This is a genomic window from Streptomyces sp. NBC_00459, from assembly GCF_036013955.1.
GTDB lineage: Bacteria > Actinomycetota > Actinomycetes > Streptomycetales > Streptomycetaceae > Streptomyces.
The window spans coordinates 8996283-9226968 of the sequence record NZ_CP107903.1; the positions used below are offsets into that span (position 1 = coordinate 8996283).

At 71.1% G+C, this 230686-nt stretch carries 193 protein-coding genes, 1 pseudogene and 1 riboswitch (2 of these 195 only partly in view); of the genes and pseudogenes, 89 read left to right on the forward strand and 105 right to left on the reverse strand.

Annotated features, from left to right (window positions below; translation table 11 throughout):
- Together OHN74_RS39520 and OHN74_RS39525 are read right to left on the reverse strand one after the other, a co-directional pair.
- Window positions 1-2606, reverse strand: partial view of a helix-turn-helix transcriptional regulator gene (locus OHN74_RS39520; protein ID WP_327699372.1) — the 5' portion only. 142 nt of this gene lie to the left of the window's left edge; 2606 of the gene's 2748 nt are visible here — the first part of the coding sequence; the start codon lies at window positions 2604-2606; its stop codon lies beyond the left edge, outside the window.
- Between the two features lie 118 nt (window positions 2607-2724).
- The gene (locus OHN74_RS39525; protein WP_327699373.1) at window positions 2725-3597 is read right to left on the reverse strand and encodes an endo alpha-1,4 polygalactosaminidase; all 873 of its coding nucleotides are present in this window, start codon (window positions 3595-3597) and stop codon (window positions 2725-2727) included.
- A 238-nt stretch (window positions 3598-3835) separates the two neighbouring features.
- Between OHN74_RS39525 and OHN74_RS39530 the strand changes: the two genes are divergently transcribed.
- The 3 genes from OHN74_RS39530 (at window position 3836) to OHN74_RS39540 (ending at window position 8489) form a co-directional block, all read left to right on the forward strand.
- The gene (locus OHN74_RS39530) at window positions 3836-4441 is read left to right on the forward strand and encodes an NADPH-dependent F420 reductase (protein ID WP_327699374.1); all 606 of its coding nucleotides are present in this window, start codon (window positions 3836-3838) and stop codon (window positions 4439-4441) included.
- Window positions 4442-4629: 188 nt separating this feature from the next.
- The gene (locus OHN74_RS39535; protein ID WP_327699375.1) at window positions 4630-7464 is read left to right on the forward strand and encodes a helix-turn-helix transcriptional regulator; all 2835 of its coding nucleotides are present in this window, start codon (window positions 4630-4632) and stop codon (window positions 7462-7464) included.
- Window positions 7465-7520: 56 nt separating this feature from the next.
- Window positions 7521-8489 (forward strand): aldo/keto reductase, encoded by a 969-nt coding sequence (locus OHN74_RS39540; RefSeq protein WP_327699376.1) that lies wholly within the window; start codon window positions 7521-7523, stop codon window positions 8487-8489.
- A gap of 18 nt (window positions 8490-8507) precedes the next feature.
- Here the strand turns inward: OHN74_RS39540 and OHN74_RS39545 are convergent, their stop codons facing one another.
- Complete coding sequence (locus OHN74_RS39545) at window positions 8508-9347, reverse strand: phytanoyl-CoA dioxygenase family protein (protein ID WP_327699377.1); 840 nt, start codon at window positions 9345-9347, stop codon at window positions 8508-8510.
- Window positions 9348-9415: 68 nt separating this feature from the next.
- Between OHN74_RS39545 and OHN74_RS39550 the strand changes: the two genes are divergently transcribed.
- Together OHN74_RS39550 and OHN74_RS39555 are read left to right on the forward strand one after the other, a co-directional pair.
- Window positions 9416-10408 carry a helix-turn-helix domain-containing protein gene (locus tag OHN74_RS39550; RefSeq protein WP_327699378.1) on the forward strand — a complete coding sequence of 331 codons (993 nt, stop codon included), beginning with the start codon at window positions 9416-9418 and terminating at the stop codon, window positions 10406-10408.
- Between the two features lie 495 nt (window positions 10409-10903).
- Entirely contained in the window at window positions 10904-12832 is a 1929-nt protein-coding gene (locus OHN74_RS39555) for a ricin-type beta-trefoil lectin domain protein (protein ID WP_327699379.1), read from the forward strand.
- Window positions 12833-12853: 21 nt separating this feature from the next.
- Here OHN74_RS39555 and OHN74_RS39560 read toward each other — a convergent pair whose 3' ends face one another.
- A complete protein-coding gene (locus OHN74_RS39560; protein WP_327700423.1) occupies window positions 12854-14131 on the reverse strand; it encodes an arsenic transporter in 1278 nt (425 codons plus the stop codon).
- A gap of 253 nt (window positions 14132-14384) precedes the next feature.
- Window positions 14385-16769, reverse strand: coding sequence for a SpoIIE family protein phosphatase (locus OHN74_RS39565; protein WP_327699380.1), 2385 nt, complete (start codon window positions 16767-16769; stop codon window positions 14385-14387).
- Between the two features lie 267 nt (window positions 16770-17036).
- Between OHN74_RS39565 and OHN74_RS39570 the strand changes: the two genes are divergently transcribed.
- From OHN74_RS39570 to OHN74_RS39590, 5 genes are all read left to right on the forward strand, one after another.
- Window positions 17037-20129 carry a glycoside hydrolase family 2 TIM barrel-domain containing protein gene (locus OHN74_RS39570; RefSeq protein WP_327699381.1) on the forward strand — a complete coding sequence of 1031 codons (3093 nt, stop codon included), beginning with the start codon at window positions 17037-17039 and terminating at the stop codon, window positions 20127-20129.
- Window positions 20130-20490: 361 nt separating this feature from the next.
- The gene (locus tag OHN74_RS39575) at window positions 20491-22734 is read left to right on the forward strand and encodes a glycoside hydrolase family 9 protein (protein WP_327699382.1); all 2244 of its coding nucleotides are present in this window, start codon (window positions 20491-20493) and stop codon (window positions 22732-22734) included.
- Between the two features lie 90 nt (window positions 22735-22824).
- The gene (locus OHN74_RS39580) at window positions 22825-23070 is read left to right on the forward strand and encodes a hypothetical protein (protein WP_235472787.1); all 246 of its coding nucleotides are present in this window, start codon (window positions 22825-22827) and stop codon (window positions 23068-23070) included.
- A gap of 3 nt (window positions 23071-23073) precedes the next feature.
- Window positions 23074-23451, forward strand: a complete 378-nt coding sequence (locus OHN74_RS39585) for a toxin Doc (RefSeq protein ID WP_327699383.1) — start codon at window positions 23074-23076, stop codon at window positions 23449-23451.
- Between the two features lie 482 nt (window positions 23452-23933).
- On the forward strand, window positions 23934-25607 hold the full coding sequence (locus OHN74_RS39590; protein ID WP_327699384.1) for an RICIN domain-containing protein: 1674 nt from the start codon (window positions 23934-23936) through the stop codon (window positions 25605-25607).
- A 190-nt stretch (window positions 25608-25797) separates the two neighbouring features.
- On the opposite strand, the gene OHN74_RS39595 is transcribed toward OHN74_RS39590, so the two are convergent.
- A complete protein-coding gene (locus OHN74_RS39595) occupies window positions 25798-26493 on the reverse strand; it encodes an alpha/beta fold hydrolase (RefSeq protein WP_327699385.1) in 696 nt (231 codons plus the stop codon).
- A 401-nt stretch (window positions 26494-26894) separates the two neighbouring features.
- On the opposite strand from OHN74_RS39595, the gene OHN74_RS39600 reads away from it, so the two are divergent.
- Window positions 26895-27329: a protease inhibitor gene (locus OHN74_RS39600; protein WP_327699386.1), complete on the forward strand. Its 435-nt coding sequence runs from the start codon at window positions 26895-26897 to the stop codon at window positions 27327-27329.
- Window positions 27330-27492: 163 nt separating this feature from the next.
- Here OHN74_RS39600 and OHN74_RS39605 read toward each other — a convergent pair whose 3' ends face one another.
- On the reverse strand, window positions 27493-27909 hold the full coding sequence (locus OHN74_RS39605) for an STAS domain-containing protein (protein ID WP_327699387.1): 417 nt from the start codon (window positions 27907-27909) through the stop codon (window positions 27493-27495).
- A 232-nt stretch (window positions 27910-28141) separates the two neighbouring features.
- Window positions 28142-29653: an MFS transporter gene (locus OHN74_RS39610; protein WP_327699388.1), complete on the reverse strand. Its 1512-nt coding sequence runs from the start codon at window positions 29651-29653 to the stop codon at window positions 28142-28144.
- A 181-nt stretch (window positions 29654-29834) separates the two neighbouring features.
- Between OHN74_RS39610 and OHN74_RS39615 the strand changes: the two genes are divergently transcribed.
- On the forward strand, window positions 29835-30692 hold the full coding sequence (locus OHN74_RS39615) for an alpha/beta fold hydrolase (RefSeq protein WP_327699389.1): 858 nt from the start codon (window positions 29835-29837) through the stop codon (window positions 30690-30692).
- 239 nt (window positions 30693-30931) lie between these two features.
- Here the strand turns inward: OHN74_RS39615 and OHN74_RS39620 are convergent, their stop codons facing one another.
- From OHN74_RS39620 to OHN74_RS39635, 4 genes are all read right to left on the reverse strand, one after another.
- The gene (locus OHN74_RS39620) at window positions 30932-33748 is read right to left on the reverse strand and encodes an NHLP bacteriocin export ABC transporter permease/ATPase subunit (RefSeq protein WP_327699390.1); all 2817 of its coding nucleotides are present in this window, start codon (window positions 33746-33748) and stop codon (window positions 30932-30934) included.
- 1 nt (window position 33749) lies between these two features.
- The gene (locus tag OHN74_RS39625; RefSeq protein ID WP_327699391.1) at window positions 33750-35972 is read right to left on the reverse strand and encodes an NHLP family bacteriocin export ABC transporter peptidase/permease/ATPase subunit; all 2223 of its coding nucleotides are present in this window, start codon (window positions 35970-35972) and stop codon (window positions 33750-33752) included.
- On the reverse strand, window positions 35969-36775 hold the full coding sequence (locus OHN74_RS39630) for an HlyD family efflux transporter periplasmic adaptor subunit (RefSeq protein WP_327699392.1): 807 nt from the start codon (window positions 36773-36775) through the stop codon (window positions 35969-35971). Before OHN74_RS39630 ends, OHN74_RS39625 begins: the two co-directional genes overlap by 4 nt.
- A gap of 128 nt (window positions 36776-36903) precedes the next feature.
- Window positions 36904-37122: a type A2 lantipeptide gene (locus tag OHN74_RS39635; protein ID WP_327699394.1), complete on the reverse strand. Its 219-nt coding sequence runs from the start codon at window positions 37120-37122 to the stop codon at window positions 36904-36906.
- Between the two features lie 1018 nt (window positions 37123-38140).
- Here OHN74_RS39635 and OHN74_RS39640 point away from each other — a divergent pair.
- Window positions 38141-39571, forward strand: coding sequence for a S1 family peptidase (locus OHN74_RS39640; protein ID WP_327699395.1), 1431 nt, complete (start codon window positions 38141-38143; stop codon window positions 39569-39571).
- A gap of 288 nt (window positions 39572-39859) precedes the next feature.
- On the opposite strand, the gene OHN74_RS39645 is transcribed toward OHN74_RS39640, so the two are convergent.
- Window positions 39860-42010, reverse strand: a complete 2151-nt coding sequence (locus tag OHN74_RS39645) for a SpoIIE family protein phosphatase (RefSeq protein WP_327699396.1) — start codon at window positions 42008-42010, stop codon at window positions 39860-39862.
- Between the two features lie 318 nt (window positions 42011-42328).
- Between OHN74_RS39645 and OHN74_RS42995 the strand changes: the two genes are divergently transcribed.
- Window positions 42329-42943, forward strand: a complete 615-nt coding sequence (locus tag OHN74_RS42995) for a LuxR C-terminal-related transcriptional regulator (protein WP_443060514.1) — start codon at window positions 42329-42331, stop codon at window positions 42941-42943.
- Window positions 42944-43231: 288 nt separating this feature from the next.
- On the opposite strand, the pseudogene OHN74_RS39655 reads toward OHN74_RS42995, so the two are convergent.
- The 4 genes and pseudogenes from OHN74_RS39655 to lanKC form a co-directional block, all read right to left on the reverse strand.
- Window positions 43232-44725: pseudogene (locus OHN74_RS39655) on the reverse strand (ATP-binding cassette domain-containing protein); the annotation flags it as partial.
- Window positions 44667-46394 (reverse strand): ABC transporter ATP-binding protein, encoded by a 1728-nt coding sequence (locus tag OHN74_RS39660; RefSeq protein ID WP_327699397.1) that lies wholly within the window; start codon window positions 46392-46394, stop codon window positions 44667-44669. The gene OHN74_RS39660 and the pseudogene OHN74_RS39655, both read right to left, overlap by 59 nt.
- Before the next feature lie 87 nt (window positions 46395-46481).
- The gene (locus tag OHN74_RS39665) at window positions 46482-46598 is read right to left on the reverse strand and encodes a SapB/AmfS family lanthipeptide (RefSeq protein ID WP_327699398.1); all 117 of its coding nucleotides are present in this window, start codon (window positions 46596-46598) and stop codon (window positions 46482-46484) included.
- Window positions 46599-46658: 60 nt separating this feature from the next.
- Window positions 46659-49301: a class III lanthionine synthetase LanKC gene (gene lanKC / locus OHN74_RS39670; protein WP_327700425.1), complete on the reverse strand. Its 2643-nt coding sequence runs from the start codon at window positions 49299-49301 to the stop codon at window positions 46659-46661.
- Window positions 49302-49465: 164 nt separating this feature from the next.
- On the opposite strand from lanKC, the gene OHN74_RS39675 reads away from it, so the two are divergent.
- From OHN74_RS39675 to OHN74_RS39695, 5 genes are all read left to right on the forward strand, one after another.
- On the forward strand, window positions 49466-51934 hold the full coding sequence (locus OHN74_RS39675; protein WP_327699399.1) for a SpoIIE family protein phosphatase: 2469 nt from the start codon (window positions 49466-49468) through the stop codon (window positions 51932-51934).
- Window positions 51935-52015: 81 nt separating this feature from the next.
- Window positions 52016-53083: a glucose-1-phosphate thymidylyltransferase gene (locus tag OHN74_RS39680; protein WP_327699400.1), complete on the forward strand. Its 1068-nt coding sequence runs from the start codon at window positions 52016-52018 to the stop codon at window positions 53081-53083.
- Entirely contained in the window at window positions 53080-54072 is a 993-nt protein-coding gene (rfbB, locus tag OHN74_RS39685; protein WP_327699401.1) for a dTDP-glucose 4,6-dehydratase, read from the forward strand. The genes OHN74_RS39680 and rfbB overlap by 4 nt, the downstream gene beginning before the upstream one ends.
- A complete protein-coding gene (gene rfbD / locus OHN74_RS39690) occupies window positions 54069-54941 on the forward strand; it encodes a dTDP-4-dehydrorhamnose reductase (RefSeq protein WP_327699402.1) in 873 nt (290 codons plus the stop codon). Before rfbB ends, rfbD begins: the two co-directional genes overlap by 4 nt.
- Complete coding sequence (locus OHN74_RS39695; RefSeq protein WP_327699403.1) at window positions 54941-55744, forward strand: class I SAM-dependent methyltransferase; 804 nt, start codon at window positions 54941-54943, stop codon at window positions 55742-55744. Before rfbD ends, OHN74_RS39695 begins: the two co-directional genes overlap by 1 nt.
- Before the next feature lie 74 nt (window positions 55745-55818).
- Here OHN74_RS39695 and rfbC read toward each other — a convergent pair whose 3' ends face one another.
- The 3 genes from rfbC to OHN74_RS39710 form a co-directional block, all read right to left on the reverse strand.
- On the reverse strand, window positions 55819-56418 hold the full coding sequence (gene rfbC / locus OHN74_RS39700) for a dTDP-4-dehydrorhamnose 3,5-epimerase (protein WP_327699404.1): 600 nt from the start codon (window positions 56416-56418) through the stop codon (window positions 55819-55821).
- A gap of 4 nt (window positions 56419-56422) precedes the next feature.
- Window positions 56423-58399, reverse strand: coding sequence for a glycosyltransferase family 2 protein (locus OHN74_RS39705; protein WP_327699405.1), 1977 nt, complete (start codon window positions 58397-58399; stop codon window positions 56423-56425).
- Between the two features lie 267 nt (window positions 58400-58666).
- Window positions 58667-59773: an XdhC/CoxI family protein gene (locus OHN74_RS39710; protein ID WP_327699406.1), complete on the reverse strand. Its 1107-nt coding sequence runs from the start codon at window positions 59771-59773 to the stop codon at window positions 58667-58669.
- 113 nt (window positions 59774-59886) lie between these two features.
- On the opposite strand from OHN74_RS39710, the gene OHN74_RS39715 reads away from it, so the two are divergent.
- Window positions 59887-61749: an endoglycosylceramidase gene (locus OHN74_RS39715; RefSeq protein WP_327699407.1), complete on the forward strand. Its 1863-nt coding sequence runs from the start codon at window positions 59887-59889 to the stop codon at window positions 61747-61749.
- Between the two features lie 37 nt (window positions 61750-61786).
- On the opposite strand, the gene OHN74_RS39720 is transcribed toward OHN74_RS39715, so the two are convergent.
- Window positions 61787-63064 carry a YncE family protein gene (locus tag OHN74_RS39720; RefSeq protein WP_327699408.1) on the reverse strand — a complete coding sequence of 426 codons (1278 nt, stop codon included), beginning with the start codon at window positions 63062-63064 and terminating at the stop codon, window positions 61787-61789.
- Window positions 63065-63267: 203 nt separating this feature from the next.
- Here OHN74_RS39720 and OHN74_RS39725 point away from each other — a divergent pair, with 203 nt between their 5' ends.
- Complete coding sequence (locus tag OHN74_RS39725; RefSeq protein WP_327699409.1) at window positions 63268-63969, forward strand: TetR/AcrR family transcriptional regulator; 702 nt, start codon at window positions 63268-63270, stop codon at window positions 63967-63969.
- Window positions 63970-64012: 43 nt separating this feature from the next.
- On the opposite strand, the gene OHN74_RS39730 is transcribed toward OHN74_RS39725, so the two are convergent.
- The 3 genes from OHN74_RS39730 to ctaD all read right to left on the reverse strand — a co-directional run bounded on the left by OHN74_RS39730 (window position 64013) and on the right by ctaD (window position 67356).
- Window positions 64013-65242: a glycosyltransferase gene (locus OHN74_RS39730; protein ID WP_327700426.1), complete on the reverse strand. Its 1230-nt coding sequence runs from the start codon at window positions 65240-65242 to the stop codon at window positions 64013-64015.
- Between the two features lie 111 nt (window positions 65243-65353).
- Window positions 65354-65710: a hypothetical protein gene (locus tag OHN74_RS39735; RefSeq protein ID WP_327699410.1), complete on the reverse strand. Its 357-nt coding sequence runs from the start codon at window positions 65708-65710 to the stop codon at window positions 65354-65356.
- On the reverse strand, window positions 65707-67356 hold the full coding sequence (gene ctaD, locus OHN74_RS39740) for an aa3-type cytochrome oxidase subunit I (RefSeq protein WP_443060515.1): 1650 nt from the start codon (window positions 67354-67356) through the stop codon (window positions 65707-65709). Before ctaD ends, OHN74_RS39735 begins: the two co-directional genes overlap by 4 nt.
- A 105-nt stretch (window positions 67357-67461) precedes the next feature.
- On the opposite strand from ctaD, the gene OHN74_RS39745 reads away from it, so the two are divergent.
- The gene (locus tag OHN74_RS39745) at window positions 67462-68010 is read left to right on the forward strand and encodes an RNA polymerase sigma factor (RefSeq protein WP_327699411.1); all 549 of its coding nucleotides are present in this window, start codon (window positions 67462-67464) and stop codon (window positions 68008-68010) included.
- Window positions 68003-68977, forward strand: a complete 975-nt coding sequence (locus OHN74_RS39750) for a CU044_5270 family protein (protein WP_327699412.1) — start codon at window positions 68003-68005, stop codon at window positions 68975-68977. The genes OHN74_RS39745 and OHN74_RS39750 overlap by 8 nt, the downstream gene beginning before the upstream one ends.
- Here OHN74_RS39750 and OHN74_RS39755 read toward each other — a convergent pair whose 3' ends face one another.
- Together OHN74_RS39755 and OHN74_RS39760 are read right to left on the reverse strand one after the other, a co-directional pair.
- Window positions 68978-69826, reverse strand: a complete 849-nt coding sequence (locus OHN74_RS39755) for a bifunctional 5,10-methylenetetrahydrofolate dehydrogenase/5,10-methenyltetrahydrofolate cyclohydrolase (RefSeq protein ID WP_327699413.1) — start codon at window positions 69824-69826, stop codon at window positions 68978-68980.
- A 22-nt stretch (window positions 69827-69848) separates the two neighbouring features.
- A riboswitch (ZMP/ZTP riboswitch) is annotated at window positions 69849-69959 on the reverse strand.
- 17 nt (window positions 69960-69976) lie between these two features.
- Window positions 69977-70351, reverse strand: a complete 375-nt coding sequence (locus tag OHN74_RS39760) for a nuclear transport factor 2 family protein (protein ID WP_327699414.1) — start codon at window positions 70349-70351, stop codon at window positions 69977-69979.
- 173 nt (window positions 70352-70524) lie between these two features.
- Between OHN74_RS39760 and OHN74_RS39765 the strand changes: the two genes are divergently transcribed.
- Entirely contained in the window at window positions 70525-70821 is a 297-nt protein-coding gene (locus OHN74_RS39765) for a hypothetical protein (RefSeq protein WP_327699415.1), read from the forward strand.
- 72 nt (window positions 70822-70893) lie between these two features.
- On the opposite strand, the gene OHN74_RS39770 is transcribed toward OHN74_RS39765, so the two are convergent.
- The 9 genes from OHN74_RS39770 to OHN74_RS39810 all read right to left on the reverse strand — a co-directional run bounded on the left by OHN74_RS39770 (window position 70894) and on the right by OHN74_RS39810 (window position 82037).
- Window positions 70894-72105, reverse strand: a complete 1212-nt coding sequence (locus OHN74_RS39770) for a type III PLP-dependent enzyme (protein WP_327699416.1) — start codon at window positions 72103-72105, stop codon at window positions 70894-70896.
- Window positions 72102-73835: an IucA/IucC family protein gene (locus OHN74_RS39775; protein WP_327699417.1), complete on the reverse strand. Its 1734-nt coding sequence runs from the start codon at window positions 73833-73835 to the stop codon at window positions 72102-72104. The genes OHN74_RS39770 and OHN74_RS39775 overlap by 4 nt, the downstream gene beginning before the upstream one ends.
- Entirely contained in the window at window positions 73835-75043 is a 1209-nt protein-coding gene (locus OHN74_RS39780) for an MFS transporter (RefSeq protein WP_327699418.1), read from the reverse strand. Before OHN74_RS39780 ends, OHN74_RS39775 begins: the two co-directional genes overlap by 1 nt.
- The gene (locus OHN74_RS39785; protein ID WP_443060589.1) at window positions 75040-76824 is read right to left on the reverse strand and encodes an IucA/IucC family protein; all 1785 of its coding nucleotides are present in this window, start codon (window positions 76822-76824) and stop codon (window positions 75040-75042) included. Before OHN74_RS39785 ends, OHN74_RS39780 begins: the two co-directional genes overlap by 4 nt.
- A complete protein-coding gene (locus tag OHN74_RS39790; RefSeq protein WP_327699420.1) occupies window positions 76806-77993 on the reverse strand; it encodes an ATP-grasp domain-containing protein in 1188 nt (395 codons plus the stop codon). The genes OHN74_RS39785 and OHN74_RS39790 overlap by 19 nt, the downstream gene beginning before the upstream one ends.
- 108 nt (window positions 77994-78101) lie before the next feature.
- Entirely contained in the window at window positions 78102-79145 is a 1044-nt protein-coding gene (locus tag OHN74_RS39795; protein ID WP_327699421.1) for an ABC transporter substrate-binding protein, read from the reverse strand.
- 44 nt (window positions 79146-79189) lie between these two features.
- Window positions 79190-80017, reverse strand: coding sequence for an ABC transporter ATP-binding protein (locus OHN74_RS39800; RefSeq protein ID WP_327699422.1), 828 nt, complete (start codon window positions 80015-80017; stop codon window positions 79190-79192).
- Entirely contained in the window at window positions 80014-81048 is a 1035-nt protein-coding gene (locus tag OHN74_RS39805; protein WP_327699423.1) for a FecCD family ABC transporter permease, read from the reverse strand. Before OHN74_RS39805 ends, OHN74_RS39800 begins: the two co-directional genes overlap by 4 nt.
- The gene (locus OHN74_RS39810; RefSeq protein WP_327700428.1) at window positions 81045-82037 is read right to left on the reverse strand and encodes a FecCD family ABC transporter permease; all 993 of its coding nucleotides are present in this window, start codon (window positions 82035-82037) and stop codon (window positions 81045-81047) included. The genes OHN74_RS39805 and OHN74_RS39810 overlap by 4 nt, the downstream gene beginning before the upstream one ends.
- Before the next feature lie 209 nt (window positions 82038-82246).
- On the opposite strand from OHN74_RS39810, the gene OHN74_RS39815 reads away from it, so the two are divergent.
- The gene (locus OHN74_RS39815; protein ID WP_327699424.1) at window positions 82247-83092 is read left to right on the forward strand and encodes a (2Fe-2S)-binding protein; all 846 of its coding nucleotides are present in this window, start codon (window positions 82247-82249) and stop codon (window positions 83090-83092) included.
- 38 nt (window positions 83093-83130) lie between these two features.
- Here OHN74_RS39815 and OHN74_RS39820 read toward each other — a convergent pair whose 3' ends face one another.
- The 4 genes from OHN74_RS39820 to OHN74_RS39835 all read right to left on the reverse strand — a co-directional run bounded on the left by OHN74_RS39820 (window position 83131) and on the right by OHN74_RS39835 (window position 88633).
- Window positions 83131-84888, reverse strand: coding sequence for an ABC transporter ATP-binding protein (locus OHN74_RS39820; protein WP_327699425.1), 1758 nt, complete (start codon window positions 84886-84888; stop codon window positions 83131-83133).
- A 93-nt stretch (window positions 84889-84981) separates the two neighbouring features.
- Complete coding sequence (locus OHN74_RS39825) at window positions 84982-86502, reverse strand: TIGR00730 family Rossman fold protein (RefSeq protein WP_327699426.1); 1521 nt, start codon at window positions 86500-86502, stop codon at window positions 84982-84984.
- Window positions 86499-87866, reverse strand: coding sequence for an FAD-binding protein (locus tag OHN74_RS39830; RefSeq protein ID WP_327699427.1), 1368 nt, complete (start codon window positions 87864-87866; stop codon window positions 86499-86501). Before OHN74_RS39830 ends, OHN74_RS39825 begins: the two co-directional genes overlap by 4 nt.
- Window positions 87863-88633 (reverse strand): isopentenyl transferase family protein, encoded by a 771-nt coding sequence (locus tag OHN74_RS39835; protein WP_327699428.1) that lies wholly within the window; start codon window positions 88631-88633, stop codon window positions 87863-87865. The genes OHN74_RS39830 and OHN74_RS39835 overlap by 4 nt, the downstream gene beginning before the upstream one ends.
- A 254-nt stretch (window positions 88634-88887) precedes the next feature.
- Between OHN74_RS39835 and OHN74_RS39840 the strand changes: the two genes are divergently transcribed.
- The 3 genes from OHN74_RS39840 (at window position 88888) to OHN74_RS39850 (ending at window position 91413) form a co-directional block, all read left to right on the forward strand.
- Window positions 88888-89481: a transketolase gene (locus OHN74_RS39840; protein ID WP_327699429.1), complete on the forward strand. Its 594-nt coding sequence runs from the start codon at window positions 88888-88890 to the stop codon at window positions 89479-89481.
- 217 nt (window positions 89482-89698) lie between these two features.
- Entirely contained in the window at window positions 89699-90784 is a 1086-nt protein-coding gene (locus tag OHN74_RS39845; RefSeq protein ID WP_327700429.1) for an S-(hydroxymethyl)mycothiol dehydrogenase, read from the forward strand.
- Complete coding sequence (locus OHN74_RS39850) at window positions 90784-91413, forward strand: MBL fold metallo-hydrolase (protein ID WP_327699430.1); 630 nt, start codon at window positions 90784-90786, stop codon at window positions 91411-91413. Before OHN74_RS39845 ends, OHN74_RS39850 begins: the two co-directional genes overlap by 1 nt.
- Before the next feature lie 89 nt (window positions 91414-91502).
- On the opposite strand, the gene OHN74_RS39855 is transcribed toward OHN74_RS39850, so the two are convergent.
- Genes OHN74_RS39855 through OHN74_RS39865 form a run of 3 tightly spaced genes read right to left on the reverse strand, consistent with a single transcriptional unit; the run spans window position 91503 to window position 94303 of the window.
- Window positions 91503-92225: an FAD:protein FMN transferase gene (locus OHN74_RS39855; protein ID WP_327699431.1), complete on the reverse strand. Its 723-nt coding sequence runs from the start codon at window positions 92223-92225 to the stop codon at window positions 91503-91505.
- Window positions 92226-92229: 4 nt separating this feature from the next.
- Entirely contained in the window at window positions 92230-92955 is a 726-nt protein-coding gene (locus OHN74_RS39860; RefSeq protein WP_327699432.1) for an FMN-binding protein, read from the reverse strand.
- Window positions 92956-92965: 10 nt separating this feature from the next.
- Window positions 92966-94303, reverse strand: a complete 1338-nt coding sequence (locus tag OHN74_RS39865) for a ferredoxin reductase family protein (protein WP_327699433.1) — start codon at window positions 94301-94303, stop codon at window positions 92966-92968.
- Window positions 94304-94453: 150 nt separating this feature from the next.
- Between OHN74_RS39865 and OHN74_RS39870 the strand changes: the two genes are divergently transcribed.
- The 3 genes from OHN74_RS39870 (at window position 94454) to OHN74_RS39880 (ending at window position 97486) form a co-directional block, all read left to right on the forward strand.
- Entirely contained in the window at window positions 94454-95152 is a 699-nt protein-coding gene (locus OHN74_RS39870) for a response regulator transcription factor (RefSeq protein WP_327699434.1), read from the forward strand.
- Window positions 95149-96606, forward strand: a complete 1458-nt coding sequence (locus OHN74_RS39875) for a sensor histidine kinase (RefSeq protein ID WP_327699435.1) — start codon at window positions 95149-95151, stop codon at window positions 96604-96606. Before OHN74_RS39870 ends, OHN74_RS39875 begins: the two co-directional genes overlap by 4 nt.
- Before the next feature lie 154 nt (window positions 96607-96760).
- A complete protein-coding gene (locus OHN74_RS39880; RefSeq protein ID WP_327699436.1) occupies window positions 96761-97486 on the forward strand; it encodes an NAD(P)H-dependent oxidoreductase in 726 nt (241 codons plus the stop codon).
- 96 nt (window positions 97487-97582) lie between these two features.
- On the opposite strand, the gene OHN74_RS39885 is transcribed toward OHN74_RS39880, so the two are convergent.
- Together OHN74_RS39885 and OHN74_RS39890 are read right to left on the reverse strand one after the other, a co-directional pair.
- Window positions 97583-98176: a TetR/AcrR family transcriptional regulator gene (locus OHN74_RS39885; protein WP_327699437.1), complete on the reverse strand. Its 594-nt coding sequence runs from the start codon at window positions 98174-98176 to the stop codon at window positions 97583-97585.
- A gap of 22 nt (window positions 98177-98198) precedes the next feature.
- On the reverse strand, window positions 98199-100184 hold the full coding sequence (locus OHN74_RS39890; protein WP_443060590.1) for a galactose-binding domain-containing protein: 1986 nt from the start codon (window positions 100182-100184) through the stop codon (window positions 98199-98201).
- A gap of 336 nt (window positions 100185-100520) precedes the next feature.
- Here OHN74_RS39890 and OHN74_RS39895 point away from each other — a divergent pair, with 336 nt between their 5' ends.
- From OHN74_RS39895 to OHN74_RS39930, 8 genes are all read left to right on the forward strand, one after another.
- On the forward strand, window positions 100521-101171 hold the full coding sequence (locus OHN74_RS39895; RefSeq protein ID WP_327699439.1) for a GntR family transcriptional regulator: 651 nt from the start codon (window positions 100521-100523) through the stop codon (window positions 101169-101171).
- A gap of 64 nt (window positions 101172-101235) precedes the next feature.
- Window positions 101236-101985 carry a PIG-L deacetylase family protein gene (locus OHN74_RS39900; RefSeq protein ID WP_327699440.1) on the forward strand — a complete coding sequence of 250 codons (750 nt, stop codon included), beginning with the start codon at window positions 101236-101238 and terminating at the stop codon, window positions 101983-101985.
- Window positions 101982-102737: a 4-carboxy-4-hydroxy-2-oxoadipate aldolase/oxaloacetate decarboxylase gene (locus tag OHN74_RS39905; RefSeq protein WP_327699441.1), complete on the forward strand. Its 756-nt coding sequence runs from the start codon at window positions 101982-101984 to the stop codon at window positions 102735-102737. Before OHN74_RS39900 ends, OHN74_RS39905 begins: the two co-directional genes overlap by 4 nt.
- 32 nt (window positions 102738-102769) lie before the next feature.
- Window positions 102770-103858 (forward strand): 4-oxalomesaconate tautomerase, encoded by a 1089-nt coding sequence (locus OHN74_RS39910; protein ID WP_327700430.1) that lies wholly within the window; start codon window positions 102770-102772, stop codon window positions 103856-103858.
- Window positions 103858-104808, forward strand: a complete 951-nt coding sequence (locus OHN74_RS39915; protein ID WP_327699442.1) for a catechol 2,3-dioxygenase — start codon at window positions 103858-103860, stop codon at window positions 104806-104808. The genes OHN74_RS39910 and OHN74_RS39915 overlap by 1 nt, the downstream gene beginning before the upstream one ends.
- Before the next feature lie 182 nt (window positions 104809-104990).
- The gene (locus tag OHN74_RS39920) at window positions 104991-106340 is read left to right on the forward strand and encodes an MFS transporter (RefSeq protein ID WP_327699443.1); all 1350 of its coding nucleotides are present in this window, start codon (window positions 104991-104993) and stop codon (window positions 106338-106340) included.
- Between the two features lie 87 nt (window positions 106341-106427).
- Window positions 106428-107627 carry an NAD(P)/FAD-dependent oxidoreductase gene (locus OHN74_RS39925; RefSeq protein WP_327699444.1) on the forward strand — a complete coding sequence of 400 codons (1200 nt, stop codon included), beginning with the start codon at window positions 106428-106430 and terminating at the stop codon, window positions 107625-107627.
- 154 nt (window positions 107628-107781) lie between these two features.
- Complete coding sequence (locus OHN74_RS39930; RefSeq protein WP_327699445.1) at window positions 107782-108714, forward strand: RNA polymerase sigma-70 factor; 933 nt, start codon at window positions 107782-107784, stop codon at window positions 108712-108714.
- Between the two features lie 21 nt (window positions 108715-108735).
- Here OHN74_RS39930 and OHN74_RS39935 read toward each other — a convergent pair whose 3' ends face one another.
- From OHN74_RS39935 to OHN74_RS39955, 5 genes are all read right to left on the reverse strand, one after another.
- The gene (locus OHN74_RS39935) at window positions 108736-109671 is read right to left on the reverse strand and encodes an alpha/beta hydrolase fold domain-containing protein (RefSeq protein WP_327699446.1); all 936 of its coding nucleotides are present in this window, start codon (window positions 109669-109671) and stop codon (window positions 108736-108738) included.
- Between the two features lie 87 nt (window positions 109672-109758).
- The gene (locus OHN74_RS39940) at window positions 109759-110568 is read right to left on the reverse strand and encodes an SAM-dependent methyltransferase (RefSeq protein ID WP_327699447.1); all 810 of its coding nucleotides are present in this window, start codon (window positions 110566-110568) and stop codon (window positions 109759-109761) included.
- A 33-nt stretch (window positions 110569-110601) separates the two neighbouring features.
- The gene (locus OHN74_RS39945; RefSeq protein ID WP_327699448.1) at window positions 110602-111153 is read right to left on the reverse strand and encodes a hypothetical protein; all 552 of its coding nucleotides are present in this window, start codon (window positions 111151-111153) and stop codon (window positions 110602-110604) included.
- Window positions 111154-111442: 289 nt separating this feature from the next.
- Window positions 111443-111688, reverse strand: a complete 246-nt coding sequence (locus OHN74_RS39950; protein WP_327699449.1) for a DUF397 domain-containing protein — start codon at window positions 111686-111688, stop codon at window positions 111443-111445.
- 3 nt (window positions 111689-111691) lie between these two features.
- Window positions 111692-112513 carry a helix-turn-helix domain-containing protein gene (locus OHN74_RS39955; protein WP_371749217.1) on the reverse strand — a complete coding sequence of 274 codons (822 nt, stop codon included), beginning with the start codon at window positions 112511-112513 and terminating at the stop codon, window positions 111692-111694.
- 301 nt (window positions 112514-112814) lie between these two features.
- Between OHN74_RS39955 and OHN74_RS39960 the strand changes: the two genes are divergently transcribed.
- The 4 genes from OHN74_RS39960 to OHN74_RS39975 all read left to right on the forward strand — a co-directional run bounded on the left by OHN74_RS39960 (window position 112815) and on the right by OHN74_RS39975 (window position 116612).
- Window positions 112815-114269 (forward strand): hypothetical protein, encoded by a 1455-nt coding sequence (locus OHN74_RS39960; protein WP_327699451.1) that lies wholly within the window; start codon window positions 112815-112817, stop codon window positions 114267-114269.
- Window positions 114270-114552: 283 nt separating this feature from the next.
- Window positions 114553-114972, forward strand: a complete 420-nt coding sequence (locus tag OHN74_RS39965; RefSeq protein WP_327699452.1) for an ATP-binding protein — start codon at window positions 114553-114555, stop codon at window positions 114970-114972.
- Between the two features lie 43 nt (window positions 114973-115015).
- Window positions 115016-115588 (forward strand): DUF6624 domain-containing protein, encoded by a 573-nt coding sequence (locus tag OHN74_RS39970; protein ID WP_327699453.1) that lies wholly within the window; start codon window positions 115016-115018, stop codon window positions 115586-115588.
- 58 nt (window positions 115589-115646) lie between these two features.
- Window positions 115647-116612: an SDR family oxidoreductase gene (locus OHN74_RS39975; protein WP_327699454.1), complete on the forward strand. Its 966-nt coding sequence runs from the start codon at window positions 115647-115649 to the stop codon at window positions 116610-116612.
- A gap of 33 nt (window positions 116613-116645) precedes the next feature.
- On the opposite strand, the gene OHN74_RS39980 is transcribed toward OHN74_RS39975, so the two are convergent.
- Window positions 116646-117206, reverse strand: a complete 561-nt coding sequence (locus OHN74_RS39980; RefSeq protein WP_327699455.1) for a hypothetical protein — start codon at window positions 117204-117206, stop codon at window positions 116646-116648.
- Window positions 117207-117465: 259 nt separating this feature from the next.
- Between OHN74_RS39980 and OHN74_RS39985 the strand changes: the two genes are divergently transcribed.
- The gene (locus tag OHN74_RS39985) at window positions 117466-118161 is read left to right on the forward strand and encodes a L,D-transpeptidase (protein WP_327699456.1); all 696 of its coding nucleotides are present in this window, start codon (window positions 117466-117468) and stop codon (window positions 118159-118161) included.
- A 35-nt stretch (window positions 118162-118196) separates the two neighbouring features.
- Here OHN74_RS39985 and OHN74_RS39990 read toward each other — a convergent pair whose 3' ends face one another.
- From OHN74_RS39990 to OHN74_RS40005, 4 genes are read right to left on the reverse strand one after another with little or no spacing between them, the layout of a single operon-like run.
- On the reverse strand, window positions 118197-119399 hold the full coding sequence (locus tag OHN74_RS39990; protein WP_327699457.1) for a Gfo/Idh/MocA family protein: 1203 nt from the start codon (window positions 119397-119399) through the stop codon (window positions 118197-118199).
- A 56-nt stretch (window positions 119400-119455) separates the two neighbouring features.
- The gene (locus OHN74_RS39995) at window positions 119456-120811 is read right to left on the reverse strand and encodes an ABC transporter substrate-binding protein (RefSeq protein WP_327699458.1); all 1356 of its coding nucleotides are present in this window, start codon (window positions 120809-120811) and stop codon (window positions 119456-119458) included.
- Between the two features lie 47 nt (window positions 120812-120858).
- The gene (locus tag OHN74_RS40000; protein ID WP_327699459.1) at window positions 120859-121806 is read right to left on the reverse strand and encodes a carbohydrate ABC transporter permease; all 948 of its coding nucleotides are present in this window, start codon (window positions 121804-121806) and stop codon (window positions 120859-120861) included.
- Between the two features lie 16 nt (window positions 121807-121822).
- Complete coding sequence (locus tag OHN74_RS40005) at window positions 121823-122725, reverse strand: carbohydrate ABC transporter permease (protein ID WP_327699460.1); 903 nt, start codon at window positions 122723-122725, stop codon at window positions 121823-121825.
- Window positions 122726-122896: 171 nt separating this feature from the next.
- Here OHN74_RS40005 and OHN74_RS40010 point away from each other — a divergent pair, with 171 nt between their 5' ends.
- Both OHN74_RS40010 and OHN74_RS40015 read left to right on the forward strand, forming a co-directional pair.
- On the forward strand, window positions 122897-124057 hold the full coding sequence (locus OHN74_RS40010) for an ROK family transcriptional regulator (RefSeq protein WP_327699461.1): 1161 nt from the start codon (window positions 122897-122899) through the stop codon (window positions 124055-124057).
- Window positions 124058-124166: 109 nt separating this feature from the next.
- Window positions 124167-124352, forward strand: coding sequence for a hypothetical protein (locus OHN74_RS40015; RefSeq protein ID WP_327699462.1), 186 nt, complete (start codon window positions 124167-124169; stop codon window positions 124350-124352).
- Window positions 124353-124427: 75 nt separating this feature from the next.
- Here the strand turns inward: OHN74_RS40015 and OHN74_RS40020 are convergent, their stop codons facing one another.
- The 3 genes from OHN74_RS40020 to OHN74_RS40030 all read right to left on the reverse strand — a co-directional run bounded on the left by OHN74_RS40020 (window position 124428) and on the right by OHN74_RS40030 (window position 127855).
- Window positions 124428-125786: a S1 family peptidase gene (locus OHN74_RS40020; protein ID WP_327699463.1), complete on the reverse strand. Its 1359-nt coding sequence runs from the start codon at window positions 125784-125786 to the stop codon at window positions 124428-124430.
- A 147-nt stretch (window positions 125787-125933) separates the two neighbouring features.
- Window positions 125934-126755, reverse strand: a complete 822-nt coding sequence (locus OHN74_RS40025; RefSeq protein WP_327699464.1) for an SAM-dependent methyltransferase — start codon at window positions 126753-126755, stop codon at window positions 125934-125936.
- A gap of 83 nt (window positions 126756-126838) precedes the next feature.
- Complete coding sequence (locus OHN74_RS40030) at window positions 126839-127855, reverse strand: hypothetical protein (RefSeq protein WP_443060516.1); 1017 nt, start codon at window positions 127853-127855, stop codon at window positions 126839-126841.
- Between the two features lie 153 nt (window positions 127856-128008).
- Between OHN74_RS40030 and OHN74_RS40035 the strand changes: the two genes are divergently transcribed.
- From OHN74_RS40035 to OHN74_RS40060, 6 genes are all read left to right on the forward strand, one after another.
- Complete coding sequence (locus OHN74_RS40035; RefSeq protein ID WP_327699466.1) at window positions 128009-129334, forward strand: sugar ABC transporter substrate-binding protein; 1326 nt, start codon at window positions 128009-128011, stop codon at window positions 129332-129334.
- Complete coding sequence (locus OHN74_RS40040; protein WP_327699467.1) at window positions 129331-130257, forward strand: carbohydrate ABC transporter permease; 927 nt, start codon at window positions 129331-129333, stop codon at window positions 130255-130257. Before OHN74_RS40035 ends, OHN74_RS40040 begins: the two co-directional genes overlap by 4 nt.
- Window positions 130254-131198, forward strand: a complete 945-nt coding sequence (locus tag OHN74_RS40045) for a carbohydrate ABC transporter permease (protein WP_327699468.1) — start codon at window positions 130254-130256, stop codon at window positions 131196-131198. Before OHN74_RS40040 ends, OHN74_RS40045 begins: the two co-directional genes overlap by 4 nt.
- A 26-nt stretch (window positions 131199-131224) precedes the next feature.
- Entirely contained in the window at window positions 131225-132133 is a 909-nt protein-coding gene (locus OHN74_RS40050) for a 5-dehydro-4-deoxyglucarate dehydratase (RefSeq protein ID WP_327699469.1), read from the forward strand.
- Between the two features lie 32 nt (window positions 132134-132165).
- Complete coding sequence (locus OHN74_RS40055) at window positions 132166-133428, forward strand: glucarate dehydratase family protein (RefSeq protein ID WP_327699470.1); 1263 nt, start codon at window positions 132166-132168, stop codon at window positions 133426-133428.
- 62 nt (window positions 133429-133490) lie between these two features.
- Window positions 133491-133883, forward strand: coding sequence for a PPOX class F420-dependent oxidoreductase (locus OHN74_RS40060; protein WP_327699471.1), 393 nt, complete (start codon window positions 133491-133493; stop codon window positions 133881-133883).
- Window positions 133884-133940: 57 nt separating this feature from the next.
- Here the strand turns inward: OHN74_RS40060 and OHN74_RS40065 are convergent, their stop codons facing one another.
- From OHN74_RS40065 to OHN74_RS40085, 5 genes are all read right to left on the reverse strand, one after another.
- Window positions 133941-136730 carry a hypothetical protein gene (locus OHN74_RS40065; RefSeq protein WP_327699472.1) on the reverse strand — a complete coding sequence of 930 codons (2790 nt, stop codon included), beginning with the start codon at window positions 136728-136730 and terminating at the stop codon, window positions 133941-133943.
- A gap of 182 nt (window positions 136731-136912) precedes the next feature.
- A complete protein-coding gene (locus OHN74_RS40070; RefSeq protein WP_327700431.1) occupies window positions 136913-137293 on the reverse strand; it encodes a Zn-ribbon domain-containing OB-fold protein in 381 nt (126 codons plus the stop codon).
- 141 nt (window positions 137294-137434) lie between these two features.
- Window positions 137435-138133, reverse strand: coding sequence for a TetR family transcriptional regulator (locus tag OHN74_RS40075; RefSeq protein ID WP_327700432.1), 699 nt, complete (start codon window positions 138131-138133; stop codon window positions 137435-137437).
- Between the two features lie 102 nt (window positions 138134-138235).
- A complete protein-coding gene (locus OHN74_RS40080) occupies window positions 138236-139528 on the reverse strand; it encodes a cytochrome P450 (protein ID WP_327699473.1) in 1293 nt (430 codons plus the stop codon).
- Between the two features lie 66 nt (window positions 139529-139594).
- Window positions 139595-140965 (reverse strand): glutamine synthetase family protein, encoded by a 1371-nt coding sequence (locus OHN74_RS40085; protein ID WP_327699474.1) that lies wholly within the window; start codon window positions 140963-140965, stop codon window positions 139595-139597.
- A gap of 362 nt (window positions 140966-141327) precedes the next feature.
- On the opposite strand from OHN74_RS40085, the gene OHN74_RS40090 reads away from it, so the two are divergent.
- The 10 genes from OHN74_RS40090 to OHN74_RS40135 all read left to right on the forward strand — a co-directional run bounded on the left by OHN74_RS40090 (window position 141328) and on the right by OHN74_RS40135 (window position 151467).
- Window positions 141328-141516, forward strand: coding sequence for a ferredoxin (locus tag OHN74_RS40090; protein ID WP_055535835.1), 189 nt, complete (start codon window positions 141328-141330; stop codon window positions 141514-141516).
- Between the two features lie 34 nt (window positions 141517-141550).
- Entirely contained in the window at window positions 141551-142780 is a 1230-nt protein-coding gene (locus OHN74_RS40095; RefSeq protein WP_327700433.1) for an NAD(P)/FAD-dependent oxidoreductase, read from the forward strand.
- Window positions 142777-143589, forward strand: coding sequence for an acetoacetate decarboxylase family protein (locus OHN74_RS40100; RefSeq protein ID WP_327699475.1), 813 nt, complete (start codon window positions 142777-142779; stop codon window positions 143587-143589). Before OHN74_RS40095 ends, OHN74_RS40100 begins: the two co-directional genes overlap by 4 nt.
- Before the next feature lie 98 nt (window positions 143590-143687).
- Window positions 143688-145154, forward strand: coding sequence for an aldehyde dehydrogenase (locus OHN74_RS40105; RefSeq protein ID WP_327699476.1), 1467 nt, complete (start codon window positions 143688-143690; stop codon window positions 145152-145154).
- The gene (locus tag OHN74_RS40110) at window positions 145147-146061 is read left to right on the forward strand and encodes a 3,4-dihydroxyphenylacetate 2,3-dioxygenase (protein ID WP_327699477.1); all 915 of its coding nucleotides are present in this window, start codon (window positions 145147-145149) and stop codon (window positions 146059-146061) included. Before OHN74_RS40105 ends, OHN74_RS40110 begins: the two co-directional genes overlap by 8 nt.
- Before the next feature lies 1 nt (window position 146062).
- Window positions 146063-146908 (forward strand): fumarylacetoacetate hydrolase family protein, encoded by an 846-nt coding sequence (locus OHN74_RS40115; RefSeq protein WP_327699478.1) that lies wholly within the window; start codon window positions 146063-146065, stop codon window positions 146906-146908.
- 50 nt (window positions 146909-146958) lie between these two features.
- A complete protein-coding gene (locus OHN74_RS40120; RefSeq protein ID WP_327699479.1) occupies window positions 146959-147567 on the forward strand; it encodes a TetR/AcrR family transcriptional regulator in 609 nt (202 codons plus the stop codon).
- Between the two features lie 153 nt (window positions 147568-147720).
- The gene (locus tag OHN74_RS40125) at window positions 147721-149181 is read left to right on the forward strand and encodes an APC family permease (RefSeq protein WP_327699480.1); all 1461 of its coding nucleotides are present in this window, start codon (window positions 147721-147723) and stop codon (window positions 149179-149181) included.
- Window positions 149182-149278: 97 nt separating this feature from the next.
- Window positions 149279-150769 carry an aldehyde dehydrogenase gene (locus OHN74_RS40130; RefSeq protein ID WP_327699481.1) on the forward strand — a complete coding sequence of 497 codons (1491 nt, stop codon included), beginning with the start codon at window positions 149279-149281 and terminating at the stop codon, window positions 150767-150769.
- Window positions 150766-151467: a gamma-glutamyl-gamma-aminobutyrate hydrolase family protein gene (locus OHN74_RS40135; protein WP_327699483.1), complete on the forward strand. Its 702-nt coding sequence runs from the start codon at window positions 150766-150768 to the stop codon at window positions 151465-151467. The genes OHN74_RS40130 and OHN74_RS40135 overlap by 4 nt, the downstream gene beginning before the upstream one ends.
- 113 nt (window positions 151468-151580) lie before the next feature.
- Here OHN74_RS40135 and OHN74_RS40140 read toward each other — a convergent pair whose 3' ends face one another.
- The 4 genes from OHN74_RS40140 to OHN74_RS40155 all read right to left on the reverse strand — a co-directional run bounded on the left by OHN74_RS40140 (window position 151581) and on the right by OHN74_RS40155 (window position 157046).
- Entirely contained in the window at window positions 151581-153281 is a 1701-nt protein-coding gene (locus OHN74_RS40140) for an amidohydrolase (protein ID WP_327699484.1), read from the reverse strand.
- A 112-nt stretch (window positions 153282-153393) separates the two neighbouring features.
- Window positions 153394-154374 carry an ABC transporter permease gene (locus OHN74_RS40145; RefSeq protein WP_327699485.1) on the reverse strand — a complete coding sequence of 327 codons (981 nt, stop codon included), beginning with the start codon at window positions 154372-154374 and terminating at the stop codon, window positions 153394-153396.
- Window positions 154371-156002, reverse strand: coding sequence for a sugar ABC transporter ATP-binding protein (locus tag OHN74_RS40150; protein ID WP_327699486.1), 1632 nt, complete (start codon window positions 156000-156002; stop codon window positions 154371-154373). Before OHN74_RS40150 ends, OHN74_RS40145 begins: the two co-directional genes overlap by 4 nt.
- 9 nt (window positions 156003-156011) lie before the next feature.
- Window positions 156012-157046 (reverse strand): sugar ABC transporter substrate-binding protein, encoded by a 1035-nt coding sequence (locus OHN74_RS40155; RefSeq protein WP_327699487.1) that lies wholly within the window; start codon window positions 157044-157046, stop codon window positions 156012-156014.
- A gap of 300 nt (window positions 157047-157346) precedes the next feature.
- Here OHN74_RS40155 and OHN74_RS40160 point away from each other — a divergent pair, with 300 nt between their 5' ends.
- Entirely contained in the window at window positions 157347-158429 is a 1083-nt protein-coding gene (locus OHN74_RS40160) for a helix-turn-helix transcriptional regulator (RefSeq protein ID WP_327699488.1), read from the forward strand.
- A gap of 94 nt (window positions 158430-158523) precedes the next feature.
- Complete coding sequence (locus OHN74_RS40165; protein WP_327699489.1) at window positions 158524-159207, forward strand: peptidoglycan-binding domain-containing protein; 684 nt, start codon at window positions 158524-158526, stop codon at window positions 159205-159207.
- A 36-nt stretch (window positions 159208-159243) separates the two neighbouring features.
- Here the strand turns inward: OHN74_RS40165 and OHN74_RS40170 are convergent, their stop codons facing one another.
- The 5 genes from OHN74_RS40170 to OHN74_RS40190 all read right to left on the reverse strand — a co-directional run bounded on the left by OHN74_RS40170 (window position 159244) and on the right by OHN74_RS40190 (window position 165870).
- Entirely contained in the window at window positions 159244-159633 is a 390-nt protein-coding gene (locus OHN74_RS40170) for a hypothetical protein (RefSeq protein ID WP_327699490.1), read from the reverse strand.
- 323 nt (window positions 159634-159956) lie between these two features.
- Window positions 159957-160880, reverse strand: a complete 924-nt coding sequence (locus OHN74_RS40175; RefSeq protein WP_327699491.1) for a MurR/RpiR family transcriptional regulator — start codon at window positions 160878-160880, stop codon at window positions 159957-159959.
- 47 nt (window positions 160881-160927) lie between these two features.
- Window positions 160928-162670: a phospholipid carrier-dependent glycosyltransferase gene (locus OHN74_RS40180; RefSeq protein WP_327699492.1), complete on the reverse strand. Its 1743-nt coding sequence runs from the start codon at window positions 162668-162670 to the stop codon at window positions 160928-160930.
- A gap of 98 nt (window positions 162671-162768) precedes the next feature.
- On the reverse strand, window positions 162769-164745 hold the full coding sequence (locus OHN74_RS40185) for a phosphatase PAP2 family protein (RefSeq protein ID WP_327699493.1): 1977 nt from the start codon (window positions 164743-164745) through the stop codon (window positions 162769-162771).
- A gap of 216 nt (window positions 164746-164961) precedes the next feature.
- Entirely contained in the window at window positions 164962-165870 is a 909-nt protein-coding gene (locus tag OHN74_RS40190; RefSeq protein WP_327699494.1) for an N-acetylglucosamine kinase, read from the reverse strand.
- Between the two features lie 328 nt (window positions 165871-166198).
- Between OHN74_RS40190 and OHN74_RS40195 the strand changes: the two genes are divergently transcribed.
- From OHN74_RS40195 to OHN74_RS40220, 6 genes are all read left to right on the forward strand, one after another.
- Window positions 166199-167329, forward strand: a complete 1131-nt coding sequence (locus tag OHN74_RS40195) for an ROK family transcriptional regulator (protein WP_327699495.1) — start codon at window positions 166199-166201, stop codon at window positions 167327-167329.
- Between the two features lie 276 nt (window positions 167330-167605).
- Window positions 167606-168928 carry an extracellular solute-binding protein gene (locus OHN74_RS40200; protein ID WP_327699496.1) on the forward strand — a complete coding sequence of 441 codons (1323 nt, stop codon included), beginning with the start codon at window positions 167606-167608 and terminating at the stop codon, window positions 168926-168928.
- A 120-nt stretch (window positions 168929-169048) separates the two neighbouring features.
- The gene (locus OHN74_RS40205; protein ID WP_327699497.1) at window positions 169049-169969 is read left to right on the forward strand and encodes a carbohydrate ABC transporter permease; all 921 of its coding nucleotides are present in this window, start codon (window positions 169049-169051) and stop codon (window positions 169967-169969) included.
- Window positions 169966-170868, forward strand: a complete 903-nt coding sequence (locus OHN74_RS40210; RefSeq protein ID WP_327699498.1) for a carbohydrate ABC transporter permease — start codon at window positions 169966-169968, stop codon at window positions 170866-170868. The genes OHN74_RS40205 and OHN74_RS40210 overlap by 4 nt, the downstream gene beginning before the upstream one ends.
- Before the next feature lie 2 nt (window positions 170869-170870).
- A complete protein-coding gene (locus OHN74_RS40215) occupies window positions 170871-172589 on the forward strand; it encodes a hypothetical protein (RefSeq protein WP_327699499.1) in 1719 nt (572 codons plus the stop codon).
- A 49-nt stretch (window positions 172590-172638) separates the two neighbouring features.
- Entirely contained in the window at window positions 172639-174486 is a 1848-nt protein-coding gene (locus OHN74_RS40220; RefSeq protein ID WP_327699500.1) for a hypothetical protein, read from the forward strand.
- A gap of 63 nt (window positions 174487-174549) precedes the next feature.
- Here OHN74_RS40220 and OHN74_RS40225 read toward each other — a convergent pair whose 3' ends face one another.
- From OHN74_RS40225 to OHN74_RS40235, 3 genes are all read right to left on the reverse strand, one after another.
- Window positions 174550-175239: a nucleoside/nucleotide kinase family protein gene (locus OHN74_RS40225; RefSeq protein ID WP_327699501.1), complete on the reverse strand. Its 690-nt coding sequence runs from the start codon at window positions 175237-175239 to the stop codon at window positions 174550-174552.
- Window positions 175240-175252: 13 nt separating this feature from the next.
- Window positions 175253-176371 carry a serine hydrolase domain-containing protein gene (locus tag OHN74_RS40230; RefSeq protein ID WP_327699502.1) on the reverse strand — a complete coding sequence of 373 codons (1119 nt, stop codon included), beginning with the start codon at window positions 176369-176371 and terminating at the stop codon, window positions 175253-175255.
- Between the two features lie 90 nt (window positions 176372-176461).
- On the reverse strand, window positions 176462-176869 hold the full coding sequence (locus OHN74_RS40235) for a TOBE domain-containing protein (RefSeq protein WP_327699503.1): 408 nt from the start codon (window positions 176867-176869) through the stop codon (window positions 176462-176464).
- A 114-nt stretch (window positions 176870-176983) separates the two neighbouring features.
- On the opposite strand from OHN74_RS40235, the gene OHN74_RS40240 reads away from it, so the two are divergent.
- Window positions 176984-178030 carry a permease gene (locus OHN74_RS40240; protein ID WP_327699504.1) on the forward strand — a complete coding sequence of 349 codons (1047 nt, stop codon included), beginning with the start codon at window positions 176984-176986 and terminating at the stop codon, window positions 178028-178030.
- Window positions 178027-178788, forward strand: coding sequence for a TIGR03943 family putative permease subunit (locus OHN74_RS40245; RefSeq protein WP_327699505.1), 762 nt, complete (start codon window positions 178027-178029; stop codon window positions 178786-178788). The genes OHN74_RS40240 and OHN74_RS40245 overlap by 4 nt, the downstream gene beginning before the upstream one ends.
- Before the next feature lie 21 nt (window positions 178789-178809).
- On the opposite strand, the gene rpmF is transcribed toward OHN74_RS40245, so the two are convergent.
- From rpmF to OHN74_RS40275, 6 genes are all read right to left on the reverse strand, one after another.
- Complete coding sequence (rpmF, locus tag OHN74_RS40250) at window positions 178810-178974, reverse strand: 50S ribosomal protein L32 (RefSeq protein ID WP_327699506.1); 165 nt, start codon at window positions 178972-178974, stop codon at window positions 178810-178812.
- A gap of 55 nt (window positions 178975-179029) precedes the next feature.
- Window positions 179030-179596 carry a GNAT family N-acetyltransferase gene (locus tag OHN74_RS40255; protein ID WP_327699507.1) on the reverse strand — a complete coding sequence of 189 codons (567 nt, stop codon included), beginning with the start codon at window positions 179594-179596 and terminating at the stop codon, window positions 179030-179032.
- 27 nt (window positions 179597-179623) lie between these two features.
- Window positions 179624-180616: an ATP-grasp ribosomal peptide maturase gene (gene tgmB, locus OHN74_RS40260; protein ID WP_327699508.1), complete on the reverse strand. Its 993-nt coding sequence runs from the start codon at window positions 180614-180616 to the stop codon at window positions 179624-179626.
- Between the two features lie 15 nt (window positions 180617-180631).
- Window positions 180632-180823 carry a putative ATP-grasp-modified RiPP gene (gene tgmA, locus OHN74_RS40265; protein ID WP_164312055.1) on the reverse strand — a complete coding sequence of 64 codons (192 nt, stop codon included), beginning with the start codon at window positions 180821-180823 and terminating at the stop codon, window positions 180632-180634.
- A gap of 208 nt (window positions 180824-181031) precedes the next feature.
- The gene (locus OHN74_RS40270; RefSeq protein ID WP_327699509.1) at window positions 181032-181403 is read right to left on the reverse strand and encodes a DUF6479 family protein; all 372 of its coding nucleotides are present in this window, start codon (window positions 181401-181403) and stop codon (window positions 181032-181034) included.
- A 73-nt stretch (window positions 181404-181476) separates the two neighbouring features.
- On the reverse strand, window positions 181477-182289 hold the full coding sequence (locus tag OHN74_RS40275) for an SAM-dependent methyltransferase (RefSeq protein ID WP_327699510.1): 813 nt from the start codon (window positions 182287-182289) through the stop codon (window positions 181477-181479).
- Window positions 182290-182491: 202 nt separating this feature from the next.
- On the opposite strand from OHN74_RS40275, the gene OHN74_RS40280 reads away from it, so the two are divergent.
- On the forward strand, window positions 182492-184189 hold the full coding sequence (locus tag OHN74_RS40280) for a hypothetical protein (RefSeq protein WP_327699511.1): 1698 nt from the start codon (window positions 182492-182494) through the stop codon (window positions 184187-184189).
- Between the two features lie 60 nt (window positions 184190-184249).
- Complete coding sequence (locus OHN74_RS40285; protein WP_327699512.1) at window positions 184250-184702, forward strand: DUF1569 domain-containing protein; 453 nt, start codon at window positions 184250-184252, stop codon at window positions 184700-184702.
- Between the two features lie 13 nt (window positions 184703-184715).
- On the opposite strand, the gene OHN74_RS40290 is transcribed toward OHN74_RS40285, so the two are convergent.
- The 3 genes from OHN74_RS40290 to OHN74_RS40300 form a co-directional block, all read right to left on the reverse strand.
- Window positions 184716-185174, reverse strand: a complete 459-nt coding sequence (locus OHN74_RS40290; protein WP_327699513.1) for a (2Fe-2S)-binding protein — start codon at window positions 185172-185174, stop codon at window positions 184716-184718.
- A gap of 78 nt (window positions 185175-185252) precedes the next feature.
- The gene (locus OHN74_RS40295; RefSeq protein ID WP_327699514.1) at window positions 185253-187460 is read right to left on the reverse strand and encodes a xanthine dehydrogenase family protein molybdopterin-binding subunit; all 2208 of its coding nucleotides are present in this window, start codon (window positions 187458-187460) and stop codon (window positions 185253-185255) included.
- A 218-nt stretch (window positions 187461-187678) separates the two neighbouring features.
- Window positions 187679-189031: an MFS transporter gene (locus tag OHN74_RS40300; RefSeq protein ID WP_327699515.1), complete on the reverse strand. Its 1353-nt coding sequence runs from the start codon at window positions 189029-189031 to the stop codon at window positions 187679-187681.
- Between the two features lie 139 nt (window positions 189032-189170).
- Between OHN74_RS40300 and OHN74_RS40305 the strand changes: the two genes are divergently transcribed.
- Entirely contained in the window at window positions 189171-189530 is a 360-nt protein-coding gene (locus OHN74_RS40305; protein ID WP_327699516.1) for an ArsR/SmtB family transcription factor, read from the forward strand.
- Window positions 189531-189606: 76 nt separating this feature from the next.
- On the opposite strand, the gene OHN74_RS40310 is transcribed toward OHN74_RS40305, so the two are convergent.
- Both OHN74_RS40310 and OHN74_RS40315 read right to left on the reverse strand, forming a co-directional pair.
- Window positions 189607-190338, reverse strand: a complete 732-nt coding sequence (locus tag OHN74_RS40310) for a DUF1775 domain-containing protein (RefSeq protein WP_327699517.1) — start codon at window positions 190336-190338, stop codon at window positions 189607-189609.
- A 70-nt stretch (window positions 190339-190408) separates the two neighbouring features.
- A complete protein-coding gene (locus OHN74_RS40315; protein WP_327699518.1) occupies window positions 190409-191068 on the reverse strand; it encodes a hypothetical protein in 660 nt (219 codons plus the stop codon).
- A 157-nt stretch (window positions 191069-191225) separates the two neighbouring features.
- On the opposite strand from OHN74_RS40315, the gene OHN74_RS40320 reads away from it, so the two are divergent.
- Together OHN74_RS40320 and OHN74_RS40325 are read left to right on the forward strand one after the other, a co-directional pair.
- Window positions 191226-192041 carry a sulfotransferase family protein gene (locus OHN74_RS40320; RefSeq protein WP_327699519.1) on the forward strand — a complete coding sequence of 272 codons (816 nt, stop codon included), beginning with the start codon at window positions 191226-191228 and terminating at the stop codon, window positions 192039-192041.
- A gap of 88 nt (window positions 192042-192129) precedes the next feature.
- Window positions 192130-192525 carry a BlaI/MecI/CopY family transcriptional regulator gene (locus OHN74_RS40325; RefSeq protein ID WP_327699520.1) on the forward strand — a complete coding sequence of 132 codons (396 nt, stop codon included), beginning with the start codon at window positions 192130-192132 and terminating at the stop codon, window positions 192523-192525.
- Between the two features lie 64 nt (window positions 192526-192589).
- On the opposite strand, the gene meaB is transcribed toward OHN74_RS40325, so the two are convergent.
- From meaB to OHN74_RS40340, 3 genes are read right to left on the reverse strand one after another with little or no spacing between them, the layout of a single operon-like run.
- Window positions 192590-193567, reverse strand: a complete 978-nt coding sequence (gene meaB, locus OHN74_RS40330; protein WP_327699521.1) for a methylmalonyl Co-A mutase-associated GTPase MeaB — start codon at window positions 193565-193567, stop codon at window positions 192590-192592.
- Window positions 193564-195738, reverse strand: coding sequence for a methylmalonyl-CoA mutase (scpA, locus tag OHN74_RS40335; RefSeq protein WP_327699522.1), 2175 nt, complete (start codon window positions 195736-195738; stop codon window positions 193564-193566). The genes meaB and scpA overlap by 4 nt, the downstream gene beginning before the upstream one ends.
- Entirely contained in the window at window positions 195738-197546 is a 1809-nt protein-coding gene (locus OHN74_RS40340; protein WP_327699523.1) for a methylmalonyl-CoA mutase subunit beta, read from the reverse strand. Before OHN74_RS40340 ends, scpA begins: the two co-directional genes overlap by 1 nt.
- A gap of 256 nt (window positions 197547-197802) precedes the next feature.
- On the opposite strand from OHN74_RS40340, the gene OHN74_RS40345 reads away from it, so the two are divergent.
- From OHN74_RS40345 to OHN74_RS40355, 3 genes are all read left to right on the forward strand, one after another.
- Complete coding sequence (locus OHN74_RS40345; protein ID WP_327699524.1) at window positions 197803-198381, forward strand: SMI1/KNR4 family protein; 579 nt, start codon at window positions 197803-197805, stop codon at window positions 198379-198381.
- A 39-nt stretch (window positions 198382-198420) separates the two neighbouring features.
- Entirely contained in the window at window positions 198421-199032 is a 612-nt protein-coding gene (locus tag OHN74_RS40350; RefSeq protein ID WP_327699525.1) for a DinB family protein, read from the forward strand.
- A 149-nt stretch (window positions 199033-199181) separates the two neighbouring features.
- A complete protein-coding gene (locus OHN74_RS40355) occupies window positions 199182-199664 on the forward strand; it encodes a VOC family protein (RefSeq protein ID WP_327699526.1) in 483 nt (160 codons plus the stop codon).
- 47 nt (window positions 199665-199711) lie between these two features.
- On the opposite strand, the gene OHN74_RS40360 is transcribed toward OHN74_RS40355, so the two are convergent.
- The 3 genes from OHN74_RS40360 to OHN74_RS40370 all read right to left on the reverse strand — a co-directional run bounded on the left by OHN74_RS40360 (window position 199712) and on the right by OHN74_RS40370 (window position 201862).
- The gene (locus tag OHN74_RS40360) at window positions 199712-200614 is read right to left on the reverse strand and encodes an aminoglycoside phosphotransferase family protein (protein WP_327699527.1); all 903 of its coding nucleotides are present in this window, start codon (window positions 200612-200614) and stop codon (window positions 199712-199714) included.
- A 121-nt stretch (window positions 200615-200735) separates the two neighbouring features.
- Entirely contained in the window at window positions 200736-201371 is a 636-nt protein-coding gene (locus OHN74_RS40365) for a DUF3105 domain-containing protein (protein WP_327699528.1), read from the reverse strand.
- A gap of 101 nt (window positions 201372-201472) precedes the next feature.
- Window positions 201473-201862, reverse strand: coding sequence for a hypothetical protein (locus OHN74_RS40370; protein ID WP_327699529.1), 390 nt, complete (start codon window positions 201860-201862; stop codon window positions 201473-201475).
- A gap of 262 nt (window positions 201863-202124) precedes the next feature.
- On the opposite strand from OHN74_RS40370, the gene OHN74_RS40375 reads away from it, so the two are divergent.
- The 5 genes from OHN74_RS40375 (at window position 202125) to OHN74_RS40395 (ending at window position 207232) form a co-directional block, all read left to right on the forward strand.
- The gene (locus tag OHN74_RS40375) at window positions 202125-202925 is read left to right on the forward strand and encodes a VOC family protein (RefSeq protein ID WP_327700434.1); all 801 of its coding nucleotides are present in this window, start codon (window positions 202125-202127) and stop codon (window positions 202923-202925) included.
- A gap of 42 nt (window positions 202926-202967) precedes the next feature.
- A complete protein-coding gene (locus OHN74_RS40380) occupies window positions 202968-203681 on the forward strand; it encodes a ribonuclease H family protein (protein WP_327699530.1) in 714 nt (237 codons plus the stop codon).
- 109 nt (window positions 203682-203790) lie between these two features.
- Entirely contained in the window at window positions 203791-205032 is a 1242-nt protein-coding gene (locus OHN74_RS40385) for an FAD-dependent monooxygenase (RefSeq protein ID WP_327699531.1), read from the forward strand.
- A 104-nt stretch (window positions 205033-205136) separates the two neighbouring features.
- Window positions 205137-206627, forward strand: a complete 1491-nt coding sequence (locus OHN74_RS40390) for an MFS transporter (protein ID WP_327699532.1) — start codon at window positions 205137-205139, stop codon at window positions 206625-206627.
- Window positions 206624-207232: a TetR/AcrR family transcriptional regulator gene (locus OHN74_RS40395; protein WP_327699533.1), complete on the forward strand. Its 609-nt coding sequence runs from the start codon at window positions 206624-206626 to the stop codon at window positions 207230-207232. Before OHN74_RS40390 ends, OHN74_RS40395 begins: the two co-directional genes overlap by 4 nt.
- Before the next feature lie 21 nt (window positions 207233-207253).
- Here OHN74_RS40395 and OHN74_RS40400 read toward each other — a convergent pair whose 3' ends face one another.
- On the reverse strand, window positions 207254-208999 hold the full coding sequence (locus OHN74_RS40400; RefSeq protein WP_327699534.1) for a cholesterol oxidase substrate-binding domain-containing protein: 1746 nt from the start codon (window positions 208997-208999) through the stop codon (window positions 207254-207256).
- A 145-nt stretch (window positions 209000-209144) separates the two neighbouring features.
- Between OHN74_RS40400 and OHN74_RS40405 the strand changes: the two genes are divergently transcribed.
- Window positions 209145-210128, forward strand: coding sequence for an aldo/keto reductase (locus OHN74_RS40405; RefSeq protein WP_327699535.1), 984 nt, complete (start codon window positions 209145-209147; stop codon window positions 210126-210128).
- 18 nt (window positions 210129-210146) lie between these two features.
- Here the strand turns inward: OHN74_RS40405 and OHN74_RS40410 are convergent, their stop codons facing one another.
- A complete protein-coding gene (locus OHN74_RS40410; protein ID WP_327699536.1) occupies window positions 210147-210494 on the reverse strand; it encodes a hypothetical protein in 348 nt (115 codons plus the stop codon).
- 151 nt (window positions 210495-210645) lie between these two features.
- On the opposite strand from OHN74_RS40410, the gene OHN74_RS40415 reads away from it, so the two are divergent.
- Entirely contained in the window at window positions 210646-211146 is a 501-nt protein-coding gene (locus tag OHN74_RS40415) for a DUF6328 family protein (protein WP_327699537.1), read from the forward strand.
- Here OHN74_RS40415 and OHN74_RS40420 read toward each other — a convergent pair.
- The 6 genes from OHN74_RS40420 to OHN74_RS40445 all read right to left on the reverse strand — a co-directional run bounded on the left by OHN74_RS40420 (window position 211131) and on the right by OHN74_RS40445 (window position 218066).
- A complete protein-coding gene (locus tag OHN74_RS40420) occupies window positions 211131-211802 on the reverse strand; it encodes a DUF2238 domain-containing protein (RefSeq protein ID WP_327699538.1) in 672 nt (223 codons plus the stop codon). The genes OHN74_RS40415 and OHN74_RS40420 overlap by 16 nt on opposite strands.
- A gap of 97 nt (window positions 211803-211899) precedes the next feature.
- Complete coding sequence (locus OHN74_RS40425; protein WP_327700435.1) at window positions 211900-212910, reverse strand: hypothetical protein; 1011 nt, start codon at window positions 212908-212910, stop codon at window positions 211900-211902.
- A gap of 318 nt (window positions 212911-213228) precedes the next feature.
- Window positions 213229-214896: a serine/threonine-protein kinase gene (locus OHN74_RS40430; protein ID WP_327700436.1), complete on the reverse strand. Its 1668-nt coding sequence runs from the start codon at window positions 214894-214896 to the stop codon at window positions 213229-213231.
- A 205-nt stretch (window positions 214897-215101) separates the two neighbouring features.
- Window positions 215102-216160 carry a polyprenyl synthetase family protein gene (locus tag OHN74_RS40435; RefSeq protein ID WP_327699539.1) on the reverse strand — a complete coding sequence of 353 codons (1059 nt, stop codon included), beginning with the start codon at window positions 216158-216160 and terminating at the stop codon, window positions 215102-215104.
- Window positions 216157-217203: a tetratricopeptide repeat protein gene (locus tag OHN74_RS40440; RefSeq protein ID WP_327700437.1), complete on the reverse strand. Its 1047-nt coding sequence runs from the start codon at window positions 217201-217203 to the stop codon at window positions 216157-216159. The genes OHN74_RS40435 and OHN74_RS40440 overlap by 4 nt, the downstream gene beginning before the upstream one ends.
- A 185-nt stretch (window positions 217204-217388) precedes the next feature.
- Entirely contained in the window at window positions 217389-218066 is a 678-nt protein-coding gene (locus tag OHN74_RS40445; protein ID WP_327699540.1) for an AIM24 family protein, read from the reverse strand.
- A gap of 176 nt (window positions 218067-218242) precedes the next feature.
- On the opposite strand from OHN74_RS40445, the gene OHN74_RS40450 reads away from it, so the two are divergent.
- Window positions 218243-219058, forward strand: a complete 816-nt coding sequence (locus tag OHN74_RS40450; RefSeq protein ID WP_327699541.1) for an SAM-dependent methyltransferase — start codon at window positions 218243-218245, stop codon at window positions 219056-219058.
- A 26-nt stretch (window positions 219059-219084) separates the two neighbouring features.
- Here the strand turns inward: OHN74_RS40450 and OHN74_RS40455 are convergent, their stop codons facing one another.
- Both OHN74_RS40455 and OHN74_RS40460 read right to left on the reverse strand, forming a co-directional pair.
- Window positions 219085-220602 carry a CAP domain-containing protein gene (locus OHN74_RS40455; RefSeq protein WP_327699542.1) on the reverse strand — a complete coding sequence of 506 codons (1518 nt, stop codon included), beginning with the start codon at window positions 220600-220602 and terminating at the stop codon, window positions 219085-219087.
- A gap of 113 nt (window positions 220603-220715) precedes the next feature.
- Window positions 220716-222845, reverse strand: coding sequence for an alpha-galactosidase (locus OHN74_RS40460; RefSeq protein WP_327699543.1), 2130 nt, complete (start codon window positions 222843-222845; stop codon window positions 220716-220718).
- A gap of 177 nt (window positions 222846-223022) precedes the next feature.
- On the opposite strand from OHN74_RS40460, the gene OHN74_RS40465 reads away from it, so the two are divergent.
- Window positions 223023-224195 (forward strand): ROK family transcriptional regulator, encoded by a 1173-nt coding sequence (locus OHN74_RS40465; protein WP_327699544.1) that lies wholly within the window; start codon window positions 223023-223025, stop codon window positions 224193-224195.
- Window positions 224196-224220: 25 nt separating this feature from the next.
- On the opposite strand, the gene OHN74_RS40470 is transcribed toward OHN74_RS40465, so the two are convergent.
- The 4 genes in view from OHN74_RS40470 to OHN74_RS40485 are tightly spaced (at most 46 nt apart) and all read right to left on the reverse strand, a layout consistent with a single transcriptional unit that may run on beyond the window.
- Entirely contained in the window at window positions 224221-227190 is a 2970-nt protein-coding gene (locus OHN74_RS40470; RefSeq protein ID WP_327699545.1) for a helix-turn-helix transcriptional regulator, read from the reverse strand.
- A gap of 46 nt (window positions 227191-227236) precedes the next feature.
- Window positions 227237-227587 (reverse strand): UBP-type zinc finger domain-containing protein, encoded by a 351-nt coding sequence (locus OHN74_RS40475; RefSeq protein WP_327699546.1) that lies wholly within the window; start codon window positions 227585-227587, stop codon window positions 227237-227239.
- On the reverse strand, window positions 227584-229071 hold the full coding sequence (locus OHN74_RS40480) for an ATP-binding protein (RefSeq protein ID WP_327699547.1): 1488 nt from the start codon (window positions 229069-229071) through the stop codon (window positions 227584-227586). The genes OHN74_RS40475 and OHN74_RS40480 overlap by 4 nt, the downstream gene beginning before the upstream one ends.
- On the reverse strand, window positions 229068-230686 hold the 3' portion of the coding sequence (locus OHN74_RS40485) for an FAD-dependent oxidoreductase (protein WP_327699548.1). 55 nt of this gene lie beyond the right edge of the window; only the last 1619 of its 1674 coding nucleotides appear in the window; the start codon falls outside the window, past its right edge; it ends in the stop codon at window positions 229068-229070. The genes OHN74_RS40480 and OHN74_RS40485 overlap by 4 nt, the downstream gene beginning before the upstream one ends.

A 230686-nucleotide genomic window follows, 5' to 3' on the forward strand; every position in this document is an offset into this window, starting at 1 on the left:
AGGCGGGCGACGGTGAGCTCCTGCGGGGTGAGCGCGTTGGCCGTCCCGGCCGGTCCGCGCCGGGGGTGCTCGCCGGTGGCGGCCAGCTCCTGGGCGGCGCGTGCCGAGAAGCCGGTGGCGCCCATCGCGTCGAACAGCCCCACTGCCGTGCGGAGTTGCTCGCGGGCGTCCTTTCGGCGCTTCCGCCGGCGCAGCCACTCGCCGTAGTGGAGATGGGCGACCGCCAGATCGGACCGTGCCCGGGTACAGGACAGCAGCTCGATCGCCTCGGTGTAGAGGGGTTCGGCCTCGTCCGCGGAGGCGAGCAGGGCCCGGCAACGGGTCAGCACCCCCAGCCCCCAGGGGGTGCCGGCGGCCGTCGCCCTGGAGGTGAGCGTCCGCAGGGTGGAGGCGGCGAGGACACGGTCGCCGCAGCGTACGGCCGCCTCGATCAGATGGGGGAGGACGCGGGAGTGGATGGCGTACCGGTCGTGCTCGACCAGCGCCCGGGTGTGGTCACGTGCGGTCGCGTAGTCGCCGCGGCTCAGGGCCGCCACGGTCATCCCGATGCGGGCGATGGACTCGACCGCGCCGTTGCCGAGCCAGGTCCCCGCCTCCATCGAACCCCGCAGGACGGCGTCGAGTCCGTCGGCGTCGCCGTGCCAGGCGACAAGTTCTGGATGCCGGTAGATCGCCCACACGTCGTCGGTCGCGCCGATCGCCGCCCGGATCTGGTTCCCCTCCGCGTGCAGGGCGTCCGCGGCGGCCAGCTCTCCGAGGTTCGTCTCGGACATCACCCACGTGTACAGGGCGATGTCCAGCTGGGTGAGCGCGCCGGTTGCCCGGGCCACGTCCGCCGCCCGGCGCATCACCGCGGTCTGCGTCTTCTCGTCCCACCGGATCATCGACATGGTGACGGTGGGCAGATAGGCCCGCAGTACCTCCTCGTCGGAGGTGCGCGGGTCCAGGATCATCGCGCAGGCCCGCCGCAGATGCTCGACGGCACTCTCGTAGCCGTCGAGCACCAGCACGGCGAACGCGCGCAGCACGAGATCGACGCCGGTGGCGGGCCCGGAGCGGGGCAGCAGCGTCTCGATGGCCCGGGCGATCTCGGGCGGTGAGGTGTCCCGGATCAGATGTTCCGAGGTGATGACGCCCTGGATCGCCTGCAGGAACGCCTGGCGGGCGAGATCCGGCGCCCCCTCGGCGAGCAGCAGTGCCGCCCGCAGGCACAGCGCGGGCCCCCGCGAGAACGAGTCCGCGTCACCCAGCGCCAGGATGGTGTACGCCCGGACCAGCAGGATCCTGCCCCGGCCCACCGCGTCGAGCAGTTCGACGTCCACCGCGTCGACCAGCGACTCCGCCTGCAGGGGTGCTCCGGCGCGCAGCGCGGCCTCCGCCGCCGCCAGCAGCCGCCCGGCCCGTACACCGTCCTCGGGCGTGAGTTCGGCGGCCCGGGTGAGGAAGGTGGCACGGGCCGCGAACCCGCCCCGGGCGCCCGCCCGGTCGGCCGCGCGCTCCACCTCGGCCGCGACCCCGGCGTCCGGCCCGAGCGCGGCGGCGGCCAGATGCCAGGCCCGCCGGTCGCTGTCGGCGGGTCGGTCGGTGGCCCCGGCCAGTGCGCGGTGGGCGCGTCGCCGCTCCACGCTGGTGGCACCCCCGTACACCGCGGAACGCACCAGCGGATGCCGGAACGCGACGCCGGTACGCAGCACCACCAGCCGGGCGGCCTCCGCCGGGCCGGACGCCTCGGCGCCGATCCCGAGCTGCTCCGCCGCGCCCGTGACGTACCCCAGGTCGCCGCCGGGTTCGGCGGCGGCGAGCAGCAGCCAGGTCTGCGCGGACGACGGCAGGGCGCGCACCCGCTGGAGATAGTGCGCCTCCAACCGGCCGCCCACCGGCAGCGGTTCGGGCAGCGCGAGGCCGCCGGCCAGCTGGTCGGCGGACAGCTCCTGGCCGAGGTCCGCCAGAGCGAGGGGGTTTCCGGCGGTGGCCGTCACGATCCGCGCCGCTACCCGTGCGTCCAGCGGCCCGGCGACGGACGCGCGCAGCACCTCCAGCGCGAACGGCTCGGCCAGCCCGGTGACTTCGGTGACGGGCAGCCCCGCCGGCCCGTCGAACCCGGTGCGCGCGGCGAGCAGCAGCCCGACGCCCTCCGCGTGCATCCGGCGCCCGACGAACGCCAGCACACCGAGCGACTCCTCGTCGAGCCACTGGGCGTCGTCCACGAGCGCCAGCACCGGCCGGGCCTTCGCCGCCTCGGCGAGCAGGGTGAGGGTGGCGAGTCCGACGAGGAAGCCGTCGGCGGGCGGCCCGTCGGCCAGTCCGCAGGCCACCCGCAGGGCCTCGCGCTGGCCCGCCGACAGCGGTCCGGGCTCCTTGAGCCCCTCCAGGAACGGTACGAGCAGCCGGTGCAGCGCCGCGTACGGGAAACCGGCCTCCGCCTCGACGCCGGCCGTCCGCAGCACCCGCAGTCCGGCGGCCTCGTTCGCGGCATGGTCGAGCAGTGCGGTCTTCCCGATCCCGGCGTCCCCGCGCAGCAGCACGACCCGGCTCAGCCCCGCGCGAAGATCGGTGACAAGGTGATCGAGGAGCTCCCGCTCCGCCGCGCGCCCTGTGAGAATCAACCCAACACCCTTCAAGAGGGCCTCGGTTGAGGCCGCCGACGAGAATGTGCGGATTCCGTGGAGCCCTCTCATTCAAGCAGGCGTGCCGCCCCGTCAGGGGGAGATGTCCAGTTACGCGTCAGCGGGTTCTGCGGATGTACCCGGCACTGCCCGGTGTCGACACATCGACATCCCTGCGGACGATGCTCAGCCGGTCGCCGAAGGCCGCGCGGGCCTTGCGCAGCCCGGAGTCGGTGTACTCGATCACGACCACCCGGTCGTCGAACGCCTCCGCGTACTCCCCGCACTCGTCGTACTCCCCGCACTCCTCCGCGACCGCGAAGTCCAGTCCTGTCCTCTTCCGGAGACCGGCCAGCTCCACGGTGTTCTTCTGGCCGATGGCCAGCCCACGGGCGTGCGCGTGCTTGGAGAGGAGGGTGATGAAGGCGGTGGCGTCGGCGGCGGTGAGAAGGCCGTCGGAGCGGGTGTAGCTGTCGTAGTTGTCGGGCTCGACCGCGTCGAAGCCCTTGTCCGCGCAGCCGTCGATCCACGTGTCCACCCGCGCCGCGATCCGCTTCCGCTTCGCCGCCGTGCCGATGTCGAGCAGCGCCTCGTCCCAGTCGTCGTCGACGACGGTCTCGCCGTTCGCGTCCCGCAGCAGCAGGTCGGCGGGCCACGACTTCTCCTCGCCGGGCTGAGCCTGGAAGGCGTTGACGTAGCAGATGTTGTACAGGCCGGGCGCGGGCGCCGCCGTACGGTCGCGGCTGACGATGCGCACGCCCGCCGGGGGCGGGTAGGCGCCGCCGATCTGGTAGTCGAAACCGGCGTGCGGCGGCGGCAGTTCGACCTCGGCCGACGTGGTGGGGGAGGGCGTCGAACCGGGTCCGGCACCGTTCTTCGTCTCCGGCGGGCCACCGCACGCGGTCAGTCCCCACACGGTCGCGCAGACGGCCGTCAGTACGACGGTCGGCGTCCGGATACCTCCGGCACGGGGTGCGCCCTTGGCGGACATGTCCGCTCCATCGATCGCGGGTACGACCACTACCGGCTGGGTGTACCTCTGTGCACCGGGCGCTCGGCTCGGCACAGTCAAGATCAAAGCGTCCGGCACGTCCGCCAGTCAAACAGGCCTCGATGCGCGGACGCGGGGCAGACCCAGTCACTTGACAGAAGCCCGCGGTCCGACATCCCGGACATGCTCAGGACGTGCCCTCGCACGCTCGTTGTCGCCGGGTCAAGGAAGGCGCGTCATGCGTATCGGCATCATCGGCGCCGGAGCCCTCGGGCAGGCCCTCGCGGTCCGGTTCGTGGCCGCCGGGGCGGAGGTGCTTCTCGGTGACAGCCGAGGACCCCGGTCCCTGCGGGAGCTCGCCGACTCGATCGGGCCCGGGCTCACACCGGTGACCGTGGCGGAGGCGGCCGACCCTGAGATCGTCGTGCTCGCGGTGCCCTGGCGCGGGTTGTCCGAGGCCGTGCGGGCGGCCGATGTGTCCGACTGGCAGGAACGGATCGTCATCGACACCGCCAACCCGCTCGGCCCACCCGACCTCCGGGTCGCCGACCTCCAGGGGCGGCCGTCCAGCGAGGTCGTCGCCGGTCTGGTGCCCGGGGCCCGCCTGGTGAAGGCTTTCAACACTCTGGCACCGGCGGTCCTCGGTGCCGATCCGCGTACGCCTGCCGGACGACGGGTGATATTTCTCTCCGGCAACCACGAGGGCGCCAACAACCGGGTCGCCCGGCTCGTCGAACACGTCGGCTGGGCGGCCGTCGACCTGGGCCCCCTGGCTGATGGGGGCCGTCTCCAGCAGTTTCCCGGCGGCCCGCTGCCGACGCTCAGTCTGCTCCTTCAGCCATGAACCGCGAGCCCGTCCAGAAGCACTCCGGGGCCGGTGGACGGTCAACTCACGGTTTATTGTCAGGACATGATCGGAGACCGCAACCCGTCGGCCTTATGCCACTCGTCGACCCGCGCCGACCGGCCTCTCGCAGCTGGATCGGCGCGAGAACCGGTCGCGTCGGCCGTCCGTCCGGCCGGGTCCGCCGTATGAGCCCCTCCCGCCTCGGCGCGGAGTGGATAGTCGGCCGTGACCGCGAACTCGCCCTGCTGGCCGACCTGGTGAACGAGGTCACCGCCGAAGCCGCAGACGCGCCGGGGGGCCAGCCCCGAGTTGTGGTCGTGACCGGCGGGCCGGGCGCCGGCAAGAGCGTCCTGCTCGACGCGGCCGGCCGCACAGCTCTCCGGGCCGGAGTGCGCGTCCTGCGCTGCCGTGGCTGTGAAGGGGAGTCCGGGCTGCCGTTCGCCGGTCTGCATCAACTGCTGCGGCCCGTACTCGACCTCGCCGAAGGGCTGCCCGGACGCCAACGGGCCGCGCTGCTCGGTGTGTTCGGGCTGGACCCCGAGCAGGCACAGGACGCGGTGCCCGACCCGCTGCTCACCTCGCTCGGCGCCCTCACGCTGCTCTCCGACGCGGCGAGCCGGGGACCACTGCTGCTCGTGATCGACGACGCCCACTGGCTCGACGTGGGCACGCTCGACATCCTCGCCTTCGTCGCCCGGCGCCTCGAAGGGGAGCAGGTCGCGATGGTGCTCGCCGCCCGGGACAACGCCGTACCCCGGCAATTCGCCCGCGAGAGGCGGCGGTTGACCGTCGAGCCGCTGACCCCGGCCGCCGCCGGGCGCCTCCTCGACCTCCAGCCCGAACCGCCCGTCGGACGCGCCCGCTCCCGCATCCTCGACCAGGCGGCCGGCGTCCCCCTCGCCCTGGTCGAACTCGCCCGCGCGATCAGCCGTGACCCCGCCGCCGGACAGGACGGCGTCACCGACGCGCTGCCCCTCACCGACCGCCTGGAGGCGATCTTCGCCGCCGATCTGCCCGAACTCCCCGCACCCACCCGACGGTTGCTGCTTCTCGCGGCAGCCGCCGAGACGGCCGAGCTGCCCGTCATCCTCTCCGCCGCCGGGGACACCGCGGTCCCCGGCGACTGGCGGCCCGCCGAACGTGCGGGACTCGTCCGCATCGACGACGGCCGGCTCCACTTCCGGCACCCGCTGATCCGCTCCGCCGTGTACCAGTCCGCGAGCTACGCCGAGCGCCACGCGGCGCACACCGCCCTGGCCGACGTCCTCACCGGCGACCCCGACCGGCGAGCCTGGCATCTGGCGGCCGCCGTCTCGGGCGTCGACGAGGAGGCCGCCCAGGGCCTGGAGGACAGCGCGGGCCGCGCACAGCGCCGGGGCGGTTACGCGGCCGCGGCCGCCGCCCTCGAACGGGCGGCCCGGCTCAGCCCCGACCCGGGCGTCCGCTCCAGGCGGTTGGTCCGGGCCGCGACCATGGCCATGCACGCCGGACATCCACGCTGGGTCGGCGAGCTGGCCACCCACGTCCTCACCCTCACCGATGACCCGGCCGTGCTGGCCCACGCCTCGCTCCTGGCCGGCTGGGCGCTGGCCGTGACCACCCGCTTCGAGGACTCGCTCGGCTTCCTGCTGCCGGTCGCGGACGCCACCGTCGACACCGATCCCGCCCTCGCCCTCGACGCCCTGGGCACGGCCACCACCCCCGCCTACCACTCCGGCGACCCGTCGTTCCGTGAACGGATCCAGCGGATCACCGAACGCGTCCCGCCGCAGGACGACGAGGGGGCACGGGTGTGGGCGCTGGCCGGCTGCGATCCCGTACGCAACCGTGAACAGGCCCTCGCGCTGCTCAGGGGCACCGACTGGACCGAGGACCCGCCCGGGGCAGACCAGGACCAGAGGCTGTCCCGGCTGGTCGTCGTGGGGGCCGCCGCCTGGGTCCTGGACGAGACCGCCGAGGCCGTCCGCCTGCTCGGCGCCGCCCTGGACCATCTGCGGCGTACCCCGACGGCCGGAGCCAACGCCACCGTCGCCAACGCCCTCGGACTGGCCCTGTACGAGAGCGGCTCCTGGACCCGGGCCCGCACGATTTTCGACGAGTCGTACCGGACGGCGGCCGAGACCGGCCTGGAGATCGTGGCGGCCGGCTCACCCGTGATGGGCGCCACCATCCTCGCCCGGCGCGGTGACACCGAGGCGGCCCGCGCCGCCGTGCAGCGCGCCGTCCACGGCGTCGACCTGCCCAACTCGCGCAGCCTGCAGGTACGGAGGCACTACGCCCTCGGTGCCGCCGCCCTCGCCGAGGGCGACCACGCCGCCGCCTACACCCGCTTCCGGGCCGTCTACACCCAGGAAGCGGAGCCCGAGCCGGTGCACTTCCATGCCTCCCACTACTACCTGGCCGACCTCACGGCAGCGGCCGTACGCACCGGCCGGGCCGACGAGGCACGCCGGATCGTCGACGCGACCCGCGGGCGCCTCGTGGCCGGGGGCGTCTCCGCCCGGCTTGCCGCCGTACTGCACCGGGCGGAAGCCCTGCTGAGCGAAGGGGACGAGGCGGAGGGGCACTTCACGGCGGCCCTCGCCGACCCGGCCGGCGAACAGTGGCTGTTCGAGCGGGCGTTGGTCCGCCTCGACTACGCGGAGTGGCTGCGCCGCCGACGCCGCTCGGTGGAGGCCCGCCCGCAGCTCACCGCCGCACTCGACGCCTTCGAGCGGGTCGGCGCCCGCCCCTGGACCGAACGGGCCCGCGCCGAACTGCGGGCCGCCGGCGTCACCCCCACCACCACCGCACCGCGTGACGTCCTCGCCGAACTCACCCCGCAGCAGTTCCAGATCGCCCGGCTGGCCGCGGCGGGCCTCACCAACCGGGAGATCGGCGAACGCATCTTCCTCTCGCCCCGCACGGTCGGGTTCCACCTCTACCGCATCTTTCCCAAGCTCGGTATCACCGGCCGCGCCCAACTCCGCGACACGCTGCCGGAGTCGTCGGCGCCCCTGGACGGGTCACCGGGCCGGTGATCAGGTCAGGCGTACGCTCCCTCTGAATACCCCATCCGAAGGCAGGAGCAGCAACGATGCAGTACGTGAAGCTCGGTTCGACGGGCCTGGACGTGTCGCGGATCTGTCTGGGCTGCATGAGCTACGGCTTTCCCGACCGCGGCAACCACGCGTGGACCCTCGACGAGCAGGCGTCGCGCCCGCTGATCCGCCAGGCCCTCGATGCCGGCATCACCTTCTTCGACACGGCGAACGTCTACTCCGACGGCACCAGCGAGGAGATCGTCGGCAGGGCGCTCGCCGACTTCGCCCGCCGCGACGAGATCGTGCTGGCCACGAAGGTGCACGGCAGGATGCGGCCCGGTCCCAACGGCGGGGGTCTGTCCCGCAAGGCGATCCTGACCGAGATCGACCACAGCCTGACCCGCCTCGGCACCGACTACGTCGACCTGTACCAGATCCACCGCTATGACCCGGTCACCCCGATCGAGGAGACGATGGAGGCGCTGCACGACGTCGTCAAGGCGGGCAAGGCCCGGTACATCGGGGCGAGTTCGATGTACGCCTGGCAGTTCTCCAAGGCTCAGTACACGGCCCGGGAGCACGGCTGGACCCGGTTCGTGTCGATGCAGAACCACTACAACCTCCTCTACCGCGAGGAGGAGCGCGAGATGCTGCCCCTCTGCGAGGACCAGGGCGTCGGTGTCCTGCCGTGGAGCCCGCTGGCCCGCGGCAGGCTCACCCGCGACTGGGACACCACCACCGGGCGCAGCGAGACCGACGACTTCGGCCGCACCCTCTACCCGGAGGGCGACCGTACGATCGTCGACGCGGTCGCCCGCATCGCGGCTCAGCGGAACGTCCCGCGTGCCCGGGTCGCCCTGGCCTGGCTGCTGCACCGGAGCACGGTGACCGCCCCGATCGTCGGCGCCACCAAGCCGCACCACATCGACGACGCCGTGGCCGCCGTCGACCTCGACCTGACCGACAAGGAGATCGAGGAACTGGGGCAGCCGTACACCCCGCACCCGGTCAGCGGCCACTGACCCGACCGCGGCGATGTGTCAGTGCGGTGCGGACGCCGACCCGAACTCCGTACCGCACGGCCCCCCGCCCTCGCTCTCGCGCAGCCGGACCCGGTCGCCGTTCATGGAGATCGTGCGGTAGAAGTGGGCGATGCTCTCCGCCGAGCGGCCCACATAGTGTCCGATGAACGAGCGGCGGAACCGGTCGGCGCTCCGGTTGGGCTGCGAACCGTGCACCAGGCTGCCGTTGAAGAACAGGACGTCACCCGGGGCCATGTCGACCGGCACCGTGGCCAGCCCGGGCGGCGGGGGCACGTACTCCCGGGCGAAGGACACACCGGCGTCCGCCTCCTCCGGACAGAACAGGTCCATGCGGTGCGTGCCCGGCACGACCTCCAGGCCGCCGTTGTCCCGGTCGATCGAGTCACAGGCGATCCACGCGGCCACACAGGTGCCCGGCTCGACCCGCAGATAGAAGTTGTCCTGGTGCAGCGCCTGGCCCCGGGCACCCGGCGGCTTGAAATAGAACATGCTCTGCGCGGCCAGGACCTCCTCGCCGAGCAGCACCTCCAGGACAGCGCGCAGCCGGGGATCCAACAGCCGCCCGAGGGACGGCTCGTGGAACTCGTGCGGCTGCATCACCCGCGGATACTCGTCCAGCGGGTCGGCCGGGCGCCCGTCCTGCCCGGACGGGCGCGGCTCGAAATGCCCCGGCACCGGACCGGCCGCGTGCAACGCCGTGAACTCGTCGCGGAACGCGGCGATCTCGTCGTACTCGAAGAGACCCCGCACAACGGTGAATCCGTCCTCCTCGAACCGCCGGCGCTCCTCCTCCGGCAGGATGGGGGCGCCGGCGTCCTCGATATCCGTGACTGTCATCCTCGACTCCTTCGGTCAGCTGTCAGCGGCCGCCAGACTAGGGTTGTCGCATCCCGGGGAGGATGCCCATGAGCGCTGACCGATTGCCCGAGACCGCTGTCCCCGCACCGCCGCCCGGTCTGGTGACCGTCGGGCGCTACGACGAGGGGCCCGGTTACGCCGTCAACCGGCCGCAGGGCGCCGAAAGCTGGCTGTTCACCTGGACGACGGACGGCCACGGTCTGCTGACCCAGGGCGCGGCCGAGGCGCGGGCCGGCGCCGGGGACCTGGTCGTCCTCGGCCCCGGGGTGCCCCACCGCTACCTGGTCCGGCCGGGCGCCCGGCACTGGCGGTTCTGGTGGGCGCACTGCCAGGCCCGCCCCTCCTGGACGGCCTGGCTGAGCCCGTACGCCGTCGGGGACGGCATGTACGTCGTCGCCCCGGTTCCGGAAGCACTGCACGACCGTATGGCGACGGCGTTCGCGCGCATGCTGTCGGACGCCCGCTGGCCGGGCAGCGACACCCGCCCGCCCGCCTCCGCTTCCGCCGTCCAGGCCGTGCCCGACGGCCCGACAGCGGTCGCACACGGCGCCGCAGCCCGGGAGCTCGCCCTCTGTTCCCTGGAGGAAATCGTCCTGCTGGCCTCGGCGGCCGCCCGCCCCCTTCCGCAACGGCCGGGAGTGGACCCCCGGGTGAGCCGGGCGGAAGCACTCATCGCCGCCGACCCCGGCGCCCCGCACACCGTCCGATCGCTCGCCGAGGAGGTCGCGCTCTCGCCCTCGCGGTTCGCGCACCTGTTCACCGAGCAACTCGGCCGGTCCCCGATGCGGGCGCTGCGCGAGGCCCGGCTGCGCCACGCGGCCCGGTTGCTCGAGGCCACCGACCTGCCGGTGGAACGCGTCGCCTTCGCCTCCGGTTTCGCCAGCCCCTTCCACTTCAACCGGGTCTTCCGCGAGCGTCACGGGACGCCGCCGGGCGCGTACCGGGCACTGTGCAGACGCGATCCGGCGTACACCGCGCCCGCTATTGGTTTCACGGCCGCTCCTGCACACAGAGGTGCAGGGACCGGTCAACTGTCATGACGAGGCAGTGCGTTACGGCGGCGGACGGCATGCCCGCGACCATGAGCTGCGGAAACGCACAAGAGGCGGGGACAGGACACTGCGGGCGGGCGATTTCGCGCCATCGGCACAGGACGCACCTCAATGGTTGCGAAACGTCCCTGAGTGAAGTGAATACCGTTTGCAATGAGGATGTTGATACAGTGGCAATCCCTAAAGGTGCATCCCATTGACGCGCAGTCAACCGCATTAGGTCACAGTGCAATGCGGAAAACGGCGTGATCTCTTGTTACGGCTCGATGAGCTGTGCAAAGGTGTGCACGTCGGCGTGCGGGCAATCTTTTTCCTGCTGCACGTACGCGACGCCCCCGCTGACTCCCCGCTCCAAAAGAGCTGTCCGCTGCGGGTGTTCGCGATGCCGATCCCCTGTTTGGTCGGATCCTGTCGTTTCGTCGGCAGGGTCGCATACCCCTAGGTATGGACTAAAACCCGCGTTGTCCGTGGAGGAATACAGACGTGAAAGACGCAGGCCTGTCGAATTCCCCTACACCGGCTCCCGCGTACGACGCCTCGGACGTCGAACTCAGCGCGGAGCTGAAGAAGTGGACGGGGACGACGCCCGCGCTCCATCCCGTCGGTGAACTGCTCGACCGGCACTGGGAAGCAGCCTTCGCCTATGCCCGGCTGTGCACCAGCGGCCCACGCCCCGCAGGAATGCTCACCACCGCCGCGTTCACCCGCCTCTTCGGGGAATCCCTGCGCCAGAGCGGCCCCACCTCCGCCTGGCGGCCCCACCTCCTGGTCACCGTGCGCCGGCTGGCGGCGGAGTGGGAGGGCGACCACCGCCACGAAATGCTCCACCCCGAGCTGCGTTCCAGACCTGGTAGCGAAAGCCGTGTCGCCGCCCGGCTGCTGCCCGCGCCCGACCGACGGCTGCTCTCCAGGGCCTTCCAGAACCTCCCGCAGTCCGCGCGCTGCCTGCTCTGGCACGCCGAGGTCGAGGCCGAACCGCTGGAGATACCCGCCGGCCTGCTGGGCCTGAGCGTGTCGGACGCCGCCGTGGAACTCGGCCGGGCCCGCGGACGCCTGCGCGAGGAGTGCCTGCACGTCCACCGCGAGGTCGTGCCCCAGGAGGAGTGCCGCCGCTACATCCGGCTGATCGACGTCACCTGCCGGCGCCGCAGCTTCGAGATCGACCCCGACCTCGCCAAGCACCTCACCGACTGCATGCACTGCCGGTACGCCGCCGACCAGTTGAACCAGTTCAACGGCGACCTCGCCCTCGCGCTCGCCGAGGGGGTCCTCGGCTGGGGTGCGCGCGCCTATCTGGAGTCCCGCCCCGGACGGGCCGCGGAGAGCGCCATCGTGGAGGTCGAACAGGCCCCGATCATCGAGATGGCCACGGTCGAGAGCGTGCTCCCGGTCCCGCGTGTCCTGGCCCAGGCTCCGCCCATGCCCACGAACGCGCCCATCTCCACCGAACTGGTCGTCCGCACCGGTTCGCACCGGTCCGCACACAAGGCCGCCCGGCGGGCGGTCCGCCGCCGCAACCGTGTCCTGGCCGCCGCGACCGTCAGCGCGCTGGTCCTCGTCCCGCTGGTCCTGTGGTCCGTCCTGGCTTCGGACGACGAGGACGGCTCGACGGCCGAGACCAGCCCCCCGGACACCGCTACCACCGGCTCCGACACGGCCGGCGACCCCTCCTGGGTCGGTTCGGGCGAGACCACGAAGGGCGCCCTGCGCGGCCGACTGCACAACGTCGAGTCCGGGCTGTGCATCGGCATCGTCGGCGGCAAGGCCGTCAACGGCGCGGAGACCGAGCTGACCAGCTGCTCGGCGGCGGCCGGCCAGGAGTGGTCGTACGAGACCAACGGACTGCTGCGCAACGCCGCCGCCCCGGATCTCTGCCTCGACTCCCACCTCGGCTACTCGGTCACGCTCGCCCCGTGCACGGGCACGGCCCAGCCCGCCACCAAGAACGTGCGCTACGACTTCACCCTCCAGGGCACCCTGGTCCCACGCTGGGACCAGGAGCTGGCCTTGACGCCCGCGGACGGCCCGGGCGAGGGAGACGCTCCGCTGGTCCTGAAGTCGCGCGAGGAGTCCGCCGACCAGCACTGGGTCTTCGACTCCTCGGCACCCTCGCTCCAGATGGAGGCCGTCAACTGGGACGCGGCCGCCCAGTCCGGACCCCCCGCCGTCAAGAAGAGCCCCGAGCCCTCGACGACCCCGACGCCGACCCCCACTTCCCCACCGGCCCAGCCGTCCCCGACACCGTCGGCGGCCACCCCGACCCCCTCGGCCTCGAACCCGACGAGCGTGCCCTGCTACTACTACGGCTACTACAACTGCGGGAACGGCCAGAACACCAGCGGCGGCAACTACGGCGGCGGCTACGGCTACGGCTACGGATACGGCGGCTACGGCGGCTGGGGAGGCCGCTGACGACCGGGACCCGCCGGTCCCTCAGCCCCCGAGGACCATCAGCGAGCCCCACAACGCCACCACGGCCGGGATCAGCGCGGCCGGTACGGAGATCAGCCCGAGCCGGGTGAACTCCCCGACCCCGATGTCGTGTTCGTTCTGGTGGACGATGCGCCGCCACAGCAGGGTCGCCAGTGATCCGGCGTACGTCAGGTTCGGACCGATGTTCACCCCGAGCAGTACGGCGAGCACCGCGCCTGGACCGGCCGTGGCGGTCAGCGGCAGCAGCACGAGCACCGCGGGCAGGTTGTTGATCAGATTGGCGAGTACGGCGGCCAGCGCGGCGATCCCGAGCAGCGCGGCCAGCCCGGTCCCGTCGGGCAGGACCCGGCCGAGCGCGTCCGCGAGCCCGTTGTCCACGACCGCGCGCACGACGACGCCCAGAGCCAGCACGAACGCGAGGAACCCGGGAGCCGTGGCCCGCAGCACTGTCACCGGGGTGGCCTGCCGTCGCAGAAGGGCGCGTCCGGAGAGTACGAGCGCTCCTGCCAGCGCGGCCCACGCGGGATCGACGCCCAGCGCGGAGGCCACGACGAACCCGGCCAGCGTGCAGGCCACGGTGACGAGGGCGAACAGGGGGAGCGCGGGCGCGTCCGCCGTGTCGGTGCCTGTGTCCGCAGGCGGAGTGTCCGGTGTCGGGTCGGCCAGGTCGGCGGCGAAGAAGCGCCGGAACACCAGGTACTCGGCGCCGATCGCGACCAGCCAGGGCAGCGTCATCAGCGCGGCGAACCGGGTGAAGCTCAGGCCGCTCGCGCTGAACGCCAGCAGGTTGGTGAGGTTGGAGACCGGCAGCAGCAGCGAAGCCGTGTTCGACAGATGCGCGCAGGCGTAGGAGTGCGGTTTGGGCCTGACTCCCGTCCGGGCGGCCGTGGCGAACACCACCGGGGTCAGCAGCACGATGGTCGCGTCCAGGCTCAGTACGGCCGTGATCGCCGAGGCGAGCACGAAGACCGAGGTCAGCAGCCGCCCGGGCCGGTTCTTCGCCCATCGGGCCATCCACGCGCCGCAGGCCCGGAAGAGCCCCTCGACATCGCAGAAGTGGGCCAGCACCAGCACCGCCGCGAGGAAGCCGACCACCGGCCCGAGCCGCTCGGCCTCCTCCCACGCGTGATCCGGCGAGATCGCGCCGGTGACGACCACGAGCCCGGCGGCAGGAACCGCCACGACCGCCTCCGGTAGCCCGAACGGGCGGACAACGGCGCAGGCCAGGACAGCGACGAGCAGGACGACGGACAGGGCCTCGGCGGACACGGCGTTCAGAGTTCGGTCCTCCGGGACAGGGACGGCGGTACCCCTCCATGAAAGCAGGCCCCGGTCACCGGCCCCTCGACCGGGTCGGGCGGCGCCCGCGTAGCCGCGCAGGGTGCGGGTGCGGGGGTCGCCCCGTCCACACTCCTGGAAGTCACCGCGCGAACGGCGTCTCGTGCACGTCACGGCTGTCCGGAGACCGGGGACCCAAAAGGAAAAGGACCACGCGGCAAAGAACCGAGCCGTCGTCAGTGAGTGCCGGGACTCACATCTCGTCCGTCATGGACAGTTCCGCCCAGATGGTCTTCCCGTCGGGCGTGTGGCGGCTGCCCCACCGCTCGGTGAGCTGGGCGACCAGCAGCAGACCGCGGCCCCCCTCGTCGAAGGTCCTGGCACGCCGCAGGTGCGGAGCGGTGTGGCTGGAGTCGGAGACCTCACAGATCAGGGTGGCCGCGTCGTGGATGAGCCGCAGCCGGATGGGGTGCGAGCCGTAGCGGATGGCGTTGGTGACCAGCTCGCTCACCACCAGTTCGGTGGTGAAGGAGGCCTCGCTCAGGTCCCAGACGTCGAGCTGCTCGCCGACCTGCTTGCGGATCGGCCCGACGAGCGCCGGGTCGGCCGGGATGTCCCACGTCGTGACATGGGAGGCGGGCAGGCCCTGGGTGCGGGCCAGCAGCAGTGCCACGTCGTCCGCCGCGCCACCCGGCGGGAGCAGCGTGTGCAGGATGCGGTCGCACGTCTCGTCGAGCGAGTCGGCGTACGCCGCCAGCGCGTCGCACAGCATCCGGTGACCGGCGTCGATGTCCCGCTCGCGGCTCTCGATCAGCCCGTCGGTGTAGAAGGCGAGGACCGTGCCCTCGGCCAGATCCAGTTCCGTGGACTCGAACGGCAGCCCGCCCAGACCGAGCGGCGGACCGGCGGGTAGCCGCACCTGCCGGGGAGTGCCGCCCGGGGTGAGCATGACCGGCGGGGGATGCCCGGCGCGGGCCAGGGTGCAGCGTCGCGACACCGGGTCGTACACCGCGTACAGACAGGTCGCGCCCACCTCGCCCGGGCCGCCCTCGCTGCCGGCCTCGGCGGACAGCCGTACGACGAGATCGTCGAGGTGGGTGAGCAGCTCGTCCGGGGCGAGGTCGATGTCGGCGAGCGTGCGCACGGCGGTGCGCAGCCGGCCCATGGTGGCGGAGGCCTGGATGCCGTGGCCGACCACGTCCCCGACGACCATCGCGACCCGCATCCCGGACAGCGGGATCACGTCGAACCAGTCGCCGCCCACCCCGGCCCGCGCCGCCGGGAGATAGCGCGAGGCCGCTTCGAGGGCGGCGGTGCGCGGCAGGTTCCGGGGGAGCAGGCTGCGTTGCAGGGCGAGAGCGGTGTCGCGTTCGCGGGAGAACCGGCGGGCGTTGTCGATACAGACGGCGGCCCGGGCGGTCACCTCCTCGGCGAGCAGTGCGTCGTCGGCCGTGAAGGGGTCGGGCCGCCGGTACCGGGTCAGGACGGCGACACCGAGCGTCGTACCGCGCGCGGTGATCGGCACGGACATCATGGAGTGGATGCCGAACTCCTTGACCCGGTTGAGGCGCGCCTTGTCCCAGGCCAGCCGCCGTTCGAGGTCGTCGGAGGGCAGGGTGGCCACGATGGTGCGGCCCGCGAGGAGGGAGTCGGCCTGGGGCGAGAAGGCGGGGTACTCGTCCAGCTGCCCCGGCTTGGCCACGGCTTCGGGGCTGCCAGGGATGATCGACCGGTGGGCGGCCCGGCGCAGACTGAGGGGCGCCGTCAGCTCGGCCTGGCGGTGGTCGCCGCCGTGCTGCGGGGGGTCCAGCAGGTCGACGCTGACGAAGTCTGCGAGCGCCGGGACACAGACGTCGGCCAGCTCCTGGGCCGTACGGGTGACGTCGAGGGTGGTGCCGATGCGCACGCTCGCCTCGTTGACCAGCTGGAGCCGCTCACGGGCGAGGTACTGCGCGGTGAAGTCGTGGGCCGCGAGACAGACCCCCCGCACCCGCCCCTCGGCGTCCTTGAGCGGTGCCAGCCGGGCCAGCCAGGCGTGCGCGTGGTCCTCGCCGCCGGTGCGCAGATAGGTCTGGACGTCCTTCGCCCGGCCGCTGGTGAGCACGTCGAGCATGTGCTGCTCCAGCTCCGCGCTGCGCTCCCTGCCCCCTATCTCGGCGATTCTGAGCCCACGGATGCGCTCCAGCGGCAGCCCGATGACCGTGGCCATGGCGTCGTTGACACCGACCAGTCGCAGCCGGTCGTCGTAGACGGCCGTCGCACAGGGCGCCTGGGCCAGCGCGGCCCGCATCAGCGGATCGTCCGCAGGCCGGGAACCGTCCTCCAGGGGGGTGACGAGGAGCCAGTCGCCCCGGCCGCCGTCCGGGGCGGGCCGGTAGTGCGCGAGGAGCCAGGAGGAGATCGTCCGGCCGTCGCGGTGACGCAGCGCGAGAGTGCCGTGCCAGATGTCCTCCGCCGGCCGCCCGGGTTCGTCCGAACCGTCGGCGGCCAGCAGAAAGGTCGCGGGACGGCCCAGCACTTCGGCCGCCGACCAGCCCAGCAGCTGACGAGCGCCCTCGTTCCAGCCGGTCAGTGCGCCCCGCGCGTCGACGACGGCCCGCGCCGTGGCGGCATCGTCGAACGGGTACACCGGACTCATCGTCGCCACTCCATCGTGAACACTCACAGTGAGCAGGGGATGTCACTGGTGTTCCACACTAGTGCGTTCTGTCCCCGCATGGTCGGGAACACTCCTGTCCCCGGACCGTCACGCAGGCCGCCCCGTGGGGCGGGATTCAGGCCGTTGTGACAGGTGAGGCCGAAGTACGTCACCGGACTCTTGACGGGCGCATGTTCCACACCGTCAGAATCTGTTTGTTAACGATCAATTGTGAGTACTTCTGGGCCCTGATGAGGGAGAGCCACCTTGACGGTCACTCGCAGATCGGTGTTGGTCGCCGGTACGTCCGCCCCCGCGGCCGGAGCCCTGCTGGGCACCGCGGCCGACGCGCGGGCCGCCACCGGCCGGGCCGGTCGCCGAACCGTCCCGCTGCGGGACGGCTGGCGCTTCGCGCTGGTCGACCCGGGCGGGATCACCGATCCCACGGGCGCGTACGCGAACGCCCACGACCCCGCCTACGACGACTCGGCGTGGCGGACGGTCGCCGTCCCCCACGACTGGAGCGTCGAACTCGCCCCGACCACCGACCACAACACCACCAGTGGCACCGGGTTCTTCCCCGGCGGCCTCGGCTGGTACCGCCTCGCCTTCACACTCCCGCCGGGACTCGCCGGCAAGCGGATCTCGGTGGAGTTCGACGGCGTCTACATGGACTCGTACGTCTACTGCAACGGCACGCGGGTCGGCAGCCACCCGTACGGCTACACCGGCTTCGCCCTCGACCTCACCGACCTCCTGCACACCGACGGCACCACCGAGAACGTGCTCGCGGTCAAGGTGCAGAACCAGTTGCCCAGCAGCCGCTGGTACTCGGGCAGCGGCATCTATCGCGAGGCCCGCCTGGTCGTCACCGAACCGGTGCACGTCGAGCGCTGGGGTACGTATGTCACCACCCCGGAGATCACCGCGGAGCGGGCCGCCGTCCGCGTGCGGACCTCCGTGACGAACGAGTCGGGCGCCGCCGCAGAGGTCGAGGTCGTCTCCCGGATCGTCGATCCCCGCGGCCGTACGGTCGCCCGTACGGCCTCCACGGTCGCCGTCACCGACCGGTCGACCGAGACCCATGAACTCACCGTCCGCGAACCGAGGTTGTGGGACATCGGGGCCCCGCACCGCTACACCCTGAAGACCGAGCTGCGCGTCGGCGGCACCACCGTCGACACCCACCGCACCACCTTCGGCATCCGGAGCTTCCGTTTCGACCCGGACGAGGGCTTCCAGCTCAACGGCGTCCCTCACAAGATCAAGGGAGTCGATCTCCACCACGACCTGGGCGCCCTCGGGGCGGCTGTCAGCGTCGACGCGATCCGCCGCCAGATGACCATCATGAAGTCGATGGGCGTCAACGCCTTCCGCACCTCCCACAACCCGCCCTCGCCGGAGATGATCCAGGTCTGCGAGGAACTGGGCATCGTGATGCTGGTGGAGGCCTTCGACTGTTGGCGCACCCCCAAGAACCGCTACGACTACGGCCGGTTCTTCGACGAGTGGTGCGAGAAGGACGCCACCGAGATGGTGCTCGCGGCCCGCAACTCGCCCGCCGTACTGATGTGGTCGATCGGCAACGAGATCACCGACTCCACCCGGACCGCCGGGCTCGCCATGGCCGACCGGATCATCGGCGCGATCAGGGCGGCCGACGACACCCGCCCGCTCGTCATCGGCTCCGACAAGTACCGCACCCCGCCCGCGAGGGGCTCCGCGGCCGATCTGATGCTGGCCAAGCTCGACGGGCTCGGCCTCAACTACAACACCGCCAAGTCGGTGGACAACCTGCACATCGCCTATCCGCACCTGTTCCTGTTCGAGTCGGAGTCCTCGTCCGAGACCTCCACCCGGTCCACCTACCAGGAACCGGAACACCTCAACACCGGCGAGAACCACACCCCGGGGCGGCGCGCGGTCTCGTCGTACGACAACAACCTCGCCTCCTGGACGATGAGCGGCGAGTACGGCCTGAAGAAGGACCGGGACCGGAAGTGGTTCGCGGGCGAGTTCCTGTGGTCGGGCATCGACTACCTCGGCGAGCCGACCCCGTATGACGTGTTCCCGGTCAAGGCTTCCTTCTTCGGCGCGGTCGACACCGCCGGTTTCCCCAAGGACATGTACCACCTGTTCCGCAGTCAGTGGACGAGTGAGCCCATGGTCCATCTGCTCCCGATGACCTGGAACCACGAACCGGGCGACACGGTCGAGGTCTGGGCCTACGCCAACGTCGACACGGTGGAACTGTTCCTCAACGGAAAGTCGCTCGGCACCAGGCGGTTCGACACGAAGAGGACCGTCGACGGCCGCGTCTACCTGGAGACCACGGAGGCCACCGGCGACGACAAGACGGTCACCGCCGGCCCCTGGCCCGGCAGTTACACCAGCCCGAACGGCAGCGCGGGCAAGCTCCATCTGACCTGGCATGTGCCCTATGAGCCGGGCGAGTTGAAGGCGGTGGCCCGGCAGGGCGGCCGGGTCGTGGCGACGGACGTCCTGCGGACGGCGGGCCCGGCACACGCGATACGCCTCACCACGGACCGCAAGTCCCTCGCGGCCGACGGCCGTTCACTGTGCTTCGTGACCGCAGACGTGGTCGACGCCCGGGGAGTGGTCGTGCCCGAAGCCGAGCACCTGCTCGCCTTCGAGGTCGACGGCGGCTCGCTGGCAGGCCTCGACAACGGGCGCGAGGAGAGCGCCGAGCGCTATCAGGCGAGCACCCGAACAGCCTTCCACGGCAAGGCCCTTGCCATGGTCCGGGCGGGAACGGCGGCCGGTCGGCTGAAGGTCACGGCCCGCTCGGCGGGGTTGCGCGCGGGCACGGTCGTGGTCCGTACGACGCCCGCCCACGGCGAGGCGCTGACCCCGGCCGTGCTCTTCGAGCCCGACCCCGGTCCGGGAGTCCCCGTGTACCCGCGGGCGGACGCCAGTTACTCCGGCCGCCCGGACACCCCGCCCGCCGCGATGCTCGACGGCGCGCCGGGCACCGGCTGGTCCAACGCCTTCTACAAGTCGCCGACCGCGCTGCTGCCCGCGTTCAGCGGGGCCCGCGCCGAGGACTGGGTCTCGGTCGACTGGGGACGGGCCCGAGACCTCACCCGGATCGAGGTCGCCTTCACAGTGGACGCGACGCACAGCCTGCCCGCGTCGGTCGCGGTGTCCGTCCGGGACGGCGACCGGTACGTGCGGGTGCCGGACGCGACCGTCGAGTGGGCCGACGGCTCCGACGCGCTCACGGCGATCACCTTCGCGGCGGTACGGGGAACCGGGCTGCGGCTGGACCTGACGAGCCGTTACCCGGGGGAGACGCGGGGCGCGGTACGGATCACCCGGCTGGAGTCACCGGCGGGCTGATTTTCGCCCCCGCCGCCCCTACCCGTCCCATCCTGTTCCTGGGGGCTGCGCCCCCAGACCCCCCCATCGCGCTGAACGCGCTCGTCCTCAAACGCCGGACGGGCTGGATATGCGGGCCGGCGTTGGTATTTCAGCCTCTCCGGCGTTTGAGGAGCGGGGTCTGGGGCGGAGCCCCAGAAGGATGGGACGGGTAGGGGCGGCGGGGGCGAGAACCCCGTACCTGAACCCAGTACGGTCCGCACCGTTGACGAGCCGCACGACCTCGCACAGCATGGGCGACGTCCGCATCTGGGAGCGCTCCCACGGCAAGCGCCGCTCTTCCGGCACCCGCGCCCCCACCCTCACCCGAGGAGCTCCAGACGTGAAACGACGCAGAACCACCCTGCTCCCGGTGGCCGCCCTCCTCGCGGCGGCACTCACCGCACTCCCCGCCGGACCCGCCGGCGCCGAGGAGATCGAGCAGGTCAAGAACGGCACCTTCGACACCACCACCGCCCCTTGGTGGACGACCAGCAACGTCACCGCCGGCCTCTCCGACGGAGGTCTCTGCGCGGACGTGCCCGGCGGTACCACCAACCGCTGGGACGCCGCCGTCGGCCAGAACGACATCACCCTCGTCAAGGGCGAGTCGTACCGCTTCGCCTTCAAGGCGCTGGGCACGCCCGCGGGACACGTCGTCAGGGCGATCGTCGGCCTGTCGGTGTCCCCGTACGACACCTACTTCGAGGTCAGCCCGCAGCTGAGCGTGTCGGGTGACTCGTACACGTACACGTTCACCGCGCCCGCAGACACCGCCCTGGGCCAGGTCGGTTTCCAGCTCGGCGGCAGTGCCGACCCCTTCCGGTTCTGCATGGACGACGTGTCGCTGGTGGGCGGAGTGCCGCCCGAGGTGTACGAACCCGACACCGGACCGCGGGTACGGGTCAACCAGGTCGCCTATCTGCCAGCGGGCCCGAAGAACGCCACTCTGGTCACCGGCGCCACGCAGCCCCTGCCCTGGCAGCTGAAGAAGGCCGACGGGAAGACGGTGGCCCACGGCAGGACCGTGCCGCGCGGCACCGACGCCTCCTCCGGGCAGAACGTCCACTCGATCGACTTCGGCTCCTACCGCAAGCACGGGACCGGCCTCACGCTGGTCGCCGACGGTGAGACGAGCCGTCCCTTCGACATCGACGCGAGCGCCTACGACCGGCTGCGGCGGGACTCGCTGAAGTACTACTACACGCAGCGCAGCGGCATCGCGATCCGCGAAGATCTGCGCCCCGGCTACGCCCGCCCCGCCGGCCACGTCGACGTCGCGCCCAACCAGGGCGACTCCGCCGTACCGTGCCAGCCCGGCGTGTGCGACTACACGCTCGACGTCACCGGCGGCTGGTACGACGCGGGCGATCACGGCAAGTACGTGGTCAACGGCGGCATCTCCACGTGGGAGCTGCTGAGCACGTACGAGCGCGCCCTGCACGCCCGTACGGGGCAGCGAGGTGCGCTCGGTGACGGCACGCTCGCCATCCCGGAGAGCGGCAACAAGGTGCCGGACGTCCTGGACGAGGCCCGCTGGGAGCTGGACTTCCTGCTGAGGATGCAGGTGCCCGACGGGCAGCCGCTGGCCGGCATGGCGCACCACAAGATGCACGACGAGCAGTGGACCGGACTGCCGCTGCTGCCGAGCGACGACCCGCAGAACCGGCAGCTGCACCCGCCGACCACCGAGGCCACCCTGAACCTCGCCGCCACGGCGGCGCAGGCGGCCCGGCTGTACCGGCCCTACGACCGCGCGTTCGCCACGCGTGCCCTCGCGGTGGCGCGGAAGGCCTGGACGGCCGCCCTCGCCCACCCGGACCTTCACGCCGACCCGAACGACGCGACCGGTGGTGGTGCCTACAATGACACCGACGCGCGGGACGAGTTCTACTGGGCCGCCGCCGAGCTGTATCTCACCACCAGTGAGAAGACGTTCGAGCGGCACATCCTGAACTCGCCGATCCACACGGCCGACATCTTCGTGCCCCTCGGCTTCGACTGGGCCAGGACCGCGGCGGCCGGCCGGCTCGACCTGGCGACCGTCCCGAACCGGCTGCCCGGCCGGGACAAGGTCCGCCAGTCCGTGATCAAGGGCGCCGACGGCTATCTGACCACGCTGGCGGCACAGCCGTACGGCATGCCCTACGCCCCCGACGCCAACGTCTACGACTGGGGCTCCAACGCCCAGGTCCTCAACAACGCCGTGGTCGTCGCCACCGCGTACGACATCAGCGGCTCCTCGAAGTACCGGGACGGCGCGCTCCAGAGCATGGACTACGTCTTCGGCCGCAATGCGCTGAACATGTCGTACGTGACGGGTTACGGCGAGGTCAACTCGCATCAACAGCACAGCCGTTGGTACGCCAAGCAGCTCGACCCGAGCCTGCCGAGCCCGCCGGACGGCACGCTTGCGGGAGGCCCCAACTCCAGCATTCAGGACCCCTACGCACAGAGCAAACTGCAGGGCTGCGTCGGCCAGTTCTGCTATATCGACGACATCCAGTCGTGGTCGACGAACGAGCACACGATCAACTGGAACGCGGCCCTGGCCCGGATGGCGTCCTTCGTCGCCGACCAGGGATAGCCGGCCGTTCCTCGCCCCCTCGGTACCACGGACTTACCCTGCTGACCTGGTGGTATTTACGGGTAAGTACCGGCGCGGTACCGTGGGGGCATGCCAGCTCTCAACGTGGAGTTCAGTGACCGCGAGCTAGAGGACCTGCGGCAGATAGCCAAGGAGCGCGGTACGTCCATGAAGGCCCTCGTGCGTGAGGCGGCGGCGGCCGACATCGCCCGCCACCGTGCCCTGCAGGAGGGCGCGGAGGAGTTCCGGCGGTTCTTCGCGGCCCACGCCGACGAGTTCGCCGCAGCGTTCCCCGAGGACGAACCGGTCGCGCCGGGCCGGGGACGGGTCGCCTGACCGATGGCTTCCGTCATCCATATCGACGTGCCGTGGCTGCTCCAGCGCCACGAAGAGGTCCTGCCGGACCAGCCCACGGTCAACGACTTCTCCGCCCTGGTGGCCGCCGTGGCCCGTCACCGGGTCGACCCGCCACGCCTCGGCGTGGACTCCGACCCGGCCTGGCGGGCCGCCGCGCTGCTGCACACCCTCGCGCTGCTCAAGCCGCTGCCGTCGGCCAACGCCCGCTTCGCCTGCGCCACCGCCGTGGCGTACATGTTCGTCAGCGACGTCGGCATCGACCCGCCCTACGGCGCGCTCGTCGACCTCGCCCGCGACCTGATCTCGGGGAAGGTCGACGTCTACGGCGCGGCGGACCGGCTGCGCTCCTGGCAGATCTGAACGGATCCGGGCAGTTCTGACCGGCTGCCGGGCTGCCGGGCTGCCGAGGTGGGCCCGCCCTCGGGGCCGCCGACCGAGGGCGGGAAGAACGGGGTCGGCGGCCGTTTCGCGCGGGAGAGCCGCCTTTCCGCGCGGGGCCTTCGAGAAGGCCGGTTCCAGTGGACCGCACCGCTGCACGCGCCGGAAGTGTGCGCGGCGCGCCGGCGCGTGCGCGCGGTTCACACGGGGCGCGGGGAAAATGCCGAAAGCCGGTACGAGGGCCGAAAGGTTCCTCTGTTGCTGACTTTCCTTCAATGAGCGGATGTTGCCCATGTGCCTTGTTGGCCAGGAGCGACTTGTGCAAGGGTGAACCACTTGTACAGGGGGAATGGCCGGGCTCGATTCGCCGGTGGTGATTCTGTGGCGGTCCAGCGCCACAGCCGGGTGGGGGACACAGCCGGGAACCTCTGTGAGTTGCCCGCGCGTGGGAAGGAAACCGCTCAGTGCCCCACCCCCACCCCCCTCGTCCGTCCTACTCCCCGTACTCCGGTGGGGTTCCTGGGGAATCGGACGAGAGCCTTGCCGCCCAGCTCAGGACCAGGCCGGAGGGCGAGACCGGCCCACCCGTCGCCCTGCTGACGGCGCGGCACTGGCAGGCGACCCATGAGTACGCGGTCATCTGCCTCGCCACCTCCGACCGGACCGCCTCGATGGTCACCGCCGCCGCCTTCCATCAGGTCCTGGAGCGGGTGATGCGGGCCGAGTCGGCCGTCGCCCTGCGCCCGCGGTTCCTCGTGGCCGTGCGCGACACCGTGAGGGAATGGTCCGCGGACGACCGCATATCCGATGTGCTGCCGGACCTGACGAAACCGGCGGGCGGTCGCGGAATGCGTGCGGCGAAGTCCATGACGGCGGAAAACCGAAAGCTCGCGGAGCGTTCGTTCCAGTCCCTTCCCGGACTCGCCCAGTGTCTGCTGTGGCACACGGAGGTGGAGGCCGATCCGATGCATGTCCCCGCCACTCTTCTTGGCATGGACACGGATATGGCGGCGGCGTCGCTGGAACAGGCCCGCGAACAATTCCGGGAGGGTTGTGTACGCGCCCACCGGGAACTCGCGCCGTCCAAGGAATGCCGGTTCTACAACCGTCTCCTCGACGTCCCCATCCGGCGCGGCGGCGCCCTGCTGCCCGATGTGCAGCAGCACCTGTTGGAGTGCCGCTACTGCCGTTACGCCGCCGAGCAGTTGAGCCACTTCGAGGGCGGCCTGGGCACATTGCTCGCCGAGGCGGTGCTCGGCTGGGGCGCCCGGCGCTATCTCGACTCGCGCCCGGGGCGCAGCCAGGGCGGCACACGGCTGCGGGGCCATGCCCGGCACCGCGGCGGTGGTGGCGAGAGCGGAGCAGGCCGGGGAATCGGCCTGGGGCGCCTTCGTCTGCCGGCCCGGATTCCCTTCCCGCGCCGACCGGTCCCGGGCGGGACCCGCGACAGAAGAACCCTGCTCACCAGCGTGGGCCTGGCCTCGATCGTCGTTCTCGCGGTGGTGCTGGGCAGCGGACTGTGGCCGAAGGACGGCAGCGGTGCCGACCCGACCGCTTCCTCCAGCGCGACCGGCGGACGCGGCGCGACGCCCGACGCCTCGCCGACCCCGCCCGTGGTGTCCTCCTCACCCTCCGCGACGGGCAACAGCCCGACAGCCGCCCGGCAGACCCGGCTGCGCAATGTGACGGCGGACCGGTGCCTCGACATCCGGGGCGGCAGGGCCACGGCCGGCGCCGTCATCAAGCTGGGGCCCTGTTCGACCGCGTGGACCCAGATGTGGACCTACGAGGACGACGGGCTGTTGCGCAGTGTCGCCAACCCCGAGTTGTGTCTGGACTCGCATGCCGACGCCGGTGTCGTCATCCTCGGCCGCTGTGCCGCCGCGTCCGCCGAGCGCGGCGACGACGTCCGCTACGACCTCACCGTGCGGGGCGAGTTGCTGCCCCGCTGGGAGGAGGGCCTCGCTGTCGCTCCCGCCTCAGACGACCCCGACACGGACGTGGTCGTCAAGGTCCGCGACGGCTCCGCGGACCAACGCTGGCTCACCGACACGGCCACCGCCAGCCCCGGCTCCCTGTCGATAGGCGGCCCTCCGGGCAAGGCGGTCCAGGTCGACGCGGACCCGAGGGAGCAGTAGGCCCAACCCGGCCGGTGTTCACCTCCAGCCCGTCCGGCGTTTGAGGACGGGGCCCCTTCAGGGCCTATGCGGGGGTCTGGGGGCGGCAGCCCCCAGTGTGGGTCGCCCTTCTGGGGGAGGGGTGGTGGGGTGGGACGGGCAGGGGCGGCGGGGGCGAAAACGATCCACCGCGTCCACCCCCACCGTGCCGTCAGCCTGCGGTCGCCGACCGGTGCAGGACGGCGGCCAGCTCGCGTGGGCTGGAGAACATCGGCCAGTGCCCGGTGTCCAGCTCGACCAGTTCCCACCGGCCGCTCTTGAGCAGCTCGACCACGTCCGCGGGCGTCTCCGGGTCGTCGAGCAGACATTTGACGTAGGTCGCGGGGAGGTCACCCATCGAGCCCGTGAGGACGGCCGGCTCGGTGAGGGTGGCCCCGGGGTGGGGCGTCGAGCCGCTCACCATCCGCGCGATCTGTTCGTCGGTGAGCCCCTGGCCCGCGAAATGGTCCGCCGCCGGGGTCGGCCAGAAGCCGTCGTGCTCGGAGATCGACGCCTCCACCCCGGCGCTGTCCCAGCCCCACAGGAACGACCTGCCGTCGGCCGGGACACTCGCGTCGACGAACACCACCCGGGTCAGCCGTTCGCCGATCCGCTCTGCGGCCTGCCCGACGGGTATCCCCGCGTAACTGTGGCCGACGAGCACGACATCCCGCAGATCGAGGCGCTCGACCTCCTCGACGATGTCCCGCACATGCGTCTGCTGCCCGGCCGGCTCGCCCTGCCGTTCCGCCACTCCCGACAACGTCAGCGGGTGCACCCCGTGCCCGGCGGCGCGCAGTTCGACCACCACCTCGTCCCACGCCCAGGCACCGAGCCGCGCACCCGCGACCAACACGAATTGGCTCATGCCGCCCAACGTAGCGCGAGCGTCTGACAAGGCCCCCGCCGCCGGTGGAGTGAGCGCCGGCGCCACGTGGCTCGATGAACGACGGAGGTCGCCAGGGAGTCCGTACGGAGCTCAATCGGAATGTTTCAGGCCGATTAAAAAGGCAGGTGGATCCGGCCACTCGGTCGCCCCAAGCGATCAACGACCGCTCAGTTACGGGCTTCACTCGATCGAAGAACGTAACTTCACGCCACTGATTCAATACGCAAGGTTACTGAAACGCATGGGGTCGAGATGAGTTTCGGCGCCGGACTCGGCAGACTCACGCTCGCCGATCCGGCCCGACCGGCTGGGATCGAGTACCCATGCGGACCGTTGGACCTTCGATTCGCAACTTCGAACTGAGCGGAAGGATGCACACAATGCCGAACACCGCGCGCTGGGCAGCGACTCTGACCCTGACGGCCACCGCCGTCTGCGCCCCTCCCACCGGGGCCGCCGTCGCCGCCCCGGCCGCCGCCCCGTCCGGGCTCTACGCCCCCTCGGCCCTGGTGCTCACCATGGGCCACGGTGACACCGCGGCCGCTGTCACGCCCGAGCGTGCCGTCACCCTGACCTGTGCCCCTACGGCCTCGGGCACACACCCGGCCGCCTCCCGGGCCTGTGCCGAACTCCGGGCCGCCGGTGGCGACTTCGACCTGCTGGTGCCGACGGGTGACGTGAAGTGCACCAAGCAGTACGACCCCGTGGTCGTCACCGTCGAGGGCGTGTGGCGGGGCCAGCGGGTCGCCTATGAGCGGACATTCGCGAACGAGTGCGTGAAGAGCACCTACGGGACAGCCGTCTTCACGTTCTAGGGACCGGGGTCGCGCGCTTCCGTGAGCAATGCGGGGCGCACGCGGATGGGGAGTGCGAGCCCTGTGTCGCGGGATGCCGCGCGATCTCGCAGCAGGGCCGGTCGGTGGTGTGGGGCCACCGGCCGGCCCATGGCATGTCCACGGGAACGCGACACCGGTTCCCTCACTCCGGCTCCGGCTCCGGGATGCGGGCGAGAGGCGGGAAGCGGTGCAGCAGAACCGCGGCGCTCAGCAGCCGGTGGAGACGGGGCCTGTCGGAGACCAGTCGCAGCCGCCCGCCGCGCTCGCGGGCCCGGGTGTCGGCGCGGCACAGTTCGCGCAGGCCGGAGCAGTCGAAGAAGCCGACGCGCCGGAGGTCGACCAGTACGTCGGGGCCGGGGCGCGAGGTCGCGGCGTCCAGATGCTCGGCGAGGAAGCCCGAGGTCGCCAGATCGATCTCGCCGGAGACCTCGACCACGGTGAACGGCCCGTTCGTGTACGTACGGGCATACGGGTTGGCCGGCGGCGTGAGGGCTCCGGACGGGTCCGGGGCCGTGCGCTCGGGCGGCCCGGGGATGCGGTCGTCGGCTTCCGGCGTCATGGCTGCTCCACCTCGGCGGGGGCGCATTCGATCTCGGTAGCTACCCCGACTGGGTGCGGACCATCCCTGACACGCCGTCCGCAAGATCTAGTTCACTCGACAAGGTGAATTTCGAGCTGTACTCATTGACATTCCGTGCACTGTGCACTTACCCCCCAGGGGGTCGCGACAGCAGGAGGGGCCGCCGTCTCCCTGCGGACGGCGGCCCCTCGGCCAGGTCGACCCGGGCGGGTCACATGTGGACCACCGGCGCGGCGTTCTCGTCCTGGACCGGGACGCCGGGGCGGTACAGCAGGAAGGTGATCAGGGCGCCCGCGGCGAAGAAGCCGGCCGACCACCAGAAGGCGGTGGTGTAGCTCTCGATCGTCGACTGGGCCTGGACCAGCTTGTCGGCCGCGTTCCGGCCGGACAGATAGTTGGTCGCGGCGCTCGCGGCGAGCGTGCTCAGCAGTGCCGTGCCGATCGAACCGCCCACCTGCTGCATGGTGTTGACCGTCGCGGAGGCCACTCCCGCGTCCTCGGCGCCGATCCCGCTGGTGGCCAGCTGCATCGCGGGCGGCATGATGGCGCCCATGCCCGCGCCGATCACCAGCAGTTGCGGGAGCACGGCGGTACTGAAGGACGAGCCGACGCCGATACCGGTCAGCCAGACCATGCCTGCCGCACCGAGGGCGAAGCCTGCCGGGATGATGATCCTGGGGCCGAACCGGGGCACGAGCATGGTGGTGGACACCTGGGCCGCGACCATCAGGGCCGCCATCATCGGCATGAAGGCCAGGCCGGTCCTGGTCGGACTGAAGCCGAGGTTCAGCTGCAGGTAGTAGGTGAGGAAGAGGAAGACGCCGAACATCGCGGCACCGGAGATGAGCACGGTGAGGAACGAGGCGGCACGGTCACGGTCCAGCAGGACGCGCATCGGCAGCAGCGGGTGCTTGGCCCGCGTCTGCCACCGGGTGAACGCCGCGAGGAGCAGTACGCCCGCGGTGAGGAAGCCCCAGGTCTGCGGCGAACTCCAGTCGTGCGTCTCGGCGTTGGAGAAGCCGTAGACGACGGAGAAGAGACCGGCGGAGACCAGCAGTGTGCCCGGGACGTCGATCTTGGAGTTGGCGGCGTCGCGGTGGTTGCTCAGCAGCATCCAGCCGCCGACGAAGGCCACGACGGCGAAGATCAGGTTCACGTACAGCGTCCAGCGCCAGTCGAGCGCGTCGGTCAGCAGACCGCCGAGCAGCAGGCCCACCGCGCCGCCGGCTCCGGCGATCGCGCCGTACACGCTGAACGCGCGGGCCTTTTCGCGCGCGTCGGTGAAGGTCGTGTTGAGGAGCGAGAGCGCGGCGGGTGCGAGCAGTGCGCCGAAGACACCCTGAAGTGCGCGGGCGACGACCAGCATCTCGAAGCCGTTCGCGGCGCCACCGAGGACGGAGGCCCCGGCGAATCCGGCGACACCGATGAGGAAGGCGGGCTTGCGGCCGAACAGGTCGGCGATCCGGCCGCCGAGCAGCAGCAGGGAGGCGAAGGCCAGCGCGTACGCCGTGACGACCCACTGCCGGTTGCCGTCGGAGAAGCCGAGGTCGGCCTGTGCGGAGGGGAGGGCGATGTTCACGATGGTGGCGTCGAGGACGACCATCAGCTGCGCGATACCGATGATCGCGAGGATCCACCAGCGCTTCGCGTTCGGCGCGGCGGAACCCTTGTCCGTGTCGTGCCCGACGCCCTTCGGGGCGCCTTCGGTGAGGGACTGTGGCATGTGAGCACACTCCAGGGAAGGTCGCTCTGAAGCGGAGCGACGAGTGGTGACGGAAGGCGAAGGAGACCGGAGGTAACGAGTATGTAAACGAAACGGTTTCGTACTCCAGGCCTTCGAGACTAGACCACTTTCATCGAAACGGCAAAGTATCGATACGGGAAAGTATCGCTAGGGAGGATGTGTGGACGTGAGCAGCGGCAGGCTGACGGTCGACGACGGGGCCGAGCTGTACTACGAGGTACGCGGGGCCGGCCCGGCCCTGCTGATGATCAGCGGCGCCGGGGGAGACGCCGGCTACTACTCCGGGATCGCCGAAGGCCTCGCCGACGCCTTCACGGTGATCACCTTCGACCGGCGCGGCAACTCCCGCAGCACAGGTGGCGGCGTCGCTCCCATGGCGCTGTCGCGGCAGGCCGCCGACGCCCGCGCGCTCGTCGCCGAACTGGCGGGCGGCCGGGCCCTGGTCTTCGGCAACAGCGGCGGCGCGATCATCGGGCTGACCCTGGCCGCGCGCCACCCGGAGTGCCTGGTGGGCCTCATCGCCCATGAACCGCCCGCCGTGAACGTGCTCCCAGGCGACGATCCCGGGCGCGGTTTCTTCGCCGAAGTGGCCGCCCGGTACGCGGCGGGCGGTGCCCCGGCGGCGGGCCGCCGCTTCGGCGAGACGGTCCGCGGCGAGGGCTCCTACCGCTGGCCCACCGACCTGTGGGAACGCTTCCTCGGCAACGCCGAGCACCTCTTCGGCCATGAATGGCCCGCTTTCGCCGCCTTCCAACCCGATGAAGCGGCCCTGCGGGCGGCCCCGTTCCCCATCGTCCTGGGCGCCGGTGCGGACGACCGGGGCACGTACTACGCCCGGCCGTCGGTCGAGATCGCCCGTCGGCTCGCCGTGCCGTGGGTGGAGTTCCCCGGCATCCACATGGAGTTCCTGCGCAACCCGGCCCTCTTCGCGGCGGCACTGCGGGTACTGGCGACGCAGATGTACGCCGTCGGCGGCCGGGTTCCGGAACTGTGGCGGGGCGAACCGGAGGCACCCTGAAGCTTCCCGGTGACTCGCGCCCCGCAGTGCGGACGTGGCCCCTGCGGCGGGCGTTCGGCGCGAGAAGGTGTCACGGGCCCTCGACGACGAGCTCTGCGTCTGCGACGAGTCCGGCTCATACGGAGCGCTGTTCCACCCGTGAGCCCGGCGGTTCACGTCCGTCCCGCGGACCATGACGCCTCCCCGCCGGTCCCGGCGACCTCTGTCGTCCTTGCAGATGTCCCGGAGGGGCCTGCCGACTACGCCAGCTGCCTTCGCACCAGTTCGTGCAGCCGGCCGCCCGTGTCCGCGAGCAGTTGGGCCGGGGGGCCCTGCTGGGCGACCCTGCCGTCCTCCATCACGATCACCCGGTCCGCGTCCAGCACCGTCGACAGACGGTGGGCGATCACGATCCGGGTGGCGTTCAGGGCGCGGGTGCTCTCGATGACCGTGCGCTGCGTCTCGTTGTCCAGGGCGCTGGTCGCCTCGTCGAAGAAGAGGATGCGCGGCCTGCGGATCAGCGCCTGCGCGATCATCAGCCGCTGTCGCTGGCCGCCGGAGATCGCACCGCTGCCCTGAACGATGGTGTGCAGGCCCATCGGCATCCGCCTGATGTCCTCGGCCAGACCCGCCATCTCGGCGGCGGCCAGCGCCTCCTCCGGTGTGTAGGGCTCGGTGCCGCAGATGACGTCCAGGATCGAACCCGTCATCGGCTGGGCGTGCTGGAGCACCACCCCGCACTGGCGGCGTACGGCCGACTGGTCGAGCGCGCCCAGGTCCTGACCGTCGTACAGCACACTGCCCGAGACCGGTTTGTCGAAGCCGATCAGCAGGCGCAGCAGGGTCGACTTGCCGCAGCCGCTGGGGCCGACGATCGCCACGAACTCGCCCGCCCGCACCTGGAAGGACACGTCGTCCAGGACGAGCGGGCCGTCGTCCGCGTAGCGGAAGGAGAGCCGGCGGGCCTCGATCGCACCGGTCAGCACACCCGGCCGGGTGCTCGCGAGGCGTACTTCCGGGGTCGCCTCCAACACCGGCTTGATCTCCTCGTACAGCGGGAGCGCGGCCACGCCGGAGACGAAGGCGCCGGTCAGCTGGGTGACCGAGGTCAGGAGCATCGTCACCGAGGTGTTGAAGGTGAGGAAGGCCGACGCCGACATCTCGCCGCGCGCCGGACCCGCGAGCAGCATGAACATCACCAGGGTGCAGACCGGCAGGTACACCGCGCCCAGCACGGTCGTGAGGTTCTTGATGCGGCCGACCTTCTGCTGGAGCTCGCGGCTGCGCGCGAACTCGCCCGCCCAGGCCGCGTACGCGTAGTTCTCGGCCGCCGCGACCCGCAGTTTGGGCAGACCGCGCAGGGTCTGGAAGGCCTGGTTGTTCAGCTTGTTGGAGAGCACGATCAGGCGCCGCTGCCAGCGGACCTGCCATAGACCGAGCCCGAGGAACACGGTGGCGATCACCACGAGCATGCCGACCGCCGCCAGCGCCATCGGGACGCTGTACCAGAGGAGAAGGCCCAGGTTCATCGCCGCGACCGTGACCGACTGCGTGACGACCGGGGCGACTCCCGCCAGCAGCTTGCGGATCGCGCTGATGCCCATCGCCGCACTCGCCAGCTCACCGGTCGAGCGCTCGGTGAAGAACTTCGTCGGCAGGCGCAACAACCGGTCCCAGACGGCCGGTTGGAGCGTCGCCTCGATACGGCCCTCCATCCGGAGCAGGGTGAGGTTCTGCAGCAGCATGAAGGCCGCCGTCACCACACTGCTGATCATCACGGCCAGACAGAACTGCACGATCAGCGCGGTCTGCGCCTTCGGCACGAACTCGCCGAGCACCTTGCCGGTGGCGACGGGCACCAGCGCGCCGATGGCGATCGTCACCAGGCTGCTCAGCAGCAGGTTCACCACATCGCCCCGGCTGCCGCCCATGCTGAACCGGAGAAGTCGCAGCGGGGTCATTCCGCGTTCGGGCAGCGGGCGGTAGAACATCACCGCCCGCTCCTCGAACTCCGCCGCGTTCGCCTTCTCCACCGGTGTCTCGCGCCCCGACGAGGGGTGCACGGCCACATAGCCGCCGCGTCGCCACAGCAGCGCGACCGGGGCGCCCGACAGACTCCGGTGGCCGATCAGCGGGCCGACGTTGTCGTGCCACCAGCGCCCGTCGAGCCGGACGGCCCGGGTGCGGACCCGGGAGGCGAGAGCGATCCGTTCGACCGGGTCGAGCCGGTCGCTCTCGGTGCCGCTCTGCGCGGGCTCGGCGAGCGTGATCCCGGCAGCCTCGGCCACCAGCTTGCAGGCCGCGTACGTCGCGTCGGCGTCGGCGGCGGTCGTGCGCTTCGCCGACGGCCTGCCGATCGACGCCAGCAGCGTCCGGTCGGCCTGGGCACGGACGGCCTCACCCGCCTTGATACCGGCCGCCGTACGGGTCTCGTGGCTGCGTTCCAGCTGCTCGATCCACCGGTCGAGGGTGGCGAGCAGCCGGTACTGCTGGTCGACCATGCCCTGCCAGACCCCGGGGTCCATCAGCAGATCCGAGGCGGCCTCCGCCCCGTACAGCGACCCGTACTGGACGCTGCCCGGCGGGACCTGCATCCAGAACACGTCGTCGTCGGTCGGTGCGGCGGCCCGTTCCGAGGCCATCGGCGCCTGGAAGAGGATCGACAGGCCACGGCCGACGCCCAGGGCGAGGGCGTACTCCAGCGGGCTCGTCGCCGGGGGCACGTACTGGGCGTTGCCGTACTCGTCGTACGACCAGGTCTCCGTGCCCGGTGACTGATAGAGCTCGCGCAGGCCGATGCGGTGCACCACGCAGTCGCGCACCGGGCGGGCGACCAGCGTGTGGTCCGGTCCGGCGACCGGGCCGAGCAGCAGCGCGCCCGCCTCCAGCCGGCCGATGTGGTGCCACTGGCCCTGCTCCAACGCGTCCACCGCGTACAGGTCGAGCGCGCCCGACGCGACCAGCCACAGCACCTGCGGGCCTTCGAGATCGAGGCGGCCCTGGCCGGACAGGTCGAACCGCGTCCCCATCTGCCCGAGCGCGCTCAGGACGACATCACCGTCGTGGACCGTCGTCATCTCATCGCTCCCTGACCAGCTCGGCGTACGCCCCACCGGCTGCCACCAGGGCGTCGTGCCGCCCGCGTTCCACGATCGTGCCGTGCTGGAGCACGACGATCTCGTCGCTGTCGCGCACGGTGGAGAGCCGGTGCGCGATCACCACACAGGCGCAGCCGCGCTTGCGCAGGTTGTCGATCACCGTCTGCTCGGTCTCCGCGTCCAGTGCGCTGGTCACCTCGTCGAGGACGAGAATGCTCGGGTTGCGCACCAACGCCCGCGCGATCTCCAGACGTTGGCGCTGCCCGCCGGAGAAGTTCCGCCCGTCCTGCTCGACCCGGCTGTGGATCCCGCCCGGCCGACGCGTGATGACGTCGTACAGCGCCGCGTCCTCAAGGGCCGCCACCACCGACTCGTCCGGGATCGACGGATCCCACAGCGCCACGTTGTCGCGGACGCTGCCCTCGAAGAGGAACACGTCCTGGTCGACGAAGGAGACCGAGGCCGCCAACGCACCGCGCGGAATGTCCTCCAGGCGCTGCCCGTCGATACGGATGACGCCCTCCCAGGGCACGTACAGACCCGAAATCAGCCTGGAGACCGTCGACTTGCCGCTGCCGGAGCCACCCACCAGCGCCACCTGCCGACCCGGACCGACCGTCAGGTCGAAGCCCGACAGCAGCGGCTTGTCGAGCGGGCTGTAGCCGAAGGTGATGTCCTGGAGCTCGACGTGGCCGTGCAGCCGCCGCGTCGAGTCACCGCCGCCCGGGCGGGCGTACAGCGGATCCGCCTGGAAGTTCTCGACGTCCTTGAGACGCGCCACGTCCGCCGCGAAGTCCTGGATACGGCCCGCCACCCCGTTGAGGCGGGTCAGCGGCGCGGTGAAACGCGTGACCAGGGACTGGAACGCCACCAGCAGACCGACGGAGATACCGCCCTCGACGGCCCGCATCCCGCCGATCCACAGGATCAGCGCGCTGTTCAGCGTCGCCAGCGTCGGCGCCACCACCCCCAGCCAGGCGCTCGGCACCCCGAGCCGCTGCTGCTCCTCCAGCGTGGTCGCGTGCTGCCCGGCCCACTTGCGGAAGTAGCCCTCCTCGCCGCCGGTCGCCTTCATCGTCTCGATCAACTGGAGCCCGGAGTAGGCCGTGTTGGTCAACCGGGCGTTGTCCGCACGCAGTTTCGCGGTACGGGTCGCGCGCAACCGGATCACCACCCGCATGGCCACGATGTTGAGCAGCGCCACGCCGATGCCGACGGCCGTGAGCTGTGGGTCGTACGTGTAGAGGAGCACGGCGTACAGCACGACGACGATCGCGTCGACGCCCGCCGCCGCGAGGTCGCGGGCCAGTGTCTCGGACACCGCGTCGTTCGACTGGAGGCGCTGGACCAGGTCGGCCGGGCTGCGCTGGGAGAAGAAGGTGACCGGGAGGCGCAGCAGATGACGCAGGAAGCGCGCGCTGCTCAGGGTCGAGGAGATGATGCGGCCGTGCAGCAGGTTCGCCTGCTGCAGCCAGGTCAGCACGAGCGTCAGCGCCACGCACGCGCCCATCGACGCGAACAGCACCTCCAGCATCGACGTCTGACCGCCGATCAGGAACGTGTCGATGTAGGTGCGGCTGAGCGCGGGCATCGCGGCGCCCACCGCGACCAGCAGCAGACTCGCCAGGATCGCGGCGGGCATCGTGCCCGAAGTACCGCGCAGCCGGGCCGGCACGGCGCCCAGGACACCCGGCTTGCGTCCGCCCCGCTCGAAGTCGGGGCCGGGCTCCATGACGAGGACGACACCGGTGAAACTGGAGTCGAAGTCCTCCATCGGCACGAACCGGCGGCCCTTGCCGGGGTCGTTGATGTACACCCCGCGCCTGCCGAGGCGGCGCCCCATGCCGTCGAGGACGACGTAGTGGTTGAACTCCCAGAACAGGATCGCGGGCGCGTTCACCTCGGCGAGCGCGGCCGTGTCCATCTGCATGCCCTTGGCCGTCAGGCCGTAACTCCGGGCCGCCTTGAGGAGGTTGCTGGCGCGCGAGCCGTCCCGCGAGACACCGCAGGCGATGCGCAGCTCTTCGAGGGGGATGTGCCGCCCGTAGTGCCCGAGGACCATGGCGAGCGAGGCCGCGCCGCATTCCACGGCCTCCATCTGGAGAACCGTCGGGGTGCGTACGGACCTGCCGCTGCCCTTCGGAACCGTGCGGCGGGGCGGGGCCGAGCGGCGCTTGGCCCGGGAGTTCGGAGCGGCACTCACGGCAGCAGCCAATCGACGGGACGCTGGTCGGCCAGCCGGATCGAGCCCGAGGCCAGGGTCATGGAGGTGAGCGCGAACGGCGGCCCCTCGGCAGAGGACCACTTGTAACCGCTCTTCGTGGCCGACGACTTGTCCAGCTCCACCAGCACGGCGACCGGCCTGCCCTTCTTGGTGAACTGTTCGCCCAGCTGGCTGTCACCGAGGAACGCGCCGATCTGCTGCTCGGTCTGGGCGGCCCGGTCCACCGACTTCACATGGCCGCGCAGCACCCCGTACTGCTGGGTGGGCGCGGTCTGGACGGTCAGGTCGACGGCCGCGTTCGAGGGGATCGTGGCTGCGTTCTCGGCCGGGACGTACACCGTCGCGTACAGCGGGTCGCTCGCACGGGCGACCTTCTCGATGGCCGCGATGTTCGTGCCCGTGCCGACGATCTGGCCGATCGTGGCGGCGAGCGCGGTGAGCCGGCCCGCGGCGACCGAGCGGACGACCGACTCGCCGGAGGCCGTACGGACCTTCAGCACAGGGGCGTTGGCGGGCAGCCGGGCGCCCTCCTCGGCGAGGACCGCGGTGATCTGGCCGGATACGGGGCTCTGCAGGACGTAACTGCCCTCCCCGTGCGTGAGGATGGCTGGCGCGCTGACCGTCGAGGAGACGGATCCCGTCACCGCCCACACGGACGCGGCGGCCATGACGACGACCGTGACGGCGAGGACCAGCCAGCCCTGAGGGCGCGCGAAGCGCACCGGAAGGTCCAGCTCCTCGGCCGACTGGAGCTTGGCGAGGGCCTGTTGGCGGAACTGCACGGGACTTTCCCTCACCTGCGAGCGGATGAATACCGGCGGTGAACGAACCGCGTATCAGCGCAGCGCCCGGCACCCGAGAGTCCCGGAACCGGTGAACGGTTCCGGGACTCAGCGGCGCAAGGCGTCGATCAGAGACCGGCGACCAGGCCGGTGACCGCACCGGTGTTCAGGCCGGTGAGGCCCTCGACCGTGCCGGTGACCGTGCCGACCAGCGGGAGCGCGCCGGGGGCAACGCTGTCCACCAGGTTCGTGACGGTGCCGACGGCGTGCAGGGACAGACCGCCGGAGACGGCGTCGAGAGCGGCGTCCGACAGCTCGGCGGTCTCAACCTGGGGGGTGGAGTTCATGGGGGAACTTCCCTTCATATGGGGATTCACAAGGGGGGAGCGGCCCCCTCTGGGGGACAGACGACGGCCGCGACCGCAGGGCCACCCAGGCTCGTTTCCGGAACCTCAGCGGCCCCTGCGATGCGATGGATCAAAGCACGCCCGCACAGCGCGCTTCCAATCAACCAACCGCCTCACCAGGGCATTTGAGGCCCGCGGGCGCCACACCGTGAGGGTGTGCGCACGCCTTGGTGGCGACTTCTTCACATGCCTCACGGCTTCGGTGCAGCCCGTCCCTTGCGGCCGGGTGCACACGTCGGACAGGCGTACAAGGCGGAATCGGACACTCCGCCATCAATGGCGTGACGTGTGACGAGGGGATGTGCGGAACCGTCGCATGCGGTGACCTGACTGGGTATTCGATGTGCAGATTCCCTGAAGCCGGGATTCGTATCGGTTTGACCGACACAACGCCATGAGGCGATTACGGAAAGTGCCTTTCTGTGCATTTCCTGTGCCGGGTGGCGGTCTTGGAAGCGCCGGCGCCACCCTTGCGCGGGTCGCGACCACTGCCTCGATCAGGACATCGGATCCGGTCGCGGCGCACCGAGATGTTCTGGACCACTGGACCGCCGCCATGGGGTCGAAGTCTCCGCGCGCCACCGGCGTCGCGATCACGGTCGAGGTGTCGGCGGCGGCCGTCAGGGCCTGCCCCGGCGCTGCGTCGACCAGGGTGTTCGCGGCAATGCGCGGTGCTCGCAGGGCTCCGCCGCCGACAGGTCGGGACCGGGCGTCCGGGGCGCGGAGCCGGCGGAAGGATCCTGTCCGCTTCAGTGGGCGTCATCGGTATATGGGTGGTTGTTCCCGGCAGCGGTTGGTCAGGCCCGCGCAATGACCGATTCGCTTTTTCGCAAAGGGAGTTGGCAAATAATTTGAACGCCCCGAGCAACCCGTCCGTACCTACAGCCATCCAGGCGCCCCAGTCGGTCGCCGATGAACGATCGGCGGCTAAGACCCCGCCCCGCAGGAGGTCAAGAAGTTGAGTCACAAGCGAGTTCCGAAGCGTAAGGCCGCGATAGCGGTGGGCAGTGTCGCGGCGATCGGAGCGGCGGCCCTGCTGCTGCCCAACGCCATGGCGTCCCAGACCGACGCTGCGGACACCGCGGCTCCGAAGACCTTGAAGGCGACGGATGCCTCGGATCTGGCCTCGCAGCTGCAGCAGTTGCTCGGGGATGCCTTCGCGGGCTCCTACTACGACGCCGACAAGCAGCAGCTGATCATCAACGTCGTAGAGGGCGACAACAACAACGTCGTCGTCCAGGCCAAAAAGGCCGGTGCCGCTGTTCGCGAGGTCGACAACAGCATCGCCGAGCTGAAGGCCGGCGCGCAGACGCTGAAGACGAAGGCGACGATCCCGGGCACGGCCTGGGCCCTGGACCCCCGCACCAACAAGATCCAGGTCACCGCCGACAGCACGGTCACGGGCGCCAACTGGAACACGATCGAGTCGACCGTCAAGAGCCTCGGCTCGGGCATGGCGACCATCAAGAAGACCGAGGGCACCTTCAAGACGTTCGTGGAGGGCGGCGACGCCATCTTCGCCGGCGGCGCCCGCTGCTCCCTCGGCTTCAACGTGGTGACCGGAGACGGCACGCCCGGCTTCCTGACCGCCGGTCACTGCGGTGTGGCCGCGGCCGAGTGGTCGGACTCGGAGACCGGCGAGCCCATCGCCACGGTCGAGGCGGCCACCTTCCCGGGCGACGGTGACTTCGCACTCGTGAAGTACAACGACCCGGCGACCGTGGCGGCCAGCACCGTCGACGTCGGCAACGGCCAGACCGTCGACATCCTCCAGGCGGCCGAGGCCGCGGTCGGCCAGCAGGTCTTCCGCATGGGCTCCACGACGGGCCTCAACGACGGCGAGGTCACCGGCCTCGACGCCACCGTGAACTACCCCGAGGGCACGGTCACCGGCCTCATCCAGACCAACGTCTGCGCGGAGCCCGGCGACAGCGGCGGCTCGCTGTTCACGCAGGACGGCGGCGCGATCGGCCTGACCTCCGGCGGCAGCGGTGACTGCACGGTCGGCGGGGAGACCTTCTTCCAGCCGGTCACCACGGCCCTGGCGGCCGTCGGCGCGACCCTCGGAGCGGGCGACGCGGGCGCGGGCGCCGGTGAAGAGGCCGGCGCGGGCGAGGAAGCGGGCGCCGGTGAAGAGGCCGGTGCCGGTGAGGAAGCCGGTGCGGGCGAAGAGGCCGGACTCGGTGAAGAGGTCGGCGCCGGCGATGAGGCCGGCGCGGGCCAGGAAGCCGGTGCTGGTGAAGAGGCCGGTGCCGGTGAGGAAGCCGGTGCGGGCGAAGAGGCCGGACTCGGTGAAGAGGTCGGCGGCGACGAACTCGGCGGCGTCGACGACCAGACCGGCAACGGCGCGGACGACGGCACCGGCCTGGGGAACAACGAGAACCACTGACCGGCCGCACCAGTAGTCCCGGCCGCCACTGACACGGTCCGGCCCTCCGGCGGGAGGGCCGGACCGTTCCGCGTGCGCGGCGCCGCTCGACCCGTGGGAGGGCACTGCGCCCCCGGCGAGGGTGCCCCTGCCGGGCGGTGGCCGTCGGTTCTGCGCGCGGCTCCGTTCGGCGGAGCGGGCCGCGGGTGGCGGCCCCGCCGCCGCATGTGTGCCCGGCCACGCGTCGTCGGCTCGATCCGCCGGAGGGCCCTGGGCCACCGGCACGGGCGCTCTCTTGTCCGACGGCCGTCAGTCCTCCACCCGCGCCCTCAACAGCAGCAGCGCGATGTCGTCCACCCGCTCCGTCACCCCCGCGCCGAACTCGACCAGCCCGTCGGCCAGTTCGTCCAGCGGCCGGTCCCCGGTCTCCGCGAGCCGACGGCCGAGGGCGGTCAGTGTCTCGTCGATGTCGACGCCCGGGGACTCGATCAGCCCGTCGGTGTACAGGGCGAGGACACAGCCCGGCGGCAGTTCGACCTCGGTCGTCGGGTACGTGGCCGAGGCGTCGATCCCCAGCAGGGGACCCCCGGCCAGGTCCAGCACCCGCACGCGGCCGTCCGGGTGCCTCAGCAGCGGCTGCGGATGCCCCGCACGGGCCATCACGGCCCGGCCGGTGCCCGGATCGAGCCGCAGATACAGACAGCTCGCGAACAACTCGGTGCCGAGGTCGATCAAGAGCCTGTTGGTGCTGCTCATGACCTCCTGGGGCGCCTGACCGACGGTCGTGTACGCCCGTACGGCCGTACGGATCTGGCCCATCAGGCCGGCCGCCGTCACGTTGTGTCCCTGGACGTCCCCGATCACCGCCGAGGCCCGTCCGTGCGACCACACCAGGTCGTAGAAGTCGCCGCCGATGTCCATGCCCTGGGTGGCGGGCAGATAGCGCGCGGCGGACTCGAAGCCGGGCAGCGACGGCAGGGAACTCGGCAGCAGGGCGGCCTGGAGGCCGTGCGCGACCCGGTGCTTGGCGTCGTACAGTATGGCCCGCTCCAGAGCCTGGGCGATCAGACCGCCGAGACTGGTCAGGACGGCGCGCTCATCGGCGGGGAACGCGTGCTGTTCGGCATAGCCCAGCACACAGGTGCCCACCGGACGTCCGGACGCGATCAGCGGGAGAAACGCCCAGGCCGCCGTCGGACCGGACATCTCCCGCACCGCCGGATACGCCCGCTCCACCTCCCCCCGGGACTCGAAGAAGGCGGGCACACCGGTGCTGAGGACCTGGTTCCCCGGGGTCGGCGCGGTCCGAGGCAACCCGTCGAACCGCTCCACCAGCTCCGGGTCGGCGTACCCGCGATGCCCCACCACCCGCATCCGCCCGCTCTGCGAGCCCAGCAGCACCAGCGTCTGACAGCCGGCCGCCGGCATGATCTCGTCCGCGACCAGCTGGATGACGTCCTGGACACTCGCCGCCTCGGTGAGGGCACCCGCCAGGGACAGCACCTGCGAGATCGTGACCAGGCTGGACGGCCCGCCCGGCCTTCGCCCCGCCCGGTCCAGCTCGGTCACCGCCCGCGCCCGGGTGATACGGACGCTCAGCCCGGTCGCGCTCGGATACAGCCGGAACGACAACCAGTCGCCGGGCGGGCGCAGCGCCACGAACGAGGTGACGTGCAGGCTGAACAGCGCGGCGCGGTAGCGGTCCTCGTACACCGGATCGTCGAGCCAGGGCACCGACACCCACAGCTGGGTGCCCAGCAGAGCGTCCGCGGGGACACCCAGCAGGTCAGCGGCGGCCGCGTTGACGAAACGGACCCGACCGTGCAGGTCCAACGAGCACAGCCCGTACGGCAGCCGTGCCACCATGCGAGCCGCCTCGACCGTGCCCAGGGGGTCGGCCGTGGGCGCCTCGGGCGAGATGGGAAGCAGATCCGCCTCGGGCCGCAGCTGACGGTGCTCGGCCGCGGCGCGCTCCAGACGCAGCGCCAGCCGGTCGCAGGCAGTGCTGAGCTGTGTCCGCTCACGGTCGGACAACTCCGGCGGATGCGAACCGGGCCAGGTCACGAAGACCGACCCGTACACCGTCGAGGCGGTCGCCACCGGTACGGCGGCCAGCGCGAAGGGGTAGGGCAGCACGACGGCGACCCGTGGATACCGCCGCGCCATGTCCTCGTCGCCGCCCACCCACACGAATCGCCGCTCGCGCGCCGCCTCGGCGACCGGAACGGGCGAGCTGATCCCGACCCGCTCCCAGGGCGCCGCGAACGCCCGGGGCAGCCCCGCCATGACGGCCATCTCCAGTACCGACCCGCCGGGGGCCAGCAGATACACCCCGCCCGCGAGGGCCCGGACGTCCTCCATCATCCCCGCGAGCGCCAGCGACAGCAGCGGCTTCCCGAACGCGGCCGAGCGGGCGTCCGCCGCCGGCCGTCCGCGCGCGGAGGCCCGTCCATCGGCCATCGGGACCACCTCCTCGCCGGGCCGGGTACTTCCGACTCAAGGCTCTGTCCACTCGGCCCGTCGCGCACGGCGAGCGGGCTCCGGCACACTCCGCGCCGCGGTACCCGGGCAAGGAGGAACTCCGCTCGATACCCCCTCGGTCCCGGCTCGTACCCCTGCGGTGGGCGCACAGGTCCGGCGTGCAAGCCCCGGGTGTGCGCCCCTGCGCACCCTGTTGGCCAGTTCTGCACGCCCGGGAGCCGCCACAAGAGGCGAGAGCCGAAAAGAGGGCACACGCGACAGCGGTGGACCCGGACCGGGGCGAGTGAAGGAGCGGCAGTGATCGGAGTGCTTCTGGTGCACGACGCGTGTCTGGTGCGATCGGTCCTGGCGGAGTGGCTGGGCAGAGAGCCCGACCTCAGGGTGTCCGACGCCTCCTGGCCCAGTGCCGCGGGCAGCGTGCGGTCGCTGCGGCCCGATGTCTGCGCGGCCGACCTGGAGAGCCTGGACTCCTACGGCTCACCTCCGCTGGGCGAGTTACGGGGCCTCGGGACGGTCACGCCCGCCCCGCGCCTGCTGGTGCTGGCCAGCGCCGCCAGGCCGGGGCTGCTGAAGCGGGCGGCGGAGGCGGGCACGCTGGGCTATGTCGACAAGGACAGGGAGGGTGCGCCGGAACGGCTGGTGTCCGCCATCCGGAAAGTCGCCGCGGGGAAACGTTTCGTCGACGACTCGCTGGGCTTCGGCTTCCTCAGAGCCACGCAGATTCCGCTCACCCCGCGTGAGCTGAGCGTCCTGTCACTCGCCGCGGAGGGGTCGTCCGTCGCGGAGATCGCCGGCAGCCTGCACCTGTCCCATGGGACCGTGCGCAACTACATGGCGGCCATCACCCGCAAGACCGGAGCCCGCAACCGTGTCGACGCCATCCGTATCTCGCAGGGCGAGGGCTGGCTGTGACGGCCTCGAAGGCTCCGCCGACCAGCTGCCCACCAGGTCGCGGTAGAGGGACGAGCGCTCAAGCAGTTCGTCGTGCGTCCCGTACGCGCACCGCCGGCCGTCCATGACGAGGACACGGTCCGCGCGGCGCGCCGAGGCGATCCGGTGCGCGACCACGACCAGGGTGGTGCCGGCCCGGGAGGCGAAGGCCCGCTCGGCGCGTTCCTCCGCCTCCGGGTCCAGATGACAGGTCGCCTCGTCGAGGAGCGCCACACAGGCGTACGAGAGCCAGGCCCGCGTCAGCGCGATCAGCTGGCGTTCACCGGCCGACAGCGCGGCCGGGTCGACCCGGCCCCCGGGTCCGCCGTGCCGGGCGAGGAGCGGGGCGAGCCCGACCGCCTCGGCGGCGGCCAGCAGTTCGGACTCGGGCACGGGGTCCGGCCGCAGACAGCCGAGGTTCTCGGCGAACGTCCCGCTGAACACGTACGCCTCCTGGGGTATGACGACCCGGTGCGCGCGGGCGGTGTCACCGGGCACCGGATGCCCGCACAGCCGGATCGCGCCGTACCGGGGTTCGAGAAGACCGGCGGCCAGGGAGACGAGGGTGGACTTGCCGATGCCGCTGGGGCCCACGACGGCGAGCCGTACGCCCGGGGGCAGGCTGAGGGCGAGGCCCTCGACGACAGGGGCGCAGGTGGGGCCGTACGCGAAGGTGAGGCCGGAGACGGTGAGGGCGGGCGCCCTCTCGGGGGTGTGGCCGGGGCGGGGGTCAGGACCGGTGCCGCCGGCCGCCGCCGGACCGGCCGGTACCAGGCGGCGCAGGACGACCGCGAGCCGGGAGCCGCTCGTGCCCATGCCGTGGACCAGGTTCTGGAGGGCGGGCAGCAGGGACTGGGTGACATAGGCGAGCGCGCCGACCAGCGCACCGGGAGTCACACCGCTGCGCAGCAGCCAGGGCGCGGTGACGAGCAGCAGGACGACGGGGAGCTGTCCGCCGACGGCGATCGACGCCACGCGCGGCACCCCCCAGCGGGCCAGTGAGACGGCCGCCCGCAGCTCGGCCTCGACGCGTTCGCCGACGTCGGCCGCCACCCGCACCTCCGCACCTCCCGCGGTCACGTCCCGCAGCCCCGCGCAGACGTCCCCGAACCGGTCCGCGAGGCGTTCGTCGGCGACGAGGAACGCCTCCTGGCGGTGGGCGAGCGGGCGCATGCTCGCCGCGAAGAGACCCACGCCGACGACCAGCGGGGGCACGACCACCAGCAGCAGGGGCGGCGCCAGCGAGCCCAGCCCGATCAGTGCGCCCGCGGCAGTGAAGACGAAGGAACGGGACACCATCACCACCCCGGCGAAGGTGTCCCGGGCGATCTCCACCTGCTGGGTCAGCGCGGAGAGCGACCCGCCCTGCGCCTCCCGCACCCCGCGCGCCACCACCCGCTCCACCAGCCGGTCCCGCAACGGTTCGACGAGCTCGGCGACCGCCCCGTACACCCGCCCGGTGCCGTACGCCCCGACAGCGACCGCGAGCGCGGCGACCCCGAGCCACCCGAGTCCGACGCCCGTCCGGCCGCGCAGGAACCCCTCGTCGAGGGCGCGGGCGAGCGCGTACCCCATGAGGAAGGTCTGCGCGGTCTCCAGCACGGACCACAGCACGAGCCGCCCCACGACCCGCCGCTGCTGGCGCAGAAACCGCACTCCACGCGCGCGCAGACCGTCACTTCCGGCCGGCCGTTGCCGGGCGGGCTCATCCTTCGGCACTCGCGAACACCTCCCGGTAGGCCCTCTCACGCCAAAGCTGGGCATGCGCGGCGACCGCCCGCACCCGCCCCCCGTCCAGCCAGGCCACCGTGTCCGCGCGGGCCGCCGTGGAGACCCGGTGGGCGACGATCACCCGGGTCCCGCCGGGGGAGTGGTGCAGCAGGGCGTCGACGACCTGGTGTTCGGTGACCGTGTCGAGGCTGGAGAGCGCGTCGTCGAGGACGAGCAGTCTGCTGTCGCGGGCCAGCACCCGGGCGAGGCCGAGGCGCTGCCGCTCGCCCCCGGAGAGGGGCGCGTCCCGGCAGGGGGTGGCGTAGCCGTGGGGCAGCCGGCGTACGAACGTGTCGGCGCGGGCGGCCGCGGCGCCGGCCCTGATCCGGTCCGGCGGAGCCGCCCGGACGCCGAAGCCGATCGTGTCCGCGACGGTGCCGCCCAGCAGCGCGGGCCGCTCGAAGGCGTAACCGATCGCTCGGCGCAGCTCGTCGTGGTCCAGCTCGGGCAGCGGTACGCCGTCCAGGAGCACGGTTCCGTCGTCGGGATCGGCCAGGCGCCCGGCGAGCGCCGCGAGGAGGGACTTGCCCGCGCCGGAGCGCCCGACCACGGCGAGTGTGCTGCCCCCGGGCACGACCAGGTCGACGCCGTCCAGGAGCGTACGGCCGCCGCGCCGGGCGGTGACCCCGCGCAGCTCCAGCCGGCCCCGCCCCGGAGGCAGCCGGCGGCTCCCGTACGGCGTCACCGGCTCGGCCAGCACCTCACCGAGGCGGCGGGCCGACGCGCGGGCCCGGACCAGCCCGGACAACTGTCCGACGAGGACGCCCACCCCGGCCGCCAGGACGGCGTACCGCGAGGCGGCGAGCATCTCGCCCACCGTCAGCCGGCCCCGGACCAGCAGGACACCCGCCATGGCCACGACCCCGAGTTGCAGCGACGGGGCCAGGGTGACCGCCCGGGCCGCCGCGCGTCCCTGGACGTGCCACATGCGGCGTCCCGCGCGGGCGAGCTCGGGCAGCGGCCGCAGGGCCCTGGCCACCTCGCGGTCAGCCGTACCGCACGCGGCGATGGTGCGGGACCCGCCGATCGCCTCCGCGAGCCCGCTCGCGATCCGCCCCTGGGCTTGCTGGTATTCGGCCACACACCGTGACGAGTCCTGGGTGAAGGTGCGCAGCAGCAGGGCCAGCAGGGGCGCTCCGGCGAGGAACACCGCCGCCAGCCACGGGTCGAGCAAGCCGAGAGCCACCACCGCTCCTACCGGTGCGGCGAGCGCGGCCAGCAGCGCGGCGAGGGAGGCGGGCGCGGTCCCGGCCTGTGCGGCGTTGCCGACCAGCCGGGCCACCAGTTCGCCGGACCCGAAACGCTCCCCGGCCCGTGGCCCCGCGGCGAGCAGATGCCCGGTCAGCCGGTGCCGCAGCCATGCCGTGGCGCGGGCGCTCGTGGCCCCGCTCAGCACGGTCTCGACCGCGTCGAGGACGGCGAGCAGCAGGACGATTCCGGCGCACCACAGGACCCAGCGCATGGCGCCGGTACCGTCCGGGTGCGTCAGCAGCACGTCGACAGCCCGCCCCAGGGTCAGGGGCAGGGCCAGGCCCAGAGCCGTCGAGACCGTGGCGACCAGGAACAGGACCGCCCAGCGTGCCCCGGTGCGGCGCACGGTCGCGCGCAGCGGGGAGGCGAGGTCTTCGGCCGTGGCCGGCCGGTCATGGGTGGTTGTCGTCATCGGGTGGACCCTCCGACGGGGGATGACGGACCGCCGGGCGGCCCTCCCACGAGGGGAGAGACCGCCCGGCGCCCCTGCCGGAGGTGCTCAGAGACAGAGGGTGACGCTGGCCGCGCTGACGCACGACAGCAGGCTGAGCGTGCTGTTGCCGCCTGTGGCGGCGGCCTCGTCGGACTCCATCGTCTGCAGGTCGAGAAGTGCCATGTCGATTCCTTTCGTCGGTCCCGGTGGGTTCCGGGTTCTTCCCGTGGGGACGGGTTCGCGTCACGACTCCTGATGCGGAGCCGCGTCTTGGGGCCGCCGTGGCGGCGGGAGGAAGGGCAGCGCGGCGGGGGCCGTCCCGTCGAGGGCCGCACCGAGCGCGAGCAGACAGCCCGCGGTGCCGGTGCCCAGGTCCATGGAGAGCCGCATCATCTGGTGCCCGGGGAAGGCCAGTTGGCCCTGGTACGACATCGCGTACCAGCCGAGCCCCGCGATCTGTTCCCGCTGCCGCGCCTCGGGGGCGCCGGCGCGGGCGAGGTGCAGGACCATGCCGGCCCTGCCCTGGAACAGACCGGGCTGTGCGTAGAAGCGGGAGGCGGCGGAGGTCAGGATCCGGTCCCGGGCCTTCTCGAACCCCTCGCGCCCGTCGGGGTGGGTGCGGGAGCGCCCTTCGGAGGCACTGAGCGCCAGGTGGTCGTCGAGGACCAGGCCGATCCCCACACTGCCCTCCGCGAGGTAGGGCATGGTCCGCCGGCCCTCGTCGACCTCCAGGCCGCCGCCCCGCTGTACCACGCAGCAGTCCAGGTCCCGGCGCAGTGCCGTTCCGGCCGCGTCGAGCAGCGCGGGGTCACCTGTCGCCTCGTACTGCCGGAGGAACAGCAGCGCGGGCCCGCTCGCGCCCCGCAGCAGCCCGGCGCGGCGCTTGGGCGGGTCCGGGAGCGGCTCGTCCAGGCGGCTCACCAGGATGTCCGTGACGTCCTGGGCCCGCCGGGCGAACTCCGTCTCCCCGGTCGTGCGCGCCAGCCCGCCGAGGACCAGACCCAGCCCGGCGAGGCCGCCGCGCAGGTCCGAGGAGAGCTTGTGCCACTTCTCCCGGAGGACGGTGTCGATCAGGTCCAGCGCACGCGCGCGGTGCCCGAGCAGTTCCAGGACATGGGCGACGCCTGCGAGACCGTCGTACAGACCCAGCGGTGTGCCCACCGGCACCGGGTCGGTGTGCGCCAGCAGCCAGCGTTCACCCTCCTCGTACCGCTCCGCGCCCGCCTGGGACAGCGCGTACAGCACCCCGGCCGCGCCGTGCGCGATCCCGAGTCCGCCGCCGTCGGAGAACTGGGTGATGTCTCCGGGGAAGAGCCGGTCGTCACGTTCGGGAGTGGCGGAGGCGAGAATCGCCTTCACCATCGAGTCACGGCTGTGCGGCCAGTCGCCGGGCTCGACGGGAGCCGCCGGCGGTGAGGGTACGGGGCGGACGGCTCCGGGCGCGGACACGTCACGGGTGATCTCGGCGACCGCCTGGGCGAGAAACTCCTCCGGTACGTCCGGGAACTGGCCGGCGATCACCTCGGCCAGATGGGCGGCCTTGCCGCGGTCCACCACGAACAGGGTGGTCAGGGGCATGAAGAGGGCGAGCCGCAGACACGCCAGCGCGTACCGGTCGACGTCGGGGCCCCTGCGGTCGGGCGGGGCGAAGAACCCGGGGTGGGCCACGACCTGGCGGCCCTGTTCCCCGGTCGGTGCCGCCGCCTCGAAGTCGACCAGGGACACCGACTCCTCGTCGGGCGCGACCATGATGTTGAAGATGTGCAGGTCGTTGAAGACGATCCCGCGCGCGTGCACCGCCTCGACGGTCTCCTCGACCGCGCGGTGGATGCGCAGCGCCCACCGTGTGTACGAGGCAACCGCCTCCGGGTCGGGTTGGTGGGTGAGCAGCGGATGGCGCTCGGCGAAGAAGGAGTTGAGGGGGCGCCCCTCGATGAAGTCCATGACGAGGAAGCGGTGGTCCCCGAGTGTGAACCAGTCACGCACCTCCGGCACCGTCCCGAGCCCCGACACCTGCTCCAGAGCCGAGCGCTCGCGCTCCAGCCGGGTGATCGCGTCCGCGCCGTCGGCCGCGAGACCCGCGTGCGGTCGCCCTTCCTTCAGGACGACCCGGCGCCCGTCACGCGTGTCGGTTCCGACGTACACACCGCCGCCGTTGGAGAAGTGCAGGGCCTTCTCGATGCGGTACGGCAGGTCGGTGACCGTCGTGGCGTTGCGAGCCGCGAGCTGGGCCTCCAGGAACCCGGGCAGCCGCACCCACTCCGGGACCTGGAAGGAGGGCGCGCGCCGGTCCGGCACCAGTCGCCCCTCGCCGTCCCGGACAGCGGGTACGAGCGAGCCGCGCTCGTCGACCACGAAGGAGCGGGCGAACGCCCCGTAACGGACGTACAGCGGACCCCGGTGCCAGCGCAGATCGGTGAGGATGTACGGCCCTTCGCAGCCCTCCAGCAGCGCGCCCAGCTCCCTCAGCACCTGGTGCAGGACGTCCTCGTCGGCCGGATAGACCGTCACGAACTTCCCGCTGCCGTCCCGGCCCGCGTACTTGGTGTTCCGCAGATGCAGCAGATGGGGTCCCGGCAGGAACTTGAACGGGATGCCGCGCGGCACGCAGTAGTCCCACACCGCCGCGGCGATCCGCTCCGCGTTCGCCCGGGTGGCGGACGCGTGCACCTTCCAGCCCTGTGCGGGTCCGGGCAGCGGGTCGCCCTCGGGACCGAGCGGCGTCATCGCCAGCCAGTCGCCGATCCGCCCCGCACGCCAGCCCTCCGGCACCGCACGGGTCGCCGTCTCGAACAGGGGAGAGGCCTTGCCCGCTGCGGACAACCGGTCCGGCGTCTCGTAGAAGTGCTGGTCGGCGAGTGCGTACACCTCGTACCGCTGGTCCATGCCCAACTCCTCGATGGCTTGCACCGAGCCTTCCAGTCCGTGGACGGCGCCCGACAGTCACCGCTGTCACGAGACCACTGTGCGGAACGCACAGGTGGCGGCCGGGGCGAACACCGGGAGCGTCAGGGGCTGCGCCTGCGCCCCATACGCGCTGTAATGACGACGTGGTCAGCGAGGAGGCGGGACGCGGAACGAGAACGGCGCGAGCCGAACTCGCGCTCAAGTCGCTCACCGCCGACCTCGACCCACGTGAGCGCCTCCGTCGGGTCCTCGAACAGACGCTCGTCTTCGCGGGCGCGAGCGTCGCCGCCGTCTACACCCCGGGCGACACCGGTGACGTGCTGTGTCTCGTCGAGTCGGCCGGAGTGCCGAGGACGTTGTTCGGGCTGCGCGACAGCTACCCCGTGGACGCCCGATCGCCCGCCGCGGTCGCCCACCGCACCGGACGGCCGGTCTGGCTCGGGCCCGACGAACTCGCCGGGTGCGCCGAGTCCCGGCGGATGCCGGCCGGTGCCGTCCACCTGGCCGCCCTGCCCGTCCGAGCGGGCGCCGCAGCCGGTGACGGCGGCTGTCTGCTCGCTCTGACGGAGCGTCCCGGCGGCTTCGACGACAGCGCCCGGGACAGCCTCGGACTGCTCGCCGAAGCGGTCGCCTGGCCCGCTCCGCCCGCCGCCTCGGACCCCGGCGAACTGTCGGCCGGCGCCTTCAGCCTCGCCATGGACAGCGGACGCGTCGAGGTCGGCGACGAACTCCTCGAACTGTTCGCGCTCGACCGGGCGGACTTCGACGGCAAGGTCGAGACCCTGCTCGGTCTGACCGTGCCCGAGGACCTGCCCTCCCTGATGTCCGTCGTCGAGGCCGACCACATGTCCATCGGCGACCGGGAGCTGGAGTTCCGGGTCCTCCAGCCCGCGGGCCCGCCGAGGTGGCTGCGGCTGCGCGGGCGGCTGGTGACCGCAGGTGAGGGCCGGGCCGCCCGGCTCGTGGGCACGGTCGGCGACGCCTCCCTGCTGCGCTCCGGAGTCACCGACGTGGCACGCGTCCAGCGCCTCGCCGCAGCCCTGGCCACCGCCGGCACCGTCCGTGACGTCAGCCAGGCCGTCGTCACCGCGCTGCGCGAGCCGCTGCTCGCCGACCGGATCGCTCTCGCCGAGCTGGACAACGAACGTCTCGTCGTCACCGTCCTCGACCCGCCCGAACCAGAGGCCTGGCCCGAGCTGTGGCGGCTGGAGTGGCGCTCCGAGTGGCCCGAGTCACCCGTTCGCTCCATGCCGACGCTGGCCGCCGCCCTGCGCGAGGGCAGGGCCGCCATCTGGCCCGCGGGAACCGAACTGGAGCCCGCGCTCCAGGGCGTCGGCCCCGGAGGTCTCGCGGTACTGCCGCTGCCGACCGGCGGCCGGATGGCCGGCATCTGCCTGATCGGCTGGGACAGCCCGCACGAGTTCGGCACCGACGAACGCGCACTGCTCACCGCCGCCGCGGGCCTCGCCGGGCAGGCTCTGACACGCGCCCACGCCTTCGACGCCGAACACGAACTCGTCAGCATGCTCCAGCGCTCCCTGCTGCCCCGCCGCCTGCCCAGACTGCCCGGCGGGGTCGCCGAGGCCCGCTACCTCCCGACCACCGAGGGCCTGGAGGTCGGGGGCGACTGGTACGACGTGATCCCGCTGCCCGACAACCACGTGGCGCTCGTCATCGGCGACGTCCAGGGCCACAACGCGGGCGCCGCCACCCTCATGGGCCAGATGCGCACCGCCCTGCGCGCGTACGCCGTCGAGGGTCACCCGCCGGACGTCGTCGTCTCCCACGCCAACCGTCTCCTTGTCGACATGGAGACCGACCTCTTCGCCACCTGCTGCTATGTCGAGGTCGACATGGAGGAGGGCACCGCCTGGTACGTCCGGGCCGGCCATCTTCCCCCGGTCGTCCGCAACCCCGACGGCACCACCGAGATCACCGAGTCCGACGTCGGCCCGCCGCTCGGGGTGCTGGCCCGGGCCGACTACCCCATGAGCCTGATCCGCCTCCAGCCCGGCACCCTGATCGCCCTCACGACCGACGGCCTCGTCGAGTCCGCCCAGATCGACATCGAGGACGGCCTCGACGCTCTCGCCGCCGACCTCGCCGCCGCCGACCCCGCCCATCTCGGCCTGGTCGCCGACGCCCTGCTCGCGGGCGCCAACCGCAACGACGACGTGGCGCTTCTCCTGCTGCGCTACGACGGCATGGAGCGGCGCCCGCTGCGGGAGAGCTGGACGGTGTGGCGGGTGCCCGAGGCGGTCCGGCACGCCCGCCGCTTCACCCGGCGCACCCTGCGCACCTGGGGCGTTGCGGGGGAGCCGGGCATCCAGGAGAACATGGACACCGTGCTCCTGGTCGTCTCCGAACTGGTCACCAACGCCCTCGTGCACACCGACGGCCAGGTCCGTCTCGACCTGACCCTCTTCAACGGCCGGCTGCGCGTCGCCGTCGCGGACAACTCGCCCCGTACGCCCATCAGACCGACGAACCTCGGCTGGGAGGCCACCGGCGGCCGGGGCATGCTCCTGGTCGAGGCCATGTCGGCCGCCTGGGGAACAGTCCCGGTCAGCGGCGGCAAACAGGTGTGGAGCGAGCTCGCGCTGGAGCCCTGAGCGCCCACGAGCAGGCTCCCCCACCGGTCACGCTGAGGCACCGGATATTACGTCGTGGGGAATCGCGGCTAGGGTGAACGGATGAAGGCTCTCGTGCTCTCCGGCGGCGCCGGCACGCGGCTTCGGCCGATCACCCATACCTCGGCGAAGCAGCTCGTGCCCGTGGCCAACAAAGCCGTGCTGTTCTACGGCCTGGAATCCCTCGCCGACGCGGGCATCACCGAGGTCGGCATGATCGTCGGTGACACCGCCGCCGAGATCGAGGAAGCGGTCGGCGACGGATCGAAGTTCGGTCTGAAGGTCACCTACATCCCGCAGGAGAAGCCCCTGGGCCTGGCTCACGCGGTGCTGATCGCGCGGGACTTCCTCGGTGACGACGACTTCGTCATGTACCTCGGCGACAACTTCATCATCGGCGGCATCAGCGACCTCGTCGACGAGTTCCGCAGACTGCGCCCCGACGCCCAGATCCTGCTCACCCAGGTGCCCGACCCGCGCTCCTTCGGTGTCGCCGAACTCGACGCGGACGGCCAGGTGATCGGCCTGGAGGAGAAGCCCGAGCACCCCAAGAGCGACCTCGCGCTCGTCGGCGTGTACCTCTTCACCCCGGCGATCCACGACGCCGTACGCGCCATCCGCCCCTCCGGGCGCGGCGAGTTGGAGATCACCCACGCCATCCAGTACCTCATCGACGCCCGGTCCGACGTACGATCCACGCTCATCAAGGGCTACTGGAAGGACACGGGGAACGTCACCGACATGCTGGAGGTCAACCGCATGGTCCTGGAGGGCCTCGACCGGCGGATCGACGGCGACGTGGACGACGCCTCCGAGACCATAGGGCGGGTGGTGATCGAGGAGGGTGCGAGCATCAGCCGCTCACGCATCGTGGGACCCGTCGTCATCGGCGCCGGAACCGTCGTCAGCGACTCCTACGTCGGACCGTTCACCTCCGTCGCGGAGAACTGCCGGATCACCGACAGCGAGCTGGAGTTCTCCATCGTGCTGCGGGACTCCTCCATCGCCGGGGTGGGCCGCATCGAGTCCTCGCTCATCGGCCGGCACGTCGAAGTGACCCCGGCGCCCAGTGTTCCCAGCGCCCACCGACTCGTCCTCGGAGACCACAGCAAGGTGCAGATCCACTCATGAACCTCCTCGTCACCGGCGCCGCCGGCTTCATCGGCTCCACGTACGTCCGCACACTCCTCGCGTCCGACGCCCCCGACGCGCCCCGGATCACCGTGCTGGACAAGCTCACGTACGCGGGCACCCTGGAGAACCTGCCGGTCGACCACCCCCGGCTGAAGTTCGTCCAGGGCGACATCTGCGACGCCGAACTCGTCGACAAGCTGATGGCCGAGGCCGACCAGGTCGTCCACTTCGCCGCCGAGTCCCACGTGGACCGCTCGATCGACGGCGCCGCCGACTTCGTCCGCACCAACGTCGTGGGCACCCAGGTGCTGCTGGACGCCGCCCTGCGCTACCGGGTCGGCCCCTTCGTGCACGTCTCCACCGACGAGGTGTACGGCTCGATCGAGACCGGCTCCTGGCCCGAGGACCACCCGCTGGCCCCCAACTCGCCCTACTCGGCGTCGAAGGCGTCCTCGGACCTGCTGGCCCTCGCCTACCACCGCACCCACGGCCTGGACGTCCGCGTCACCCGCTGCTCCAACAACTACGGGCCGCACCAGTTCCCCGAGAAGGTCATCCCGCTCTTCGTCACCAACCTCCTCGACGGCAAGAAGGTCCCGCTGTACGGCGAGGGCCTCAACGTCCGCGACTGGCTGCACGTCGACGACCACTGCCAGGGCGTCGACCTGGTGCGCACCGGCGGCAGGCCCGGCGAGGTCTACAACATCGGCGGCGGCACGGAACTGAGCAACAAGGAACTCACCGGGCTGCTCCTGGAGGCCTGCGGAGCCGACTGGGACAGCGTGGAGTACGTCGAGGACCGCAAGGGCCACGACCTGCGCTACTCCGTCGACTGGGGCAAGCTCCACGACGAGCTGGGCTACACCCCGCGCCACGACTTCGCCGCCGGACTCGCCGCCACCGTCGCCTGGTACCGGGACAACCGCGCCTGGTGGGAGCCCCTCAAGCAGCGCGTCGGCACCGCGGAGAAGCGGGTCGAGGGATGAAGTGGCTCGTCACCGGCGCCGCCGGCATGCTCGGCCTCGACACCGTGGAGGAACTCCTCCGGCGCGGTGAGGACGTCGTGGGCCTCGCCCGCGCCGCCCTGGACATCACCGACCCCGACGACGTGCGCCGCGTCTTCGCCGAGCACCGGCCCGATCTGGTCGTCAACTGCGCGGCCTACACCGCCGTCGACGACGCCGAGACGGACGAGGAGACGGCGCTGCGCATCAACGGCGTCGGACCGCGCCTGCTCGCCCAGGCCTGCGCCGAGCACGGCGCCCGCCTCATCCACGTGTCCACCGACTACGTGTTCGACGGCGAGGCCCGGGACACCCCGTACCCCGAGGACCACACCCCGGCCCCGCGCACGGCGTACGGTCGCACCAAACTCGCCGGTGAACAGGCCGTCCTGGCCACGCTCCCGGACACGAGCGCCGTCCTGCGCACGGCCTGGCTGTACGGCGCCCACGGTGGCAACTTCGTGCGTACGATGATCGATCTGGAGGCGCGTCGGGACACCCTCGACGTCGTCGACGACCAACGCGGCCAGCCCACCTGGAGCGCCGACGTCGCCGCACGTATCGCCGACCTGGGGCCCCTGATCGGCCCCGGGGCGAACGGTATCCTGCACGCCACCAACTCCGGCGAGACCACCTGGTTCGAGCTGGCGCGTGAGGTGTTCCGCCTCGTCGACGCCGACCCGGACCGCGTACACCCCACCACCAGCGCGGCCTTCGTCCGGCCCGCACCCCGACCCGCGTACAGCGCCCTCGGCCACGGCCGTTGGCAGCAGGCCGGTCTCGGACCTCTCCGTGACTGGCGTACCGCCCTGCACGAAGCACTGCCACACATCCGCAAGGAGATTTCCTAGTGAAACGTCATGAGTTCCTCCGGGAGCTCCACAAGGTCAGCGCGAACAGGAACTACCTGGAGATCGGCGTCAACGACGGCCGAAGCCTGACCCTGTCCCGGGTACCGAGCATCGCGATCGACCCCGCTTTCAAGGTGGTCTCGGAGATCCGCGCCGACGTCCACCTCGCGAAGGCGACCAGCGACGACTTCTTCGCGCGGCAGAACCCCCTCGCCCACCTCACGGGCGGCCGGCACCCGCTGCGCAACCTGGCCCGCAACCGCAGCCCGTTCGGCTACTGGCAGCGCACCACGCTCGACCTGTCGTTCATCGACGGCATGCACCTGTTCGAGTACGCGCTGCGCGACTTCATCAACGTCGAGAAGCACTCGGACTGGGCCAGCGTCATCGTCCTCGACGACATGCTGCCGCGCAGCATCGACGAGGCCGCCCGCGACCGGCACACCAACGCCTGGACCGGTGACGTCTACAAGCTGATCGAGATCCTCGCCCGGTACCGCCCCGACCTGGTCACGGTCCTCGTCGACACGGCACCCACCGGACAGCTCATCGTCTTCGGCGCCGACCCCGACAACACGGTCCTGAAGGACAAGTACGACGAGATCATCGCGGAGTTCGAGGTCCCGGACCCGCAGAAGGTGCCCGAGAGCGTCCTGGAGCGGACGCCCGCGATCAAGCCGGAGACCCTGGTCGAGGCCGCCTTCTGGGCACCCCTCGTCAGGTCCCGCAACCGCGGCACCAAGCGCGGCAAGGGCCTGGAGCAGCTGCGCCGCAGCCTGGCGCCGCTGAGCACCACCCGCTGACGCCCGACTGAGCAGAACCCGCGGCCCCGGCAGCTGATCAGCTGCCGGGGCCGCGGTTCGTCTCTGCGGGGGAGTTACCGGTTGCCGCGCAGCTCCGCGTAGTACGCCTTGCACTCCTCGTACGACGGCAGCAGCCCGGCCCGCTCCGCCTCCGCCAGCGTCGGCGCCTCGGCGTCCTTCTCCGAGAGCACCGGTGCGATGCCCTCGGGCCAGGCGATGCCCAGCTCCGGATCGAGCGGATGCACCCCGTGCTCACGGCCCGGCGCGTACCCCGTCGAGCACAGGTACACCACGGTGGCGTCGTCGGTGAGCGCCATGAAGGCGTGCCCGAGGCCTTCCGCGAGGAACACGGCGTGCCGGGTCTCGTCGTCGAGCCGTACCGCCTCCCACTGCCCGTAGGTGGGCGAGCCGACCCGGATGTCCACCACGACGTCCAGGACCGCGCCGCGCACACACGTCACGTACTTGGCCTGGCTCGGCGGCACGTCCGAGAAGTGCACCCCGCGGACGACGCCCCGGCGCGAGACCGAGCAGTTCGCCTGGGCGAGGGAGAGGTCGTAGCCGGTGGCCTCGCGGAACTCCGCACCCCGGTACCACTCGTGGAAGGCGCCCCGGTCGTCCGGGAAGATCTTCGGTTCCAGTACCCAGGCGCCTTCGATGTCCAGTGCGCGCATGCTGTCAGGCTCCGTTCCCGCGTCGCAGCCCGGCCTTGCGCGCGATCTTCCCGAGCGTGCGCCGCACCTTGCGGACCACCCGCTGCCCGGTGCCCGGTCCGGCGGGCTTGGCGGGTCGCACGACCTGGAGGCGGCCGGCCTTGGCGCTGAGGCCGACGGACACCGCCAGGAAGCGCGGCTCGTCCGCCTCGGGGGCCAGGCACAGCGCGGGCTTCCACGTCCCGTCGGTCAGAGCGCCGCCGGGCAGCGTCGCCTCGACGAACGCCCCGGAGCCGTCGGAGGCACCGGACAGCGTGCCGGACACCTCCACGGGCTGAGCCGCCGCCGGAGAGGTCAGCCGCAGCAGCGCCTTGGTGTCGCCGGGCGCGTGCAGGGGCAGCGTCACGCGCAAGCGGTCACCCGTGACGGTGACATCGTCCGGCTTGACGCGGCCCAGGCCCACGCCCTTGACCGCGCGGTCGACGTCCAGGGACAGCGTGGCCTGCTTCGCGGTCCAGTACGGCAGGACCACGCGGCCGGCGACCACACCGGCCGGCGGCACCGGGCGGGGGTCGAGCTTCACCGGGCCGAGCCGGCACTCACGGGTCCAGCCGCCCAGCTTGATCCGGACGAACACGTCGAACAGACCGCCACCGAGCGCCACACCGCCCGCCGCCGTGCCAGGGTCGACGGTGGCCGTGCCGCGCAGCACCAGCCGCACCTGCCCGTCCTCGTCGGCCGGGAGGGTCTCGCGGGTCAGTTCCACCGGCTGGAAGAACTGGGCGGCCGTGGCCCGCTCACGCACCAGGAAGTCCGCCGTCGCACTGCCGAACCGGGCGACGGTCGACGCGCCCACCCGGGCGATCGCGTCGTCGGCGTCGGTGGGGGTGCCGTCCAGGTCGGCGCCGTCGCTGTCGTCCTCGGCGGGGAACGTCATCGGCTTGCCGCGCGAGGTGAACTCGGCGGTGAAACCGACGTGCAGGACACCGTCGCGCCACTCCACGCTCTGCGGGGTGGCGGTGGGGGCGAGCGACGCCTCCCACTCGGCGAACGCCACCACGTCGTCCAGCCGGTCGGCGGCGATCAGCGCCGCCACGATGCGCTGCGCCTCCTGCATCCCGTTGGCGACACCCGGGCCGAAGCGCTCGACGACGACCCCGCGGATCTCGTCGAACATCTCCTTGCGGTAGTCCTCCGGCAGCTTCAGGAGACGGTTGCTGCGCATGCGCTCGACCATCTCGTTGCGCAGCCAGCGCCGGAACAGGCGGTCGCGGACCGTCCCCGGCTCGGTGTACCGCTCGACGACGTCGAGGGCCTCGCGCAGGTTGCGGAAGTAGCCGACCGGGTCGAAGCGCTGGAATCCCGCGTTCGAGGCGTCGTCGCGCTTGACGTGGTAGTAGCAGACGTAGTCGCTGAGCACGGAGACGTTGTCCGCGCGCAGATACGCCTCGGTCACGAAGACATGGTCCTCAAGGCGCCGCCTGCCCTCGGGGAAGCGCAGCCCGATGCGGTCGAGGAACGCGCGGCGGAGCATCTTGTGCGGGGTGAGGCTGTCGATCAGCGGGGCGTTCTCGACACTGGCCTTGGGGTGGTTGTGCCGGAACAGCTCGACCGGCACCGGGCGGCCCTTGCCGGCCATCTTGCCGACGATCACATCGGCGCCGTTGGCCACGCCGTAGTCGTACATCCGCTCAAGGGCCTCGTCGCCGAGGTAGTCGTCGTTGTCGACGAACATCACGAACTCGCCCTGCGAGGCCTCGATGCCGACGTTGCGCGGCTTGCCCGACCAGCCCGAGTTCTCCTGGTGGATGACCTGGACACGCGGTTCCTCCGCGGCGAGCTGGTCCAGCCGGGCCGGGGTCTCGTCGGTGGAACCGTCGTTGACGAAGATCACTTCGTACTCGTCGGCGGGCAGCGACTGCCGCAGCAGCGACGCGACGCAGTCCTCGATGTACGGTCCCGGGTTGTAAACCGGAACGATGACGCTGACCTTGACCGGCATGCGGCTGAAAGCTCCCTTTTTGGCTCTGCTCCCCGTTTCCGCAACGGCACGGTCCGGGCTGCCCGATACTAACCGGGCGAGGGCCTCCTGGACCTGCCGGGGCGCGGCCCCGAAGGGGCGCGGGAAACTGCGCGATCAGCCACGACGGCGCCGCACCCGCGAGACGGCAAATCGTGGCACCCCGCAAGGCGCGCCCACGCTCACAAACGCGCACCTCCTGCTCATCTCCGACACCCGCCTCCCCGAACGCACTGTCATCCGCCGGAGCTAACCGCCCTCCGGCGGATGGATCGCCCCCACCTTTACCGTCAGCGACACCCCGCTGCCGCCCCAGCGCAGGGCCACGATCTCGGCGGCCACGGACACCGCCACCTCCTCGGGCGTACGGGCGCCCAGATCCAGCCCGATGGGGGAGCGCAGCCGGGACAGTTCGGGTCCGGTGAGGCCGGCCTCCGTCAGCCGCCCGTGGCGGTCGTCGTGGGTGCGGCGGCTGCCCATCGCCCCGATGTACGCGGCGGGCCGGCGCAGCGCCTCCTCCAGCAGCGGTACGTCGAACTTCGGGTCGTGGGTCAGGACGCAGATCACCGTGCGCTCGTCGGTGTCCGTGCCGCGCAGATAGCGGTGCGGCCAGTCGACGACCACCTCGACGCCCTCGGGGAAGCGCTTCGGGGTGGCGAAGAGCGGGCGGGCGTCGCAGACGGTGACCCGATAGCCGAGGAAGGCGCCGATCCGGGCCACGGCGGCGGCGTAGTCGATGGCGCCGAAGACGAGCATGCGGGGCGGAGGCGCGAAGGAGTGCAGGAACACGGTGACGGCGTCCTCGCGCCGCTCGCCGTGGGGCCCGTAGTGCCGCAACCCCGTTGCCCCCAGCGCCAGTTCACCGCGCGCGTCGGCGGTGACGGCCACGTCGAGACCGGTCGTGCCCAGCGTGCCGGCCACCCGGTCGGGCCAGACGGCGAGCGTGGCGCCGCGCGCCGCCGGACCGTCGGTCACGGTGGCCACGGTCACCGGCCGGCCCGCCGCCACCGTCTCCGCGACCGCCGCGAAGGACGGATCGAGGTCCGGCGTCACGGGCCGTACGAGGAGGGTGATCTCACCGCCGCAGGTCAGCCCCACCGCGAAGGCGTCCTCGTCGCTGTAGCCGAAGGTCTCCAGCCGTGCCTCACCGCTCGCCACGACCTCCTGGGCCAGCTCGAACACCGCGCCCTCGACGCAGCCCCCGGACACACTGCCCACCACCTCGTCGCCGGGCCCCACCGCCATCGCGGCCCCGGGGTCACGGGGGGCGCTGCGGCTCACCGAGACGACGGTGGCGAGACCGAACGGCTCGTCCGCGGCGTACCAACGCCCGAGCGCGGGGAGAATGTCACGCACGATTCGCTCCTTTTGTCGCCCATGTGCCTTGATGATCGCCCATGAGAGTCAAAAGCTGAAGATTACTCAGGAGTCAGTTGGTATTGACGACTCCTGATGCGCGCGGGACTGTAATGCACATGTCGAAGTTGCGTGTGCATCTGCTCGGCGTACTGGTCCTGGTCACGGGTTTCGTGACCACCGTCGGCTCCCAGCCCGCCCGGGCCGACACCCTTTGGTTCGACTCTCCTACCTCCACCACCCTCACCGTTCAGAACGGTCGGTTCACCGACGCTCTGGGCCGCGAGGTCGTTCTCCGTGGCTACAACGTCTCCGGTGAGACGAAGCTCAAGGAGAACAACGGACTGCCCTTCGCCTCGGTCGCCGACGCCAAGAAGTCGGCGACCGCCCTGCGAGCGCTCGGCGGCGGCAACAGCGTCCGCTTCCTGCTCTCCTGGGCGTACGCGGAGCCTGTCCGTGGCTCGGTGAGCAGCAGCTATCTGGCCGCCGCCACCGCTCAGATGGGTGCCTTCCTGGACGCGGGCATCCGCGTCTACCCCGACTTCCACCAGGATCTCTACTCCCGCTGGCTCTTCGACTCGGACAGCTGGTACACCGGCGACGGCGCCCCCAAGTGGGCCGTCGACCTCGGTAACTACCCGGACGAGTACTGCGGGATCTGCCCCTTCTGGGGGCAGAACATCACCTCGAACGCGGCGGTGACGAAGGCGACTTACGACTTCTGGCACAACACCTACGGAATCCAGGACTCGTTCCTCGACACCGCGCAGAAGACGATGGCGTACCTGAAACAGAACCTCACCAGTGCCCAGTTCACGGGTGTCGTCGGCTTCGACCCCTACAACGAGCCGCACTTCGGGACTCTCGACTCGGGCCAGACCAGCCGGGCCTGGGAGAAGGACGTCATGTGGCCCTTCTACGTCAAGTTCCGGGCCCGGATGGACACGGCCGGCTGGCAGGACAAGCCCGCCTTCGTCGAGCCGAACCTCTTCTGGAACGCCAACATCGACTTCCAGAAGCAGGAGGGCGGACTGCTCGACGCCGGGACCATCGGCCCGCGTTACGTCTTCAACACCCACTTCTACGACCAGAAGGCGATCTCCGGCGTCTTCATGTGGGGCAAGGCGGAGGACGGCCAGTACGCCACGGACATGGGGACGATCCGTGACCGGGCCGCGGCAGGCGGTACGGCGGGGATCGTCAGCGAGTTCGGCCACCCGCTGAACGGCAACGTCTCCGACAAGGCGCCGACCGTCCTCAAGGCGATGTACCAGGGGCTCGACTCCCGGGTGAAGGGGGCGAGCTGGTGGGCCAACGCGAGCGGATCGGGCCCGGTGCTGTCCGGCAGCCAGTGGCAGTGGGACATCTACAACGGCCGTCACCATGAGCTGATGAACGACAACCCCGACAAGGTGCTCACCACCGGTGACGCCTGGAACGACGAGGACCTGTCCGCCGTACGCCTCGACGACTCGGGTACGGCCGTCCTGCGCCAGGACGCCCGGATGCTGGACCGCGTCTATCCGGGCGCCACGGCGGGGACGACGCTCGCCTTCACCTACGAGGACCGCTCCCGGGACGGGTCCACGACCCTCACCTGGAACCCGGTGCCGAGTTCACTGCCGAACGTGTCCACGCTGGTGGGCTCGGGGCAGTACGGCGTGCTGGTGTGGCGGTCGAAGGGCATCTCGGCGCCGACCGAACTCCATCTGCCGGCGTCCTTCCCGACGGCGACCACCACGGTCGTCTCCGACCTCGGCACGGTCTACGGCCCGCCGGCCTACACCAGTACGACCCCGATCGCGGCGGGCACCGACCCCGGCAACACGGGAAGCCGCCGCCTGCTGCTCACCGCGCCGGACTCGGGAGTCCTGCACTACGCGCTGGTGACCAACGGGGCGACGGCTCCTTCGGCGACCGTACTGAACGCTGCGCGGGCCGAACTGGCTTCGTGGGCCGCGCAGGAGTTCAGCTAGTCGATCGACCGGCGGTCAACCGACCCGGAATCACGGGTCAGTTGGTCGCCGGGCCAGTCCAGTCCGCCTCGACATGGCCGAGGCGGACTCGCTGGGGGTGGTCGCCGACCGGCACGGACACCGTCTTCAGCCCGGTGGCGAAGTCGATGGCCGTGATCTGGTCGGCGCCGCTCTCCGAGATGACACAGGACTTGCCGTCGCCGCTCACCGTGGCCCAGTAGGGCTTCGAGGCGGGGACGAGCGGGCCCTCCTGGAGTGTCGCGCGGTCGACGACCGTCGCGTAGTCGTCCATCGTGCCCGCGACGCACAGCTTCGTGCCGTCCGGCTTCATCGAGATGCCGTGGTGGCGCGAGTCGTTGACGAACGTGGTGCGGTCGTCGCTGGTCGCCGGGTTCTTCGGCAGGGTCTTGGTCCGGGTGATCTTGTCTGTGGCGATGTCGTACTCGAAGAAGCCGTTGAAGAACGAGACCTGGAAGTACAGCTTCGACTCGTCGGGCGAGAAGGCGGCCGGGCGGACCGCGTCCGAGTAGTCGTTGAGGCCGATGGCGTTGAGCCGGTCCCGCATGTCGATCACCTTGACCTGCTTGAAGGTGGCCGCGTCGACGACCACGATCTTCCGGTCGCCCTTGGTGAAGTCCTGCCACGGAGCGTCCTGCGAGGTGTTGACGTCCCCGATGGCCATGTTCCAGATGTACTTGCCGTCCTTGGTGAAGATGTTCTCGTGCGGCTTGTCGCCGGTGGCGAACGAACCGATCTGCGCACCGGTGTTGATGTTCAGCACGTGCACGGTGTTGGAGATCGACGCGGAGACCGCGACCCGGGTGCCGTCGGGGGATACCGCCATGTGGTCCGAGCGGTAACCCGACACGGGGAAGCGCCAGTTGATCGCCCCGGTGGCGAGGTCGATCGACACGACGTCGGCGAAGCTCGGCCGGGAAACGACCACCGACTTGCCGTCCGGGGTGGAGTACATGTCGTCGACCAGCTGGTCGTGGCCCTCGCCGACTCCGTTGCGGATGGCCATGAAGTAGATCCACTTGATCGGATCGGCGTTGATCGCGGCCAGCCGCGCCGCCTTGTCCGGTACGACGTTGATCCGGCCGATCTTGGCGAAGTCGCCGGTGGACTTGACGACGTCGGCGGTGCCTTCCCAGTTGTTGCCGACGAACATCACCTCGCGCAGGCTCGCGGCGGCGGCCGTGTCGGAGTCAGCGGCCTCGGTCGCGGCGATGGCGGAGCCGGCCGCGGGTGCGGTGACGGTCAGGACGAGGGCGGCGGCCATGGCACAGAGGTGCCTGGATCTGAAAGCGGGCATGAGTGCTCTCCCCTCCGGGAGTGGACAGACGGTCTGTGGCGGGTGCATGACATGTCGGGCATAAGGGGGAACGGCGACTGCGGGCGGGAAACTGAACACGGTCACGTTCAGATTGGACTTACTGGAAAGTAAGGAGGGGGTGCCCTTCTCCACAAGACTGCGTGCAGGACAAACTTGGCCCCCGGACGATGAAGGAGGGTTCATTGGCGGGCAGACTCAGGGCGCCGACCGGCCGCTACGCAGGCAGGACGGCCGAGGAGCGACAGGCCGAGCGGCGCCGGAGATTCCTGGACGCCGCACTCCAGCTGTTCGGCGACACGCCGGGCTACCGCTCGACGACCGTCGCCGCGCTCAGTGAGGCGGCGGGTCTGTCGACCCGCCAGTTCTACGAGGAGTTCCGCACCCTGGAGGACGTCCTGGCCGCCCTTCACCTCCAGGTCAACGACTGGGCCGAGGGAGCGGCGCTCACCGCGCTGGCCGCCGCAGAGGGCCTGCCCATCGCCGAACGAGCCGCCGCGATCTTCCGCGCCTACGCCGCCAACGTCACCGCCGACCCCCGCCGCATCCGTATGACCTTCGTCGAGATCATCGGAGTCAGCTCCCGGCTGGAGGAACAGCGTCTCACCCGCCGCTCACGCTGGGTGAACCTCATCTGCACGGAGGCGGAGGCAGCCGTCGCCCGCGGAGAGGCGGCGCCGCGCGACTACCATCTCGCCGCGACGGCTTTCATCGGCAGCGTCAACGGCCTGCTGCACGACTGGAGCGCCGGATGGGTGGACGCCACGCTGGACGAGGTGGTGGACGAACTGGTGCGGATGCTGCTGGGCATCCTGCGCCCGGCCGGCTGGGAGCCCCCGCGCGCCGAGCCTGCCGGTGACACCGCCGAGGTCGCCGGCGACTCCTGACGTCTGCCGGCCTTCTGCCGAGCCGAGGCGACGTCGGGGGAATTCACCCGGCCAGCCGGTTCACCGACTCCAGTACGGGCCCGACACCGTCCTCCGCGCCGATCCGGGCCGCGAGGGCGCGCGCCCGCTCCCGGTACGAGGGGTCGCTGGTCGCCCGTACCAGGGCCGACGCCAGTTCGGCGGTCGTCAGCCTCCGCAGCGGAAGCGTCCGTGGTGCCACGCCCAGGGAGACCAGCCGTGCCGCCCAGAAACCCTCGTCGAACTGGATCGGCACGGGCACCGCCGGCACTCCGGCCCGCAGGCCGGCGGCGGTAGTACCCGCTCCCGAGTGGTGGACCACGGCCGCCATACGGGGGAACAGCGCGGAGTGCGCGACCTCGCCGATCGTCAGCATGTCGTCGCCGTCCGCTCGGAGCCCGCCCCACCCCCGCTGGACAACCCCACGCATCCCGGCCTGCCGCAGGGCCCCGACGACGGCCGCGCTCAGCTGCCCGGGATCGGGCACGGTGGCGCTGCCCAGGCCCACGAAGACCGGCGGCGGGCCCGAGGCGAGGAACTCCTCCAGCTGGGACGGCAGCTGGGGCCGGGCGTCGTACGGCCACCAGTAGCCGGAGACGTCGAGCCCGGGGCGCCAGTCGCGGGGCCGGGGCACCACCAGCGGGCTGAAGCCGTGATGCACCGGCCAGCCCCGGCGTTCCCGGGCGCGGCGTGCGGCCCCCGGGGCGTGGCGGGGCAGGCCCAGCCGGTCCCGTACGGCAGGCACGGTCGAGGCGAAGACCTGCTCGACGGCCATGCTCACCCCGTTCCCGGCGAGCCGGTTGCCCGCCGGGCCCCAGGAGCGGCCCCCGAGGAGGGCCGGCCCGAACTCACCTGTCGGAGCGAGCGGTTGGAGATACACGCCCATGCTCGGCAGTCGCAACCCCTCCGCGATGGTGTGCCCCAGGGGTCCCAGGGAACTGGACAGCAGCAGCACGTCGTTCACGCGGGCTGCGGCCAGCAGGTCGTCGGTCATCCGGTCGACGAGCCGTCGCGCCATCTCGACCACCCTCAGGAGTTTCCCGGCCCCGGTCGCGCTGCGGTGAAGCCCGCGCCCGCGTGGCGACTCCAGCTCCGCCCGGGGATCCAGGGGCAGGGCATGGAACCCGACCCCGGCCCCCGCCACCAGCGGCTCGAAGCAGCCGTGCGTGACCAGGGTGACCTCGTGCCCGGCCCGGGCAAGGCCGTGCCCGAGCCCGGTGAAGGGGGCCACATCACCTCGTGAGCCTGCCGTCATGATCGCTACGCGCACGGGAGCCAGTATGGTGCCCCGGGGTGTGCGGGGAACTGCGTGATCAGCCATCATCGGCCCGCGGTCAACGAACCGACCGCCCCTCTCGTGGAGCGCCTAGCGTCGTGGCGGAGCGAGGAGGAGCAGAAGGAGCGGTGTAGTCGCCGCGAGCGCCAGAGCCACGGCCGTCAGCCTGCCTTTCAGGCGGCGGTACTTCGCCTCGTACTCGGCCCGCAACTCCGTGCTGCGGGCCGCGGTGCGCTGCCAGGAGGTCCGGACCACAGCGAGATGTTCTGCCGCGAACTGCCTTTCCAACTCGGCTCGCTGATGATTCGTCAGCCAGTCGAGGGAGGCGGTGAAGCGGGCGGCGGCCTCGTGTCCCTCCTGGCGGGTCGCGGCGATGAGCAGGTGGCCCTGGATCTCGTTGACCAGAGCCGTCACGTCGACCTGGCCGTCGTGGTCTCTCGCGGTCACTGTCGGGTCAACTCCTGCTGCTGGGGGGAGTGGTGCAGGTCGAAGGCCGGGGATTCGCTGCGGATCCGCGGCAGGGTGAGGAAGTTGTGCCGCGGGGGCGGGCACGAGGTGGCCCACTCCAGCGAACGGCCGTAGCCCCACGGGTCGTCGACCTCGACCTTCTTGCCGTACTTCGCGGTCTTCCACACGTTGTAGAGGAACGGGAGCACGGAGAGACCGAGGACGAACGAGGAGATGGTCGAGATCGTGTTCAGCGCGGTGAGGCCCTCGACCGCGAGGTAGTCGGGGATGCGGCGCACCATCCCGTTGGGACCCAGCCAGTGCTGGACAAGGAAGGTGCCGTGGAAGCCGATGAACAGGGTCCAGAACGTGATCTTGCCGAGGCGTTCGTCGAGCATCTTGCCGGTGAACTTCGGCCACCAGAAGTGGAAGCCGGAGAACATGGCGAACACGACCGTCCCGAAGACGACGTAGTGGAAGTGGGCGACGACGAAGTACGTGTCGGACACGTGGAAGTCGATCGGGGGTGACGCGAGCATCACGCCGGTCAGGCCGCCGAAGGTGAAGGTGATCAGGAAGCCGGTGGCCCAGAGCATCGGGGTCTCGAACGACAGGGACCCCTTCCACATGGTTCCGATCCAGTTGAAGAACTTCACGCCCGTCGGTACGGCGATGAGGAACGTCATGAAGGAGAAGAACGGCAGGAGGACTCCGCCGGTGACGTACATGTGGTGGGCCCACACGGTCACGGACAGGCCGGCGATGGCGATGGTCGCGCCGATCAGGCCCATGTAGCCGAACATCGGCTTGCGGGAGAAGACCGGGATGACCTCGCTGATGATGCCGAAGAACGGCAGCGCGATGATGTACACCTCCGGATGCCCGAAGAACCAGAACAGGTGCTGCCACAACAGGGCACCACCGTTGGCGGCATCGAAGATGTGTGCGCCGAATTTCCGATCCGCCTCCAGCGCGAAGAGCGCGGCGGCGAGAACGGGGAAGGCGAGCAGGACGAGGACCGCGGTCAGCAGCACGTTCCACACGAAGATCGGCATGCGGAACATGGTCATGCCGGGTGCGCGCATGCAGATGATGGTGGTGATGAAGTTGACCGCGCCGAGGATGGTGCCGAAGCCGGAGAAGGCCAGGCCCATGATCCACAGGTCGGCGCCGATGCCCGGGGAGCGGACGGCGTCGGAGAGCGGGGAGTAGGCGAACCAGCCGAAGTCGGCAGCACCGGAGGGGGTGAGGAAGCCGCCGACCGCGATCGTCGAGCCGAACAGGTACAGCCAGTAGGCGAACATGTTCAGCCGCGGGAACGCGACGTCGGGGGCGCCGATCTGCAGCGGCATGATCCAGTTGGTGAAACCGGCGAACAGCGGCGTCGCGAACATCAGCAGCATGATCGTGCCGTGCATCGTGAACGCCTGGTTGAACTGCTCGTTCGACATGATCTGCAGACCCGGCCGGGCCAGCTCGGCGCGCATGAACAGCGCCATCACGCCACCGATGCAGAAGAACGCGAACGACGTCACCAGATACAGCGTGCCGATCGTCTTGTGGTCAGTGGTCGTCAGCCACTTGACGCTTCTTGGGCTCTTGGTGGTGCGGGGTTCGACAGCGGGTCTGACGTTGATGGTCTTCACGCCCCGCCTGTGTCCGCGCCCGGCCCGGACGTCACACTCGGGTGACGCGACGAGGATCACGGAAACGGGTGTGACGATCCGCGGAGTGCCGGACAAGAACGGGACATGAGCAACGACGAGACCTTCGCCGCTGCCTATCGCGAGCACTACTGGGCGGTCAGCCGCTATGTCGCTCGACGACTGGACGGCCGTACCAGCGAGGTGGAGGAAGTGGTGGCGGACGTGTTCACCGTCGCCTGGCGGCGGCGCGGCGACCTGCCGGCGTCCCCGCTGCCCTGGCTGTACGGCGTGGCACGCAACTGCCTGGCCAACGCGGTACGCGGCCAGGGCCGTCGGCGTCGGCTGGTCGACCGGCTGGGCAACGACGAGACGGCGCACGGCAGGCAGGTCGTGGCGAGCCCCGACACGGAGTCGCCGGGCGCCTGGGTGCACGAGGCGCTCGCCCGGCTCACCCCGGCCGACCAGGAGGTCCTGCGCCTGACGGCCTGGGAGGAACTCGCCGTCGACGAGGTCGCCGTGGCTCTGGACTGCGGTACACGCGCGGCGGCGATGCGGCTGCACCGGGCCCGGCGCCGGCTGAGAACCGAGATCGACCGGATACGCCCCACGCTCGCCGCCGACGTGAACTCCCCGAAGGAACACGGCCATGCCTGACGAACTCGACCTGCTGCGCGGCGCCAACCCCGTGCCGGCGGACGGCCCCCACTTCGGCGACGGACCACTGGACCACGACGCGGAGCGCCGGCTCAACCGACTGCTGCACGGCGGCGGCCCGTTCGGCCGTCGCCGCACCCGCTGGATGTGGAGCCTCGCGACCGTCGCGGTGGTCGCCGCGACCGCGCTGGCCCTGCTCCTCGTGGGCCCCAACACCGCCCCGGCGGTGGCCGCCCCCCGCCCGTTGCTCGTGCAGGCCGGCTCCACCCCCGTACCCCTGGCCAGGATGGCCGAGATCGCCGAGGCGGCAGCGGCGGACGGCTCGCCGGAACTCCGCAGGGGCACCCACGTACAGACGTGGAGCATGGGCATGTCGGAGGACGCGCCCCCGATCACGCTGCCCGTCGAACGCGTCGTACGCTGGCGGGCCGACGCGAGCCATACGGAACTGGTCGTGGCGACCGATCCACAGCATCCCGGTCGGCCGGTCCTGAGTGAGGGGGACGACGGAACCGACCTGGTCGAGGACGGACACGTCATCAGCGAGCAGACGTTCGGGCCGAGCTGGAGCGACGCCCCGCCCGAGTCGCCGCCGCCGCACGACCCGGGCCTCCTGAAGGCCTACCTTCAGGAGACGCAGTACCCGAGCACCGCGCTGACGACCCGCGAACTCCTCGACGCGGTGCGGGTGTTGCTCGACCACTGGACCCTCGGGGCCCGCGAGGACGCGGCCGTCGCCAGGCTGCTGGCGGACGCCGGAGGGCTGCGGCCTGTCGGCCGGGTGACGGACCGGCTCGGGCGGCCCGGCCAGGCGTATGTGTACGACGGACGCGGCTCCCGTCAGATGCTGATCATGGACCCGGTCACCGGTGCCGTCCTCGGCCTGGAGGACACCGCCACCACCGCCGAGCCCGAGTGGGGTCTGAAAGCGGGCGACGTCATGGACTACAGCGCCTGGATGCGCTGATCACACCCCGAGCTGCCGGGCGGCGGCCTCGACGGTCTGCTCCAGCAGCGTCGCGATCGTCATCGGACCGACGCCGCCCGGAACCGGGGTGATCAGCCCGGCCCGCTCGACGGCGGAGTCGAAGTCGACGTCGCCGGTGTTCCCGGGGTTGTACCCGGCGTCGATCACGACGGCGCCGGGCTTGATGTCCTCGCCCCGGATCAGCCGGGGCCGGCCCACGGCGGCGACCACGATGTCCGCCTCGCGCACGACGGACGACAGGTCCCGGGTCCGCGAGTGGCAGTACGTCACCGTCGCATCGCGTCCGAGGAGCAGCATGCCGACCGGCCTGCCGAGGATCGCGCTCCGGCCCACCACCACGGCCCGCCTGCCGGACGGATCGACCCCGTACTCGTCCAGCAGCCGCATGATGCCGCCGGGCGTGCAGGACACGAAGCCCGGCAGGCCGAAGCTCATCGTCGCGAAGGAGGCGAAGGTGACGCCGTCGACGTCCTTCTCCGGCGCGATCGCCTCGAACGCGGCCCGCTCGTCGATGTGCGCCCCCATGGGGTGCTGCAGCAGGATGCCGTGCACAGCGGGATCGTCCGAGAGGGCGCGCAACGCGCCGACCAGTTCCCCGGTGGTCGTGGCGGCGGGCAGCTCGACATGGCGGGACTCGATGCCGGCCTTGCGGCAGCGGTTCCGCTTCATCCGGACGTAGGTGACGGAGGCGGGGTCGGCACCCACCAGCACCGTCGCCAGACAGGGTGCCGTACCCGTGCGGTCGGTGAGTTCGGCGGCCTTCTTCGCGGTGTCGTCGGCGATGCGTCGGGCGAGCGAGGTGCCGTCGATGAGCCGGGCCTGGGACATGAGCCACTCCTGAGCTGACAGTCGTCATCGCCCAGGCGCACGGCACGCACTCCGCGTCCACGGAGAAACACAGGCCTCCGTGCGGGCCGCTCCCCGGTGGTGCTCCACCTCAGCGCCAGTCACGACCCGGGTTCAGCCTAACGGAGGGCCTCACCCGCCTTCTTCGTCCCATGCCTGCACCAGGGTCTCGTCGACGATCTTGCCGTCGCGCAGGGACAGCATCGCGCTGGCCAGCACGCGGACCCCGTCCGGATACTCGCAGGACTCGGTGTAGGCGACCTGGTCGCCCTGGACGACGACCTGCTCCAGCTTGTGGGTCATGTCCCTGCTGTACACCTCGTTCAGCATGGCGCCGATCTCGCCGCGCCCACGCTTGACCATCGGGTGGCTGGGCTGGGTGTTGCGGTCGATGACGCGCAGTTCGGCGTCTTCGGCGTAGAGCGACAGCAGTGCCGTCGCGTCGTGTCCTTCGATGCCCCGGCGCAGTGCTTCGGTGTCGAAGGCGGGGCTTGCCGCGGTGCCCATGGTGACCTCCTCCGAGGGCTGCGGCCCGATCGGGCGCGGGCCGCGGGGGACCTCTCCTCCCGAGCGTCCTCCGTCCAGGGAGCCTCGGCAAGCGCAGACAAGAGGATGAGCCTGACGGGTGAGCGGGACGCGGTGCCCGTGTCCGGTGCGGGGCGCGCGCCGTTCATGACTACATGATCTCAACACGACGAATCGCTGCCGCCGTTGGTCTCGCTGTCGGCGTCACCGGCCTCGCCGCCCCGCTGGCGAGCGCGGCTCCCGCCGCCGACCAGAACGCGGGCAAGCTCAACCCCATCACCCAGCTCGACTCGCTCGCCGTGAGCGAGATTCCCGCCCAGTACCAGGACGACCTGCCCCGCGTCTCCAGCCAGCTGAGCTCGCTCAACCGCCTGAGCGACCTGAGCCAGCTGCACCAGCTGACCGACCTGGCAGCCCCCGTGACCGGTCTGCTGCCGGGCATCGAGGCCTGACGGACGTACGTACCGAGGCATGTGGGCCGCCCGGCCGGACCGGGCGGCCCACGCGTTTGTCGTACGTGTGCGCTATTCCGGTCGGTTCGTCGCCACCGGCTCCGCGCCGAGGAAGTGGAAACCGGGCTTCGGATGCATCAGGAAGTCGTGGTGGGAGATGTTCCACGCGTAGGCGCCCGCCAGTGAGAACAGCACCCGGTCGCCCGCCCGCAGCCCCCGTGCCGGCACCAGCCGGGCCAGTACGTCCTTCGGCGTGCACAGCTGGCCGGCGAGCGTGACCCGTGGCTCCTCGGCCGTCGGGCGTGGCCACGGGTGCGGCCAGGTGTCCACCGGCAGCACCGTGCAGGGCTGGTCGTGGCCCTTCGTCGCCGGGGTGCGCAGATGGTGCGTGCCGCCCCGGACGACCGCGAACTCCTCGCCGTGGCTCCGCTTCACGTCCAGTACCTCGGTGGCGTACCAGCCGCAGTACGCGGTCAGCGCCCGGCCCGGCTCGATGCGCAGGGTCAGTTCCGGGTACGCCTCGGTCAGCCATGTCAGGCCCCTGCCGAAGGCCGCCCAGTCGAAACGGCGGGCCGGGGCGGCGTAGTCGACGGCCATCCCGCCGCCGACGTTCACCTCGGCGATGCACACGCCGAGCCCGGCCGCCCAGGTGACCACCGACTCGGCCACGGCCAGCTGCTCCCGGGCGTCGAGTCCGCTCGCCAGGTGGGCGTGGATTCCGCGCAGTTCGAGCTGCGGGTACGTTCCGTTCGTCAGCGCCCGGAACACCGGCGTGGCCCCGGCCGGGTCGAGTCCGAAGGGAGTCGGCCGACCGCCCATCGTCAGCGAGCTGCCCGCCAACGAGCCCTCGGACAGCGGGATGTTGACCCGCACCAGCACCGCCACCCGGCGCTCCGGGCCGACCTGCCGCGTCAGTTCGGCGAGCATGTGCAGCTCGTGCTCGCTCTCGATGTGGAACCGGTCGACGCCCAGTCTCAGCGCGGTCAGCACCTCTTCCGGCGTCTTGCCTGGCCCGCCGAAAGCCAGTGGCCGGCCAGGCACCGCCCCGGCGACATGGGTGAGTTCGCCGCCCGAGGACACCTCGTAGCCGTCGACGTACGGCGAGAGCGCGGCCAGGATCTCCGGCTCCGGGTTGGCCTTGGCCGCGTAGTACAGCTCGACCCGCTCGGGCAGCGCTTCCCGGACCATCGCCGCGTGACCGCGCAGTTCCGTCAAGTCATAGACGTAGGCGGGCAGTTCCGTGGTGGACAGGGACAGTGTGTGGTCGCGCACGGCGAGGGTCATCGGGTGCTCCGGGTGGTGTCGCGCAGGATGTCCTCGGCGAGCGGGGACGGCAGGCGTACGTATCCTGCCTCGCGGTCCGCCTTGCGTTCCCAGCGGGTGAGAAGGTTTGTCTTCGCGGGCAGTGGCACCCCGGCGAGCAGTGCGGCGAGCCGAGGCGGGCAGCCGGAACGGTCGGCGTAGGACCGAAGTGTGTCACGCACCCTCGCCCACAGTTCGGCCTCGGCGCGAGGGTACAGGTCGGCCAGGGCGGCGAGAAGTTCGGCGATGTGGTTGACGAGCAGGCAGTAGACGACCCGGTCCCAGCCGCGCTCCGCGTCGTACGTCATCGGGCCCGCGACATCGGCCGGAACAGCGGTCAGCGCCTCGGCGTGATGCTCGGGCACCAGCTTGGTGCCCTCCAGGTCCCGGAAGAGCACCTGGACGGGACGGCCGTCGGCGCCCACGCAGATCAGCACGTTCTGGAGGTGCGGCTCCAGGACCAGCCCGTGGTCGAAGTAGGCGGCCAGGACGGGCGGGACGAGCAGTTCGAGATACGCCGACCACCAGTCGAGGGCCGTGTCCGGGTCCGCGTCCGTGAGCAGCCGGGAGACATGGGCGGCACCTGACGGGTACTCGTCGGCAACCGCCGCAGCCAGCAGGGGAGTTGCCCCCGGTGCGAGATGTCGGGGCAGGCCCTCGCGGACGATCACGCCGAAGCCCTCGAAGAGTTCACGGTCCGGGGTGCCGTCGGGGCCGGGCAGGGCGAGCGTGCGGTAGGCGGGTTCGCGGAGCACCGCGCTGCCGGGGAAGCGCTCGGCCAGGTCGGTGAGGGCCGGGGCGAGGGCGCGGGTGAGGGCGACGGCGCCGGACAGCTCGTAACTGCTGTTCTTGCGCAGGCAGTTGGTGATCCGCACATTCAGGCTGAACTTGAGGAACGTCTCGCCGTCGTACAGGGTGCGCACGGATGCCGTGGCGGCGAAGGGGCGGCCGCCCGGGCCGAGGTCCAGGATGTCGCCGCGCTCCGACGCGGCCCGCAGCAGCGGGTGCCGGCGCAGGGTGTCGTACTGCCAGGGGTGGGTGGGCAGCAGACGGTAGCCGTCGGGTACGTCCTTGCGCTGACCGTCCAGCGCGGCCGGCGCCCAGGGGGCGGCGCTCTCCTCGGCGATCAGGTGGGCGCGGACGGCGAGGTGCCGCAGCGGGAAGACGGCCGCGGTCTCCGGTGCGTACGCCGCCCAGGCGCGCGGGTCGCCGGTGCGGGCCTTGGGCGTGGGGTGGAAGCGGTGGCCGAACAGCAGGGACTGTTCGGAGGCGAGGTAGGCGGCGAGGTGGCCGTCCGCCGGTCCGGCAGGGCGTTCACCGGCCAGGGCGGCCGTGACGGCCCGGTGGCTGGAGGCGATCTGCTCCAGGAACTCCTCGTTGCGTTCACCGGTCCGCAGGGACAGCTCGTCGCGCGTGTACTCGGCCAGGCGCCGCCAGTCCACCACAGCCCAGCCGTCGTCGGCCTGCTCGCTCACCGGGCCGCTGAAGCGATGGGCGCCCAGGAGCGACGTACGGCGCAGGCCGACCCGCAGGAGAACGCCGCGGCGGGGCAGGCGGAGCAGGAGGTGGCCGTCGTCGACGACGGTCTGGCGTTCCGGGCCCGAGACCTCGCGCAGCAGGCAGTTGAGGAGAGTGTGGGTCACCACGTCGTCGGCGGTGGGGAGCCCGGCGGGGGCGGTGGTGGCGTCGGGTGAGTCGGTCAGCGAGGGCATCAGCGGCTCCAACGGGCGCGGGGCGAGCGGGGGTTGGGGAGGAAGAGGGAGGCGAGCACGGTGACGGCGGCGGCTCCGCCGCCGGTCAGCACCGGCGCGGCCGGGCCGAACCGGGCGCTGCCCGCCGCCGCGGCGAGGCCGGCGACGACGGCGCCGGCCTTGGAGAAGAACTCCAGTGAGCCGAACATCCCGCCGGGCGCACGGCCCTTGGCGCAGTCGGCGGCCAGTACCGACAGGGACACCAGGCCGAGCGTGAGCCCGGCCCCGAGGACCAGTCGTACGGTGATCAGCGCGGGCAGCGAATCGGCGACGCCGTGTCCGGCCAGGCCGAACGCGATACAGGCGAAGCCGAGGACGATCCCGGTCCGGGGCCGGACCCGGACCGCCGAGTGCACCGCCAGCGCCGACACCAGATAGACCAGGTGCGGCACGGCGAAGAGGACGCCGGACAAGGTCGCCGAGGTGCCCGGCAGTTGGTCCTCCACCAGGGAGATCAGATAGGGGAAGGAGATGACGGTGGAGAACACGAACGCGAACTCCAGGGCGTACAGGGTGCGCAGGGAGACCACCGGCGCGGAGGTGCGCGCGGTGGTCTCGGGTATGGACTCCGCTGTCTGTTCCTCGACCGGTTCGGGGAGCGCGGCGAGCAACAGGGCGGCGGCCAGCGGGAGTACGGCCAGTAGCGCGTACTGGCGGTGCGGTGACAGCCAGCCCGACAGTGAGCCGACGACGATCGGCGCGACGACCAGGGCGGCCCGGGCGCTGCCCTGCATCAGAGTGAGCGCCTTCGACAGGGCGGGGCCCTCCAGCGCGGCGCCCAGATAGCCGTTGGACGCGGCGAAGGTGCCCCCGAGGATGCCCTGGAGGATCAGTGCCGCCGTGAACGTGGCCAGTGAGTCGGCCCATCCGGCGAGCAGAAAGGCGACGGCTAGGCCCAACTGGGCGCGCAGCAGAAGCCGTTTGCGGCCGAAGCGGTCGGCGAGTCTGCCCCAGAAGGGGGCGCCGAGCGCACCGAACACCGTCGGCACCACGTACAGCACCCCGGCCCAGCGCGCGGAGCTGTCGCCCAACTCCGGGAGGATCTGGGTGAGATACGGGGGAAGGCCCAGGGCGGCGAATGACGCGACGAAGTAGCAGCCGGCCACCGCGTGCACCTGTCCACGGCCGAACGCGGAGCGTCGCGGCAGGCGCCACGCCTCGGCGCTCACTCGGCGTCCCCGGTGTGCGGCCCGGACTCGTCTTCGGCGTGGAGAAGGTAGTTGGGGCCGGTGGTGTAGTGCTTGTTGATGTCGGCGGCGCCCGAACGCTCCTTGCTGAGCAGGGTTCCGGCGCTGACCATGGCCTTCACGGGCAGGTGCGGAGCGTCCAGGATCCGGGCGCGCAGTTCGGCGGCGGGGGTGCCGCCGAGCCGGTCGACGGCCTCGCCGAGCCGGTCGCGGACCAGCCCCAGCAGCGTGGGGAGCGGGGCGCGCCCGTGCCGGGCGAGTCCGAACGCGTAGGCGCCCGCGCACAGATGGACGGTGATGGTGGCGAACACATCGACGACCGGTCCGTCCTCGGTGCCGTAGGTCCGCTCGTCGTCGAAGCCCCACGGCCCCGGCAAGGCGGTTGCGAGCCGCGCGGTGTTGATGCGTGGGCCGTCGTTGTCCTTGAACAGCAGCCGCACCCGGCCCGGTTCGGGCCCCAGCACCAGCGAGACGTTCTGCTGGTGCGACTCCAGGGCGATGCCGTGACCGAAGAGGGTGGTCTGCCAGTCGAAGAGGACGGTGAGGCAGGCGTCCAGCAGGGCGAGCGGGTCGCCGTCGTGGAAGCGGTCGGCGAGCTGGTCGACGACCAGCCGTCCGGCGGGCGCCTCGGCCAGCAGCGCGGCCAGCGGGACGATGGCGGCGTCGTCCAGGCCGGCCGGGTAGCGGCGGCACAGGACGGCGAGGAGTTCGTGTCCGGCATGCGCGTACGTGGTCTCGTCGGCGTGCAGGACGGTGTCCTCGAAGCGCGGCTCGTGTGCGACGACCCGCTCGGTCAGCCGCTGCCCGGCGGCGCCGTCCACGAGCGTGCCCGGCTTGATGGAGCGCCGGTTGCGCAGCCCCAACGTAGCTGTGGCCAGAGGTAGTTTGAGGTGCAGGGTGGGATCGGAGGCCACCGCGACGGTACGCATGGACAGTGTCGGGACCACGTCGAGGTACCCGACCCGGGCGAGCCGGGCGCGTCCCGCGAGGCCGGTGACGCGCAGTGCCTCGTCGAGCGGGGCGCCGACGGTCAACGGGTGCACGGGCAGGGTGAGATGCGTGCTCTCCAGATCCTCCATGCCGAGCATCGCGGGCGTCGGCCAGCCCTCCGGCAGCGGACCCGTGAGCGTCACCTCACCCCGGGGCACGGCGAGCCAGCGCAGCGCGAAACGGGGATGGAACTCCGGTGCGTACATGCGAAGTTGCTCTTCCGTCAGCCCGGACCGGCCACGTGCGGTCGGATACACGGGATGGTCGACGCGAGCCGCGAGGGTGTCGTACGCCAGGGAGGCCGTCAGGCCCGTCCAGTCGGCCGTGTCGGCTCCATGGCGGTCCGTCAGCCGCCCGGCGACCTCCTCCCGCGTGGCGTCGTGCAGCCGCAGGGTGGCGAGGGTCTGCCGGCACTCCTCGGTGAAGGCGTCGAAGCCGTCACGGTCCACCGGATCGGCCAGTGCCCGCAGTACGGCGAGGACGGTGTCGTACGAGGTGAACCGGGCGCCGTCCGACTCGCGCACGAGCAGCGGCAGTCGGGCGGCGTACACGCACTGGAAGCCGTCCTCGGTGAGCGGCAGCAGCAGGGCGTCACCGTCGGTCGGGTGGCGCAGCCAGACGCCGTCCGGGCGGTGGGTGAGCGTGCCGAGGGTGCGCAGGCCCACCACGTCCTCGCGGAGCAGGGCGCTGAGGACGCGGGTGAGCAGCTCGGCCTCGGCGGCGTCGGTCGTCACGAGGGCCGGAGAAGCGGCGGTCACGGCTGGACCTCCCAGTGCCGGTCCGCCAGGAACTGTGCCGAGACCCGGTCGACCGTCGGCTGGTCGGTGCCGGTGGCCCGCAGCACGCCCAGGTAGTCGCGGTTGGTGCGGTGGAGTTCGTGCCGCTCACCGATCGCGCGCAGCGGACGGTACGTCAGATGGACGCCGTCCAGGGTGAGTTCGGTCGCCGGGGGAGCCGCGGTCAGGGTGCCCGCACGGTGGGCGTACGGGTACTCCAGGCGGGCCGCGCCGTCGCGGCGGATGCCCAGGTCGGCCGGGAGCGGCTCGCCCAGGTGGGTGCGCAGGATGTGCTCGAAGAGGGGGATCCCCAGCAGCCGGGCCAGCAGCAGGTCGACCTGGTCGCCGATGGCGCGGTAGTTGACCTCGATGATCCGGGCACGCCCCTCGTGCACCACGAACTCGGTGTGACATGCGCCGAACCCGACGCCCAGCGCGTCGAGTTGGGCCAGTATCTGTGCGACGACCGGCTCGGGGTGGGCCGGTACGAGGACGAGCCGCTCCTCGATGAAGTACGGCGGCGCCGACAACTCGGTGTGGAAGCCGCCCAGGACATGCCGGACGTTCCCGTCGCCGAGCGTCTCCAGGGTGTACAGCTCCCCGGGCAGATACTCCTCGACGACCAGGACGGCACCCGGGCGCCGAGCGAAGATCTCCCCGGCGCGGGCCGTCAACTCCGCGGCGCTGTCGACGAGGACGACGTCCTCACTGGCCACACCCTCGCGCGGCTTGAGGACGCACGGGTACGGCGCGGCCAGGGCGACAGGCGCGCCGGGACCGGTCTCCGTGAGTTCGGCGGACCAAACGGTGTCCACGCCCGCGACGGCGAGCCGGCGCCGCATCTCGGCCTTGTCCTTGCAGGCGAGCGTGGCCCGCCAGTCCTTGGCGGGGAGGCCGAAGTAGTCGGCGGCCAGGGCGGTCTGGGTCTGGAGGTGGTCGCTGTTGCTGAAGACGCCGTCGGGCCGGTGATGCGTCGAGATCCGGGTGACGACGGCCCGGAAGTCACGGACGTCGCACTCCAGGACCTCCACGTCCGGGTACACGGCCCGATGGGCATCGGGCTGGTCGGTGAGCACGGTGACGTCGAGGCCGAGGCGTGCGGCGGCGGGCAGGAAGCCCTCGGTGACGGAGTCGGTGGGGTTGAGGGCGAGCAGGTACAGACGCATGAGGTGTGGAACAACTTCCGCTAGCGGGTGGGGGGTTGCGGCCCCGGTCGGAGGGCCCGGGAGCGGGGCGCGTGCAGAAGGGCGCGCCCCGCTCCCGTACGGCGGGAGTTACTTCTTGGGGAGTTCCACACCGGTGGCCTCGGCCACGTCGACGAGCATCTGCTCGGCGGCCTGAACGCCGATGCCGGACATCCAGATCTCGTCCGGGACCTCGAAGACCTTGCCGTTCTTGACGGCGGGCAGGCTCTTCCAGACCGGGTTGGTGACGACCTGCTGCTTCTGGGTCTTGTCCTCGGTGTCGGCGGCGGTGACGAAGATCAGGTCGGCGTCGGCCCTGTCGATCTGCTCCGGGCTGACGTCCTTCATCGTGACCTCGGGGTCGGTCGAGACCTGCGACTTCGGGCGGACCAGACCGATGTCGCCGAGGACGACACCGCTGTAGGAGTTGGACTGGTAGAGGCGGGTCGGACCGGCGATGAAGCGGACCACGGACGCGGTGGGCATGGTGCCCTTGTCCTTCGCCTTGATGGCCTCGCCGAGTGCCTTGGCCCGCGTCTCGTACTCCTTGAGCCTGGCGGCGGCCTCGGTCTCCAGGCCGAGCGCCTCGGCGTGCACCTTCAGGTTCTGCTTCCAGACACCGCCGGTGGTCTCCGTGAAGACGGTCGGCGCGATCGCGCCGAGCTTGCTGTAGATCGCCTCGTGGCGGACCTTCGAGGACAGGATCAGGTCGGGCTTGAGGGACGCGATCAGTTCGAGGTTCGGCTCCAGCAGCGGACCGACGTCCTTCGTGCCGCTCAGCTCGCCCTTCAGGTAGGCCGGGAAGCCGCCCTCGGACTTGAAGTGCGGGGCGACCGCGCCGACCGGGTCGACGCCGAGGAGGGTGACGTCGTCCAGTTCGCCCGTGTCGAGGACGACGACCCGCTTCGGCTTGGCGGGGATCTTCACCTCGCCCATGACGGTCTTGAGGGTGCGGGGGAATCCGGCGGTGTCGGCGGCGGCCTCGGCGGCTGTGTCCGAGCCCTTGTCGTCGGAGTCGCCGCTGCCGCAGGCGGCGAGCACGGCGGTGCCGAGGACGACGGCGAGCAGCATGACGATGAGCCTGCCGAGTCGGCCGAACCGGCTGATTCCGGGCATGTGGGAGCTGTTGCGCATGGGGGGTTGGACTTTCTGTCGACAACTGTGGAACAGGGGGTGAGTCAGGCGGTCGTGGCGGAGTGCCGCACCGCGCTGCTTCTGGGCACGACCAGCGGGGTGCCGGTCTCCGGGTCGGGTATGACCCGGCAGTCCACGTCGAACACGGACCTGACCAGCTCCGCGTCGAGCACGTCGGCCGGTGGGCCGGCGGCGGCGAGTCGGCCGTCCTTGAGGACCACTATGTGGTCCGCGTAGCGGGCGGCCTGTCCGAGGTCGTGCAGCACCATCACCACGGTGCGGCCCGCCTCGGCGTGCAGGGCGGCGACCAGATCGAGTACGTCGAGCTGGTGCCGAAGATCGAGGAAGGTGGTCGGTTCGTCGAGCAGGAGCAGCTCGGTGTCCTGCGCCAACGCCAGGGCGATCCAGGCGCGTTGACGCTGGCCGCCGGAGAGCCGGTCGACGGGCTGGTCGCGCAGCGCGGTCGTGCCGGTGCGCTCCAGGGCCTCGTCGACCGCCCGCTGGTCGGCCGTCGACCAGGGGGCGAGCAGCCGCTGATGGGGATAGCGGCCGAGCCGGACGAGCGCCTCGACGGTGATCGCCTCCGGGGTGACCGGCTGCTGCGGGAGCAGCCCCATCCGCAGGGCCAGCGCCTTCGCGGACATGCGGTGGATGTCGGAGCCGTCGAGTGTGACCGTGCCGGCGGCGGGTGCGAGCAGTCGGCTCAGCCCTCTCAACAGGGTTGATTTCCCACAGGCGTTGGGGCCGACGATGGCGGTGACGGCGCCGCCGGGGAGGGTGAGGTCGAGCCCGCCGACGACGAGCCGGTCGCCGTAGCGCAGGTCGAGAGCCCGGGTGCGCAACTGGTTGGTGGTGTCCGGTCGGCCGGTCATGCGTGACTCCTGTGAACGGGCTTGCTCTGACGGAACATCAGCACCAGCAGCCAGGGCGCGCCGAGCGTGGCGGTGACCGCTCCGACCGGCAGCCCCTCGACGGGCAGCAGATGCTGGACCACCAGGTCGGAGGCGAGCAGCAGTACGGCCCCGGTGAGACAGGCCAGCGCCAGGGAGGCGGCCGTCGGCGGGCCGGTGAGAAAGCGGACGATGTGCGGGACGGCGAGCGCCACGAACGTCACCGGACCGGCGAGCGCGGCGGCCAGCGAAGCCAGCACGACCGCGACGAGGAGGAGTTGGAGCCGCGCGGCGGAGGTGTTGACCCCGAGGGCACCCGCCGAGTCGTCCCCGAGGTCCAGCACGGCGAGGCGTCGGTGCAGCAGAAGGGTGACGGCGAGCGCGGCCACCATGGCGCCGCCCGCTCCCCACACCTCCGTCCACGTCCGTCCGTACACCGAACCGGTGGTCCACTGGAGCGCGGACCCGGCAAGCTCGGCCGGGAAGCGCACGATCAGCAGGTTCACGGCGGCGGCGAGCCCCGCCTGCACGGCGAGCCCGGTCAGCACCAGCCGGGTCACGGCGACCCCCGAGCGCCAGGCGAACACGCCGAGCAGCAGGGCGGACAGCAGCCCGCCGCCCAGCGCACCCACCGGGATCAGCGTCTGCGAGGCCCCGGCCGCGATGAGCGACACCGCACCCAGAGACGCCCCGCCGGTGACGCCCATGACGTCGGGCGAGGCCAGCGGATTCCGGAACAGCCGCTGCAGCACACACCCGGCGACACCGAGCCCGGCCCCGGCGACGATCGCGGCGAAGGCCCGCGGCGCCCGGAACTGCTGCACCACCAGCACGTCCCCGGATTCGCCGAGCCCGACCAGCGCCCGCAGCGCGGTGCCCGCCGGAATCCCCGTCTCACCGGTGGTCAGGGCGACGGTGAGCAGCCCGAGGACGGCGACGAGTCCGCAGCAGGCGAGGAGCGGCACGCGGTGGTCCGTCCGTGCCGTACGGACGGCCGGCGCGGCGGCGGTCATCGGGCCACCTTCCTTGCCAGCAGCGCCAGTAGCGGCGCGCCCAGGAACGCGGTCACGATGCCGACCTCCAGCTCCGAGGGGCGGACGACCAGGCGGCCCAGTACGTCGGCCGAGAGCAGGAGCAGGGGTCCGGCGATCAGACAGCCGGGGACCAGGAGGCGGTGGTCGCCGCCCAGCAGGGGGCGTACGAGATGGGGTGCCGCCAGGCCGATGAAGGCGATCGGGCCCGCCACGGCCACTGCCGAGCCGGCGAGCAGGACGACGGCGATCCCGCCCGCCAGGCGGATCCGGGCCACCGGGACGCCCAGTGCCTGGGCCGAATCGTCGCCCAGGGCAAGCGCGTTGAGGGCGGGGGAGACCGCGAGTGCGACCAGCAGGCCGAGCAGCAGGGTGGGCAGTACCGGCCAGAGGGTGCCGAGGGAGCGCCCGGAGAGCGAGCCCGCCAGCCAGAAGCGGGCCTCGTCCAGGGTGCGCTGGTTGAGGAGCATGACCGCCGATGTCCAGGAGAGGAGGACGAGTTGGAGGACGGTGCCGCCGAGCGCGAGCCGTACCGGGTCGATGTCGCCCGCCCGGCGGGCCAGCGCCTGGGCGAGGAGGGCGGCGCCCGCAGCGCCCGCGAAGGCGAACCACACGTACTCGACGGGGTCGTCGAGCTTCAGCGCGAAGATGGCGACCACCACCGCGAAACCGGCACCCGCGTTGATCCCGAGGGTGGTCGGCGAGGCGAGCGGGTTGCGGGTGATGCCCTGGGCGACGGCCCCGGCGACCCCGAGTGCCGCGCCGACCGCGAGCCCGATGACCGTACGCGGCAGCCGCAGCCCGGTCACCACGAGCGCGTCCCTGCCCTGGGCGTGGCCGAACAGCGCGTCGGCCACCGTCGAGAGGGGCACCGGGCGCGCGCCGAGGGCGAGGCTCAGCGCGGCGCACAGGGTCAGGGCCCCGAGGCCGGCGAGCAGGATCGGGATGTGCCTCAGGGCGTGGAAGGGCACGCCGGTCGGCGCACCCCGTTGGGTCGCAGTCACGAGCCGGGAGCTTAGGTTAGGCATGCTTTACTTTTCAACCAGCTGTGGAGGGGCTGTGACGTGCGCGGTCCTTGATCGTCGACATGAGAGCACCCCGGTAACCGCCTTGCGATCTTGCCAGTAAGGTAAGCCTTGCCTATCTAACCCCACTCGCAACTTTCTGCGCAGGAGAACCGATGAGCGTCGCCCTGGAGACCCCGCCGGCCACCGCCGCCGCGCGTGTGCTCGGCGGTGCCTATCAACGCCTCGTCGACATCGGCGAAGTGCTCACCGCCCAGGTCGTGGAGCCGGGTGCACCGGTTCCACAATCGGACGTCATCGGGGCGGAGTTGACGGGCAGTCAAGAAGCCCTCGACGCCTTCGTCCGGGCCGAGGCGGCGCGGATCCAGGAGCGCTACGGGCACACCGCCCGCCCCCACGTCGCCGCCTCCCGCGCCCTGCACGACTACGCCTGGTCGGTCGGCCTGCTGATGAGCGGCGTCTGGTACCTGGAGCGCCGTGTGCCGCGCATCCGGCCCGAGGACGTCCGGTTGGACCTCGCCACCGGCGTGTACAAGATCACACCGCGTTCCTCCCTGTCCTGCCTCCCGGACGACCCCGCCGCCACGCTCCCCGGAGTCACCGTGCTCCCGCACGAGGAGGCGCTGCGCACCGAGTTGCGTTCTGCCGTGGCCGACCACATGGCCCCGCTGCTCACCGCGCTCGGTCCGATCACCCGCCGGGGACCGCGCGCCCTGTGGGGCCTGGTCTCCGACGACCTGGTCTCCGGGATCTGGTACCTCGGGCGCGTTCTCGGCCGGGAGGACGACGCCGTCCGCGCGGCCACCGGACTGCTGCCCTCCGCCGTCTCCCCGTACCCCGGCGGCGCCGACTTCCGCCACCTAACCGACACGTCCGGGCGCCGCCACCCGACCCGTACCCGCACCGGCTGCTGCCTCTACTACACGATCCGCCCGGACGAGGCCTGCTCCACCTGCCCCCGCACCTGCGACACGGAACGGCTGCGCAGACTGGAGAGCTGATCGCACCCCGAAGGGAACGCCTCCCGGGCGGAGTGCGCTCAGCCGGTGGTCGCCAGGAACTGCGTCGCCGCCAGCTCGGCGTACAGCGGGTCCCCGGCGACGAGTTCGCGGTGGGTGCCCACCGCGCGCACGCGGCCCGCGTCCATCACCACGATCCGGTCCGCCATCGTCACCGTCGACAGCCGGTGGGCGACGACGAGAACGGTCGTCGTACGGGCGACATCCGCGACCGTGTCGCGCAGCGCCGCCTCGTTCACCGCGTCCAGCTGCGAGGTCGCCTCGTCGAGCAGGAGCAGCCGGGGGTGGCGCAGCAACGCGCGGGCGATGGCCACCCGTTGGCGCTCGCCGCCGGACAGCTTGGTGCCGCGATGCCCGACCAGGGTGTCGAGGCCGCGCGGCAGCCGGTCCACCAGACCGTCGAGCCGGGTCGTCTTCACCACGCGCGTGACCGCGTCCTCGTCCGCCTCCGGACTGCCCAGCAGCAGGTTGTCACGCAGCGAGCCCGACAGAACGGGTGCGTCCTGCTCGACATAGCCGATGGCGGACCGGAGTTCGGTCAGGTTCCAGTCGGCGGTGTCCCGGCCGTCGAGCGTGATGACGCCGGACTCGGGGTCGTAGAACCGTTCGATGAGCGAGAAGACGGTGGTCTTGCCCGCGCCGGACGGGCCGACGAACGCCGTCATGCCCCGGGGCGGCACGGCGAACGTCACGCCGTGGTGGACGTACGGAAGATCGTCGGCGTAGCGGAAGCGGACCTCGTCGAAGGCGAGTGCCGCCGGTTCGGCGTCGGCGGCCGGGAGGGGCGCGGGGCGGGCCGACGACGGTTCGGCCGGCAGGGCGAGGGCCTCCTGGATACGGGTGAGGGCCGCGGCGCCCGTCTGGTACTGGGTGATCGCGCCGACCACCTGCTGGATCGGCGACATCAGATAGAAGACGTAGAGGAGGAAAGCGACCAGTGTGCCGACCTCGACCGCGCCGGTCGCGACCCGCGCGCCGCCGACCGCGAGCACCGTGATGAAGGCGATCTGCATCGCGAGGCCGGCCGTGTTGCCCGCCGCGGCCGACCACTTGGCGGCCCGTACGCTCTGCCGCCAGGACTCCTCGGCCGCCGCGTGCAGCCGCTGCTCCTCCCGGTGCTCGGCGCCGGACGCCTTGATCGTGCGCAGCGCGCCCAGTACCCGTTCCAGCGAGGCGCCCATGACACCGACCGCGTCCTGCGCCCGCCGGCTCGCCTTGTTGATACGCGGCACGATCACCCCGAGCACGGTCCCCGCCCCCACGATCACGGCGAGGGTGACACCCAGCAGCACCGGATCGACCAGGCCCATCATCACGATCGTCGCCACCAGCGTGAGACCGCCGGTGCCGAGGCCGACGAGCGAGTCGGTGGTGACCTCGCGCAGCAGGGTCGTGTCCGAGGTGACCCGGGCCATCAGATCGCCGGGCTCGGTCCGGTCCACGGCCGGAATCCGCAGCCGCAGCAGATAGGAGGACAACGCCCGCCGGGCCCCCAGCACCACCGACTCGGCGGTGCGCCGCAACACGTACGAACCCAGCGCGCCCAGCGCCGCGTTGGTGACGACGAGCGCCGACATCAGCACCAGCGCCCCGGTGATCGTCCGGTCGTGGGACAGATCGTCGATGAGCCCTCGCGCCACCAACGGCAGCGCCAGCCCCGCAGCACCCGTGGCCAGGGACAGCAGAGCGCCCGCCAGCAGGGTCCACCGGTGCGGCCGTACGTAGCCGAGGAGCAGCCGCCAGGCGGGCGGACCGGCGTTCGGCTCTGCGATGCTCACGGCGCTCCTCGGGAGGCGGACGGGCGGGACATTCACCCTACGTCGGCGGCCCGGGGAGAGGAGAAACGGTGACTGTCCCCTCTCCCGCATTCCCTACCGCCGGAGCGCTCGCCAGTCCCGGGCCGTCGCGAGGACGACAGTTTCCGTCTCGCCGCTCAGCAGACAGCCGTCGAGCAGGCCGGCCAGTACCTCGCCCGGGCCGAGTTCGAGGAACGTGTTCACCCCGTCCGCCGCCAACAGGCCTGCCGCGTCCGCGAATCGGACCGGTTCGCGCAGCTCGCGCACCCAGAACTCCGGCGTCGCCGCCTCGGCGCCGACCGGCTTCGCCGTGATGTCGGAGACCAGGGACAGGGCCGGGGCGCGCAGATCCAGCGTCTCCAGGGTCCGGCGGTACTCGTCGAGAACCGGGTCCAGATGCGGCGAGTGCGCGGCCACATCGATGCGCAGTGCCCTCGTTCGCCGGCCGCGATCCGCCCACTCCTCCCGTACGGCCGCCACCGCGTCCCGGTCGCCCGAAACCACCACCGCCCGGGGCCCGTTGACAGCCGCGACCACCACCCCGGGCCCGAGGCACAGCTCCTCCGGGGACGCCTCCACCGCCGCCATCGCCCCCTCCTCCGGCAGCGCGCCCATGAGCCGGGACAACGTGCCCACCGCGCGGCAGCCGTCCGCCAGCGAGAACACGCCCGCGGCATGGGCGGCGGCCATCCGCCCGGCCGAGTACCCGAACAGCACGTCCGGGCGCACACCCCAGCTCTCCAACAGCCGGTACTGCGCGATCTGGAGCGCGAAAATCGCCGGACCGCCGAACGCGATCCGGTCCAGCAGCGCGGCCGTGTGCGTCCCGGCCTCGGCGAACATCACGTCCAGCAGCGGCACGTCCAGATAGGGGTTCAGCCCGGCGCACACCTCCTCCAGCGCCGTCGCGAACACCGGGAAGGCACTGTGGAGTTCACGCCCCATCCCTGGCTGCTGGGACCCGGCGCCCGAGAACAGGAACGCGGTACGGCCACCGGAGAGGCTCCGAACAGGGTCGGTCGGCCGCGCCGGGTTCGACTCGACGGTCGACTCATCGGCGGGGGAGGTGAGTTGAGCGACCACCTCCTCGGCCGACTCGCACACCACGATCCGCTCCAGATCCCCGGGACGCAGGAAACCCTCGTCCCGCGCGTGCTCCAGGAAGGTCAGCAGCGGACGGTAGAAGCCGTACGGGTCGAGCAGCAGACACGGTTTGCGATGGATGCGCAGCTGCGCCCAGGCGAGCGCCTCCAACAGCTCCTCCGCCGTACCGAGCCCGCCCGGCAGTGCCACGAACGCGTCGCCCGACTCCGCCATGCGCGCCTTGCGTTCGTGGATGTCCGCCACGACCTCCAGCTCGCTGAGACCGGTGTGCGCGATCTCGTACGGCAGCAGCCGTCGCGGCACGACCCCGGTCACCCTGCCGCCGCCGTCCAGCGCGGCGTCCGCGAGCGCGCCCATGAGACCGGTGCGGGCCCCGCCGTAGACGAGCCGCAGGCCCGCCCGTGCGAGGGCGCGGCCCAGGGCGGCGGCGGTCTCCCGGTGCCCGGGACGGTGTCCGGGGGAGGCACCGCAGAACACGGTGACGGCGGTCACGGCCACAGTCCGTACCCCCGGGTGAGGACGGAGTGCGGGTCGTAGCGGTCCTTCGCGCGGGCGAGTGTCTCCCAGGCGGGGCCGAAGTGCGCCCGCCAGTCCTCGCAGGTCATCGGCAGCGCGCTGGTCGGATGCAGGACACCGCCGAGTTCGCGTGCCCGCTCGTACAGTGCCCGGTTGGCGGAGACCGCCTCCCTGACGTTCTCGGGGGCGCCGGGCGGAGCCGTACGCATCAGCGAGAGCAGGCACAGGAGTTCGCCCGGCGGCCTGCGCAGCAGCGGGGCGCGCAGGGCCCGGGAGCTGAGCGGACGCAGCTGGACCACTCCACAGGCGCGCAGCCCGCTCTGCGCGTGGTCGGCCAGCACCGCCGGGACGAAGCCGGGGGCGGCCTCCTCCGGGAGGAGCAACGTCAGCCAGGGATGCGGGCGTTGCCACTCGCCCGTGGTGCGCAGGATCCGCTCGTCGCGGTCCATGCGCCGCAGGAACTCCTCGTACGAGAGGTTCTCGATCTCCTCGGTGTCCCGGTCGTGCTCCAGGCCGCCGGTCAACAGGGTCTCGTCGCAGGGGAGTCGGCCGGTGCACGGGGCCACCGCCTCGATCATGTAGTCCCAGGCGCCGCCGAGCGTGGGGCGCGCCTGGCCGTACACATGGCTGAAGCGGTCGTCGCGGGCCAGGGCGCGCTGGTCGGCGAAGAACGTGCCGGGGGAGTGGTGGTAGAGGCGGAAGCGGCGCACCAGGGTGGGTGCGGGGACCAGGTCGAGCGTGGCGCGCACGATCAGCGCGCACTGGCCGAGGCCCGCCAGCACGGCGTCGAACAGGTCCGGGTGGCGCTCGCGCGAGCAGGTCACCTCCTCTCCGGCGCCCGTGACCACGTCCAACTCCCGCACATGGTCGGCGACCAGACCGTGCCGGTGACTGGAGCCGCCCAGGCCTCCGGTGCTCAGCAGGCCGCCGACGCTGCCGCCGAGGTGGTCGGGGAGCACGGGCGGGGTGAGCCCCTCGGCGAGGGCGGCCCGGACGACTTCGCTCCAGCGGGCGCCCGCCCCGGCGGTGAGCGTCCGTGCGGCGGGCGCGCAGCGCACCTCGTCGAGGGCCCCCAGGTCGACGACGTACCCGCCTTCGGCCTGGCCCTGGCCGTACACGGAGTACCCGCCGCCCCGGGCGGTGACCGCCAGACCCTGTGGGCCCGCCATCGCGACGAACTCCGCCAGCGCGGCCACGGACGGGGGCGTGAAGACGCCGAGCGGTCGCGAACCGACGATATGGCCGAAGTCGTCGGCGGCCCGGACCAGGTCCTCGACGGCGGAGTCCGGAAACGGAACGAGGTGATCCGGCCGGGTAATGCTGCCGGGGATTCCCTTCATGCGGCACGTCCCAGCATGCTCGGATCGAGCACCGGGCCCGGCAGCCGCTTTTTGAAAGTTTCAGTGAACACGCGACTCTGGAGAATTCCGTGCTCCGCATGCCGCAGAGCGATCAGCGATGCCATCCGGGACCGCACCGGACCGGACAGCACCTGTTTGTGAATGCTCCCTACATCCAGTGAATATTTCGCACAGCATTCGAGGACGGCTTCGAACCCGTTCACGGACGCCGCGAAACGCCGGTGCCGGGGGTCCGCCCAGAGCGCGGCCAGTTCCTCCAGGAGGCTGCGGTCGGGGTCCGGCGGTGCGAGCATCGTCTGTGCCCGGTGGGTGAGCGCCTCGACGTAGTCGCCGTACGCGGGCAGCGGCAGCACCCGCACGGACAGCTGCCAGGGCAGGGGGGCGCAGCGCTCGGCCAGCACCTTGAGCAGGGAGATCGAACCACCCTCGACGATCACGAACGGGTGCTGCGCGCCCAGCCGTTCCACCAGTGCGAACAGGGAGTCCGCAGCCGCGCCCGCGCCGAGGTCGCCGTCGGCGACGGTCCGGTCGGCGAGCCAGTACCGCCGCACACCCGGGGCCTCCGCACCCGCGCGGGCGCTCGTGGTGGCCAGGTCCGTGAAGCACTGGAGGCGGTCGGCGACGACGACCGGAGCCCCGGTGACCCGGGCCAGGTCGTTGGCCGCGGCGCTCTTCCCCGCCCCTGTCGGCCCCGCGATCAGATGAACAAAAGGACGAACCGCGCAATCCGCTGGGATTTCGACCATCGGAGTTTCCCTCCCGATCCGTGCAGCCGTTGCTGAGCACGGTCAAGAGAAGCACGGCCCGACACGCGTCAACACCAGCTCACAGCCTGGGCAGGGCAAAGAATCGACCACGTCCATCTGCGCTTGTTAAAGGCTGGAAAACCCGGCGTGGCGGAGGTAATTCCGGGGAATCCGCAACGATGTGAAGAGCGCTACAGGCGCCTATTTTAATGAATTCCTAACGCTGTGCTCAGGCTCTTACCCAGGAGGACTCCGTGCAATCCGAGATGTTGCTCGCCGCCGCCGACGCCCTGCCGCTCACGGGCGGCGACGAGGCTCGCCCGGACGCCAGGATCCTCGTCGGCTTCGGTGTCCCCGCGGAACTCGCCAGGTTCGCCGCCCGCCCCGACTGGACCCTGTACGTTCCCGGCCACCCCGACGAGGTGCGGCGGGCCGTACTGACCGCCATCGCCCGCGGTGAGCGGGCGTACGTCCATGTGTCCGCCGAGTGCAACGCCGAACCGCACGGCGCGACCGACGGCTTCGAGCAGGTACGGGACGGGAGCGCGGGCGTGGTGCTCGCGGTGGGCGCCATGCTCGACCCGGTGCTTCGCGCCACCGCCGGACTGGACCTCGCCGTCCTCTACACGGGCATCGTCCGCCCCTTCGACGAGGTCGGACTGCGCACGGCCGTGCTCGCCGCCGACCACGCCGACGTGGTGCTGGTCGAACCCTGCCCGCGCGGTACCTCGGCCCATCACATCGCCGGCACGCTCGTCCACGTCCCGCACCGGCTGCTCGCCCTCGGCGGGCCGGGCGCCCTGGACGAGACCGAACTCGCCGGAGCCGTCCGGGACTTCATGCGCTGACGTCCGTGGCGCGCCCCACCCGCTCGGGCGGCCCGGTGGACTCGGCGCACTCACGGGACGACTGTACGGGCACCCCTCGGCATGTCCACTGCCGTACCGGAGACACCCCGGGGGTGTCTCCGGCGGTGGGCTCCAGCGTGGGCGCGCCGTTACCGATCGGTCGCGCGTAGGGTCGGAGCGAGGAACCGAACATTGGCCGATGGAAGGGTTCAGCACCATGGCGCAGGAAGTACGCGGCGTGATCGCACCGGGCAGGAACGAACCGGTGCGGGTCGAGACGATCGTCGTGCCGGACCCCGGTCCGGGCGAGGCCGTGGTCCAGATCCAGGCCTGCGGTGTGTGCCACACCGACCTGCACTACAAGCAGGGCGGGATCAACGACGACTTCCCCTTCCTGCTCGGTCATGAGGCGGCCGGGGTCGTGGAGTCGGTGGGGGAGGGGGTCACGGACGTGGCTCCCGGTGACTTCGTGATCCTCAACTGGCGTGCGGTGTGCGGAAACTGTCGGGCCTGTCTGCGCGGGCGTCCGTGGTACTGCTTCAACACGCACAACGCCAAGCAGAAGATGACCCTGCTCGACGGCACGGAACTCTCCCCGGCGCTCGGTATCGGGGCGTTCGCCGAGAAGACGCTCGTCGCGGCCGGACAGTGCACCAAGGTCGACCCGGCAGCCTCGGCCGCTGTCGCCGGGCTGCTGGGGTGTGGCGTGATGGCCGGAATCGGCGCCGCCATCAACACCGGGAACGTCGGACGCGGCGACTCCGTCGCGGTCATCGGCTGCGGTGGGGTCGGGGACGCGGCGATCGCCGGGTCGAACCTCGCGGGTGCCGCGAAGATCATCGCCGTCGACATCGACGACCGGAAACTGGCCACCGCCCGCACGATGGGCGCCACGCACACGGTCAACTCCAAGGAGACCGATCCGGTCGAGGCGATCCGTGAGCTGACCGGCGGCAACGGCGCCGACGTGGTCATCGAGGCGGTCGGCCGCCCGGAGACGTACAAGCAGGCGTTCTACGCCCGTGACCTCGCCGGGACGGTCGTGCTGGTGGGTGTGCCGACGCCGGAGATGAAGCTGGAGCTCCCGCTGATCGATGTCTTCGGGCGCGGTGGCTCGCTGAAGTCGTCCTGGTACGGCGACTGCCTGCCCTCCCGCGACTTCCCCATGCTCATCGACCTGCACCTCCAAGGCCGCCTGGACCTCGCCAAGTTCGTCACGGAGACCATCCAACTCGACGAGGTGGAGAAGGCGTTCGAGCGGATGCACGGCGGCGACGTGCTGCGTTCGGTGGTGGTGTTCTGATGGCCGCCCGCATCGAACGCCTCGTCACCTCAGGGCAGTTCAGCCTCGACGGCGGCACGTGGGACGTCGACAACAACGTGTGGATCATCGGCGACGACCACGAGGCGATCGTCATCGACGCCGCCCATGACGCCTACGCCATCGCGGAAGCTGTCGGCGACCGGCGCCTGACCGCCATCATCTGCACCCACGCCCACAACGACCACATCGACGCTGCCCCCGCGCTCGCCGGGCGCACCGGCGCCACCATCTGGCTGCACCGCGACGACCTGCCCCTGTGGAAGCAGACCCACCCGGACCGGGAACCCGACGCCTGGCTGGCCGACGGCCAGGTGATCGAAGCCGCCGGCGCGGATCTCATGGTCCTGCACACGCCCGGACACGCGCCGGGAGCGGTCTGCCTGTACGACCGGGGCCTGGGCACCGTCTTCACCGGCGACACCCTCTTCAACGGTGGCCCGGGTGCCACCGGCCGTTCCTACTCCCACTTCCCGACGATCATCGACTCGATCCGGGACCGGCTGCTCGCCCTCCCGCCCGAGACGAAGGTCCTCACCGGGCACGGCGACCCCACCACCATCGGGGCCGAGGCACCGCACCTCCAGGAGTGGATCGACCGCGGCCACTGACGGCCACGGACACCGCAGAACGCCAAGTGGGCGCCCACCGTCGCGACGGAGGGCGCCCACACGGACGTACAGAACAGCCGGCATGGCGCTCAGGCGGCCACCGGAAAGCCCGCTGTCCGGAAGACCTGCCGGTCGGCGTCCACCGCGAACACCTCGCAGCCCTTGCGGGCGGCGGCCCACTCGATGCCCTCCGTGCCCATCGCGAACGCAGCCGTCGCCGTGGCGTCCGCCTCGGTGAGCGTGGGGGCGACGACGGTCAGGCTCAGCAGTCCGGTGGCCGGGCGTCCGGTGCGGCCGTCGAGGATGTGGTCACCCCGCTCGTAGCGGGCGGAGGTCGCCACACCGCCCTCGGTGAGCTCCAGCACCGTGCACAGCTGGTCGGCGTGCTCGGGGTGCCGTACGCCCACCCGCCAGGGGCGCCCGGCGGCGACCACGTCACCGCCGGCGTTCAGGCAGTACGTCCGTACGCCCGCGGCCTCCAGCAGATCCGCCGCCCGCTGCACGGCCCAGCCCTTCACCACCGCGCAGGGATCCAGGCCCCGGCCGGGCAGCCGTACGTCGAACGCGCCCTTGGTGGCGACCCGGTAGTCCTCGCACAGGCCGAGCACCTCGGTGAGGTCCGCGCTCAGCTCGCCGGCATCCAGCTCGCCCCGGTCGAGGCGGGACACCTCGCTGTCGGGCTTGAAGGGGCTGAAGCGCGCGTCGACCTCGTGGAGCCAGGCGAACACGGTGTCCGCCGCCTCCACCGGGGCGTTCTCGTCGTCGATCCGCAGCGAGATCGGGAACCCCATGATGTGCTCGACGCGCCGCATCCGCTCAGCCCTTCGCGTCGATGGCGGCCTGGAGGGACTCCTTGTAGCCGTCGCTGGTGATGGTGGCGCCGGAGACCGTGTCGATGTCGGCGCTCTGTGCGGCGAGCGTCTCCTCGATCAGGACCGGCACGGCGGCCGTGGTCTGCGGGTGGTTCGGCTGCTGGAGCATCTTCACGGACGCGATCGAGTCGCCCTCGAAGGTCACCTCGACCTGGACGGTGCCCTTCTCGGTGTCCACGGCGGTCCCGGAGACGACCTTGGACGCGGACTCCGCGGCGGGGGCCGAGGTGGACGCGGAGGGCGACGGGGACGCCGCGGCGGAGTCCGCCTGGGAGTCGATGGCGGCCTGGAGGGACTCCTTGTAGCCGTCGCTGGTGATGGTGGCGCCGGAGACCGTGTCGATGTCGGCGCTCTGTGCGGCGAGGGTCTCCTTGATCAGGACCGGCACCGCGGCGGTGGTCTGCGGGTGGTTCGGCTGCTTCAGCATCCGCACCGAGGAGATCTTCGTCCCCGCGAACGTCACCTCGACCTGGACGTCACCCTTCTCGGTGGTCACGGTCGTGCCCTGGACGACCGTCGACGACGAACCGGAGGAGCCCGAGGACGACACCGACGGGCTGGTGGCGGGGGTGGAGGCCTCCGAGGAGGTGACACCCAGCGAGGGCTCGTAGAGCCAGACGGGGACCAGGCCCGCGATGCTCAGGACCAGAACAGGCAGTGCTCGTTTCACGACGTTCCTCTTATCCGGCCAGGCTGAAGCGCTCGAAGTGGGTCTGCGACTTGGGCACGCCCAGATCCCGCAGGCTGCGCAGCACCGCGTTCATCATGGGCGGCGGGCCGCACAGGAAGACGTCCCGGTCCGCGATGTCCGGCACCAGCTCGGCCAGCTCGGCGGGGGCCAGCTTGTCGGGGGCGACCGGCCCGCTCACCAGGTGCAGCTCGGCCCCCTTGGCGTGGGCGAGGTCGCGCAGCTCCTCGTAGAGGACGGCGTCCTGGTCCCTGGCCACCCGGTAGATGACCACGGCGTGGCCCTGGATCTCCTCCAGGAGCGCGCGGATGGGCGTGACGCCCACACCGCCGGCGATGAGGACGGCCTCAGGGCGGGTGCGGTGCATCGCGGTGAACGCGCCGTAGGGGCCCTCGGCGAAGACACGGGTGCCGACCGGGATGTGCTTGAGGGCGGCGGTGCCGTCGCCGGCGACCTTCGCGGTCAGGCGCAGCGACCTGCCGTCGGGCGCCGCCGACAGCGAGAACGGGTTCGCCTGCCACCAGCGGTCCTTGGTGAGGAACCGCCACAGGAAGAACTGGCCCGCGCGGGCGGGCAGCTTGTCGAGGTCGCGGCCCGTCATGTAGATCGAGACGACGTTGTCGGCCTCGGGGACGACGGCCGAGACACGTAGCTGGTGACGGAGGTTCTTGCGCAGCGGCAGCACCACCCGGCCCAGGAACACCGAGCCGAGCGCCACGCTCCACAGGGCCCACCAGTACGTGGTGGCGGCGGACGACGAGGTGAACGTCGTGCCGACACCGACCTGGTGCGTGAACGCCAGGACCACCGCCACGTAGGTGTAGAGGTGGATGAAGTGCCAGGTCTCGTAGGCGAGGCGGCGGCGGGCGTAGCGCGCGGAGACCGCGCCGATGACCATGATCAGGACCAGGGCGACGATCGCGCGCAGCACGCCCTCGGTGGTCTCGGCCAGCTCCACCAGTTCGTCGACCGGGCCCATGGACGTGCCCTCGGCGTAGCCGAAGGTGATGAACACCGCGTGGGACATCAGCGTCCACAGCAGCCCGAAGCCCACCCAGCGGTGCCAGGAGGTCAGCCGGTCCATGCCGATGCGGTGGTCCAGCCACGGCAGCCGGGCCACCAGCACCAGCTGGAAGGCCATGACGAGGGCGCCGTACAGCCCGGCGAGCCGGCCCATCACGATCAGCGCGTTCGACGCGAACCCGGCCTGGAAGAAGAAGACGGTCACGACGGCCACGTTGGCGGCCAGCACGGCGTACAGCCCGGTGCGGGCCACCACTTTGGGTCGTATCGCCGTGGGGGGCGCGGGAGGCGATTGGACGGTCGTCACGGACGGTGCTCCTTGATCGGGTCCGGGGGTACCGAGCATGACCGACGGTAGCTGTCGATGAGCTGTCGTTGGACTTTCAAGTTGTTATCGATCTCGCGTACGAGGGGGGAGAGCTATGGCGACGGAAGCGGCGTGCAGCACTATGGGCACGTGGAAAAAGTACGACTTCTCGTTGTGGACGACGATCCGCCCATCGCCGACCTGGTCGCGACGGTCGCCCGCTACGAGGGCTGGGAGGCGGTCACCGCCTACTCCGGTGAGGAGGCGCTGAGCAGGGCCGCCGAGTTCCATCCGGACATCGTGGTGCTCGATCTGATGCTGCCGGGCCTCGACGGCTTCGCCGTGCTCGACCGGCTGCGGCTGTCGGGCACGATGGTGCCCGTGGTCTTCCTCACCGCGCGTGACGGAGTCGCCGACCGGGTCGCGGGGCTCACCCGGGGCGGCGACGACTACCTGGTCAAACCCTTCGCCGTGGAGGAGTTGATGGCCCGGCTGAGGACCGTGCTGCGCCGCAGCGCCGGGCCCGCCTTCCAGCGCTCGGTGCTCCGGGTGGCGGACCTGACGATGGACGAGGACACCCGCGAGGTCCGCCGCGGAGACAAACGGCTCACCCTCACCCCCACCGAGTACGAGGTGCTGCGCTACCTGATGCGCAAGTCGCCGACCGTGCTCACCAAGGCACAGATCCTCGACCACGTCTGGGAGTACGGCTTCGGCGGCCGTTCCAACGTCGTGGAACTGGTCGTCAGCCGGCTGCGCCGCAAGCTCGACGATCCCGACCAGCACGACGAACCGCTGATCCACACCGTGCGGGGCGTCGGCTACGTGGTCAGGCAGGTCGGCGAGTGATCCGCCGCTGCCGGCAGACCTACCGCAGGCTGCGGCTGGGCACGCGGCTGGCACTGGGCATGGGCGTGCTCTCGCTGGCGGTGTTCGCCGTCGTCGGCGCGTCGCTCTCGATGTACATGCGGGAGTACCTGGTGCGCCAGCTCAGTGACCAGATGACGCACGTCCAGACCACCCAGTCCAAGGACGTCGCGGACTACGGCAGCGTGCAGGCAAAGCCGTACTGGGGCTGGTACACCGCCTCGTACGAGGTCAAGAGCGGCACGCCCGTGCTCCGCGAGCCCGCCGACGTGCCGAAGGACTCCGGTGAACTCGCCGCCACCGCGGAGACCCTGCGGACCTCCGGAACCGACCCCGTCCTGCGCACCGCGCCCATCGACGGGAACACGTACCGGCTGCGTGCCTGCGAGGTCGAGGACGGGGTGGTCCTGGTCACCGCGGCGCCCATGGACGACATAGAGAACACCATGGACCGGCTGGTCACGGTCCAGGTCGTCGCCTTCGCGCTCGCCCTGCTGGGCCTCGTGATCTTCGGCCGGGCGGTGCTGCGACGCGGCCTCCGGCCGCTCAGCGACATGGCCCACACCGCCCGCGGCATCACCTCGCACGACTTCACCGACTCCGCCCGGCTGCCCGTACGCGCCGACCGGGGCAACGGCGGCCCCGAGGTCGAGGAGCTGCGCACCGCGTTCAACACCATGCTCGAACACATCGACGACTCGCTCGCCGTGCGCACCGAGGCCGAACAGCGCCTGCGCCGTTTCGTCGCCGACGCCTCGCACGAGCTGCGTACCCCCTTGATGTCGGTACGGGGCTATGCGGACCTCTTCCAGTACGCCGCCGCCAACGAGCCCGGCGAACGGGACCGGCACCTGGCCCGGCTGCGCGCCGAGGCGGCCCGGATGGGTGTCCTCCTCGACGACCTGCTGCTGCTCGCCCGGCTGGACGCGGCCCAGGTCGAGACACCGCTGCGCATGGAGAGCGCCGACCTGGTCGAGCTGGTCGGCCAGGCGGCGGACGCCTTCCGCGCGGGCCACCCGAAGCATCCACTGACGGTGACGGAGGCCACGAAGGCACTGTCGCTGCGTCTCGATCCGCTGCGTATCCGGCAGGTTCTGGACAACCTGCTGACCAACGCGGCCGTACACACGCCCGCCGGCACAGCGGTCTCCCTGGACGTGACCGTCGACAGGGGCGACAAGGGCGTCGGCGGCCACGCGATGGTCCGGGTCGCCGACGCGGGCCCCGGCATCCCGGCCGCCGACCAGGACCGGGTCTTCGACCGCTTCTACCGCATCGACAAGGCTCGCAGCCGCGACCGGGGCGGCAGCGGTCTGGGGCTCGCGGTCGCGCTCTCGCTGGCCCGGGCGCACGGCGGCACCCTCGACCTGACCAGCGGCCCCGGTTCGACCGCCTTCACCCTGCGCATCCCGCTCGACAGGACGGAGGGGCGCTGAACAACTGAACAGCTGAACGAGAACGCGAACAGAACGACCCAACGCAGAGGACCGCCCAACCGCAGAGAACCGCCCAACCGCAGAAACGACTCGACCGAACAGAACGACTCAGTCCGAACGGCTCAGCACGGACGATCTGAGGAGACCCCCCACTGTGAACGTACTGATCGTTTTCGCCCACCCCGAACTCTGCTCCTTCAACGGTGCGTTGAAGGTCAGAGCCGTGGACGTCCTGAAGCGGGCCGGGCACGAGGTCGTGGTCAGCGACCTGTACCGGCTCGGCTGGAAGGCCGCCGTCGACGCCGACGACTTCCCCGGCGTCTGGACCGACCCCGACTTCCTGGATGTCTCCGCCGAGCAGGAACGCGTGTCGGCGGCGCACGAGACCCCGCCCGACGTCCTCGCGGAGCAGGAGAAGGTCGCCCGGTGCGATCTGATGATCCTCCAGTTCCCTTTGTGGTGGTCCGGCATGCCGGCCATCCTCAAGGGCTGGGTCGACCGCACGATGGCCCGCGGCTTCGCCTACGCGGAGGGGCGCGCCTACGACTCCGGGCCCCTGAGAGGCAGACGTGCCATGGTGTGCACGACCACCGGCACCCCCTCCGGCCTCTACGACCCCCACGGCACCGACGACGACCTGGACCGTGCCCTCTGGCCCGTGCACCACGGCATCCTCGGCTGCCTGGGCTTCGACGTCCTCCCGCCGTTCGTCGCCCGCGCCCCGGGCGAGGTGTCGGCGAAGCAGCGCGAGGAGTACCTGACGGAGTACGCCGAGCGCCTGCTGGCCGTGCGTCCTGAGGAAACGCGCCCCGACAGGGGCGCGGGGAACTTCGTGACCGGCCCCCACCGGCCCGCGCCGAACGAACTGCCTGTCCCGTGAGGTGTCGAACGGGCGGGTGGCGGGGCGATCGTCACCGCCGACGCGGTGGGCGTCCTCACCGGGCGAAGGCAGCGCGTTGCTCAACTCCCGTACGGGCTACTCCCGTACGAGGGCGGCCACGTGGTCGGTGACGGAGTCGAGGATCTCCGCACAGGCCTTCTCGTCACCGAGGGCCAGGAAGTTGAGCGTCAGCCCGTCTGTCACCGTGGCCAGATAACGGGCCAACACCGGGACGGGCACGGTCAGTTCGAAGCCCATGGTCTCGCGCAGCTGCTCCAGCAGTTGGGCGTACGTGTCGGCGTACAGCTCGTACTGCCGCCGGGCCAGATGCGCGAACCCCGGCTCGCGCAGGGCGTACTGGGTGAGTTCGTAGGTCAGCATGTGCTCGCCCGGATGGGCGGCCACATGATCCCAGTACGCCCTGAAGCCCGCCCGGATGGTCTCCTGGAGGGTGGACTGCGGCTGGATCGCCTCGCGCACCACCTCGACGTAGTGGTCCATGATCGTCGTGATGACCGACTCGATCAGGGCCTGCTTGGAGTCGAAGCAGTAGTGGAAGACGCTCAGCGACACGCCGGCCTCCGCGGCGATGGACCGGGTCGTCGTCCTGGGGACGCCGTCCCGGGTCATCGCGCGGATGGCCGCCTCGGTCAGCTGCCGGCGCCGCTCGGCCGACGGCTTGCGTGCCATGAACTCCCCCTAGGTACGGAACTCAGCTGCTGTAGACACCCACTTCGTAGAGTGAGTATCCCCAGTCCGTGCCCCGATCCAGTCCGTGGACGCGCACATATCGAGCCGGTACTCCCGCGAACTGCGCGGTGTCCAGGCCGCCGTCACCGACGGTCGTGGACCACGCGGTCTGCCAGGTCGTGCCGTCGGTCGAGAGCTCGATGCGGTACTCCTTGCCGAACGCCTTCTCCCAGTCGAGGGTGACGCGCTTGACCAGGTTCGTCGACCCGAGGTCGAGCTGCAGCCACTGGTCGTCGCTCCAGTCGCTCGCCCAGCGGCTGCCCGAGTCGCCGTCCACGGCCCGGCCGGGCTGGTAGCTGGTGAACGGGTTCGACTCGGACGAACTGGCCGTCGCCGTCACGCCCTTGGCGAGGTTGACCCCGGCCTTGTGGGCCTCGGAGGCGCCCCAGGTGTCGAGGTAGGACTCGGCGCCCCGGAAGAGGTCGCTGACCGCGTCCGCGCCACCGACCTGCTTGATGTCCTGGATCCAGTCCGGGATCAGCCCGACGTGCGCGGCGCCGTCCGTGTTGAAGTCCCAGGTACGCGAACCGGTGGTCTGGCGGTTGATCACGGAGCCGCCGTCGACACTCGTGAAGGGGTACGTCACCGTCGAGGTGGCGCGTGGCGCCGGGTGGTCGCCGATGCCGTTGAAGTCGGTGCCGTAGCCGTAGCCCACGTTGTACTTGGTGCGCAGGGCGTCGGTGCGCGCGGCCTCCGCGACGAACTCCTCGGAGGAGTGCATGTACTGGGCGATGAAGCCGCCGAGGCCGTAGACCCGGTCGGTCCAGTTGAGGTCCATCCAGCTGTGCGAGGAGAGCACGCCCGGGTAGGCCTCGGCCGCGAAGATGTCCATCGCCTGGCCGGCCGCCTTGACGCCCATGTGGTCGATCTCCAGCATCATCTTGCGCTTCATCATGCCGCGCACCGCGTACTCACCGAGTGAGGTCAGGCCGCGCTTGTTGCACTGGGCGGTCGAGCTGTACGTCGGCAGTTCGGTGCCCTCCGGCAGGTCCTCCGTCGCGCTGGTCGCCGTGGCGCCGCCGATGGGGTTGTCGTGCATCGCGGTCGTGCAGGTCTCCGTCTGCCAGAAGGTGCCCGTCGACAGGAACTGGCCGACGTTGATCGCCGTACCGAGACCACCCTCGTCGAACCGCACCCCGCACAGCGCGTTGTCGAACTTGTGGCACAGGAACATGCTGCGCACACCCAGGCCGTACAACTCGTCGAGGCCCTTGTCGATGTCTGCCTTGCTGCACTGCGCGATGTCCAGGATCTGCTTGCAGCCGAAGGGCTCGGACGTCTCGACGCCGAGGACGACCGCCAGCTTGCCCTGCTTGATCACCTCACGCGCCTGCGCGGTGTCGGTGACGATCCGGAACCAGCCCTTGCCCGTGCCGCCGTACTGCGCGTCGATGTAGTCCTGGAGCTGGTACGTCAGCTTCGCCTGGAGACGGATCGACGTCATCTCGTCGCAGCTGCGGTCCTTGAACGGGTAGACCGAGCAGATCACGCCGTTGGTGACCAGGTCGTTGACCAGTACGCGCTGACCGCCGCGCCAGGCGCGCTCGATCCAGGCGTAGTAGTTGGCCTGGTGGGTCATCGAGTCGTACGCGGGCCAGTCCTTGAACGTCGGGTAGCCGACCGGGTCGTGCTTGCCGTCGCCGCCGTGGGTGATGTAGTCGAAGATCGCGAGGGTGCCGTCCGGGTAGTGCTCCGGACAGTCCTTGAGGGCGTCCGCGATCCCGCTGGTGGAGAACACCTTGCCGCAGATCAGTCGCCCGCCGAAGGCCTCGTTGGAGAACAGGTGGTTGTGCGCGTCGACGAACCCCTGTACCTCGCCCTGGGCGTTGGTGCCCTTGAAGGGCTCGCCCGTGACGTTGATCTGGGAGTCGGGCGTCGGTCGCGCGGTCGGCGTCCACCAGTCCGTGCCCGCCGCCGAGCTGGGCCCGGTACCGAGCATCAGCGCCATGACGGCGAGGAGCAGGGGCAGCACGGTCAGGGGTCTGCGTCCGCGACTCGGGCGAGGGGGGAAAGCAGGTTCGGTCATCACTCACGTCCTCGCACAAAGGTTGTCATGGCTCGCGCAACTCTGTGATGAGGATCGCGACAGCAGGGTGACGGAGTCAATAGTCCGGGACGCTTGACCTGATAGCCGGATCGGCCCTAAAGGGGGACTTCTGTGAGTGAACCGCGCAAGAACTTCTCGCCGACCGGGCGTGAACTGCGCAGAAGAATAGAGAACAATATTGTTGACAATGTTGTCCGTCTAGATTTAGCGTCGACACGCACTCACTCAGGAGGGCACATGCCGAACCAAGCCCGTCCAGGCACCGGAGAGCAGGCCAAGCAGCACGCGCTGGAGCGGCTGCGGCAGGCGATCCTGCGCGGCGACATGTCGCCGGCCCAGCGGCTGGTGGAGAACGAACTCGCCGAGCAGTTCGGTGTGACCCGGGCCAGCGTCCGGGCGGCGCTGATCGAGCTGGAGTCGGAGGGGCTGGTCGAGCGGATCCGCAACCGCGGTTCGCGGGTGCGGGTGGTGACCGTGGAGGAAGCGGTCGCCATCACCGAATGCCGGATGGTCCTCGAAGGGCTGTGCGCGGCCAAGGCGGCCGTGGCGGCCACCGATGACCAACTGGCCGAACTGACCGGCCTGGGCGAGGCGATGGCGAAGGCCGTCGCCGACGGCGAGCCGGTCACGTACTCCGGACTCAACCAGGAACTGCACGCCCGGATCAGGCAGTTCTCCGGCCAGCGGACAGCCGTGGAGCTGCTGGAGAAGCTCAACGCCCAGTTGGTGCGCCACCGTTTCCAGCTCGCGCTGCGACCGGGGCGCCCCCAGCAGTCCCTGGGTGAACACCTGGCCATGGTCGAGACGATCACGGCCAGGGACCCGCAGGCGGCCGAAGCGGCCGCTCGCGCCCATCTCACGAGCGTGATCGCCGCGTTGCGCGAATAGCGTGCCGCGCGAACGACGCCGCCGGGGTGGGCCGACCGACCTGTCCACCAAGGAGATCTCTGCCATGACACACGACGCGGTGCCCGTCACCGCCCGCTCGACGCTGGTGATCAGCGCACACGCCGGTGACTTCGTCTGGCGGGCGGGGGGTGCCATCGCGCTGGCGGCCTCGCGCGGCGAGAAGGTCGTCATCGCGTGCCTGTCGTACGGGGAGCGCGGTGAGTCCGCCAAGGCCTGGCGGGAGGGCAGGTCGCTCGACGAGATCAAGGGGATACGCCGGACCGAGGCCGAGCAGGCCGCCGCCGCGCTCGGCGCCGAGGTCCGCTTCCTCGACGCCGGCGACTACCCCCTCCTCGCCACACCCGAGTTGACCGACCGCCTCGTGGGCATCTACCGCGACACCCGGCCCGACGTGGTGCTCACCCACCCGCTGTCCGACCCCTACAACGCCGACCATCCGGCCGCCGCCCGGATGGCCCTGGACGCACGGATCCTCGCCCAGGCCATCGGGTACCCGGCCCCCGGCGAAGTCCTGGGCGCGCCACCGGTGTTCTTCTTCGAACCCCACCAGCCGGAGATGTGCGACTTCACCCCGCAGGTGCTGCTCGACATCACCGAGGTGTTCGACACCAAGCGCAAGGCCATGGAGTGCCTGACCGCCCAGCGGCACCTGTGGGACTACTACACCGACCTCGCGAAACGGCGCGGAGTCCAGCTCAAGCGCAACGCCGGCCCCAACCTGGGCCTGCCGCACACCACTTACGGCGAGGCCTACATGCGCCCCTACCCGCAGGTCACAGAGGAGCTGGCATGAGCGGCGTCATCGTCACCGACCCCCCGCGCGCGCACGCCGAGGACGTCGAGGCGCTGGCCGGCTACGGCGTGGCCACCGTCCACGAGGCCCTGGGCCGCACCGGACTCCTCGGCCCCACCCTGCGCCCCGTCCAGCAGGACGTGCGCATCGCGGGCACCGCCGTCACCGCGCTGTGCTGGCCCGGTGACAACCTCATGATCCACGCGGCCGTCGAACAGTGCGCCGAGGGCGACATCCTGGTCGTCACCACCACGTCCCCCTGCACGGACGGCCTGTTCGGCGAACTGTTCGCCACCGCGCTGCGCCACCGGGGTGTGCGTGGCCTGGTCATCAACACCGGCGTACGCGACACCGCCGAACTGCGCGCCATGGACTTCCCCGTCTGGTCGGCGGCGGTGTCCGCGCAGGGCACGGTCAAGGCGACCGGCGGCTCGGTCAACGTCCCGGTCGTGGTGGGCGGGCAGCAGATCCGCCCCGGCGACGTGATCATCGCCGACGACGACGGCGTGATGGTCGTGCCCCGGCGGCGCTCCGCCGAGGCCGTCAAGTTGTCCGAGGCCCGCACCGCGAAGGAGGAGGCGTCCCGACTCGCGTTCGCCGAAGGCCAGTTGGGCCTGGACCGGTACGGGCTGCGCGAGACCCTCGTACGGCTGGGGGTGCGGTACCAGTCGTACGAGGAGTACGTACGGGCTGCCGACCCGGAGACCGGAGCGGGAGTCGGCCCGGACGCCGGACCCGGGACCCGCTCGTGAGTACGGCAGGCCCGGGGGAGGGGCTGCGCTGCATGCTGATGCGGGGCGGCACCTCCAAGGGCGCCTACTTCCTCGCCGAGGACCTGCCGGCCGACCCCGACGCCCGCGACGAACTGCTGCTGCGGGTCATGGGCAGCCCCGACCCCCGCCAGATCGACGGACTCGGCGGAGCCCACCCCCTCACCAGCAAGGTGGCCGTCGTCTCCCGCTCGGCCGACGAACAGGCCGACGTCGACTACCTCTTCCTCCAAGTAGGCGTCGACCAGCCGACCGTGACGGACCGTCAGAACTGCGGGAACCTGCTCGCGGGCGTCGGCCCGTTCGCCGTGGAGCGCGGACTGGTCGCGGCCGGGGAGGAGTCGACCTCCGTACGCATCCGCATGGTCAACAGCGGTGACCACGCCACCGCTGCCTTTCCCACCGAGGGCGGGCGTGTCGTCTACTCGGGCGCGACCGAGATCTCCGGTGTGCCCGGCGCCGCCGCTCCGGTCGCGATCGGCTTCGGGCGGGGGAACGCGCCCCTGCTGCCGACCGGCCGGGCCCGCGACACCGTCGCCGGGACACCGGTGACCTGCGTCGACAACGGCATGCCGACCGTACTGATCGCCGCCTCCGCCCTCCAGGTCACCGGCCACGAGGACCCGGGGGACCTGGAGGGGAACACCACCCTCAACGAACGGCTGCGCGAAATCCGCCTGGCGGCAGGCAAGTTGATGGGCCTCGGCGATGTCTCCGCGACGACCGTGCCCAAACTCACCCTGCTCGCCCCGCCCGCCCACGGCGGCACCGTCACGACCCGCACCTTCATCCCGGTCCGCTGTCACACGGCGATCGGTGTGCTGGGTGCCGCGAGCGTCGCCGCCGGCCTGCGCCTGGCCGGCGGCGTCGGGGAGGGCGTGGCGCACCTCCCCGCCCATGACGACGAGCCGCTGCGCATCGAACACCCCACCGGATTCCTGGACGTCGAATCCGTCGTCGACACCGACGACCCCACCCCGGTTGCGCGCCGCACTGCCGTCGTCCGCACCGCCCGCAAGATCTTCGACGGCACGGTCTTCCCCCGCCCCGCCGTCCCTCGCGACGTCTCTCCCGCTCTCCCCCTCGCTGACAGGAGCCGCTGATGACCCCGCCGCTCGGCGACATCGCCCACCTCGGCCATGTCGAACTCCTCACCCCCGACCTCGGCGCCAGCGTCCGGTTCTTCACGACGATCCTCGGCCTGACCGAGAACGGACGTTCCGGCGACTCGGTGTATCTGAGGACCTGGGACGACTACGAGCACCACAGCCTCACCCTCACCGCCCATTCGACCTCCGGCATCCGCCGCACGGCCCTGCGCGCCTCCAGCGAGGAGGCTCTGCAACGCAGGGTCAAGGAGGCCGAGAACGCGGGCCGCCCCGGCCGCTGGACCGAGGACGAACCCGGCCTCGGCCCGCTCTACGTCACCACCGACCCCGACGGCCACGAGATCGCCCTGTACTGGGAGAGCGAGTGGTACGAGGCGCCGCCCGAGCTGCGGCCCGGTCTCAAGAACCAGCCCCAGGCCAAACCCGCCACGGGCGTCGGCGTACGCCGCCTCGACCACGTCAACTTCCTCGCCGCCGCGGTCGGGCCGAACGCCGGGTTCGTCCAGCACGTCCTCGGCGCCCGCCCCACCGAGCAGATCGTCCTGGACGAAGGGCGCCTGGCCGCCCAGTGGCTGACGTTCACCAACAAGTCGTACGACGTCGTGTACACGGAGGACTGGTCCGGCGCCAACGGCCGCCTCCACCACATCGCGTTCGCCACGGACACCCGCGAGGACATCCTGCGCGCCGCCGACCTGTGCCTGGACAACGGCGTGCACATCGAGACCGGCCCGCACAAGCACGCCATCCAGCAGACGTTCTTCCTGTACGTCTACGAGCCGGGCGGCAATCGCATCGAGCTGTGCAACCCGCTCACCCGACTGGTGCTCGCCCCCGACTGGCCGCTGATCACCTGGACCCAGGCCGAGCGTGCCAAGGGACAGGCGTGGGGTCTGAAGACCATCGAGTCCTTCCACACGCACGGCACGCCTCCGCTCGACTGACGTTCCCATCTGCGGCACGGGCCGTGACCGGCGAAGGCACGGCTCGCACCATCCTGTGATTGTTGACAAAAACGTTGACACTCGTCGCGACGGCTCCCTACCGTCGAGCGCGTCTCCCCTCCCCGCGGAGCAGCGGCTTGCCCCCTCCCCAGGGACTTTCCTGCCGGACGATAGGAACAACGATGTCTCCGTCCCCCGCCCCCGCCCCGCCCGCTCGCGGCGGCAGACTGGCCGTGCTCGTCGTCGGCCTGTGCTGGCTGGTCGTCTTCTTCGACGGCCTCGACATGTTCGTCTACGGCGCCGAACTGCCCCACATGCTGGAGCACAAGGCCCTCGGACTCGTCCCCGACCAGGCCGGAGACCTCGGCAGCTACGCCACCTTCGGCATGCTCATCGGCGCACTGTCCGCGGGTACGGTCACCGACTGGATCGGGCGCAAGAAGGTGATCATCACCTGCACCGCCGTGTTCTCGCTGGCCTCCGCCCTGTGCGCGATCGCCCCCAGCCTCGGCGTGTTCGGCCTCGGCCGCTTCGTCGCCGGCCTGGGCCTCGGCGGTCTGCTGCCCACCACGATCACGATGGTTTCCGAGTACGCCCCGCGCGGACGTGGCGCCCTGATCGTCGGCACGCTGATGACCGCGCACCAGGCCGGCGGCATCATGGCGGGCTTCCTGGGCCTGTGGACGAGCGGCCCCGACGGGTGGCGCGTGGCCTACTGGGTCTGTGTGATCCCGCTGCTCGTCGGAGTGCCGCTGGTCGCGAAGTTCCTGCCCGAGTCGATGCGCTTCCTGATCGCCAAGGGCCGCATCCAGGAAGCCCGGGCCCTCGCCGACCGCTACGACGTCGAACTGCCCGCCACCGCGACGGAGCGCCCGGTCACCGGCGACCGCTGGAGTGCCGTCGCGGCCCTCTTCCGCGGCAACCTGTGGCGCACCACCGCACTCTTCTGGCTGGCCTCCTTCTGCGGCCTGCTGCTCGTCTACGGGGTCAGCAACTGGCTGCCGACCATGATGCGCGGCGCCGGCTACGAACTCGGCTCCTCCCTCTCCTTCCTCATCGTCATCAACCTCGGCGGCATCGTGGGCATGCTGGTCGCCGGCCGCTGCTCCGACCGCTACGGCTCCGCCCGTATCGCCACCGTCTGGTTCGCGTGCACCGCCGTCGGTGTCTACCTGCTCGGCATCCAGATGGCGCTGCCGCTCACCTACACCGTGGTCTTCCTCACCGGTCTGTTCCTCTTCAGCGCCCAGGCCATGATCTACGCGACGGTGGCGGGACGTTCGACCGACGCCGACCGTGCGACCGCGGTGGGCTGGGTGTCCGGCATCGGCCGCTTCGGCGCGGTGTTCGGGCCGTGGCTCGGCGGCCGGTTGGTGGCGAGTGGATCGGAAGGCTGGGGGTTCACGGCGTTCGCCGTCGCGGCGGTGCTCGCCACGGTGTTCGTCGCGCTGACCGGCCTGCGCACGCCCCGGCAGCCGGCGCCGGCCGAACCGGCCGAGGAACTGTCCACCGCAGGCCCGGCCAAAAAATAAATGGGTCCATGTGTCACAACCACCGGCCGGGCGGTGTCTTGAGTCCGAACCCCCAAGAAGGGGCGCAGAGGAAGCGGAGGAGACACCATGAGCGGGAACACCGATGTGGTCGTGATCGGCGGCGGTTACGCCGGAGTCATGGCGGCCAACCGTCTGACCCAGCGCGCCGACGTGACCGTCACGCTGATCAACCCGCGCCCGGCCTTCGTCGACCGGATCCGCCTGCACCAGTTCGTGAGCGGCAACCACGAGGCGGTCGGCGACTACCGCGAGCTCCTGGCCGAGGGCGTCCGGCTGGTGGTGGACACCGTGACACGGATCGACGCGGCCGGGCGCACCCTGGCGCTGGCGAGCGGCGACACCGTGGGCTACGACCACCTGGTCTACGCGGTGGGCAGCGGCAGCACCGACCCGCGGGTACCCGGCGCCGCCGAGTTCGCCCACCCGATCGCCGGTCTGGAGGAGGCGCAGCGGCTCCGGGCGGTCCTCGACGCGGAGCCCGCCACAGCCCCGGTGACCGTGGTCGGCGCCGGTCCGACCGGCATCGAGACCGCCGCCGAGCTCGCGGAACAGGGCCGTACCGTCACCCTGGTCTGCGGCGGGCCGCTCGGCCCGACCCTGCATCCGCGGGGGCGCCGCTCGGTGGCCAGGCGGCTTGCCGCACTCGGGGTGAGCGTGCTCGACGGCCCCGACGCGAAGGTGACGGAGGTGACCCGCGACGCCGTACGGATCGCCGACGGGCGCGAGCTGCCGAGCGCGGTGACGATCTGGACCGCGGGATTCGGGGTGCCGGACCTGGCCGTGCGCAGCGGGCTGCGCACCGATGCCCTGGGCCGCCTGCTCACCGACGAGACCCTGACGAGCGTCGACGACGAGCGCATCGTCGCGGCCGGGGATTCGGCGGCCCCGTCGGACCTGCCGTTCCGGATGAGCTGCCAGGCCGCGGTCCAACTGGGCCCGCAGGCCGCCGAGACGGTGCTGAGCCGGATCGCGGGTGAGCGCCCCGCGGCCGTCGAGGTGGGGTTCGTCGCCACGTGCGTCAGCCTGGGGCGTCGCGCCGGCGTCTTTCAGCTGATGAGCAAGGACGACATCGCGAAGTCGTACTACCTCGGCGGCCGATCGGGCGCGAAGATCAAGGAACTCATCTGCAGAAGCGTCCCCTGGCAGTTGTCGTACGAGGCACGCAAGCCCGGTGCCCGCACCTGGTGGAGCAAGGACGCCAAGCGCGGCCTGCTGCTCCGGGCCGGAGCCGGACAGGAGCGGGCCACCACCGAACCTGCAGCCTGAAGACACCGCCCGGCGTGCCACTGCCGAGCGCCGGGCTGTGTCTCCCTGCCGTTCGAACGACTGTCGACGAAGACGAAAAGGACCATGTTGTGGAAGCACGCCTGAGAACCGTCGGTGACCAGGGCCACCGTCCGCGCCGGACAGGGGCCGGGACATGAGCGAGCACACTCCCACCCCGGAACCCGCTCCGGAACCCGCTTCGGCCGCGGACCCGGCGACCGAGACGTTCGTCGCCCACCGCAACCTGCTCTTCACCGTCGCCTACGAGATGCTCGGCTCGGCGGCCGACGCCGAGGACGTCCTCCAGGAGACCTGGCTGCGCTGGGTCAAGGTCGACCTTGAGCAGGTCCAGGACCAGCGCGCCTACCTGGTCAGGATCACGACCCGGCAGTCCCTCAACCGGCTGCGCACGATGAGCCGCCGCAAGGAGGCGTACGTCGGCCAGTGGCTGCCCGAGCCGCTGCTCACAGCGCCCGACGTGGCCGAGGACGTCGAACTCGCCGAGAGCGTCTCGATGGCCCTGATGCTCGTCCTCGAAACCCTCTCGCCGACCGAACGCGCCGTCTTCGTCCTGCGCGAGGTCTTCGACACGGGCTACGACGAGATCGCCGCCGCTGTCGACAAGAGCCCCGCTGCCGTCCGCCAGATCGCCCACCGCGCCCGTCGGCACGTCGACGCCCGGCGCCCCCGCCAGACGGTTTCCCCGGAAGTGGGCCGGGCCGTCCTGGAATCGTTCCAGCGCGTACTGGAAACCGGGGACCCGCAGATCCTCCTCGACGTTCTCGCCCCGGACGTCGTCCTGGTGAACGACGGAGGCGGCATCAAGCAGGCGGCGCTGCGGCCGATCAACGGCGCCGACAAGGTGGTCCGCTTCCTGTTCGGCACCGCGGGCAAGAACAAGAGCCTGATCACCTTCACCCCCACCATGGTCAACGGCGGCCTGGCACTTGCCGTGCACCTGGGGGGCGAACTCGACGGCATCATGGCGATGCGCGTCGAGAACGCCCTGGTCACCGGTCTCTACTACGTCCGCAACCCCGAGAAACTGACCCGCGCGGAATCGGAGACCCCGCTCACGCTGCGATGAGAGGGAGGGCCCGTGCGGGCGTCAGTCGCCCGCCGTGGCCCGGCGTACGTGCTGGGCGATGAAGGCGTAGATCTCCCGTGCCTTCTCCTCGTCGTCGAGGTCGTAGCCATGGTCGACCCCCGCCATGTCATGGTGCTCGACCAGTGCTCCCACCTGCCGCAGCCGCTCGGCGTAGCGCAGGTTCTCCGCCAGGAGGCGGTCGTACGCGGCGGTGACGACGAGGGCCGGGGCGATGCCCTTGAGATCCGCGGTCTCCTTCGGATGGGCGGGGGAGACCAGTCGGTCGGCGCGCTCGCGCGGGTCCGGCACGTACGCGCTGTCGAACACCTCGCCCATCCACGGACGCAGCACCGGCTTGCTGATCGCGGCCGTCTTGTCCTTCGCCGCGGTCGCGAGGTCGAGCGGGGCGTAGTGCAGGACCTGGAGCGCGATCGAGGGGCCGTTCTCCTCCAGGGCCTGGCGGGCCACGGCCGCCGCGAGACCGCCGCCGGCGCTCTGTCCGCCGACGGTGAGCCGGGCGCCGTCCCAGCCGTGCTCGGCGCCGTGCTCGGCGATCCACCGGACCACCTCGTACGACTGCCGGGGCGGGGCCGGGAACGGGTGCTGCGGGGCGACGACGTAGTCGACGTTGACGACCACCACGCCCGCCAGCGCGGCCACGGCACGGCAGAAAGCGTCGTCCGACTCCGTCAGCGGCAGGATGAATCCGCCGCCGTGGAAGTTGACGTGGACCGGTGGGGCCGGGTCCTCGGTGGTGGGGCGGTAGACCACGACCCGGGCGGGGGCGATCGAGGTCGGGATCGTCAACGCGCTTGTGGCACGCGGGAATTCGGGAAGGCGGGCGTGGGACGCGGCGGCGGAACCCCGGCCGCTGGGCCGCCGGTCCGCGAGCATGACGAGACGCTGCATCGTCTTCGCGATGAGTGAGGCCACCGCAGGCCTGGCCAGGAGGGACATGCGGTTCCGTTCGGTCGGGCTATTGCCAGGAATCCTGTCGATCGACAGGATGACATTAAACACGACCGATCGGTACAGCGGAAGCGGCTACGCCTTGTACGCGACCCCTCCGTACACGTCCGTCGGCTCCGGCGAGGTGCCCGGCTCCGGGCGCCACAGGGGGCAGGAGACGATGCCCGGCTCCACCAGTTCCAGCCCCTCGTAGAGCGCGGAGAGCTTGTCGGGGCTGCGCAGCACGTACGGGATCGCGCCCGTGTCGTCGTACCCGTCCTGGGCGCGCTTGAGTTCCTCGTCGGTGTCCGTGCTGTCGTAGTGCACGAAGTAGCTGCCCGGGGGCAGGGCCGCCTGGAGGCGGTGCGCGATCGACTTGGCCTCCTCCCAGTCCTGGATGTGGCCGAGGATGCCCATCAGCATCAGCGCCACCGGCTTGTCGAAGTCCAGGAACCGGCGTGCCGTCTCGATGATCTTCTCGGGTTCGTGCAGATCCGCGTCCACGTAGTCCGTGGTGCCCTCGGGAGTGCTGGTGAGCAGGGCCTGGGCGTGCCGCAGGACGAGCGGGTCGTTGTCGACGTAGACGATGCGCGACTCGGGGGCCACCTTCTGGGCGACCTGGTGCGTGTTGTCGTACGTCGGCAGGCCGGTGCCGATGTCGAGGAACTGGCGGACACCGCGCTCGCGGGCCACGAAGGTGACCGCGCGGATGAGATAGGTGCGCGAGGCCCGGGCCATCGTCTCGATGTTGGGGGCGATCTCGCGGTACTCGTCACCCGCCGCCCGGTCGACCTCGTAGTTGTCCTTGCCGCCCATCCAGTAGTTCCAGATGCGGGCGGAGTGCGGCACCGTGGTGTCGATCTTGGACAGTGCTTCCTGGTCGGGGGTGGGGCGGCCGTCTGTCATCGGTCTCTCCTGACTTGCCTCGCGCGGACTTCGCTAACCTATCGTCAACTGCCTGGTAGGTTCCCGGAGTTGGGACTGACGGGGCGCAGGCGCACGGATGCGGCGAGTCCGGTCGGTGGCCACGTCGGTCATGGCGGAGCGGACGTGCACGCTCACCACGGGAACGTGCTGGGCGAGCGTCCGGAACACCCGGGCGTAGGCGAGGGCGGCGGCCGCGGTCTCCGACCCGTCGTCGCCGTGCTCACCCCCGGTGAGGTGGAGCATGGCGCCCTCGCGTTCCGCGACCGCCTCGGCGAAGTCGAGCGCCTGGATCCAGGTCACCCGGGACCGTCCGCGGCGTAACGGCCCGTACACGAGTTCCCCGATGATGCCGCCGTCGATGACGAGCCGGCCCGGTGCCGCCAGCAGGTCGCGGTACGGCCGGGCGGGATCGAGATGGTGCAGACCGTCCGGTGGTCGCCGCGACGGGAAGCCGAGCAGGGCCAGTCCGGAGAACAACTCGGTGCGGTGAACCCCCTCGTGGCCCTCGACGACCAGGGTCCGGTACGAGGCGACGGCCTGCGTGAGGCTCCGCGGAGGGCTCATCGCGTGGACGTCCGCGTCCTGGGGGAGCGGCCCGGCAGGGGAGTGCCGGCACGTCCGGGCGGCATGGCTCGACCCGGGGCGCGAGGCGGCGTACGCATGCCGCTCCCTTCGGACTTCACGGTGGTGCGCGCGAAGTGGTGCGCGCGGTGGGGCGTCGACCTCCCCAGTGTGTACGGAAGCTCCGCACGGCGGGAGTACACGTACGGGTTGTCCGGTTGCGCGGGTGTGGTGGTGCGCCGTGCGCCGTACGCGAGCCGCTCGCGCGGGGGGTGTACGGCGGGCGGAGGCGTCAGTCGATCAGGAAGTCGGCCTGGCCGGACTTGGCGCCCGCCAGGAACGCCACCATCTCGTCCCGGGAGTAGACCAGCGCGGGCCCGTCCGGGTCCTTGGACTGTCGGAACGCGACACTGCCGTCGGGCAGCCGCTTGGTCTCGACGCAGCTTCCGCCGTTGGTGCCGCTCCAGGGCTTGTGCCAGCCCTCGGAGCCGAGTTCGGACGCGGGCATCCCGCTGTGGATGGGGCCGTTGGTTGCCATGGTTCACAACTCCTTACGCAGTGCTGCCAGGATCTCCCTGGTCCGAGCGACCGGCTCCGCCTGCACGGACATCCGGTCCAGTACCTCCAGGTACGTCACGACGTCGGCGGGCTGGTCGAAGTACTGCGCGCCGGCGAGGCTCTCCGTGTAGACGACATCGGGCAGTTCGGAGAAGCCGAATCGGAAGTAGTGGAAGGGGCCGAAGGCTCCCGGGTGCGGACCCGCGGCGAAGCGCATGATCTGGAGCCGGACCTTCGGGTACTCCAACACCTCACTGAGGCGGTCGATCTGAGCCCGCATCACCTCGGCCCCGCCCACGGGCCTGCGCAGCACGGTCTCGTCCAGTACGGCCCAGACGGCGGGCGCCTCGGGCTTGTCGAGCAGGTTCTGGCGCCTCTGCCGCAGGGCGACCCGGCGCCTGATGTCCTCGGGACTCTCGTTGGGGAAGCCGATGCGCAGCAGCGCGGCGGCGTAGTCCTCGGTCTGCAACAGGCCGGGGACGTAGTGGGGTTCGTAGAGCCGGATGACGCTGGCTTCGCTCTCCAGGCTCACATAGGCGCTGAACCAGTCCGGCAGCACGTCGCGGTACGTGTACCACCAGCCCGGCTGATTGGCCTCCCTGGCGAGGTGGACGAAGTCCTCGATCTCCTTGGCCAGGACCCCGTAGGTGCGCAGCAGCTCCTTCACGTAGGGGATGCGGAGGCCGACCTCGGCCTTCTCCATCCGGCGGACCGTCAACGGCGTGACCTCGATCGCCCGGGCGGCGTCCTCGAACGACACCCCTGCCCGCTCCCGCAGATGCCTCAAACGCTTGCCGAGGACCATCCGAAGGACGGTGGGGGCACTTCCGCCTGAGCGGTTGTCGCTCACGTGGGACCTCCGGGGACCGCCGTCACAGCGGGCAGTGTGCCATGTCTTCGGTTGACACCGACAGGCCTTTGCGCTTCATTCTGAAATTATCAGAACGAAGGTTGCGAGCTGTGCCTGTCGGTCACCATAGTGATCGGGTGAGCTGCCGCACATCGCGCGGTGGCGTCACCGAAGCTCGTCCGTCCGCCGGGAAGTTGACGTTCCGGCAGAGCGGACACGAGTACGAAGCCCCACGCCGACGTGATGCGACACCTGGATGGCCGCCGTGACGAACGGACAACCGAGAAGCCCCGGCAGGGGCGCGGGCGGAGCCAACACGGCGCTGGCGAGCGCGCTCAAGGACGCGGGCTGCTCGTACGCGTCACTCGCACACCGCGTCAACGAACTGGGCCGCCGTCAGGGCGTGGACACCAACTACGACAAGGCGTCGGTCACCCGGTGGCTCCAGGGTCAGCAACCCCGGGGCGGCACGCCCGAGTTGATCGCCGCCGTGCTGTGCGAACGACTGGCCCGCCCGCTGTCCCCGGCGGACCTCGGCTTCGTCCCCGACCGGCAACGCCCCGTCGTGGGCAGGGCACTTGTGTACGGCGAGGACGTCGCGGACACCCTGCACACACTCGCGGAACTCGGCTCCACCGACATCTCCCGGCGCACACTCCTCGGCACGGTTCCCTTTGTCGCGGGCGCCCTGACGAACCCTCAGCGCGAGTGGCTGCTCTGGCTGCTGGAGAGGAACGGGACCACCGACGGGGCCGGTGGGGCGGGCGCCGTCCGTGCCGTACCGGCGGCTGTCCCGCCTCCCGGCTGCGCCGGTCCGGTGGAGCAGGTCCACGCGATGATCGGCATGTTCGACGAGATGGACAACCAGTACGGGGGCGGCGGGGTCCGCACCAGCATCGTGCACTATCTGGCCACCGAGATCGTCCCCATGCTCCAGCAGCGCGGCGTCGCCCCCGCCCGGCTGCGCGAGCTGTTCGCCGCCGCCGCCCGCCTCGCGGCGATGGCCGGCTGGAGCTCGTACGACGCGGGGGAGTACGGGCTCGCCCAGCGCTACATGACCCAGGGGCTGCGGCTGTGCGCCGAGGGACGCGACCGGGTGCTCGGCGGGCAGATCCTGGCCGGCCTGTCCCACCTGGCGACCAGCCTCGGCCGTCCCGACGAGGGTGTGTGTCTGGCCCGGGCGGGCCTCGCCACCGCAAAGGGTTCGGGCAGCCCGCTCGGCCTGATGCGCCTGCACGCCATGTCCGCCCGGGGACACGCGGCACTGGGCCGTGCGCGGGAGACCTCCGATGCCCTGCGCGCGGCCGAGCAGCAGCTGGCCGCGAGCCGGGGCAGCGCCCAGGAGTCCCCTTGGGTGCGCTTCCTGGACCACCACTACCTGGAGGCGGAGTCGGCGGTGTGTTTCCGGGACCTGGGCTGGGCGGCACAGGCCGAGGACACCGCGACGCAGTCCGTACGCGCCCACGCCGACCGCCGTCGGCGCCAGGCCATCAGCCGTTCCGTCCTGGCCACGGCCCATCTCCAGCAGCACCGCCTCGACCAGGCGCTCGGCACGGCGACGGAGGCGCTCGACGCGCTGAGCGGCGTCCACAGCGAACGCTCGATCCAGGCACTGCGGGACTTCCGCGGACGGCTCGGCCCGCATCGCGACGAGCCGATGGTGCAGGAGTTCGAACGCAGGTCGCGACCGGTGCTGGGAGCTGTGGCGTAGCCGGCGCCGGTACCACCACGCACGACCACCTACGCATTACCACCACGCACGACCACCTACGCATTACCACTACGCATATGCACCCGGACAACCCCCGCACTCCCTGGCCCGGCAGACCCCCGGTGCTGTTGTCTTCGACAACAGCACCGCCGCACCGGAAGGAGGACACCGATGACGGCACCCGCGGCATCCCCGCCGGGCTTACCCCGTCGTCGCCGACCCCGCCGCAAACCGGGCCGGGCGGACGGCATGACGTGGACGTGGACTACATGGTGAGGCTCCCTTGATCTCCCTCGGCAGGCCCCGCCTGCTCCAGGTCGCGGTGCCCGCGCACCCCTCGTGCGCGGGGCGGGTACGGCGCACGGTGGCCGCGCACCTCACTCTCTGGCACCTGTCCCACCTGCTCGACGAAGTGGTCCTCGCGACGAGCGAGCTGTTCGCGAACGCGGTCCGCCACGCGGGCGCGGACCCGGCCGACTCGATCGCCCTCGTGCTCGAACACACCGAGGACGAACTGCGCGTCACCCTCTCGGACCCCTCGCCCCTGCTGCCCCGGCCGCGTACCTCCGGCACGGCGGCCGAGTCAGGGCGGGGACTGGCGATCGTCGCCGCGCTCGCGGACGACTGGGGCACGGCACCTCCTGACCCGGGCACCCCGGGCAAGAAGGTGTGGTTCTCGCTGGCCACCGGCGAGAGGGCGTGAAGGTCATCGGGGGCAGGAGAACGGTATGAGGAGCGCACCGCCCATGCAGACCGCACGAGGCTCGGCCGCCGAGCCGCAACGGGGCGCCCTGGCCGCCGAACTGGTGCGCAGGGCCGAAGAGGACCAGCGGCTGACCCGGCTGGCCCGCGAAGTGCCCACGGCGCTCAACCGGCACTACGTCACCCGGTGCCGCGGCGCCAACGCCGACGCCCTGAGATCGGTCGTGGCCCGGCGCGGCTGGCCCGAGGCCGGTCAGATCGGGGAGCCCGCCTCGACGGCGGCGCTGATGATCCTGCTGCACACCGCCGACCTCGGTTTCCAGCTCACCTGCCGCGATCTGATCGCGGAAGCCGTGGCGGACGGCGGCTGTCCGGCCGTGCACCACGCCTACATCGCCGACCACTGCGCGGTCGAGCTGGGCCAGCCGCAGTTCTACGGCACCCGTATCGACGCCGACACCCTCTGTCCGTACCCGATCCGCCACCCGGAGACGGTCGAGGAACGCCGTCAGGACGTGGGCCTGGCCCCGCTGGCGGAACTTCTGCCCGCGCTGCGGCATGTCGTGAGCGGAATACCCGACAGTGGATGTCCGGTATCAGCGACACCCTGGGCGTGACAGCGGTTCCCGAGCCGGATCGCTCGGAAACGCACTCACGCACGGAGGAGACACGGACATGCCGAGGACGACGGACAGCCCCCTGGACAGGCAGCAGCAGGAAGGGGCGCGGGGCGGCGAACTGGCGGGCAGGGTCGCCCTGGTCGCCGGGGCGACCCGCGGGGCCGGCCGCGGGATCGCCGTGGAACTCGGGGCCGCCGGGGCCACCGTCTACGTGACCGGCCGCAGCACCCGGCAGCAGCGCTCCGAGTACGACCGCCCGGAGACCATCGAGGACACCGCCGACCTGGTCACCGCTGCGGGCGGCCACGGCATCGCCGTACCCACCGACCATCTCGACCCGGCGCGGGTGAAGGCGCTGGTGGACCGTGTCGCCGAGGAACAGGGCCGGCTCGACGTCCTGGTCAACGACGTCTGGGGCGGCGAGAACCTCTTCGCGTGGGACAGCCCCGTGTGGGAGCACGACCTCGACAACGGGCTGCGGCTGCTGCGACTGGCCGTCGAGACACACGCGATCACCAGCCACCACGCCCTGCCCCTGCTGCTGCGCAACCCCGGTGGTCTGGTCGTCGAGATGACCGACGGCACCGCCGACTACAACCGCGACAACTACCGGGTCTCCTTCTTCTACGACCTCGCCAAGTCGTCGGTGCTGCGCATGGGCTTCGCCCTCGGCCACGAACTCGGCCCGCGCGGAGCCACCGCGGTGGCGCTCACCCCCGGCTGGCTGCGATCCGAGATGATGCTCGAACACTTCGGCGTCCAGGAGGAGAACTGGCGGGACGCCCTGGAACGCGTCCCGCACTTCGCCATCTCGGAGACCCCGCGTTTCGTGGGCCGCGCCGTGACGGCCCTGGCGGCCGACCCCGACGTGGCCCGCTGGAACGGCGAGTCCCTCTCCAGCGGCCAACTCGCCCAGGTCTACGGCTTCACCGACCTCGACGGCAGCCGTCCGGACGCCTGGCGCTACATCGTCGAGGTCCAGGACGCGGGGAAACCGGCGGACGCGGCCGGATACCGGTAGAGACTCAGGGGCTGACGGATACAGGCGTCCGCGTCAGTCGCGGCTTCCGGGTTCGCCGGTGCTCCCGGGCACCGGCAGGACCGGCCACCGGGCGGAGTGGCCCGGCGGCAGGGCCAGATCCTTGCGTACGGCCGCGTAGTAGCCCTCGCGTCCCGACCGCTGGCGTTCCAGCAGGGCCTGCCAGGTGCGGGGATTCTCGGTCCGTTCGCGCAGGAACGCCTCCATCTCCAGCAGTGTGGCGACCCACTCCCGGGCCTTCGTCACCACCTCGGGGTCGCCCAGCAGAAGCAGGGCTTCCCCGTACGGGTCCCTGGCGACAGTGGCCTCGGCGATCAGGGGTGCCGCCTCCTCGGGCGTCAGCGGATGCGGATGCGGGTCGTTGCCGAGGCCGGCCGCGACCCGGTACGTCAGCGTGACCGACCTCTTGAGCGCCCGCGCGTAGTCCGTGTACACCGCGAGGCGCCGCTCCTCCCACCGCGCCTCCCGTTCGCGCCGGAAGCGGACGCGCTCCCCTCGTGCGACGGCCCAGTAGGAGCCGAGGGCGCCGATGACGACACCTATGAGAGCGGGGAGTTGCTGAATGAACGCGGACATGTCCGCACGTTATCCGCCGAGTTGATCGCCGGGACAGTACGGTCGGTACATGACACCGACACGGCGCTTCGACGGGGGTGGGGTTCCCGTCACGGGGCGGTCCGGGGCATCGGAGCCGCGGCCGCCCGGCGACCAGGGGAATGTCACCGTTTCGTCCCGGGACGGGCGGTGCTACAACCGATCAACCCGAACGCCTGTCTAGCAAGGCAGAGAACGTTCATGACAACCCGCACGCAGCACGCAGGAGAGAGGTACCGACATGGGGGACGTACGCAGACGAGGGGCCGTCGCGCTCGGGATCGCGGGACTGGTGGCGCCGCTCACGATCGTGCTCGGTACCGCTCCGGCGCAGGCCGCGAGCTGTACGACGCAGACCGGCCCGTACCAGAAGAAGGTCGAGAAGTTCCTGGGGCGGCCCGTCGACGGTGTCCAGTCCGTCGGTGACTGCAAGGCCATCCAGGGCTTCCAGAAGAAGCACGGCATCACCCCCAGCGCGGGCTACGCGGGTTCCGTCACCTGGGGCGTGATGGATCTGATGCTGAAGCAGCGGGCCGTCGGCAACAATCCCAACAAGGAAGGCAAGTGCCCTACCAACAAGGGCCGGATAGCCTGCGTCAACCTCACCCTGCAGCTGAGCTGGATCCAGGACGGCAGCCGTCTCGTCTACGGCCCGGTGCCGGTCCGCACCGGCCGCAACAACTACGAGACCCGCACCGGACTGAAGCAGATCTACTGGCGGGACATCGACCACGTCTCGAACATCTACGACGTCCCCATGCCGTACAGCCAGTTCTTCGACGGCGGCCAGGCCTTCCACTCGGTCGGCCTCAGCATGTGGAACCCGCCGGGCTCGCACGGCTGCGTCAACATGACGAAGACGACCGCCAAGAAGTACTGGTCGCTGCTGAAGAACGGCGACGACGTCTTCGTGTACGGGCGCAAGCCGGGCACCTGAGGCACCCGGCCGTTCTCGTCCCGTGCCCCCGGGTCTCACACCTCGGGGGCGTCCCCGAAGTCCGGGATCGGCAGCCTGGCCCCGCCCTGCCGCGCCGAGTCGTGCGCCACGATGCCCGGCAGGGTGTAGCGGGCGGCCACCCAGGCGTTCACCGACGGCAGGGTGCGGGTGTTCACCGCGGTCACGAAGTCGTCCACCAGGAAGTGGTGGCTGCCCTCGTGGCCGTTGTGCAGCTCGTCGAACTCCCTCGGCAGCCGCGACCGGTCGTGCACCGGAGCCGAGCCGGACGTGAACGCGGCCCGCAGGTCCGGGGCGATGTGCTGCAGTGACGGATCGTCAGGAGCCATGGTGGGCTTGGGTTCCAGCAACTCGCTGATGTCCGTGACCCCCTTCTTGTCCTGCCAGAAGGCGACCGTTGCGAGCTGCTCCATGCTGGCGTCCGTGCCGAAGAACCGGAACCGCGACTCCCGGATCTGCGAGGGGTAACCGACCCGCCGGAACTCGTTCGTACGGAACGAGCCGCCGCCCGCGACCTCGAACAACGCGCTCGCGTTGGAGTAGTCGTTGCCGAACTGGCTGACCTCCTTGTCGAACACACCGTCGCCGCGCTCGTCGCGCACCCCGATGGCCGACACGCTCACCGCGTGCGTCTGCCAGGCACCGAGCACCCCGCCCACCGAGTGCGTCGGGTACAGGAGCGGGGGATAGCTGGCGGTCGCCTTCCAGTTCTCGCCGCCGCTGTACTGGTAGGCCTCGTAGAACCCGAGGTCCATGTCGTGGACGTAGTCGCCCTCGGCGTAGAAGAGCCTGCCGAAGGCACCCTCGGCGATCTGGTTGCGGGCGTGGACGGTCGCCGGGTTGTACTGACTCGTCTCACCCATCATGTAGGTGAGCCCGGTGGCCCGTACGGCGTCGATGATCGCGCCGATCTCCGCCGCCGTGACCGCCATCGGCACCGCCGAGTACACGTGCTTGCCGGCGCCGAGCCCCTGAAGGACCAGCGGGCCGTGCGTCCACCGCTGGGTGAAGATCGCCACCGCGTCGACCGCCGGCGATTCCAGCATCGCCTCGTACGAGGGGAACGTGCCCGACAGGCCTTCCGTCGCGGCCAGTTGCTCCGCGCGCTCCGGCAGGAGGTCGGTCACATACACCTCGCCGACGCCCGGATGGGCGAGGAACAGCTTGGCGAACTGGCCGGAGAACTGCCCGGCGCCCACGATGCCGAGGGAGAACGTCATGTTGTGCGTGCCCTTCTTCTGTTTCCTTGGTTGCCCGACCGGTGACTCGGGTGCCGTCACTGGTCGAGGATCAGGTTGATCTGGCTGTTGGTCCGGTCGAGGCTGGTCACGGACCTGCCGTTGCCGAAGATGTCCTGCATGGCCGGGTGCATCAACGCGTACACGTCCGCCGCGTAGTTGGTGATCGGGTAGGAGAAGGTGGCGAACTCCTTCCCGCCCGCCTTCTCGTCGGCGACCGGCCTGGTGAACGCCGAGACGTCGATGCCCTTCTTCTCGTACGCGGCCACCGCTGCCTTCGTGCCGTCGGGTGTGGCCGGGAAGACGATCCCGTAACTCCCCACCTTCTGCTGGCACTTGGGGGACGCGAGGTAGGCGACCCACTTCTTGGCGCCCGGCATGTTGTGGGCGTCCTTGGTGATGGAGTCGGCGAGGCCGTTCATCATCGTCGCCCGCTTGCCCGTCGGGCCGGCCGGAGTGACGGCGGTGGCCATGTCCAGGTCCTTGAAGCCGGCGTACGACGAGATCATCCAGGCGCCGTCGAACGCCGTTGCCGCCTTGCCCGACGAGATCTGGGTGTTGGCCTGGTTCGACTGGGAGTTGTAGTCCGTGAAGGGCACCATGTAGCCCTTCTTCGCCAGGCCGAAGTACCACTTGATCACCGACTGGAAGGTGCTGCTGTCGTACCGGTACTCGGTGCCCCAGCGCTTCGCGTTCGTGTAGGTCCAGCCCGCGGAGGCGGCGAAGGTGCTCCACTGGGTCTGGCCGTCGCCGTCGCCGCCGCCGTTGGTGGCCAGGCCGTACACCTTGACGTTGTTCTTGTCGAAGCCGGCCTCGTCGCCCCGTTTGCCGTTCTTGTCGACGGTGAGGTGCGCGATCGCCTTCTCGAAGGTGCCGCCGTCCTTCGGGTTCCAGGAGAGGTCGTTCAGCTGCGCGGCCGTGAGACCGGCGGCCGTCGTCAGTTTCCGGTTGTAGAAGAGGGCGACGGTGTCCCAGTCCTTCGGGGCGCCGTAGCGATGGCCGTCCTGGCCCATCCAGTTGGCGGCGAGGCCGGGCTGGTAGGCGGAGTCGTCGATGCCGAGGTCGTCGAGCGGTTCGAGGACCTTCAGGTCGGCGAACTGGCCGAACTTCTGGATGTGGTCGGTGAACACGTCCGGCTGGGTGCCCGCGATGAAGCTCGCGGTGAGCTTGGTCCAGTAGTCGTCCCAGCCCAACTGGGTGATCTTCACCTTCAGTCCGGGGTTCTCCTGCTCGAAGTCCTTCGCGCAGGCCTCGTAGGCGGGTTGCTGGTTGGCGTCCCACAGCCAGTACGTCACCGTGTCCGACGACGAACCGGCCGCTCCGCCCTGCGCGCAACCGGTCACGAGGGACAGGGTCAGGGCTCCGGTCAGTGCCACGACCGTACGAATTCGCATGTCCGTCCTCTCGGTCGATCGGGTGATCAGATGGTCGGTCGGCGCGGTCACTTGATGCCCGTGAAGCCGACGGAACTCACGATGCGGCGCGCGAAGCACCCGAACAGCACGAGCATCGGCAGCGCGGCGATCAGCGTCGCCGCCATCAGCCCCGACCAGTCGACACCCGTCTGCGGGGTCTGCGCCCGGAAGATCGCCAGCGCCACCGTCAGCACCCGCGAACTGTCGCTGTACGAGACCATCAGCGGCCAGAAGTAGTCGTTCCAGGCGGTGATGTACGTCAGGATCGAGAGTGTGATGACCGGCGTGGACGCCATGGGCAGCAGCACCCGGAAGAAGACGCGGATCTTGCCGGCGCCGTCGAGCAGCGCCGCCTCCTCGACCTCGCGCGGGATGTTCATGAAGAACTGGCGCAGGAAGAACACCGCGAACGGAGTCATGAACATCGTCGGCAGTGCGATCCCCAACAGGTTGTCCACCAGGCCGAGTTGCTTGATCAGGACGAAGTTCGGCAGCAGGGTGAAGATCGCCGGGACCATCAGGCCCGCCAGGAACAGCCCGAAGACCGTGTCCCGGCCGCGCCAGCGCAGCCGGGCGAAGGCGTACGCGGCCATCGCCGAGAAGAAGATCTGGCAGCCGGTGACCAGGGTCGACACCACGACCGAGTTGAGGAGGTAGCGCCAGAAGTCCAGACCGCCGCCCGCACCGCCCTGCGCTATCGCCTCCTTGGTGGACTGCAGGCCCAGCGCCCGCTCGAAGCCGCCGGTCGTCGGATGCACCGGCAGGGGGTTGGTGGGGTCGGCGGCGAGGCCCGCGTTGGTGGACAGCGCGGTGCGCAGGATCCAGTAGAACGGCAGCATGGTGACCAGCACGATCACGGCCATCAACGCCCAGGCGGCGATCCGCCCGACGGAGGGTGTGCGCCGTACGGGCCGTACGGTCGTCTTGGCGGGTGTCGGGGTCGGTGCTGGTGCCGGTGTCGTCAGGGTTGTCATGGTGTGCGTCTCCCGGTCAGCCGAGGTCGGTGTGGCCGGCCCGGGTGAGCCGGTACTGGAGGAAGGTGATCGCGCTCAGCACGACCAGCAGGGCCACGGACATCGCGGACGCGTAGCCGAACTGGAAGCGGCCGAAGGCGGAGCCGTAGATGTAGAACTGCAGGACGTTGGTGGCGTTCGCCGGACCGCCCGCCGTCGTCACCGCGACCGTGTCGAACACCTGGAACGAGCCGATCACCGTCATGATCAGGACCACCGCGAGGACCGGCCGCAGCAGCGGCATCGTGATGCGCCAGAACATCCGCCACTCGCTCGCCCCGTCCACCTTGGCCGCCTCGTACATGTCGGTCGGGATGGCCTGGAGGCCGGCGAAGAGCAGCAGCGCGGTGTAGCCGACGTGCCGCCAGACGTTGATCACCGCGATCGTCGGGATCGCCCAGGTCTCGTCCGCGAGGAACGGGATCCGGTCGAAGCCCAGGCCCGCGATGATCTCGTTGCCGATACCGAGCTGGGTGTCGAGGATCCAGAGCCAGACGATGCCGGCGACGACGTTCGACATCAGATACGGGGTGAGCACGATCCCGCGCAGCACCGCGGACTGGGTCAGCCGCTGGAGCAGTACGGCGATGGCGAGCGCCGACACCGTCTGCACACCGATGTTGATGGCGACGTACTCGACGGTGACGGTCAACGAGTCCCAGAAGATGGGGTCGTTGACCATCCGGACGTAGTTGTCGAGCCCCACCCACTCGGCCGGGGTCAGCAGGTTGAATCGGGTGAAGCTCAGGTAGACGCCCCGCAGCGTCGGCCAGAGCAGGAAGACCAGGAAGCCCAGCATCGCCGGGGCGACGAAGAGCGCCGCGAGTGCGCCGTCGCCGCGTGGTCGTCGCAGGGGAGGGCTGGTGGAGGCGACGGTCATGGAGAGACTCCCTCGTCTGCTCGTCGGCGGCTCGTCCTCAGGGCACTTACTTTCGAGGTGGAACAATCCATCCGTCAAGATGCGGGCGGATATCTTTTCCGGGCAGGGAATCCGGCCCTATGATGACCTTGTTAGTTCCATGGCAAAAGAAAAGGTGAGGGGTTCGACGCCATGACCGCAGTGACCGACGGCTGGCCGCCACTGAGTCCCGGCGAGCGTTCGGTGGCGATCGAGGTGCTCGTCAACGGCCCTCTGTCCCGCGCCGAGCTCGCCCGGCGGCTCGACCTCTCCGCCGGCAGCCTCACCCGGCTGACCAAACCGCTGCTCGAATCGGGCCTGCTCGTCGAGGTCCCCGACGCCGGATCTCCGGCCGAGGTGCGCCAGGGGCGCCCGTCGCAGCCGCTCGACGTCGTCGCCGAGTCCCGGGCCTTCCTCGGCTTCAAGATCACCGAGGACATGGTCTACAGCGTCGTCACCACGCTGCGCAGTGTGGTCGTCGCCCGTCTCGACCGGCCTCTCACCAGCCATGACCCGGCCCATGTGGCCGACCTGGTGGGCGAGATGACCGCCGAACTGACCGCCGCCCACCCCCGGGTGTCCGGCATCGGGATCGGAGTCGGCGGGCGCGTCGAGAACCGCTCCGTGGTCGCCGACTCCGTCTTCCTCGACTGGTACGACGTCCCGTTCGCCGACCTGGTCGAGGAACGCACCGGACTGCGGGTGGTCGTCGAGAACGACGTCACCGCCCTCGTCGAGGCCGAGAGCTGGTTCGGCGCGGGCCGCGGCCTCGACCGTTTCGCGGTCCTCACCATAGGGGCGGGCCTGGGCTACGGCCTGGTCAGCGGTGGTCGGCGCGTCCAGTCGTCCGAGGACGGACTCGGTATCGGGCGTCGCTGGATCGTCAACCCGAACGGCCCGCTCACCCCCGACGGGGAACGCGGCAGCGCCATCTCCCTGCTCACCATCCCCAGCATCCGCTACCAGATCCGCGCCGCCATCGGCCACGATCTGACGTACGACGAGATCCTCGCCCGGGCGGCCGCCGGTGATCCCATGACCGCACGGGTCGTGGACGAGGCGGCCCGCGCTCTCGGCACGCTGGTCGCGCAGATCGCCAACTTCGCGATGCCCGAGAAGATTCTGCTCGCCGGGGAGGGGGTCGGGCTCGTCGAGGTGGCGGGTGCCGCGGTCGAGGAGAGCATCCTCGCCAACCGGCATCCGCTCGCGGACCCGGTCGATCTGGAGACCAAGGTCTCCGACTTCCACGACTGGGCGCGCGGGGCCGCCGTCCTCGCCCTTCAGGTGCTGGTACTGGGGGCTGCCGACAGATGAACACCGACGCTGAATCGGCGGATAACGGGCGCCGGACGTGATCAGCAACACGGTCAGTAATGCCGCAATAGTCCGAATTAATCTATTTGGTCTTCACTTGGAGCGGCATATGCTTCACAGCATGTCCACCACTCTTCAATCCGCCCCTGATCGCTCGGCAGCCGACGTCAACGAAGAGATCCGGGCCCTCTGGCTCCGGTCGGGCGGGATCCTCAACAGCGAGCAGCGGCTGACCTATCAGCAGCTCGTCGCCGAGTGGGCCGCGGCTTCCCCGCACCCCGGACGCGACGCGTAACCGACTCTCGTTCGACATCTCAACAGCAGGGCCGGGGCCGCGCACCGCGCGTCAGCCCCGGCCTCTTGTGTTTTCTCAGCTCCACGTCGCCGAGTACGACCGGCGGTAGTCCCTCCGGTCCTGTTCCACCCGGAACCATCGCGTGGCGACCAGGGCGATCAGGCTGCCGCCCACGATCAGCAGTCCGGGCCCCACGTTCTTCGGGTCCGCCAGCCTCTCCAGCAGTGCCTCCCCGGCGGAGCCACCTGTCACCGGCGCCACCGAGCCCGGCTGGGCCTCTCCGGGAGCGACGGCGCTCTGCGTGGCCGACGCCGACGGCGCCGGAGCGGCCGCCTGACCCGCCTGGCCGATCAACCGGACGTTGAGCGCGGTCAGCGCCTCGGTCACCGGCTCGAAGAACGTCGTACCGCCGGTCTTGCAGTCGCCGTTGCCGCCCGAGGTGATCCCCAGGGCGATGCCCTCGGAGAACAACGGGCCGCCGCTGTCGCCCGCCTCGGCGCACACGGTGGTCTCGATCAGGCCCGACACCGTGCCCTCCGGGTAGTTGACCGTGGCGTTGAGCCCGGTCACCTTCCCGTCGCGCAACCCGGTCGTGCTGCCGCTGCGGAACACCTTCTGGCCGACGGTCGGATCGGCCGCACCCGTGATGCGCACGCCCCGGCCGTTGCCGATGGCGACGACATCGGCGCCGTCACCGGCCGAACCGCCGTTGTACTGCACCAGCGAGTAGTCGTTGATCGGGAAGCTGCTGCTGATCGTCTTGCCGATCTCCGTCGAGCCTCCGGTGTCCGCGAACCACACCGAACCGTTGGGCCCGCAGTGACCGGCCGTGAGGATGAAGTCGGCCGACCCGTTGGTCACGTTGAAGCCCGCCGAGCAGCGCCCACCGGTCGACAGGATCGGCTGCGCCGCGTTGATACGGGTGGTGAAGGTGCCTCCGCTCCGCTCCATGCGTACGGAGCCGCCGAGACTCTCGGCGACCGCGGACAGCTTCTTCCAGTCGGCGGCCGACACGGTGCTGTCGGCCTGGACGACCACCTCGTTCTTCGTGTAGTCGACCGCCCAGGCCGTGCCTGCCACGCGCGGCGCCGAACGCAGCGTCTGTGTCGCCGACTTGAGGTCGTTCATGCTGTGGTCCACGACCTTGGCGCGGGCGCCCGCCTTCTCGACCTGCGCCGCCGCCTCGGCGTCGGTGACCGCGACGACCGGTTTCCCGTCGGCCGCGATCCAGCTGCCCGCCGTCCGGTCGGTGCCGAGTTCGGTGACGAGCTCGCTGCCGGTGGTGCCGGCGGCCTGGGCGGAACTGAAGGGCAGGTTGGCTTGTGGGGGTTCGGTCGCCACAGCCTGGGTGACCATTAATCCGCCGAGGATGACTCCGCCGACGGCCGCCAGCCGTGTCGCTCGCCGGACGATCCGTCGTCGTGCGTGCCTCATCAATGGCTCCCGAACCCTGAACGCGCGGTGTCGACACCGCGGGGCCCTCCGGTCGTTGAGTGGCCCTCACTTCCATACGTGGCGAGCGGTGTTCGTGTTCACCGACTCCAAGATCTCGTTCGGGCCGTCGGCCGAGGGCGGATCACGTCAGGCCTTGCGGGCCACTCCGCAGTACATGGCGACCTCCGCCGGCCTGTCTTCCCCGGGGCGGAATCCCTCCGGGCGCCAGTGCGAGCAGGACACGACCCCGGGCTCCAGGAGTTCCAGACCGTCGAAGAAACGCGCCACCTCGTCGGGGGTCCGCTGGGTCAGCCGAGGGGTGCCGTGCGCGTTCCAGTACCGGACAGCCGCGTCCACCTCGGCCAGCGCCGGGCCGGTGATGGTGTGCGAGAGCGCGAGATGGCTGCCCGGGGGAAGGGCGTCCAGCAGCCGTCGTACGACACCGTGCGGGTTCTCCTCGTCGCCGAGGAAGATGACCACCCCGAGCAGCATCAGGGCGACGGGCCGGGTGAGGTCCAGGGTGCGCGCGGCCTGTTCGAGGATCGCGTCGACGTTGCGCAGGTCCTCGTCGACGTGGTCGGTACGCCCCTCGGGGGTGCTGGTGAGGAGGGCGCGGGCGTGCACCATGACGAGCGGATCGTTGTCCACGTACACGACCCGGGTGTCCGGTGCGATCCGCTGGGCCACCTCGTGCGTGTTGTCGGCGGTCGGCAGTCCGGTCCCGATGTCGAGAAACTGCCGTATCCCGCACTCGGCGACCAGATGGCGCACGGCCCGCCCCAGGAAGAGCCGGTCCGCGCGGGCGTACTCACCGATGCCCGGGTGCAGTTCACGGATCCGGTCACCGGCCGCGCGGTCGACCTCGTAGTGGTCCCGGCCGCCGAGCCAGTAGTTCCAGATCCGAGCCGTGTTCGGCTGTCGCGAGTTGATCCGCGCGCGCAGCGACGGGGCCGGCGTGTTCTCGGGCACGGGGGCAGCTCCAAAGCACCTGCGAGAAAGTGTCAACCGGCAATCTAGACAAGGTTGTTGATGTTGGCGAGGGTCCTGGCGGATCAGTTGTGAACAGCTTCGAAAAGCGCTCCCCGGCTGCGCTCGTCGCCCCATACGGATCCCGTGTTCACGTACGGGCGCAGCAGCGCCGTGAGGGTCGGGTCACCGCGTCCGTTCAGTTCGTGGGAGGCGGCGCTGCGGGCGATTCCGGCGAGGAAGTCGGCCAGTTGCACCCGGGTGTCGTCCCGTGCGACGACGAGGCGGAGCCCGCCGATCCGCGCGGTGCCCTTGAGCCACTCGATGCGCTCGTCCGTCAGCATGTTCTGCCGGTCGTGCACCAGCACGACGGTCCGCCCGTCCGCGCTCCAGTGGGCGGCCGTCCGCACGATCGCGGGCAGCAGCGGGTTGAGTGCGGGGATCAGGGCGGGGGCGGCGAGCAGCCTGGCCCGGTGGTCCGCGGCGCGGGAGCGGGTGCCGCCGAGCCGTTTCAGTACGTCCGCCGCGTCCGGGTCCCGGAGCTCCGGTGCCTGTCCGGCCAGGGCGTCCACCGCGTGGAAGAACGCGTCGACGGGCGCCCCGGGAGCGCCGTCGGTGTCGCCGCGTACCCGGAGCAGGGCGTTGGTCGCCGCCAGGAACCGGTGCCACCGCTCGGCCCCGAAGTCCTCGGCGCCCGCACGGCAGAGGGGGAGGGCGCCGGCCGGGTCGTCCAGGAGCAGGTCGAGAACCCGCTCCACCATGAAGAAGGTCTTCTCCGTGAGATGGACGTACGCGTGTCCGTGGAGCGGCCCCGAGGGGGCGAGCAGCCATTCGAGGACCGCCCGGTGCTTCTCCCGCAGCAGATGGTTCGCCTTGTACTCCTCGGCGGGCGACCGGATCCGGTCCCGGATCTCCTGGACGGCCGCCGCGGCCGACGCCATGGGCACATCCACGCTGGCGTGCGCGAAGACGTCGGTGTTCCCGCCGGTCAGGTTCTCGCCGTCCGACCCCGACTCGTCGCAGGCGATCTCGACTTGCGTGTACTGCGGGGTCACAGCGCGCCCTTCGTCCCGTGGCCTCCGGCCAGCATCCCCCACGGACATCCGAAAGGGCACCTGGTTATCGGGGAGGCGTGGGTCGTGTGACGTCCGTGAAAACTCCGAACCATGTCTTGACATACGGCTGAAACCGTTCGTAGCTTACAGCGATCATTTAGATTCGTGAAAGACGTTCACGGATATGAACGGAGAATCTCCATGGGCGATCGCCGACGAAGTCGCCGCCTGGCCGCCGTGCTCGTCGCCACAGGGCTCGCATCCGCCACGGCCGCCTGCGGGGCCGGTTCCGACAGTGCCGGCCGCGACCCGAACACGCTGGAGGTGTGGACCCGTAGCAACCCGGATGCAGCCGCCACCTATGAACGTGTCTTCGCCGCCTTCACCAAGAAGACCGGGATCAGGATCGACTACCAGCCGGTCGTCAACTTCGACCAGCAGTTGCAGAGCCGCGCGTCGACCAAGGACCTGCCGGACGTCATGATCAACGACACGGCGCTGATGGGCAGTTACCAGAGTCAGGGGCTGCTGAAGGTCATCGACCCCGGCTCCGTCGCGGGTCATGACCAGATCACCGCCAAGTCGTGGTCCTCGACCGTGGGCATCGACGGCAGGCACTACGGCATCCCCTACTCCCGCCAGGCCCAGACCCTGATGATCAGGAAGGACTGGCTGCGGAAGCTCGGCCTGAAGGCGCCCACCACCTGGCAGGAGATGCTGGGTGTCGCCAAGGCCTTCGCCACGCGTGACCCGGACGGTGACGGCAGGGCCGACACCTACGGCATGGTCGTCCCCGGCAGCGCCCAGAACGGCTACGCCGCATGGTGGGGCGCAAGCTTCCTCTGGCAGGGCGGCGCGAGGATCGTCGAGCCGGACGGCAAGGGCACCTACAAACCCGCCATGGACTCGGCCGCCGCCGTCAACACCGTGACCTGGATGAAGGACAACCTCTTCTGTGGTGACAACGCTGTCATCCAGCCCGGTGCCCTGACCGCCGTCACCTCCACCGCCACCAACTTCCAGGACGGCAACGCCGGTATGTACATGACCGGCCCGTACAACATCACCACCTTCGACCAGACCCTCGGCAAGGACAGGTACGAGGTCGTCCCGGCTCCCGCGGGTCCGGCCGGCGGCGACGTGCTGGCCGACGGCGAGAACGTCTACTTCGGCGCGAAGACCGGAAAGACGAAGCAGGAACAGGCGCTCGCCGCGTTCCTCGTCTCGCCCGAGGGCCAGCGGCTCGCCATGACCGGCGACAACCAGCCCGTCGTCCGCATCCCCGTGAACTCCACGCTCGACGCGGCCACGGTCCGCGGCGACGCCCGCTGGAGCGTGGTGCAGAAGGCCTACGAGGACGCCTCGCAGCAGTTCCCGAACGCGCCGGACTTCGCCCCCATCAAGCAGGACACCGCCGACAGCCTCAACGCGATCTTCACGTACTGCGGCGGTGACGTCCGCTCCCAACTGAAGGAACTCAACGAGACCCTCGCCGGTGACCTCAAGGACCAGGACCTGCTGAAATGACCGCTACCGTGACCACCCCCGCGGTGACCACCCCCGTGACGCGCCGAGGCCGTGGCCTCACCAAGAAGTCCGTGGTGCCGTGGCTGTTTCTCGCGCCCGGCCTGCTGCTCGCCCTCGTCTTCAAGTTCTGGCCGATGGCCAAGGGCGTCTGGCTCAGCTTCTTCGACGTGCGGCCCTTCCTCGGCGACAAGTGGACCGGCCTCGACAACTACACCCGGGTCCTGACCGACCACCGCTTCCAGGACGCCATCGGACACACCCTGCTCCTCGGCATCGGCCAGTCCCTCGGCGCGATCGTCCTCGGCTTCGTCCTCGCCCTGCTCCTGGAGGGGCAGGCCCGCTCACTGAAGATCGTGCGCACCGCCGTCTTCCTGCCCGCCGTCACCGCCACCGCGGTCGTCGGCGAGCTGTGGCGGCTGATGTACTACCCGACCTCCGACGGCCTGATCAACAGCGGCCTGGACTTCTTCGGGCTCGGCCCCGTCCAGTTCCTCGACAACCCCGACCTCGCACTGTGGTCGACGATGGCCATGGGCATCTGGATCTGGGCCCCTTACAACATGGTCATCATCATGGCCGGCCTCGCGGGCGTCGACCGCTCGCTGTACGAGGCCGCCGCGATGGACGGTGTCTCCCTCCGCCAGCGACTGCGGTACGTCACCCTGCCGGCGATCCGCCCCGCCCTCGGCATCGTCCTCACGCTCGCCGCGATCCGCGGACTGCGCGTGTTCACCGAGGTCTACGTCCTCACCGGCGGCGGCCCGGCCGGGTCCACCGAGGTCTGGATGACCCGCGCCTACACCCTCGGCTTCACCCGCAACGACATCGGCGGAGCCTCCGCGGCCTCCGTCGTACTGCTCTGCGTGACGCTGCTGCTCACCGTCACCGTCAACCACTTCCGCAAGAGGGGAGACGTGCGATGAGCGCCCCCGTCATCGAACCCGTCCGGACGACCGCGCCGAAGGCGAAAGCCCGGCGGTCCGGCAAGACGCAGCGGACCACACCGGCTCGCTTCGACACCGCCCTCGGCTGGAACGACAGGCCGGGCGCCGCCTGGGCCCTGCGGATCCTGTTGTGCGCGACGGCCCTGGGCATCTTCGCCGCGCCCTTCCTCGCGATCCTCTCCGGCGCCTTCACCAGGAACGCCAGCGGCTCCTCCCTCTCCTTCCTGCCGCACGACAGCACACTGCTGAACTTCACGGTGGCCGGTGAGCGCGGCATCTGGGACTACTTCTCCAACTCGCTCGTCATAGCGGGCGGCGGGCTGCTGCTCCAGCTCGTGGTCTGCACGCTCGCCGCGTACGCGCTGGCCAGGCACCGCTTCCGCGGCCAGGCCCTGATCCTGACCCTGTTCATGCTGACGATGATGCTCCCCGAGGAGGTCATCGCCATCCCGCTGTCGCTGGTCCTCGGTGACGTCCCGGTGGTCCACCTCGACCTCAAGGGCACCGTCTGGGGCGTCATCCTGCCGCTGGGCGCCTGGGGCTTCTCGGTGATGATGCTGACCGAGTTCATGAAGGACATCCCCGACGAGATCGAGGAGGCCGCCCGCCTCGACGGCGTCGGAGAGCTGCGCATGCTGTGGCAGATCGTGCTGCCGCTGTGCAAGCCGGCGCTCGGCGTTGCCGGTGTCCTCGGCTTCATCATGATCTGGGACCAGTACCTGCTGCCGCTGATCGCCGCCAAGGACCCCACCGACTACACGGTGACCGTCGCCCTGTCCGTCCTGCGCACCGACCCCGAGGTCGGCTCCGGGGTGGTGCTGGCGGGCGCTGTCATCGCCCTCCTGCCCAGCCTGATCGTGTATCTGCTTCTGCAGCGCTCGCTGGTCACCGGCATCGCCGCCGGTGCCACCAAGGGCTGACACCACCCCCCACATTCGAGGGAGACATGAAGTTCCAAGGAGTGCTCTTCTTTCCGGTCACGCCCTTCAGGGCCGACGGCTCGCTGGACGGGGAACGCCTCGCCCAGCACATCGAGGCCGGGGTCGCCGCCGGTGCCGGCGGGGTGTTCGTCGCGTGCGGCACCGGCGAGTTCCACGCGCTGACGCCCGCCGAGATCGGGGAGGCGACCGGGATCGCGGTCGCCACGACCGCCGGACGCGTCCCCGTCCTGGCCGCCGCGGGCGGTCCGGTGCCCGTCGCCCTCGACCAGGCCGCCCGTATCCGGGAGGCCGGCGCCGACGGCGTCCTGCTGCTGCCGCCGTATCTGGTGACCGCACCGCAGCAGGGGCTCGTGCGGTACGCGCGTGAGGTGACGTCGGCCGCGGGACTGCCGGTGATCTTCTACCAGCGCGGCACCGCCCGCCTCACCGCGGCCACGGCCGCCGAGATCGCCGCCCTGCCCGGGGTCGTCGGCCTCAAGGACGGCATCGGCGACCTCGAACGCATGCACCGCATCGTGCGCACCGTACGGGCGCTGCCCGGCGGCGAGGACTTCGCCTTCTTCAACGGTCTGCCGACCGCCGAGATGACGGCCGCCGCCTATCAGGGCATCGGCGTCGACCTGTACTCGTCCGCCGTGTTCGCCTTCGCCCCGGAGATCGCCACCGCGTTCCACCGGGCGCTGGGGGAGGGCGACAAAGCCCTGGTCACGAAGCTCCTCGACGAGTTCTACGGCCCGCTCGTCGAACTCCGCGACGAGGTACCGGGATACGCGGTGTCGTTGGTCAAGGCCGGAGTGACCCTCCGGGGCCTGGACGTCGGCGGCGTCCGGGCACCCCTGCTCGACCCGACGCCGGAACATGTGGCCCGGCTGGCGGAACTCATCGACCACGGTCTGGAGGCGGTCCGCGCATGAGCGGCACGACGGGCGACGACAGGAGTACGAACATGAGTGGCACCGGCATGGGTACGCGGATCCGTGAACTCGTCGTCACCCCCATCGCGTTCGGCGACCCGCCGCTGCTCAACGCCGACGGGGTGCACGAACCGCTCGCCCTGCGCTGCATCCTCCAACTCGTCCTGGAGGACGGCACGGTGGGCCTCGGTGAGTCGCCCGGCGGCAGCGCCCGCCTCGCCCGGCTCCAGGAGGCCGCGAAGGTCGTCGTCGGCATGGACGTCTTCGACACGACAGCCGTAGCCGCCGCGATCGACGCCGCCCTGACCCCGGCCGTGCCCCGGTCCCACGACCGCGGCTGGGCCACCTCGGCCGTCGAGGTGGCCTGTCTCGACGCCCAGGGAAAGCTGCTCGGCCGCCCGGTCGGCGACCTGCTCGGCGGCAGGGTCCGGGACGCCGTGCCGTTCGCCGCGTACCTCTTCTACAAGTGGGCCGAGCACCCGGCCCTCGACGGCCGTGAAGCCATCGCCGACGAGTGGGGCGAGGCCCTCGACCCGGCCGGGGTCGTCGAACAGGCCCGGCTGATGCAACAGCGGTACGGATTCAGCTCGTTCAAGCTCAAGGGCGGGGTCTTCCCGCCCGACGAGGAGATCGCCGCGATGAAGGCCCTCGCCGAGGCCTTCCCCGGACAACCCCTGCGTCTTGACCCCAACACGGCCTGGACGGTGGAGACCTCGAAGTACGTCGCCCGTGAACTCGACGGCGTCATCGAGTACTTGGAGGACCCGACCGCCACCATTCCCGGCATGGCCGAGGTCGCGAAGGACGCGCCGATGCCGCTCGCCACCAACATGTGTGTGATCGCCTGGGAACATCTGCGCCCCGCCGTCGAACAGAACGCGATCCAGGTCCTCCTCACCGACCACCACTACTGGGGCGGGCTGCGCCGGACCCGTGAACTCGCGGCCGTCTGCGAGGCGTTCGGCATCGAGCTGTCCATGCACTCCAACTCCCACCTGGGCATCAGCCTCGCCGCGATGACCCATGTCGGCGCCGCCATTCCCAACCTCGCGCACTCCTGCGACACGCACTACCCGTGGAACTCGGCCGACGACGTGATCGTCCCCGGAGCCATCGAGGTCCGCGACGGCGCGGTGAAGGTGCCGACCGGCCCCGGCCTGGGCGTCGAACTCGACCCCGACGCCCTCGACCGGGCTCACCGCCGCTACCTCGACTCCGGGACCCGGGACCGCGACGACACCGGGTACATGCGGCGGATCCGGCCGGAGTACGAGCGGCGGCTGCCGCGCTGGTGAGGACGAGCAAGGAGGAAGGGCGCCGGATGCCTGGCGAAGTCCCGGCGCCTAGACTCGCGTTCATGGACGACACCAGCACCCTGGACCGGCTCGCCGCGGGCAAGTATCTGCTGATCACCAGCTACCGCAGGAACGGCACGTCCGTCGCCACCCCGGTCTGGGTGGTGCGGGACGGGGACGCGCTCGGCGCCTGGTCGGCGGCGGACGCCTGGAAGGTGAAGCGGATCCGCAACCGGGCCGACGTCCTGGTCGGCCCCTGCGACGTCCGTGGCAACCCGACCGGCGAATCGGTGCCCGGCACCGCCGAGATCCTCGACCAGCCCGCAACCGACGTCTACCGGCAGCTCCTCGCCCGCAAGTACGGAGTGATGGGCCGCCTCACCCTGTTCGGCAGCCGACTGCGGCGCGGCAGGACGGGCACGGTCGGGATCCGGATCACTCTCGTGAACAGCTGAAGGTGGGACCACTGCCCGTGCGGGGCAGCGGTCCCCCCTTCTGTCACCGACGCACCTCTACGACGCGTCGAGCACGGTGCCCGTGAACTCCGGGCCGGGAATCGGCTCCCCGGTCTCCTCGTCGTAGTCGGTCAGCCGCAGCCGCACCGACTCCTCGGGCTCGGCCACCGTGTCCGCGACCGTCGGCAGGCTCAGGTCGGCGGTCAGCTGTCCCGGCGGGACGGCCCCGAACAGGGAGAGACCCTCGACCTCGGACAACGGCCGCTCCGGGAGCGGCGACTGACCGGAGACGTCCGCCAGCCATGCCGGGTCGACGTCCGTGGTGGACAGCGCCGCGCCGCCGGTGACCGGCAGCACCTCCAGGCTGGCGTACATGTCGGTGCCGGAGGGCGCCGACAGTGTCGCGCGCCAGACCAGAGGCTGTCCCTCGGTGACCCGGTCCGTGACGGGGGTGATGGTGACCGTGGGCTCGGGATCGTCGTTCTCGACGGTCACCCCGCCGCTGTACGAGCCGACGACCGCACCGCGTACCGCTTTCACGAACACGCTGCGCCAGACGTCGTAGTTGTACAGGGTGTCACCCTTCACCGTCACCGGCAGGTCGATGCTCTGCTCGCCCGGGCGCACCGTCACCAGCCGGCTCGTCATCGTGTCCGATCCGGGATTCTGGGCGTAGAGCCGGACCGTGCCGCCACCCTGTCCGGCGATCCGGACCGGCACCCGGTAGGTCCGGGTACCGGAGTCGCCCTCCTTGACGGTCAGCCGTCCGAGGTCGACGCGCGGCAGTACGGCCGGGCGCACCGCGGGAGTGCCGGGGCGCCAGCCCCAGGTGTCGATCAGCCAGGCCTGCCCAGCACGGCTGCGCGGAGTCAGCTCCACGCTCCGCACCTTGCGCAGGTCCACCCCGGCCCGGGCGGCGGCGGACAGCGGTACGCGGACCTCCCGCGCCCAGTACGAGGCAGTGCGCACGCTTCCGGGCAGTCCGTCCACGCGGACCCGGCCGAGCGTGGCGCGCTTGCCGGTCGTGTCGGTGACGGACACGTCCAGCTGTGTTCCGGTGGTGTTGGGCGGCACGATGACGCGCAGGGCGAGGCCCTTGGCACCCCCGAGGGACACCGGTCGCCCGGGGCTCACCCGCACCGCGGCTCCGGGCTGCGACCACTTGAGCGCGACCGCCCGGCGACCCACCTCCCGTTCCGTCATCCAGCTCGCGAAGTGCGGGGACTGACCGGCGTCCGCGGCCAGACACCTGACCGAAGCACGGTCGTCCACCGCGGAGCACAGCCGCCCGCCGCCACCCTGCACGGTCACCGCGCCGTCCGGCAGGATGCCGGCCGAACGGTTTCCGCCCACGGCGTGCGTGAGGACGCGCGCCGGGTCGGCGGACGGCGCCCGCAGGCCGGAGCCGTCGAGCAGCGGACGTACCCGGTCGTCGCCCGCGACGAACAGCCGGGCCGCCGCCGCGATGTAGGAGGCGCCCGCCTTGTGCTGCTGGTCGGCGGTCAGCCGGGTCCTGGTGCCCACGTCGCACACCGGGTCCTTCTCGTCCGGGTCCGACCAGAAGTCGTCGTCCGCCGGAGCCTGCGCCTGCCCCGGAGTCCACTCGGTGTTGAAGTAGTTGTGGTTGGCGCCGATCACGTAGACCGCGCTGTGCAGGGCGGCGCCGCGGCTGATCCCGCGGGTGCCGTCGACGGCCAACTCGCCCTGGAGATCGGACACATCGCCGTCGCAGCCGGGCAGAATCGTCACCGACGGCACGTCGGCGACCGGGTTCTGTCCGAAGATCGTCGGGCCGATGAGGACGGTGCCCCGGATGTTCCAGCGCACCGGGCCGCCGTACCCGTCCTGGTCGGCCGGCGGACGGTACAGGCTGTCCATCGCGGCCCGGTTCACGCCCTCACCGCCGCGCGAGTGACCCACCAGCAGCACCCGTGAGAGGTCGGCGACCGGAGCGTTCCGTACGACCGCCGGTGCCGAGGGCCGGTTCGCCGCCCAGCCCGCCCAGCGGGCGAGATGCTGCCGGACGAGGGAGGAGCGGGCCTGTGCCCCGGCGTCCTCGAGCGGTGCGTCCTGGGCGTTGATGCCGTTGGCGGAGATCGACACCGTCACATAGCCCTGGGACGCCAGGAGTTTCTGGTCGCGCAGATAGCCCCGGTAGCTCGGGATCTGCTTCTCACCGGCCGGGCAGGGCCACTCGCCGGTGACATCGTCGCTGCCGGGCTTGTAGCAGGTGGAGTGGCGTCCGTGCAGGAACAGCGCGAGCGGCCTGCGGCCGGTGGCCCCGGTCGGGGCGACCACCACGGCCTTCATCTCCACCGGCACGGGCATCCCGGGCAGTTTCACCGGGTCGAGCGTGTACTCGCCCGAGACCGTGCGGTACGAGCCCGGCTTGCCGGGGTCGACGGGATTGGCCGGTGCCGGCGCGGGCGGAGCCACCGGGGCGCGGCGCCCGTCCGGGACCGCCGCGAGTCCCGCGGCGTCCAACCGGCGTCCACCGGCGTGTACTTGGAGGTCCTGCAACGCCTTGGCACTCTTGAGGCCGCTGACCTTCAGTGCCTCTTCCAGCGGAAGCCGGAACGTCCAGCCGTCCTTCGTGGCCAGAGGCCGGCCGAGCAACCGGTCGCCCGCGTAGAACTCGACGCGTGCGTCACCCATCGGCACCGGTCTGCCGGAGCGCCAGACGAGCTGCCGCTGCGCACCGTCACCGGTGAACGTCCAGCCCTGGGGCAGCTGTTCGGCCGCCACCTGCGACCGGGCCGGCTGTTGCGCCTGCGCCCATCCTGGCGATCCCCCCACCACCGCGAGCACCGCCACAGCGGTGACCCATATTCGCCGCGCACGTAGCAACGGTCTCCTCCTCCTGGCCCTTGCTCAGGAGCCCCGGATTCCCGACGGCTCCTCTCGCCTCGAAGGACGGGATCAAGGACCTGTGGGTTGCCTGTGGAGGAGGGTCAATGGGGTTGCGCGGCGTGGAGGTCGGCGAAGCGTGGAGCGGGCGTGCCGGGAGGGCGAAGGGAATTGACGCGGTGTCAGATCCAGGCGCGGTACGGCTCGTCGAGCAGCTGGAACACCGGCTCGCCGCGCACCGGGTCCTTCGCCGTGGCCAGTCGGACCCGGTCCCCGCTGTGGATGCCGGCGGCCGGGCCCATCACCCGGCCGCGTACGACGAAGCCCTCGGCCATCTCGACCAGTGACACATTGCGCGCGCCCGGCGTGTTCCGGTTGACGACTGTGGCGTGCCGGACCGTGCCCGTGCCCTCGCTGTGCTCCGTGCGCAGATCGCTGCCCGCGCAGACCGGGCAGAGCAGCCGGTGGTACATGGCGGTGGCGCACCAGCCGCAGCGCTGGAAGACGAGGGTGTTCGTGTCGGCCGGGGCGTCGAGCAGGCCCGTGGCGGAACCGAAGGTCATCGGACGCGTGGCGCCTAGTGAGTGGTACACGGTGTCATCTCCCTGCGCTCGGCCTGAATCCGAAGTGCGCGGTTCGCCGTGCCACCGTGCACGGCCTTAGGGTATGGCACTCAGTGTCACGCGTAAAGGCACTGCGTACCCTCAATTCTCGCGCTGGGTGGTGAGCACCGACTCGATCTCCTGGACGACCCGCCACATGGGGGCGCCGCGCCGCGAGACGACGACCACCACGTCCTCGGACCCGGGCTCCGGCTCGTCCCGGTCGGGGGTCGCGGGCGGGGTGCCGAACGCGGCCTTCACATAGTCCAGGGCGTGGTCGACGGCCGTGGTCGCGTCGCCCTGTCCGTCCGAGCGCAACCAGGAGCGCAGCGCGTTGTTGTGGGCCGCGACGACGGCCGCCGCGATCACGTCGGCCCGGAGCGTCCCGTCCGGCCGGCCGGCGAAACGGCCGCGCAGATACGCGGCCAGGGCCCGCTCGTAACGCCAGACCACCGACAGCTCGGACGCGCGCAGCCCGGGAACCTTCTTGGTGAGGCGGTAGCGCTGGACGGAGAAGGCCGGGTTCTCGGCGTACATGAGCAGGACCATACGGGCGGCGTCGCACACCCGTCCGACCGGTTCTGTGTCCTCGGGGTTCTCGGCGTTCTCGGCCAGGTAGGCCGTCATGTCGGCGAGGCACCGCTCGTGGTCGGGGAAGACCACGTCCTCCTTGGAGGGGAAGTAGCGGAAGAACGACCGGCGCCCCACCCCGGCCAGCGCCACGATGTCGTCCACGGTGGTCTGCTCGTAGCCCCGCTCCAGGAACAGCTGGAAGGCCGCCGCGACCAGGGCGTCCCGCATGGGCGGTTTGGTCATGGTCGGGAAACTAGCATCAGACCGGGGTCGATGGCACTCAGTGCGCTGCTCATGGGGAACCGAGTGCCCTCGGTGTCTGCCCGCGGTTCACGCGAGGGTGACCTCCACCGGCAGCTTCTTGATCCCGTTGACGAAGTTCGAACGCACCCGGGGAACATCCCCCGCCAGCCGGATGTCGGCGAGGCGCGGGATCAGCTCCTCGAACATGATCCGGATCTCGGTGCGGGCCAGCAGGTTGCCCAGGCACAGGTGCGGGCTGCCCTTGCCGAAGGTGACGTGGTCGTTGTCCGTGCGGGCGACGTCGAAGTCGTACGGATTGCCGAAGACCGCCTCGTCACGGTTGCCGGAGGCGTACCACATGACCACCTTGTCGCCCTCCCTGACCTGCTTGCCGCCCAGCTCCACGTCACGGGTCGCGGTGCGCCGGAAGTGGTAGACGGGGGAGGCCCAGCGGAGGAACTCCTCGACCGCGCCCGGGATCAGGGACGGGTCGGCCTTGAGACGGGCGAGCTGTTCGGGATGCTGGAGGAGGGCCAGCATGGAGTGGGTGATGGTGTGCCTGGTGGTCTCGTTGCCGGCGACCACCAGCAGCAGGAAGTAGTTGTCGAAGTCCTGCGCCGACAGCGGGACTCCGTCGCGCGGGGTGGTGTTGACGAGCTTGGAGACCAGGTCGGTGCCTTCGCCGCCCCGCCGCTGCCGGGCCAACTCCCGCCCGTACAGGAAGACTTCGAGCGAGGCGGGGGAGCGGAAGGGCAGGTCGCGGTACTTCTCGCTCTCCGCGCTGTGCAGCAGCACGTCGGCGTAGTCGGGGTCGGTGTTGCCGATGATCCGGTTGCCCCAGTCGATGAGCTGCTGGTTGTCCTCGGGCGGAACGTCGAGCAGTCGGGCCAGGACGTTGATGGGGAAGTCGGCGGAGACCTCCTTGACGAAGTCGAAACTCCCCTTGGCCAGCGCCGCGTCGAGGGTCTGTGCGGTGAGCCCGCGCAGGAAGTCGGTGTAGCTGTTGATGACGCCCGCGCCGAACTGCCGCTGGATCACGCTCCGCAGGGCCCGGTGGCGCACCCCGTCCAGCTCCAGGATGGAGGCGCGTTTCTTGATCTGGTCCTCGTCGACCTCTTCCAGGTTGACGAACTTCGTGGAGGTGAAGGTCTCCGCGTCGCGGTCGACCCGCGCGATGTCCGCGTGCCGGGTCACCGCCCAGAAACCGGAGTTGGGTGCCTCCTCCGGCTGCCAGTGCACCGGGTCCTCGTGGCGCAGGGTGTGGAACATCCGCCAGGGCGTCACCCCGTCGGTGAAGTTGTCGAGGTCGGCGAGGTCGACGGCGTCGAGGGGGAGCGGCTCAAGGGGGGCGGGGGTGGCTGAGGGGAGGGTCTCGGTCATCGAAGGCTCCAGCAGGTCGTGCAGAGGCGATCAGGGTGATCGGGGTGAGCGGAGGCGATCGGGGGATCAGAGGTGGTACGCGTACTCGGTGAACTCCCAGTCGGTGACGTGCCGTTGGAAGCGTTCGACCTCGTTGCGCTTGTAGGCGAGGAAGGAGGCGACGAAGTCCTTGCCGAGCACCTCGGTCAGCGCGGTGTCCGCCTCCAGGGCGTCGAGGGCGGCCGACAGGCTCATCGGCAGCACGGCGGACCTGTCGGTGTCGTAGCCGTAGCCCTCCAGCGGGGCCGACGGCTCCTCACCGGCCAGCACACCGAGCAGCGCGGCGGCCACGGCACCGGCGATCGCGAGGTACGGGTTGGCGCTGGCATCGCCGAGCCGCAGTTCGAGCCGGGCCCCGGACCCGCGCTCCGGCGGTATCCGGACCATGGCGCTGCGGTTGTCGAGCCCCCAGTCGATCAGCCAGGGCGCGAGGGTGTCCGGCCCGAAGCGTTTGTACGAGTTGACGGTCGGGTTGAGCAGCGCGGCGAGGGCGGGCGCGTGGGCGAGGAGACCGGCCGCCGCGTGCCGTGCCGTCGCGGACAGTCCGTACGGCCCCGAGGGATCGTCGAAGAGGTTGCGCGCGCCGCCGTCCCCGTCGGGATCCGAGTCGCAGGAGAGATGGAGGTGGAAGCCGGAGCCGCCCGCGTCGTTGAAGGGCTTCGCCATGAAGGTGGCGAGCCGGCCCTCCTTGCGGGCCAGCTCCTTGATCGCGGCCTTGAACCGGAAGGCCCGGTCGGCTGCCGACATCGCCTCCGAGTGCAGCAGGTTGATCTCGAACTGGCCGCCGTCGAACTCGTGGTTTCCGCTGAGCACGCCGACGTTCAGATCGCGTACGTGGCGCAGGGTCCGCAGGAGATGGTTGTCGGGGTCGGCGCGCAGACCGGCCGTGTAGACGGCGCCCGGGCTACGGTCGTACCGCTGCCAGCCACTCGCGCCACCCGGCGCGGGATCGCACAGGTAGTACTCCAGTTCGGGCCCGACGACGGGCCGCAGCCCGTGTTCGGCGCACCGGTCGAGTACGGCGCGGAGCAGATCGCGGGGCGATTCGGGCGCGGGTGAGCCGGTCGCCGGGTCGACGACGTCCCCGAGGCAGGCCGCGACGCCGGGCTCCCAGGGCAGGGCGACCAGGGTGGACAGGTCGGGGCGTACGCAGATGTCGGGCAGTCCCGCGTCCAGGCCGCCGCTGATCGGGACCACATCGCCCTGGGGGCTGGTGTGGTAGACGGCCCGGCAGAAGGCGAGCCCGTGCTCGCAGGCGCGCGGCAGCTCGTCGACGAGCACGTCACGGGCGCGGTCGGTGCCGATGAGGTCGGGATAGACCACCCGGACCACGTCGATTCCCTCGGCGGCGAGCCGCTCGATGTGCCGGCGGACTTCTGGAAGGTCGATTGCGCTCACCGTTGTCTCCTCGGGCGGACGTCGGGCACCTCCGGAACGGGGGTCCGGGAGGCGGGTGGCGTGGGGAGTGCGGCCGGGGCGCGTAGTGCGGGCGAACATCCCGGGCTCTTTGTTTGAGGCCAAACGGTATGGAGGAGCGGCCCGTCCCGCAAGAGGGTCGGGGAAAGAATTTATCCATCCGGATAGCTATTGACCAGAGTCCGGCGGCTTCCTATCTTGTTTGAAGCCAAACGAGTCAGGGGTCGGGCTTCCGGAAGGATCTCCAACCCCTTTGGCCGGGGCCCGGTCCGACAACGGTCGGGCCCCTCCACACCTTCAACCTCACCCCCGTTCCGACGCCCTCACCACCAGGAGGACCGGCCATGAAGGTCGTCGTCGACATGAACAAGTGCCAGGACCACGGCCAGTGCGTCTTCGCGGCACCCGACGTCTTCTCGATGGACGACGGCGGTCACCTGCTGTACGTCTCCGACCCCGACGACGCGCTGCGCGACGAGGTCGAGGAGGCCGCGGACGTCTGCCCGCTCCAGGCCATCCGGATCGAGGACTGACGTGAGCGGCGAGGCGAACGTGTCTCCGGGGCGCGTGGTCGTCGTGGGCGCGTCAATGGCCGGACTGCGCGCCGCCGAGCAGCTGCGCGCGGCGGGCTGGACCGGGGCCGTCACGGTCGTCGGCGACGAACCGCACATGCCCTACAACCGCCCTCCGCTGTCCAAGGAGGTGCTGGCCGGCAGGGCCCCCTTCGAGTCCCTCGCCTTCACCCCGAAGGCGTCGGCGGCGGACGTGGAGTGGCGCCTCGGCACGAAGGCCGTCGCGGCCCGTCTCGCCGAGCGAGCCGTCGACCTCGACGACGGCTCGACCCTCTCGTACGACGGCCTGGTCGTCGCCACGGGGATGCGTCCCCGGCGGCTGCGCTGCCCCGGCCCGCGGGCCGGCCGCCACACCGTACGCACCCTCGCCGACGCCCGGGGTCTGCGTGACGAGCTGATCCGGCCCGGAGTCAGGGTCGTGGTGGTCGGCGCCGGATTCATCGGCTGCGAGGTCGCCGCCACGGCCGTCGGGCTGGGCGTCACCGAGGTCACCGTCGTCGATCCGCTGCCCCTGCCCATGGTGGGCCCCCTCGGTGGACTCCTCGCCCGCGCACTGCTCGGGCGGCACGAGGAACGCGGGGTGCGTTTCGCGCTCGGCACGGGAGTCGCCGGGTTCGAGGGCGACGACAGGGTCACCGGGGTCGTCCTCGACGACGGCACGATTCTGCCGGCCGACGTCGTCGTGGAGTCGGTCGGTTCCGTCGCCAACGTCGAGTGGCTGGACGGCAACGGGGTCGATCTCGGCGACGGTGTGCTCACCGACGAGTGGCTCAGGGTGGGCGGGCGTCCGGAGGTGGTCGCGGTCGGCGACGTGGCCCGCTTCCCCAACGCCCGCTACGACGGCGTACCCCGCCGCGTCGAGCACTGGTCGATCCCGACGGACACCGCGAAACACGCCGCGAAGTCCCTCGCCGCCCATCTCGCCGGTACGGGCGCGGAGTTGGCGCCCTTCGCGCCGCTGCCCACCTTCTGGAGCGACCAGCACGACTTCCGGCTGCAGTCCTTCGGCGCGCCCCTGCTCGGCATCGACGACACACGGGTCCTGGACGGCGACCCCGACGGAGATGTCGTTGTCGGCTACCACGTCGGTGAGCGGCTCGTCGGCGTCGTCGCCCTCGGCGGACCCGCCACGGCTGCGAAGGCCGCCCGCTACCGCGCCGAACTGCTCGAGCCGCCCGTCCCCGCCGTGCCGTCCGCCCTCACTGCGCAAGGAGTCTCCAAGTGACCGGTCCCCGTGGGTTCTTCCACCCCAAGACGGCGAGCGGTGCCTCGTCGCTCATCCCCTCGCCGCCCTGGCGCTACTCGGGCGACCTGTTGACCGTCGAGTACCGCACGGATCCCGCACGGGTGCGTGAACTGCTCCCCGAGCCACTGGAGTTGGCCGACGAGGACCCGGGTGCGGTCGCCCTGATCTGGGCCGACTGGCAGTCGTGCTCACAGTCGGGGGACGAGCTGCTGGATCCCGTGCGAGGGCAGTACAAGGAGGCGTTCGCGGTCGTCCGCTGCAAGTACCGCGGCGAGACGTACTCGCGGTGCGTCTACATCTGGGTCGACAAGGACTTCGCGATCGCCCGCGGGCTGCACCAGGGGTATCCGAAGAAGTTCGGGTCGATTCATCAGACCCGGCCGCATCCGTACGGGCCCGCTCCGCGGATCGAGGCGGGGGCGCGCTTCGGGGCGACGCTCGCCGCCGCCGACCGGCGGTTGGCTCAGGCGGTGGTGACACTGCGGGAGCCTTCGGCGACGAACGGGTTCGTCAACGGGCATCCCATGGCCCACCATCGCTGGCTGCCGTCCATCGAGAACGGCAAGGGGCTGGCTCTGGACGAACTGATCGAGTCCGGGGCGGCTTCGTTCGAGGGCGGGCAGGCGTGGGTCGGGGAGGCGGAGTTGGAGTTGTTCGACGCGCCTACGGAGGAGTTGGCCCGGCTGGAGATCCGGGAGCCGATCGCCGCGTACTACCGGCAGGTCGGCGTTGTCTGGGACGGCGGGCGGTTGTTGGAGTCGGGGACGTCCGGAGCGTCTGCCGGGTGAGGCAGTGGGCGGGTGCGGGTGCGTCGTGGTTCGTCGCGCAGTTCCCCGCGCCCCTAGGTAGGTGACCTTTCCCCGTGTTCAAGAAGGAGCCGTTTCTCATGTCCGACAAGATTGTTGTCGCCGGAGTCGGTGTCGACACCCGGCACTGGATCGGTGGCGAACGCGTCGCGTCCGCCACCACCTTCACCGATACCTCGCCCATCGACGGTCGCGCCCTCGGTGAGATCGCTCGCGGCGGGCCCGCCGAGGCATCCGCGGCCGTAGCCGCCGCCAAGGCGGCCTTCCCCGGCTGGGCCGCGACCTCGCGCACCGAACGTGCCCGCCTCCTCCACGCCATCGCCGACGGCGTCGAGAAGCGGATCGAAGAGCTGGCCGTCGTCGAGACCAACGACAACGGAGCCCTCCTCCGCTCGCACCGCCGGGGTGTGATGCCCCGGGTCGCGCACAACTTCCGTTTCTTCGCGGACTGGTTGCTGAAACTGGACCACGAGGACTTCGAGACCCGGGGCCACACGAACCACGTCTCGTGGGACCCGGCCGGCCCGAGCGTGCTGATCACCCCGTGGAACGCGCCCCTGATGCTGGCCACCTGGAAGGTCGCCCCGGCGCTTGCCGCCGGCAACACGGTGGTCCTCAAGCCCGCCGAGTGGTCCCCGCTCACCGCGTCCCTGCTGGCCGACATCGCCGCCGAGGCGGGACTTCCCGCCGGGGTGCTGAACGTCGTCCAGGGCTACGGGTCCGAGATCGGCGACGCGCTCACCTCGCACCCGGACGTACGGCGGATCAGCTTCACCGGTTCCGTACCGACCGCCAAGCACATCGCCGCCTCCGCCGCCGCGAACCTCACCCCGCTCAGCCTCGAACTCGGCGGAAAGTCCCCGCTGTTGGTGTTCGCCGACGCCGATCTGGACCTGGCCGTCGACCTCGCCGTGGAGCAGTACGACAACGCCGGGCAGGTCTGTCTGGCCGCGACCCGCATCCTCGTCGAGGAGTCGATCGCCGACGAGTTCACCCGGCGATTCATCGACAAGGCGATACAGCTCACACAGGGTGACCCGCGTGACGAGGCCACCGACCTGGGCCCCAACATCCATCCCCGCCAGCTGGAGAAGATCGACGGATTCGTGCAGCGGGCCCTCGCCGCCGGGGCACGGGCCGTGATCGGCGGGCACCGCGCGGACGGGGGCGGGCAGTACTACGCGCCCACCCTGCTCGCCGACGTCGCCCAGGACTCGGAGATCGTCCAGGAGGAGGTCTTCGGGCCGGTGCTGACCCTCCAGACCTTCGCCGACGAGGACGAAGCCGTCCGGCTGGCCAACGACACCCGGTTCGGCCTCGCCGCCACCCTCGTCACCGGTGACCCCGAGCGCGCCGAACGCGTCACCGCACGGCTCGTCGCGGGCACGATCTGGGTCAACTGCTTCTTCGTACGCGACCTCCAGGCACCCTTCGGCGGCTCCCGCCTCTCCGGGGTCGGCCGCGAGGGCGGTACCTGGAGCTTCGACTTCTACTGCGACGTCAAGAACACCGTCACCGCGCCGAACGGATGGAACAACCATGGGTGAGATCGTCGGGGCGGGTCTGCTCGCGCACGTGCCCACCATCGTGCTGCCGGAGGCCGACCGGCTGGAGCTGAACGGGGGCAAGGAGATCACCCTCGTCACCGGCCTGCGGCAGCTCAGGAAGGACGTGTTCGATCGGGACGACTACGACACCGTCGTCGTGCTCGACTCGCACTGGGCGACCACCGTCGAGTTCGTCGTCGGTGCCCAACACCGCCGGGCCGGTCTCTTCACCTCGGAGGAGCTGCCGCGCGGCATGTGCCGGATGCCGTACGACTATCCCGGCGACCCCGAACTCGCCCACAACATCGCCCAGTTCGCCGACAAGCACGGCACCTGGATCACCCCGATCGACGACGACTTCCTGCCGGTGTACTACGCCACGATCAATCTGTGGAAGTTCCTCGGCGAGGGCCTGCCCGACAAGCGGTGGGTGACCATCGGGGTCTGTCAGACCGGTGACATGGAGGACCATCTGCGCTTGGGTCGGGCGCTCGCCGACGGGATCGCCGCCACCCCGGGGCGCCGGGTCCTCGTCATCGCCTCCGGTGCCCTCTCGCACACCTTCTGGCCGCTGCGCCAGATCCGCGACCACGAGGCCAGTGACCCGGTGCACATCTTCACGCCGGAGGCCCGCGCCGCCGACGAGGAGCGCATCGCCTGGTTCAAGGAGGGCCGCCACGACAAGGTCCTCGACACCATGCCGGAGTTCTGGAAGTACAAGCCCGAGGCGAAGTTCTTCCACTACCTGATGCTGGCCGGCGCCCTCGGCGAGCAGGCCTGCACCGCACCCGCCCGCCAGTACGGCGAGTACGAGAACTCCGTCGGCACCGGCCAGGTCCATCTGTGGTTCGACCGCCCCGCCGCCGGCTGGACCCCCGCACCCCGAACCCCCGTACAGGAGCCCTGACATGCCCGAATACCGACGCATCCTCCTCGACGGCGCCACCGTCCAGGTCACCGTCGACGGTGACGAACTCGTCGCCGGGGACGGCCGCCGGGTCAAGACCGAGGGGGCGCTGCACCTGCCTCCCGTCGTGCCCTCCAAGGTCGTCGCCGTTCATCTCAACCACCGCAGCCGGGTGGACGAGTTCCAGATCCGACTGACCTCCACCCCCACCTACTTCCACAAGCCGACCTCCTCCCTCAACTCCCACAAGGGCGCCGTCGTCCGCCCCGAGGGCTGCAAGTGGCTCAACTACGAGGGCGAGGTCGCCATCGTCATCGGGCGGACCGCGCGGAACATCTCGCAGGCCGAGGCGGGGGAGTACATCGCCGGCTACACCGTCGCCAACGACTACGGGCTGCACGACTTCCGTGACACCGACGCCGGTTCGATGCTCCGCGTGAAGGGCTCCGACACGCTCTGCCCGCTCGGCCCCGGCCTGGTCACCGACTGGGACTTCCACGGCAAGTACCTGCGGACGTACGTCAACGGCGAGGTCGTGCAGGACGGTTCGACGGACGAGATGGAGTGGGACATGCACTACCTCGTCGCCGACATCGCCCGCACCATCACCCTCCACCCGGGCGACGTACTGCTCTCCGGTACGCCCGCGAACTCCCGGCCCGTCCGGCCCGGCGACGTCGTCGAGGTCGAGGTCGAGGGGCTCGGACGGCTGACGAACCACATCGTCACCGGGCCCACCCCGATCCGGACCGACGTCGGCGCGCAGCCCACCGAGTCCGAGGAGGTGCTGTCCACCGCACTCGGCGGCGACTGGGAGTTCCGCGGCATCCGGGCGCCACGGCGTTGACCGTGGCCACGGGCACGGGCCGGGTCACGGCCACGGGTAGGGTCGCGGGCATGACCGAGCCCGCCGCCCCGCGCCGCCCCCGCAAGCGCGTGACCTACGGAGCCGGCCGCGAGGCCCTGCTGAACGCCGCCGTACGCGTGGTGGCCCGCGGCGGGCTCCGCAGGCTCACGTACCGGGCGGTCGCCGAGGAGGCGGGCGTCACCCACGGGCTCGTCGTACACCACTTCGGCTCGCGCGACGCGCTGATCGAGGAAGCCCTCACCCACGCCATCCGCTCCTCCCTGACCAGCAGCGACCTCGAAACCGGTACGGGCAGGGCGGCCGACTTCTCGGCCGGGCTGACGGAGATGGTGGAGAGCGGCCCCGACCTCCAGGCCTTCCAGTACGAACTGCTGCTGGAGTCCCGCCGCAGGCCCGAGCTGCTCCCGCACCTGCGCGCCCTGTACGACGGCGAGTACTTCGAGGCCACCCGGCGCGAGCTGGCCCAGCTGCTCCCCGGCCAGGTCGGCGAGGGCCTCTCCCGCATGGTCTTCGCCACGCTGGAGGGTCTGGTCCTGCACCAGCTCGTGTTCGGCGAGCGCGAGATCATCGAGGACGCCCTCGACGAGCTGCGCAACGTCCTGCGCCTCCTGGCCGCCGACCGCGACGCCGAGGCCTGAGGTCCGTCTCCGGCTGATCGCGGCCGTGCGGCAAATCCCGTCGGTGCCGGAATCTCCGCGCCGAACCCCTTGCCAAACGGATAGTTCCACTCCACCATGAGGCAACTCGTTTGGCCTGAAACGATCCTCCTCTTCCCCTGGCAGGTGATCCGAGTGGACAGTCAGACGGTCTCGGCAGAGCAGACCGCACGGGACGCATCCACCGCAGGCAAGCTCAAGCCCAACGCCCTCGGCGTGCTGGGCATCCTCTTCCTCGTCCTGTCCGCCCAGGCCCCGCTCACCGGCATCGCGGGGTCGGTCCCCATCTCCGTCGCGATCGGCAACGGTCCCGGCACGGCCGGCGCGTACGTACTGGTCGGAGTGGTGACCCTGCTCTTCGCCGTCGGCTTCGTCACCATGGGCCGGCACGTCGTCGACGCGGGCGCCTTCTACACGTACATCGGCAAAGGGCTCGGGAGGACCGCCGGCGCCGGCAGCGCGGGCGTGGCGCTCTTCGCGTACTGCGCCATCCAGGCCGCCATGTACGGGCTGTACGGCGCCATCGTCAACGGCCTGGTCAGCGCCCACACGGGTCTCGACCTGCCGTGGTGGGTGTGGTCGCTGGCCACGATGGCCGTCGTGCAGCTGCTCGGCGCCACCGGCATCGACATGGGCGCCAAGCTCCTCGCGGTCTTCGTCCTGGCGGAGTTCAGCATCCTGCTGGTCTTCAGCCTTGTCACCCTCTTCAAGGGCGGAGGGCCGGAGGGGCTCGGGATCTCGGAGACCTTCTCGCCGAGCGCGGTGACCCAGGGCGCGCCGGGCGTGGCCGTCATGTTCGCCCTCGCCTCCATGTTCGGCTTCGAGGCCACCGCGATCTACGGCGAGGAGGCGCGCGAGCCGAAGAAGACCGTCCCGCGGGCCACCTATCTGGCGATCGTCGTGGTCGTCGGCTTCTTCGCCCTGACCTCCTGGATGCTCGTCTCCGCCCATGGCCCCTCGACGGCCGTCGAGGCGGCCGGCAAGGCGCTGGAGAGCGGCGACTCGACGGCGTTCGTCTTCGCCCCGATCGCCGCCGAGTTCGGCGACTGGGTCAACGACGTACTGCCGATCCTGCTGGCCACCTCCCTCTTCGCCGGCCTCCTCACCTTCCACAACTCGGCCAACCGCTATCTCTTCTCGCTGGGCCGCGACGGGCTGCTCCCCGGCCGCCTCTGTACGCTCAACAGCCGCCGCTCGCCCTGGGTGGCGGGCTGTGTGCAGACGGCCGTCGCGGTGGCCCTGGTGGTGCCGTTCGCCCTGGCGGGCAAGGACCCGGTGCTGACGCTCTTCTCCTGGTTCAGCGGTGTCGCCGTCCTCGGGATGATGCTCCTGTACCTGCTGACCTCGGTGTCCGTGGTCGTCTTCTTCCGCCGCGAGCGCCTGGACACGCGGCTGTGGAACACCCTGATCGCCCCCGCACTGGCGACGGTCGCCGTCGCGGGTGCCGTCTGGCTGATCCTCGACAACTTCACCACCCTCATCGGCGGCGACAGCGACACCGCCCTGTGGCTGGAGCTGACCGTCCCGGCCGTCATGGCCCTCGGTCTCGTCGCCGCCCGGCTGACCCGCCCACGCGTACCGGCCGCCGACGCCTGACCGGGCCGTACGCCCGCCTCCGGAGCGGCCCCCGCCGCTCCGGAGGCATTCACCCGTGTGTTCTCGCCCCCCTCACCCATCTGTTCTGGAGGCCCGAATGTCGCCTGTCACCCACGACGAGTGGCTCCGCCGAGCCAAGGCGCCCGTGGTGTACGGCGCACACCACATCGACGGCAGGGACGAGCCCGGCGGCGGTGCCACCTTCGCCGTCGTCTCGCCGCGCGACGGCCAGGTGCTGACCGAGGTCGCCGACGGCGGACCCGCCGAGGTGGACGCCGCCGTCGCCGCCGCCCGCCGGGCCTTCGACACCGGACCCTGGCCCCGCCTGGCGCCCGCCGAACGGGGCCGGGTGCTGCTGCGGCTCGCCGAACTCCTCGAAGAACAGCGCGAGTCGCTCGCCCTGACCGTGACCCTGGAGATGGGCAAACCGATCACGGACGCGCACGACATCGAACTGCGCGCCGCCATCAACACCTTCCGCTGGTACGGGCAGCTGGCCGACAAGCTCACCGACGAGTCCCCGCACACCGCACCCGACGCGCTCGCCCTCGTCACCCGTGAGGCTGCCGGAGTGGTCGGCGCGGTGGTCCCCTGGAACTTCCCGCTGACGCTGGCCGGCTGGAAGGTCGCCCCGGCACTCGCCGCCGGCTGCACGGTCGTCCTCAAGCCCTCGGAGAACTCCCCGCTGTCCGCCCTCGCCCTCGGCCGGCTCGGCACCGAGGCCGGTCTGCCGCCGGGCGTCCTCAACGTCGTCGCCGGAGACGGTCCCGGGGCCGGTCGGGCGCTCGGCCTGCACCCCGACGTCGACGTACTGGCGTTCACCGGATCCACCGCCGTCGGACGCCACTTCCTGCACTACGCGGCCGACTCCAACCTCAAGCGTGTCTGGCTGGAACTGGGCGGCAAGTCGCCCAACATCATCCTTCCCGACGCCCCCGACCTGGAGAAGGCCGCCGCCACCGCCGCCTGGGGCATCTTCTTCAACCAGGGCGAGATGTGCACCGCACCCTCACGGCTCCTGGTCCACTCCTCCGTCGCCGAGCAGGTCACCGAGGCCGTCGTCCGCCGGGCGCGCGAACTGCGCGTCGGAGACCCGCTCGACCCCGCCACGGAGATGGGCGCGCTGGTCGGGGAGGCCCACCTGGGCCGCGTACTCGACCACATCGGCGCGGGCACGCAGGAGGGCGCCCGCCTGCGCACCGGCGGCGCCCGCGTCCTGGAGGCCACGGGAGGCACCTACCTGGAGCCGACCGTCTTCGACCGGGTCGGCCCCGGCGCACGCCTGGCCCGCGAGGAGATCTTCGGCCCGGTCCTGTCCGTCCTCACCTTCGACGACGTGGACGAGGCGGTACGGCTGGCCAACGCCACCGAGTACGGCCTCGCCGCCGGCCTGTGGACCTCGAACCTCACCACCGCCCACCAGGTCTCGCGGGCCCTGAAGGCCGGCACGGTCTGGGTCAACTGCTATGAGGAAGGGGACCTGACCGTCCCCTTCGGCGGCATGAAGCAGTCCGGCAACGGCCGCGACAAGTCCGCGCACGCCCTGGAGAAGTACACGGAGCTCAAGACCACCTGGATCCAGCTGTGACGACGCGAACAAGGCCGCTCATCGCGATCCCGGCCCGCTTCGCCGCCTCCACGTCGGCACTGCGCTACGCCGCCGAGGTCAACGCCCGTGCCCTGATCGAGGCCGTCTGGCGGGCGGGCGGCGAACCGGTGAGCATCCATCCGGCCGACAGCGACGTGGCGGCCCGCCTCGCCCGCTTCGACGGTGTCCTGCTGCCCGGCGGCGGCGACCTCGCCCCACACCGCTACGGAGCCGCCGACACCCACGACACGGTGTACGACGTCGACGACCTCCAGGACGCCTTCGACCTCCAGGTCGCCCGCAGCGCCCTGGAGTCGGGCGTCCCGCTGCTCGCGATCTGCCGCGGCCTGCAGGTCGTCAACGTCGCTCTGGGCGGCACCCTGCACCAGGACATGGGCGGACCGGACCGCGAACACCGGCATGTCGTCCAACCGGTGACGATCCGTCAGGGCTCGTTGCTGGCACGAGTGGTCGGCGCCGAGAAGGCGGAGGTGTCCTGCTACCACCACCAGCGCGTCGACAGTCCGGGCACCGGCCTGGAAGTCACCGCGACAGCGGTGGACGGCACGATCGAGGCACTCGAACTCCCTGACGCCCGGGGCTGGTTCACGGCCGTCCAGTGGCACCCCGAGGACACCGCACACGAGAACCCGGCCCAACAGGCACTGTTCGACGCTCTGGTGGACGCGGCCCGGTAGTCGTCCTGCGGCGGCGAGCACAGGTGAGCCCCGCGCCCTGCAAGGGGCGCGGGGAACCGCGCGATCAACGCCCACCGACCGGCAGACGACGAACCGTCCGTCCAGCGGAGCGCTCAGCCCCGTTCGAAGACCACCCGCCCGTCGAACACCGTGAGATCCACCTCGACGTCGGTGATGTTGTGCGGGTCGATGCCCAGCAGCGGCCGGTCCAGCACGCACAGATCCGCCACCCTGCCCACCTCGACCGTGCCCTTCCAGTCGTCGGCGAAGTCCTGCCAGGCCGGGGTTGCCGTGTAGGCGCGCAGCGCCTCGGCGAGCGTCACACACTGCTCGGGTCCGCTGGGCCGGCCGCTGGCCTTCGACTCGCGCAGCAGCATCGCGGCCACCCCCTGCCGCCAGTCCGGCTTGGTGATCGGCGCGTCGGAGCTCGCGCACACCCGCACCCCGGCCTCGACCGCCGACCGCACCGGCCACTGGTACGCAGACCGCACGGATCCCACGACCTCGTCCATCAGATCGGAGATGGTCCACTTGATGGCGGGGTTCATGTTGACCCCGTACCCGTGCGCCGCCAGTTTCGCCAGGCTGTCCGCGCCGATGAAGTCACCGTGGATGACGTAGTGCCGGGCGTCGGCGCGGGGCGCGGCGGCCTCGGCGTCGACGAACGCGTCGACGACGGTGTCGATCGCCCGGTCACCCGTGACATGCACGCCGAGCTGGAAACCGGCCTCGTGCGCGACCCGGATCATCTCGCGCAGCTCGTCCACCTGGAGGTCGGGCGTGGTGCCGTGCACGCACAGCGCGCCGTGACCGCCCTCGGGATACGGGTCGTTCATCCAGGCCGTACGGTTCGGTGGCACCCCGTCGGCGAAGATCTTGACGCCGATGGCGTTGAGGAGCCGGGGATCGGCCGACTCCGGCCGGCGCAGCTCGGCCAGACCCTTGCGCACGTCGTCGGCGGAACCGCCCATGGGTGCGGGAAGCAGCAACACGCTGATCCGCGCGTCCAGTTCACCCTCCGCGGCCAGTTCGGCGTATGCCGTCCAGTTGTCGGTGCTCAGTCCGCCGAAGAAGGTCCCGGCACCACCGGGCCCGAGCCCCGGCTCGGTGTAACTGGTGATCCCGCGCGAGTGCAGCTCGCGGACCACCCCCTGGATGGCCAGGCGCCGCTCGGCGACGGTGGGGGAGGGGAGGCCGGCCTGCACGAGCCCCTGGGCGGCCTCGCGCAGGATGCCGGTGGGCTCCCCGTCCGGGCCGAGGTCGATGACGCCGCCGCCCGGCGCCGCACTGTCCGCGTCGATCCCGCACGCACGAAGCGCCGCGCTGTTGAGCCACACCATGTGCGAGGAGAAGTCGGTCAGACAGACCGGGTGGTCCGGCGCGACCGCGTCCAGGTCCGCGCGGTGCGGAAACCGCTGCGGATCGGCGAGACACTCCGCCAGATACCCGGGATCCCAGCCGAGCCCGACCACCCACTCACCGGTCCGCGCCTCCCGCACCGCGCGTTCGACGACCCCGGCGACATCGGCGATCGACCCGACCGTGGGATGGCCGACGTCGAGGGCGAAGGGCGGCTTCGTCATCCCGTATGCGGCCCCGTGCAGGTGCGAGTCGTTGATGCCCGGCAGGACGGTACGGCCGCCCAGCTCGACGACGCGGGTGTCCGGGCCGGCGAGGGCGCGTACCTCGGCGTCGGTCCCGACGGCGACGATGTCCCGGCCGCGCACGGCGACGCCTTCCGCCACGGTGAAGTCGCCGTCGACGGTGAGGACCTGACCTCCGGTCAGGATCAGGGTGGGAGCGGTGTCGCTCACGCGGAAACCTCTTTCATGGAGTTCACGGTGTTGATGGAGTTCACGGTGTTGATGGGGTTGTCGGGCCTGAGGGTGTTGACCGAGTTCACAGGCAACAGGTCGGCAGAGGGGCTCATCGGGCGGACCGGGGTGCGAAGTGGGCGAGCGCGGCGCCGGCCACCAGCGCGGTCCCCTGTGCCATCTGCTGCCAGAAGGTCGGCACGTCGAGCAGTGTCAGCCCGTTCTGCAGGCTGCCGAGGAACAGCACGCCGAGCAGCACCCCGAGGACCGACCCCGAGCCGCCGGTCAGCGCGACCCCGCCCAGCAGTACGGCGGTCAGGACCGTCAGCTCGAACCCGGCCCCCGAGGTCCCGGCGACCGCGCTGTCCAGCACGGACGCCTTGATCGCCCCGGCGAGCGCCGCGGCCACCCCGGTGACGACGAAGAGCGCGAAGGGTGTACGCCGGATGCTGATACCGGACAGATACGCGGCCTCCCGGTTGACGCCGATCGCGAAGACATGCCGCCCGGCCGGCGTGAGCGCCAGGAACAGGGCACCCGCGGCCAGCACGAGGGCGGCGATGACGACCGGTGCCGCGATCCCGGCGATGCGTGACCCGCCCAGCCAGGCGAACCCGGCGCCGAACCCGCTGAGCGGCAACGGGAAGAGCTGCTGTGCGAACCCGCGTACGGCGGTCAGCATGCCCAGCGTCACGATGAACGCCGACAGCCCGAAGTAGCAGCACAGCACCCCGTTCACCGCACCGACCGCGGCCCCGGCGGCGAGCCCGCCCAGCACGGCCACGACCGGCGACTGCCCCTGCCCGGCCAGCCAGCCGGCGACCAGTCCGCCCAGGGCGAGCGTCGAACCGACGGACAGATCGAGATAGCCGCTGATCACCAGCAGCGCGAGGGGCACGGCGACGATGGCGAGGGTGGCCGCGTCGGTGGCGATCCCGCGCAGGTTGGCCGGGTCGAGGAAACTCCCTGTCGACACCTGGAACACCAGCACCATCACGGCCAGCACCAGGATCAGCGGATGCCGTCGCACGGTGCCGAGACCGCCCGCGGCGAGGGCGCGCGGGCGCACGAGGACGGAGTCGGCGGTGGTCATACTGCTCCTTCGGCGGGGACGGACTGCTGCTGGTGTGCGGGTGGAGCGTCGGAGGCGTCGTGCACGGCCGACAACAGGGCCTCCTCCGTGAGTCCGGCGCCGGACAGCTCACCGACGATCCGGCCGCCGGCGACGACAAGACACCGGTCGGCGAGCTCGACGATCTCCTCCGGGTCGCTGGACGCGAACAGCACGGCGGTGCCCCGGTCGTCGGCGAGGGAGCGCACGACCCGGTAGATCTCCTGCCGGGCGCCCACGTCGACGCCCTGGGTCGGCTCGTCGAGGAGCAGTGCGCGGATGTCCCGCGTGTCGTTGATCCACCGGCCGAGGACCAGCTTCTGCTGGTTGCCGCCGGAGAACGACGCCGCGGGCAGCCGGGGTTGTGCCGGACGCAGGCCCACCGCCCCGGCCAGCGACTCGAACATCCGCCGCTCGGCGCCGAGTGCCCGTACGCCGTACCGCGCCAGTGGGCGCACCGCCGGAAGCAGCGCGTTGTCCCGCGCGCTGAGCGTCGGGAACAGTCCCTGTCGGCGCCGGTCCGCCGGTACCAGGGCGATCCCGGCGGCCAGCGCGTCGCCGGGCCGGGCGGCCCTGACGGTACGGTCACCGACCCGCACGGTGCCGCCGGACGCGCGGCGCCTGCCGTACAGGGTCTCCAGGATGCGTGTCCGACCGGAACCGATGAGTCCGTACAGCCCGACGCGTTCACCGCTGCCCACGGTGAGGGTGACGGGCCCGAAGCCGGGGCCGCGCAGGCCCTCCAGGACCAGTCCGCCGGAGGAGGAGCCCACACCCCGCGCCGCTGGACCGGCGGGGGAGGCCGTGGCACGGGGTGTGGTGTCGGTGCGGGAACCGTGTCCGGAGGTCGAGGGGCCGGTCCGCCGATCCCCTGCAGGCGCGTCGGCCGGTCGTCCGGCGATGGCGGCGACCAGGTCCCGCCGGCGCTGTCCGGCGCCCACCGCGTGATGGGCGACCCGGCCGTCCCGCAGCACGGTGACCGCGTCCGCGAGTCGTTCCACCTCCGCCAGCAGATGCGTGACGTAGACGATGGCCAGCCCCTGGGTGCGCAGGTCCTCGACCCGCTCGGCCAGGGCGTCGCTCTCGGCGGTGGACAGCGCGGCGGTCGGCTCGTCCAGGACCAGCACCGACGCGCTGCGGCTGAGCGCCTTGGCGATCTCCACCAACTGGCGCTGTCCCATGGGGAGTTCACCCACCCGGTCGCGTGGTGAGCAGCTCGCCGCCACGCGTTCCAGGAGTCCGGCGGCGACCTGCTCCTGGGCGCGGCGGTCGATCCGGCCGTACCGTGTCCACTCCTGGCCGAGGAAGATGTTCTCGGAGACGGTGAGCGCGTCGACCACGCTCAGCGTCTGGAAGATGATCGCCACCCCCGCCGCGATCGACTCGCGCGGGCTCAGCCGCTCGTACGCCCGCCCGCCGACCTCGATCGTGCCCGCGTCCGGCGGGTATGCCCCGCCCAGGCACTTGATGAGCGTGGACTTGCCGGCGCCGTTGTGCCCGAGGAGGGCGTGGACCTGTCCCATCGGCACGGTCAGGTCCACGCCGTCCAGGGCCCGGACCCCGCCGAAGGACTTGGTCAGTCCGCGGATCCGGAGACTCACCTCCGTCATGACGGTCCCCTAGCCGTTCTGGGCGAGCAGAGCGTCGATCTTCGCCGTGTCCCGGGGGCCGACGAGCGCGATCGGTACCTCCACGCCCGGGTTCGCCTTCCCCGCGGCGACCGCGAGCGGGACGTCCACGATGGCGTTCGCGATGTCCTGCGGGGCGAGGGCGGCGGAGGCCCGATAGAAGGTGCCCTGCTTGATCGCGAGGAGCGAGGGGGCGGCGCCGTCCTGCCCGCCGACGAACGTCTTCGCGTCGTCCTTCGCCCGTCCCGTCTGCTCCAGCGCCTTGTACCCGCCGTACGCCGCCGCGTCCGTGACCCCGAGCACCAGGTTGAGGTCGGGGTGCTTGGCCAGGATGGCCTTGGTCTTCGTCAGGCCCGTGTCCGGGTCGATGGCCTGCTCCTGGGCGACCACGTCGACGCCCGGCGCGAGTTTGGTGAAGGCGTCGACCATGCCCTTGGTGCGTTCGCGGCCAAGTTCGATCGTGGCGTCGGTGAGGAAGGCGATCTTGCCCTTGCCGCCCAGGTTCTCCAGCGCCCACTTGGCCGCCGCCTCGCCGAGCAGGGCGCCGCCCTCCCGGAAGCTGAACCGGATGTCGGCGCTCTGGTTCTCCAGCGTGCCGCCGTACGTCACCCAGATCAGGCCCGCGTCCAGTGCGGCCTTGGCGATCGCCTCGGTGGCCTCGAACACCATGGGGAACGACACGATCGCGGGCGTCTTGCGGGCGACCCAGGTGTTGAGATTGGTGGCCTGGGTGTCGGGGCTGCTGCCGTCGCTGGTCGTCAGCAGGGTGACCCCGTGCTTCTTCGCGGCGGCCGTGGAGAGCTTCACCAGCGTTGCGTAGAGCGGGAGTTGGGTGAACGGATAGTCCAGGCCGATCTTCGTCAGCGGGTCACCGGACCCCTTGCCGTCGGCGGCCTTCTGCCCCGACGACGCCGCGCTGCTGCCGGGTGCCGAACAGCCGGCGGCGGCGAGGGCGAGGGCCGCGCAGGACCAGGCGAGGAACTGTCTGCGCGAGGCCGCGTAGTCGGCGAACGGGGATGTGGTCATGGCGGTGCTCTCCCAGGGGGACGTGCCCGGCGGGGGCGGGCTGCGAAGGGTGCGACAAGGCGCTGCTGACGCCGCCGGTCAGGAGAACCGGCTGTGCCGAACAGAAAAGACCCCCGCGCCCCACCGCACCATCCGTACAAATACCGACCCCGTCCCGGCCGTGATCCACCCCGGTGGTCCGGCGGGAGCGATCCGGTCACGTCGGGGCGAACGTCTTGCCCGGCACGGGTCGCGGCCCTAGCGTTAGGGGCCAAACGACTTTGCTGCTGGATGACTCCCGGGCAGCTCCCGGAGGCGCGCATGCTCAGCCACCACCAGATCGCGGCGGCCACCCGCATCGGCATGCTCACGCGCGAGCGCGACACCGTGTCGGCGTGCGCCCAGGCCCTGGAGGAACTCGGCCGTGCCCTGCCCCTCGACGTGGCGACGCTACTGTCCATCGACCCGCTGACCGGTGAGCACGTCCAGGTTGCCGGCATCGGCTACACCGCCGAGAACTCGCAGGCGATGGCCGCCGAGTTCGTCGACACCCCCTGGTACCGCAACGTCGTCCGCCAGGACGTGCCGCCCTCCATCTCCGAGGACGCCGACGACCCCGGCCAGCGCTTCCGCCACGGCTGGTTCTACGCCGAGCGGGTCCGCCCGGCCGGCCTGCGCGACGCCATGACCGGAGCGCTCCGCCACGACGGACGCCTCGTCGGCCTGATCAACCTCTCCACCCGCGACGCGGACGCCTACGACACCGAGGCCCGGCTCCTCCTCGCCTCCGTCATCCCCGCGCTCGGAGCGCTCGTCGACCCGACGGCACACACCGGCGACCTCCACGGACTGCCGGCCGAGGGCGCGGCGAGCCTCGTCGCCGAGGGCGGCAGCGTCGATCTGCCGGGGCGGGAACGCGCCCGGGTGGCGGCGGACGAGGAGTTCCGTCCCCTGCTGCGCGCCTTCGCCGGGACGGGCGGCCGGCGGCTGCGGCTGCTGTGGCCGCTCGACGGCACCTGGTACCGCGTCTCCCTGCACCGGCACACCACGGCCCCGGGTCTGACCGGCCCGGCGGAGGCGGTACTGGTCCACGAGACACCGACCGAACTGCCGTACGGGCTCAGCCCGCGCGAGCTGGAAGTGCTCACGCGGGCCGCCACCGGGCAGACCAACCAGGCCATCGCACAGGCACTGTTCCTGTCCCCGCGGACCGTGCACAGCCACATCGAACACCTGCTCCGCAAGACCGGCGCCGCCTCTCGCGCCGAGGCCACCGCCCTCGCGGTCCGCGACGGCCTGCTGCGCCCGGCCCCGGACCACCTGGACCACTTCGTCGAGCGGAGCGACCCGAGCCAGGGCAGTACGGGACGTCCGACTTCCGGCAACCTCCGCCCGCCGCACTGAACTTGGCGGCCCCTGACCGCGTATCACTTCACGGAGCCGACGGCATCGCCGTGCGCGCCCCGTGTGGAGTCCGTACGCAGGGAAGGGGAACAGAGTGTCGACACCGCCCGCATCGGGCCGGCCGGGAGGCCGCCGACCCCTGGAGCCGACGCGCGTGGTGCGCCGTCGCCGCACCGAGGCACTGGCGCAGCTCATGCGGGAGCACCAGGACGCGATGTCCGGAATCCCGGAGGGCTACGAGTCCGTGCCCCTGCCCCGGCCCGCGCCCAGGCCGGCTCCCGGCGCCGAGGACACGACTCAGGAGTTGCCCCCCGTGTCCCGCCGACGGCGTGCCGTACGGACGGAACGGACCGGCAGGGGCTTCGGGTTCGGCCCGAACCTGCGCCGCGCCGCTGTCGTGGTCGCCGTCGGCGCGGCGGCCCTGGTCGGCTTCGGATCGGCTCTGCTGCTCCCGGGCCGCGCCGAGGGCGAGGAGGTCCGGCCGGCGCCCTCGGTCGCCCCGACCGCCGCCCCCACTCCGTCGGCTCCTGTCGCGGCCGACCCGGACGGCCCCGGCACCCTGCGCGAGGGGGACAGCGGCCCCGAGGTGACCGACCTGCAGGAACGTCTGCTGCGCATCCCGGACGTCTACACCCACGGTGCCAGGAGCGGCAGTTACGACACCGCCCTCACCGAGGCCGTGGCCCGCTTCCAGCTCTGGTACGGCATTCGCGGTGACGAGACGGGGGTCTACGGCGACGACACCCGCAAGGATCTGGAGTCCCGTACGGTGTCGTGAACGCACCGGTGACGGGAGGCCGACCGGACGGCGGGCTCAGCGGGCGGCGTGGGTGTCGACCAGGGCCTGGGTGATCGCGCGGATGCTGCGCGCGATGTGCTGGAGCTGGAGCACCTCGGCGGCGTACATCTTGATCGTGTGCTCGATGACCGACTCGCTCAGGCCGAGGCCTGGAAGGTCCGCGCGGGCCGTCTGGAGGGCGGTGCGGGCCACGCGGATCTCGTGCTGGACCTGGATGTGCGCGTGGCGGGCCAGCAGGACGGGGTGGCGGATGAGCGTGGGGTAGGCCGCGTAGCGCGTCGGCACCAGCTCGCGGAGCCACTTGACCGCCGAGCGCTCCCAGTCGTAGCTGCCGGGGATCTTGACCTGACAGGGCCAGTCCGGGCTGATCCGCGTGGTCATCGTGGACGTCATGGGCATGGTCATCGCTTCCGGGAGTGCGGCGTCGACGTGGTGGTGCGACGGTTTTCAGCGGCCCCGGCCCAGGGGATGGCCGGGGCCGCAACGGGCGTTCGCGCAGGCGACACCCGTCCGGACACCCGCGGCGCCGACGCGGGTAGGAGACGGCGGCAGCGGGTGCGCAGGGGTGGAACGTGTCCCGGAGTCCCACCGGGACGCGATCCGTGAGCAGTATTTATATATGCCGTCCGCTTTGCAAGAAGTATGAAAAAATTCATGCACAAAACGGGATGAACGCCCATACGGGCATACAGGCGGCGCAGTCGGTGAAGGCGGTGCAGACAGTGGGGTCAGTCCCGGAGAAAGAACTGGTGCAGGTCGGCGCTCTGCTCGTACTCCTCCAGGCGCCCCTGTGTCCGCTCCGGATCGGCGTCCGTCATGGCCTGGAGCAGCGCCGCCGACAGCACCACGGGCCCGGCGTACGAGTCGAACACCAGCCGTGAGCCCGTACCGGTGGCGAAGGCGATGTCGGCCTCGTCGGCCAGCGGACCGAGGGCCAGGTCGGTGATCAGGGCCACCCGCAGCCCGGCCCGCCGGGCGACCCGCACCGCGGTGAGCGTCTCCTGCGCGTGCCGGGGCATCGAGAAGGCCAGCACCCAGGTGCCCCCGGCCTCCCGCGACTGGAGGAGCGCGTCGTAGGCGACACTGCCGCCCTGGGTCACCAGCCGGACATCGGGGTGGATACGGCGGGCGGCGTAGGCGAAGTACTCGGCCAGTGAACCGGAGATGCGCAGGCCGAGCACGGTCAGCGGAGCCGAGCGCGACAGGCTCCGGCCGACCTCGATCACCCGGTCGGGGTCGGCGAAGTCCCGCCGCAGGTTCTCCAGGTTGGCGATCTCGGCGTCCACGGCCGCCTGGAGTTCGTTGCTGCGGTTCTCCTCCGCCGTGCCCGGCGCGCTCGCGAGAGTGCTGAGCGCGATGCCCTGGAGCTTCTCGCGCAGCGCGGGGTAGCCACTGAAGCCGACTGCCGCCGCGAACCGGGTCACCGACGGCTGGCTCACGCCCACCCGGTCCGCCAGGTCCGTGATCGACAGGAACGCGGCCTCGGTGATGTGCTCGATCAGATACTGCGCGATGCGCCGCTGCCCGGGGGAGAGCCGGGGCCCGTCGAACAACTCCCGCAGCCGGGAGGACGGCGCCGCTTCCACCTCCGGGGCCGTCTTCCCCGAGGTGATCGCGGACGCCTGGGCGCGTGCCTGCTGCGGCGATGGCACCGATGTGCCTCGTTCGTCTCCCACAGCGACTCAACATAGCTCACCGTTCACCTGCGGAAGATCGTGATCGAGTGGCCGACCTCGTCGACCTCGTGGCTGCTGTGGATCAGTCGCGCCAGCCGCCCCCGAGCCTTGGCGACCGACGAGTCCGACACCACCAGCAGCCCGCGCACCTTCCGTTCGGGCCGGCTGCGCGGATCGGAGGCGTGGATCCCGTAGTACGACGGCACGCCGCTGCCCTTGTAGACCAGCCAGACCCGCTGCCCGGCGTACCGGTCCCGCAACCGGTCCGCGAGCCGTCCCAGGTCCTGGCCCCAGTCGACGTTGGAGTCGTGCAGCCGCTCGTGCGTCCTCGCGGTTCCGCCGAACGCCTCGTTGGAGTACGGCAGATAGAACGGGAACGTCCGCAGTGAGCTGACCGCCACGAAAGCCAGCAGCCCCGCCGCGACGAGGGGCACCCACCGTCGCCGCAGCGCGAGCGCACCGACCGCGGCCACCGCTCCGAACATCGGCACGAAGATGGCGTACCGCACCCCGAAGTTCCGTTCCCCCTCCATGGCGGCGGCCAGCAGTACGGCCGTCGGAAGCAGCAAGTAGGGTGCCACCGGCCGGAGTTGATGGGACGTCACCAACGCGACCGTCCCCGCTGCCCACAGCGCCAGCATGCCCAGCGGTGTCTTCACCAGGAGCGCGGCCGGCAGGTAGTACCAGAGGGAACCCGAGTAGTGCCGCCCGAAGAGGAAGCCCTCCCAGTGCGCGTTCTCCAGACCGAACTGCATCCGCATCCCGTCGCGATACGCCTCCGGGAAGGGGAGCAGACCGGCCAGCTGCCCCCGCAGCCCGTGCACCACCGGTACCTCACCGGGGGACGGCGTCCAGCGCAGCCGGGGATCGACGACGAGATACGACGCCCATACGACAGCCACCGCGACCAGCGCCACCATGGCCGCGCCCGCAACGGCCCGCCCGAGCAGTCTCCGTCGTGCTCCCGGAGTCGTCGTGCGCCGGGCCCGCCACACCGACAGCCCGGCCAGCACAAGCAGCACGGGGACGGCGGCGAGGGTGTTCATCTTGGTGGCAACGGCAGCCCCGAGCGCCGCTCCGGCGAGCGGCAGACACAGCCGGGGCCGCAGCCGCGCCCGCCACAGCAGCCACACCGACGTCAGCGTGAACCCGGCCGCCGGTACGTCGAGCGTGGCCAGCGAGCCGTGCGCGACGACGTCCGGCGAGAACGCGTACAGGGCGAGTGCGCCCAATCCGCTCGCCGCACCGGCGAGTTCACGGCCGAAGGCGAACACCACCAGCCCGAAGAGCAGCGTCAGAACGATCACCGGCAGACGCGCCCACAGCATCAGCCGCCAGGGGTCGTTGCCGGACTCGTAGAGCAGATGACGGCCCACGTGGCCCTGGTCGCCGTCGTGGCGCCGGTCGAAGTGCGGATCGGCCGCGGCCACCCCGGCGGCGATGATCAGCTTGCCCAGCGGCGGGTGCTCGGGGTTGAGGCGCAGACTGTGCTCGTGGAGATAGACGGCCGCCGTGCCGACGTACACGGGCTCGTCGATGGTGGGTGTCTGCTCGACCGCCGCGGTGATCATCGCCACGGCCATCTGGAGGAGCAGGGCGGCCACGGCGAGCGGGACCAGCAGGCGCCGGTGGCGTCTCGGACGGGCGAACAGCCGCGCGTGTAAGGCCGGGGCCGTCGGCGCGGCGGGAGCGGCACCGGGGAGGACGTCCTCCGAAGCCTCGGGGGACGTCCTGGGGTCGAGAACCGTGTGCCGGTCGCGCGTCATCGTCCGCCCCGCGGCGAAGCCGACCGCGCGGCGGCGGGAGTGATCCGGAGCCGGGCCATGGCCCTACTCTCGCATCAGCTCCCGCCCCGCAGCGTGCATTACCGCTTCAGGAGTCGTACCGACAGGCCCTTCGCCGTGTAGACGGTCACGGCGCGGAGCTTGTCCGAGTTCAACACGACACGGGCGAAGCGGCCATGGAACGCCGAAGCGGCTATGACGGGGACGACACTGCCCACGGCCGGCGGGTTCTTGGCGTCGAGGGTCAGCGACAGGACGCCGTTCTTCCCCAGTTGCACCTGGCGAGCCACCGTCACGGCCTCCTTGTGACGGTCCTTGCGCAGTGTGACGGCCAGAGTTCCCGCGTCCTGGACGTACGTGCCGTGCAGCTGCACCTGCTCGGTCACCCGCAGTGTCCCGGCCTGCACCCGGACGTCGCCGCGGCCCAGCGCCTGGGGCGAGGCCGACACGAGCGTGCCGGCCTTGAGGACCGTCCCGCCGGCGTAGGTGTTCCGGCCGGTCAGCGTGAGCTTGCCGGTGCCGGTCTTCGTGAGCCTGCCCCGGCCGTCGATGTCGTTGCGCCAGGCGTCGGCCGCACCGAAGCCGTGGGCGGCCGCGTCGAGAGTGACGGTCACGTCGGACTCGAAGGAGCCGTAACCGTCCGCCGCGGCGAACAGGTTGAGCCGCCCCCACTGCTCGAAGCCGTCGAGCAGGACGTACCCGGAGGGCAGCGCGGTCGAGCGCAGCACCGCCCGGCGCTGGTCGGCCGTCAGGTAGGGAAGCCGCGTCTCCAGCAGTACCTCGGCGCCCTTCGGCACGGTCAGCGGCGTCGAGCGGCCCTGCCGGTTCAGGACGTACGTCAGCTTGGGCGTGACCAGGGCGAGGTTCGCGGCCCGGTCGGCGTACTTGTCGTTGGCGTCGGAGTGCGCGTAGGCGAACAGCGTGTCGGCCGTCGTGCCCGTCTTGGCCTGGAAGTACTCGGCGGCCTGCTTGCGCGCGGCGGCCTTGAGCGCGGTGTTCTCCGGCTTGTACAGCACGGCCGCGGCCAGCGCGGTGGCCATGATCCGGCCGCCGATGACGTCGACCGTGGAGTGCATGCCGGACATGATCCGGGTGTGGCTCAGCTCGAAGGCTCGGGTCACGATCTCCTGGAAGCGCTCCGGGACCGCGTACGCGTACGCCAGGGCCGCCAGGTGGAAGGCGTTGGTGTGACCGCTGGGGAAACCGCCGTCCTCGGCCGGGACGTCGCTGCGCTGCCGCAGCAGCTGCGTCACGACGACGACGTCGGAGTCGTAGACCGGGTAACCGAGTCCGTCGACCTGTCCGGTGTCGACGACCTGGCTGTCCTCGTTCATCCGCCACGGGCGCGGGTACTGGAAGGCGAACTTGGCCGGGTTGCTGGAGGTGAAGTCCCCGCGCACGGTGTCGACGAGCTTGGCCACCAGACCGAGGTCCGAGTCGTACGAGCCTGCGCCCAGCGCGGAGCCCGCGGGCGCGTCGGCCGGGACGGCGTCGTTGATCTTGGCCGCCGGGATGCTGTGCGGGGCCGTGGTGATCGAGGTGACCGCCTTGGCGCCCGAGCGGTACAACTCCGCCAGCGGGCCGAGCCCGTTGATGATGGCGTAGCTCTGGTGCTGGCGGTCGTAGACGAAGGCCTCCCTCGCCTGCGCCTCCGTGCGCAGCCCCGTGAGCTGGATGCTGTACCGCACGTTGGCGCGCAGGACCGCGGGCTGCAGGGGTGTGCCCGTGTTCCAGGCGTCACCGGTCTTCCACACCTTCGCGAAGCCGCCGAGGGCGCGGATGACCGCGTTGGTCTCGGGCGTCGAGTTGGCGACGATGTTCGTGCTGTAGTCGTCGACGAACGCGAGAGGCGCGGCGGCGGTGTTCGTGTCGGCCGCCACCGCGAGAGGCGTGGTGGCGGCCTTCGCGTCGGCCGCGGTCAGCCAGCTGACAGCGGTCGGCGCGGCGAGGATACCGGCCGACGCGCCGAGGGAGGTACGAAGGAACCCGCGTCTGTCGACCGCGAGTTCACGGCCACGGGCCGACGGGGTGGCGTGGTGCCCGGCTGCTGACGGCATGCGATGCCTCTCTTGAGTTCTTCGGCCCTGTGGCCGGGTGACGACGTACGGACGGCGGTGCCTCAGGTGCGCATGAGGCACATGAGGTTTACGAGGCCTGTGTGTTGTGTGTTTCCGGAGGAGGAAGCGCACACTACGAGGAGTACGAGCGAAGATCTACGGCCGGAGCATGTACCGATGCCCATGATCCGGCGACCGTGGGACGGCCACGAACTGTCATGCGAGTGAACGAGCCAGTGCCACGGCCCCTTCGACCGGCGGCACCCGCGACGGCCGCAGCCGGGCGCCGGGGACGAGTATGGCAAGTGACGCCAACAAGGCGTCGTGCAGGGCTGGTTGCGCGAGCACCGTACCGCCCGAGACCACCACGTCGTCAACGGGGACCCCACGATCGGCGAGCCGCACCACGAGCGAGGCCAGGGAACGGCCTCCCTCGGCGATCACCTCACCGGCGATCCGGGAGCCACTCGCCGCGGCCTCGAACACCACGGGAGCGTGCCGTCCCCACTCGGCGGAGACATCCTTGGCGCTCTCCAACGCCGCGCCCAGCGCGGGTACTTCACTCACCCCGAACGCGGAGATGAGCCCCTCGGCGAGCACGTCGGGCGCCTCGCCCCGGTCATGGGCGGCCCAGACGGCCCGCGCCGCCTCGCGCACGAGACCCGCGGCCCCGCCTTCGTCGCCGAGGACCGCGCCCCAGCCGCCGACCTGTACGAGAGTGCCGTCGGGGCGCCGTCCCACGGCCACCGAGCCGGTGCCGGCGACCAGCCCGACACCCTTGTCCAGCCCCGCAGCGGGGACCAGCAGTTCGGCGTCGCCGACCACCAGACACGGCACACCGAGACGTCCCTGGAGTACGGAGCGGATCTCCTCGCACTGCCGGGGCGTCTCACAGGCGTGGGCGCCGACGGCCACCGAGAAGGGACGGGCGTCCGCGGGCAGCGCCTCGCGGACCAGGGCGTCCAGCCAGTCGGCGGCGGCCACGGGGTCGTGCGGCCGCCAGCCGCTGCTCGGGCGGACGTGATCGGCGATCGACTCGTCCCCGGCGCGGGCGCGCAGGTGCGTCTTGGTGCCGCCCACGTCGATGCCCACGACGAGCGGGCGTGGGAAGGGGGAGTCCTGCACGGATCCTCTTTCGTCGTTGCGCTGTGGCGCGACGGTGGGCGAACCGTGCCTGGAGCAGGGAAAACCTGTTGTGCAGAAGAGCTAGGGAAGCCCCGGGACGGGCCTCTGAGCGGACACGGCAGGCGAGTACCGTGACATTCGTTAGGAAGTTAACTAACGAAGTACAGTGCGTGTCAAGAGGTATCGCGGACTCGACCGCGGCGGTGGCCCGACCGGGCCGGAACGCGGCGGGAAACCGCGATACCAGGGCGTCCCATCGCCGCATCCCACGACATCGAGCCAACGGGGGAGCGCGGCCTTCGACCTTGGGGAGACTGTGGAACACGACGTGGCGAAGGCCCCCCGCCTGACCGAGAGCGCGAGCGCGGTGTTCGCCGTGCTGGCCGGGGCGGGCACGGCCACCCGGCCCCAGCTCGCGAGTCTGGCGGGCCTGTCGAAGCCGACAGTGTCCTCCGCCGTGGCGGAGCTGGAGAACGCCGGGCTCGCCGCCCACTCGGGCATCGCCTCCGGCGGCACGGGCCGCTCCGCCGCCGTGTACGGACTCGGCCCCGCGGCCGGCTCCGTGCTCGCCGTCGACCTCGGTCCCGCCCTGACCCGGGTGCGCGGCTGCGCCCTGGACGGCACCCTGCTCGCCGAGGCCACCGGCTCCCGCGAGGAGCCCGCCGACGTGGTGCGCGAAGCGCTGTGCGCGCTCCCCGCCGACGCTCCGCTGCGCACCATCGTCGTGGCCGTCGGTGACGTCACCGCGCGCGCCGAGGAGGGCGCCGCGCGTCCGGCGACCGCCAAGGCGGGACCCGTCTTCGACGCGGTGGCCGTGGCGCTGCCGTCCGGAGTGCCCGTCCACCTCGAGAACAACGTCAACTGCGCCGCGCTCGCCGAACTGCACGAGGGCGCGGCGCGCGGCCGGCACACCTTCGGCTATCTGCGGATCGGTGTCGGTATCGGTCTCGGCATCGTCGTGGGCGGCCATGTGCTGGCCGGGGCCAACGGGGCGGCCGGAGAGCTGGCCCGGCTGCCCTACCCCTGGGACGACGACCTGGAGCCCCGCCACGAGGCCCTGGAGGAGTACATCGGCGCCCGCTCCCTGCTGCGCCGGGCCGCCGAGGCCTGGCCGGAATCCGATGGCCTGTGCCCCCGTACCGCCGAGCAGCTGTTCTCGCTGGCCGGACAGGGCGGCGCCACGGCCCGCGCGATCGTCGACCGGCACGCGGTGGACGTGGGCCGGCTGGCCGCCGCCGTGACCGCCGTACTGGACCCCGGGCTGCTCGTCCTGGGCGGCAGTACGGGCGCGTTTCCGCAGCTCCTGCCCGGTGTGCGGGCCGAGCTGGAGCGGCTGAGCTGGCCCACCGAGGTGGTCAGCAGCCAGGTCGGTGATCTCGGCACCGTCGTGGGTGCGGCGCGGCTCGCGGTCGCCAGAGGAGTCCAAACCGTGACCGAGGCGGCGGGGAAGAAGGATTGACGGTTTCGGACTCGGTCTGCCAATGTCCGGACAAGCGCTTTCTAAGTCGGCCGGGACGCCGGCTTGGGGCGAGCCTCCCGCCCGTACTCGACGTACGGCAACCGCACGAGGGCGTGCCCGTGCGGTGACGGCCAGAACGGCTGGGGATCCCGCCCCGCGTGGACGACGCGGCCGGGCGAGGCTGCGCCCCCGGAAGGCAACTTTTCCTGCAAACTGCACCCGTGCCGCCTTGATCGGCGCCGTGCTCTGTCCCCTACCGAAAAAAAGGGATCGAAGATGACCACTGTGGGTGTGCGGCGCTCCCGCCGACTCGGCCGCGGCGGTATGCGCCGCCTGGCTCCCCTCGCTGCCGTTGCCACGGCAGGTGCCCTGCTGCTCTCCGCCTGCGGTGGAGGGTCCGACTCGGGCGGCACGTCCAAGTCGCTGACGTTCTGGATCTCCACGGTTCCGGGACAGGACGCGGGCTGGAAGAAGGTGGTGGCGCAGTACAAGAAGGAAACCGGCGTCGACCTCAAGCTCGTCAACATCCCCTACGACGGCTACACGACGAAGCTGCACAACGCCGCGCAGGCGAACTCCCTGCCCGACGTGGCGGCCGTGCCGGCGCTGGACCCGATCTGGTCGAACAAGCTGATCGACCTCAAGGCGATCGCCAACAACGCGACCAACAAGATCAACGCCAACTTCCTGGCGAAGGACTCGTCCGGGAAGGTGCTGGCCATCCCCTCGGACGTCACCGCGTCCGGCATGTTCATCAACAAGACGCTCTTCGAGAAGGCCGGCGTCTCCTTCCCGACCTCGCCCGCGAAGACCTGGACCTGGACCGACTTCATCAAGGCCGCTGACACGGTCCGGGAGAAGACCAAGGCCAAGTACTCCCTGACGTTCGACCAGTCGCCGTCCAGGCTCCGCGCCATGGTCTACGAGATGGGCGGGCAGTACGTCCACGCGGACGACTCCGGCAAGTTCTCGGTGGACGAGGCGACCAAGAAGGCCGTGAACACCTTCGTCGGATGGAACGACGACAAGACCATGCCGAAGTCGGTGTGGACCAGCGGTGCCGACCCGTCCGCCATGTTCCAGAGCGGTGACGTCGTCGCCTACTGGTCCGGTGTGTGGCAGGTTCCCGCCTTCGCGGACAGCATCAAGAACTTCGAGTGGGCGAGCGTCCCGACTCCGGCGCAGCCGGTGCAGGCCAGCGACGTCAACAGCGGCGGCCTGACGGTGGGCTTCAACAACAACGCCGACGCCTCCGCCGCGGCGACGAAGTTCCTGTCGTGGCTGTACGAGCCGGCCCACTACAAGACGCTGTGCGAGGCGTCCGGGTTCCTGCCGGTCGAGAGCGGTCTGAACCCGACGTACCCCTTCAAGTCCGAGGCGGCGCAGGCGGCGTTCAAGCTCTACAACGAGTCGATCCCGCTCTACGCCCCGATCTCCGGCTACTTCAGCGGCGCGCAGACGAACTGGGTGCTGAAGGGCAAGAGCCTCACCGAGGACCCGACCAAGACGGAACTCGGCAAGGCGATCAACGGCCAGCAGACGGCCGACAAGGCCCTGGAGAACATCGTGGCCGGCTACAACCAGCAGGTCGGCGGCTGATCGTAGGCCAGAGGGCGGGCGGCGGCGTCGACACGCCGCCGCCCGCCCCGAGCGCCCGCGCAATGCCGGGCTCATGGTGTGAGCCACCGGAATCCATTCCACCAGCACGGAGTCAGGAAGATGACAAAACGCGCCCCGGACGTGTCCGCGAGCCGGCCGAGCCCGTCCAGGAGACGCAGTAAGTACACGCTTGCGCCGCTCGTCCTCATCGCGGCCAACGTCGTGCTCTTCTCGCTGTTCTTCGTCTGGCCGGCGGTGATCGGGCTCGTCTACTCGTTCACGAACTACACGGGAGTGGGGGCGTTCCAGTACATCGGACTGGACAACTACCACAACCTGTTCGGGGACTCCACGTTCTACGACGCGCTGAGCCGGACGCTTCTGTACGCCGTGCTCTTCGTACCGCTGAACTTCGTGGTCTCGCTGCTCGCCGCCAACCTGGTGGTGAGCAAGAACGCCAAGGGCGGGTCGGTCGCGCGCGTCATCTTCTTCATCCCGTGGCTGCTGTCGCCCATCGTCGTGGGTGTCCTGTGGCGGTGGATGTTCGGTGAGAACTTCGGACTGGTCAACTACGTCATCGAGAAGTTCGGCGGCGGCGCCGTTCCGTGGCAGTCGGACGCGGACCTGTCGCTGCTGGTCGTGGTGTTCGCCGCATCCTGGGCCTGGACGGGCTTCTCGATGCTGCTGTTCATCGCGGCGATCAAGAACGTACCGGTGTCCTACTACGAGGCGGCCTCGCTCGACGGCGCCGGCCCCTGGCGCCAGTTCTTCAGCATCACGCTGCCGAGCATCGCGCCCACCTCGTTCATCGTGATCCTGCTCAACACGATCAACGCCATGAAGGAATACCCGGTGTTCGTCGCCCTCAACAACGGCGGCCCCGGCACCTCGAACAACCTGCTCGTCCAGTACATCTACGAGACCGGCTTCAAACGGGGCCAGATCGGCTACGCGAGCGCCGCGTCGTTCGTGCTCATGCTCATCCTGATGGCCGTCGCGATCGTCCAGCTGATCGTCAACCGGCGGGTGGAGAACCGATGACAACCACAGACATGCCGCGCCCGCTCGACGCCGACGCCAAACGGCCCACCGCCAAGAAGCGGCCCCGCAGGGCGGTCGGCGGCGGCCTCCGACGGGCGATCGCCCCGACGACACTGCTGTGGATCATGGCGTGCCTGTACGGGTTCCCGGTGCTGTGGTTCATCCTCAGCTCCCTCAAGCCGTCCAGCGACCTGTTCTCCTATCCGCTGACGCTGGTTCCGCACGACCCCACCCTGTCGGGCTTCAAGGCGGCGTGGGACAGCGCCAACTTCTCCCAGTACTTCATCAACACGGCCATCGTGTGCGTGATCACGACGATCCTCACGGTGGGCGTCAGCTGCTGCACCGGGTACGCGCTGGCCAAGTACGACAACCGATGGCTCAAGGCGTTCTTCATCTGCATCCTGGCCACCACGATGCTGCCGGGCGAGGTCATGCTCGCCCCCGAGTTCCTGGTGGTCCGCAACCTCGGCCTCTACAACTCGTTCGCCGGCATCATCCTCCCGGCCGTGCTCACCGCGACCGGCTGCTTCATGTTCCGCCAGTTCTTCCTGACGGTTCCCGACGAACTCGTGGAAGCCGCGCGCATCGACGGCGCACGTGAGCTGGCGATCTTCGCGCGGATCATGGTGCCGATCTCCCGGCCCATCATGCTGACCCTCGCCATCCTGTCCTTCCAGTGGCGCTGGAACGACTACATCTGGCCGCTGCTGATGCTCAACGACCCCAACAAGTTCACCGTGCAGATCGGCATCCAGAGCATCGTCGGCGCGCAGAACATCAACTGGTCGGTGCTGCTCGGCGCGTCGGTCATCTCCATGATCCCGCTGATCCTCGTCTTCCTGGTCTTCCAGCGCTACGTCATGGGCGCCGACATCAACGCCGGACTGAAGGACTGACCGTGCTCACCCCGCTCGACCACGAGTTCGTCCGGTCGGCGGCCCGCGCCGCCGACCGGCAGGCCGCGCCGCTGGCGGCCCGCCCCGACGAGGAACCCGCCGGTGTGCCGCACCGTGGTCTGGCGCGGCGGGTGAAGACCCTGGTCGCGGCATACCGTTCCCCGGACTCGGCACTGCACGGCAGCGGGCAGGCCGTCGCCGCCGCGACGACCCACCTGCGTGCCCTGCGGGCCACACAGACCAGCACCGGCCTCTTCGCCGGCGGCGACAACGTGCAGTCACCGCCGGACTCCGGCTTCACCGTCAACGACGTGTGCGACGCGCACGTCCTCGCCGCCGGCGCGGGGCCGGAACTGCGCGATGTCACGGCCGCGCTCGCCGAGATCGCAGGCGCCGCCTCCGGCAGTCTCCTCACCGGCGGGGTGCACACCCCGAACCACCGCTGGGAGCTGTCGGCGGCACTGGCCCGGCTGCACCGGTCGTTCCCGGACGACCGGCTCCTCGACCGCGTCGAGGAGTGGCTCGCCGAGGGCGTCGACATCGATGCGGACGGCCTGTACTCGGAGCGCAGCGCCAACTACGCGGCCCACGTCTCCAACCCGTCGCTGCTCCTGCTGGCCGAGGTCCTCGGCCGCGCCGACCTGCTGTACGCCGTCGAACGCAACCTCGCCACCACCCTGGACCTCATCAGGCCGGACGGCACGGTGGAGACCGTCCACTCGCGACGGCAGGACCAGAACCACCCGTTCCCGCTGGCCCCCTACCTGCCGCACTACCGGCTGCTCGCGATCCGCACCGGCCGCGGCGACTTCGCCCGGGCGGCCCGGCTGGCGGAGGCCGACGGCATCGACGACCCCGACCTGCTGGCCGAGACCCTCCTCACCCCGGACCTGTGCCGCCCTCTGCCGGCCCCGGCCGCGGAGCCCCTTCCGCGCGACCGGTACCTCACCACCGCCCGCCTCGCCACCCGAGCCTCGGCCACCGCGCACACGGTGGTGTACGGCGGCTCCGACGTGCCCGAGCACCGGCGCATCCGCTCGGGCCTCGCCTGCAACCCCACCTTCCTGCGCCTGTTCGCCGGGGACGCCGTCCTCGACGCGGTCCGTCTCTCGCGGGGGTTCTTCGACCTTGGCCCCTTCCGCGCCGCCGACATGGAGCAGTCCGCCGACAACAGCTACCGGCTCACCCAAACCCTCACAGCCGCCTACTACCAGCCGCTCCCGAAGGACGAGAGGCGGGACGACGCCGTCTACCGGCTGGTGGACGACGGACGCTTCTCGGCCTCGATGGCCTTCCCGGACCGGCCCCGGGACGAGGTCTCCCACACGACCCGCGTCGAGGTGGACCTGCGGGAGGACGGTGCCGACCTGCGGATCGACATCAGCGGACCACGGGTGCCCTGGGCCCTGGAACTGACCTTCCGGCCGGGCGGAGTGCCGGCGGGCGCCGTACCGATCGGCGACGGACGCTGGTGCCTGACGAGCGGACCGATGACCTACCGGGTCGGTGACGACGAGATCCGGGTCGAGGTCGACGTCGAGGCAGGCGAACCGCTCGCCGGCCCGGACCGGAGCGACGTACTGCGCTACGACCCGGGCCAGGACTACACCGTGGCGGGCGGCACCGACGCGACGACCGGGAACCGCGTCTGCATCGGTGGACTCGGCCCCCACACACTGACCGTCGCACTGCGTGCCCGCCGGCCCACAGCCGTCGTGTGACTCCGACGAACCACGCCATGGCCACCCCAGGCACGAAGGGCTCAGCGCATTGCATCTCCCGCACCAGCGAGGGGCGTTGCACGATCTTCCGGCGACTCCGGCGGACTACGACGCCGTCCTGACCGCCGTCGCGGGTGAGGCGCTCACTCGCCTCACCCGCGACGGTAACCTCGAACACCCCGACTGTGTCGACGACATCGGCGACACCTCCCTCGGTATCACCTCGCTGCTGGCCCTCGCCTGGCAGCGCGACAAGGACCCGCGTCTGCCGGAGGCGGTGGCCCGAAGCCTCGCCTTCCACCTCCGGGAGCGGGTCTACACCGAGGACAACCCCGGCTACCCGAATCTGAGGGTCCGCAACTCCGGTCTGCCGTACGCCCGTTACGTACTGGAGTCCGGCGCCCACCCCATCGGCGACTGGCCGAGCACGGTGTGGGCGCTGCTCCAGGCGGTGAACGTCCTGGACGCGGCCGAGGGGCTCGTCGCCGACGAACAGCGCGTGGAACTCGTCGAGTTGGCGCACGGCTACTGGCGCTGGCTGACCGAGGCGACCTTCTTCAACCCGCAGGAGGCCGGCAACCAGGCCATCGGCTGCGTCGTCGGCGGCCTGATGCTGGCACCCCATCTCCCCCCGGAAGACGGGCAGTCGGTACGTTCGCGCGCGATCTCGTTGTACGTCGACGAGATCCGCGCCCACCGGGTGAGCGACCGGGGCGCGGCCCTGCCGCCCGAGCACGGCGGCGCCTACGACAACAACTACGGCCCGATCTCCCTCTCCTTCCTGGCCCAGGCCCACCGGGTCAGTGGCGAGGAGATCTTCGCCGAGGACGGCGAGGCGCTGGCCCGCTACATCGACGCCCGCCTGACGAACGGCGGCTACGACAACGGCGGCCCCCGCTACAGCGAACAGCACTCCGCCTTCGAATCGGTCCTGGGCCTGCGCTACTTCGGCCACCGCATCGGCGCCGACCTCGGCCGCTACCGGGGCGACAGCCGCTGGGCCCGCCACGCGGTGAAGCCGGACGGCGGCGTCGACGGCCACTTCGCGTGGATGCTCATCTGGCAGATCCAGGACACCACCCCCTGGCACCGCACCCCCTCGACCGAGCCGCTGCGTCACCAACTCCGCGCGGGCACCGTCTCGGTGGCCTTCGACGACAGGATGACCCCGTCACTGGTCGAGGCGGCGGGCACGTACTACCTCCCGGCGGCCGTCGACCGCCAGCACGGCTTCGGCCCGGTGACGGACGGCTTCCTGCTCTGCCGCCCGATGGGCGAGGTCCGGGTACGCGACCTGCGCACCGCCGGTCTCGCGGCCAAGCTGGTCACCAAGCCCGTCGTCGGCCGCGACCACGTCCTGCGCCACACCCGGTCCCTGTACGTCACGGACGGCACGACCCTGTGGGTCACCGTCGCCGTCGAACACCTCGACGGGACCCCGTACCTGCTCGCCGGCCTCCCGTACGCCACGGACGACGGGGACAAGGTGCGCCGGACGGCCGAACCCGCCGACGTGGCCTCCGCGGGCCCGCTGCGCCTGACACACCCCCGGGCGAAGGGCGCGGACCACTTCGACGCCCGCGCGGAGACGACCCAGGAACAGGCGGCCTTCGCCCTCGCGGCCGACCCGCGCGGCTACGGCAACCCCGACGAGGGCTGGCGCCATCTGGTCAGCTCCACCGCGCTGGAGGCCGACCCGGCGCCCGGCGCACCGGAGGGGCTGAGCGTCTTCGCCGTACGCTACGGCGATGACGCCGACGCCGGGTTCGCGCCGGCCTTCGAGGCCACGCCTGAAGGTCTGCGGGTGTGCACCGAGGCGTTCACGGCAGTCATCGGCGAGGTGGCGGGCGACGCCCACGGCGAACCGGAGCTGACGGTCACCGGCCGAGAAGGCTGAGCAGGACCGCACAGGACGTACGACGCCGAGCGGCTCACCCGCGCGCTGCTCGGCGTCGTCGTGTCACCCGGCGGCCGGGTACCGCAGCGATCCCGGCAGCACCAGATCCGCCCGGTCCCGGGTCGCGGCGACCAGGTCGGCGTTGCGCTGGTCCGTGCCCCGCACCCATGCGACCGCCGTGTCGTGGTCCTTGCCGAACTCCTCGTGCCGGGCGACGAGCCGGCGGACACGCTCGCCCTCGTCCAGCTCGCAGAACCACACCTCGTCGAGCTGGGACCGTACCCGCGCCCACGAACCCTCCGCCAGCAGGAGGTAGTTGCCCTCGGTGACGACAAGCCGCGCCGACGGCAACACCGGGATCGCACCGCCGATCGGCTGCTCCAGCACCCGTTCGAACCCCGGCGCGTAGACGATCTCCCCCTCGCGGCCCTCGCCCGCTTCCTCACGCAGCCGCCGCAGCAGCGCCGCGTACCCCGCCGCGTCGAACGTCTCCGGCGCGCCCTTGCGGTCCCGCAGGCCCAGCCGCTCCAGCTCGACGTCGGCGAGATGGAACCCGTCCATCGGCACATGGGCGACCCAGGGCGCGCCGTCGCCGTTCAGTGCCCGGACGAGCCGCTCGGCGAGCGTCGTCTTGCCCGCGCCGGGACTCCCGGCGACACCGAGCACGGCACGCCGGTCGTCCCTGACCAGCTTCCGGGCCCGGCCGAGGAGGTCGTCGAAGGTGAGTGCGGGGGAGGTGAAGGGGTGTTCCACGCGGCAGATTCTCTCACCCGGACAGCCCTTCGTAGGCGGCCGCCAGGATCAGGAAGGCCCGGTCGTCGCCGAGTCCGTCAGCGTCGAGCATGCGGTTCATGACGTACGCCACCGTCAGGCGCGCGTCCATGTCGACCAGGACCATCGAGCCGCCCCAGCCACCCCAGGAACACGTGCGGGGGTTGGGGAGCTGGCCGCCGCCCAGGCCGTACCCCATGCCCCAGCGCATGGGCATGCCCAGGACCGAGTCCGTCCCGGCGAACTGTTCCTCCAGAGCGCGTTCACAGCCTGCCTCCGACAACAGCCGTACACCGCGTGCGGTGCCGCCGCAGGCCAGGACCGACTGGACGGCGGCGACCGAGCGGGCGTTGCCGTGGCCGTTCACGGCGGGAATCCCGGCGCGTCGCCAGGCCTCGGTGTTCGCGGTCCGAGGCGGGAGAGGCGGGTTGCCGGGGCGGTCGGCCGACAGGGCCCGGTCCGGGTCGAGCGGACGCCTGGGCGGGGGAATCACGGGCGCGACGCGATGGTCGTGCTCGGCGGACAGCCCGATGTGGAAGTCGGCGCCCAGCGGCCCGGCGATCTCCTCGGCGAAGAAGGCACCCAGGGTGCGGCCGGTGACCCGGCGGACCACCTCGCCGACGAGGTAGCCGTAGGTGATGGCGTGGTAGCCGCCCTCGGTGCCGGGTTTCCAGGCCGGGGCCTGGGCGGCGAGGCGGGCGGTGGCGGTCGGCCAGTCGTAGAGGTCCTCGACCGTCATCGGCTCGTCCCAGGTGGGCAGGCCCGCCGTGTGACCCAGCAGGTGCCGTACCAGGACGTCGTCCTTGCCGTTCGCGGCGAACTCGGGCCAGTAGCGGGCGACCGGCGCGTCCAGGTCCAGGTCACCCCGGTCGGCCAGGACCAGGGCGGACAGTGCCGTCATCGTCTTCGTCGTGGACCACGTGTTGATGATCGTGTCGCGTTCCCACGGCACGGTACGGGCCTCGTCGATGTGGCCGCCCCACAGGTCGACCACCGGTTCGCCGTCGAGGAACACCGCCACGGACGCGCCCACGTCCTTGTCGTCGAGCGAGGCCGCCAAAGCCTCGCGTACGGGGGCGAACTGGTCGGTGCACGTGCCGGATGTCTCCACCATGCCGCGACCGTAGCCAGGCCCTCGCCGACACGGCCACCGATTATTTCCGGACCTGCGCCCGGCCCGTGCGCACCCGGCCGGACGTCCGGGTCATGTCCGGTCGATGTGCACGCTCGTCGACTTCACCCGGGCCGTCGCCTCCACACCGACTTCGAGGCCCAGCTCCTCCACTGCCTCCCGGGTCAGCAGCGACACCAGCCGGTGGGGGCCCGCCTGGATCTCGACCTGAGCGGCGACATCGCCGAGTTTCACGGCCGTGACGATGCCGGGGAAGGCGTTGCGGGCGGAAGTGTACGACGGCTCCTCCTCGCCGGAGCCGGTGCCCGCGCCGGAGTTGGCCAGCTCGATCGAGAAGGCGGCCAGATCCCGTCCGTCGATCAGCCGCCGTCCGCCTTCGTCGCGGTGGGTCTTCACCCGGCCCGCGTCCGCCCACCGCCTCGCGGTGTCGGGGCTCACGCCCAGCAGACGGGCGGCCTGACCAATGGTGTAGGACTGCATACGCGCCAACCTAACTCGTTCCCCGATCTCGCAAAATGAGCAACCGTGCCCGTCCCGGCGTACTGAAGTGGTGGGGACGCACGCAATACAGCCACGCCCGGAGGTACCTCACCCGTGAGCATCACCAAAGCTGCCCCGCCCGGGGCCGGCCACCGCGACACGGAGGCTCCGCCGGACGGGGCGAAGGACGGTGCTCAGGGCGGGCAACAGGGCTGGCAGTTCAGCTCGCCGCTCGTTCTGACCATGCTGCTGATCCTGGTGGTCTCTCTGCAGGGGCCGATCCGCCGGGCGGTGTCCGCGCCGGTGATGCAGAGCTGGATGACGGTGTTCGTCGCCGTCGTCGTACAGGCCCTGCCCTTCCTCGTCCTCGGGGTGCTGCTGTCCGCCATGCTCGCGGTGTTCGTGCCGCCGTCCTTCTTCGTCCGCGCCCTGCCCGGCCGGCCCGCCCTCGCGGTGCCGGTCGCGGGGATGGCCGGAGCGATCCTGCCCGGCTGCGAGTGCGCGTCCGTGCCGGTGGCCGGCGCGCTGGTACGGCGGGGTGTCGCCCCCGCGGCGGCGCTGGCGTTCCTGCTCTCCGCTCCGGCGATCAACCCGATCGTGCTGACCGCGACAGCCATCGCGTTCCCCGGCAATCCGGAGATGGTCGTCGCCCGGTTCGTCGCGAGCCTGCTCGTGGCGTGCGCGATGGGCTGGCTCTGGCAGCGCCTCGGCCGCACCGACTGGCTCCGCCCGCCGGCCCACCCCTCGGACGAGGGCCTCGGCAAGGGCGCCGCGTTCTGGAGCTCGGTACGGCACGACGTGATGCACGCGGGCGGCTTCCTGGTCGTCGGCGCGATGGCCGCCGCCACCCTGAAGGCCGTGGTGCCGGCGAGCTGGCTGAGCCTCGCGGCGGACAACCCGGTGGTGTCGGTCCTCGCGCTCGCCGTCCTCGCGGTGCTGCTGTCGATCTGCTCGGAGGCGGACGCTTTCGTCGCCGCGTCCCTGACCCAGTTCTCGCTCACGGCCAGGCTGGCGTTCCTGGTGGTCGGCCCGATGATCGACCTGAAGCTGTTCGCCATGCAGACGGCGACCTTCGGCCGCGGATTCGCCCTCCGCTTCGCACCGGCCACCTTCGTCATGGCCGTGGCGTCGGCGGTCCTCGTCGGGGCGGTGCTCCTGTGAACCGGCAGGCACAGGCGGTCGTCCTGTTCCTCGTCGGCGGAGCGATGGTGCACGCGGGCACCACCGACCTCTACCTGCGTTACGTCAAGGCCGGGCTCCAGCCGATGGTCGTCGGCGCGGGCGTGGTGCTGATGCTGGCCGCGCTGGCGACGGTCTGGTACGAGCGGAGAGGTTCAAATCCCGTCGCCGGCAAGGAAGTCCACGCCCACGACCAGGAGGGTCAGGTCCACGACCGGGAGGGTCACGTCCACCGTGAACCGCGTGTCTCCTGGCTCCTGGTCCTGCCCCTGTTCGCGCTGATCCTGGTGGCCCCGCCCGCCCTGGGCTCCTACAGCGCCCTGCGCACGGGTACGGCCCTCCAGGCACCGCTGGCCTACCCGCCCCTGCCCTCGGGTGACCCCGTACGCCTCAGCCTGGTCGACTACGCGGGCCGCGCGGCCTACGACCACGGACGCTCGCTGGGCAACCGGCGGATCGCGATCACCGGGTTCGTCGCACTCGACGGCAAGGGCACCCCGTACCTCGTGCGGATGGCCCTCAACTGCTGCGCGGCCGACGCCCAGCCGGTCAAGGTCGGTCTGACCGGCCGGATCCCCCCGGTGCTGCAACCGGACACCTGGCTCGAACTCACCGGCACGTACAGCGACCGGCAGGTCAAGGACCCGGTGAACAAGGGACGTATCCCGTTCTTCGACATCGCCGAGGCCAAGCCGGTGCCGACCCCGCGCGACCCGTACGACGAGAGCTGGAACAACTGAGGCCCGGACCGGGGGCGCCGGTCAGGGCTGGATGAGTCCGCGCTCGTACGCCTTGACCAGCCGCTGCGGAACCATGTGCGCGACCCCGTCGACGGTGACCTGCACCAGCTGGGTCGTGGTCGCCTTCCACTGGGAGCGGCGGTGGCGGGTGTTGCTGCGGGACATCTTCCGCTTGGGAACGGCCATGGGAATCCTCCTCGGTTGGCAAGCGAGACAGGACGCTACATGAAAATGGATCCCATTAACAGTTGAGGACGGTCGGGCCGGTGGAGCCGGCGGAGGGGGACAGGAACACCACGACGTCGGACTCCGCGCCGGGCAGCGGCTCCGGCTCCCGCCAGCCCGTCCGGCGGTAGAACGCCACCGTCTCGTGGGCCTGGTCCCAGGTGAGCAGCCATGCCCTGCCACCCGGTGCGGCCGAGGTGAGCGTGGACAGGAGCCGCCGCCCCAGTCCGGTGCCCCGGGCGTCGGCCCGTACCCCCAGCTCGTCGATCTCGAAGGCGCCCACCAGCAACGCGTCGACACGCTCCGCGCCGAGCAGTTCGCTCACCTTGCCGTACGCGCGGTCGGTGCGGAACGGGGCCTCGGTGGTCCAACCCGTGACGAACCCCTGTATCCCGCCGTCGTCCGCGAAGGAGACGGCGGCACGGAAGCCGGCGCGGTGCGCGTCCGTCGCCAGCCGCTCGTGGAAACGTGCCCGGGTCTCGTCGGGGTCCCGGTCGCTCCACGGTGGGGCGGTGAAGATCTCGACGTACGCATCGGTGAGTTCGTCGGCGATGGTGAGAATGTCGGGTCCGAAAGTCCGCATGGGGAGTAAACGTACAGTGACGCCAGCTCAGGGAGCCATGCGCACGGAGCCCTGCGGGTCATGGGGATACGGCGGTGTCTGTTGGCCTTCCCCGGCCAGCCAGTCGGCGACGCACCGGGCTATCGGCTGCCCGGTGTCCATCTCGACGAAGCCGAACTGGCCCGACTGGTTGCATTCGAGGAACCACCAGACGCCGTCGGGATCCTCCGCGAAGTCGAAGGCCCCATAGGCGAGTTCGGCGCCCCGCAGATACCGGTGAACGGCCTCGGCGACAGGCGGCGGCACGTCGACCGGACGCCACGGCTCGTCCGAGGGTGCGAAGCGGACATCGATGTCGTCAGGGTGCGCGTCGGGTGCGACGGCTTTGCGGGCGGCGAGGATCCGGTCGCCGACCGCCGTCAGACGGATGTCGGCCCGTTTGTCGACCCGGCGTTGCAGCAGGGTGGGCCCGAAGGCGACGGCGGTGAAGTCGACATCGGGCGCCACCCTGCTCGTCGGCACCACTCTGGGTGGCTCCTGCGGATGCGATCCGGAGACCGGCTTGACGACCAGATCGGGAAAACGCAGCGCGAAATCCCGGGCGGCCTGCGGGAACGTGGTGATCAGCGTGGCCGGTACGGGGAGCCTGCTGCGCTGCGCGAGATGCAGCTGCCAGGGCTTGTGGCGGGCCCGGGCGGCGGCGTCGGGGTGGTTCATCCAGCGCGCGCCGGTGCCCCGGAGCATGCCGTAGAAGGCCTGCGAGGCCTCCTCGGTGAGCCAGCCGGAGGGCACGGCGGCCCGCGCCCCCGGAACCCCGGGCCTGCGCAGCCAGACGGACCGCAGCCCTTCCATGCTCAACGCCCTGCCGCCGGCGGAGAGATGCCCGCGGAAGGCACCGTTCACGTACTCGCCGGACAGGGCGACCTCGCCGGGCAGATCGGCGGGATCGAGCCGGACCACGGGGATGCCGGTGCTGTTCAGCCGGGCCACCACCAGATCCGCCGTCACATCCTCCTCGGACGTCAGAACCAGGACCGTCATCGCGTCAGGTCCACGTCAGTCATCGAAGTGCGTCTTGGAACCGGCAGTTGACGTGGTGGACCCGAATTCGCGCATCACGGCATGGTCATGAGCGGCAATCCGCCCGCCAGGAAGCACATTCAACTGCAGTCCGCAGTCGTAGCTGTACGGAGCGCTCACCTCCAACTGCTCAGCTGGGCGCGCGTAGTTCAGAACGAACAGCTGCATCGCTTCTCCTCGATCGGCGACGACGTCGGTCAAGTGGACGGGGGAGCTCCGGTAATACAACTGTCCCGTCCCCCTTGCCCCGCCTCCAAGGAGTTATACGAATCGAACGAGTGAATGGTTGCCTCACGTTGTCGGCAACTGCGTCCGGGCGGCATTTCGCGAGCCGGGACCGACGCCCGCGGGTCGTCGGGCCGACGCCGTGGACGGGTCAGTGGCGACCCAGGCCGCCACTGCCGAAGGAGCCGCTGGAGCCGGGATCCCAGCGCCCCCGCTGCTGGTCCTTCCGCCGCTTCGTCGACGCGTGATGGAGTTCGTGCGGCATCAGCCGCTCCCGCTCCTCGGCCGCGCGCGGCATCTCGTCGGGCTCTCTCATCTCACGGACCTCGTGCACCGGGCCGGAAGGCGGAAGTGTGGGTTGTTCGTCGGGGCGGGGCCGGGGGGATTCCCGGTCCCGGACCCGCATGCCGAACCAGAAGGCCCAGATCAGTGCACCAGCGATGAACAGGCCCGCGACAAATGCGGCCGTTACGTTGAGTAGATCGCTCGACGCGGCCAGTAGTTCAGACGTTGTCGTACTCATATACCGATTATCGCCGACAGCATATGAATGCGCGTCCGAAAAGAGTCTGTGGAATCCCTGTCCCTCTTGTCGGTCAGGGCTTCACGGCGACGGCACCGAATTGCGGAAGAACGGCCGCGGAGCCGCTCTCCGGGCGCCACTGCGCGCAGGAGACCAGCCCCGGGTCGAGAAGGTCCAGGCCGTCGAAGAAGGCGGCGACCTCGGCACGGGGACGCGCGGTGATCGGCGGGGTAGCGTTCTCGTTCCAGAACTTCATCGCCTCGATGTTTCCCTCGCCGTCGAGGTCCGAGTCGGTCGTCGGATGGGTCAGGACCAGATAGCTTCCCGAGGGCACCGACGCCATGATCCGGCGCACGATGTCCTGCGCCTGGCCCGTGTCGAGCACGAAATTCAGGATGCCGAGCATCATGACGGCGACGGGCCGCTCGAAGTCGAGGGTCTCCGTGGCCCGCTGGACGATGCCGTCCGGGCGGTGGATGTCCGCGTCGATGTAGTCCGTGGCCCCCTCGCGCGTGCCGGTCAGCAGCGTACGGGCGTGCGCGAGCACGATCGGGTCGTTGTCGACGTACACGATCCGTGACTCGGGCGCGAGACGCTGGGCGATCTCATGGGTGTTGTCCACCGTCGGCAGCCCTGTGCCGATGTCCAGGAACTGGCGCACTCCCCGCTCGGCGACCAGGAAGCGCACGGCCCGCCCGAGGAAGGCCCGGTCCGCGCGGGCCACGCTGCGGATCAGCGGGAACATGGCGTCGATGTGGTCACCGACCCCCTGGTCGACGACGTAGTTGTCCTTGCCGCCGATCCAGTAGTTCCACACCCGCGCGTTGTGGGCCACCGAGGTGTCCAGCCGGCCGCGTCCCTCTGACGTGCTGCCCTGCTCGCTCACGTCGCTCCCTCTCGTCACTTCCCGTGCCCCGCACGGACGTTGACGAGCACACGAGCCGTCAACATCGTTCGCGCCTACGAGGGTGATCTTATGGCCGGGCTCTTCGCGGCCCGCGCGGGAGGCCGCGGAACGGGTGCTGCCGTGTGCCGCCGGACAGGCCCTAGGCTCGCCGGAAAGGCCCCAGGGAGCGGGAGAGAGACCGATGGACGACTACGGCTACGACCTCGGAACCCACGGGCGGCCCGTGACGACCTCGTCCGCCGAGGCCCAGAAGTGGTTCGACCGGGGCCTGGTGTGGACGTACGGCTTCCACCACGAGGAGGCCGTCGCCTGTTTCGAGGCCGCCGCCGCGGCGGACCCCGACTGCGCCATGGCCCACTGGGGCATCGCCTACGCCCTCGGCCCGAACTACAACAAACCCTGGGAGTTCTTCGACGGCGAGGATCTCGCACGGACCGTCGCCCGTACCCACGCGGCCGTCGAACTCGCACAGCGGAAGGCGTCCGGTGCCACGCCCGCCGAACAGGCACTGATCGGCGCTCTGCGGGCGCGCTACCCACAGGCGGAGGCCGTCGAGGACTGCTCGGTGTGGAACGAGCCCTACGCGGACAGCATGCGGACGGCGTACGAACTCGCCCCCGACGACCTCGACGTGGCCACCCTGTACGCCGACGCACTGATGAACCTGACGCCCTGGCAGCTGTGGGACGTACGCACGGGCGAGCCGGCCGAGGGCGCCCGCACCCTCGCCGCGAAGGCCGTCCTGGAGCGGGCGATCGCGACCGACGCCGGTTCGCGCCACCCGGGCCTCCTGCACCTCTACATCCACCTGATGGAGATGTCCGCCGCCCCGGAGACCGCCCTGCCCGTCGCGGACCGGCTGCGCGGCCTGGTCCCGGACGCCGGCCACCTGCAGCACATGCCCACACATCTGGACGTGCTCTGCGGCGACTACCGGCGCGTGGTGGCGGACAACGCCGTGGCGGTCGTCGCCGACGAGAAGTTCCGCGAGCGGTCCGGCGCGATGAACTTCTACACCCTCTACCGGGCGCACAACCACCACTTCAGGATCTACGGCGCGATGTTCCTGGGGCAGTCCAGGACCGCACTGGAGTCCGCCGCGCAACTCGAGGCCGCCGTCCCGGAGGAACTCCTGCGGGTGCAGAGCCCGCCCATGGCCGACTGGCTGGAGGGCTTCCTCGCCATGCGCGTCCATGTGCTGATCCGCTTCGGCCGCTGGTCGGACATCCTCGAACTGCCGCTGCCCGCCGACCCGTCGCTGTACTGCGTGACGACAGCCATGCTCCGGTACGCCCGAGGGGTCGCCCTCTCCGCCACCGGCCGGACCGCCGAGGCCGAGGCCGAACGCGAACTGTTCCGCGCGGCGCTCACCCGGATCCCGGAGACCCGGATGCTGTTCAACAACACCTGCCCGGACATCCTCGCCGTCGCGTCGGCGATGCTCGACGGCGAACTGGAGTACCGCAAGGGCAACCACGAGGCCGCCTTCGCCGCGCTGGAGCGCTCGATCGAACTGGACGACAACCTTCCCTACGACGAGCCCTGGGGCTGGATGCAGCCCACCCGGCACGCCTACGGCGCCCTGCTCCTCGAACAGGGCCGTGTCGCCGAGGCGGAAGCCGTCTACCGGGCCGACCTCGGCCTCGACGAGACACTTCCGCGCGCCGTGCAGCATGCCGGCAATGTCTGGGCCCTGCACGGATTCCACGAGTGCCTCGTCCGGCTGGGCAGGGACGGGGAGGCCCGGATCGTGGCCCAGCAGCTCAAGATCGCGCTCGCCCTGGCGGACGTCCCGATTGAGGCGTCCTGCTTCTGCCGTCTGGACGTGGGCACGGGCGGCACAGGTGGCACAGGCGGTGCGGACGGGGGCTGTTGCTGAGAGGGTGCCAGTGCATGTGATGCGAAATGATGACGTTTCATATCAATATATGCTGGCGACATGGCCTCACCCACACTTACCGAGCTCACCGAGCGGCTGCCCGAGTCTCTCGGCCGCCCCGAAGCCGACCTGCTGGCGCCGGGCGGCCCTTGGAACCTTTCCCAGACGCTGCAGCACTGTGCCCAGACCGTCCGCTACTCCGTGACCGGATACCCCACGCTCAAGCCCGCCCTGTTCCGGGCCACGGCCGGCGCCCTGGCCAAACGCCTCTTCCTGCGCCGCGGAGCGACGAAGCACTCGCTCGGCGCGGAGATCGACGGGGCTCCGTCACTGGACCCGAGCCTGCCGTCGGCAGAGGCCGCGTCGGACCTCGCGGACGCGGTGGCCCTGTTCACCGGCCATACAGGACCGCACGCCCCGCACCCCGCCTACGGACACTGCACGCACGACGAGTTCGCACGCCTGCACGCCATGCATCTCGCCGAACACCTCCCAGGACTGGCCGACGCCTGACGCCGCGCCGCCGTCACCCCAGTTTGGTGGCGGCGCTCTTGATCGCCTCGCGGATACGGAAATAGGTCCCGCAGCGGCAGACGTTCGCGATCGCGTCGATATCGGCGTCCGTGGGGTTCTTCGTGCGCTTCAGCAGGGCCACCGCCGCCATGATCTGGCCGGGCTGGCAGAAGCCGCACTGGGCCACGTCCTGCTCCAGCCAGGCCTCCTGCACGGGGTGCAGCCGGTCGTCGTCCGCCAGGCCCTCGATGGTGGTGACCTCCTTCCCCGCGGCCTCGGCCACGGGGACCACACAGGGATTGACCGCCTCGCCGTCGAGATGGCTGGTGCAGGCCTTGCAGACGTCGATCCCGCAGCCGTACTTGGGGCCACGCACGCCGAGCAGATCGCGCAGCACCCACAGCAGGGGCAGGTCGTCGGGGGCGTCGACGGTGACGGACTTCCCGTTGACGGTGAAGGTGTGGGAGGGCACGTACGTTCTCCTGTCAGGGTGCTGAGGGCGCTGAGCCGAGGGGGCTCAGTGGGCGTTCGGCGGATGTTCGGCCGGCACTCAGCGAGGAAAGGGAGTGAAGTCGACGTCGAAGTTGACGGGGAAAGCGCGCGGCTTCGTGCCGGTGGCCCGGGCGTAGGCGTTGGCGATCGCCCCGACGGCCGCCGGGACACCCAGCTCTCCCGCGCCGCCCGGCTCGCCGCTCGCGGGCATGATGAAGATCTTCACGTCCTTGGGGCTGTCCTTCTGCCGCGCGTAGTGGAACTGCGAGTAACTGCCTTCCAACGGCAGTCCCCTGTCGATGTGGAGGCCGGCCCGCAGGGTGGTGGAGACGGCGTCCGTCAGACCGCCGAGCAGCTGGGCCTCAAGCCCTCGCGGATTGATCGGCCGCCCCACATCGGCGGCGATGACGGCCTTGGTGACCCGTGGCCGCTTCGGGTCCGTGGCGTCGATCTCGACCAGACAGGCCGTGCAGGACTTGTACTCCTCGTGGAAGCCGACGCCCTGTGCCCAGCCCTTCGGCAGAGCGCGGCCCCACCCGCCCTCCGTCGCGACCTTGTCGAGCACGGCCCGCTGCCGGTCGGACTTGAGGAACTCGCGCCGGAAGACCACCGGGTCCTTGCCCAGCTTGGCCGCCAGTTCGTCGGCGACGATCTCCTCCGCGCCCCGGGTGTTGCCCGAGTACACGGAGCGCCAGGACCCGGTGTGCATCTTCAACGGCACCTCGGTGAGTACCTGGGTGGTGAGGCCGAAGTTGTACGGGGACTTCACGGTGGTCAGGAAGAGCGTCTGGGCGAAGCCCGCGTTGCCCACCCCGGAGGGGAGACTGGCCGCGGTGGCGGTCAGGATCTCGCCGAGACCGTGCCGGAAGTCGGTCTCCACGGCCGCCACCCGGTGCTCGAACGAGAGCACCTGCCCGAGCGCGTAGGTGGCACGGATCCTGTGGTGGGTGGCGGGCCGCATCCGGCCGTGTCGCATGTCGTCGATCCGTGACCACTGGAGCCGGACCGGGCGCCCGCTCTTCTGTGAGACGAGCGCGGCCTCCAGCGCGGCGTCGAAGAACAGCCGGCGACCGAAGGAGCCGCCCGCCTGCACCACATGGACGGTGACCTTGTCCAGCGGCAGTCCGAGCTCCTTCGCGATGGTCTGGCGGGCCACGATCGGGGACTTCAGCCCCGACCAGATCTCGGCCCGGTCGGAACGGACGTCCGCGACGGCCGAGTTGGTCTCCAGCGGAGCATGGCTGGCGAACGCGAAGTCGAACTCGGCGTCCACCCGCTTGACCAGCAGCCCGGGAACCACCAGCGGGGCGGTCGCCGCCTTCAGCTTCTCGGTGATCTCGTCGTCGGAGAACGCGTCGACGCTGCCGGGACCCCAGACGACGTCCAGGGCGTCCTTGGCGTCGAGTGCCTGCCCGAAGGTCTCCGCGACCACCGCGACGCCCGAGGGGACGGTCACGACGTCCAGGACGCCCGGCATGGCCCGTACGGCGGACTCGTTGTTCACCGATTTCACGGTGCCGTTGATGGTGGGCGGCCGGCGCAGCATGCAGGGCTTGGCGCCGGGCACCTCCAGGTCGAGGGTGTACTCCTGGCGGCCGGTGATGATCGCCCGGGCGTCGATACGGGAGGTGGGGGTGCCGACCAGCGTGTGCTCGGACTCCGGCTTGGGGGTGGCGGTGAGCGCGCCCAGACCGGGGGAGGCCGCGGCTGCCGACAGTGATCCGTAGGAGGCGGTGCGCCCGTCCGGCGCCGTCACCGTTCCCTGATGGACCGTCAACTCGCCGGCCTTCAAGCCCCATTGCCGCGCGGCGGCGGCGACCATACGGGCACGGGCCGCCGCGGCTGTGTGCCGTACCGGGTCGTAGAGCGAACGGATCGAGTTGGAACTGCCGGTCAGCTGATTGAAGAGCAGCTCGGGCCGAGCGTCGTCCAGCCGGATGCGTACCCGGGCGAGCGGGACGTCCAGCTCCTCGGCCACCAGCATCGCCACCGCTGTCGTGAGGCCCTGCCCGACCTCCTCTCTCGGCAGCCGGAAGTCCACGATCCCGTCCTCGCCGATCTCCAGCACCAGCATGTTCGCGGTGGGCGCGCTCGCGAGGATCAGCACATCCCCGAGGTCGACCAGATCGGCCGGTGCGGGCAGCGTCGGTATCGCGGCCTCGGCGCTGGTCGGCGCGACGGCGTCGAGGCCGACGTTCGTTGCCAGCGAGAGGGTGGGGGCGGCGACCAGATAGGTGAGGAACCTGCGCCTGCCGAGTCGTTTCATCGACGCTCCGTTCAAGCGTGCCCGCCGACGTCGCCGGGCCGCGCTCAGATCATTACCGAGTGGTAGGCACAGGTTCAAGGGCCTTGGATTTTCCTCCGACGTGACGTGGACGACGCCGGTTCGACCGACGGGTGCGACCGGTGCTGTTGTCGAGCTCCTTCGACGCGACCCGGCCAGGGAAAGGGAAAGCGGGCCGAAACGGTGACGGTCCCGGTCCGTCAGCCGTGGGCGTGCAGGCCGTCGAGGAGCGGGTGGTGGCTGTGCCGCCAGCCGTCGCCGACCCGTCGCGCGTCGGCGAGATGCGGGTGCCCGGCGGGGAGACCGGCGTGCTCGTGCTCGACGGGCACCTGTTCCCGCACCGGCCACAGGCGTACGGCGAGCAGCGTTGCGGCCAGCGCGACGGCACCCAGCGCGAGCACCGCGGACCGGAGTCCGGCCGTCGCGCCGAGCCATCCGGCCAGTGGGTACGTGAGCAGCCAGCAGCTGTGCGAGAGGGAGAACTGGGCCGCGAACGCGGAGGTGCGCGCCTCGGCGGGCGCCGCCCGGCGGATCAGCCGCCCGGTCGGAGTGAGCACCATCGAACAGGCGGCACCGAACGCGGTCCAGGCGGCCAGCAGCGCGGGCCAGCGCCAACTGCCGCCGCCCGCCGAGGTGACCGCGCCGAGAACGACGAAGACCGGGGTGAGCAGCAGCCCTCCCCGCAGCATCACCGCACGGTCCGGGACCCGGTCGAGCATCCGGGGCAGGAGCAGCGCCACGATCATCGAGCCCGCACCGAACGCCCCGAGTGCCAGCGGTACGTCGCCGGCGCTCCGGCCGAGCTGGTCGCGGACGTACACCACGGTGTTGACGGTGACCATGGCGCCCGCGGCGGCCACCGCCAGGTCGAGCGCGAGCAGGGCGCGAAGCCGCGGGACGGCGAGAAAGAGGCGGGCGCCCCCGGTCGCCCTCGAACGGACGCGGCCGGTCGGTGGGGCGGTACCGACGGGGTGGGAGACGGCCGGCTTGGGCAGGACGGCGGAGGCGACCAGGGCGGCCGAAGCCAGGAAACCGGCCACCGTGCCCAGGAACAGCCAGTTGTAGGTGATCAGTGACAGCAGCGCGGCGGCGAGGGCCGGGCTGCACAGGCTCTCCAGGTCGTAGGCGAGCCGGGACAGGGACAGCGCCCGGGTGTAGTCGCGTTCGGCGGGCAGTACGTCCGGTATGACGGCCTGGAAGGTGGGGGTGAACGCGGCCGACGCGGCCTGGAGCACGAAGATCAGGACGTACACCTGCCAGACCTGGTCCACGAACGGCAGCAGCAGCGCGACCCCGGCCCGCGTGAGATCCGCCCCGACGAGCAGTGTGCGCCGCGGCAGCCGGTCGGCGACAGCTCCGACGGCCGGGGCGATCGTCACGTACGCCAGCATCTTGACGGCGAGCGCCGTGCCGAGCACCGATCCGGCGTCGGCGCCCGCCAGGTCGTAGGCGAGCAGGGCGAGGGCGACCGTCGCCAGCCCGGTGCCGGTCAGGGCGACGACCTGGGCGGTGAAGAGGCGGCGGTAGGTGCGGTTGCGGAGTACGTCGAGCATGCGGCGATCCCTCGGCCGGTCGGGGAGCGGGCGCGATCCCCCTCCATTGTAGCCATAGGTGCGCACTCGTGCACATGTTGCTGCGGGGATCGGAACGGCGACACCCTCGATGGGTCCGTCCTGCCTCTACGCTGAGGGCATGCCTGCTCGCGAGACCTTGCCAACTGCGGCCGATACGCACTTGCGTGCCCCGGACAGTGCGCGTCTCGCGGAGGCGACCGAGGTGTTCGCGCTGCTGTCCGACGCGACGCGGCTGCATCTGCTGTGGCTGCTCGCGCAGGGCGAGTCGGACGTCGGTTCGCTGACGGAGCGCTGCGAGGCGTCGCGGACGGCGGTCAGCCAGCATCTGGCGAAGCTACGGCTCGCGGGGCTGGTGGAGACGCGGCGCGAGGGCCGGTACGTCCACTACAGCCTGCGCGACGGGCATCTGCGGCGCCTGGTGATGGAGGCGTTGAGCCACGCCGACCACAGGGTCAGCGGCAAGGCGCCGCACGACTGAGGGCCGGCGGATCGTCCTCGCCCCCGCCGCCCCCAGGGATGGGACGGGCAGGGGCGGCGGGGGCGAGGAAAGGCTGTCACTGCTGGGCGGCGCCCCGGCGTCGTACGAGAAGGACAGCCCCGCCGGCCACGACAACCACTGCCGCGCCGATGCCGATCCAGGCACCCGCGGACATTCCGCCGTCGTCCTCGCTCGTCGCCTCCGCCGATGGTGAGGCCGCCGCCTCCGAGGCCTCGGCCGTGGGTGTCGGCGTCACGGACGGAGACGGCGACTCGGACGCGGTCTCGCTCGGTGACGGAGCGATCGGCTTCGCACCCGGCGCCGCAGCCTTCAGCTTGAGGACCGGAGCGGGCTGCTCGCTGCTCTCGTCCAGTTCGATCCAGCGGTCGATCTTGCCGTCGCTGTAGGTCTGCAACGACTTGAAGGCGAGTTCCTTCACGTCGGGGAGCTGCCGTACGACGACGGAGTACTCGGCGTTCACGCCGGCCTTCAGAGCCGGGCCCTTGATCGTGTAGCCGTCGTCGGCGGTCGTGAACTTCCAGCCCTTGGGGCCCTCGCCGTAGGTCACGTCGCCGGGCGCGATGCCCTTGGGCAGGATCACGCGGACCGCGGCGATCCCCGCGGTGTCGGACTCCGCCTCCGCGTCGAAGGAGATCTCGACGTTCTCGGCGAGAGCCTGGGCCTTGTCGGACTCGACCTCGACATGGGCGGCGGCGGGCCCGGCGGCGAGGAGGACGACGGTGCCCGCGGCGGCGGCCGCGAGGGCCAGACGCCGCGCGGTGCCGTGCTGGACGGGGGCAGTGAACATGGGTGTCTCCGGGTCTTTCGGGGCGTGCGGTGGCACGGACGTCCGACCTGCGTCGGCCGTTCCGGCAGGGTCAGTTGGCGGGAGCGGGCCACGCCGACGGAGGACCCCGCCGTACCACCACGTCCGTGAGGAACGCGCCACCGGGCGGCGGCGGTTCCGTCCGGCGCGGGCGGCGTACCCGCGATCCGCGCCCCGACGGCAACAGTCGGCCGTCGAGCAGCGCCCGTACGGTGGCGATCCGCGCCCGTACCGCCTCGACGGCCGTGGTCAGGCCGCGCGCCAGTGACCAGCAGGCCGCGTCCGCGCGGTGCAGCAGCACGGCGACGAGTACGGCGGCCACGGCATGGAGAACCGTCATCGTGGGCGAGTGGTGCAGTCCTTCGGGCCAGGCGCCATGGGCGGGCGTTGTGTGATGCACATGCGTGGGCACGGGCGTGCCGGTGGCCGCCGCGTGGCGTGAGTGGGCGACCGACAGCCACACATGCAGTCCGGTCTGTGCCGCCGCGCTCGTCACCACCACCCCGGCAAGTGAACGCGGGCGCCGCGTGCCGACCAGTCCCACCACGAACAGCAGGACCGCCGCCGCCGTGCTCGACCGCCACGGGGCAGGCCCCTCGGCGACCAGATGATGCGCGCTGACCCCGAGCACCGTGCCGACGACCGCGAACACCGCTGCCCGGAACACGGGCAGTGGCACGGGGTGCGTCGTCGGCGTCCGGAGCATGGTCATGGCCCGCCCATCATCAACCATGGGGCGGCCGGGCAGGAGCCGGGTCTCAGGAATTTCTCATTCCTTTCCCATGACGGACCCATGCAATGGTCACAGGATGGTCAAGTACTCAAGGGGGATGGGGGTTCGTACACCGGGGGGTCAAGGAGGCACGGTCATGGTTCTGGTCGGTCCGGAAGTACGCCGAGTGGCCCGGGGGTTGAGGCGGCGGGTACGGCGATTCGCGGAGCCGCCCGTGCCGCGGTCGGCCCACCGGCTCGTCCAGGAGCCGGTGTTCGTGATCTCCTCCGTGCGCTCCGGCTCCACGCTCCTGAGGGTCCTGCTCAACAGCCATCCGCAGATCCGGGCGCCGCACGAGATGCACCTGCGCACTCTGGCGGTCGACCTCACCAAGCCGTACACCAGCAAGGCCATGACACAACTCGATCTCGACCAGCGCGAGTTGGAGTTCCTGCTGTGGGACCGCATCCTCCACCGGGAACTCGTGCGCAGCGGCAAGCAGATCATCGTGGACAAGACACCCGGCAACGCGGGCTTCTGGGAGCGGCTTTCGGAGGGCTGGCCGAAGGCCCGGTACATCTTCCTGCTGCGCCATCCCGCGTCGATGGTGAGCAGCCTGATCAACAACCGACCCGACCGCGACCTCGGCGCGACCGTACGGGAGGTGCGCATGTACGTCGAGGCCGTCGAAGCGGCCCGCAACGGGCTGGACGGCCTCACGGTCCGCTACGAGGACCTGACGGAGCGGCCCGAGGCGGTCACCCGGGAGGTCTGCGGGTATCTCGGTGTGCCCTGGACGCCGAAGATGCTCGACTACCGCAAGGGCGATCACGGCCCCTTCGTGCCGTTCATCGGTGACTGGAGCGAGAACATCAAGTCCGGGAAGATCCAGCGGGCCCGGCCGCTGCCGGCCGCGGAGGACGTCCCGGGGGCGTTGCGCGACCTCGCCCGCGCCTGGGGATACCACTGCTGAGCCGACTGCCCGCAGGGCGCTGACCGGCTCCCGGCGTCTATACGATGTCCGCTCGGGCAACTGGCGGTCAGCGAACGGGAGACAGGGTGTGACGGAGCACCGGCAGCGTCCCCGGCGGCGGGAGCGGGGCGAGCTGGAGGCGCTGGTCCTGTCCGCGCTGCGCGAGGCGGAGGGCCCGGCGACAGCCGGCTGGGTGCAGGAGCGGCTCGGCGGCGGCCTGGCCCACACGACCGTCATCACGATCCTCACCCGGCTGCTGGCCAAGGACGCGGTCACCCGGGAACGCGCGGGCAGGTCCTTCGCGTGGACGCCCGCGTCCGACGAGGCAGGTCTCGCCGCCCACCGGATGCGCAGGGTGCTGGACGCCGAGAACGACCGGGCGGCCGTACTGACCAGCTTCGTCACCGGGCTCGGCCCGGAGGACGAGAGGCTGCTGCGCGAACTGCTCGGGCGGCCCACGGCGGACGAGGAGAGCGAGGACTGAGTCCCCTCGGTCTGCGCGGCATGGGGGGCTGGGCCTGGTGACGCCGGTCGGCCCAGCCCTGTTCTCAGCCGTCGCCGAATGCCCTCAGGATGCGCTCGGCGGCGAGGGTGGCCGTCAACTCGCCGTTCCTGACCTGCTGTTCGAGGCCGGGGGTGACGGCACGTACGGCCTCGTCGGTGTGCAGACGGCCCAGCAGTTCGTCGCGGACCATCGTCCAGGTCCAGTCGACCTGCTGGTCGCGGCGTTTGGCGGCGAGACGGCCGGACGAGTCGAGCAGGGTGCGGTGTTGTTCGAGGCGGTCCCAGACGGTGTCCAGGCCGGTCGACTCGCGGGCGCTGCACGTCAGCACAGGCGGTGTCCAGGCCGCGTCCCTGCCGTGCATCAGCCGCAGCGCGCCGGCCAACTCCCGTGCCGCTGACTGGGCGTCGCGCTCGTGCGGGCCGTCCGCCTTGTTCACGGCGAGCACGTCCGCCAGCTCCAGGACGCCCTTCTTGATGCCCTGCAACTGGTCGCCGGTGCGGGCCAGCGTCAGCAGCAGGAACGAGTCGACCATGTTCGCGACGGCGGTCTCGGACTGGCCGACGCCGACCGTCTCCACCAGCACGACGTCGTAGCCCGCGGCCTCCATCACCACGATCGACTCGCGCGTCGCCTTGGCGACCCCGCCCAGCGTGCCCGCGGTGGGGGAGGGCCGGATGAAGGCCGCCGGATCCACCGCCAGGCGTTCCATCCGGGTCTTGTCGCCCAGGATGGAGCCGCCCGTACGGCTGGACGACGGGTCCACCGCGAGCACCGCCACCCGGTGCCCGAGCCCGGTCAGCATCGTGCCGAACGCGTCGATGAACGTCGACTTCCCGACCCCCGGCACCCCGCTGACCCCGATCCGCCGGGCCCGGCCGCTGTGCGGGAGCAGTGCGGTCAGCAACTCCTGTGCCAGAGCCCGATGCTGGGGCCGGGTCGACTCGACGAGGGTGATGGCCCGCGCGACGATCGCCCGCTTCCCGTCGACCACGCCCTTGACGTACGCGTCGAGATCGATCACAGGTCGTGCCCGAGGTCGGCCGAGAGCCGCTCGACGAGGTCGTACGCCGCGTCCGGGATCACCGTCCCGGGCGGGAACACGGCCGCCGCGCCCATCTCCAGGAGGGTCGGCACGTCCTGCGGCGGGATCACCCCACCGACGACGATCATGATGTCCTCCCGGCCCTCGGCAGCCAGCTCCTCGCGCAGCGCCGGAACGAGGGTGAGGTGCCCGGCGGCCAGCGAGGACACCCCGACGATGTGGACGTCCGCCTCCACCGCCTGCCGGGCGACCTCGCCCGGGGTCTGGAACAGCGGGCCGACGTCCACGTCGAAGCCGAGGTCGGCGAAGGCGGTGGCGATCACCTTCTGGCCGCGGTCGTGGCCGTCCTGGCCCATCTTGGCGACCAGGATGCGCGGCCGACGCCCCTCGGCCTCCTCGAAGGCGTCCACCAGGGTGCGGGTGCGGTCGACGGACGGGGACTCGCCTGCTTCGTTGCGGTACACCCCGGCGATCGTACGGATCTGGCCCGCGTGCCGCCCGTACACCTTCTCCAGCGCGTCGGAGATCTCCCCGACCGTCGCCTTCGCGCGGGCGGCGTTCACCGCCAGCTCCAGCAGGTTGCCCTCACCGCCCGCCGCCCGGGTCAGGGCGTCCAGCGAGTCCTGGCAGGCCCGCTCGTCGCGCTCCGCGCGCAGCCGCCGCAGCTTCTCGATCTGCTGGGTGCGTACGGAGGAGTTGTCGACCTTGAGGACGTCGATCTGCTCGTCGGTCTCCACGCGGTACTTGTTGACGCCGATCACCGGCTGGCGCCCCGAATCGATACGGGCCTGGGTGCGGGCCGAGGCCTCCTCGATGCGCAGCTTGGGGATGCCCGCGTCGATGGCCTGCGCCATACCGCCCGCGGCCTCGACCTCCTCGATGTGCTGCCAGGCGCGGCGCGCGAGGTCGTACGTCAGCTTCTCGACGTACGCGCTGCCGCCCCACGGGTCGATGACCCGGGTCGTGCCCGACTCCTGCTGGATCAGCAGCTGGGTGTTGCGGGCGATGCGCGCCGAGAAGTCGGTGGGCAGCGCGAGCGCCTCGTCCAGGGCGTTGGTGTGCAGCGACTGGGTGTGGCCCTGGGTCGCCGCCATCGCCTCCACGGCCGTACGCGTCACGTTGTTGAACACGTCCTGCGCGGTGAGCGACCAGCCCGAGGTCTGCGAATGGGTGCGCAGGGAGAGCGACTTGGCGTTCTGCGGCTCGAACTGCTTCACCAGCCTGGCCCACAGCAGGCGCGCCGCGCGCAACTTGGCGATCTCCATGAAGAAGTTCATGCCGATCGCCCAGAAGAAGGAGAGCCGGGGCGCGAACGCGTCGACGTCCATCCCCGCCTCCCGCCCCGCCCGGATGTACTCGACCCCGTCCGCGAGGGTGTACGCCAGCTCCAGGTCGGCCGTCGCACCCGCTTCCTGGATGTGATAGCCGGAGATCGAGATGGAGTTGTAGCGGGGCATCCGCTGCGAGGTGTACGCGAAGATGTCGGAGATGATCCGCATCGACGGCTTCGGCGGATAGATGTAGGTGTTGCGGACCATGAACTCCTTGAGGATGTCGTTCTGGATGGTCCCGGCCAGCTTCTCGGGCGGCACGCCCTGTTCCTCCGCCGCCACGATGTACAGCGCGAGGACGGGCAGCACCGCGCCGTTCATCGTCATCGACACCGTCATCTTGTCCAGCGGGATGCCGTCGAAGAGCTGCCGCATGTCGTAGATCGAGTCGATCGCCACGCCCGCCATGCCGACGTCACCGGTCACACGCGGGTGGTCGCTGTCGTAACCCCGGTGCGTGGGCAGGTCGAAGGCGACCGACAGGCCCTTCTGGCCGGCCGCGAGGTTGCGGCGGTAGAAGGCGTTGGACTCCTCGGCGGTGGAGAAACCCGCGTACTGGCGGATCGTCCAGGGCTGGTTGACGTACATCGTCGGGTACGGGCCGCGCAGATACGGGGCCGCACCCGGATACGTCGAGAGGAAGTCGAGGCCCTCCAGGTCACGGCCGGTGTAGAGCGGCTTGACCGCGATGCCCTCCGGGGTCTCCCAGAAGGTGCCGTCCGAGCCCGTGGCCGCCTTGACGGCCGTACGCCAGTCGTCGGCGCCGGCGTTGGCGGTCGGGGTCCCCAGTTCGATTCCGGAGAAGTCGGGGATTCCCATCAGGACGCTCCCATGCGGTCGAGGGTGGCGGAGAGCACGGCGACGGCGTCGCAGCCGGCGAAGACGTACGCGTCGACGTCCGTGTACTGCCCGGGACGGCCGGCCAGGAACACCTGCGAGGCGCCGGCGGCCTTCAGCTCCGCGGCGACGGTCGCGGCCTGCTCCTCGTACAGCGTGTCACTGGAGCAGAGACAGGCCTCGGTGGCGCCGCTCTCCTCGAAGGTGCCCTCCGTGACGGGCTCGATGCCGCCCGCCTGGAAGAGGTTCGAGACGAAGGTCGTCCGCGCGGAGTGCGCGGCGGCCGGGCCGATGGTCGCCAGATAGACACGCGGCCGGGATCCGGTGGCGGCGAGGTGGGCGTCGGAGCGGGCGCGCAGTGCCTCGTACGCCTCGTCGCGCCGCACCCGGGGAAGTCCTCCGGACGGCGGAACGGGCGCGGGCTCGCGCTCCGGGAGGCGTTCGGCGAGGTTCGGGAACTCGCTGACACCGGTGATGGGCTCGCGTCGATTGGCCAGCTTGGCGGAGCGGGCCGCCCAGGTGGTGGCCAGCGCCTCGCCCAGTCGTCCCGAGCGAAGGGCGGCGGCGGGACCTCCCAGGCCCTCGATCCACTGGAAGAACTCCCAGCCCGCGTGGGCGAGTTCGTCGGTGAGCCGCTCCACGTACCAGGAGCCGCCCGCCGGGTCGGTCACCCGCGCCAGATGCGACTCCTCGACCAGGATCGTCGAGGTGTTGCGGGCGATCCGGCGCGCGAACGCGTCCGGCAGGCCCAGCGCGTGGTCGAAGGGCAGCACGGTGACCGAGTCGGCGCCGCCGACACCGGCGGCCAGTGTGGCGACCGTCGTACGCAGCATGTTCACCCATGGATCGCGGCGCGACATCATCACCGGCGAGGTCACGGCGTGCTGCACCTGCGCCCCGGCAGTCGGTGCCCCGGACACCTCGGCGACCCGCGCCCACAGCCGCCGGGCCGCGCGCAGCTTGGCGATCGTCAGGAACTGGTCGGCGGTGGCCGCGTAACGGAACTCCAGCTGTGCGCAGGCCTGTTCGACGGTCAGCCCGGCCTCGGTCAGCTCCCGCAGGTAGGCCACCCCGGTCGCCAGGGACGCGCCCAGCTCCTGCGCGGCCGAGCCGCCGGCCTCGTGGTACGGCAGCGCGTCCACGGTCAGCGCGCGCACCCCCGGGTACTCCTCGGCGCACAGCCGCGCGAGCCCGACGACCGGCGCGAAGGCCAACTCCTCACCCGTGCGGGCCTCGTGGCCCAGCGGGTCGGCGCCGAGGTTGCCGCGAGCCGCCTCCTTGGCGACGCCCCGCTCCTCGTACAGCCGCAGCAACTCCCGTGCCGCGGGCTCGACTTCCTGTCCGGCGTCGAGGACGACGGGCGCCAGGTCGAGATAGACGCCGTCGAGGGCCCGGGCGAGCGACGCCACCGGGATCGCGTCCGGGCCGACGGTCAGCCAGAGCGAGGTGACGCCGTTCTCCAGGTCCGCGAGCACCGAGTCGCCGACGAGGGCCGCGTGCCGCTGCCGTACGTCCCAGCCCCCGACGGTGTTTCCCTCGGGTCGCCCGCCGCGTACGAAGGGGGCGAAGCCGGGGAAGCCGGGCTCGGGAGCCTCGTCGCGCGCGGTGTAGAGGGGGCGGGTGGTGAGTCCGTCCTCGAGCGCGGTGGACAGTGCCTCCTCGGCTGTCGCGGCGGAGACCTCCTTGCCCGCTTTGCGCAGGACGCCTTCCACCAGGCGCTGCCACTGTTCATGGGTCGTGGCAGGGAACTCGGCGGCCAGTGAGAGCCCGTCGTTGGGCAGGACTGTCATGCCCGGATGCTAGGGCAGAGAGGTCCGGCCACAGCAGAGCCGCAGCCTGTGACCTTGACCTCGGCCGAACTGTGACCTCGGCCTCACGGCGATCTGGGAGCCCGGGAGGGCGGTGGGGGGAAGGCCGTCACGACCCCGTCCGGGCGGGATCGTCGCCGATGCCGGCGTGGCGCGTCAATGAGGCGATGCTCGTCAGGGGCCGGTGTCAGTGGTGCCTCCTAGACTCCTGCCGACCTGATCGAAAGGCGGGGCCACCATGGAAGACCTGACGGGGATCGACGCGTTGCGGCAGCTGATGCCGCCACCCCCGGGCGCGGGGGAGAAGATCGACTGGCAGGCGGCCGAAGAGCGGTGGGGCACCAGGTTTCCGCAGGACTACATGGACTTCATGTCCGTGTACGGCATCGGGGGGATCGAGGACTCGGACGAGGAGGCCGGCGAGGTCGCGGTCCTCGGGCCGTTCTCCACCGGGGCCTACGAGTTCTCCTCCGACGACTTCGAGGACGAGACGGAGAACGCCCGTCTGACCTGGGAGGAGGAAGGCGCGGATCAGGACGACCTGGACCTCGACCCGGACCACATCCTCGCCTGGGGCGTCACCACCCACGCCGACATCCTGTGCTGGCTGACCAGCGATCCGGACCCCGACAAGTGGCCTGTCCTGCTTTTCGCCCGTCATGGCTCGGTGACCTGCGAGGTGGTCCCTCTGGGCATGGTCGAGTTCCTGCGTCGGCTCCTCGTCCACGAACGTGCCCCGTACAGCCTGGAGTACACGTCCGCGCCGCGCTTCGTGCACTGGCGCAAGGAGCGGGGGCTTCCTCCACTGGCCCAATAATCGGTGGCGGAGCGGGTCGACGCGCGCGAGCATGCCCCCATGGATTCGCGCGCGCACGACAAGGAAGCAACGGCGACTCGCTGGACGGTCGCGACCGTCTACGACGACATGTGGGTCGACCCGGACGACGACCCGCGCGAGACCGACACCGAGATCGTCGACGAACGCGGCACGCTCCTCGAAGGCCTGCGCCACTACCGCCTCACCGTGGAGATGAAGTGCGCCGGTCTGGACGCCGAACAGATGGCCCGGCGCTCCGTACCGCCGTCCACGATGTCCCTGCTCGGGCTGGTGCGGCACCTGACCGAGGACGAACGGCACTTCCGCCGGGTGATGGCCGGTGAGGACGCGCCCAAGCTGTACCGCACCGACGACGACCGTGACGGCGACTGGAACGGCGCGGTCGCCGATCCGGCGGTCGTGGAGGACGCCTGGAAGCAGTGGCGGGCGGAGACGGAACGCACCGACCGTTTCATCGCGGGCGTCGACGACCTCGGCACCACGAACGCGGGCTTCTCCGACTTCGGCGCCGACCCCGGCGGGGAGATCCAGCTGCGCGATCTCCTGGCGGCGCACGTCAACGAGTACGCACGGCACTGCGGCCACGCCGACCTCCTGCGCGAGTGCGTCGACGGCCGAGTGGGCCAGTGACCGGCTGACCGACCGGCTGGTCAACGGTAGGGCGAAACGCGCGTCACCTCCGTGACGGACCGGTGGAACAACTCATCGCGCCACCGATGAGTTTTCGCATCAGGATCGGTCGAAAGAGGTGACAGCGTTCCCGCTCCAGGAGGTACCCGATGACCACCGACGGATTCACCACGTGTCTCTGGTTCGACGGACAGGCCGAGGAAGCCGCCCACTACTACGTCTCGATCTTCAAGAACTCGTCCATCGGCAGGGTCGGCTACTACAACGAGGCCGGCCCCGCCCCCGCCGGCGGCGTGCTGGCCGTCGACTTCGTGGCCAACGGCCAGAAGTTCGTCGCCCTGAACGGCGGCCCGCAGTTCAAGTTCAGCGAGGCAGTCTCCTTCCAGATCTTCTGCGCAGACCAGCAGGAGGTCGACCACTACTGGGCGAAGCTCACCGAGGGCGGCGGCGAGGGCGGCCCCTGCGGGTGGCTCAAGGACAAGTACGGACTGTCCTGGCAGGTCGTCCCGGAGGGCCTGATCGAGATGATCAGCGACCCCGACTCGGAGAAGGCCGTCCGTACCACCAAGGCCATGTACGCGATGGGCAAGCTGGACATCGCCGCCCTGAAGAAGGCGTACGCGGGGGAGTAGGGGACATCTCCGGGAGCGCGGTGCCGAGCCGCCCCCTCCCGGGCGGCTCAGGCCCGCCGGCCGCTGTGCTCGGCAAGGATCTCCCTGATCACATGCCGGGAGTTCGCAGCGAGCACCGGATTCGTCTCCCGGTAGTACGGCAGCTGGATCAGCGAGATCGACAGCGCCCAGCCACGTCCGCGCGCCCACTCTGCGTCGTCGGCGCCGACGGCCTCCCGGAAGGTGTCGCGGACGTGGGCGGGCAGGAGGTTCCAGGCCACGATCAGATCGACGGCCGGATCGCCGACCCCGGTACAGCCGAAGTCGATCACGGCACTCAGCCGCCCCTCGGTGACCAGCACATTGCCCGGGGAGAGGTCCGCGTGCGCCCAGACCGGCGGTCCCGCGTGCTCAGGAACTCGCATGGCCTTCTCCCACAGGGTGGTCACCGCTTCCGTGTCCACCTCCTGCGTCAGCCGGGCGAGGGCCGCGCGTGTGTCCGTGTCCCGCGCCGCCAGCGGAACGGCCCGATAGTGGGACGGGCCGTTCGCGGCGTCGACACCGCGCAGGGCGCGGATGAAACCGGCCAGTTCCTTGGCCAGCGTCTCGGGAGCTTCGAGGGCGTCGACCGCCGGATTCCGGCCGTCCAGCCAGCCGTACACGGACCAGGGCCATGGGAACCCCTCGTCGGCGCCGCCCCGGCCGAGCGGCTCGGGTACGGCGACCGGCAGCCGCGGGCCCAGCAGGGACAGCCAGCGCTGTTCGTGCTCGATGCTGTCCACCGCGCCGGGATGCCTCGGCAGCCGGACCACCAGATCACAGCCGAGCCGGAACATGGCGTTCTCGGTGCCGGCCGACTCCAGCCGCTCCACGGGCAGACCCGCCCAGTCGGGAAACTGCCGGGCGATCAGGTGCTGGACGAGCGGGGCATCGATCTCCACCTCGTCCGCATGCATCTTCAGGGCACACATGTCGACCATCACAGCCGCCGCCGGGTCCGGAGTCCAACGAATTTCGGCTTTCGACGGTATGGCGGCACGGGCGCCGACGCGGGGTCGTCCGGTGGCGAACGCCCCGCGCCCGACGCTCAGTTCACGGCGTCATCCCGTTGGTGCACGCGGCACCGGGCTCGGGCGTCTGAGCGCCCTGGACGTACTTGTCGAGGAACTTGGCGACCCGTGGGTCCGACGCCTTGTCCACCTTGAGCTGGTGCTCCCAGGCGCTCAGCACGATCGGCGACGACTGGTCCTCGTACGGACTCATGAAGGTGTACGACGTGTTGGTCACCTTCTCGGAGAGCGTCTCGACGTCCGCCTTGGCCGCCTTGTCGTTGTAGGTGATCCAGACGGCACCGTGTTCGAGGGCGTGCACCGCGTTCTCGTTGGGGACCACCTTGGTGTAGACCTGCCGGTCGCAGTTCACCCACACCTGGTTGTGGTCACCGCCGACGGGCGGGCTCATCTTGTAGGTGACGGCCTTGGCGACGTGGTTCTGGGTGAGCTTGGACCAGCTCTTCACGCCCGAGATCGGCGCCGCCTTCGCCTCTTCCTTGTCCTGGGCCGAGTCGACTAGGAGCCAGCCGCCCCCGGCCAGAGCGACGAGTATGACGGCGGTCGCGCCGAGCGTGAGCAGACGCATACGGCGCTCACGGGCCTGCTCGGCCTTGCGCAGCTCTTCCATGTGGGCGCGGCGGGCCGCGGTCTTCGCCTTGGCGTTGGATGTACCCATGGGATGTCCTTCTCCGTGCCGTGCCTGTCTCCGGGCATGGCGCTGCAAGCTGGGGTGATGGTCGTGGCTGAGCGGATCGGCCCGAGGGGCCCGGCCACGGCCTAGACCCGGAGCAGTTGCAGCTCGTGGAGATCGGGAGGGCGGGCGGCCCCCGGGGTCCGCGACGGGCCGAGCGGCAGCCGGGTGGGGGCGGTGTTCGACTGGTGCAGCGCGGCTGCCCGGTCCGCGCCGGTGAACGGCGCGTGGTTGAGGACGCCGTGGTGCCCGGGGGTGTGACAGCCGTGGGGCGGGCCCTCCTGGCAGGGGTCCCGGTCGGTGATGTGCACGGAGTGCGCCGACACCGGCTGAGCGGGCCCGATGTCCGGCGAGGGCAGGGCACCGGCACAGGAGAACGCGAACGTGGCGAGGACGAGGACCAGCACACCCAGCAGGTGCGGAACGCTGCCGCGGGCGTGCCGCGTCGCTGGGCGACGCACCCGTGCAGCGGACATCTGGACACCTGGAGGTAGGGGAGGGGCCGAGGAGAGACGAGCGCCGATGAAATTATCAGACCGCAGGGGTGTGTTTTTGCCGCGCCCTGGGGGTTGTTTGTCGGCCGCGGGCCGGTGGGTACCTGTCGCGCAGTCCCTCGCGCCCCTTGAGGGATGCGTCTCCTCCCGTCTGTAACAGGGTGGGCCGCTCGGCGCGCGTCCTGGACGAAGCCTGGCTAGCGTGAGAATCCGGACACCCGACGAGACCGGAGAGGCCGGAGCCATGGCCGTGCAACGTGAGGGAACCCCCTGTTGGGCCGACGCGATGTTCAGTGACGTCGAGGGAGCCAAGAGCTTCTACGGGGAGGTGCTGGGCTGGACCTTCGGTGAGTCGTCGTCGGAGTACGGCAACTACACACAGGCGTACGCCGACGGCAAGGCGGTCGCCGCCGTCGTCCCGCCGATGCCCGGGCAGGAGGGACAGTCGGCATGGTGTCTGTACCTCGCCTCGCCGGACGCCGCCGCGACCGCCACGAAGATCCGTGACAACGGCGGCGAACTGCTGATGGAGCCGATGCAGGTGGGCGAGTTCGGCACCATGTGTCTGGCCCGCGACCCCAGCGGCGTCGCCTTCGGCGTCTGGCAGGGCGGCACCCACGAAGGCTTCGAAGCGGGACCGGACAAGCCCGGCGCCTACTGCTGGGCCGAGGTCTTCACGCGCGAGACCGAGAAGTCGGACACCTTCTTCCAGACCGTCTTCGGCTACTCGGCCAAGCAGATGCAGGACGACGCCATGGACTTCCGGATGTACAACCTGGGCGACGACACCGTCCTCGGCCGGATGCGGATGACGGACGACTTCCCGCCCGAGATGCCGCCGTACATCAACGTGTACTTCACCGTCGGCAACTGCGACGACGCCGTCGCCACGGCCACCAAGCTCGGCGCGGTGCTGCGCTTCGGGCCGATGGACAGCCCGTTCGGCCGGTTCGCCGCGATGAGCGATCCGCAGGGCGCCAACTTCTCCGTCATCGACGTCACGACGACGGCGGGCGAGATGCCCAAGTCGGTGGACGTGGGCTGAGGGGACCCCCGACGGGGGCCGGGAGCCCGTCGCACGCATGGCATGATCGAGCGCATGCGTGAACGTGTGGTGGCCGCGTGCGACGGGGCTTCGAAGGGAAATCCGGGACCTGCGGGCTGGGCCTGGGTGGTGGCCGACGGCTCGGAGAGCCCCACTCGCTGGGAGGCCGGGCCGCTCGGCCGGGCCACCAACAACGTAGCCGAACTCACCGCACTGGAACGGCTGTTGACGGCCGTGGCGTCGGACGTACCGCTGGAGATCCGGATGGACTCCCAGTACGCGATGAAGGCCGTCACGACCTGGCTGCCCGGCTGGAAGCGCAAGGGCTGGAAGACCGCCGCCGGCAAGCCGGTCGCCAACCAGGAACTCGTCGTCCGTATCGACGAACTGCTCGACGGCCGCTCGGTCGAGTTCCGCTATGTGCCCGCCCACCAGGTGGACGGCGACAAACTCAACGACTTCGCCGACCGCGCCGCCAGCCAGGCCGCGATCGTGCAGGAGCCGGCCGGCAGCGACCTCGGCTCCCCGGAACCCCCGGCCTCACCCGACACCCCTCGCTCCTCGGGCCCGAAGGCGGCCGGCACGAAGACGTCCGGCACGAAGACGTCCCGGCCGCGCAGTGGCAACTCCAACCGCACCCTCAAGGCGAAGTTCCCCGGCCGCTGCCTCTGCGGACGGGCCTACGCGGCCGGCGAGACCATCGCCAAGAACGCGCAGGGCTGGGGTCACCCGGAGTGCCGTACAGCCGACGCCTGAGCGCACCCGGCCGCACCGGCCGTCCTGTGGTGGACGGCATTTCGGTGTGCCCACATCCTGCTACTCTCCGACGCGAACTGACCACCTTCCGTAATCGCTAGGGGTGTGTGTGAAGGTCGCCTGTGTCGGAGGCGGGCCCGCCGGCCTGTATCTCTCGATCCTGCTGAAGCTGCAGGATCCGTCCCACGACATCACCGTGTACGAGCGTGACCCGGCGGGCTCGACCTACGGCTGGGGCGTCACCTACTGGCGCGGACTGCTCGACAAGCTCCACGAGCACGACCCCGGGTCCGCCCGCGCCGTCGAGGACGCCTCGGTGTCCTGGAACCACGGAGTCGCCCACGTGGGCGACAGCGCGACCCGGCACCCGGGCGACGAGGGCTTCGGCATCGGCCGCCACAAGCTCCTCGACATCCTCGCCGACCGGGCCGGGCAACTGGGCGTACGGCTGGAGTTCGAGCACGGGATCACCGACGCCGCCGAACTGGCCGACGCCGACCTCGTCGTGGCCGCCGACGGCGTCAACAGCGCGTTGCGCGAACAGCACACCGAACACTTCGGCGCCGACCTGCGGGCCGGCCGCAACCGGTACATCTGGCTCGGCACCACCAAGGTCTTCGACGCCTTCACCTTCGGCTTCAAGGAGACCGAGCACGGCTGGATCTGGTGCTACGGCTACGGCTACAGCCAGGACCACAGCACCTGTGTCGTCGAGTGCGCCCCCGAGACCTGGAGCGGCCTCGGCCTCGACCGGGCGAACGAGGCCGACGGTCTGGCCCTGCTGGAGAAGCTCTTCGGCGACCTGCTGGACGGCCACCCGCTGATCGGCCGCTCGGCCGCCGACGGCGCCGCCCAGTGGCTGAACTTCCGCACGCTCACCAACCGCGCCTGGCACCACGGCAACCTCGTCCTGCTCGGCGACGCCGCCCACACCACGCACTACTCCATCGGCGCCGGCACCACCCTCGCCCTGGAGGACGCCCTCGCCCTGGCCGACGCACTCCGCACGCACCCCGGACTCCCGGCGGCCCTCACCGCCTACGAAACGCGGCGCAAGTCGGAACTGCTCTCCATCCAGAGCGCGGCCCGCTACAGCGCCCAGTGGTACGAGAACCTGCCGCGCTACATCCGGCTGCCCCCGGCCCGGATGTTCGCGCTGCTCGGCCAGCGCCACTCGCCCCTGCTGCCCTATGTGCCGCCCCAGCTGTACTACGGCATCGACCGGGCGGCCGGGAGCCTCGAAGCGCTGCGCCGGCTCAAGCGATGGCTGGGCCCGAAGCTCGCCCGGACCGCGCAGACCCGCGCGCTGGCCTCCCGTACCGGGGGAGAGGCCGAGAGCTCCGGCAATTAACCAGGTCACGGCCGTCATTCTTGGGTGAATGGCGATTCACCGCTATGGTGAATCGCCATTCACCCATTTTTTGTCGCGCAGAGCGGCCGGCCGCCGGAGTGCCGATGGACCAGCCCGTCCCGATGACCGCCCCACACAAGACGTCCGCCCCGCGCCCCCTGCGCGAGCGGATGACCGTGCCGGCGCTGGCCTTCGGCGGGATGCTGATGGCCGTCATGCAGACCGTGGTCGTCCCGTTGCTGCCCGACCTGCCCCGGCTGACCGGCGCCTCACCCGGCGCGGTCTCCTGGATGGTGACCGCGACCCTGCTGTCCGGCGCCGTTCTCACACCGGTGCTGGGCCGCGCCGGTGACATGTACGGCAAGCGGCGGGTACTGATCGCGGCCCTCGGGCTGATGGTCGTCGGCTCGGTCATGTGTGCTCTGTCCTCCGACATCGGCGTGCTCATCACGGCGCGCGCTCTGCAGGGCGCCGCGTCCGCCGTCATCCCCCTCTCGATCAGTATCCTGCGTGACGAACTGCCGCCCGAGCGCACGGGAAGCGCGGTCGCGCTGATGAGCGCCACCGTCGGGATCGGCGCCGCCCTGGGGCTGCCGCTCGCCGCGCTGATCGTCCAGTACGCGGACTGGCACGTCATGTTCTGGGCGACCGCCGGCCTCGGTGCGGTGGGCGTGACGGCGGTCTGGTGGGCGGTGCGCGAGTCACCCGTCCGGGAACCGGGGCGCTTCGACGTGCTGGGCGCGCTGGGACTGGCCGTCGGACTGGTGTGTCTGCTCCTCGGCATCGTCGAGGGCGGCGAGTGGGGGTGGGGCAGTCCGCGCGTCCTGGGACTGTTCCTCGGCGCGGTCGGTGTGCTCGGCCTGTGGTGGTGGCAGCAGTTGCACACCCGACAGCCCCTGGTGGACCTGCGGCTGGTGTCCCGGCCCAGGGTCGGCCTGTCCCATGTCGCCGCCCTGCTGACCGGGTTCGCCTTCTACTCCAACTCCCTGGTGACGGCCCAGCTGGTGCAGGCGCCCGGGGCGACCGGGTACGGGCTCGGCCTGTCCATCGTTGAGACGGGCCTCGTCCTGCTGCCCGGCGGCATCGTCATGCTGGTGTTCTCGCCCGTCTCGGCCCGCGTCTCGGCGGCGTACGGGCCGCGTGTCACCCTGGCCGTCGGCACGGCGGTCATCGCGCTCGGCTATGTGGTGCGCATCGCGGACAGCCGTGACCTGTGGATGATCATCGTGGGCGCCGCGGTCGTCGGTATGGGCACCACCTTCGCGTACTCGGCGCTGCCCATGCTGATCCTGGGGGCCGTACCGCCCGGCCAGACCGCCTCGGCCAACGGCGTCAACGTCCTGATGCGCACGGTCGGCCAGGCCATGTGCAGCGCCGCTGTCGTCGCCGTGCTGGTACGCCACACCAGTCCGGTCGACGGCGTCCCGGTGCCCACCCTGCACGGCTATCTGCTGGCCTTCGGGATGGCGGGCGTCGTCGCCCTGCTGGCCTGCACGGCGGCCCTGACCATCTCCCGCGACCCTGCCACCGGCTCCACCAGGCGCGCGCGTGGCCGCACGCCGGGGGCACGGGACGAGGCGATGGAGGGAGCATGAGCGCCGTGCACACACCACCACCGACCCACCCCGACACCGAGCCGACCCCCGCCACGACCCCGCGTCGGGACGCCGAACAGACCAGGGCCGCCATCCTGCGCGCCGCACGGCATCTCCTCGCCCGCCACGCCCAGGCGGACATCACACTCAAGGCGGTCGCCGAACGTGCCGGTGTCAGCCCGCCGTTGATCCTCAAGTACTTCGGCAACAAGGACGCCCTCTTCGCCCGCGTCATGTCCTTCGACCAGGACGCCGACGCCCTCCTCGACGCACCCCTGGACGGCCTCGGCCGCCACATGGTCCGGCATCTCCTCACCGGTCAGACCGAGCGAGGAGCCGACCCCGTCCTGCGGATCGTGTTCGCTCCCTTCCAGGGCGACCGGGGCGACATCATGCGCGCCAACTTCCGTACCCAGGTGAGCGACCGCCTCGCCGGCCGTCTGCCGGGACCCGACCCGGGCCTGCGCGCCGAACTGGCCGTCGCCACCCTGCTCGGCCTCGGCGTCATGTACGGCATCGCCCGCGGCACGCATCTGCGGGAGGCGACGATCGACGACATCGTCGACCGGTACGCCCCCACGGTGCAGGCGCTGTTGACCCCTTGACGGAGACTCGGCCGCCGGTCCTCAGCGCAGCAGCCGGTCCAGGAAAGCGTTCCCGAACACGCCGTGCGGGTCGAGCCGGTCCAGGGTGCCGACGGCCTCCTGCCATACGGCGCCCCCGTAGGAGGCCGGTACCGCCGTGCCGATGACCTCCTCGTCGCTCCAGCCGGCCGAGTCCGTGTACCCCCACCCCTTGGACCACTCGACCCTGGTCAGCGCGTGCCCGCCGTCGTACGTCCCGAGCAGGAACTGTTCGAGTTCGCGGAAGAACGCCTCCGCGTGCGGCGTCCCGGGCAGCGTCAGTACGTCCAGCCAGACGGCGGTGTCCCACTCGGGATGCCCGTCGACCGGTCGCAGCGCGGACAGCAGCGGGGCTTGGGCGCCGGCCGAGTCGGCGTCGCCCGGACGGTCGAGACCGGTGGCGCGGATCTCGACCGTGCCGTTGACCGGGAAGCGCCCCGACGCGGCGTACGCGGCGAGGCGCTCGCGGTAGAAGGCGGTGAACTCGGCGATGACACGCTGTACTTGGGCCCGGCTGGTGAGCACCGCGTAGCCGTTGGCGGTGACCCGGAGAGTCGTCGGCCTGACGTACAGCAGCGTGTTCTTCGACGGCCCCCAGATGTCCGCCGACAGCGTCGTCACGAGCCCGAGCGCGGCCACGTCCAGCTGCGCGTTGCCGAGCACCGGCGCGAGATACCAGGCCCCGTCGGACAGGATCCGCCCGACGAGGTCGGCCACCAGGGTCGGGACGTTGTCGGAGAAGGGGTAGTTGTAGGGCGACGACACGCGCCGCGAGGTCAGCGGCCTGGTCGGGGCGACGCTCCACACCTTCAGCCAGGGGAACTCGGTGAAGGCGAACCAGATCGTCTCGACCCGCCCCGCCTCGTCCAGGAAGCTCGCGAAGGTCCGCCCGCCGGAACCGCTGCCGGGCGCCGCGAACAGCTCGGCCGCCGGAATGTCCGTACGGCTGACGCAGCGCAGATTGCTGTTCGCCCCCACCCGCAGCACGACCTCGACGACCAGGGACCGGCCGAGGTGGGTGAGGAGCGCCGCGCAGTCCGCCTCGTCGCGGTCGAACGTCCGCAGGACGTAGGCGCCGGAGCCCTCGTCCCACACGACCGCCGTCAGCGACAGCACGAGATTGCTGAGCGAGCCGTACGTGTGTCCGGGCAGCCGCGTCTCGCCGGTGGCCGGTACGGCGGTGCCGTGGGCGTCGACGGCCAGCGCGCCGCCCAGCGTGAGGTCACCGGGGGCGGGAGCGGCGGTGACCCCGAGGCCCCGCTGCTCCAGATAGGTGAGCAGGGCCTCCAGGGTGACCCCGGTGCCGGCGCGCACGGCGGCCGGGCCGCTGGACTCCAGGGCGAGGCCGGTGAGACGGGGAGCGGTGTCGACGATCAGCACGGGCGCGTCGGACTCCGTACCGGCGGTGATCGTGAGGGGCGACCAGCCGTGCGCGGAGCCCCGGGCGCGGACCGTCCAGCCGTGGCGCCAGGCCCAGTTGACGACGGCGACCACCTGGCCGGGGTCGGCGGGCGCGCAGGCCCACAGCCCGTCGGCGGTGATCTCGCCGACCCAGTTGCGGTATCCGGAGCGATAGGGCGTGACGGCCGCCGGGAAGTCGGGAAGTTCGGCTGCGGCGACGGCCGGGTCGGCGGCGATCGCCACCAGGGCGAGGGAGGCCGCGCCGAACAGGAAACCCCGGCGCGTCCACGCGGAGTTGTCGTCCTCGGGGGTGTCGGAACCTTCGGATCGCGCCGGGTGATCAGTCACCCGGTCACGCTAGAGGGTGACGGTTCTCGAATAGTTGCCTCATTCATCAATTCACTCGTGCGGGTGAAGCTGGGGCATGCGGGTTTGGCGGGCGCCTGGTGGGCCCCGTACGCCCGGACCTGCGGACGGATGACACACTGACGCCATGGACGAGCGTGTAATCGGTAGGTCGGGTCAGCAGGCGTCGGTCATCGGCCTCGGAACGTGGCAGCTGGGCGCCGACTGGGGCGACGTGGAGGACAAGGACGCCCTCGCGGTGCTCGACGCGGCGGTCGAGTCGGGAGTGACCTTCTTCGACACCGCCGACGTGTACGGCGACGGACGCAGCGAACAGACCATCGCCACCTTCCTGCGCGGCAGGCCCGAGCTGGACATTCTGGTCGCGACCAAGATGGGCCGCCGGGTCGACCAGCTCCCGGAGAACTACGTCCTCGACAACTTCCGCGCCTGGAACGACCGTTCGCGGCGCAACCTCGGCGTCGACCGGATCGACCTGGTCCAGCTGCACTGCCCGCCGACCCCGGTCTACTCCTCCGACGAGGTCTTCGACGCCCTGGACACCCTGGTCGAGGAGGGCCGCATCGCGCGCTACGGCGTCAGCGTCGAGACCTGCGAGGAGGCGCTCACCGCGATCGCCCGCCCGGGTGTGACCAGTGTGCAGATCATCCTCAACGCGTTCCGCATGAAGCCCCTGGCCGAGGTGCTCCCCGCCGCGGAGAAGGCGGGCGTCGGCATCATCGCCCGCGTCCCGCTCGCCTCGGGCCTGCTGTCGGGCAAGTACACCAAGGACACGGTGTTCCCCGAGAACGACCACCGCACCTACAACCGCCACGGCGAGTCCTTCGACCAGGGCGAGACCTTCTCCGGTGTCGACTACGCGACCGGCGTCGAGGCTGCGGCCGAGTTCTCCGCCCTGGCCCCGGAGGGATGCACCCCGGCCCAGCTGGCCCTGCGCTGGATCCTCCAGCAGCCCGGTGTGACCACGGTGATCCCGGGCGCCCGCTCGGCCGAGCAGGCCCGGGCCAACGCGGCGGCCGCCGCTCTGCCGCCGCTGTCGCAGGAGACGCTCACCGCGATCCGGGACCTCTACGACCGCCGGATCAAGGCGCAGGTGGAGAGCCGCTGGTAGCGGACCGACGTACGCGTGTCACGGTTCCAGGAGCAGCTGCCGTTCCTGTTCCTGGTCGCCGGAGACACTGCCCCGGTCGTGGGCGGTGAACGTGCCCGTGAGGGTGGCGCCCGCGCAGCGGACTGCCTCAGGCGTGCCCTGCACGGTCACCATCACGGGCGCCGAGAGCGGCTCCCTCCTCGGATGACCGGGCGCATGCGACTCCGTACCGACCGTGAAGGCCGCCGTGTGCACGGTGGAGTGCCCGTCGTCGTCCCCCGGGGACTCGGCCGCAGGGCCGAAGGCCGACTCCAGGGCCCGGACGACCGTCTGCGCGTCGGCGGCGCTGCCGCCGCTGAGCGTAAGCGTGAGCTGGGTACCGGACATGGCCGGACCTCCTCCACTGTGGCCACCGTGGTCCTCTGCGAGTACCGCCCCGCAGGTCGTCCAAACGGCCCGGCCGAGATCTGATCGAATCCGGTTCCACGGGGAACCCGGATCGGGACAGGCAGTCAGGACGCGGAGGCCGGGAGGAACCATGGCGGACACCGAGAGCGAGGTCGGCACGCTCGACCGGGGACGGGACGAGACCGAGGAGGAGCGGGCCGACCGCAAGTGGGGCGAGCTCATCCAGGAGGTCCGGGTCGCCCAGACGGGTGTGCAGATCCTGTTCGGCTTTCTGCTGACCGTCGTGTTCACGCCGAGGTACGAGCAGCTGGGCGACACGGAACACACGATCTACATCATCACCGTCGTCCTGGGCGCCGCCGCCACCGGCGCCCTGATCGGCCCGGTGGCCCTGCACCGGATCGTCTCCGGCCGCCAGGTGAAACCCCAGGCGGTGCGCTGGGCCTCACGCCTGACCTTCGCCGGTCTGGTGCTGCTGTTCGCCACCATGATCTCCGCGCTTCTGCTGGTCCTCAGGGTGGCCACCCACGACGGGTACGTGCCCTGGCTGGTCGCGGGGATCGCCGCCTGGTACCTGGCCTGCTGGTTCGTGGTGCCGATGTGGACGCGTCTGCGCTACACCGAGGACTGAGGGTGCACCGCCGCGAGCTGCCGGTCGTGGACGCGGCTCAGCAGGAGCAGCGAGAGGGTCGCCCCGATCAGCGCGCAGAACATGTCCCACTGTGTGTCCCACACATCGCCCTGCGTGGCCAGGAAATCGTCGGCCGCCGCGCCGCCGATCACGGCCGCCGCCCACTCGAACATCTCGAACAGCGCGCTGAAGGCCAGGCAGGCGCACACGGTCAGCGGCGCGAGCCAGCGGCTGCCGCGCAGCGGTGACGTACGGCTCAGCAGCTCCCGTACGAGCAGAGCCGGCACGAAGCCCTGCATGAGGTGGCCGAGCCGGTCGTACGGGTTGCGGTCGAGGCCGAACGTGTCGCGCGCCCAGTCGCCCAGCGGGACCTGCGCGTAGGTGTAGTGGCCGCCCACCATCAGGACGAGGGCGTGCAGCGCGAGCAGAGCGCACAGCAGGTTCGTGAGCGGGAAGCGCCGCCAGGTCAGGATGAGCACGGGCAGCCCGATCAGGATCCAGACGGTCTCCAGGAACCAGGTCGTCAGGTCGTGCGGGTGCCGTACCGAGACCGCGAGCGCGACGGCCACCAGCCCGGCGAGCAGCACCGGAAGGTGCCGCCGCGGGGCGTCGGTGGCCGTCGGGAGGGTGCGGGGGATGTCGTCGACTGCGGGCATCGGAACGCTCCTTGTGGTGGGAGCATCATCGTGGCGGAGCGTTCCGCCCCGGGCATGAGTAGGACTACTCAGCTCGGGGCGCCCGCGCCCTCAGGCGTCACGCGGACGAGGTGCGTGCTCCGCGCAGCGCCGTGATGCACGAGGCGATGGCCTCCTGGAGCTCCTCCAGCTGCTGGACCATGTCGTCCTCGGCGAACTCCTGGACGTCGTCGAAGGTCAGCTCCTCGAACGCCTTCGTGGCCTTCGTCAGACTGCTGTAGAACTTCGTCCGCCGTTCCTGGACGCGCAGTTCGGGGTCGGCCTCGACGGCCTCGACGACGAGGTTCTTGAGGGTGTCGTACGCCTCGGTGGCCCACTCGCCGGTGTCCTCGTCCTCGTCCAGCTCGTCGAGGAGGGACAGATGCCGTTCGGCCTCCTGGCGCAGATCGACGGGCGCTTCGATGGTCTGCCCGGCGGGTGTCTTCACCTGGCCCGACTCGGCGATCTGACGGACGTATCCGACCCGGTCGGCCGACCGGGACTCGGAGGCCACGGCCTTCTTCAGGTCGTCGGTGCGGACGATGTCGCGGGCCAACTCGGCCTGGAGATCCGGGTCTTCCTTGATCCGGTCGAGCAGTGCGTGCCGGGCGGCGCGGGCGGTCGAGGGGTCGGCCATGATCGCGGCCCGCAGCGCGGTGGGGTTCTCCGCGACCTCCAGCGCCTTGGTCGGCCGGATGCCCTCCGCCTCGGCGGCCTCGGTGATGGCGGCGCCGCGCTCCGAACCGGCGCTGGAGCGGGAGCTGTAGTACGTGAGCCACAGGTCGGCGCCCGGGAGTTCGACCTCCGCGCCCGGGGCCAGCGCCTCGAAGTGCGGGACGACACCGTCGTCGGCGGCCTTGTCCCAGGCCTTGTAGTAGCGCATGACCCGCTCGGGCGAGCAGTCGGCGAGAGCGGCGAACTCCTTGGCGGACACCTTCGGCGTCTCACCGGCGGGCTGACCACCGGGCCGCACACTCCGTGCCACCTTCAGCCCGAAGGCCCAGCCCCCGGTCCGCGCGTACGCCCCGAAGTCCTGTGCGTCGCGCGCCACGAGGGGTGACACCTCGGCGGCGTCGAGGGCAGCCTCCACGGACTCGCCGGTCTCGTCGGTCCCGGCGGACGGCTCGGACCACTCGGACCCGTCGAACTCCTCGGACACGGGGGACACGGGTGTCACCTCGGGTGTCTCGGAAGGCTCAGGGATCTCCGACGTTTCGGACGGGGCGATCGCTACGGTCACTGGTGACTCTCCCGGGCAGGCTGGACGGACTTCGAAGGTGCAGACGGGCAGCCTATATGCGTGCATTGACGATGCTTTGACAGACCGGGCCCGACCCCGCCTCCGGCCTGTCACCACGTCCGCACGGCCGGTGGTGGACACGTGTACCCGCCCACAGCTGTACCCGGTTCACTCTCTGAAGGTCCGCAGGAACGCGTCCAGCGCCTGTCGGTTGGCGGTGTCGTTCCAGTCGGCGGCGGGTGTCGTCCAGCGCAGCGAGTAGCCCGTGTTCTGGCCGGTGAGGAAGCCCCGGCCGAATGTACGTATCCGGGTGCCCTCGAAGTCTGACAGCCACTCCATGTCGGCCGCGCTCCGGCCGCGATAGGTCGTCGCCCGGATCGCGCCGATCCGCTGGAAGCCGATGTCCGCCCGGATCAGGACCGGCTCGACGTCCTCGCGCCAGACGGCCACGGGGTCCGAGCGCAGCCGCTCGCTGTAGGTGATGGTCAGGGTGCGCGGGTCGTCCTCGGCGCCGAACACGATGCGGTAGGCGACGTTGCCGGGGGAGACGTCCTCGCTCAGCCGCTTCCACCCCTGGGGGAGGGCGACCGAGAACCCTTCCGGGGCGTTGTACACCCGGAACCCCGCGGGCAGCGCTTCGGCGGTGCCCGCGGTCGCTGAGGGAGTGGGCGTGGGAGACGCGGCCGGCGGCGCCGATGGCGTCGGTGAGGCCGGTACGGAGGGAGAGGGACTCGGTGCGGGGTTCTGGTCGGGGACCGCGGTGTCCCCGCCGGTGGCGGGGAGGGACGGAACGGGGGCGACGACCGGCGGGGTGGTGTCCGCGCCGGATGCCGAGGCGTCGATGCCGGGCAGGTTGTCCGTCGTCGCGAGGACGGCGACGGTGACGGCGGCCAGCGCGGCACCGACGAGGACGATCCTGCGGGGACCGCGCCTGTTCAGGGTCCGGCCGGCGCGCCGCGCGGCGACGGCGGCACCGCCGCCGTGCAGCCGGGCGGCGGGCACCGCTTCGTCCGAGGTGTCGGGTTCGTCCCTGATGACGCGGAGCAGGGCGTCCCGTGCCACCGGAGCGGTCAGCCGTTCCCGGGCGCTCTTGCGCAGCAGCCCCTGGATGACCTGTGCGAGCGGGCCGGCGCGCACCGGGCTGCGCAGCGGCAACCGGTCGACCGCCTTGAGCGTGGCGTCGGGGCGCCCCCGGTCACGGAAGGGCGGCCGGCCCTCGGCCATCGCGTAGAGGATCGCGCCGAGCGCCCACAGGTCGTCCGACGGCTCGGGGCGCGCGCCGTGGGCCTGTTCCGGCGAGGCGTACGAGGGCGCGCCGACCCGGGACACGGATGTGGCGCCCGCCAGGCCGAAACCGGTCACCACGACCGGGCCCTGGTCCCGCACGAACACCTGGCCGGGGCTGAGTTCGGCGTGCACGATGCCCTCGCGGTGCGCGGCCTCCAGCGCGTCGAGCACTTCGAGGGCGATGCGCGCCGCCCGCACGTAGTTGAACGTGCCCTGCCGTTCGAGGAGTTCACTGAGCGGTGTGCCGTCGATCCACTGGGCGACCGTCCACAGGGTGCCGAACTCCTCGACGACGTCGATCACGGCGGCCACCCGGCCGGGCAGCACCAGCCCGAGGATCTCGGACGCGCGCGTCACCCGGGCGATGGCCCGGCGGGCGGTCTGCTCCCGGGGGTCGGGTGGGAGCTGGATCTGGGTGAGGACCACCGGGCGCTCGGATGCGGTGTCCTCGCCGTACCAGGAGACCCGGTTCGTTTCGCGATCGACGACCTCGAGGAGTCGGTACCTTCCGGCCACCAACTCGTGTGTGGAGACGTGCGCCTTGACCATGGCCATCCCTCGCTGAACACCTGGCTCTCACCTTTCCCAGTGGTACGAGGGGTGTGACGGGGTCTGTTCAAATATTCCGCAACTCCCGGGACCGATTCTCCTTTTATTCATCTGCGGCGAGCAGGTGTGCGAAGAAAAGGGGCATTCACCGGCCTTGAGGTGACGGCCCGCACACGATCTCCCCACCGGATCTCCGCCGCCCGCCTCACAGCTCGCGGCGCACCAGGAAGCCCAGCAGCGTCCGCAGCTCGCCGGCCGCGGGCCCTGTCAGGGGCAGGTCGGCCAGGCCGTTCTCGACGGCGGCGAGGTGCCGTCGGGCCTGGGCGAGGGCCGCCGTACGGCCGCCCGCCTCCGTGACGAGTGCTGCCGCCCGTCGCGCGAGGGCCTCGTCGGGCGCGTCGACGGACTCAAGGAGCGCGGCGAGCCGCCGGGCGGCCGGGACCGGCGCGTCGAGCGCGGCCAGTACCGGGTACGACTTCTTGCGCTCCCGGAGATCGCCGTGGACGGGCTTGCCGGTGACGGCGGGATCGCCCCAGATGCCCAGCACGTCGTCGACCATCTGGAAGGCGGTACCGGCATGCCGTCCCACCCGCTCCAGGGCGGCCGTCGTTGCCGGCGGGGCACCGCCCAGCGCGGCTCCCAGTGCGAGTGCGCAGCCGAGCAGCGCACCCGTCTTGCGCTCGGCCATCGTCCGGTACTCCTCGGGCCGCACCCGCTCGGGCCCGGTCCATGGGCGGGCGGCGAACAGCAGGTCGTCGGCCTGCCCGGACACCACGTCCGTGAGTGCGGCCGACAGCAGCCGCGTGCCCGCCGGGCCGCCCGGGGTCCGCGCGAGGGTCTCCACGGCCAGTGCGAGCAGCGCGTCGCCCGCGAGGACGGCCGGGCCGGTGCCGTACGCCTTCCACACCGTGGCGCGGCGGCGCCGAGTCGGGTCGCCGTCCATGATGTCGTCGTGCAGCAGCGAGAAGGTGTGCACCAGTTCCACCGCCACGGCCGCCGCGATCCCCGACGGTACGGGTGCCCCGGCCGCTTCCGCACCGAGCACGGCCAGCGCCTGGCGTACGCCCTTGCCGCCGGACGCGTCGACGGGCGCACCGCCCACCTCGCACCAGCCGAAGGAGTACGCGGCCATCTCGCCCAGCCAGGGATGCAGCTGTTCGACGGCCTCGGTGAGCGCCGGACGCACCAGGTCACGGCACCGGTCGAGGAGTTGGGGCACGGACGGGGCCGCCGATGCCAGGACCTCGGGGGCCGGCGGTGTCATCGTGCCGTCTCCGTTTCCGTGTCGAGGCCGAGTTCGGTCTGTGCCCGCGCCACCATCGCGCGGGCGTGCCGCAGCCCGATGCGCTCCAGGTCGCGGGCCAGTTCGGCCAGTTCGGCGGCTGTCTCGGACCGGTCGCGGCCCAGGCGGGCCAGGGACTTGGCGAGTCCGAGGCGGGACAGCGCCTCGCCGCGCGGCTCGCTCATGGCACGGAACTCCGCCAGGGCCTGGAGATACAGGTCGCGGGCCTCGGCGTAACGCCCGGCGCGGTAGCAGACGTTGCCGCGCATCTTGTGGTTGTAGGCCAGCGCGCTCGACAGGTTCATCGCCGTGCAGCTCTTCTCCGCCTCCGAGAGCAGGGCGAGGGCACGTTCCGTGTCCCCGTCGCGTACGGACACGATGTCGGCGAGTCCGCGCAGCGCCCAGGCGTGCCCACGCCGGTCGTCGGCCCCCGCGGCGATCTCGGCCGCCTCCTCGAACATGGAGTACGCGGTGTCGTACGAGCCGGTGTTGCGGTGCATCTGCGCGATGCCCTCCAGAGCCCACACCGTGTGCCGTGCTTCCCCGCGTCTGCGCGCCTCGGCGAGCAACTGCTCGTGCAGCCGGCCGACCGCCTCGTAGTCGCCCTGGATGCGACCGGTCTCGGCCAGCCCCGCGAGCGAATATCCGCGCACGACGATGTCGTCGCCGCGTTCGCCGAGTTCGGCCGCGAGGCCCAGCAGCCGCCGGGCCAGCGGGAACGCGCCGCGTTGGCGGGCCAGCGTGCCGCCGCTCCACAGCGCCCACGCCATCGCCGCCGTGTCCCCGGCAGCCCGGGCCGCGCGGTAACTCGCCTTCCAGGCCCGGTCCGCGTGGCCCACCTGACCGAGCCGCCGGTGCGCCTCCGCGACCGCGAGTCCGGAGCGGGCGGCCTCACCGCGCCGCCCGGCCCGCTCGGCGGCGGCCAACTGCTCGGTGCCCGCGGCGAGTACGTCGACCAGGGAGGAGTTCACCGAGAGGCTGGTGAGCGCGCCCTGGTACTCCGGGGCGAATGCCTTGCCGTACATGCAGCCCTTTCGGTATACGCTCAGCGTATACATGGTGTGTATAGTGCGCCGAAATTTCGCCCCGGCCGGTTGGGCCGGGGCGGCGCGCCATTGGTCGTCGGTGTCGTGGATCAAGACGTGGACGACGGTGGTGAGGTTGCCTGTGCGGCGCAGATCACGTTCCGGGACGCGTGTTCGCGGTCGACTCAGTGCTGCTGGGCCTTCTGCGGGGTCGCCTCGCTCGGCCGTACGACGACGATCCCCTCCCCCTGGAGCATCAGTTGGGCGGCCTCGCCGGAGCCGCCGCGGATCATCGAGCCGAAGGACTGCGAACGGTGCAGCGACGTCTGGAGGCCGGCCGACCAGCCCACGACCGCGTCCGTGTCGACGTACACCGGGTACTGCGGCGACACCGGAATCACCAGCGGATTGCCCTCGCACACCAGCCCGAGCCGCCCCTGTCCGGTGAAGACGCTGTTGAACAGGCCCCCGCCGCTGATCCCCGCCCCCTTGACCGTCTTGATCTCGTACGCCAGCGAGGCGTCGAAACACAGCACGTTGCGGCCGTTGACCGTGAAGACGTCACCCGGGTCGATCTCGACGATGAAACAGTTCTGCGCCTCGTGCGCGAACCACGCCTCGCCCTGTCCGCGCACCGCCATCAGGGGCAGGCCCTCGCCCGTGACCGCACGCTTCAGCATGCCGCCGACGCCCTGCCCCTTGCGCTCGAACTGGAGGTTGCCACGGAAGGCGATCATCGCGCCCTGCCGGGCGAACATCTCGCCGTCGACTGCGTACTTGATGGACTTGGCGTTCTCGGCGGTCATGCCGGGCGCTGTGGCCGGCTGCACCATGTACTCACTGGAAAACAGGTCACCCTTCATGCGGGCATCGTGTCCCGGAGGGTGCGTGTTCCGCCAGGAGAACGCGCGGAAAGGACAGAACCCGGCCAAAGGCGGCCGGAGGGCTCTCTGTGTCCGGACGATCCGGCGTCGGCGGCGTCGGTGACGCTACGTTGTAGGGCAGGGCCGACTACGGTTCCCCACAAGGAGGTTGCCCGGTGACGCAGGACTCGTCCGCCCCCGGCACACGGACGCCGGAGAAGATCGACACGACGGTGCCGCACTCGGCCCGGATCTGGAACTACTGGCTCGGCGGCAAGGACAACTATCCGGTCGACCACGAGGCCGGCGACGCCTTCCGCAAGGTCTTCCCCGGCATCACCGACCTCGCCGGCGACTCCCGCGCCTTCCTCGGCCGCGCGGTGCGCCTACTGGCGGGCGAGGCCGGGATCCGGCAGTTCCTCGACATCGGCACCGGCCTGCCCACGGCGGACAACACCCACGAGATCGCCCAGCGGGTGGCCCCCGACGCCCGCATCGTCTACGTCGACAACGACCCCCTTGTCCTGACCCACGCTGCCGCCCTGCTCACCAGCTCCCCCGAGGGCGTGACCGACTACGTCGACGCCGACCTGCACGACCCTGACGCCGTCCTCCGGGAAGCTGCGCGGACCCTGGACCTCAGCCGACCGGTCGCCCTCACGCTGATGCAGGTCAGCGGGCACATCGCCGACTACGAGGAGGCGCGGGCCATCGTCGGCGCCCTGATGGGCGCGCTGCCGTCGGGCAGTCATCTCGCCTTCAACGACAGCGTGGACACCAACAAGGCCAACGCCGAGGCCACCCGTCTCTACAACGAGAGCGGGGCCGCCCCCTACCGCCTGAGGAGCCCGCGGCAGCTCGCCGGTTTCTTCGACGGGCTGGAGCTGCTGGCCCCCGGTGTCGTCCCCATCACCGACTGGCGCCCGGATCCCGGGACGGCCGCCGCGACCGGCGAGGTGATCGCCCTGGGCGGCGTCGCCCGCAAGCCGTAGGCGGGCGCGGACCGCCGGAGGGGCGATCAGGCGCCGAAGAGCTGGGTCCAGTACGTGCCCGCCTTGCCGCCGCCCGCGAAGCCGATGCCTATGTGCGTGAACTCCCGCTTGAGGATGTTGGCACGGTGCCCGGGGCTGTTCATCCAACCCTCCACGACCTCGGCGGCGGAGCGCTGCCCGCACGCGATGTTCTCCCCGATCGTCCGCCGCGTGGACCCCGCCGCGGCGGCCCGGTCCCACGGCCGGCTGCCGTCGGGCCCGGTGTGCGAGTAGAACGCGCGGACCACCATGTCCGTACTGTGCGCCTGCGCGGCACGGGTGAGCAGGGCGTCGGTGGCCAGCGGTGGCAGCCCGGCCCGGGCCCGCTCCCGGTTGGTGAGGTCAGTGACCTCGACGGCTGTTCGCGCCAGGTCCCCGGGCAGGAGAGGCCGGGCCCAGAGAGCGGTCCAGTACGTGTCACCCGTGCGGGACCCGGTGACGTACGCCAGGCCGACCTGGGTGAACGCCGGTTCGTGCAGGGTGCGCCGGGCCTGCTCGGTGCGCAGGCAGTAGTCGACGAACTCCTCGGGCGTGCGCGGGCCGGAGACCAGATGCTCGCCGACGGTCAGATACGTGTACCCGGTGGCGGTGACGCGCTGGTGGACGGAGGTGCCGTCCCGGCTCTCGGTGCCGAGGCGGCCGGCCGAGGCCATGTCGGTGGCGTGCGCCCGAGCGGCGGCGCAGAGCCGCGCGTCGAGGGAGACGGGTGGCGAACCGGCGGTGGCCCGGGCGGAGTTGACCAGGGTGACGAAGCCTTCGGCGGAGGTGGGCGGGCCCGGTGTTCCGGCGGCCGAGTACAGCGACCCCGGCGACGCACCGGCGGCAGGCACGGTGGCCGGGCGGGCCGACCCGGCCGGTGTCGGCGCGCCCGTCGGCCGGGACCGCCGGGCAGCCGCCTCCGACAGACGGGAGGCCGCGCCCGACAGCCGGGAGGCGGCGTCGGACAACCGGGCGGGTGCACGAAGACGCGCGCCGGCCGCCGCAGGCCGCGCGGAAGACCCCGACGAGCCCGAGGCCGAGGAGGCGTCGTCCGCGACATCCACCCCGAAGTCCCGGGCCAGGCCCGCCAGCCCGTCCGCGTACCCCTGGCCCAGCGCACGCAGCTTCCAGCCCGTGCCCCGCCGGTACAGCTCCGCCAGCAGCAGCACTGTCTCCCGCTGCGGGCGCGGCGGCGTGAACCGGGCGAGGGGGCGGCCTCCGGGACCGGTGACGTGGACTGTGGGCGCGGGCAGCCCGCCCAGCGCCGTACCCGGGTCGGCTGCGCTGACGACCACCGTGACGCGGGTGGCGCCGGGGCGCAGGGCTGCCGGATCGACGGTGAGGGTGTCGCCGTGCAGCCGGGCTCCAGGTGCCGACGGCTGGTTGTAGAACACGAAGTCCGCGTCACCGCCGACCTTGCCGCCGTCGTCCGTCACGAGTGCGCTCACGTCGAACGGGCCCGGCACCCGGAGCGTGAGGGCGCCGCTGGGAAGGGGCGTGTTGCCCCCGGGGACCAACTCGCTCATCGCGCCTGCCCTGGGGTCGTCGTTCGGGCCCCATGAGGGGCGTTGCCCCTGTAACGCCCGGCCAGGGCGCCGCGGTTCCCCGGCCGACGACAGCCGACCGGGGAACACGGCGGCTACGCCTCCCGCACGCGCACCAGGTGCACAGCCGTGCTGGACCAGTCGCCGGGTGTGAGATCGAGCCGGAAGCCGTACTCGCCGAGCACGTTCGCGTGGTGGACGGCACCCGTGCTCGCGTCCCGGTACCGGGCGCCGGGAGTGAGACCCCGCAGCCGCACCGGAATCCGCGGGAGACCGTGCCGAGGACCGTACCGGAAGCCCAGTACCAGGGCCTCGGCCGCGTCCTCGCCGACGTACTGGACCACCGTCGGCTCCTCCCCGTGCGGCCCCGACAGCCGGTACAGCTCACCGTGCTGCACCAGATGCCGCACCTTCTTGTACTCGGCCACCAGCGCCGCACCCTCCGCGAGCTCCTCCTCCGACCAGCGCGTCAGATCACCGCCGATGCCGAGCAGCCCGCACATCGCCGCATGGAAACGGAACCGCAGCGGCACCGAACGCGCCGTGAGCTGATTGGGCACGTCGGTCACCCACGCCGACATCGCACGCGCCGGATACATCTGCCCGAAGCCGTGCTGGATCACCAGCCGGTCCACCGCGTCCGTGTTGTCGGACGTCCACGCCTGGTCCGTACGGGACAGGATGCCGAGGTCGATCCGGCCACCGCCGCCACTGCACGTCTCCACCCGCAGTCCCGGATGGTCGGCACGCAGCCGGTCGATGACGTCGTACAGATTCGCCACGTACCGCGTCCACAGAAGGTCGTTTCCGTCCCGCTGCTCCGGCCAGCCCGACTCGCCGAAGGCGCGGTTCATGTCCCACTTGAGGAAGTCGACCCCGTGGTCCCCGACCAGCCGGGTCAGCCAGCCGTACGCCCAGTCCGCCACCTCGTCCCGCGCGAAGTTCAGGACGAGCTGGTTGCGCATCTCGGTGCGGGCCCGGCCGGGGACGTGCAGCACCCAGTCGGGGTGCTCCCGGTACAGCGCGCTGTCCGGATTGACCATCTCCGGTTCGACCCAGATCCCGAACCGCATCCCGAGCCGGTGCACGGAGTCGGCCAGCGGCCCGAGCCCCTCGGGGAAGCGCTCCGGAGTCGGCGTCCAGTCGCCCAGCCCCGCCCGGTCACTGCGCCGCGCCCCGAACCAGCCGTCGTCGACGACGTACAGCTCGACCCCGAGCAGGGCGGCCCGCTCGGCCAGCGCCTTCTGGCTGGCCTCGTCGACGTCGAAGCCGGTCGCCTCCCACGAGTTGTAGAGGACCGGCGCCAACTCCTGTGCCCGGGGCAGCACATGGGTCGTCGTGTACGTGTGCCAGGCGCGGCTCGCCGCCCCGAACCCGCCGTCCGTGCACAGTCCGGCGAACACCGGCGTGGCGAACTCCTGCCCCGGCGCGAGCGGAATGCTCGTCCCCTCGTGGCCGACGCCCCCGGTGAATCCGGCCAGCCCGTCGGGGGTGCGCTGCGTGGTGATGCGCCAACTCCCGCTCCAGGCGAGGGCCGCGCTCCACACCCGGCCGTGGTCCTCCGTCGCCCCGCCCGCGTCGAGCATCACCCACGGGTTGGCGTGATGGCTGGTGATGCCGCGCCGGCTGGTCAGCACCGTCTCGCCGAACGGGAGTGTGTCGCGCCGCAGCTGACTCTCGGCCGACCACTGACCGGTGACATGGCTGAGCCGGTAGTCGCGCAGCGGTGGCAGCGTCCAGGCGGCCGAGTCGGCGCGCAGCAGATCGATGTGCTCGTCACCGGCGTTGCGCACCACGGTCCGGCGCTCGATGACGTCGGTGTCGGCGCGGACGGTGTAGTGCAGGGAGACATCGAGGGGGTGGAGACGGTCGCGGAACTCCAGCACCAACTCGCTCACGCCGGGCGCCGGTTCGAGCACGCGGTGACCGGTGGGCACCCACTCGAAGGCGCGGGAGGAGTCCGCGTACCGCACCTGGAGGGAGGGCGGGCCGTAGCGGGTGCCGCCGTCGACGGGGAGTTCCTCGCCGACCGGAGGCCTGCCCTCGAAGCTGCTCGTCATGTCCTGTGCCGGGGCGACCAGCGCGCCCGCCTCCGCCAGGGTCAGCCGCGGCCCCCACGCGAGATGACACGGCGCGCCGGTCTCGTCGATCCGCAGCGCGTACGACGTGCGCGGTGTGGTCAGCAGCCAGACCCCGGTGTCCGGGGAGTGGGAGATCAGCGGCATGGTGCCTCACGTTCGTGCAACTGGCGTAGCTCGGGGAATCCGAGCGAGACCATGGATCATGTGTCAATGGGATGCCTGTGTCGGCCTTTCGTAAGTCTAGATGCCGTCGCAGAGGTGGTTCATCTCGTCGATGCTTCTTTCATTGACAGGGGAAAATAAGCGATCTAGGTTCCGGCCATGCCCTCGACCTTCCGTGCCGAGGTGTTTCCGGCCCGTACGCCGGCCGCCTCGCAGATCTTCACCACGGTTCTGTCCCACGGCCCCCTCACCCGCGCCGACGCGGCCCGGCGCGCCGGGCTGTCCGCCGCCGCCGTCACGAAGGCGGTACGCCCGCTGATCGACGCCGGGTACCTGGTCGAGGACGCGGACGTCGAGACCCGCCCCGCGCTGGGGCGTCCCGCGAACCTCGTACGCGTCGACGGCGGGCGGGCGCTGTTCATCGGCATCAAGATCACCGGCGACGAGATCTTCGGCGTGCTCACCGACCTGTGCTGCCGTATCCGTGTCGCCCGGGACATACCCCTTACGGCCCGTGCCCCCAAGGCGGTGCTTGCCTCGGTCGCGGAGCTGGTGCGGGAGCTGCTCACCGAGGCGGACGGCTTCGGGGTGCCGGTGCTGGGCTGCGGAATCGCCGTCGCCGGAGAGGTCGACCGGACGGAGGGCGCCGTGCGCTACTCGCCGTTCCTCGACTGGCGTGACGTGCCGCTCGCGGAACTCGCCGCCATGACCACCGGGCTGCCCGTCACGGTCGACAACGACGTGCGTGCGCTCACCGTCGCCGAGCAGTGGTTCGGCGCCGGAGTGGGGCTGTCCGACTTCGCCGTGGTGACCGTCGGCGCGGGCATCGGCTGCGGGCTGGTGGTCCACGGGCGCGTGGTGGCGGGGATGCACGGGGTGGCCGGGGAGATCGGGCATGCCGTCGTCGATCCGGCGGGCCCGCCCTGCCACTGCGGCCGGCGCGGCTGTCTGCAGGCGTTCGCGGGGGACGCGGAGATCGTCGCCAGGGTCCGGGAGGTCACGGGCACCTCGATCACCGACAGCGCCGAGGCTGTCGCCCTGGCCCACGCGGGCCACCCCGGAGCGCGGGAGGTGTACGCGCGGGCCGGTGAGGCGATCGGGCGGGGCATCGCCACCGTGGCCAACCTGCTCGGACCCGAGCGCGTGATCATCTCCGGTGAGGGACTGGCCGCGTACGACCTGTTCGCCGGGCAGATCCGCGACGCGTTCGCCGCCGCGGCCTTCGGCTCCGCCGCCCGCTGCGAGCTGCTGACCAGGCCGCTGCCCTTCGAGGAGTGGGCGCGCGGGGCGGCGGCGACGGCGATCCGGTCCTTCGTCAGGGCGGACCGGTAGCCGACGGACCAGGTCAGGGGCAGGGTCAGGACTCCTTCGAGGCCGCCGGGATCAGCCCTTCCCGGTAGGCGACCGCCACCGCCTCCCCACGGCTCGCGGCACCCAGCTTGGCCAGGATGTTGGAGACATGGACACTGGCCGTCTTGCCGCTGATGAACAGCTCCTCGCCGATCTGACGGTTGCTGCGGCCGAGGGCGAGCAGCCGTAGGACGTCCTGCTCACGGGCGGTGAGGGGCGTCGAGGCTGCCCCGGGAGCATCGGCGGGGGAGGACTCCGTCAGCCGGCCGCGGCGGATCAGGGCGTCCACCTCCCGGAGCAGGGGCACAGCACCCAGACGTACCGCCGTCTCCCGTACCGCGAGGGCCTGTGCGGCCGCCTCCTCACGGCGGCCGTCGGCCAGCAGGGCCTCGGCGAACCGCCTTCGGCAGCGCGCCTGTTCGTAGACCTCACCGAAGCCGAACGCCGTGACCGCCCGCTCCCACGCCTCGGCCTCGGGTCCGGCCGTCGCCCGGGCCCACTCCGCCTCGGCACGAGCCAGCCAGGCCAGGCCTTCCGGACCCTGCGGGGCGCCGTCTCGGCCGTACGTCGCCCGGGCCCGGGCCAGCTCCAGCAGTTCGGCGGCCGTACGAGTCCAGCGCAGCGTCCCCGCCTCGTCGCCGGACCGGCGCAGCCGGACGGCCGTGTCGGCGACGGCGGCGAGTGCCAGCGCGGCGAGCCGGACCGCGACCTCCGGAAGCGCCCCGGCGTCGTCGGTGAGCGCCTTCACCGTGCTGTGCACACGCTCCACGGCCGCGTCCGGGTCCCCCGCCAGGGCGGCGGCGTCCGTGAGCACGATGCCCGCGACCAGCGTGGCCATCCAGTCGAACGGGCCGTCGAGGAGAGCCCGGGCACGGTCGGCGGCGCCCATGTCACCGCGTGCCAGTGACACGTACAACGAAGGCCCCGTCACGAATCCGGCCGCCGCCGGAAGCACCTCGGTGTCGGTCGCCGCCGCGCGGGCGCAGTCGTCCCAACGGCCGAGCGTGTACAGCACCACGGACTGCAGATAGCGCATCTCCAGGGGATACGGCGAGGAGAGGAGACCGGCGCGGCGGGCGCGGTCCAGGCCCTCGGAGAGCCACGGCAGGCTCTCCTCCAGGAGACCGGACTCGAAGCAGCCGATCGCGAGATTGAACAGCGCCCGCATCTCCACCGGCGAACAGCCCGCCCGCCGGGCCAGCTCACGGGCCTCCCGGAGCTTCTCGCGGCCCTCGGGGGTGCGACGGCCCCCTGCTTCGAGAGCGGCCACGGAGATCATGAGGTCGGCCTGCGCGTCGGTGGCCTGAAGCTCCTCGGCGACGGACAGGGCCTGCCGGGCGACCCGCAGCGCGGTGTCGCTGTCGCCCATCTGCCGTGCCGCCATGACATGGGTGGCCGCCGCCCACACCCAGGTCCGCGACGGAGGCTCGGCCGGGATCAGGGCGAGGGCCTCGCTGCTGTACGCGAACGCGGCCGACAGATGGTCGATGCTCATCAGGTTGTCGGCGAGCGTGTAGCGGACGCGGGCCGCGAGTTCGGCGTCCGTGTCCTGGCCCACTCCGGCGAGCGCCGCCCGGGTGAGCGACACCGCGCGATGCGAGTCCCCGGCATGCGCCGCCGCGGCGGACGCCCGCAGCATCAGGGTCACCGTGTCCAGGCCCTCGCCGGCGGGACGGGCTCCCGCCTCCACCGCCGGCCACAGGTCCAGGGCGGCCTCCAGATGCCGTAGCTCCTCCGCGGGCGCCCCGACACGATGGGCGTGATCGGCGGCCTCCAGCGACGCCGTGAGCGCCTCGGCCGGATCGTGGCTCTCCCGGTAGTGGTGGGCGCGCTCCGCCGCACTCTCGGCGGGGCGGCCACGTCCGGCCAGCAGTCGCGCGAACGCCCCGTGCAGCCGCGACCGCTCGCCCGGCAGCAGATCGGCGTAGACGGCCTCACGGGCGAGCGCGTGCCGGAAGGAGTACGTGTCGCCCTCACCCGCGACGAGGAGCTGCCGTTCGACCGCCTCGCGCAGTGCCGACTCCAGCTCGTCCTCCGGCAGCCGGACGGCGTCGCTCAGCAGCTCGTGCTCGACGCGCCGCCCGGCGACCGCGGCCGTACGCACCACCTGCTGGGCCGTGTCGGACAGTTGCTCGAAGCGGATGAGGAGAACGTCGGCGAGCCCGCTGGGTACGCCGCCCGACTCCGCGTCGGTGGCCGCGAGCAGCTCCTCCGCGTAGAACGCGTTGCCCTCGGCACGCTCGACGATCCGGCGGACGGTCGTGTCGGGCAGCGGCCCCTCGCCCAGGGCACGCACCAGCCGGGCGACCTCGGCGTCGGCCATCGGCCGCAGCTCCAGCCGCTCCACGGCGGGCAGCCGCACCAGCTCCGCGAGGAGCGGGCGCAGCGGATGGCGGCGATGGAGGTCGTCCGCGCGGTACGACGCGAACACCGCGAGCCGGTGACCGGGCGCGCCACCCGTGGCTCCCTGGAGCACGCCACGGCTGAGCAGGAACCGCAGCAGATCCCGGGAGGACTGGTCGGCCCAGTGCAGGTCCTCCAGGACGAGCAGCAACGGAGCGATCTCGGTGACGCCGGACAGCAGCCCGGCCATCCCCTCGAACAGCCGCAGCCGCCCACCGGCGTCCCGCTCGCCGTCCTCCGCGCCGCCACCGAGCAACCGCCCGACCACGGGATGCGCGGCGAACACTTCCGCGAACCGCTCGTCGGCCGCCAGTACCCCCAGGATCTCGGTGAACGGCAGATACGGCAGACCGACGTCACCGAGGTCGACACAGTGCCCCGTGAGCACGGTCATGCCGGCCACGGAGGCCCGTCCGGCTGCCTCCGCCAGCACCCGCGTCTTGCCCACCCCGGCGTCCCCGGCGATGAGCACGGCACGCGGCTCACGGACACGGGCGCGATCGAGTACGGCCGAGAGACGGGTCAGTTCGTCGTCGCGGCCGATGAGCGGGGTGTCGAACAGGTTCTGCGGCACAGACGAATCCTCACATGCACCGCTGACAGTCCTGACCTACCGGCTCTCAGCGCAGGGTCTCCGCCCAGTTCGCCGGGACGCGTCCCGCAGGTCCCGGGGCGGGCTGGTCGGCCGGATGGCTGCTCGGGGGAGTGAGCGGCGGCCCGTCCTCGAACAGCTCGGACGTCTCGAAGTTCCAGAACCAGGCCTCGCCGGGCTCGTAACTGCGGATCACCGGATGACCGGTGTCCCGGAAGTGGCCGGTGGCGTGCTTGGCGGGCGAGTCGTCGCAGCATCCGATGTGGCCGCACTGGGCGCAGCGCCGCAGATGGAACCACCAGCCACCGGCGGCGTCGCACTCGACGCATCCGGCACCGCTGGGCGGGACGCTGGGGTCGATTCCGGTGTCCTTTGTCATGACGGCTCCTGAGCCGGGTCGGAGGCCCCGGCGGTGTCGGTGTCGGTTTCGGGGTCGGCGGCGGTGAGGGGGAGCAGCACCTGGAAGCGGGTGTCACCCGGTACGGACTCGACCTTCAGGTCACCGTGGTGCTTGTTGACGATGATCCGCCAGGAGATGTCGAGCCCCAGCCCCGTGCCCTCGCCCACCGGCTTGGTGGTGAAGAACGGGTCGAAGATCCGGCCCTTGATCTCCGCCGGCACCCCCGGGCCCGTGTCGCGGAACTCCACCAGCAGCCGGTCGTGCACCGGTGCCGTCCGTACGGTCAACGTCCCTTCCCCGCCCGCGCTGTTGATTGCGGAGACCGCGTTGTCGATCAGATTGGTCCACACCTGGTTCAGCTCGGCGGGGTAGGCCGGGATCCTCGGCAGCGAACGGTCGTAGTCCTTCACGACCTTGACGCGCGAGCCCATCTTCCCCGACAGCATCAGCAGCGTGCTGTCGAGGAGTTCGTGCACGTCGGCGACCTGATAAGGGGCCCGGTCCAGCTGCGAGTACTGCTTGGCGGCGTCGACGAGGTGGGAGATGCGCGTGGTGGAGTCCTCGATCTCGGACATCAACAGCTCTGTCTCGACCGTGTAGTTGAGCCAGCCGATGGCGGCCTGGAGGATCTCCTCGTCGACGGCCGCCGCGACCTGCTCCAGCCAGTCGACGTCGAGGCCGCCCTGCACGAAGGTCGGCGCGATCTGCCAGCCGCCCTGGATGCCGTGGTCGTCGAGCCAGTCGGAGACCTCGTCCTCCCGGTCGGACGCTTCGAGCGGGCTCAGCGACTGCGCCTTGGCGACCCGTTCGGCCGTCCGCTCCTGGATGTCGACCAGGGACTTCAGGGCATCGCGGTGGTAGGGGCCCGAGGCGATGATCCCGAGCTTCTGCCGCATGTGGGCCACCCGGTCGCGCAACGACGACGTGGCCCGTACGGCCGCGGCGGCCGGGTTGTTGAGCTCATGGGTCAGTCCGGCGGACAACGAGCCCAGCGCGAGCAGCCGTTCACGTTGTCCGATGGCCCGCTGCGCGGTCTGCGTGCCGAAGAACAGCCCTTCCAGGAGGTGGACCGCCATCGGGAACCACTCCTGCATGATGGCCGCGAACGTCCCGCTGGGCAGGACGAAGAACCGCGTCGGCTCGGTGACGCGCATCGAGCTCTTGTACTTCTGCGGCGTCCCCTCCTTGAGGTACGCCTGCATCGCTCCCGTGTACACCCCGGGCTGGGACGTGCGGTTCACCTCGACGTCGTCGCCGCCGACCCGGCGCGACATGACGAGCGTCCCCTCGATCATCACGTAGAAGCAGGTGGCCGGGTCACCCTCGGCGAACACCGGCCCCGGGTCGAACAGTTCGACCCGGCCCTCGCAGCACAGTCTGCCGAGCTGCTCGGCGGTCAGCTTCTCGAACAGGAACAGCGCCCCGATCTCCGCGGGGCTGCACGGCATCAACCGGCCGCTCACGACTGCTCCAGATACCGGTGTACGAGCATCACGGCCATGGCTCCCTCTCCGACGGCGGACGCGACCCGCTTGGCGGACTCCGCGCGCGCGTCCCCGGCGACGAACACGCCGGGGATGTTGGTCTCCAGGTGGTACGGCGGCCGGTCCAGCTCCCAGTCCGCCGGTGGCCGCCCGTCGGCGGTCATATCGGGCCCGGCGAGGATGAACCCGCGCTCGTCGCGCAGTACCGTGCCGTCCAGCCAGTCGGTCAGCGGGGCCGCGCCGATGAACACGAACAGCCACTGCGCGTCGACCAGTTCGGTCTGCCCGCTCGCCGTGTCGCGCAACGTCAGCTGCTCCAGGTGGTCGCCGCCGTGCGCGGCCTCGACGACCGTGCCGGCCCGCACCGAGATGTTCGGCGACTCGGCGATCTGCTGGATCAGGTAGTGCGACATCGACGCGGTGAGGTCCGCTCCGCGCACCAGCAGCGTGACCGACTTGGCCCCCCTGGACAGGTACATCGCCGCCTGCCCGGCCGAGTTGGCGCCGCCGACGATGTACACGTCGTGGCCCTGGCAGGAGGCGGCCTCGGTCAGTGCCGACCCGTAGAACACCCCGCAGCCCGACAGATCGGTCACGCCCGGCGCCTCCAGCTGCCGGTACGACACCCCGGTCGCCAGGATCACGCTGTGCGCGGCGATCGCCGACCCGTCCGAGAACCGCACGAGCCGCGCCGCGCCGCTCACCTCCAGGCCGGTGACCTCGCGCGCGGAGAGGATCTCGGCGCCGAACTTCGTGGCCTGGCGTCGCGCCCGGTCGGTGAGCTGGCCGCCGGAAACCCCGTCCGGGAAGCCCAGATAGTTCTCGATCCGCGAACTCTGCCCGGCCTGTCCGCCGGTCGCCGACCGTTCCACCAGCACCGTCCGAAGCCCCTCCGAGGCCCCGTACACGGCCGCGCCCAGCCCGGCCGGGCCGCCGCCGATGACGACGAGGTCGTAGAAGTCGGCCGTCGGCGTGGTGGCCAGCCCCACCTGCGCGGCCAGCTCGGGCACCTCCGGCTCGACGAGCGCCGTACCGTCCGCCGTGATCACCACCGGCAGCCGCTGCCCGTCCTGGCCGCAGGCCGCCAGCAGCCGCTGCCCCTCGGGTTCCTCGGTGGAGTACCAGCGGTACGGCACCTGGTTGCGGGCCAGGAACTCCCGTATGTCCGACGAGCGGGCCGACCACCGGTGACCGACCACCTTGGTGCTCGGCACGGGCCGGTGGTCACTGCACCGCCAGGCCTCCAGGAGATCGTCGAGCACCGGGTAGAGCTTCTCCTCCGGCGGATCCCAGGGCTTGAGGAGGTAGTGGTCGAGGTCGACGACGTTGATCGCGTCGATCGCCGCGTTGGTGTCCGCGTACGCGGTGAGCAGCACACGCCGCGCGCCCGGATAGACGTCCAGGGCCTGTTCGAGGAACTCGATGCCGTTCATCTGCGGCATCCGGTAGTCGGCCAGGATCACCGCCACCGGATCACCGCGCAGCTTCAGCTCCCGCAGCGCGTCCAGCGCGGACTCGCCTGACTCCGCGCGCACGATCCGGTACGACTCGCCGTAGCGCCGCCGCAGGTCACGGGCGACGGCCCGGGACACCC

Bases quoted from the DNA above. Each gene is read 5' to 3' on its own strand.
- OHN74_RS39525 (WP_327699373.1), bottom strand. From the start codon at position 3,597: ATGTCCGCCAAGGGCGCACCCCGTGCCGGAGGTATCCGGACGCCGACC.
- OHN74_RS39530 (WP_327699374.1), top strand. From the start codon at position 3,836: ATGCGTATCGGCATCATCGGCGCCGGAGCCCTCGGGCAGGCCCTCGCG.
- OHN74_RS39535 (WP_327699375.1), top strand. From the start codon at position 4,630: ATGAGCCCCTCCCGCCTCGGCGCGGAGTGGATAGTCGGCCGTGACCGC.
- OHN74_RS39540 (WP_327699376.1), top strand. From the start codon at position 7,521: ATGCAGTACGTGAAGCTCGGTTCGACGGGCCTGGACGTGTCGCGGATC.
- OHN74_RS39545 (WP_327699377.1), bottom strand. From the start codon at position 9,347: ATGACAGTCACGGATATCGAGGACGCCGGCGCCCCCATCCTGCCGGAG.
- OHN74_RS39550 (WP_327699378.1), top strand. From the start codon at position 9,416: ATGAGCGCTGACCGATTGCCCGAGACCGCTGTCCCCGCACCGCCGCCC.
- OHN74_RS39565 (WP_327699380.1), bottom strand. From the start codon at position 16,769: ATGAGTCCGGTGTACCCGTTCGACGATGCCGCCACGGCGCGGGCCGTC.
- OHN74_RS39580 (WP_235472787.1), top strand. From the start codon at position 22,825: ATGCCAGCTCTCAACGTGGAGTTCAGTGACCGCGAGCTAGAGGACCTG.
- OHN74_RS39585 (WP_327699383.1), top strand. From the start codon at position 23,074: ATGGCTTCCGTCATCCATATCGACGTGCCGTGGCTGCTCCAGCGCCAC.
- OHN74_RS39595 (WP_327699385.1), bottom strand. From the start codon at position 26,493: ATGAGCCAATTCGTGTTGGTCGCGGGTGCGCGGCTCGGTGCCTGGGCG.
- OHN74_RS39600 (WP_327699386.1), top strand. From the start codon at position 26,895: ATGCCGAACACCGCGCGCTGGGCAGCGACTCTGACCCTGACGGCCACC.
- OHN74_RS39605 (WP_327699387.1), bottom strand. From the start codon at position 27,909: ATGACGCCGGAAGCCGACGACCGCATCCCCGGGCCGCCCGAGCGCACG.
- OHN74_RS39610 (WP_327699388.1), bottom strand. From the start codon at position 29,653: ATGCCACAGTCCCTCACCGAAGGCGCCCCGAAGGGCGTCGGGCACGAC.
- OHN74_RS39620 (WP_327699390.1), bottom strand. From the start codon at position 33,748: ATGACGACGGTCCACGACGGTGATGTCGTCCTGAGCGCGCTCGGGCAG.
- OHN74_RS39635 (WP_327699394.1), bottom strand. From the start codon at position 37,122: ATGAACTCCACCCCCCAGGTTGAGACCGCCGAGCTGTCGGACGCCGCT.
- OHN74_RS39645 (WP_327699396.1), bottom strand. From the start codon at position 42,010: ATGGCCGATGGACGGGCCTCCGCGCGCGGACGGCCGGCGGCGGACGCC.
- OHN74_RS39660 (WP_327699397.1), bottom strand. From the start codon at position 46,394: ATGACGACAACCACCCATGACCGGCCGGCCACGGCCGAAGACCTCGCC.
- OHN74_RS39665 (WP_327699398.1), bottom strand. From the start codon at position 46,598: ATGGCACTTCTCGACCTGCAGACGATGGAGTCCGACGAGGCCGCCGCC.
- lanKC (WP_327700425.1), bottom strand. From the start codon at position 49,301: ATGGACCAGCGGTACGAGGTGTACGCACTCGCCGACCAGCACTTCTAC.
- OHN74_RS39680 (WP_327699400.1), top strand. From the start codon at position 52,016: ATGAAGGCTCTCGTGCTCTCCGGCGGCGCCGGCACGCGGCTTCGGCCG.
- rfbB (WP_327699401.1), top strand. From the start codon at position 53,080: ATGAACCTCCTCGTCACCGGCGCCGCCGGCTTCATCGGCTCCACGTAC.
- rfbD (WP_327699402.1), top strand. From the start codon at position 54,069: ATGAAGTGGCTCGTCACCGGCGCCGCCGGCATGCTCGGCCTCGACACC.
- rfbC (WP_327699404.1), bottom strand. From the start codon at position 56,418: ATGCGCGCACTGGACATCGAAGGCGCCTGGGTACTGGAACCGAAGATC.
- OHN74_RS39705 (WP_327699405.1), bottom strand. From the start codon at position 58,399: ATGCCGGTCAAGGTCAGCGTCATCGTTCCGGTTTACAACCCGGGACCG.
- OHN74_RS39715 (WP_327699407.1), top strand. From the start codon at position 59,887: ATGCACATGTCGAAGTTGCGTGTGCATCTGCTCGGCGTACTGGTCCTG.
- OHN74_RS39720 (WP_327699408.1), bottom strand. From the start codon at position 63,064: ATGCCCGCTTTCAGATCCAGGCACCTCTGTGCCATGGCCGCCGCCCTC.
- OHN74_RS39730 (WP_327700426.1), bottom strand. From the start codon at position 65,242: ATGACGGCAGGCTCACGAGGTGATGTGGCCCCCTTCACCGGGCTCGGG.
- OHN74_RS39745 (WP_327699411.1), top strand. From the start codon at position 67,462: ATGAGCAACGACGAGACCTTCGCCGCTGCCTATCGCGAGCACTACTGG.
- OHN74_RS39750 (WP_327699412.1), top strand. From the start codon at position 68,003: ATGCCTGACGAACTCGACCTGCTGCGCGGCGCCAACCCCGTGCCGGCG.
- OHN74_RS39755 (WP_327699413.1), bottom strand. From the start codon at position 69,826: ATGTCCCAGGCCCGGCTCATCGACGGCACCTCGCTCGCCCGACGCATC.
- OHN74_RS39760 (WP_327699414.1), bottom strand. From the start codon at position 70,351: ATGGGCACCGCGGCAAGCCCCGCCTTCGACACCGAAGCACTGCGCCGG.
- OHN74_RS39765 (WP_327699415.1), top strand. From the start codon at position 70,525: ATGATCTCAACACGACGAATCGCTGCCGCCGTTGGTCTCGCTGTCGGC.
- OHN74_RS39770 (WP_327699416.1), bottom strand. From the start codon at position 72,105: ATGACCCTCGCCGTGCGCGACCACACACTGTCCCTGTCCACCACGGAA.
- OHN74_RS39775 (WP_327699417.1), bottom strand. From the start codon at position 73,835: ATGCCCTCGCTGACCGACTCACCCGACGCCACCACCGCCCCCGCCGGG.
- OHN74_RS39790 (WP_327699420.1), bottom strand. From the start codon at position 77,993: ATGCGTCTGTACCTGCTCGCCCTCAACCCCACCGACTCCGTCACCGAG.
- OHN74_RS39795 (WP_327699421.1), bottom strand. From the start codon at position 79,145: ATGCGCAACAGCTCCCACATGCCCGGAATCAGCCGGTTCGGCCGACTC.
- OHN74_RS39800 (WP_327699422.1), bottom strand. From the start codon at position 80,017: ATGACCGGCCGACCGGACACCACCAACCAGTTGCGCACCCGGGCTCTC.
- OHN74_RS39805 (WP_327699423.1), bottom strand. From the start codon at position 81,048: ATGACCGCCGCCGCGCCGGCCGTCCGTACGGCACGGACGGACCACCGC.
- OHN74_RS39815 (WP_327699424.1), top strand. From the start codon at position 82,247: ATGAGCGTCGCCCTGGAGACCCCGCCGGCCACCGCCGCCGCGCGTGTG.
- OHN74_RS39830 (WP_327699427.1), bottom strand. From the start codon at position 87,866: ATGAAGGGAATCCCCGGCAGCATTACCCGGCCGGATCACCTCGTTCCG.
- OHN74_RS39835 (WP_327699428.1), bottom strand. From the start codon at position 88,633: ATGGTCGAAATCCCAGCGGATTGCGCGGTTCGTCCTTTTGTTCATCTG.
- OHN74_RS39845 (WP_327700429.1), top strand. From the start codon at position 89,699: ATGGCGCAGGAAGTACGCGGCGTGATCGCACCGGGCAGGAACGAACCG.
- OHN74_RS39850 (WP_327699430.1), top strand. From the start codon at position 90,784: ATGGCCGCCCGCATCGAACGCCTCGTCACCTCAGGGCAGTTCAGCCTC.
- OHN74_RS39855 (WP_327699431.1), bottom strand. From the start codon at position 92,225: ATGCGGCGCGTCGAGCACATCATGGGGTTCCCGATCTCGCTGCGGATC.
- OHN74_RS39885 (WP_327699437.1), bottom strand. From the start codon at position 98,176: ATGGCACGCAAGCCGTCGGCCGAGCGGCGCCGGCAGCTGACCGAGGCG.
- OHN74_RS39890 (WP_443060590.1), bottom strand. From the start codon at position 100,184: ATGGCGCTGATGCTCGGTACCGGGCCCAGCTCGGCGGCGGGCACGGAC.
- OHN74_RS39895 (WP_327699439.1), top strand. From the start codon at position 100,521: ATGCCGAACCAAGCCCGTCCAGGCACCGGAGAGCAGGCCAAGCAGCAC.
- OHN74_RS39900 (WP_327699440.1), top strand. From the start codon at position 101,236: ATGACACACGACGCGGTGCCCGTCACCGCCCGCTCGACGCTGGTGATC.
- OHN74_RS39905 (WP_327699441.1), top strand. From the start codon at position 101,982: ATGAGCGGCGTCATCGTCACCGACCCCCCGCGCGCGCACGCCGAGGAC.
- OHN74_RS39910 (WP_327700430.1), top strand. From the start codon at position 102,770: ATGCTGATGCGGGGCGGCACCTCCAAGGGCGCCTACTTCCTCGCCGAG.
- OHN74_RS39915 (WP_327699442.1), top strand. From the start codon at position 103,858: ATGACCCCGCCGCTCGGCGACATCGCCCACCTCGGCCATGTCGAACTC.
- OHN74_RS39920 (WP_327699443.1), top strand. From the start codon at position 104,991: ATGTCTCCGTCCCCCGCCCCCGCCCCGCCCGCTCGCGGCGGCAGACTG.
- OHN74_RS39925 (WP_327699444.1), top strand. From the start codon at position 106,428: ATGAGCGGGAACACCGATGTGGTCGTGATCGGCGGCGGTTACGCCGGA.
- OHN74_RS39930 (WP_327699445.1), top strand. From the start codon at position 107,782: ATGAGCGAGCACACTCCCACCCCGGAACCCGCTCCGGAACCCGCTTCG.
- OHN74_RS39935 (WP_327699446.1), bottom strand. From the start codon at position 109,671: ATGTCCCTCCTGGCCAGGCCTGCGGTGGCCTCACTCATCGCGAAGACG.
- OHN74_RS39940 (WP_327699447.1), bottom strand. From the start codon at position 110,568: ATGACAGACGGCCGCCCCACCCCCGACCAGGAAGCACTGTCCAAGATC.
- OHN74_RS39945 (WP_327699448.1), bottom strand. From the start codon at position 111,153: ATGAGCCCTCCGCGGAGCCTCACGCAGGCCGTCGCCTCGTACCGGACC.
- OHN74_RS39950 (WP_327699449.1), bottom strand. From the start codon at position 111,688: ATGGCAACCAACGGCCCCATCCACAGCGGGATGCCCGCGTCCGAACTC.
- OHN74_RS39955 (WP_371749217.1), bottom strand. From the start codon at position 112,513: ATGGTCCTCGGCAAGCGTTTGAGGCATCTGCGGGAGCGGGCAGGGGTG.
- OHN74_RS39960 (WP_327699451.1), top strand. From the start codon at position 112,815: ATGGCCGCCGTGACGAACGGACAACCGAGAAGCCCCGGCAGGGGCGCG.
- OHN74_RS39970 (WP_327699453.1), top strand. From the start codon at position 115,016: ATGCAGACCGCACGAGGCTCGGCCGCCGAGCCGCAACGGGGCGCCCTG.
- OHN74_RS39975 (WP_327699454.1), top strand. From the start codon at position 115,647: ATGCCGAGGACGACGGACAGCCCCCTGGACAGGCAGCAGCAGGAAGGG.
- OHN74_RS39980 (WP_327699455.1), bottom strand. From the start codon at position 117,206: ATGTCCGCGTTCATTCAGCAACTCCCCGCTCTCATAGGTGTCGTCATC.
- OHN74_RS39985 (WP_327699456.1), top strand. From the start codon at position 117,466: ATGGGGGACGTACGCAGACGAGGGGCCGTCGCGCTCGGGATCGCGGGA.
- OHN74_RS39990 (WP_327699457.1), bottom strand. From the start codon at position 119,399: ATGACGTTCTCCCTCGGCATCGTGGGCGCCGGGCAGTTCTCCGGCCAG.
- OHN74_RS39995 (WP_327699458.1), bottom strand. From the start codon at position 120,811: ATGCGAATTCGTACGGTCGTGGCACTGACCGGAGCCCTGACCCTGTCC.
- OHN74_RS40000 (WP_327699459.1), bottom strand. From the start codon at position 121,806: ATGACAACCCTGACGACACCGGCACCAGCACCGACCCCGACACCCGCC.
- OHN74_RS40005 (WP_327699460.1), bottom strand. From the start codon at position 122,725: ATGACCGTCGCCTCCACCAGCCCTCCCCTGCGACGACCACGCGGCGAC.
- OHN74_RS40010 (WP_327699461.1), top strand. From the start codon at position 122,897: ATGACCGCAGTGACCGACGGCTGGCCGCCACTGAGTCCCGGCGAGCGT.
- OHN74_RS40015 (WP_327699462.1), top strand. From the start codon at position 124,167: ATGCTTCACAGCATGTCCACCACTCTTCAATCCGCCCCTGATCGCTCG.
- OHN74_RS40020 (WP_327699463.1), bottom strand. From the start codon at position 125,786: ATGAGGCACGCACGACGACGGATCGTCCGGCGAGCGACACGGCTGGCG.
- OHN74_RS40030 (WP_443060516.1), bottom strand. From the start codon at position 127,855: ATGTCCGTGGGGGATGCTGGCCGGAGGCCACGGGACGAAGGGCGCGCT.
- OHN74_RS40035 (WP_327699466.1), top strand. From the start codon at position 128,009: ATGGGCGATCGCCGACGAAGTCGCCGCCTGGCCGCCGTGCTCGTCGCC.
- OHN74_RS40040 (WP_327699467.1), top strand. From the start codon at position 129,331: ATGACCGCTACCGTGACCACCCCCGCGGTGACCACCCCCGTGACGCGC.
- OHN74_RS40045 (WP_327699468.1), top strand. From the start codon at position 130,254: ATGAGCGCCCCCGTCATCGAACCCGTCCGGACGACCGCGCCGAAGGCG.
- OHN74_RS40050 (WP_327699469.1), top strand. From the start codon at position 131,225: ATGAAGTTCCAAGGAGTGCTCTTCTTTCCGGTCACGCCCTTCAGGGCC.
- OHN74_RS40055 (WP_327699470.1), top strand. From the start codon at position 132,166: ATGAGTGGCACCGGCATGGGTACGCGGATCCGTGAACTCGTCGTCACC.
- OHN74_RS40060 (WP_327699471.1), top strand. From the start codon at position 133,491: ATGGACGACACCAGCACCCTGGACCGGCTCGCCGCGGGCAAGTATCTG.
- OHN74_RS40070 (WP_327700431.1), bottom strand. From the start codon at position 137,293: ATGACCTTCGGTTCCGCCACGGGCCTGCTCGACGCCCCGGCCGACACG.
- OHN74_RS40075 (WP_327700432.1), bottom strand. From the start codon at position 138,133: ATGCGGGACGCCCTGGTCGCGGCGGCCTTCCAGCTGTTCCTGGAGCGG.
- OHN74_RS40080 (WP_327699473.1), bottom strand. From the start codon at position 139,528: ATGACCGAGACCCTCCCCTCAGCCACCCCCGCCCCCCTTGAGCCGCTC.
- OHN74_RS40090 (WP_055535835.1), top strand. From the start codon at position 141,328: ATGAAGGTCGTCGTCGACATGAACAAGTGCCAGGACCACGGCCAGTGC.
- OHN74_RS40105 (WP_327699476.1), top strand. From the start codon at position 143,688: ATGTCCGACAAGATTGTTGTCGCCGGAGTCGGTGTCGACACCCGGCAC.
- OHN74_RS40110 (WP_327699477.1), top strand. From the start codon at position 145,147: ATGGGTGAGATCGTCGGGGCGGGTCTGCTCGCGCACGTGCCCACCATC.
- OHN74_RS40115 (WP_327699478.1), top strand. From the start codon at position 146,063: ATGCCCGAATACCGACGCATCCTCCTCGACGGCGCCACCGTCCAGGTC.
- OHN74_RS40120 (WP_327699479.1), top strand. From the start codon at position 146,959: ATGACCGAGCCCGCCGCCCCGCGCCGCCCCCGCAAGCGCGTGACCTAC.
- OHN74_RS40130 (WP_327699481.1), top strand. From the start codon at position 149,279: ATGTCGCCTGTCACCCACGACGAGTGGCTCCGCCGAGCCAAGGCGCCC.
- OHN74_RS40145 (WP_327699485.1), bottom strand. From the start codon at position 154,374: ATGACCACCGCCGACTCCGTCCTCGTGCGCCCGCGCGCCCTCGCCGCG.
- OHN74_RS40150 (WP_327699486.1), bottom strand. From the start codon at position 156,002: ATGACGGAGGTGAGTCTCCGGATCCGCGGACTGACCAAGTCCTTCGGC.
- OHN74_RS40155 (WP_327699487.1), bottom strand. From the start codon at position 157,046: ATGACCACATCCCCGTTCGCCGACTACGCGGCCTCGCGCAGACAGTTC.
- OHN74_RS40160 (WP_327699488.1), top strand. From the start codon at position 157,347: ATGCTCAGCCACCACCAGATCGCGGCGGCCACCCGCATCGGCATGCTC.
- OHN74_RS40170 (WP_327699490.1), bottom strand. From the start codon at position 159,633: ATGACCATGCCCATGACGTCCACGATGACCACGCGGATCAGCCCGGAC.
- OHN74_RS40180 (WP_327699492.1), bottom strand. From the start codon at position 162,670: ATGACGCGCGACCGGCACACGGTTCTCGACCCCAGGACGTCCCCCGAG.
- OHN74_RS40185 (WP_327699493.1), bottom strand. From the start codon at position 164,745: ATGCCGTCAGCAGCCGGGCACCACGCCACCCCGTCGGCCCGTGGCCGT.
- OHN74_RS40200 (WP_327699496.1), top strand. From the start codon at position 167,606: ATGACCACTGTGGGTGTGCGGCGCTCCCGCCGACTCGGCCGCGGCGGT.
- OHN74_RS40205 (WP_327699497.1), top strand. From the start codon at position 169,049: ATGACAAAACGCGCCCCGGACGTGTCCGCGAGCCGGCCGAGCCCGTCC.
- OHN74_RS40210 (WP_327699498.1), top strand. From the start codon at position 169,966: ATGACAACCACAGACATGCCGCGCCCGCTCGACGCCGACGCCAAACGG.
- OHN74_RS40230 (WP_327699502.1), bottom strand. From the start codon at position 176,371: ATGGTGGAGACATCCGGCACGTGCACCGACCAGTTCGCCCCCGTACGC.
- OHN74_RS40235 (WP_327699503.1), bottom strand. From the start codon at position 176,869: ATGCAGTCCTACACCATTGGTCAGGCCGCCCGTCTGCTGGGCGTGAGC.
- rpmF (WP_327699506.1), bottom strand. From the start codon at position 178,974: ATGGCCGTTCCCAAGCGGAAGATGTCCCGCAGCAACACCCGCCACCGC.
- OHN74_RS40255 (WP_327699507.1), bottom strand. From the start codon at position 179,596: ATGCGGACTTTCGGACCCGACATTCTCACCATCGCCGACGAACTCACC.
- tgmB (WP_327699508.1), bottom strand. From the start codon at position 180,616: ATGACGGTCCTGGTTCTGACGTCCGAGGAGGATGTGACGGCGGATCTG.
- tgmA (WP_164312055.1), bottom strand. From the start codon at position 180,823: ATGCAGCTGTTCGTTCTGAACTACGCGCGCCCAGCTGAGCAGTTGGAG.
- OHN74_RS40270 (WP_327699509.1), bottom strand. From the start codon at position 181,403: ATGAGTACGACAACGTCTGAACTACTGGCCGCGTCGAGCGATCTACTC.
- OHN74_RS40280 (WP_327699511.1), top strand. From the start codon at position 182,492: ATGGACGACTACGGCTACGACCTCGGAACCCACGGGCGGCCCGTGACG.
- OHN74_RS40285 (WP_327699512.1), top strand. From the start codon at position 184,250: ATGGCCTCACCCACACTTACCGAGCTCACCGAGCGGCTGCCCGAGTCT.
- OHN74_RS40295 (WP_327699514.1), bottom strand. From the start codon at position 187,460: ATGAAACGACTCGGCAGGCGCAGGTTCCTCACCTATCTGGTCGCCGCC.
- OHN74_RS40300 (WP_327699515.1), bottom strand. From the start codon at position 189,031: ATGCTCGACGTACTCCGCAACCGCACCTACCGCCGCCTCTTCACCGCC.
- OHN74_RS40305 (WP_327699516.1), top strand. From the start codon at position 189,171: ATGCCTGCTCGCGAGACCTTGCCAACTGCGGCCGATACGCACTTGCGT.
- OHN74_RS40310 (WP_327699517.1), bottom strand. From the start codon at position 190,338: ATGTTCACTGCCCCCGTCCAGCACGGCACCGCGCGGCGTCTGGCCCTC.
- OHN74_RS40315 (WP_327699518.1), bottom strand. From the start codon at position 191,068: ATGACCATGCTCCGGACGCCGACGACGCACCCCGTGCCACTGCCCGTG.
- OHN74_RS40320 (WP_327699519.1), top strand. From the start codon at position 191,226: ATGGTTCTGGTCGGTCCGGAAGTACGCCGAGTGGCCCGGGGGTTGAGG.
- scpA (WP_327699522.1), bottom strand. From the start codon at position 195,738: ATGGGAATCCCCGACTTCTCCGGAATCGAACTGGGGACCCCGACCGCC.
- OHN74_RS40340 (WP_327699523.1), bottom strand. From the start codon at position 197,546: ATGACAGTCCTGCCCAACGACGGGCTCTCACTGGCCGCCGAGTTCCCT.
- OHN74_RS40345 (WP_327699524.1), top strand. From the start codon at position 197,803: ATGGAAGACCTGACGGGGATCGACGCGTTGCGGCAGCTGATGCCGCCA.
- OHN74_RS40350 (WP_327699525.1), top strand. From the start codon at position 198,421: ATGGATTCGCGCGCGCACGACAAGGAAGCAACGGCGACTCGCTGGACG.
- OHN74_RS40355 (WP_327699526.1), top strand. From the start codon at position 199,182: ATGACCACCGACGGATTCACCACGTGTCTCTGGTTCGACGGACAGGCC.
- OHN74_RS40360 (WP_327699527.1), bottom strand. From the start codon at position 200,614: ATGTGTGCCCTGAAGATGCATGCGGACGAGGTGGAGATCGATGCCCCG.
- OHN74_RS40365 (WP_327699528.1), bottom strand. From the start codon at position 201,371: ATGGGTACATCCAACGCCAAGGCGAAGACCGCGGCCCGCCGCGCCCAC.
- OHN74_RS40370 (WP_327699529.1), bottom strand. From the start codon at position 201,862: ATGTCCGCTGCACGGGTGCGTCGCCCAGCGACGCGGCACGCCCGCGGC.
- OHN74_RS40375 (WP_327700434.1), top strand. From the start codon at position 202,125: ATGGCCGTGCAACGTGAGGGAACCCCCTGTTGGGCCGACGCGATGTTC.
- OHN74_RS40380 (WP_327699530.1), top strand. From the start codon at position 202,968: ATGATCGAGCGCATGCGTGAACGTGTGGTGGCCGCGTGCGACGGGGCT.
- OHN74_RS40390 (WP_327699532.1), top strand. From the start codon at position 205,137: ATGGACCAGCCCGTCCCGATGACCGCCCCACACAAGACGTCCGCCCCG.
- OHN74_RS40395 (WP_327699533.1), top strand. From the start codon at position 206,624: ATGAGCGCCGTGCACACACCACCACCGACCCACCCCGACACCGAGCCG.
- OHN74_RS40405 (WP_327699535.1), top strand. From the start codon at position 209,145: ATGGACGAGCGTGTAATCGGTAGGTCGGGTCAGCAGGCGTCGGTCATC.
- OHN74_RS40410 (WP_327699536.1), bottom strand. From the start codon at position 210,494: ATGTCCGGTACCCAGCTCACGCTTACGCTCAGCGGCGGCAGCGCCGCC.
- OHN74_RS40415 (WP_327699537.1), top strand. From the start codon at position 210,646: ATGGCGGACACCGAGAGCGAGGTCGGCACGCTCGACCGGGGACGGGAC.
- OHN74_RS40420 (WP_327699538.1), bottom strand. From the start codon at position 211,802: ATGCCCGCAGTCGACGACATCCCCCGCACCCTCCCGACGGCCACCGAC.
- OHN74_RS40430 (WP_327700436.1), bottom strand. From the start codon at position 214,896: ATGGTCAAGGCGCACGTCTCCACACACGAGTTGGTGGCCGGAAGGTAC.
- OHN74_RS40435 (WP_327699539.1), bottom strand. From the start codon at position 216,160: ATGACACCGCCGGCCCCCGAGGTCCTGGCATCGGCGGCCCCGTCCGTG.
- OHN74_RS40440 (WP_327700437.1), bottom strand. From the start codon at position 217,203: ATGTACGGCAAGGCATTCGCCCCGGAGTACCAGGGCGCGCTCACCAGC.
- OHN74_RS40445 (WP_327699540.1), bottom strand. From the start codon at position 218,066: ATGAAGGGTGACCTGTTTTCCAGTGAGTACATGGTGCAGCCGGCCACA.
- OHN74_RS40455 (WP_327699542.1), bottom strand. From the start codon at position 220,602: ATGAGCGAGTTGGTCCCCGGGGGCAACACGCCCCTTCCCAGCGGCGCC.
- OHN74_RS40460 (WP_327699543.1), bottom strand. From the start codon at position 222,845: ATGCCGCTGATCTCCCACTCCCCGGACACCGGGGTCTGGCTGCTGACC.
- OHN74_RS40465 (WP_327699544.1), top strand. From the start codon at position 223,023: ATGCCCTCGACCTTCCGTGCCGAGGTGTTTCCGGCCCGTACGCCGGCC.
- OHN74_RS40475 (WP_327699546.1), bottom strand. From the start codon at position 227,587: ATGACAAAGGACACCGGAATCGACCCCAGCGTCCCGCCCAGCGGTGCC.